Origin of the sequence: Arthrobacter sedimenti, assembly GCF_042652025.1 — a bacterium.
In the GTDB taxonomy this organism is placed as follows: domain Bacteria; phylum Actinomycetota; class Actinomycetes; order Actinomycetales; family Micrococcaceae; genus Arthrobacter; species Arthrobacter sedimenti.
In genome coordinates, this window is sequence record NZ_JBHSDQ010000006.1 from 54,185 (window position 1) to 272,663 (window position 218,479).

General features: G+C 66.7%; 210 protein-coding genes and 1 pseudogene (1 of these 211 only partly in view). 101 read left to right on the forward strand and 110 right to left on the reverse strand.

Annotated elements, in window-relative coordinates; all coding sequences use genetic code 11:
- Both radA and ACFO0G_RS14345 read left to right on the forward strand, forming a co-directional pair.
- Positions 1 to 175: the final stretch of a DNA repair protein RadA gene (radA, locus tag ACFO0G_RS14340; protein ID WP_376978407.1), read on the forward strand. Its footprint begins 1,199 nt before the window's first position; 175 of the gene's 1,374 nt are visible here — the last part of the coding sequence; its start codon lies beyond the left edge, outside the window; its stop codon occupies positions 173 to 175.
- Between the two features lie 122 nt (positions 176 to 297).
- On the forward strand, positions 298 to 2,004 hold the full coding sequence (locus tag ACFO0G_RS14345) for a sensor histidine kinase (protein ID WP_376978409.1): 1,707 nt from the start codon (positions 298 to 300) through the stop codon (positions 2,002 to 2,004).
- Between the two features lie 44 nt (positions 2,005 to 2,048).
- On the opposite strand, the gene ACFO0G_RS14350 is transcribed toward ACFO0G_RS14345, so the two are convergent.
- Positions 2,049 to 2,285 (reverse strand): hypothetical protein, encoded by a 237-nt coding sequence (locus ACFO0G_RS14350; RefSeq protein ID WP_376978411.1) that lies wholly within the window; start codon positions 2,283 to 2,285, stop codon positions 2,049 to 2,051.
- A 129-nt stretch (positions 2,286 to 2,414) separates the two neighbouring features.
- On the opposite strand from ACFO0G_RS14350, the gene ACFO0G_RS14355 reads away from it, so the two are divergent.
- On the forward strand, positions 2,415 to 2,903 hold the full coding sequence (locus tag ACFO0G_RS14355) for an NUDIX hydrolase (protein ID WP_376978413.1): 489 nt from the start codon (positions 2,415 to 2,417) through the stop codon (positions 2,901 to 2,903).
- Between the two features lie 102 nt (positions 2,904 to 3,005).
- On the opposite strand, the gene ACFO0G_RS14360 is transcribed toward ACFO0G_RS14355, so the two are convergent.
- Both ACFO0G_RS14360 and ACFO0G_RS14365 read right to left on the reverse strand, forming a co-directional pair.
- Positions 3,006 to 4,250 (reverse strand): beta-ketoacyl-[acyl-carrier-protein] synthase family protein, encoded by a 1,245-nt coding sequence (locus ACFO0G_RS14360; RefSeq protein WP_376978415.1) that lies wholly within the window; start codon positions 4,248 to 4,250, stop codon positions 3,006 to 3,008.
- 1 nt (position 4,251) lies between these two features.
- Complete coding sequence (locus ACFO0G_RS14365) at positions 4,252 to 5,865, reverse strand: peptide chain release factor 3 (RefSeq protein WP_376978417.1); 1,614 nt, start codon at positions 5,863 to 5,865, stop codon at positions 4,252 to 4,254.
- A 194-nt stretch (positions 5,866 to 6,059) separates the two neighbouring features.
- Between ACFO0G_RS14365 and ACFO0G_RS14370 the strand changes: the two genes are divergently transcribed.
- From ACFO0G_RS14370 to disA, 4 genes are all read left to right on the forward strand, one after another.
- A complete protein-coding gene (locus ACFO0G_RS14370; RefSeq protein ID WP_376978419.1) occupies positions 6,060 to 6,308 on the forward strand; it encodes a hypothetical protein in 249 nt (82 codons plus the stop codon).
- 17 nt (positions 6,309 to 6,325) lie between these two features.
- The gene (locus tag ACFO0G_RS14375; RefSeq protein WP_376978421.1) at positions 6,326 to 6,826 is read left to right on the forward strand and encodes a 2'-5' RNA ligase family protein; all 501 of its coding nucleotides are present in this window, start codon (positions 6,326 to 6,328) and stop codon (positions 6,824 to 6,826) included.
- Positions 6,827 to 7,017: 191 nt separating this feature from the next.
- On the forward strand, positions 7,018 to 8,199 hold the full coding sequence (locus ACFO0G_RS14380; RefSeq protein WP_376978423.1) for an acyltransferase family protein: 1,182 nt from the start codon (positions 7,018 to 7,020) through the stop codon (positions 8,197 to 8,199).
- A gap of 153 nt (positions 8,200 to 8,352) precedes the next feature.
- The gene (gene disA, locus ACFO0G_RS14385) at positions 8,353 to 9,429 is read left to right on the forward strand and encodes a DNA integrity scanning diadenylate cyclase DisA (protein ID WP_286401000.1); all 1,077 of its coding nucleotides are present in this window, start codon (positions 8,353 to 8,355) and stop codon (positions 9,427 to 9,429) included.
- Between the two features lie 90 nt (positions 9,430 to 9,519).
- Here the strand turns inward: disA and ACFO0G_RS14390 are convergent, their stop codons facing one another.
- Positions 9,520 to 10,215, reverse strand: a complete 696-nt coding sequence (locus ACFO0G_RS14390; RefSeq protein ID WP_376978425.1) for a hypothetical protein — start codon at positions 10,213 to 10,215, stop codon at positions 9,520 to 9,522.
- 256 nt (positions 10,216 to 10,471) lie between these two features.
- Between ACFO0G_RS14390 and ACFO0G_RS14395 the strand changes: the two genes are divergently transcribed.
- Positions 10,472 to 11,308, forward strand: a complete 837-nt coding sequence (locus ACFO0G_RS14395; protein WP_376978696.1) for an HhH-GPD family protein — start codon at positions 10,472 to 10,474, stop codon at positions 11,306 to 11,308.
- 58 nt (positions 11,309 to 11,366) lie between these two features.
- Positions 11,367 to 11,798 (forward strand): DUF3592 domain-containing protein, encoded by a 432-nt coding sequence (locus ACFO0G_RS14400; RefSeq protein ID WP_286400998.1) that lies wholly within the window; start codon positions 11,367 to 11,369, stop codon positions 11,796 to 11,798.
- Between the two features lie 30 nt (positions 11,799 to 11,828).
- Here ACFO0G_RS14400 and ACFO0G_RS14405 read toward each other — a convergent pair whose 3' ends face one another.
- The 10 genes from ACFO0G_RS14405 to lysS all read right to left on the reverse strand — a co-directional run bounded on the left by ACFO0G_RS14405 (position 11,829) and on the right by lysS (position 22,915).
- Positions 11,829 to 12,002, reverse strand: a complete 174-nt coding sequence (locus ACFO0G_RS14405) for a hypothetical protein (RefSeq protein WP_376978427.1) — start codon at positions 12,000 to 12,002, stop codon at positions 11,829 to 11,831.
- A gap of 35 nt (positions 12,003 to 12,037) precedes the next feature.
- Entirely contained in the window at positions 12,038 to 12,775 is a 738-nt protein-coding gene (locus ACFO0G_RS14410) for a PTS sugar transporter subunit IIA domain-containing protein (protein WP_376978429.1), read from the reverse strand.
- Positions 12,772 to 13,404 (reverse strand): dihydroxyacetone kinase subunit DhaL, encoded by a 633-nt coding sequence (gene dhaL / locus ACFO0G_RS14415; protein ID WP_376978430.1) that lies wholly within the window; start codon positions 13,402 to 13,404, stop codon positions 12,772 to 12,774. The genes ACFO0G_RS14410 and dhaL overlap by 4 nt, the downstream gene beginning before the upstream one ends.
- 2 nt (positions 13,405 to 13,406) lie before the next feature.
- Positions 13,407 to 14,408 carry a dihydroxyacetone kinase subunit DhaK gene (gene dhaK / locus ACFO0G_RS14420; protein ID WP_376978432.1) on the reverse strand — a complete coding sequence of 334 codons (1,002 nt, stop codon included), beginning with the start codon at positions 14,406 to 14,408 and terminating at the stop codon, positions 13,407 to 13,409.
- A gap of 248 nt (positions 14,409 to 14,656) precedes the next feature.
- Positions 14,657 to 15,166 (reverse strand): amino-acid N-acetyltransferase, encoded by a 510-nt coding sequence (locus tag ACFO0G_RS14425; RefSeq protein ID WP_376978434.1) that lies wholly within the window; start codon positions 15,164 to 15,166, stop codon positions 14,657 to 14,659.
- Positions 15,167 to 15,394: 228 nt separating this feature from the next.
- Complete coding sequence (locus ACFO0G_RS14430; RefSeq protein ID WP_376978436.1) at positions 15,395 to 17,515, reverse strand: S9 family peptidase; 2,121 nt, start codon at positions 17,513 to 17,515, stop codon at positions 15,395 to 15,397.
- Positions 17,516 to 17,868: 353 nt separating this feature from the next.
- Positions 17,869 to 20,361, reverse strand: a complete 2,493-nt coding sequence (locus tag ACFO0G_RS14435) for an ATP-dependent Clp protease ATP-binding subunit (protein WP_142131592.1) — start codon at positions 20,359 to 20,361, stop codon at positions 17,869 to 17,871.
- Between the two features lie 365 nt (positions 20,362 to 20,726).
- Complete coding sequence (locus ACFO0G_RS14440; protein WP_142131595.1) at positions 20,727 to 21,059, reverse strand: histone-like nucleoid-structuring protein Lsr2; 333 nt, start codon at positions 21,057 to 21,059, stop codon at positions 20,727 to 20,729.
- Between the two features lie 138 nt (positions 21,060 to 21,197).
- Entirely contained in the window at positions 21,198 to 21,374 is a 177-nt protein-coding gene (locus ACFO0G_RS14445) for a hypothetical protein (protein WP_376978439.1), read from the reverse strand.
- A 2-nt stretch (positions 21,375 to 21,376) separates the two neighbouring features.
- Positions 21,377 to 22,915, reverse strand: a complete 1,539-nt coding sequence (lysS, locus tag ACFO0G_RS14450) for a lysine--tRNA ligase (protein ID WP_376978440.1) — start codon at positions 22,913 to 22,915, stop codon at positions 21,377 to 21,379.
- A 68-nt stretch (positions 22,916 to 22,983) separates the two neighbouring features.
- On the opposite strand from lysS, the gene ACFO0G_RS14455 reads away from it, so the two are divergent.
- Positions 22,984 to 23,913, forward strand: a complete 930-nt coding sequence (locus ACFO0G_RS14455) for an alpha/beta fold hydrolase (protein ID WP_376978442.1) — start codon at positions 22,984 to 22,986, stop codon at positions 23,911 to 23,913.
- Here the strand turns inward: ACFO0G_RS14455 and atzF are convergent.
- The 5 genes from atzF to ACFO0G_RS14480 are packed head-to-tail and all read right to left on the reverse strand — an operon-like array spanning position 23,891 to position 32,586.
- Positions 23,891 to 25,765, reverse strand: a complete 1,875-nt coding sequence (gene atzF, locus ACFO0G_RS14460; RefSeq protein ID WP_376978444.1) for an allophanate hydrolase — start codon at positions 25,763 to 25,765, stop codon at positions 23,891 to 23,893. The two genes, ACFO0G_RS14455 and atzF, sit on opposite strands and share 23 nt — an antisense overlap.
- Positions 25,762 to 29,475, reverse strand: coding sequence for an urea carboxylase (uca, locus tag ACFO0G_RS14465; RefSeq protein ID WP_376978446.1), 3,714 nt, complete (start codon positions 29,473 to 29,475; stop codon positions 25,762 to 25,764). The genes atzF and uca overlap by 4 nt, the downstream gene beginning before the upstream one ends.
- On the reverse strand, positions 29,472 to 30,167 hold the full coding sequence (locus tag ACFO0G_RS14470) for an urea amidolyase associated protein UAAP2 (protein WP_376978448.1): 696 nt from the start codon (positions 30,165 to 30,167) through the stop codon (positions 29,472 to 29,474). Before ACFO0G_RS14470 ends, uca begins: the two co-directional genes overlap by 4 nt.
- On the reverse strand, positions 30,164 to 31,042 hold the full coding sequence (locus ACFO0G_RS14475; protein WP_376978450.1) for an urea amidolyase associated protein UAAP1: 879 nt from the start codon (positions 31,040 to 31,042) through the stop codon (positions 30,164 to 30,166). Before ACFO0G_RS14475 ends, ACFO0G_RS14470 begins: the two co-directional genes overlap by 4 nt.
- Positions 31,043 to 31,083: 41 nt before the next feature.
- Positions 31,084 to 32,586, reverse strand: coding sequence for an amino acid permease (locus ACFO0G_RS14480; RefSeq protein ID WP_376978452.1), 1,503 nt, complete (start codon positions 32,584 to 32,586; stop codon positions 31,084 to 31,086).
- Between the two features lie 239 nt (positions 32,587 to 32,825).
- Between ACFO0G_RS14480 and ACFO0G_RS14485 the strand changes: the two genes are divergently transcribed.
- A complete protein-coding gene (locus ACFO0G_RS14485; protein WP_376978454.1) occupies positions 32,826 to 33,497 on the forward strand; it encodes a TetR/AcrR family transcriptional regulator in 672 nt (223 codons plus the stop codon).
- Between the two features lie 58 nt (positions 33,498 to 33,555).
- On the forward strand, positions 33,556 to 34,392 hold the full coding sequence (locus ACFO0G_RS14490) for an alpha/beta fold hydrolase (RefSeq protein WP_286400975.1): 837 nt from the start codon (positions 33,556 to 33,558) through the stop codon (positions 34,390 to 34,392).
- 63 nt (positions 34,393 to 34,455) lie between these two features.
- Here the strand turns inward: ACFO0G_RS14490 and ACFO0G_RS14495 are convergent, their stop codons facing one another.
- Together ACFO0G_RS14495 and ACFO0G_RS14500 are read right to left on the reverse strand one after the other, a co-directional pair.
- The gene (locus tag ACFO0G_RS14495) at positions 34,456 to 35,970 is read right to left on the reverse strand and encodes an MDR family MFS transporter (protein ID WP_376978457.1); all 1,515 of its coding nucleotides are present in this window, start codon (positions 35,968 to 35,970) and stop codon (positions 34,456 to 34,458) included.
- A 123-nt stretch (positions 35,971 to 36,093) separates the two neighbouring features.
- Positions 36,094 to 36,660, reverse strand: coding sequence for a type 1 glutamine amidotransferase domain-containing protein (locus ACFO0G_RS14500; protein ID WP_286400971.1), 567 nt, complete (start codon positions 36,658 to 36,660; stop codon positions 36,094 to 36,096).
- 308 nt (positions 36,661 to 36,968) lie between these two features.
- Here ACFO0G_RS14500 and ACFO0G_RS14505 point away from each other — a divergent pair, with 308 nt between their 5' ends.
- Complete coding sequence (locus ACFO0G_RS14505) at positions 36,969 to 38,624, forward strand: HNH endonuclease signature motif containing protein (RefSeq protein ID WP_376978460.1); 1,656 nt, start codon at positions 36,969 to 36,971, stop codon at positions 38,622 to 38,624.
- A 58-nt stretch (positions 38,625 to 38,682) separates the two neighbouring features.
- Here the strand turns inward: ACFO0G_RS14505 and ACFO0G_RS14510 are convergent, their stop codons facing one another.
- Positions 38,683 to 39,357: a TetR/AcrR family transcriptional regulator gene (locus ACFO0G_RS14510; protein WP_376978462.1), complete on the reverse strand. Its 675-nt coding sequence runs from the start codon at positions 39,355 to 39,357 to the stop codon at positions 38,683 to 38,685.
- Positions 39,358 to 39,486: 129 nt separating this feature from the next.
- Here ACFO0G_RS14510 and ACFO0G_RS14515 point away from each other — a divergent pair, with 129 nt between their 5' ends.
- A complete protein-coding gene (locus ACFO0G_RS14515) occupies positions 39,487 to 39,753 on the forward strand; it encodes a hypothetical protein (protein WP_376978464.1) in 267 nt (88 codons plus the stop codon).
- A gap of 11 nt (positions 39,754 to 39,764) precedes the next feature.
- On the opposite strand, the gene ACFO0G_RS14520 is transcribed toward ACFO0G_RS14515, so the two are convergent.
- The 14 genes from ACFO0G_RS14520 to dacB form a co-directional block, all read right to left on the reverse strand.
- Positions 39,765 to 40,688 carry a 4-phosphopantoate--beta-alanine ligase gene (locus ACFO0G_RS14520; RefSeq protein WP_376978466.1) on the reverse strand — a complete coding sequence of 308 codons (924 nt, stop codon included), beginning with the start codon at positions 40,686 to 40,688 and terminating at the stop codon, positions 39,765 to 39,767.
- A complete protein-coding gene (locus ACFO0G_RS14525) occupies positions 40,689 to 41,582 on the reverse strand; it encodes a Rossmann-like and DUF2520 domain-containing protein (RefSeq protein ID WP_376978468.1) in 894 nt (297 codons plus the stop codon). It abuts the gene before it with no gap.
- Complete coding sequence (locus tag ACFO0G_RS14530) at positions 41,575 to 43,221, reverse strand: PH domain-containing protein (RefSeq protein WP_376978470.1); 1,647 nt, start codon at positions 43,219 to 43,221, stop codon at positions 41,575 to 41,577. The genes ACFO0G_RS14525 and ACFO0G_RS14530 overlap by 8 nt, the downstream gene beginning before the upstream one ends.
- Positions 43,218 to 43,730, reverse strand: a complete 513-nt coding sequence (locus tag ACFO0G_RS14535) for a PH domain-containing protein (protein WP_376978472.1) — start codon at positions 43,728 to 43,730, stop codon at positions 43,218 to 43,220. The genes ACFO0G_RS14530 and ACFO0G_RS14535 overlap by 4 nt, the downstream gene beginning before the upstream one ends.
- On the reverse strand, positions 43,711 to 44,256 hold the full coding sequence (locus tag ACFO0G_RS14540) for a DUF3180 domain-containing protein (protein WP_142131628.1): 546 nt from the start codon (positions 44,254 to 44,256) through the stop codon (positions 43,711 to 43,713). The genes ACFO0G_RS14535 and ACFO0G_RS14540 overlap by 20 nt, the downstream gene beginning before the upstream one ends.
- Positions 44,253 to 44,798, reverse strand: a complete 546-nt coding sequence (gene folK / locus ACFO0G_RS14545; protein WP_286400957.1) for a 2-amino-4-hydroxy-6-hydroxymethyldihydropteridine diphosphokinase — start codon at positions 44,796 to 44,798, stop codon at positions 44,253 to 44,255. Before folK ends, ACFO0G_RS14540 begins: the two co-directional genes overlap by 4 nt.
- The gene (gene folB / locus ACFO0G_RS14550) at positions 44,795 to 45,187 is read right to left on the reverse strand and encodes a dihydroneopterin aldolase (protein WP_286400955.1); all 393 of its coding nucleotides are present in this window, start codon (positions 45,185 to 45,187) and stop codon (positions 44,795 to 44,797) included. The genes folK and folB overlap by 4 nt, the downstream gene beginning before the upstream one ends.
- A 13-nt stretch (positions 45,188 to 45,200) precedes the next feature.
- Positions 45,201 to 46,139 (reverse strand): dihydropteroate synthase, encoded by a 939-nt coding sequence (gene folP, locus ACFO0G_RS14555; protein ID WP_376978475.1) that lies wholly within the window; start codon positions 46,137 to 46,139, stop codon positions 45,201 to 45,203.
- 9 nt (positions 46,140 to 46,148) lie between these two features.
- Positions 46,149 to 46,793, reverse strand: a complete 645-nt coding sequence (folE, locus tag ACFO0G_RS14560; protein WP_286400951.1) for a GTP cyclohydrolase I FolE — start codon at positions 46,791 to 46,793, stop codon at positions 46,149 to 46,151.
- A gap of 9 nt (positions 46,794 to 46,802) precedes the next feature.
- Positions 46,803 to 48,863, reverse strand: coding sequence for an ATP-dependent zinc metalloprotease FtsH (gene ftsH / locus ACFO0G_RS14565; protein ID WP_286400950.1), 2,061 nt, complete (start codon positions 48,861 to 48,863; stop codon positions 46,803 to 46,805).
- A 184-nt stretch (positions 48,864 to 49,047) separates the two neighbouring features.
- Positions 49,048 to 49,599 carry a hypoxanthine phosphoribosyltransferase gene (gene hpt / locus ACFO0G_RS14570; protein WP_142042755.1) on the reverse strand — a complete coding sequence of 184 codons (552 nt, stop codon included), beginning with the start codon at positions 49,597 to 49,599 and terminating at the stop codon, positions 49,048 to 49,050.
- A gap of 30 nt (positions 49,600 to 49,629) precedes the next feature.
- Entirely contained in the window at positions 49,630 to 50,688 is a 1,059-nt protein-coding gene (gene tilS / locus ACFO0G_RS14575; protein WP_376978478.1) for a tRNA lysidine(34) synthetase TilS, read from the reverse strand.
- Between the two features lie 99 nt (positions 50,689 to 50,787).
- Positions 50,788 to 51,963: a zinc-dependent metalloprotease gene (locus tag ACFO0G_RS14580; RefSeq protein WP_286400945.1), complete on the reverse strand. Its 1,176-nt coding sequence runs from the start codon at positions 51,961 to 51,963 to the stop codon at positions 50,788 to 50,790.
- A gap of 274 nt (positions 51,964 to 52,237) precedes the next feature.
- On the reverse strand, positions 52,238 to 53,734 hold the full coding sequence (gene dacB / locus ACFO0G_RS14585) for a D-alanyl-D-alanine carboxypeptidase/D-alanyl-D-alanine endopeptidase (protein ID WP_376978480.1): 1,497 nt from the start codon (positions 53,732 to 53,734) through the stop codon (positions 52,238 to 52,240).
- Positions 53,735 to 53,890: 156 nt separating this feature from the next.
- On the opposite strand from dacB, the gene ACFO0G_RS14590 reads away from it, so the two are divergent.
- The 3 genes from ACFO0G_RS14590 (at position 53,891) to ACFO0G_RS14600 (ending at position 56,578) form a co-directional block, all read left to right on the forward strand.
- Complete coding sequence (locus ACFO0G_RS14590) at positions 53,891 to 54,379, forward strand: inorganic diphosphatase (RefSeq protein WP_018762663.1); 489 nt, start codon at positions 53,891 to 53,893, stop codon at positions 54,377 to 54,379.
- A gap of 95 nt (positions 54,380 to 54,474) precedes the next feature.
- Entirely contained in the window at positions 54,475 to 55,818 is a 1,344-nt protein-coding gene (locus ACFO0G_RS14595; RefSeq protein WP_376978482.1) for a carboxylesterase family protein, read from the forward strand.
- A 7-nt stretch (positions 55,819 to 55,825) separates the two neighbouring features.
- On the forward strand, positions 55,826 to 56,578 hold the full coding sequence (locus ACFO0G_RS14600; RefSeq protein ID WP_376978484.1) for a DUF429 domain-containing protein: 753 nt from the start codon (positions 55,826 to 55,828) through the stop codon (positions 56,576 to 56,578).
- Between the two features lie 4 nt (positions 56,579 to 56,582).
- Here ACFO0G_RS14600 and ACFO0G_RS14605 read toward each other — a convergent pair whose 3' ends face one another.
- Entirely contained in the window at positions 56,583 to 59,006 is a 2,424-nt protein-coding gene (locus ACFO0G_RS14605; protein ID WP_376978486.1) for a phosphoketolase family protein, read from the reverse strand.
- A 186-nt stretch (positions 59,007 to 59,192) separates the two neighbouring features.
- Between ACFO0G_RS14605 and ACFO0G_RS14610 the strand changes: the two genes are divergently transcribed.
- Positions 59,193 to 61,424 (forward strand): catalase, encoded by a 2,232-nt coding sequence (locus ACFO0G_RS14610; RefSeq protein WP_376978488.1) that lies wholly within the window; start codon positions 59,193 to 59,195, stop codon positions 61,422 to 61,424.
- Positions 61,425 to 61,579: 155 nt separating this feature from the next.
- Complete coding sequence (locus ACFO0G_RS14615) at positions 61,580 to 62,179, forward strand: hypothetical protein (protein WP_376978490.1); 600 nt, start codon at positions 61,580 to 61,582, stop codon at positions 62,177 to 62,179.
- 52 nt (positions 62,180 to 62,231) lie between these two features.
- On the opposite strand, the gene ACFO0G_RS14620 is transcribed toward ACFO0G_RS14615, so the two are convergent.
- Together ACFO0G_RS14620 and ACFO0G_RS14625 are read right to left on the reverse strand one after the other, a co-directional pair.
- On the reverse strand, positions 62,232 to 62,816 hold the full coding sequence (locus ACFO0G_RS14620; RefSeq protein ID WP_286400933.1) for a histidine phosphatase family protein: 585 nt from the start codon (positions 62,814 to 62,816) through the stop codon (positions 62,232 to 62,234).
- A gap of 118 nt (positions 62,817 to 62,934) precedes the next feature.
- On the reverse strand, positions 62,935 to 63,822 hold the full coding sequence (locus ACFO0G_RS14625; RefSeq protein WP_286400932.1) for an HAD family hydrolase: 888 nt from the start codon (positions 63,820 to 63,822) through the stop codon (positions 62,935 to 62,937).
- A 272-nt stretch (positions 63,823 to 64,094) separates the two neighbouring features.
- Between ACFO0G_RS14625 and ACFO0G_RS14630 the strand changes: the two genes are divergently transcribed.
- Positions 64,095 to 65,090: a hypothetical protein gene (locus ACFO0G_RS14630; RefSeq protein ID WP_286400931.1), complete on the forward strand. Its 996-nt coding sequence runs from the start codon at positions 64,095 to 64,097 to the stop codon at positions 65,088 to 65,090.
- Between the two features lie 85 nt (positions 65,091 to 65,175).
- Here the strand turns inward: ACFO0G_RS14630 and serS are convergent, their stop codons facing one another.
- Positions 65,176 to 66,456: a serine--tRNA ligase gene (gene serS, locus ACFO0G_RS14635; RefSeq protein ID WP_286400928.1), complete on the reverse strand. Its 1,281-nt coding sequence runs from the start codon at positions 66,454 to 66,456 to the stop codon at positions 65,176 to 65,178.
- 88 nt (positions 66,457 to 66,544) lie between these two features.
- On the opposite strand from serS, the gene ACFO0G_RS14640 reads away from it, so the two are divergent.
- Positions 66,545 to 67,624 carry a diacylglycerol/lipid kinase family protein gene (locus tag ACFO0G_RS14640; protein WP_286400926.1) on the forward strand — a complete coding sequence of 360 codons (1,080 nt, stop codon included), beginning with the start codon at positions 66,545 to 66,547 and terminating at the stop codon, positions 67,622 to 67,624.
- A 64-nt stretch (positions 67,625 to 67,688) separates the two neighbouring features.
- On the opposite strand, the gene ACFO0G_RS14645 is transcribed toward ACFO0G_RS14640, so the two are convergent.
- From ACFO0G_RS14645 to ACFO0G_RS14655, 3 genes are all read right to left on the reverse strand, one after another.
- The gene (locus ACFO0G_RS14645; RefSeq protein ID WP_286400924.1) at positions 67,689 to 67,913 is read right to left on the reverse strand and encodes a hypothetical protein; all 225 of its coding nucleotides are present in this window, start codon (positions 67,911 to 67,913) and stop codon (positions 67,689 to 67,691) included.
- Between the two features lie 94 nt (positions 67,914 to 68,007).
- Positions 68,008 to 68,988, reverse strand: a complete 981-nt coding sequence (pheA, locus tag ACFO0G_RS14650) for a prephenate dehydratase (protein WP_286400922.1) — start codon at positions 68,986 to 68,988, stop codon at positions 68,008 to 68,010.
- Positions 68,988 to 69,314, reverse strand: coding sequence for a rhodanese-like domain-containing protein (locus ACFO0G_RS14655; protein ID WP_142131663.1), 327 nt, complete (start codon positions 69,312 to 69,314; stop codon positions 68,988 to 68,990). The genes pheA and ACFO0G_RS14655 overlap by 1 nt, the downstream gene beginning before the upstream one ends.
- Positions 69,315 to 69,525: 211 nt before the next feature.
- On the opposite strand from ACFO0G_RS14655, the gene ACFO0G_RS14660 reads away from it, so the two are divergent.
- The 5 genes from ACFO0G_RS14660 (at position 69,526) to ACFO0G_RS14680 (ending at position 72,895) form a co-directional block, all read left to right on the forward strand.
- The gene (locus ACFO0G_RS14660; protein ID WP_286400918.1) at positions 69,526 to 70,932 is read left to right on the forward strand and encodes an amidase; all 1,407 of its coding nucleotides are present in this window, start codon (positions 69,526 to 69,528) and stop codon (positions 70,930 to 70,932) included.
- 149 nt (positions 70,933 to 71,081) lie between these two features.
- Positions 71,082 to 71,309 carry a hypothetical protein gene (locus ACFO0G_RS14665; protein WP_286400916.1) on the forward strand — a complete coding sequence of 76 codons (228 nt, stop codon included), beginning with the start codon at positions 71,082 to 71,084 and terminating at the stop codon, positions 71,307 to 71,309.
- 78 nt (positions 71,310 to 71,387) lie between these two features.
- The gene (locus ACFO0G_RS14670) at positions 71,388 to 71,606 is read left to right on the forward strand and encodes a hypothetical protein (protein ID WP_286400914.1); all 219 of its coding nucleotides are present in this window, start codon (positions 71,388 to 71,390) and stop codon (positions 71,604 to 71,606) included.
- A gap of 202 nt (positions 71,607 to 71,808) precedes the next feature.
- Entirely contained in the window at positions 71,809 to 72,261 is a 453-nt protein-coding gene (locus ACFO0G_RS14675) for a LapA family protein (protein ID WP_286400913.1), read from the forward strand.
- A 49-nt stretch (positions 72,262 to 72,310) separates the two neighbouring features.
- Positions 72,311 to 72,895 carry a dihydrofolate reductase family protein gene (locus ACFO0G_RS14680; protein WP_286400912.1) on the forward strand — a complete coding sequence of 195 codons (585 nt, stop codon included), beginning with the start codon at positions 72,311 to 72,313 and terminating at the stop codon, positions 72,893 to 72,895.
- Between the two features lie 75 nt (positions 72,896 to 72,970).
- On the opposite strand, the gene ACFO0G_RS14685 is transcribed toward ACFO0G_RS14680, so the two are convergent.
- Genes ACFO0G_RS14685 through ACFO0G_RS14695 form a run of 3 tightly spaced genes read right to left on the reverse strand, consistent with a single transcriptional unit; the run spans position 72,971 to position 77,118 of the window.
- Positions 72,971 to 74,488 (reverse strand): carboxyl transferase domain-containing protein, encoded by a 1,518-nt coding sequence (locus ACFO0G_RS14685; protein ID WP_286400910.1) that lies wholly within the window; start codon positions 74,486 to 74,488, stop codon positions 72,971 to 72,973.
- A gap of 1 nt (position 74,489) precedes the next feature.
- Positions 74,490 to 75,698 (reverse strand): CaiB/BaiF CoA transferase family protein, encoded by a 1,209-nt coding sequence (locus tag ACFO0G_RS14690; RefSeq protein WP_286400908.1) that lies wholly within the window; start codon positions 75,696 to 75,698, stop codon positions 74,490 to 74,492.
- Between the two features lie 49 nt (positions 75,699 to 75,747).
- The gene (locus tag ACFO0G_RS14695; RefSeq protein ID WP_286400906.1) at positions 75,748 to 77,118 is read right to left on the reverse strand and encodes an SLC13 family permease; all 1,371 of its coding nucleotides are present in this window, start codon (positions 77,116 to 77,118) and stop codon (positions 75,748 to 75,750) included.
- A gap of 133 nt (positions 77,119 to 77,251) precedes the next feature.
- Between ACFO0G_RS14695 and ACFO0G_RS14700 the strand changes: the two genes are divergently transcribed.
- A complete protein-coding gene (locus ACFO0G_RS14700) occupies positions 77,252 to 77,950 on the forward strand; it encodes a FadR/GntR family transcriptional regulator (RefSeq protein ID WP_286400904.1) in 699 nt (232 codons plus the stop codon).
- Between the two features lie 118 nt (positions 77,951 to 78,068).
- On the opposite strand, the gene ACFO0G_RS14705 is transcribed toward ACFO0G_RS14700, so the two are convergent.
- Together ACFO0G_RS14705 and ACFO0G_RS14710 are read right to left on the reverse strand one after the other, a co-directional pair.
- Positions 78,069 to 78,539, reverse strand: a complete 471-nt coding sequence (locus tag ACFO0G_RS14705; RefSeq protein WP_376978497.1) for a DUF4190 domain-containing protein — start codon at positions 78,537 to 78,539, stop codon at positions 78,069 to 78,071.
- A gap of 34 nt (positions 78,540 to 78,573) precedes the next feature.
- Complete coding sequence (locus tag ACFO0G_RS14710) at positions 78,574 to 79,146, reverse strand: LysE/ArgO family amino acid transporter (RefSeq protein ID WP_286400900.1); 573 nt, start codon at positions 79,144 to 79,146, stop codon at positions 78,574 to 78,576.
- Positions 79,147 to 79,241: 95 nt separating this feature from the next.
- Between ACFO0G_RS14710 and ACFO0G_RS14715 the strand changes: the two genes are divergently transcribed.
- Complete coding sequence (locus tag ACFO0G_RS14715) at positions 79,242 to 80,168, forward strand: LysR family transcriptional regulator ArgP (RefSeq protein ID WP_286400898.1); 927 nt, start codon at positions 79,242 to 79,244, stop codon at positions 80,166 to 80,168.
- Here the strand turns inward: ACFO0G_RS14715 and ACFO0G_RS14720 are convergent.
- Positions 80,128 to 81,093, reverse strand: coding sequence for a nuclease-related domain-containing protein (locus ACFO0G_RS14720; protein WP_376978500.1), 966 nt, complete (start codon positions 81,091 to 81,093; stop codon positions 80,128 to 80,130). The genes ACFO0G_RS14715 and ACFO0G_RS14720 overlap by 41 nt on opposite strands.
- Positions 81,094 to 81,333: 240 nt before the next feature.
- Between ACFO0G_RS14720 and pgm the strand changes: the two genes are divergently transcribed.
- Positions 81,334 to 82,998 (forward strand): phosphoglucomutase (alpha-D-glucose-1,6-bisphosphate-dependent), encoded by a 1,665-nt coding sequence (gene pgm / locus ACFO0G_RS14725; RefSeq protein ID WP_376978502.1) that lies wholly within the window; start codon positions 81,334 to 81,336, stop codon positions 82,996 to 82,998.
- Here the strand turns inward: pgm and ACFO0G_RS14730 are convergent.
- Both ACFO0G_RS14730 and ACFO0G_RS14735 read right to left on the reverse strand, forming a co-directional pair.
- Positions 82,988 to 83,536: a 2'-5' RNA ligase family protein gene (locus tag ACFO0G_RS14730; RefSeq protein WP_286404720.1), complete on the reverse strand. Its 549-nt coding sequence runs from the start codon at positions 83,534 to 83,536 to the stop codon at positions 82,988 to 82,990. The genes pgm and ACFO0G_RS14730 overlap by 11 nt on opposite strands.
- Positions 83,537 to 83,650: 114 nt before the next feature.
- Positions 83,651 to 84,256 carry a malonic semialdehyde reductase gene (locus tag ACFO0G_RS14735; RefSeq protein ID WP_286400893.1) on the reverse strand — a complete coding sequence of 202 codons (606 nt, stop codon included), beginning with the start codon at positions 84,254 to 84,256 and terminating at the stop codon, positions 83,651 to 83,653.
- Between the two features lie 200 nt (positions 84,257 to 84,456).
- Here ACFO0G_RS14735 and ACFO0G_RS14740 point away from each other — a divergent pair, with 200 nt between their 5' ends.
- A complete protein-coding gene (locus ACFO0G_RS14740; RefSeq protein ID WP_286400892.1) occupies positions 84,457 to 85,809 on the forward strand; it encodes a uracil-xanthine permease family protein in 1,353 nt (450 codons plus the stop codon).
- 428 nt (positions 85,810 to 86,237) lie between these two features.
- On the opposite strand, the gene ACFO0G_RS14745 is transcribed toward ACFO0G_RS14740, so the two are convergent.
- Both ACFO0G_RS14745 and ACFO0G_RS14750 read right to left on the reverse strand, forming a co-directional pair.
- Positions 86,238 to 87,146 carry an SGNH/GDSL hydrolase family protein gene (locus tag ACFO0G_RS14745; protein ID WP_376978505.1) on the reverse strand — a complete coding sequence of 303 codons (909 nt, stop codon included), beginning with the start codon at positions 87,144 to 87,146 and terminating at the stop codon, positions 86,238 to 86,240.
- Positions 87,143 to 88,027, reverse strand: a complete 885-nt coding sequence (locus ACFO0G_RS14750; RefSeq protein WP_376978507.1) for a GAF domain-containing protein — start codon at positions 88,025 to 88,027, stop codon at positions 87,143 to 87,145. Before ACFO0G_RS14750 ends, ACFO0G_RS14745 begins: the two co-directional genes overlap by 4 nt.
- Before the next feature lie 276 nt (positions 88,028 to 88,303).
- Here ACFO0G_RS14750 and treS point away from each other — a divergent pair, with 276 nt between their 5' ends.
- A complete protein-coding gene (gene treS / locus ACFO0G_RS14755) occupies positions 88,304 to 90,583 on the forward strand; it encodes a maltose alpha-D-glucosyltransferase (RefSeq protein WP_376978509.1) in 2,280 nt (759 codons plus the stop codon).
- Between the two features lie 31 nt (positions 90,584 to 90,614).
- Here treS and ACFO0G_RS14760 read toward each other — a convergent pair whose 3' ends face one another.
- Positions 90,615 to 91,832 carry an ROK family transcriptional regulator gene (locus ACFO0G_RS14760; RefSeq protein WP_376978511.1) on the reverse strand — a complete coding sequence of 406 codons (1,218 nt, stop codon included), beginning with the start codon at positions 91,830 to 91,832 and terminating at the stop codon, positions 90,615 to 90,617.
- A gap of 193 nt (positions 91,833 to 92,025) precedes the next feature.
- On the opposite strand from ACFO0G_RS14760, the gene ACFO0G_RS14765 reads away from it, so the two are divergent.
- From ACFO0G_RS14765 to ACFO0G_RS14810, 10 genes are all read left to right on the forward strand, one after another.
- Positions 92,026 to 93,123 carry a Gfo/Idh/MocA family protein gene (locus ACFO0G_RS14765; protein ID WP_376978513.1) on the forward strand — a complete coding sequence of 366 codons (1,098 nt, stop codon included), beginning with the start codon at positions 92,026 to 92,028 and terminating at the stop codon, positions 93,121 to 93,123.
- Positions 93,120 to 93,950: a hypothetical protein gene (locus tag ACFO0G_RS14770; RefSeq protein ID WP_376978515.1), complete on the forward strand. Its 831-nt coding sequence runs from the start codon at positions 93,120 to 93,122 to the stop codon at positions 93,948 to 93,950. The genes ACFO0G_RS14765 and ACFO0G_RS14770 overlap by 4 nt, the downstream gene beginning before the upstream one ends.
- Positions 93,951 to 94,063: 113 nt before the next feature.
- Positions 94,064 to 95,392 carry an ABC transporter substrate-binding protein gene (locus ACFO0G_RS14775; protein WP_286400879.1) on the forward strand — a complete coding sequence of 443 codons (1,329 nt, stop codon included), beginning with the start codon at positions 94,064 to 94,066 and terminating at the stop codon, positions 95,390 to 95,392.
- A 12-nt stretch (positions 95,393 to 95,404) separates the two neighbouring features.
- Positions 95,405 to 96,367: a carbohydrate ABC transporter permease gene (locus ACFO0G_RS14780; RefSeq protein WP_286400877.1), complete on the forward strand. Its 963-nt coding sequence runs from the start codon at positions 95,405 to 95,407 to the stop codon at positions 96,365 to 96,367.
- Positions 96,367 to 97,257, forward strand: coding sequence for a carbohydrate ABC transporter permease (locus ACFO0G_RS14785; RefSeq protein WP_142131714.1), 891 nt, complete (start codon positions 96,367 to 96,369; stop codon positions 97,255 to 97,257). Before ACFO0G_RS14780 ends, ACFO0G_RS14785 begins: the two co-directional genes overlap by 1 nt.
- A gap of 42 nt (positions 97,258 to 97,299) precedes the next feature.
- Entirely contained in the window at positions 97,300 to 98,046 is a 747-nt protein-coding gene (locus tag ACFO0G_RS14790; RefSeq protein ID WP_376978518.1) for a sugar phosphate isomerase/epimerase family protein, read from the forward strand.
- Complete coding sequence (locus tag ACFO0G_RS14795; protein ID WP_376978520.1) at positions 98,043 to 99,161, forward strand: Gfo/Idh/MocA family protein; 1,119 nt, start codon at positions 98,043 to 98,045, stop codon at positions 99,159 to 99,161. The genes ACFO0G_RS14790 and ACFO0G_RS14795 overlap by 4 nt, the downstream gene beginning before the upstream one ends.
- A gap of 46 nt (positions 99,162 to 99,207) precedes the next feature.
- The gene (locus ACFO0G_RS14800) at positions 99,208 to 100,398 is read left to right on the forward strand and encodes a Gfo/Idh/MocA family protein (protein WP_376978522.1); all 1,191 of its coding nucleotides are present in this window, start codon (positions 99,208 to 99,210) and stop codon (positions 100,396 to 100,398) included.
- A 23-nt stretch (positions 100,399 to 100,421) separates the two neighbouring features.
- Positions 100,422 to 101,423 carry a sugar phosphate isomerase/epimerase family protein gene (locus ACFO0G_RS14805; RefSeq protein WP_376978524.1) on the forward strand — a complete coding sequence of 334 codons (1,002 nt, stop codon included), beginning with the start codon at positions 100,422 to 100,424 and terminating at the stop codon, positions 101,421 to 101,423.
- 53 nt (positions 101,424 to 101,476) lie between these two features.
- The gene (locus ACFO0G_RS14810) at positions 101,477 to 102,301 is read left to right on the forward strand and encodes a TolB family protein (RefSeq protein ID WP_376978526.1); all 825 of its coding nucleotides are present in this window, start codon (positions 101,477 to 101,479) and stop codon (positions 102,299 to 102,301) included.
- 7 nt (positions 102,302 to 102,308) lie between these two features.
- Here the strand turns inward: ACFO0G_RS14810 and ACFO0G_RS14815 are convergent, their stop codons facing one another.
- The 3 genes from ACFO0G_RS14815 to ACFO0G_RS14825 all read right to left on the reverse strand — a co-directional run bounded on the left by ACFO0G_RS14815 (position 102,309) and on the right by ACFO0G_RS14825 (position 104,763).
- Complete coding sequence (locus ACFO0G_RS14815; RefSeq protein ID WP_286400866.1) at positions 102,309 to 103,181, reverse strand: glycosyltransferase family 2 protein; 873 nt, start codon at positions 103,179 to 103,181, stop codon at positions 102,309 to 102,311.
- A gap of 243 nt (positions 103,182 to 103,424) precedes the next feature.
- Positions 103,425 to 103,784 (reverse strand): hypothetical protein, encoded by a 360-nt coding sequence (locus ACFO0G_RS14820; RefSeq protein ID WP_286400864.1) that lies wholly within the window; start codon positions 103,782 to 103,784, stop codon positions 103,425 to 103,427.
- 79 nt (positions 103,785 to 103,863) lie between these two features.
- Positions 103,864 to 104,763: an SDR family oxidoreductase gene (locus ACFO0G_RS14825; RefSeq protein ID WP_376978528.1), complete on the reverse strand. Its 900-nt coding sequence runs from the start codon at positions 104,761 to 104,763 to the stop codon at positions 103,864 to 103,866.
- Positions 104,764 to 104,980: 217 nt separating this feature from the next.
- On the opposite strand from ACFO0G_RS14825, the gene ACFO0G_RS14830 reads away from it, so the two are divergent.
- The 3 genes from ACFO0G_RS14830 to ACFO0G_RS14840 are packed head-to-tail and all read left to right on the forward strand — an operon-like array spanning position 104,981 to position 106,574.
- The gene (locus ACFO0G_RS14830; protein ID WP_376978530.1) at positions 104,981 to 105,502 is read left to right on the forward strand and encodes a DUF6328 family protein; all 522 of its coding nucleotides are present in this window, start codon (positions 104,981 to 104,983) and stop codon (positions 105,500 to 105,502) included.
- 2 nt (positions 105,503 to 105,504) lie between these two features.
- Positions 105,505 to 106,167 (forward strand): DUF6766 family protein, encoded by a 663-nt coding sequence (locus ACFO0G_RS14835; RefSeq protein WP_286400858.1) that lies wholly within the window; start codon positions 105,505 to 105,507, stop codon positions 106,165 to 106,167.
- 56 nt (positions 106,168 to 106,223) lie between these two features.
- A complete protein-coding gene (locus ACFO0G_RS14840) occupies positions 106,224 to 106,574 on the forward strand; it encodes a LuxR family transcriptional regulator (RefSeq protein ID WP_376978532.1) in 351 nt (116 codons plus the stop codon).
- On the opposite strand, the gene ACFO0G_RS14845 is transcribed toward ACFO0G_RS14840, so the two are convergent.
- The 5 genes from ACFO0G_RS14845 to ACFO0G_RS14865 all read right to left on the reverse strand — a co-directional run bounded on the left by ACFO0G_RS14845 (position 106,571) and on the right by ACFO0G_RS14865 (position 110,589).
- Complete coding sequence (locus ACFO0G_RS14845; RefSeq protein ID WP_376978534.1) at positions 106,571 to 107,692, reverse strand: glycerate kinase; 1,122 nt, start codon at positions 107,690 to 107,692, stop codon at positions 106,571 to 106,573. The two genes, ACFO0G_RS14840 and ACFO0G_RS14845, sit on opposite strands and share 4 nt — an antisense overlap.
- 105 nt (positions 107,693 to 107,797) lie before the next feature.
- Positions 107,798 to 108,607, reverse strand: a complete 810-nt coding sequence (locus tag ACFO0G_RS14850; protein ID WP_376978536.1) for an SDR family oxidoreductase — start codon at positions 108,605 to 108,607, stop codon at positions 107,798 to 107,800.
- Between the two features lie 67 nt (positions 108,608 to 108,674).
- Complete coding sequence (locus ACFO0G_RS14855) at positions 108,675 to 109,121, reverse strand: hypothetical protein (RefSeq protein ID WP_376978538.1); 447 nt, start codon at positions 109,119 to 109,121, stop codon at positions 108,675 to 108,677.
- Between the two features lie 88 nt (positions 109,122 to 109,209).
- A complete protein-coding gene (locus tag ACFO0G_RS14860; RefSeq protein WP_376978540.1) occupies positions 109,210 to 109,659 on the reverse strand; it encodes a hypothetical protein in 450 nt (149 codons plus the stop codon).
- 156 nt (positions 109,660 to 109,815) lie between these two features.
- Complete coding sequence (locus tag ACFO0G_RS14865; protein ID WP_286400848.1) at positions 109,816 to 110,589, reverse strand: class I SAM-dependent methyltransferase; 774 nt, start codon at positions 110,587 to 110,589, stop codon at positions 109,816 to 109,818.
- Between the two features lie 195 nt (positions 110,590 to 110,784).
- Between ACFO0G_RS14865 and ACFO0G_RS14870 the strand changes: the two genes are divergently transcribed.
- From ACFO0G_RS14870 to ACFO0G_RS14880, 3 genes are all read left to right on the forward strand, one after another.
- Positions 110,785 to 112,470: an ATP-binding protein gene (locus tag ACFO0G_RS14870; RefSeq protein ID WP_376978542.1), complete on the forward strand. Its 1,686-nt coding sequence runs from the start codon at positions 110,785 to 110,787 to the stop codon at positions 112,468 to 112,470.
- Positions 112,471 to 112,490: 20 nt separating this feature from the next.
- On the forward strand, positions 112,491 to 114,041 hold the full coding sequence (locus ACFO0G_RS14875; protein ID WP_376978544.1) for a putative bifunctional diguanylate cyclase/phosphodiesterase: 1,551 nt from the start codon (positions 112,491 to 112,493) through the stop codon (positions 114,039 to 114,041).
- 172 nt (positions 114,042 to 114,213) lie between these two features.
- Positions 114,214 to 115,275: an EAL domain-containing protein gene (locus ACFO0G_RS14880; protein WP_286400842.1), complete on the forward strand. Its 1,062-nt coding sequence runs from the start codon at positions 114,214 to 114,216 to the stop codon at positions 115,273 to 115,275.
- Between the two features lie 60 nt (positions 115,276 to 115,335).
- Here the strand turns inward: ACFO0G_RS14880 and ACFO0G_RS14885 are convergent, their stop codons facing one another.
- Positions 115,336 to 115,572 carry a DUF6480 family protein gene (locus tag ACFO0G_RS14885; protein ID WP_236800509.1) on the reverse strand — a complete coding sequence of 79 codons (237 nt, stop codon included), beginning with the start codon at positions 115,570 to 115,572 and terminating at the stop codon, positions 115,336 to 115,338.
- 135 nt (positions 115,573 to 115,707) lie between these two features.
- On the opposite strand from ACFO0G_RS14885, the gene ACFO0G_RS14890 reads away from it, so the two are divergent.
- Positions 115,708 to 116,070 (forward strand): hypothetical protein, encoded by a 363-nt coding sequence (locus ACFO0G_RS14890; RefSeq protein ID WP_376978547.1) that lies wholly within the window; start codon positions 115,708 to 115,710, stop codon positions 116,068 to 116,070.
- 32 nt (positions 116,071 to 116,102) lie between these two features.
- On the opposite strand, the gene ACFO0G_RS14895 is transcribed toward ACFO0G_RS14890, so the two are convergent.
- The 4 genes from ACFO0G_RS14895 to ACFO0G_RS14910 form a co-directional block, all read right to left on the reverse strand.
- Positions 116,103 to 116,930 carry a glycerophosphodiester phosphodiesterase gene (locus ACFO0G_RS14895; protein ID WP_376978549.1) on the reverse strand — a complete coding sequence of 276 codons (828 nt, stop codon included), beginning with the start codon at positions 116,928 to 116,930 and terminating at the stop codon, positions 116,103 to 116,105.
- A 49-nt stretch (positions 116,931 to 116,979) separates the two neighbouring features.
- Positions 116,980 to 117,228, reverse strand: coding sequence for a hypothetical protein (locus ACFO0G_RS14900; protein ID WP_286400836.1), 249 nt, complete (start codon positions 117,226 to 117,228; stop codon positions 116,980 to 116,982).
- Positions 117,229 to 117,348: 120 nt separating this feature from the next.
- On the reverse strand, positions 117,349 to 118,167 hold the full coding sequence (locus tag ACFO0G_RS14905; RefSeq protein ID WP_376978551.1) for an HAD family hydrolase: 819 nt from the start codon (positions 118,165 to 118,167) through the stop codon (positions 117,349 to 117,351).
- A gap of 114 nt (positions 118,168 to 118,281) precedes the next feature.
- A complete protein-coding gene (locus tag ACFO0G_RS14910) occupies positions 118,282 to 119,124 on the reverse strand; it encodes a hypothetical protein (RefSeq protein ID WP_376978553.1) in 843 nt (280 codons plus the stop codon).
- 137 nt (positions 119,125 to 119,261) lie between these two features.
- Between ACFO0G_RS14910 and ACFO0G_RS14915 the strand changes: the two genes are divergently transcribed.
- Positions 119,262 to 119,693 (forward strand): LexA family protein, encoded by a 432-nt coding sequence (locus tag ACFO0G_RS14915; protein ID WP_286400832.1) that lies wholly within the window; start codon positions 119,262 to 119,264, stop codon positions 119,691 to 119,693.
- 42 nt (positions 119,694 to 119,735) lie between these two features.
- A complete protein-coding gene (locus ACFO0G_RS14920; RefSeq protein WP_286404713.1) occupies positions 119,736 to 121,016 on the forward strand; it encodes a Y-family DNA polymerase in 1,281 nt (426 codons plus the stop codon).
- A gap of 83 nt (positions 121,017 to 121,099) precedes the next feature.
- Here ACFO0G_RS14920 and ACFO0G_RS14925 read toward each other — a convergent pair whose 3' ends face one another.
- The gene (locus tag ACFO0G_RS14925; RefSeq protein WP_142131759.1) at positions 121,100 to 121,246 is read right to left on the reverse strand and encodes a lmo0937 family membrane protein; all 147 of its coding nucleotides are present in this window, start codon (positions 121,244 to 121,246) and stop codon (positions 121,100 to 121,102) included.
- Positions 121,247 to 121,535: 289 nt separating this feature from the next.
- Between ACFO0G_RS14925 and ACFO0G_RS14930 the strand changes: the two genes are divergently transcribed.
- Both ACFO0G_RS14930 and ACFO0G_RS14935 read left to right on the forward strand, forming a co-directional pair.
- The gene (locus ACFO0G_RS14930) at positions 121,536 to 122,714 is read left to right on the forward strand and encodes an ABC transporter substrate-binding protein (RefSeq protein WP_376978555.1); all 1,179 of its coding nucleotides are present in this window, start codon (positions 121,536 to 121,538) and stop codon (positions 122,712 to 122,714) included.
- Positions 122,715 to 123,129: 415 nt separating this feature from the next.
- Positions 123,130 to 123,912 (forward strand): matrixin family metalloprotease, encoded by a 783-nt coding sequence (locus ACFO0G_RS14935; protein WP_376978557.1) that lies wholly within the window; start codon positions 123,130 to 123,132, stop codon positions 123,910 to 123,912.
- A 47-nt stretch (positions 123,913 to 123,959) separates the two neighbouring features.
- On the opposite strand, the gene ACFO0G_RS14940 is transcribed toward ACFO0G_RS14935, so the two are convergent.
- Both ACFO0G_RS14940 and ACFO0G_RS14945 read right to left on the reverse strand, forming a co-directional pair.
- On the reverse strand, positions 123,960 to 124,928 hold the full coding sequence (locus ACFO0G_RS14940) for a carbohydrate kinase family protein (RefSeq protein ID WP_376978699.1): 969 nt from the start codon (positions 124,926 to 124,928) through the stop codon (positions 123,960 to 123,962).
- Between the two features lie 15 nt (positions 124,929 to 124,943).
- Positions 124,944 to 125,735 (reverse strand): alpha/beta hydrolase, encoded by a 792-nt coding sequence (locus ACFO0G_RS14945; protein WP_376978559.1) that lies wholly within the window; start codon positions 125,733 to 125,735, stop codon positions 124,944 to 124,946.
- 133 nt (positions 125,736 to 125,868) lie between these two features.
- Here ACFO0G_RS14945 and ACFO0G_RS14950 point away from each other — a divergent pair, with 133 nt between their 5' ends.
- From ACFO0G_RS14950 to ACFO0G_RS14965, 4 genes are all read left to right on the forward strand, one after another.
- Positions 125,869 to 126,516 (forward strand): cyclodeaminase/cyclohydrolase family protein, encoded by a 648-nt coding sequence (locus ACFO0G_RS14950; protein WP_376978561.1) that lies wholly within the window; start codon positions 125,869 to 125,871, stop codon positions 126,514 to 126,516.
- 93 nt (positions 126,517 to 126,609) lie between these two features.
- Positions 126,610 to 127,575 carry a hypothetical protein gene (locus tag ACFO0G_RS14955; protein ID WP_376978563.1) on the forward strand — a complete coding sequence of 322 codons (966 nt, stop codon included), beginning with the start codon at positions 126,610 to 126,612 and terminating at the stop codon, positions 127,573 to 127,575.
- Between the two features lie 91 nt (positions 127,576 to 127,666).
- A complete protein-coding gene (locus ACFO0G_RS14960) occupies positions 127,667 to 127,900 on the forward strand; it encodes a hypothetical protein (RefSeq protein ID WP_376978565.1) in 234 nt (77 codons plus the stop codon).
- Positions 127,901 to 127,965: 65 nt separating this feature from the next.
- Entirely contained in the window at positions 127,966 to 128,706 is a 741-nt protein-coding gene (locus ACFO0G_RS14965; protein WP_376978567.1) for an SDR family NAD(P)-dependent oxidoreductase, read from the forward strand.
- A 70-nt stretch (positions 128,707 to 128,776) separates the two neighbouring features.
- On the opposite strand, the gene ACFO0G_RS14970 is transcribed toward ACFO0G_RS14965, so the two are convergent.
- The 3 genes from ACFO0G_RS14970 to uriH are packed head-to-tail and all read right to left on the reverse strand — an operon-like array spanning position 128,777 to position 132,273.
- The gene (locus tag ACFO0G_RS14970) at positions 128,777 to 129,739 is read right to left on the reverse strand and encodes a ribokinase (protein ID WP_376978569.1); all 963 of its coding nucleotides are present in this window, start codon (positions 129,737 to 129,739) and stop codon (positions 128,777 to 128,779) included.
- On the reverse strand, positions 129,736 to 131,166 hold the full coding sequence (gene uriT / locus ACFO0G_RS14975; protein WP_376978571.1) for a uridine transporter UriT: 1,431 nt from the start codon (positions 131,164 to 131,166) through the stop codon (positions 129,736 to 129,738). The genes ACFO0G_RS14970 and uriT overlap by 4 nt, the downstream gene beginning before the upstream one ends.
- Positions 131,167 to 132,273, reverse strand: coding sequence for a uridine-preferring nucleoside hydrolase UriH (gene uriH, locus ACFO0G_RS14980; RefSeq protein WP_376978572.1), 1,107 nt, complete (start codon positions 132,271 to 132,273; stop codon positions 131,167 to 131,169).
- 219 nt (positions 132,274 to 132,492) lie between these two features.
- On the opposite strand from uriH, the gene ACFO0G_RS14985 reads away from it, so the two are divergent.
- The 13 genes from ACFO0G_RS14985 (at position 132,493) to ACFO0G_RS15045 (ending at position 144,821) form a co-directional block, all read left to right on the forward strand.
- Entirely contained in the window at positions 132,493 to 133,482 is a 990-nt protein-coding gene (locus ACFO0G_RS14985) for a LacI family DNA-binding transcriptional regulator (protein WP_376978701.1), read from the forward strand.
- A 46-nt stretch (positions 133,483 to 133,528) separates the two neighbouring features.
- Positions 133,529 to 134,635 carry a GTP pyrophosphokinase gene (locus ACFO0G_RS14990; protein ID WP_286400814.1) on the forward strand — a complete coding sequence of 369 codons (1,107 nt, stop codon included), beginning with the start codon at positions 133,529 to 133,531 and terminating at the stop codon, positions 134,633 to 134,635.
- The gene (locus ACFO0G_RS14995; RefSeq protein WP_376978573.1) at positions 134,636 to 135,616 is read left to right on the forward strand and encodes a hypothetical protein; all 981 of its coding nucleotides are present in this window, start codon (positions 134,636 to 134,638) and stop codon (positions 135,614 to 135,616) included.
- A 10-nt stretch (positions 135,617 to 135,626) separates the two neighbouring features.
- Positions 135,627 to 136,028, forward strand: coding sequence for a rhodanese-like domain-containing protein (locus ACFO0G_RS15000; RefSeq protein ID WP_376978575.1), 402 nt, complete (start codon positions 135,627 to 135,629; stop codon positions 136,026 to 136,028).
- Between the two features lie 166 nt (positions 136,029 to 136,194).
- Complete coding sequence (locus ACFO0G_RS15005; protein ID WP_376978577.1) at positions 136,195 to 136,893, forward strand: ABC transporter ATP-binding protein; 699 nt, start codon at positions 136,195 to 136,197, stop codon at positions 136,891 to 136,893.
- Entirely contained in the window at positions 136,890 to 138,176 is a 1,287-nt protein-coding gene (locus tag ACFO0G_RS15010) for an ABC transporter permease (RefSeq protein WP_376978579.1), read from the forward strand. The genes ACFO0G_RS15005 and ACFO0G_RS15010 overlap by 4 nt, the downstream gene beginning before the upstream one ends.
- Positions 138,177 to 138,236: 60 nt before the next feature.
- On the forward strand, positions 138,237 to 138,797 hold the full coding sequence (locus ACFO0G_RS15015) for a hypothetical protein (RefSeq protein WP_286400807.1): 561 nt from the start codon (positions 138,237 to 138,239) through the stop codon (positions 138,795 to 138,797).
- A gap of 85 nt (positions 138,798 to 138,882) precedes the next feature.
- Positions 138,883 to 139,935, forward strand: coding sequence for a D-2-hydroxyacid dehydrogenase (locus ACFO0G_RS15020; RefSeq protein WP_376978581.1), 1,053 nt, complete (start codon positions 138,883 to 138,885; stop codon positions 139,933 to 139,935).
- A 9-nt stretch (positions 139,936 to 139,944) separates the two neighbouring features.
- Positions 139,945 to 140,682, forward strand: coding sequence for a fumarylacetoacetate hydrolase family protein (locus ACFO0G_RS15025; RefSeq protein ID WP_376978584.1), 738 nt, complete (start codon positions 139,945 to 139,947; stop codon positions 140,680 to 140,682).
- A 98-nt stretch (positions 140,683 to 140,780) separates the two neighbouring features.
- Positions 140,781 to 141,578, forward strand: a complete 798-nt coding sequence (locus ACFO0G_RS15030) for an IclR family transcriptional regulator (protein ID WP_286400802.1) — start codon at positions 140,781 to 140,783, stop codon at positions 141,576 to 141,578.
- A gap of 160 nt (positions 141,579 to 141,738) precedes the next feature.
- Positions 141,739 to 143,088 (forward strand): MFS transporter, encoded by a 1,350-nt coding sequence (locus ACFO0G_RS15035; RefSeq protein WP_142131826.1) that lies wholly within the window; start codon positions 141,739 to 141,741, stop codon positions 143,086 to 143,088.
- Complete coding sequence (locus ACFO0G_RS15040; RefSeq protein ID WP_286400800.1) at positions 143,085 to 144,044, forward strand: NAD(P)-dependent oxidoreductase; 960 nt, start codon at positions 143,085 to 143,087, stop codon at positions 144,042 to 144,044. The genes ACFO0G_RS15035 and ACFO0G_RS15040 overlap by 4 nt, the downstream gene beginning before the upstream one ends.
- 123 nt (positions 144,045 to 144,167) lie before the next feature.
- Entirely contained in the window at positions 144,168 to 144,821 is a 654-nt protein-coding gene (locus ACFO0G_RS15045; RefSeq protein WP_286400798.1) for an ANTAR domain-containing protein, read from the forward strand.
- A gap of 20 nt (positions 144,822 to 144,841) precedes the next feature.
- Here the strand turns inward: ACFO0G_RS15045 and ACFO0G_RS15050 are convergent, their stop codons facing one another.
- The 5 genes from ACFO0G_RS15050 to ACFO0G_RS15070 form a co-directional block, all read right to left on the reverse strand.
- Complete coding sequence (locus ACFO0G_RS15050; RefSeq protein ID WP_376978589.1) at positions 144,842 to 145,729, reverse strand: helix-turn-helix domain-containing protein; 888 nt, start codon at positions 145,727 to 145,729, stop codon at positions 144,842 to 144,844.
- A 31-nt stretch (positions 145,730 to 145,760) separates the two neighbouring features.
- On the reverse strand, positions 145,761 to 148,100 hold the full coding sequence (locus ACFO0G_RS15055; RefSeq protein WP_376978591.1) for a beta-galactosidase: 2,340 nt from the start codon (positions 148,098 to 148,100) through the stop codon (positions 145,761 to 145,763).
- 13 nt (positions 148,101 to 148,113) lie between these two features.
- The gene (locus tag ACFO0G_RS15060; protein WP_376978593.1) at positions 148,114 to 149,433 is read right to left on the reverse strand and encodes a cellulase-like family protein; all 1,320 of its coding nucleotides are present in this window, start codon (positions 149,431 to 149,433) and stop codon (positions 148,114 to 148,116) included.
- Positions 149,430 to 152,747 (reverse strand): DUF5107 domain-containing protein, encoded by a 3,318-nt coding sequence (locus tag ACFO0G_RS15065; RefSeq protein WP_376978595.1) that lies wholly within the window; start codon positions 152,745 to 152,747, stop codon positions 149,430 to 149,432. The genes ACFO0G_RS15060 and ACFO0G_RS15065 overlap by 4 nt, the downstream gene beginning before the upstream one ends.
- Before the next feature lie 89 nt (positions 152,748 to 152,836).
- Complete coding sequence (locus ACFO0G_RS15070) at positions 152,837 to 153,238, reverse strand: CBU_0592 family membrane protein (RefSeq protein WP_286400788.1); 402 nt, start codon at positions 153,236 to 153,238, stop codon at positions 152,837 to 152,839.
- A gap of 223 nt (positions 153,239 to 153,461) precedes the next feature.
- Here ACFO0G_RS15070 and ACFO0G_RS15075 point away from each other — a divergent pair, with 223 nt between their 5' ends.
- The 3 genes from ACFO0G_RS15075 (at position 153,462) to ACFO0G_RS15085 (ending at position 156,810) form a co-directional block, all read left to right on the forward strand.
- A complete protein-coding gene (locus ACFO0G_RS15075) occupies positions 153,462 to 153,911 on the forward strand; it encodes a helix-turn-helix transcriptional regulator (RefSeq protein ID WP_376978597.1) in 450 nt (149 codons plus the stop codon).
- Complete coding sequence (locus ACFO0G_RS15080) at positions 153,908 to 154,327, forward strand: VOC family protein (RefSeq protein WP_224024085.1); 420 nt, start codon at positions 153,908 to 153,910, stop codon at positions 154,325 to 154,327. Before ACFO0G_RS15075 ends, ACFO0G_RS15080 begins: the two co-directional genes overlap by 4 nt.
- Before the next feature lie 95 nt (positions 154,328 to 154,422).
- Positions 154,423 to 156,810 carry an ATP-binding cassette domain-containing protein gene (locus ACFO0G_RS15085; protein WP_376978599.1) on the forward strand — a complete coding sequence of 796 codons (2,388 nt, stop codon included), beginning with the start codon at positions 154,423 to 154,425 and terminating at the stop codon, positions 156,808 to 156,810.
- On the opposite strand, the gene ACFO0G_RS15090 is transcribed toward ACFO0G_RS15085, so the two are convergent.
- On the reverse strand, positions 156,807 to 157,769 hold the full coding sequence (locus ACFO0G_RS15090) for an alpha/beta hydrolase (RefSeq protein WP_376978601.1): 963 nt from the start codon (positions 157,767 to 157,769) through the stop codon (positions 156,807 to 156,809). The genes ACFO0G_RS15085 and ACFO0G_RS15090 overlap by 4 nt on opposite strands.
- A gap of 61 nt (positions 157,770 to 157,830) precedes the next feature.
- On the opposite strand from ACFO0G_RS15090, the gene ACFO0G_RS15095 reads away from it, so the two are divergent.
- Together ACFO0G_RS15095 and ACFO0G_RS15100 are read left to right on the forward strand one after the other, a co-directional pair.
- The gene (locus tag ACFO0G_RS15095; protein ID WP_286400777.1) at positions 157,831 to 158,403 is read left to right on the forward strand and encodes an MOSC domain-containing protein; all 573 of its coding nucleotides are present in this window, start codon (positions 157,831 to 157,833) and stop codon (positions 158,401 to 158,403) included.
- Positions 158,404 to 158,543: 140 nt separating this feature from the next.
- Positions 158,544 to 159,527, forward strand: a complete 984-nt coding sequence (locus ACFO0G_RS15100; RefSeq protein ID WP_286400775.1) for a trypsin-like serine peptidase — start codon at positions 158,544 to 158,546, stop codon at positions 159,525 to 159,527.
- A 91-nt stretch (positions 159,528 to 159,618) separates the two neighbouring features.
- Here the strand turns inward: ACFO0G_RS15100 and ACFO0G_RS15105 are convergent, their stop codons facing one another.
- The 18 genes from ACFO0G_RS15105 to ACFO0G_RS15190 form a co-directional block, all read right to left on the reverse strand.
- Entirely contained in the window at positions 159,619 to 161,136 is a 1,518-nt protein-coding gene (locus ACFO0G_RS15105; protein WP_376978604.1) for an aldehyde dehydrogenase family protein, read from the reverse strand.
- Positions 161,133 to 161,903, reverse strand: a complete 771-nt coding sequence (locus tag ACFO0G_RS15110) for an HD domain-containing protein (protein ID WP_376978606.1) — start codon at positions 161,901 to 161,903, stop codon at positions 161,133 to 161,135. Before ACFO0G_RS15110 ends, ACFO0G_RS15105 begins: the two co-directional genes overlap by 4 nt.
- 30 nt (positions 161,904 to 161,933) lie before the next feature.
- The gene (locus tag ACFO0G_RS15115; RefSeq protein WP_376978608.1) at positions 161,934 to 163,235 is read right to left on the reverse strand and encodes an NAD(P)/FAD-dependent oxidoreductase; all 1,302 of its coding nucleotides are present in this window, start codon (positions 163,233 to 163,235) and stop codon (positions 161,934 to 161,936) included.
- 2 nt (positions 163,236 to 163,237) lie between these two features.
- Entirely contained in the window at positions 163,238 to 163,558 is a 321-nt protein-coding gene (locus tag ACFO0G_RS15120; RefSeq protein ID WP_376978610.1) for a 2Fe-2S iron-sulfur cluster-binding protein, read from the reverse strand.
- Between the two features lie 50 nt (positions 163,559 to 163,608).
- On the reverse strand, positions 163,609 to 164,358 hold the full coding sequence (locus tag ACFO0G_RS15125) for an SDR family NAD(P)-dependent oxidoreductase (protein ID WP_286400765.1): 750 nt from the start codon (positions 164,356 to 164,358) through the stop codon (positions 163,609 to 163,611).
- A 37-nt stretch (positions 164,359 to 164,395) separates the two neighbouring features.
- On the reverse strand, positions 164,396 to 166,264 hold the full coding sequence (locus ACFO0G_RS15130) for a PEP-utilizing enzyme (RefSeq protein ID WP_376978612.1): 1,869 nt from the start codon (positions 166,262 to 166,264) through the stop codon (positions 164,396 to 164,398).
- A 61-nt stretch (positions 166,265 to 166,325) separates the two neighbouring features.
- Positions 166,326 to 167,399: a PEP/pyruvate-binding domain-containing protein gene (locus ACFO0G_RS15135; RefSeq protein ID WP_376978614.1), complete on the reverse strand. Its 1,074-nt coding sequence runs from the start codon at positions 167,397 to 167,399 to the stop codon at positions 166,326 to 166,328.
- A gap of 5 nt (positions 167,400 to 167,404) precedes the next feature.
- Positions 167,405 to 168,682, reverse strand: a complete 1,278-nt coding sequence (locus ACFO0G_RS15140; protein WP_376978616.1) for a cytochrome P450 — start codon at positions 168,680 to 168,682, stop codon at positions 167,405 to 167,407.
- 125 nt (positions 168,683 to 168,807) lie between these two features.
- Positions 168,808 to 169,602 carry an IclR family transcriptional regulator gene (locus ACFO0G_RS15145; RefSeq protein ID WP_376978618.1) on the reverse strand — a complete coding sequence of 265 codons (795 nt, stop codon included), beginning with the start codon at positions 169,600 to 169,602 and terminating at the stop codon, positions 168,808 to 168,810.
- A gap of 96 nt (positions 169,603 to 169,698) precedes the next feature.
- Positions 169,699 to 170,388 carry an HD domain-containing protein gene (locus tag ACFO0G_RS15150; protein ID WP_376978620.1) on the reverse strand — a complete coding sequence of 230 codons (690 nt, stop codon included), beginning with the start codon at positions 170,386 to 170,388 and terminating at the stop codon, positions 169,699 to 169,701.
- A 197-nt stretch (positions 170,389 to 170,585) separates the two neighbouring features.
- On the reverse strand, positions 170,586 to 171,566 hold the full coding sequence (locus tag ACFO0G_RS15155) for a cyclase family protein (protein WP_376978623.1): 981 nt from the start codon (positions 171,564 to 171,566) through the stop codon (positions 170,586 to 170,588).
- Positions 171,563 to 171,820, reverse strand: coding sequence for a hypothetical protein (locus ACFO0G_RS15160; protein WP_376978625.1), 258 nt, complete (start codon positions 171,818 to 171,820; stop codon positions 171,563 to 171,565). The genes ACFO0G_RS15155 and ACFO0G_RS15160 overlap by 4 nt, the downstream gene beginning before the upstream one ends.
- A gap of 9 nt (positions 171,821 to 171,829) precedes the next feature.
- Positions 171,830 to 173,167, reverse strand: a complete 1,338-nt coding sequence (locus ACFO0G_RS15165; protein ID WP_286400751.1) for a TRAP transporter large permease subunit — start codon at positions 173,165 to 173,167, stop codon at positions 171,830 to 171,832.
- Positions 173,168 to 173,246: 79 nt separating this feature from the next.
- Entirely contained in the window at positions 173,247 to 174,026 is a 780-nt protein-coding gene (locus ACFO0G_RS15170; RefSeq protein WP_376978627.1) for a DUF1932 domain-containing protein, read from the reverse strand.
- A 37-nt stretch (positions 174,027 to 174,063) separates the two neighbouring features.
- On the reverse strand, positions 174,064 to 174,693 hold the full coding sequence (locus ACFO0G_RS15175; RefSeq protein WP_286400747.1) for an RraA family protein: 630 nt from the start codon (positions 174,691 to 174,693) through the stop codon (positions 174,064 to 174,066).
- Between the two features lie 31 nt (positions 174,694 to 174,724).
- Positions 174,725 to 175,732, reverse strand: a complete 1,008-nt coding sequence (locus tag ACFO0G_RS15180; RefSeq protein WP_286400746.1) for a tripartite tricarboxylate transporter substrate binding protein — start codon at positions 175,730 to 175,732, stop codon at positions 174,725 to 174,727.
- Between the two features lie 61 nt (positions 175,733 to 175,793).
- Positions 175,794 to 177,296: a tripartite tricarboxylate transporter permease gene (locus ACFO0G_RS15185; protein ID WP_286400744.1), complete on the reverse strand. Its 1,503-nt coding sequence runs from the start codon at positions 177,294 to 177,296 to the stop codon at positions 175,794 to 175,796.
- Positions 177,297 to 177,298: 2 nt separating this feature from the next.
- The gene (locus tag ACFO0G_RS15190; RefSeq protein WP_376978630.1) at positions 177,299 to 177,802 is read right to left on the reverse strand and encodes a tripartite tricarboxylate transporter TctB family protein; all 504 of its coding nucleotides are present in this window, start codon (positions 177,800 to 177,802) and stop codon (positions 177,299 to 177,301) included.
- 120 nt (positions 177,803 to 177,922) lie between these two features.
- Between ACFO0G_RS15190 and ACFO0G_RS15195 the strand changes: the two genes are divergently transcribed.
- Complete coding sequence (locus ACFO0G_RS15195) at positions 177,923 to 178,723, forward strand: IclR family transcriptional regulator (protein ID WP_286400741.1); 801 nt, start codon at positions 177,923 to 177,925, stop codon at positions 178,721 to 178,723.
- 130 nt (positions 178,724 to 178,853) lie between these two features.
- Here the strand turns inward: ACFO0G_RS15195 and ACFO0G_RS15200 are convergent, their stop codons facing one another.
- Positions 178,854 to 179,726, reverse strand: a complete 873-nt coding sequence (locus ACFO0G_RS15200; RefSeq protein ID WP_376978633.1) for an NAD(P)-dependent oxidoreductase — start codon at positions 179,724 to 179,726, stop codon at positions 178,854 to 178,856.
- 119 nt (positions 179,727 to 179,845) lie between these two features.
- On the opposite strand from ACFO0G_RS15200, the gene ACFO0G_RS15205 reads away from it, so the two are divergent.
- Positions 179,846 to 180,097, forward strand: a complete 252-nt coding sequence (locus ACFO0G_RS15205; RefSeq protein WP_286400736.1) for a DUF3072 domain-containing protein — start codon at positions 179,846 to 179,848, stop codon at positions 180,095 to 180,097.
- A gap of 126 nt (positions 180,098 to 180,223) precedes the next feature.
- On the opposite strand, the gene ACFO0G_RS15210 is transcribed toward ACFO0G_RS15205, so the two are convergent.
- Entirely contained in the window at positions 180,224 to 180,427 is a 204-nt protein-coding gene (locus tag ACFO0G_RS15210; protein ID WP_286400735.1) for a hypothetical protein, read from the reverse strand.
- Between the two features lie 301 nt (positions 180,428 to 180,728).
- Between ACFO0G_RS15210 and ACFO0G_RS15215 the strand changes: the two genes are divergently transcribed.
- Both ACFO0G_RS15215 and ACFO0G_RS15220 read left to right on the forward strand, forming a co-directional pair.
- Positions 180,729 to 182,072, forward strand: coding sequence for a glycosyltransferase 87 family protein (locus tag ACFO0G_RS15215; RefSeq protein ID WP_376978636.1), 1,344 nt, complete (start codon positions 180,729 to 180,731; stop codon positions 182,070 to 182,072).
- Between the two features lie 28 nt (positions 182,073 to 182,100).
- Complete coding sequence (locus ACFO0G_RS15220) at positions 182,101 to 183,357, forward strand: glycosyltransferase 87 family protein (RefSeq protein ID WP_376978638.1); 1,257 nt, start codon at positions 182,101 to 182,103, stop codon at positions 183,355 to 183,357.
- Here ACFO0G_RS15220 and mptB read toward each other — a convergent pair.
- Together mptB and ACFO0G_RS15230 are read right to left on the reverse strand one after the other, a co-directional pair.
- Positions 183,354 to 184,985: a polyprenol phosphomannose-dependent alpha 1,6 mannosyltransferase MptB gene (mptB, locus tag ACFO0G_RS15225; protein WP_376978640.1), complete on the reverse strand. Its 1,632-nt coding sequence runs from the start codon at positions 184,983 to 184,985 to the stop codon at positions 183,354 to 183,356. The two genes, ACFO0G_RS15220 and mptB, sit on opposite strands and share 4 nt — an antisense overlap.
- A gap of 150 nt (positions 184,986 to 185,135) precedes the next feature.
- Positions 185,136 to 185,537 carry a MerR family transcriptional regulator gene (locus ACFO0G_RS15230; RefSeq protein WP_286404704.1) on the reverse strand — a complete coding sequence of 134 codons (402 nt, stop codon included), beginning with the start codon at positions 185,535 to 185,537 and terminating at the stop codon, positions 185,136 to 185,138.
- A 185-nt stretch (positions 185,538 to 185,722) separates the two neighbouring features.
- Here ACFO0G_RS15230 and ACFO0G_RS15235 point away from each other — a divergent pair, with 185 nt between their 5' ends.
- On the forward strand, positions 185,723 to 187,222 hold the full coding sequence (locus ACFO0G_RS15235) for a SulP family inorganic anion transporter (RefSeq protein WP_286400731.1): 1,500 nt from the start codon (positions 185,723 to 185,725) through the stop codon (positions 187,220 to 187,222).
- Between the two features lie 63 nt (positions 187,223 to 187,285).
- Here the strand turns inward: ACFO0G_RS15235 and ACFO0G_RS15240 are convergent, their stop codons facing one another.
- The 5 genes from ACFO0G_RS15240 to ACFO0G_RS15260 all read right to left on the reverse strand — a co-directional run bounded on the left by ACFO0G_RS15240 (position 187,286) and on the right by ACFO0G_RS15260 (position 192,060).
- Entirely contained in the window at positions 187,286 to 188,407 is a 1,122-nt protein-coding gene (locus tag ACFO0G_RS15240) for an NAD(P)/FAD-dependent oxidoreductase (protein WP_286400730.1), read from the reverse strand.
- Between the two features lie 73 nt (positions 188,408 to 188,480).
- A complete protein-coding gene (locus ACFO0G_RS15245) occupies positions 188,481 to 189,524 on the reverse strand; it encodes a Gfo/Idh/MocA family protein (RefSeq protein WP_376978643.1) in 1,044 nt (347 codons plus the stop codon).
- Positions 189,524 to 190,303: an amino acid ABC transporter ATP-binding protein gene (locus tag ACFO0G_RS15250; RefSeq protein ID WP_376978646.1), complete on the reverse strand. Its 780-nt coding sequence runs from the start codon at positions 190,301 to 190,303 to the stop codon at positions 189,524 to 189,526. Before ACFO0G_RS15250 ends, ACFO0G_RS15245 begins: the two co-directional genes overlap by 1 nt.
- Complete coding sequence (locus tag ACFO0G_RS15255) at positions 190,300 to 191,088, reverse strand: amino acid ABC transporter permease (RefSeq protein WP_376978649.1); 789 nt, start codon at positions 191,086 to 191,088, stop codon at positions 190,300 to 190,302. The genes ACFO0G_RS15250 and ACFO0G_RS15255 overlap by 4 nt, the downstream gene beginning before the upstream one ends.
- Before the next feature lie 102 nt (positions 191,089 to 191,190).
- The gene (locus ACFO0G_RS15260; RefSeq protein WP_376978651.1) at positions 191,191 to 192,060 is read right to left on the reverse strand and encodes an ABC transporter substrate-binding protein; all 870 of its coding nucleotides are present in this window, start codon (positions 192,058 to 192,060) and stop codon (positions 191,191 to 191,193) included.
- A 173-nt stretch (positions 192,061 to 192,233) separates the two neighbouring features.
- Here ACFO0G_RS15260 and ACFO0G_RS15265 point away from each other — a divergent pair, with 173 nt between their 5' ends.
- Complete coding sequence (locus ACFO0G_RS15265) at positions 192,234 to 193,340, forward strand: LacI family DNA-binding transcriptional regulator (RefSeq protein WP_376978653.1); 1,107 nt, start codon at positions 192,234 to 192,236, stop codon at positions 193,338 to 193,340.
- On the opposite strand, the gene ACFO0G_RS15270 is transcribed toward ACFO0G_RS15265, so the two are convergent.
- On the reverse strand, positions 193,333 to 194,520 hold the full coding sequence (locus ACFO0G_RS15270) for a mandelate racemase/muconate lactonizing enzyme family protein (protein WP_376978655.1): 1,188 nt from the start codon (positions 194,518 to 194,520) through the stop codon (positions 193,333 to 193,335). The genes ACFO0G_RS15265 and ACFO0G_RS15270 overlap by 8 nt on opposite strands.
- A 52-nt stretch (positions 194,521 to 194,572) precedes the next feature.
- Positions 194,573 to 195,616, reverse strand: coding sequence for a LacI family DNA-binding transcriptional regulator (locus ACFO0G_RS15275; RefSeq protein WP_376978657.1), 1,044 nt, complete (start codon positions 195,614 to 195,616; stop codon positions 194,573 to 194,575).
- Positions 195,617 to 195,853: 237 nt separating this feature from the next.
- On the opposite strand from ACFO0G_RS15275, the gene ACFO0G_RS15280 reads away from it, so the two are divergent.
- Genes ACFO0G_RS15280 through ACFO0G_RS15310 form a run of 7 tightly spaced genes read left to right on the forward strand, consistent with a single transcriptional unit; the run spans position 195,854 to position 203,127 of the window.
- The gene (locus ACFO0G_RS15280; RefSeq protein WP_286400715.1) at positions 195,854 to 197,182 is read left to right on the forward strand and encodes an extracellular solute-binding protein; all 1,329 of its coding nucleotides are present in this window, start codon (positions 195,854 to 195,856) and stop codon (positions 197,180 to 197,182) included.
- Positions 197,179 to 198,114: a carbohydrate ABC transporter permease gene (locus ACFO0G_RS15285; protein WP_376978660.1), complete on the forward strand. Its 936-nt coding sequence runs from the start codon at positions 197,179 to 197,181 to the stop codon at positions 198,112 to 198,114. The genes ACFO0G_RS15280 and ACFO0G_RS15285 overlap by 4 nt, the downstream gene beginning before the upstream one ends.
- Position 198,115: 1 nt before the next feature.
- Positions 198,116 to 199,021: a carbohydrate ABC transporter permease gene (locus ACFO0G_RS15290; protein ID WP_376978662.1), complete on the forward strand. Its 906-nt coding sequence runs from the start codon at positions 198,116 to 198,118 to the stop codon at positions 199,019 to 199,021.
- Positions 199,022 to 199,050: 29 nt separating this feature from the next.
- On the forward strand, positions 199,051 to 200,241 hold the full coding sequence (locus tag ACFO0G_RS15295) for a Gfo/Idh/MocA family protein (RefSeq protein ID WP_286400709.1): 1,191 nt from the start codon (positions 199,051 to 199,053) through the stop codon (positions 200,239 to 200,241).
- Between the two features lie 34 nt (positions 200,242 to 200,275).
- Entirely contained in the window at positions 200,276 to 201,280 is a 1,005-nt protein-coding gene (locus tag ACFO0G_RS15300; protein WP_376978664.1) for a sugar phosphate isomerase/epimerase family protein, read from the forward strand.
- Positions 201,281 to 201,328: 48 nt separating this feature from the next.
- Positions 201,329 to 202,027: a ThuA domain-containing protein gene (locus ACFO0G_RS15305; RefSeq protein WP_376978666.1), complete on the forward strand. Its 699-nt coding sequence runs from the start codon at positions 201,329 to 201,331 to the stop codon at positions 202,025 to 202,027.
- Positions 202,012 to 203,127 carry a Gfo/Idh/MocA family protein gene (locus tag ACFO0G_RS15310; protein WP_376978669.1) on the forward strand — a complete coding sequence of 372 codons (1,116 nt, stop codon included), beginning with the start codon at positions 202,012 to 202,014 and terminating at the stop codon, positions 203,125 to 203,127. The genes ACFO0G_RS15305 and ACFO0G_RS15310 overlap by 16 nt, the downstream gene beginning before the upstream one ends.
- A gap of 39 nt (positions 203,128 to 203,166) precedes the next feature.
- Here ACFO0G_RS15310 and ACFO0G_RS15315 read toward each other — a convergent pair whose 3' ends face one another.
- On the reverse strand, positions 203,167 to 204,318 hold the full coding sequence (locus ACFO0G_RS15315) for a GGDEF domain-containing protein (RefSeq protein WP_376978671.1): 1,152 nt from the start codon (positions 204,316 to 204,318) through the stop codon (positions 203,167 to 203,169).
- A 146-nt stretch (positions 204,319 to 204,464) separates the two neighbouring features.
- Between ACFO0G_RS15315 and ACFO0G_RS15320 the strand changes: the two genes are divergently transcribed.
- The 12 genes from ACFO0G_RS15320 (at position 204,465) to ACFO0G_RS15375 (ending at position 216,596) form a co-directional block, all read left to right on the forward strand.
- Complete coding sequence (locus ACFO0G_RS15320) at positions 204,465 to 204,701, forward strand: zinc-ribbon domain-containing protein (RefSeq protein WP_376978673.1); 237 nt, start codon at positions 204,465 to 204,467, stop codon at positions 204,699 to 204,701.
- A gap of 127 nt (positions 204,702 to 204,828) precedes the next feature.
- Entirely contained in the window at positions 204,829 to 206,190 is a 1,362-nt protein-coding gene (locus tag ACFO0G_RS15325; protein ID WP_376978675.1) for a hemolysin family protein, read from the forward strand.
- Positions 206,183 to 207,223 (forward strand): hemolysin family protein, encoded by a 1,041-nt coding sequence (locus ACFO0G_RS15330; protein ID WP_376978677.1) that lies wholly within the window; start codon positions 206,183 to 206,185, stop codon positions 207,221 to 207,223. The genes ACFO0G_RS15325 and ACFO0G_RS15330 overlap by 8 nt, the downstream gene beginning before the upstream one ends.
- Before the next feature lie 305 nt (positions 207,224 to 207,528).
- Positions 207,529 to 208,689 (forward strand): ribosome small subunit-dependent GTPase A, encoded by a 1,161-nt coding sequence (rsgA, locus tag ACFO0G_RS15335; protein ID WP_376978679.1) that lies wholly within the window; start codon positions 207,529 to 207,531, stop codon positions 208,687 to 208,689.
- A gap of 43 nt (positions 208,690 to 208,732) precedes the next feature.
- Entirely contained in the window at positions 208,733 to 209,449 is a 717-nt protein-coding gene (locus ACFO0G_RS15340; protein ID WP_376978681.1) for an alpha/beta fold hydrolase, read from the forward strand.
- A 42-nt stretch (positions 209,450 to 209,491) separates the two neighbouring features.
- Positions 209,492 to 210,595, forward strand: coding sequence for an agmatine deiminase family protein (locus tag ACFO0G_RS15345; RefSeq protein ID WP_376978683.1), 1,104 nt, complete (start codon positions 209,492 to 209,494; stop codon positions 210,593 to 210,595).
- A complete protein-coding gene (locus ACFO0G_RS15350) occupies positions 210,592 to 212,358 on the forward strand; it encodes an amidase (RefSeq protein ID WP_376978685.1) in 1,767 nt (588 codons plus the stop codon). The genes ACFO0G_RS15345 and ACFO0G_RS15350 overlap by 4 nt, the downstream gene beginning before the upstream one ends.
- 32 nt (positions 212,359 to 212,390) lie before the next feature.
- Entirely contained in the window at positions 212,391 to 213,296 is a 906-nt protein-coding gene (locus ACFO0G_RS15355; RefSeq protein WP_376978687.1) for a pentapeptide repeat-containing protein, read from the forward strand.
- Positions 213,297 to 213,339: 43 nt separating this feature from the next.
- Complete coding sequence (locus tag ACFO0G_RS15360) at positions 213,340 to 214,590, forward strand: D-arabinono-1,4-lactone oxidase (RefSeq protein ID WP_376978704.1); 1,251 nt, start codon at positions 213,340 to 213,342, stop codon at positions 214,588 to 214,590.
- A 33-nt stretch (positions 214,591 to 214,623) separates the two neighbouring features.
- Positions 214,624 to 214,965, forward strand: a complete 342-nt coding sequence (locus ACFO0G_RS15365) for a hypothetical protein (RefSeq protein WP_286400685.1) — start codon at positions 214,624 to 214,626, stop codon at positions 214,963 to 214,965.
- Between the two features lie 161 nt (positions 214,966 to 215,126).
- The gene (locus tag ACFO0G_RS15370; protein WP_376978689.1) at positions 215,127 to 216,263 is read left to right on the forward strand and encodes a baeRF2 domain-containing protein; all 1,137 of its coding nucleotides are present in this window, start codon (positions 215,127 to 215,129) and stop codon (positions 216,261 to 216,263) included.
- 45 nt (positions 216,264 to 216,308) lie between these two features.
- Positions 216,309 to 216,596, forward strand: a complete 288-nt coding sequence (locus tag ACFO0G_RS15375) for a hypothetical protein (RefSeq protein WP_286400682.1) — start codon at positions 216,309 to 216,311, stop codon at positions 216,594 to 216,596.
- A gap of 68 nt (positions 216,597 to 216,664) precedes the next feature.
- On the opposite strand, the gene ACFO0G_RS15380 is transcribed toward ACFO0G_RS15375, so the two are convergent.
- On the reverse strand, positions 216,665 to 217,198 hold the full coding sequence (locus ACFO0G_RS15380; RefSeq protein WP_286400680.1) for a MarR family winged helix-turn-helix transcriptional regulator: 534 nt from the start codon (positions 217,196 to 217,198) through the stop codon (positions 216,665 to 216,667).
- Between the two features lie 275 nt (positions 217,199 to 217,473).
- Here ACFO0G_RS15380 and ACFO0G_RS15385 point away from each other — a divergent pair, with 275 nt between their 5' ends.
- Together ACFO0G_RS15385 and ACFO0G_RS15390 are read left to right on the forward strand one after the other, a co-directional pair.
- On the forward strand, positions 217,474 to 218,367 hold the full coding sequence (locus ACFO0G_RS15385) for a hypothetical protein (protein WP_376978692.1): 894 nt from the start codon (positions 217,474 to 217,476) through the stop codon (positions 218,365 to 218,367).
- Positions 218,367 to 218,479: pseudogene (locus ACFO0G_RS15390) on the forward strand (phage holin family protein); the annotation flags it as partial. The gene ACFO0G_RS15385 and the pseudogene ACFO0G_RS15390, both read left to right, overlap by 1 nt.

The following is a 218,479-nucleotide window of genomic DNA, read 5'->3' on the forward strand; positions in this document are numbered from 1 at the left end:
AGGCGAGGTCCGTCCGGTGCCGGGCATTAACCAGCGCATCCAGGAGGCCCACCGGCTGGGATTCACCCACGCAGTGGTTCCAGCCAGCCACACCGGCCCCGGCCCGGTGCCGCCGGGGTTCTCCGTACGTGAAGTGGAACACCTTACGGAGGCACTCAGCCTTTTGATTGGCTAGCAGCCCCGGCTTCTCGGTCAGCCGCTGGCCTCTGCGCTTAGGCAGATGGCGCTCCAGCTCAGGGTACTGTGAGTGGGAGCCTTCTTGCAGATGGAGGCTTACACGTCTGTGCTGGGGGAAGCTTGGTAATCCAGGAACAGCAGGGCACCGCCGGGGACGCGGGCCTCGCACGCAAAACGACGGTGCAGCCGGTCGTGTCGAACCGGCTCGACGGGCTGTTCGGAGGGCTCAGCGCGCGCATGCGGGTGGTGGCTGCCCAGTCTCCGGTCACGTTGGCCATGGCCCTTGTGATTGTTGCCACGGCTGTTTTCAGCCCGGAAACGTTCAGCAACAGCCTGTTCGTGGCGGCTCTGGTTTTCCACCTGGCAATTGCCGCGTTCTGCGTAACCATGCCATGGGGCCGTGTCCCGGCTACGGCGTTTGCCGTCATCCCGCTCATGGATTGCATTGCCATCGGGCTTACCCGCCAGGCGGGCGGCCCCACGTTCAGCGTGCTGAGCGTGATGCTGGTGTTCCCCGTCATCTGGCTCTCTGCACAGGTCCGGCCCTACATGCCTGCCCTTGCCATTGGAGGGACCATCCTCAGCATCGTTGCCCCCGCGGCGCTGCAAGGCGCTCCGCCTGCGGGCGGATCGATGATCCGCACCCTGATCCTCCCCCTGGTCATGTCCGTCATTGCGGTCACGGCGCATGTGGTTGCAACCACCATCCGCCGCCAGCGCATCACCCTGGTTGAAAACGAACATGAGATGGCACGGACCCTGGGCGAAAGCGTCCGCCGGCAAAACCTGCTCGACGCTGTCCTCAAAGCCGTCGGGGTTGGCGTTTGGGTGGTGGACCGCCGGGGCAACACCGTGCTGACCAACAGGGCCATGCGGGCTGACCCCGTCCTCGCAGCCGTCACCCAGCCCGTCGGCGGAAGCGGCCCCGGCGGCGGCCCAGGGCTCCTGGTGTCCGCTGACCGCTCCACCCCCGTCACGGACAGCCGGCTTCCCGCGGCCCGTGCTGCCGCAGGAGAAGCCTTCACGGACGAATTGTACTGGGCAGGTCCTGCCGGCCGACAGCGCGCCTACTCCGTAAGTTCACAGTCCTTCCCTCCTGCCGGCGGGCAGGAGGGCGGTGCCGTCATCACGTTCGTGGACGTCACCAGCCTGATTAGCGCGCTGGCGGCAAAAGACAACTTTGTTGCCACCGTCTCGCACGAACTCCGGACCCCGCTCACCTCAATCCTCGGCTACCTGGAACTGGTCCTGGACGAACCCGGGCACGAGGAGATCCAGGAAGAGCTCCTGGTGGTCCGCCGGAACGCAGAGCACCTTCTGAGCCTGGTCAACGACCTGATCGCCGTGGCGTCGGAGCGGGTGGATCTGTCGTTGGAGGAGACGGATCTGGCCCGGCTGCTCGCCGTCGAGATTAACGCTGCCTTACCCGCAGCCGCCAGCAACGGGCTGCAGCTGGCGCTCGATGCGGGGCAGCCGCTGCCTGGCAGGATGGACCCGAAGCGGATCAGCCAGGTGATCCAGAGCCTGCTCTCGAACGCCATCAAATACTCCCCCGACGGCGGCCTGGTCACCGTCCGGGCTTATCGCAACGGGCAGGGCCTGGTCTGCACCATTACGGATACCGGTCTGGGGATGACGGAGGAGGAGCAGGAGCAGGCGTTCACCAAGTTCTTCCGTTCGGCCCGCTCGCGTGAAACAGCCATCCCCGGTGCGGGCCTTGGGCTGATTGTCAGCAAGACGATTGTTGAGGGCCACGGAGGGTCGATCAGCCTGGACAGTGAACCCGGCGTGGGCACCAGCGTTACCTTCATCCTGCCCCCATCCTGAACGGTTCGGGCTGACCCGGCCGACGCCCAGTTTGGAGCCAGCGGTCAGGAACCGGCGCTCAGCCAGCGGGAGACATCGCTGCGCAGCACCAGCAGCGGGCCGCCGGTGGCGCTCACATTGCCGTTTGCCACGTAGTACCCCCGGCCGGAGCCCGCTCCTCCGGCCGCCCGGTCCAGGGCGTCCACAAGGTGCCGCGGCAGGTGCCCCTGCGGGCCAAGGCTGCGCAGCTCATCCACTTCTTCCGGCGTCAGCCGTCCCAAAACTTCAGCGATGTTGGCCATGAGTGGTCCCTTCGAGCGAGGTGCCTGGCGAAGTGCCTGAAGGAATAACCTAGAGCAGCGCCGTGAACTGCACGTTAACGGCGGACGGCAATTGCACTTCCGCCGGGAAGTGCCCTGGTTGGAGGATCAATGCCCATTCGAAGCGCCGGCATACTGCTGTATCGGCAGGACCTGCCCGCACCCGCCGGCGCCCACGATGGGTTGCAGGTATGGATCGCCCACATGGGCGGCCCCTTCTGGGCACGCAAGGACGCCCACGCCTGGTCCATTCCCAAGGGCGAGTACGCCGACGGCGAGGACCCGCTGGCCGCCGCCCGGCGCGAGTTCGCCGAGGAGATGGGCACTGAAGCCCCCGGAGTCGAGTACAGGCTGCTTGGCGAATTCCGGCAATCCTCCGGAAAGGTCATCACCGTTTACACCGCGGAAGCCGCTTTCGACCCGGAGGTCATCAGCAGCAACACCTTTCCGCTTGAGTGGCCCAAGGGGTCCGGCAGGATCCAGCACTACCCGGAAATTGACGACGCCCGCTGGTTTCCGGAGGAAGAAGCCCGGCTCAAGCTCGTCAAGGGCCAGTTGCCCATCCTTGATGCACTGGTTGAAGACATGGCAGCACGCTAGACCAGCCGCTTAGCGCACTGCTGCATCCGGATCGCCGGCACGGTGCGGAAACGCCGATCAGTTCCGGCGGACCCGCACCGTGCCGGCGTTTTCGGCGTTTGACTAGGCGCCGGTTAGCACCAGGGCCACGCTGTGCCCACCGAAACCGAAGGCGTTCACTAGCCCGGCCCGTGTATGGTCCGGGGCCAGTTGGTAGGTTACTTCGGTGATGACGTTGAGGTCCACCTCCGGGTCCAGCGCCTCGACGTTCAGGGTTCCCGGCAGTTGGCCGGTGCCGAGGGTTTCAAGGACCACGACGGCGGCCAGCGCACCCGCTCCACCCAGCAAATGGCCAGTATGACCCTTCGTGGACGTTACCGGCACGTTGGGGCCGAAGACTGCGCTGATCGCCTGGCCTTCCAGCCGGTCACCCACGGGAGTGGAGGTGGCATGTGCATGGACGAAGCCAATGTCCGCCGGCTGCATACCCGCACAATCCAGCGCCTTCTGCATGACCCTGCGCTGCATCGCGGGATCGGCGGCGACGATGTCGTTCGCATCGGACGTCACCGCCCCGCCGGCCACCGCTCCCAGAATGGCGGCGCCCCGGTTCCGGGCATGCTCTTCGCTTTCCAGCACCACCACCGCAGCGCCCTCCGCCAGCACAAAGCCATCCCGGCCGGCATCGAAGGGACGGGACGCCCGCTGCGGTTCGTCCGCGCGCGTGGACAGGGCACGGATCTGGGAAAAGCCGCTGATCACCAGGTCGTTAACCGAGGCGTCAACACCACCGGCAATTACGACGTCGGCAGCACCTGAGCGGATCAGCTCGGCTGCCTGGACAATCGCCTCAGCCCCGGAGGCGCAGGCGCTGACAGGCGTCCTGGCACCGCCACGCGCACCGAGATCGATGGAGACCCAGGCCGCGGGGCCATTGGCCATCAACCGGGTGAGGGTATGTGGCGAGACTTTCCGCGGGCCGGACGCCGCCAGCACCCGGTCCTGTTCGATGGTGGAGCCCAGCCCGCCGTACGCGGAGCCGATCACCACGGCAAACCGCTCAGGATCCACCTCGGGGGCACCTGCCTGCACCCATGCTTCCCGTGCCGCAATCAGGGCAAGCTGGCCGCAGCGGTCCATCCGTTTCATTTCTCGGGTGCTGAGGTGCTCCGCAAGATCCGTCGTCACCTGCCCGGCGATCCTGACCGGCAGCTGCTCCGCCCAGTCCTGCTCCAGCAACGCAATCCCGGACCGCCCGTCGAGCAGGGCCTCCCAGGTCTCCTTGACGCTGGAGCCGAGCGGGTTGATGGTTCCGGCCCCGGTCACCACGGCGCGGGCCTGTGCCGGGCCCGCCGGAAGGTTGGCCACCCTACTTCGCCGGGTTATGCGTGCCGATGGGCACAAGCGTCAGGTCCGGGTGGTTCTTCTCAATCCGCCGCAGCGCCCACACGTCGTTGAACAAGGCGAGGTACTCGCCATCGGACCGCAAAAGCACCTCCGCGCCCGGTACGTTGGCCAGCGCCGGCATGGCGTCCGCCGTCGTAATCCTTGCCAGGGAGTAGGGCAGGCGTTCCAGGCGCATTGGGGCGCTGAAGTCGTGCGCCATGCGGTCCTCCACCACTTCGAACTGCATGGGTCCGACGGCGGCGAGCACCGGCGCCTGGTCACCGCGGAGGTCGGAGCGGAGCAGCTGGATGACGCCCTCGTGTTCGAGCTGCTCGATGCCGCGGCGGAACTGCTTGAACTTGCTGGGGTCCTTTGACCGGGCCACCTGGAAATGCTCAGGGGCGAACAGCGGGATGGCCGGGTACTCCACGGCTTCCTCAAGGAACAGGCTGTCACCGACGCGCAGCGAGGACGCGTTGACCAGCCCGACAACGTCCCCGGGGTAGGCCTCGTCGATGACTTCGCGTTCGCGGCCGAACACCTGCTGCGCGTACTTGGTGGCGAAGGACTTGCCGGTACGGGTCTGGGTAACCACCATGCCGCGTTCGAAGACGCCGGAGCAGACGCGAATGAAGGCGACATGGTCGCGGTGGGCCTTGTTCATGCCGGCCTGGACCTTGAACACGAAGCCGGAGAACGGGGATCCCACCGGGCGCGGGTTGCCGTCCACGTCCGGGCGCGGGGATGCCGGCGGCGCAAAGTCCACCAGTGCGTCCAGCAGTTCCTTGACGCCGAAGTTCAGCGCGGCGGAGCTGAAGAGGATGGGGGTGGCTTGGCCGGCGTGGAAGGCGTCTACGTCGAATTCGAGGTTGGACTCGATCACCAGTCCCGCCTCGTCCACGGCGTCGGACCAGTTGCTGCCCTGGTCTTCCGCGGCTTCCTCCGGGGTGAAGTAGTCGGTGATGGCGATCTGCGCGCCTGCGTTGTTGCGCTGGAACCGGGCAAAGCGGTCGTTGCGCAGGTCCCAAACGCCGCGGAAGTCGCCGGAAATGCCCACGGCCCAGGTCAGCGGCATGGGCTGCAGACCGGTGCGTTCGGTGATCTCGTCCATGAGCGCCAGGGCGTCCAGGCCCGGGCGGTCCCATTTGTTGATGACGGTGATGATGGGCAGGTTGCGCTGCTTGCAGACCTCGAAGAGTTTCATGGTCTGGGTTTCCAGGCCCTTTGCGGCGTCCACCAGCATCACGGCGCAGTCGACGGCGGCCAGCACGCGGTAGGTGTCCTCGGAAAAGTCGGCGTGGCCGGGGGTATCGAGGAGATTGATCACGGTGTCACGGTAGGAGAACTGCAGGGCGGCCGAGCTGATGGAGATGCCGCGGTCCTTTTCCATCTGCATCCAGTCGGAAACGGTTTCCCTGCGGTTGGCCTTGCCGCTGGAGGCGCCGGCGGTGCCGATCACTTTTGCGTGCAGGGCCAGCGCTTCGGTGAGCGTGGACTTGCCGGCGTCGGGGTGGGAAATGACGGCAAAGGTCCTGCGGCGGCCCGCCTCCTTGTGAATCTCGGAGATCCGGGCGGGGGTCAGGACATCTTGGGACACGGTGCTACTTTCGCTGCGGTTGTGGCTGCCCAGGGCCTGTCGGGAACTGCGCTGCGACTCATGGGCGGGGAATGTCGTTGGCAAGCGGCCAAAGTACAAGTTTATCGCAGGGCCGCAAACGGCAGCGGCGCCGCTTAACGAAGGCGAAACTGAACGTTCAAAGCTGCGAAATGCCGGGACGTTAGCTTGGGCGCATGATGCATGGCGCCACCTTCACCGGCAACCTCTTCTTCGACCCGCTGGCCACCAACCTTGCCGACCGCTTCGGTGCCGTCAACAGCTTCGATGCGGCCTCGGCACAGGGTCCCGAGCCCAGCCTTTCCGCCAGCTCATCGCGAAAGCGCGGGGTACAGACAGCGGAAGAACACAAGGCGCTTCGGGCCGCCTCCCTTTCAAAAGTCAGCAGGGACCTGGAGCGGATGCTCAGGGACCTGAAGCGCTGATCCCTCATGATGGGTTCATGCGCAGCATCGAGTTGGTCTTTGACGGCCCCACCGATTCCCTGATCAGGGCGGACTGGGCGCGGCTGCAGGCCGCGGGCCTTCCGAGCCTTGCAGCGCACACCTCCCCCAGTAACAGCCCGCACATCACGTTTGCGGCCGGGATGGACCTGCAGGCTGATGGGGATGGTCCGTGGCAGGCTTTGCCCATAAACATCACGTTCTCCGGCGCCATCGTTTTCCCCGCGGGCCCGGGCAAGTATGTCCTGGCCAGGGCCGTCCTGCTGACCGCTCCCCTGCTGGACCTGCACAGGTGCCTCCACCAGGGCCTGTCCGGTGCGTTGCCGCTGACACTGCCGGGGGCATGGACGCCGCACGTCACCATCTCCCGCCGTATTCCGGGCCACCAACTCGGAACAGCCATGGACCTGCTGGACCTGCGCCTGGAAGGCCAGGGCACGGGGGCGCGCCTCTGGGACAGCAGCACCAGGACCATCTCGCCACTCAGCGAGTCCACTTAGCCACCCCTTTTTACAGGCAATGGAAGGTGAGGCTTTGTCAGGTGGAAATGCTGCCCTGATCCTTGCCAAGTCCTTGGCTTTTCCTGTGTCATTTCCACGCCGCCGACACCCCGGATTCCCATAGGCTGGGTAGACAAAACGAATGCCATACTCCGCAGAGATTGCGGCTCTCCCTCTGAAGGTCTCCCCCCATGCCCTCCACCGTCAGCACGGCGGCCGCTGCCCTGCCCGACGGCCCAAGTTCATCCTCCAACCCTCCAGGCGAAACAGCTGGGAGACGGCTCCATTCCTTGACCGGCCTCAGGTTCTTCGCCGCTGTGGCCGTGGCGCTCATGCACGGCCTCGCCCTTTACAGACTGCCAATAATCGACCTTGGTTTTGTCGGCGTAAGCTTCTTCTTTGTCCTCTCCGGTTTCGTACTGACCTGGGCCGGCGCGGCGGAAAACGGGGCCGGCGTCTTTCTGCGGAACCGTGTCGCCAAATTGTTTCCACTGAGCGCAGCCACGTTGGCCATCGCAGCATTAGTACCCGTGGCCCGGAATTCGAGCGCGGTTTCCTTCCTGCAAAGCCTGACCTTGACGCAAGCGTGGTGGCCTTGGGCTGCTTCTTCCTTCAACCCTGTGGCTTGGTCGCTGTCAGCAGAAGCTTTTTTCTATCTCCTGCTGCCCCCGTTTGTGGCGGTGATGCGCCGATTCAGCACAAGGGAACTTGTTGGGACGGTGGTATTCCTTGCAGTCCTGCAGCCTGCACTGGGCCTCGCCTGCCAACTTACTTTGGGAGCGCAGGTGAGCCATTTCATCACCTACAACCTTCCGCTGTACCGGCTGCCGGAGTTCGTCATCGGCATCGCCCTGGCGCTTCTACTAAAGGCTGGCTACGCGCCGTCAAACCGCACGCAGTTATCGGCAGCCGCTTTCACCACCGCCGGCGCCACGCTTGCCTTCCTGGCGGACTTTCTGCACTTCGTTCCGTGGTGGATCAGCCAAGCGCTCATGCTGCCCGCAATAATTGTCCTCATCTGGACTGCTGCCCGGCGCGAGCTCGCGGGCAGCAGCCGCTTGCTCAGCAGCCCCGCACTCGTAAGGCTGGGAGAACTGTCGTTCGCTTTCTACATGGTCCACTATCTTGTGCTGGGTGCTTTCGGCATTCTCGTTGGCCGGTGGGCCCAAGGGCTTCCCTGGTGGCTCGTGCCGCCTGCACTGCTCTGCGCAGCAGCCTTAGCTTGGGTTGCACATAGGTATATTGAGAAACCCTGCGAGCGGGCGGTACGGGACATGTTCCGTATCCGCACAGGACAACGCGGGGCACCAAAAAATGCCCTGCCCGCACCCGCCGTCGAGCGCGTTTTCCCGGTACTTTCCGAGACCCCCTAATGGGGCACTTTGGGGCTTGCCCGTGCGGAACTTGGGCTTCTTACCCCTATCATTGAGCTTGCGGGGAATCAGAGCACTTTCTGATCCTGCCGGCCAACTACTGATGCCGGCATTCCTGCGGGCGGCGGTCCGCACCTTTGAAGGGACATACCTATGGCGCGGAGCCCCGAAGAATCGCTGAGGGCCACTCTGGGCAGGGTTGCACCCGGAACTCCCCTCCGCGACGGCCTGGAACGGATCCTGCGCGGACGCACCGGCGCGCTCATCGTGCTGGGGTCTGACCGCACTATCGATTCCATCTGCTCGGGCGGGTTCGATATCGGCATCGAGTTCTCGCCCACCCGTCTGCGCGAGCTGGCCAAGATGGACGGCGCCATCATCTGCGACAAGGACGCGGGCAACATCCTGCGCGCCGCGGTCCAGCTGGTCCCGGACTCCAGCATCGAAACCCAGGAGTCCGGCACCCGCCACCGCACGGCAGAACGGGTGGCCAAGCAGACGGGCGTACCTGTCATATCGGTCAGCCAGTCCATGCAGATCATCGCCCTCTACGTCAACGGCCTGCGGCACGTCCTGGAGGGCTCGGAAAACGTCCTGGCCCGCGCCAACCAGGCCCTTGCCACCCTGGAGCGCTACCGCGCCCGCTTGGACCAGGTCACCAGTTCGCTCTCAGCCCTGGAAATCGAAGCCATGGTGACCGTGCGGGATGTGGCCGTCACCCTCCAGCGGCAGGAAATGGTCCGCCGCATTTCAGAGGAAATCTCGCAGTACGTCCTGGAACTGGGCGAGGACGGCCGCCTCCTCTCCCTCCAGCTGGACGAACTCACCGTGGGGCGTGGCCCGGGCAGCGACGTCATCATCCGGGACTACGCCAGCCCCCACGCCTCCGCCGAGGATATCGAAAAAGCCGTCACCGAGCTGGTCAACCTGGGCCCCACCGAGCTGATCGACCTGGGCAAGATTTCGGCAATAGTTGGATTTGCGGGCGGCGAGGCGAACCTGGATGCAGTGGTCCAGCCCCGCGGTTACCGCCTGCTGTCCGGCCTCAAGGCAGTGCCCAAGGCCGTTGCGGACCGCCTGGTGGACCATTTCGGGGGCCTGCAGTTCCTGATGGCCGCAACCATCGACGATCTCATGACCGTTGATGGCATCGGCGACCAGCGTGCCCGGACCGTACGCGAGGGCCTGAGCCGGATGGCCGAAGCAAGCCTCCTGGACCGGTTCCTCTAGACACCCCGGGATAACACCCATCGATTGCTCCGTAGTTGTCGTTTTCACGCCTCAAAACGACAACTACGGAGCAATCGATGGAGGCAACAGTCAGTTCAGCTGGAAGACCGCCTTGGGGCTGGCCCGTGAGCCCAGCTTCGCGGTGAAGATGTAGTACGCCCCGCCACCGCCGGGAGCAGCGGCCACCTCTTTGCAGCCATCGGTGCTGCGGTTCCGGTTCCACGGGAAGTTGGCGGTTTCGCTGGCGCCGGGCGCAATGACCTTCACCAGGTCCTCGCTGGACGCCTGGCAGTCCTTGGAAGAAAAGATCCGGTCCGAGCCGCTGGTCACCAGGAACTCCATCTGCGAGGTGCCGATGTTGACCTCACAGGGGACTTTGCCGCCGTTGGTCACCTTGAGCGTGAGCATCGGGTTTTCCCCGGGGCCGTAGGAGGGTTTGTCCGTGGTGGCAGTGACGGTCACCAGGTTCTGGTTGCAGGTGGGGGTTGCGGAGGCAGTGGGCGACGCCGTGGCGGAAGCAGTTGCCGAGGTGGAAGTAGAAGGTGTGGCTGAGGCAGCCGGATTCGCGGAAGCAGGGTCAGTGGGAGAAGGCTGGGTGGAGGAGGCCTGCTGCGAACCGCCCTTAAAGGCACCCGCCAAGGCGAAACCGCTGACCACGAGTGCGATCACCAGCAGCAGGGCACCGCCAGCAACCAGCCGGCGGCGGCGGTACACAGCGGCGCTCGGTTTCCGTACGCTGCTGGAACCCGACGTGCCGCGTGCTGATGAATTGCCTTGCCTGCCCATCCTTCTAGGCTAGGGAACGCCTCCGGTTCTGCACGGCCACCACGCCGCCGCCGGCCCATTGCTCTGGTCACACCCGGTTTTCGGCCCGCCGGAATCCATCCACTACAGTGTTGGCATCGACACTCAAACCTCCCCCATTACCGACGCATCAGTCGCCTCCGCGGACCTGGAACAGCTGCACCGGCGGATCAATGGCTGGTTCGCCGGCATTGCCCGCGACCTGCCGTGGCGGGACGCTGACTGCTCCCCCTGGGGCGTGCTGGTCAGCGAGATCATGCTGCAGCAGACGCCTGTGGTCCGGGTGCTGCCCGTCTGGCATGAGTGGCTCAAGCGCTGGCCCACTCCCGCCGGCCTGGCAGGTGAACCGGCAGGCGAAGCTGTCCGATCCTGGGGCCGGCTGGGCTACCCACGGCGGGCCCTGAGGCTGCACGCGGCGGCCACCGCCATCGTGCAGGACCACGCCGGCAAGGTCCCCGACACTTACGCGGAACTGCTGACCCTTCCCGGCGTGGGCAGCTACACCGCCGCGGCCGTAGCAGCTTTTGCCTACGGCCGTCGGGAAACGGTGGTGGACACCAACATCCGCAGGGTGCACGCCCGGCTCATCACCGGCACAGCGCTACCGGCCCCGGCCCTGACGGCGGCGGAAATGCGCCTTGCTGCCGCCCTGCTGCCGGACAACGACGAAACCTCCGTGCGCTGGAACGCCGCAGTCATGGAACTGGGGGCGCTGGTGTGCACGGCCCGCGCCCCCAGGTGCGCCGACTGTCCCGTGAGAGACTCCTGCGCCTGGCTTGCCGCCGGTGAGCCGCCGCCGTCGTACGTTCCCAAAGGGCAGTCCTGGCACGGCACCGACCGCCAGGTCCGGGGCGCCGTGCTGGCCGTGCTGCGGCTGGCGGACGCACCCGTGCCGCCGGACATGTTCCACCGCGAACCCGCCGATCTTGGCTACGCGCCGGAGGGAATCGGCGTGCCCCTGGCCGCCCTGCACCGGCTCAACTCCGCCCCCGAGCAATTGGACCGGGCGCTGGCAGGGCTGCTGGCGGACGGGCTGGCGGAGATGCACGACGGCGGCTTCCGGCTACCAGCCTGAGCAACCGGCCGCGGGGGCCGGGATGGCATACTTCTTGGTGACCGGAACCGGGGGAACCATGAAAACCATTCTGTACATCGTGTGGGCGCTGTTTGTTGCGGCCGCCATATTTTCACTGGTCTACGCGGCACGCAGGACCAAGCGCCAGAGCCAGCAGATGGCTGCGTGGCCCAAGGCGCAGGCTACTGTCACCGGCAGCGCCACCCGATGGATCGGCGGAACAGGCGGCTCCAGCCGTAACCTGCGCTATTACCCCACCTACCAGTTCACCGATCCGCGGGGCACCCTCTTCATGGGCAAGTCAGAAATTTCGACAGTGGAGCAGCCGGCGCCGGGCTCGCTGATCGAGGTTGCCTACAACCCGGTCAACCCGAACGAGTCGCTCCAGGTTTCCTCAGAACCGCGTACCGTAATGGGCTGCCTGATTGCGTTTTTCGCAGTCTTTGCCGTGGTTTCGTTCTGGTTTATCGGCGTCTTCCCGCTGGGTTAGTGGTACCCGGACCGGACCAGGAGCAGGCAGCTAGAACAGCGCGGGCTGGCTGTACTCTTCTTCCTCGGAAGTCCCGCCTGCCGGGCCACCGCCCACAGGTTCTGCCGTCCAGTTGAAGCCGAGTTCAGCGAGCAGTTCCTCCACGGAGATCTGGCCGTCCAGCACTTCGATTTCCTGGGAGTTGTCTGTAAACGGCCGTTCCATGCCACCGAGCTTATTAGCAGGAATGCCTGGGGTGGTCAGGGCTCGCCGAAGCCGGCCTCCACCAGGCCGCCCACATACTCCACGGCGCGTTCCGCATCGGGGCCCCACGCTTCCACGTGCAGCACGGTGCCTTTGCCCGCGCCCAGGGTCATCAACCCGGTCATGGACGCGCCATCCACGCCGTTGATGCTGACCTCGGCATCCAAAGAAGCCAGCCCCCCGGCCACCTTCGCGGCAGGCCGTGCGTGCATGCCTGCCTGGTTAACCAGTTCAAAGTCCCCGGCGCTGTCCGGCGCGGCGCTGGTGACGGGCCCCACCGCCCCGGATGCAGCCGATTCAGTCGGATGCGCCGGGCCCCCTGCAGCTTCGGCCGCCTTCCGTACCGCCTGCACGTCAGCTCCACCCTGTGCAGCGACGGCGGCGGCTACCAATCCTTCCACCAGCGGCGCGTCGGCGAGCAGGACTCCGGCCGGATTTTCCAGGAACTCCAGGGCCGATTCCGCGGTCATCACTGCCGACCCCAAGTCCGTGATGACCACGGTGCCGTTGGCAGCAACGCCGGCCCCGCCGGCCTGCCCGCCTTCCTGCCCGCTATCCTGGCCGCCCGCCTGTTCAAGGGCGGCGAGGACCTTCTCCAGGCTGGTGCCGATCCTGCCGTCGTCGGTGCCGCCGGCAGGAAGGATCATCACGTCCGGCGCCATTTGGGCGGCGAGCTCCACGGCGCCGTCGGCAATTTTTTCACTATGGGACACCACAACGATGCTGACGGTCACGCAGCCGCCCCAACGGCTGCCCGAAGGATCAGCGCGCTGGACACGGCGCCGGGGTCCCGGTGGCCGGCGCTGCGTTCGCCCAGGTAGCTGGCCCGGCCTTTCCGCGCGATCATCGGATCGGTTGCCACGGCCCCCGCCTCCGCAGCCTCGGCGGCCGCCACCAGGACGCCCAGGACGTCCGCGGTGCCGCCGTCCGCTGCCGCGCGGGCAGCATCGACAGCCGGGGTCCAGGCATCCACCATGGTTTTGTCCCCGGACTCCGCCTTCCCGCGCGCTACGATCCCGTCCCGTGCGGCCGTCAGGGCCCCGGTCAGGGCGGCTGCATCAACCTCAGCGGAATCGCCGAATGCGGTGGCGGCGCGAAGGAAGGCTGTGCCGTAGAGGGGTCCTGCGGCCCCGCCGACCTTCGACATCAGCGTCATGGCGGTCATCTTCAGCGCAGCGCCGGGCGTCTCCGGTGTTGATTCGCCGAGCTTGGCCAGGACAGCCTGGAAGCCGCGGTCCATGTTCTCACCGTGGTCCGAGTCGCCAATGGCCCGGTCCAGTTCGATGAGTTCAACGCGGTGCTCAGCCATGGCCTGCGCGCACAAGGTCAGCCACTTCACGGCCCAGTTGGCGTCCAGGACCACGGTTACACGCCCCAGCGCAGCGCGGCGGTATGCACGGGCGCGTCCCAGAGTTCCGTCAGCTCGTCATCGAGCCGGAGGACGGAGATGGAGCAGCCCTGCATTTCGAGGGCCGTGATGTAGTTGCCCACCAGCGAGCGTTCCACCGTGGCGCCGGCTTCACCGAGAACCTGCACGGCCCGCCGGTACACGATATACAGCTCGCTCAGCGGGGTGCCGCCCATGCCGTTGACGAAGAGCAGCACCTTGTCCCCGGAGCTGATCTTGAGGTCGGCCAGGACGGGCTCCAGCAGGCGGTTGGTGATGTTGTCCGCGGTCTCCATGGGAATCCGGTGCCTGCCCGGCTCGCCGTGGATGCCGATGCCGATCTCGATTTCATCCTCGGCGAGGTCGAAACTGGGTGTGCCGGCGTGTGGGACGGTGCAGGCGGACAACGCCACGCCCATGGTCCTGACGTTGGCGTTGACCCGTTCGCCGATCGCGGCCACCGCCTCGAGGTCGTCACCGCGTTCGGCGGCGGCGCCCGCAATTTTCTCAACCAGCACGGTGCCGCCCACACCACGGCGGCCTGCGGTGTACAGCGAGTCCTCCACCGCCACGTCATCATTGACCAACACGGTCCGGACGCTGACGCCTTCGGCCTCAGCCAGTTCGGCCGCCGTCTCGAAGTTCAGGACGTCGCCGGTGTAGTTCTTGACGATGTGTACGACGCCGGCACCTGAGTTCACTGCGAGGGTGGCGGGAAGGATCTGGTCCGGCGTAGGTGAGGTGAACACCGCCCCCGGCACCGCGGCGTCGAGCATCCCCTGCCCCACGTAACCGGCGTGCAACGGTTCATGTCCGCTGCCGCCGCCGGAAACCAGCCCCACCTTGCCAGCCACAGGCGCGTCCTTGCGCGTGATGTAGATGGGGTCTTCGCTGACGTTGACCAATGCGGCATGCGCCAGGCCAAAGCCCTGGACAGCTTCCTGGACAACGGATTTTGGATCGTTGATGAGTTTCTTCATGGCGTTGCTCCTGGCTGTGCTCCTGAAGGATGTGCTTCAGACCCTACTACCGGGATCCCGGCTGGCGGTAGGTTCGTCCAGCCCGCTTTTCCGCACTTATCCCACAGGTTTGCGTTCCGGACGCAGCAAAGGGACAGCCCCCAATGACTGTCCCTTTCCTGCGGCCCCCCACATATCGGCCTCCAGCAGTTTATCCATCAATTCGAGTAAAACCAAGAGGGCTTTCCGAAATACTGTCCCAAGCCGCTTTAGAGGGCGCGGATCATCCGGGTGTTGCCCAGGGTGTTGGGCTTGACGCGTGCCAGGTCCAGGAACTCCGCCACGCCCTCGTCGTGGGAGCGCAGGAGCTCCGAATAGACTTCCGGATCCACCGCTGACTGGTCCGCCATGACTTCGAAGCCGTGGCGCTTGAAGAAGTCCACCTCGAAGGTGAGGCAGAAGACGCGGGAAACCCCGAGCGCCCGGGCTTCCTCGAGCAGGCTCTCCACCAGGACATGCCCCACCCCTTTGCCGCGCCACTCCCCCGACGCTGCAAGGGTGCGGATTTCGGCCAGGTCCTCCCACATGACATGCAGCGCTCCGCAGCCGATCATTTCACCGTCGCTGGACTCGGCGATCCGGAACTCCTGGAGGCTCTCGTAATAGGCCACCGTCTCCTTCGCCATCAGGATGCGCTCCTCCGCCAGGGGCGCCACCAGCCTCTTGATGGCAGGGACGTCGCTGGTGCGTGCTGGGCGGATGTGGAAGGAGTCGGTCACAGTGCCATCCTACGAGGCGAAAGGCCCTCGGCTGGTTGGGGACGGGGCGGGGCGTTCCGGTACCGGCGCCATTTGCCGCTTGCTGCTCCTTCGTCGCTTTGACGCAAGCTAAACAAATGGCCCCGGCACCTTCACTTCGCTAGAGGCGCCCCACCCACAGGCGGCGGCGGTCAGGCATGTGTGTAGTCGCCGGCAAATGCCTCGGCCGACGGCGCCGAGCCGACCAGTTTAGAGTCCCAGTTCCGCCGGCAGGTCGAGGTCCTGGCCGAGGACGTTCTTTGCCAGGAACCACTCCACCACCTGGTACCAGACCTTGGCGTGCTGTGGCTGGAGGACCCAGTGGTTCTCGTCCGGGAAGTACAGGAACCGGTGCGCCGTCTGCCCGTCCTGGTCCGCCGCCAGCTTTGACTTGGACAGCAGTTCGTACCAGAGCCGCAGGCCTTCGCCGATGGGCACGCGATAGTCCTTGTCGCCGTGGATTACCAGCATGGGCGTGCTGATGTTTTCGGCATGGAGGTGCGGCGAGTTCTCCAGCGCCATCTCCTCGGTCATTTCCTTCAGCCAGTACTGGGATGCGTCGGTGGTGGGCCCGAACTGGTCCAACGCCCAGAGGCTCGCGTGGGTGACAACCGCCTTGAACCGGTCCGTGTTGCCCGCCACCCAGTTGGCCATGTAGCCGCCGAAGGAACCGCCCATGGCCGCGGTCCGGGTCTGGTCGATGTCCGGCCGCTCTATGGCGGCATCGGTCACTGCCATGAGGTCCGTGAAGGGCGCCTTCCCCCAGGATCCCCAGCCGCGCTGGATGTATGACTGCCCATAGCCGGTGGACAGCGCCGGATCCGGCAGCAGCACGGCATACCCCTTCGCGGTGAGGAGCCACGGATTCCACCGCCACGTCCACGCGTTCCAGGATCCCAGCGGACCGCCGTGGATCCACAGGAGCAGCGGTGCCGGCTGGTCCGCGGAAGCACCCTCCGGGAGGGCAAGGTAGGCGGGGACCCGGGAGCCGTCGGCAGCGGTTGCGGCAATGCGCTCCAGCCGGCCAGGGCAGGAGGGCCTCTCTGCAGGGGCAGGGAGGCGGGTGGTTTCCCCGGTGGCCAGGTCGATCCGCACAGCCTCGGCAGGAAACTCGTACGAGCTGCGCAGGGCATAGGCGCTGCGCCCCTCCGGCGAAATAACGACGTCGGAGTAGGCCGCGGCGTCCTGCGTCACCCGGGTGACGCCCACCTCAGCGGCAGCCGACGGAACGTTCACCCGGAAAACGGGCGACGCGCCGTCGTCGTCCGCTGTGACCAGGAGGCCCGAGCCGTCCGGAAGCCACGCGGCAGGCCTGGGCCAGCGGTCCCAGTCGTGCGCCAGAGGCTGGAGCCCGGCGCCGTCCTCCGCCTGACCGGAGACGTCGAGCAGGTGCATCTTGACCTCGGGGGCCCGCCGCGGGGTGGAATCGCTCTCGCTGACCACCACGAGCGTGCGGCCATCGGGGCTGACGGGACCCGGGAAGTAGTTCATGCCTTCCTGGTCCAGCAGCACCTTCAGGCTGCCGGATGCCACGTCCACCGCCACCAGGATGGAGCGGCTGTCCGCCTTGGCAAGGGGCCTGGTGTAGCCGCTGTAGATGGTCTTCCCGTCGGGGCTGACCACGGTCTCCGCCTCCCTGAGCCGCGGGCCGGCGTGCGGGGTTAGGTTGCGCAGGACCAAGGGTGCGGTGGCGTCAACCGTTGCAGGCTTTCCGGGTCCTTCAACCTCCCCCGCCTCCACCGCGAAGATCCGCGGCTGTCCCGGTCCCAGGTCCGCGTCCCAGTACCGGACCGGATACTCGCTGTGCAGGATGGCCGAGACCTTTTTGTCCTTGCGGGACTTGCGCCGTTCGGCGTCGTCCTCCTCATCGGCTGATCCCGCCAGGACCTCGGCGGTCACGAAGGCCGCGTCTGCGCCCTTGGCAGTGGTCACCCTGCCGACCCCGCCCGGCCGGCTGAGGACCACGCGCGCTTCACCGCCGTCGGCCGGAAGAAGCCACAGTGCGCTCACCGGCTCCTCGTCCGGACTGTCCGGATCGGGACGGGCTGATGTGAAGTAGACGTCCCCGTTGGCCGCGAAGGCGGCGCCGGCTTCGCCCTTGGCGCTGCGCGTGATGCGCCGGGCGTGCTTCTGCCCGGCAGGGTCCAGCTCCCACAGGGCGCTGGCGAACTCGGTGCCCTTGCCGTTCAAGGTACTCACCGTGGTCACCAGCCGCGAGCCATCCGGGCTCAACGCCAGGCCGCTTACCCGCGGGATGGACAGGTAGTGGTCGAGGTCGTGGAAAGGGGTCAGCGGTTGCTCGTCCGGGATCGCCGGATTCTGATTAGCCATGCTCCCGATTCAACACGTTTTGTGCTGCTCGTCACAAACCTTCAAGCCGACACGCTGATGCGTTGGCTCGGGCGTGGTTGGGGCGCGCCGCCACCGGTGCCATTTGCCGCTTGCTGCTCGTTCCTCGCTTTGACGCAAGCTACACAAATGACCCCGGCGCCTGCGCTTTGCCTAACGCCCACCAGTGCACGAGGTGGCGGACATCAGGGATTTATGTAGGCGCCGTCAAAGCGAGGAACGAGCAGGCGCCGGGAAATCTCTGATGCCCAGCCACCGGACCCAACCACGGTGTCGTTAAAAAGCGAAAACCCCGCCGCTCCCTTCGGGGAGTGGCGGGGCTTTCGGGTTCGCGCTTAGACGCTGGGGGCGATTTCCGGGATGCGCGGCTTGGCGTTGCCGGCGAAGGTGAACTTCGCGTCGTCGCCTTCGCCTTCGACATCCACTACGACGATGTCGCCGGTGTGGATCTCGCCGAAGAGGATCTTCTCGGAGAGCTGGTCCTCGATCTCGCGCTGGATGGTGCGGCGCAGCGGCCGGGCACCCATGGCGGGATCGTAGCCGCGGGTCGCCAGGAGCACCTTGGCGGCCTTGGTGAGCTCGATGCCCATGTCCTTGTCCTTGAGGCGCTTTTCCAGGCGGGTCACGAACAGGTCCACGATCTCGATGATCTCGTCCTGGGTGAGCTGCGGGAACACCACGACGTCGTCAACACGGTTCAGGAACTCGGGACGGAAGTGCTGCTTGAGTTCCTCCGTGACGCGGGCACGCATGCGGTTGTAGCCGGTCTGCGTGTCGGTGCCGGACTGGAAGCCGGTGGCGACGCTCTTGGAGATGTCCCGGGTACCCAGGTTGGTGGTCATGATGATCACGGTGTTCTTGAAGTCCACCACGCGGCCCTGGGAGTCGGTCAGGCGGCCGTCTTCCAGGATCTGCAGCAGCGAGTTGAAGAGGTCTGCGTGGGCCTTCTCAACTTCGTCGAACAGCACCACGGAGAACGGACGGCGGCGGACCTTCTCGGTCAGCTGGCCACCCTCTTCGTAGCCCACGTAGCCCGGAGGGGCACCGAAGAGCCGCGAAACGGTGTGCTTCTCGGAGTACTCGGACATGTCCAGGGTGATGAGGGCGTCCTCTTCACCGAACAGGAACTCCGCGAGTGCCTTGGCGAGTTCGGTCTTGCCGACGCCGGTGGGGCCGGCGAAGATGAACGAGCCACCGGGGCGCTTGGGGTCCTTGAGCCCTGCACGGGTCCGGCGGATGGCCTGGGACAGTGCCTTGATGGCCTCGTCCTGGCCGACGACGCGCTTGTGCAGTTCCTCTTCCATCTTGAGCAGGCGCGAGGATTCTTCCTCGGTCAGCTTGAAGACGGGGATGCCGGTGGAGTTGGCCAGCACCTCGGCGATGAGATCCTCATCCACCTCGGAGATGTCGTCCATGCCGCCGGACTTCCAGTTGCGCTCCTTCTCCGCGCGCTCGGAGATCATCTTCTGCTCCTTGTCGCGGAGCGAAGCTGCACCTTCGAAGTCCTGGGCGTCGATGGCGGATTCCTTCTCCATCTTCAGCTTGGCGATGCGCTCGTCCATGGCCTTGAGCTCCGGCGGAGCGGTCATGCGGCGGATGCGCAGCCGGGCACCCGCTTCGTCGATCAGGTCGATCGCCTTGTCCGGGAGGAAGCGGTCCGAGATGTAGCGCTCGGCGAGGCTGGCGGCCGAGGCCAGGGCGCCGTCCGTGATGGTGACGCGGTGGTGTGCCTCGTACCGGTCGCGCAGGCCCTTCAGGATCTCGATGGCGTGTGCCACGGAGGGTTCCTTGACCTGGATCGGCTGGAAGCGGCGCTCCAGGGCGGCGTCCTTCTCGATGTGCTTGCGGTACTCGTCCAGGGTGGTGGCACCGATGGTCTGCAGCTCGCCGCGGGCCAGCATGGGCTTCAGGATCGAGGCTGCGTCGATGGCACCTTCGGCGGCACCGGCACCCACCAGGGTGTGGATCTCGTCGATGAACAGGATGATGTCGCCGCGGGTGCGGATCTCCTTGAGGACCTTCTTCAGTCGCTCTTCGAAGTCACCGCGGTAGCGGGAGCCTGCCACCAGGGAACCGAGGTCCAGGGTGTACAGCTGCTTGTCGCGGATGGTCTCCGGGACGTCGCCGCGCACAATGGCCTGGGCAAGGCCTTCGACGACGGCGGTCTTGCCGACGCCGGGTTCGCCGATTAGGACGGGGTTGTTCTTGGTACGGCGGGAAAGGACCTGCATGACGCGTTCCATTTCCTGCTCGCGGCCGATGACCGGGTCCAGCTTGTTCTCGCGCGCAGCCTGGGTCAGGTTGCGGCCGAACTGGTCCAGGACCACGGAACCGGCGGGTGCGCCCTCGGGCTGTCCGCCGCCGACGCCTGCGCCGGTGGTTTCCTTGCCCTGGTAACCGGAGAGGAGCTGGATGACCTGCTGGCGGACCCGGTTCAGGTCGGCGCCGAGCTTGACCAGAACCTGGGCGGCAACGCCTTCACCTTCGCGGATCAGGCCGAGCAGGATGTGCTCGGTGCCGATGTAGTTGTGGCCCAGCTGCAGGGCTTCGCGCAGCGAGAGCTCCAGTACCTTCTTGGCACGTGGGGTGAAGGGGATGTGACCCGAGGGAGCCTGCTGGCCCTGCCCGATGATCTCCTGCACCTGCTCGCGAACGCCGTCGAGCGAAATGCTCAAGGACTCAAGAGCTTTGGCGGCAACGCCCTCACCCTCATGGATCAGACCCAAGAGGATGTGTTCGGTACCGATGTAATTGTGGTTCAGCATGCGTGCCTCTTCTTGGGCAAGCACAACTACGCGACGGGCACGGTCCGTAAATCGCTCAAACATTTCGCCACACTCCTAGCTACGACGTACTTTGATGCTACGTGGCCCGTCCGGCGATGTGGAGCGTGTTCGCCACAGGGGAAACCCGGCCTCTTGCGGGAATAGACACAGCAGTGGAGTGCAGCGCTGCGGAACCGGCCGGCAAAGGCACCGGAGGTGGGTACTGATACCGGGCCCCGGGGTTCTGCAAGGTCACCAAACGGACAGGAACCCAATACTTCCGGGGGCCGTCCAACTGCCGGCGCGGCCCGCAGAATAAGGCAAATGGCGCATGAGCAGATCCCGCCATAGCAGCATTATCAGGAAATTGAAAAACCCCGCCCCCGCCTTGCGGCGGTAAGCGGGGTTCCGTGGAGCTAAAGCCGGCCCTAGGAATTTGCCTTTTGGTAGGCTTCCTGGATTTCGGCCTGAATTCGGCCGCGGCTGTTAACCGTGTAGCCGTTATCCCGTGCCCATTGCCGGATTTGTGCTGAATCGTGGCTGCGGCCCCCGGTGGATGCCTTGGTGGCCCGCTGGCCCCGGCCTCCGGACGCCTTGCGCGCAGCGTTGATGAACCTCTCCAACGAAGACCGAAGTTCAGCGGCATTGGCTGCCGATAGGTCAATCTCATAGTTGGCCCCGTCGAGGCCGAACTTAACATTCTCGTCTGCGGATCCCCCATCCAGATCATCAACGAGGATGATGTTTACTTTCTGTGCCATTTAGGTCTTCCTCTTGCTGGAAAGTCGGTTTTCAGAAAAGCAGGATGTTTCCCAAAAAAAGTATGACTCTTATCTTGGCAACGCGTCAAAGCGCCTAATGGTTCCTTGGGGATAATTCCCGAAAGTAGGGGGTTTTATCTATTTGGATTCGAAACCCGGGTGGTCCCTGGGCTGCGCCGGGAGGGAATCCGCCTCGGCCTGGGCGCGGGCCTCCGCCTGCCGCTCGGCCTTGTCAGCGTTAAAGATGGCTTTCATGGCAAACCAGAACAGCAGGCCCACCACCAGGGAGGGAAGAATTACAGCTACATATTCCATGATCAGTGCCCTTCGGGCTTCAGCAGGGGGAACAGGATGGTTTCGCGGATACCGGCACCGGTGAAGAGCATCACCAGCCGGTCGATGCCCAGGCCGATGCCACCCATGGGAGGAGCACCGTATTCGAGGGCGCGGAGGAAGTCCTCGTCAAGCTGCATGGCCTCGACGTCGCCGGCGGCCGCGTGCATGGACTGCTCGGTGAGCCGCTCGCGCTGGATGACGGGGTCGATCAGCTCGGAGAACGCGGTGCCGCGCTCCATGCCGCCGATGATCAGGTCCCAGGCCTCGATCAGCCGGCCGTCCTCGCGGTGCGGGCGGGCCAGTGGCTGGGCGGAGGGCGGGTAGTCATAGACAAAGGTGGGGTTCAGCAGGGTGGGCTCCACGATTTCACCGAACAGCTCCACTACAAGCTTCTCGGCGTCCCACTTGGGGTCCACCTTGACATCGTGCTTGGCTGCAAGCTCCCGGAGCGCCTCAACCGGGGTGTCCGGGGTGATCTCCTGCCCAACGGCGTCGGAAAGTCCGGGGTAGACGGGCAGCCAGACCCAGTCGCCGTCGAGGTTGATCTCGCCCGCCTCGGTCTGAAGGACCCGCCCGGCACCCACGGCGTCGGCGGCGTCAAGGATGATCTCCTTGATCCGCTGCGCCATGACGAACTGGTCGGCCCAGGCCTCGTAGCACTCGAGCGTGGTGAATTCCGGGCTGTGGGTGGAGTCAACACCCTCGTTGCGGAACACGCGGCCCATGTCGTAAACGCGGTCGATGCCGCCCACCACTGCACGCTTGAGGTACAGCTCGGTGGCGATGCGCAGGGTCATCTTCTGGTCGAAGGCGTTCATGTGGGTCTCGAACGGCCGTGCCAGGGCGCCGCCGTGGACCAGCTGCAGGATGGGCGTTTCCACCTCCACGTAGCGGTGCCGGAACAGCGTTTCGCGGATGGAGCGGGTGATCGCGGCACGAGTGTAGACCATCTCACGGGCCTCGTCGCGGACCATCAGGTCAACGTAGCGCTGGCGGACGCGGGTTTCCTCATTCAGGTCCGCGTGCAGCACCGGCAGCGGACGCAGGGCCTTGGAAGCCATGGACCAGGAGTCGGCCATGATGGACAACTCGCCGCGGCGGGACGAGATGACCTCGCCCTTGATGAACACGTGGTCGCCCAGGTCAACCAGGGCCTTCCAGTCGGCGAGCGCTTCCTCGCCGATGTTGGCCAGGCTCAGCATCGCCTGGAGGCGCGTCCCCTTGCCGTCGGTGCCGCCTTCCTGCAGGGTGGCGAAGCAGAGCTTGCCGGTGTTGCGGACAAAGACCACGCGGCCGGTGACGCCGACGATGTCGCCGGTGGTGTCGTCCGCCTCAAGGTGGGCGTACTTTTCCCGGATCTCGGCAAGCGAGTGCGTGCGTTCCACTCCCACGGGGTATGCCTCCGTGCCGCGCTCAAGGAGTTTGGCGCGCTTTTCCATGCGGATCCGCATCTGCTCGCTGGCGTCGACGGGCTCTGGGGCATTCTTGGGCGCGGGGGTGTTTTGGGAAGTCACAATCATCAAGTTTACCGGGCATTGGCTACCCGGGTTCCCAGCTGCCGCGCAGGCTTGCTGCCTAGGATGGATGGGTGAAAGAACAGGTCCTTCCAACGCACGACGGCGGCAGGCTGGCTTTGTACAGCTACGGCGCCGAGGATGCGCCGGGCGAAAAGCGGGTACTGCTGATCGGGGGCGCGTTCCTCACGGCCCTGATCTACCGCCCGTTCTCTATTGCGCTGGCGAAGGGCCTGGGCGACGGCTGGGCGGTGGATGTGTATGACCGCCGGGGCAGGGGAAACTCGTCCGAACAGCCGCCTGACTACAGCATGGCCACTGAGATCGAGGATGTCCGGACTGTCCTCACCGCCACCGGCGCCCGGAACATCCTGGGCCACAGCCTGGGCGGATCCGTGGCGCTGAACGCGGTGCAGGAGTTCACGGGGACACCGTTCGTCCCGGACAAGCTGGCGGTGTACGACGCCGCAGTCAACATCGACGGCAGCATCGACACCAGGTGGCTGGACGGGTTCGAGGACGCCGTCAACAACGGCAAGGTGGGCCATGCCCTGGCCCACATGAAGAAGGCCACAAGCCCGGGCTCGGCCATGGCGAGGATTCCGGAACCCGTCCTGGCCGGCCTGATGGCGGTTTTGTCCCGGACCAAGGTGAACACCATTTTCCGGCAGGTGATGCCCAGCGGCGTGGGTGAGCTGCGCGCGGCCTACGACGAAAAAGACCACGCCCGGGACTTTAGCGTGCTCCCGCCGGGCACCCACTTCATGGCCGGCGGGAAGAGCCCCAGCTATTACCGGGTGACTGCCGAGCGGCTCCACGCAGCCGTCCCGGGCAGCACCTACCAGCTCTCCCCCAAGTGCTTCCATGGTTCCGTCCCGGCAGCGGTCAAGGAACTGGTGGAGGCCATCGCCGCTTACTTCAAGGACGAACGTCCGGACGGGGCCAACCCCGACGATGATTCCCGCCCGGACCAGGCCGGCGCTATCCCCGTTCCCCGCGGCTGAAGCCCGCCAACGCTGCTTCCCCGAGGTTCCGCCACACTGTGCGCGGCTTCGGTTCCACGCTCCGGTCCGCCAGCCAGTCGCCCCACGCGGTGATGTCCTCCCCGCCCGCAGCGGCAACGGCATCACAGGCAAACCCGACGCCGGTGGTCCCGTCAGAGAGCACCACTGAGCCCAGCAGCATGGGTTCGGGAAGCCCCGCCAGGAACGTCCCCAAAGCCGCCGGGGACAGCAGCCACCGCTCCCCCGCCAGCTCCGCGCCATCGTCGGACCGGTAAACGCCGGGCTTGGCCGGCACGGTATCAAGCGCCACCATCCGGTAGCGCGCTGCCGTCCGGACCGCACCATCCCAGAAGGCCCCAAGTTCCTCCAGCTGCGGCGCCAGCGGCTGTCCTTTACGGTGCGCCCCGACCACAACCAGCGGCACGGCCACCGCGCCCGCGGCCATCGGCCAGGGAACGGACGACGACGGCTGGCCGGCTTCCGGAATGGGTCCGCCTATGTCGCCGGCAACGGCAGCTCCGGCGGCGAAGAGTTCCGGCGCCGGCGGCGTAGTTTCGATGCGGTGTGCGATATCCGCAGCCACGGCGTCGTCGAAGGTCCGGCCCACCACCGTAAGTCCGAACTGGGCGCCGTCCACTTCCCCGGCGGGGACGGCCACGGCGCACAGATCGAACAGGTTGCAGAAGTTGGTGTAGGTGCCCATCAGCGAGTTCACGCCCACGGGGTCCGCAGCAACTTCGGCCAGCGTGGGGTGGAAGGGCGCCGTGGGAACCAGCAGTGCGTCGAAGCCTTCCAGCCGGTCCATGGCCCTGGTCTTCAGCTCCTCCAGCCGGGCGGTATCGGCGACGTACCGGTGCGCGGGCACTGTGCCGGCCGCGCTGATGATGCCCTGCACCGTGGGATCAATGCCCGCACTGTCCGCGGCGCCGTCGGCCGTTTCAACTGTCGCAGCATCCACGAAGCTGCCCACGGCGGCGTAGCGCTCTGCCACCAGCCCGCCGTCGTACAGCAGGCGGGCGGCCTTGAGGAAGTCGTCGAATTCGATCGGTTCGGCGTCCACCCCGGACGCCTGCAGCCGGTTAACCTGCCGGTCGAATTCCGCCGCCCACTCCGGTGGCAGGGCAGGCAGGTTTGCCGGGTAAGCCAGGCGGGGCCGGGACGGCGCAGCGAGCCGGATGTCCGCCGGCCAGGCCCGGGAGGTTCCGGCCATGACGCCCATGGCGAGTTCGGCGGTGGCCAGGTGCCGGGCGAAGATGGTGACCGCGTCCCAGGACCGGCAGGCCGGCACCACCCCGGCCGTGGAGACCACGTTGAGGGTGGCCTTGATCCCGACGATGCCCTGCAGGCCGGCCGGGACCCGTCCCGAACCGGCAGTGTCCGTCCCGATCGCGATGTCCGCCAGTCCCAGCGCCACCGCAACAGCGGAGCCGGAGCTGGAGCCGCCGGAAATGTGGTCCGGGCGGCGGGAGTCGCGGACCGCACCGTAGGGACTCCGCGTTCCCACCAGTCCGGTGGCGAACTGGTCCAGGTTGGTGGCGCCCAGGACCAGGGCCCCGGCGGCGCGCAGCCGGGCCACGGCTTCGGCGTCCTCGTCCGGTGTATAGGCGAAGCCGGGGCAGGCGGCGGTGGTGGGGATGCCTGCCACGTCAACGTTGTTCTTGACGGCGAGCAGGAGTCCGGCCAAGGGGAGGCCCGCGCCGCCTGACACGGCGGTATCGATTTTGGCGGCCTCGGCCAGGAGGTCCTCCCGGCCGCGGAGGGTGATCCAGATTTCCGGCCGGTCCACGGCGTCGATGGCTGCGAGCGCTGCCCTGACGCGGCGGGTGGCGCTGCCGGTGACGGTGTTGCTCATACCGTTGCCCCTTCCAGTTCGAGTGCTTCCAGCTCCGCAGTTGCAGGTTCACTGCCGCCCAGGACCACCACTGCTTCGCCGGCCACCACCTGCGAACCGGCGGCCGGCAGGACGCGGAGCACCACGCCGTCGCAGGGCGCTTCCAGGACGGTTTCCATCTTCATCGCCTCCAGCGAGACCAGCGGCTGGCCCTTGGCCACGCGGTCGCCTTCCGCCACGTCCACCTTCCAGACGCTGGCGGCGAACGGTGCCGAGACCAGCGAACCGCCCTCCGGAGCCTCCACTTCGCCTGCATCAGGGGCAACGACGGCGGCGAGCGCCTCCGCGCGGTCGAACTCGCCGGCGTCGGCCCAGGCCTGCCGTTCCACGGCGAAGGCTGCGCCCTGCTTTTCCCGGAACACCTCGATTGACTCTCGGTTCTCCGCCAGGAATGCCTCGTGCTCCGCCAGGGAGAAGGTGCCGTCCTCGATCTGAACGCCCCGTCCCCTGCCAGCGGCCATGTCCGCGCGCAGGTCCAGGAGTTCCTCCGGGCTGACCGGATACCAGGAAATCCGGTCGAAAAAGCGCAGCAGCCAGGGCGATCCCGGCTCGAACGGTGCGGAGTCGGCGTAGCGGGACCACACCTGGGTGGTGCGGCCCACGAACTGGTAACCGCCGGGGCCTTCCATGCCGTAGATGCACATGTACGCCCCGCCGATGCCCACGGCATTCTCCGGCGTCCACGTGCGCGCCGGGTTGTATTTCGTGGTGACCAGGCGGTGCCGGGGGTCCAGCGGCGTGGCCACGGGGGCGCCGAGGTAGACGTCGCCGAGGCCCAGGACCAGGTATTCGGCGTTGAAGACGGTGTCGAAGACCTCGCTAACGGAGTCCAGGCCATTGATGCGCCGGATGAACTCGATGTTCCACGGGCACCAGGGGGCGTCGTCGCGGACACCCGCCATGTACCGTTCGATGGCCTCGCGGGTGGCGGGATCGTCCCAGGACAGCGGCAGCCGGACGGTGCGGCTGGGAACCACCAGTTCTGAGCTGGCGGGCAACGCGGCCTCGACCTCCTGGACCAGGTCCAGCAGGCGGGTGGTGGACAGGACGGACGGGTCCACCTTGATCTGCAGCGACCGGATCCCCGGGGTCAGGTCCACGACGCCGGGAACACGCAATGCCTCGATGTGCTGGTGCAGGGCGTGGACCCGGGCGCGCAGGCCAAGGTCCAGCACCATCTCGCCGTATTCGACCAGCAGGTTGTCATCGCCGGAGCGGCGGTAGGTGACCGCCGGCCGGCCGGAGCCTTCCGGCACCCGGCCCAGCACGCCGTCGTCGCCATCTCCCTGGAACGAACGGGCCGGAACGCCGAGCGATGGGGTTGCCGACCACCCTGCGTCGCCCGGCAGCACCAGCTGCCGGCCAGGTCCCAGGTCCTTGGCCGACGGCGCCTGGTTGGCTTTGATGGGCACAAAGCGGACTTTGTCCCCCGGGCGCAACTGGCCCAGCTTCCAGCGCTCGGCGGTCACCACGGTGACCGAGCAGACGAAGCCGCCCAGGCTGGGCCCATCCGGGCCGAGCAGGATGGGGGTGTCGCCGGTGAAGTCCAGGGCGCCCACGGAGTAGGCGGTGTCGTGGATGTTGGACGGGTGCAGGCCTGCCTCGCCGCCGTCGGTCCGCGCCCAGCGGGGCTTGGGTCCGATGAGCCGGACGCCGGTGCGGGCGGAGTTGAAGTGCACCTCGTACTCCGCGGCGTACAGTTCGTCGATGTCTTCGCGGCGGAAGAACTCCGGGGCGCCGTGCGGGCCTTCGGCAACTGCCAGCTCCCAGGTGGACGTCAGGGCGGGGCGGCTGTCCAGCGGCACCGCAGTTCCCGGGGCGTGACCCGCCGGGCCCTTTACCGTGCGAAGGACGTCGCCTGCCCGCAGGACCCGCCCGGCGTGGCCGCCGAACTGGCCCAGGGTGAAGGTGGAGGCGCTGCCAAGGTATTCCGGGATATCCAGTCCGCCCTGGAACAGGATGTAACCGCGCAGGCCCTTCCCGCCGGCCGTGCCGACGTCGAGCGTTCCTCCCGCGGGGACCGTGACGGGGGCCCACGCGGGCACCTCCGCACCCTCGACGGTCACCGTTACTTCCGCGCCGGTGACGCATACGGTGGTGGCGTGGGTGAAGGTCAGGCTGGGGCCGGTCATGGTGAATTCCAGGCCGGGGGCGCCTTCCGGGTTGCCCAGGGCCGTGTTGCCCAGACGGAAGGAAAGATCGTCCATGGGGCCGCTCGGCGGAACGCCGATCTGCCACAGCCCGGTGCGCCCGGGCCAGTCCTGGACGCTGGTCTGCAGGCCGGGGCGGTTCACGGTGATGCGCGGTTCCGGATCCCCCACGTTGTCCAGCGTGCTGGTGGAGTGCAGGACGCTGCGGACCACGTCCATTCCACTGACGGCCCGGAGCATGCCGAGGTTGGTTTCGATGCCGTCGATGCGGGTGTTTTCCAGGGCTGCCGCGAGCCGGTCGAGGGCGTCTTCGCGGCTTGCGCCGGAGGTGATGATCTTGCCCAGGAGGGGGTCGTAGTTGGTGGCCACCTCGGTCCCGGTTTCCACCCAGGCGTCCACCCTCGCTTGGTCCGCTGTGGGGTAGGCGGCATTGGTGACGGTTCCCGCGCTGGGCTGGAACCCGCGGGCCGGATCCTCGGCGTAGACGCGGGCTTCTACGGCGTGGCCGGCCACGGGCAGGGCGTCCGGGACGTCGGCGAGGAAGACCTTGGCGTCCGGGCCGCCCTGGGCCAGGCGAAGCATCCATTCCACCAGGTCGACGCCGGTGACGGCTTCGGTGACAGGGTGTTCCACCTGGAGGCGGGCGTTGACTTCCAGGAAGGAGGCTTCCTTGCGGGCGGGGTCGTAGACGAATTCGACGGTGCCGGCGGAGCGGTAGTTAAGGGAGGCGCACAGGGCACGGGATGTGCGGTGCAGTTCCGCCCGCAGATCATCGGGGAGGTCCGGGGCAGGTGCCTCCTCGAGGACCTTCTGGTGGCGGCGCTGGAGCGAGCAGTCCCGGTCGCCGAGGCTCACCACCCGGCCCTCGCCGTCGCCGAAGACCTGCACTTCCACGTGGCGGGCGTTTTCCACGTACCGTTCGGCGAACACGCCCGCGGTGCCGAAGCTGGCACGAGCCAGCCGGGCCACGCGGGGAAAGCTTTCGGCCAGCTCCGCCTCGGAACGGCAGACGGTCATGCCGATGCCACCGCCACCGCCGGTGGCCTTGAGCATCAGCGGGAAGCCGATTTCCTTGCCGGCCGTGACCGCGGCGTCCACGTCCTCCAGCAGCCCGGACCCCGCGATCATCGGCACCCCGGCCGCACGGGCGGCGTCGCGCGCTGTGTGCTTGGTACCGAAGATGCGCAGCTGGTCAGGCGTGGGGCCCACGAAAACAAGTCCGGCTGCTTGCACGGCCTCGGCGAAGTCCGCGTCCTCTGACAGGAACCCGTAACCGGGGTGGATGGCGCCCGCGCCGGTGGCCTTGGCAGCTTCCAGGATCGCGTCGACGCGGAGGTAGGACTCTTTGGCGGGCGCGGGTCCCAGGAGCACGGCCTCGTCGGCGAGCCGGACGTGCCTGGCGCCGCGGTCCGCCTCCGAGAAGACGGCAATGGTGCGCAAGCCCAGTTTCCCGGCGGAGTCGATGATGCGGCAGGCGATCTCGCCGCGGTTGGCGATCAGCAGGGTGTCAAAGGTACTCATCGTGCAGCCTCCGGCCTTGTGACGATCATGCGGACAGGCGTGGGGTTGAACCCGTTGCAGGGGTTGTTGATCTGCGGGCAGTTGGAGACGAGCACAAGGGTGTCCACCTCGGCACGGAGGGCCACGCGCTTGCCGGGGGCGGAGAGTCCGTCCACGATGCCCAAGGCGCCGTCCGGGTCCACCGGCACGTTCATGAACCAGTTGATGTTGGACACCAGGTCCCGCTTGCCCAGGCCCCAGCGCGAGCCCTCGATCAGGAAGTTCTCCAGGCAGGCGTGCTGCTCCCGGGTGTGCTGGCCGTAGCGGAGCGTGTTGGACTCCTGCGAGCAGGCGCCCCCGATGGTGTCGTGCACGCCTACCTCATCTGCCACCACGGTCATGAGGGGTGCGCCGGTGTCGGCCCGGAGGACCGATCCTGCGGTGAGGACGATGGACTGCTGCGCTGCGATCGTTGCGGGGGCGGAGTAGCGGACGGTGGTGTCGGCCGCGCAGTACAGCAGGCAATCGACGGCTTGGTTGCCTTCAAGGTCCACGATGGTCAGCACGTCGCCTGCCGCCACCACTGCCGACCACGGTCCGCGGGCTTCGACGAATTCGTCCAGGATCACGGTGCCGGCGGCGAGCGCGGTGTCGGCGGCCTTTGGGGCAGGTTTGGTGTCCGCGGGGGTTTCGGTGAAAGTGGCGGTGTTCATCGGGCGTTCCTTGCGGTGAGGTCGTGGTCGGTGTTGCGGAGGGCCTGCAGGTGTTCGGGGGCCAGCGGGCCGGTGAGGCGCCCGGCTTCCAGTTCCCCGAGGTCCCTGGGCGCGTGCCAGGCAACGATGTCGACGGCGGTGCCGGTAAAGTCCGGGCGGGGGTCCAGCGGGTGGGCGGTGTTCGCCAGGACCAGCACGGCGTCCATCTGGAGCAGGAGTTCGACGGCGGCACCCGGCCCCGCGCTTCCGGTGAAGGTAATGCTGCCGGCCGGGTCAACGGTGATGCCTTTGAAGAAGGCGAGCGACGGCGCCACATCCCTGGTGCCCAGGCCGTTCTTGAGGGCGCCCAGGGTAAGCAGTTCGCGGGCTGCCGGGGAGGCGCTGTGGGCGGTCCCGGCTCCGTACTTCGCCGTGTTGCCGGTGAGGGTGGTGGCGCCAGTGAGGGCATCGTGCCGGCTGGAGGTGTCCTCGACGATGGTGGCCATGAGCCGGCCGGCTTCGGACAGCAGCGGGTGCCCGGCGCCAGGGTAGGCCTGCCACGGGACCTTGACGGTGTCCGCGATGTTCAGCCGCTCGTGCAGGTTGCCGGCGCGGTAGAGGAGGGCGTGCACACACGCGTCGCCGGCAGTGTCGGTGAGCCGGATCCGGGTGCCCCGGGCCAGCGCCATGGTGGTGTAGCGGCCAAAGGCGAGGGATTCCGCCCAAGTGGGTATCACGCCGTCGGGCGCTCCGGCCAAAAGGTGCGAGGGGGCGGAAGCTGCCGGCACGTGGCGCATGGTGTCCGCCGTCTTGCCGTGCTGTTCCCTGGCGTGGGCACGGGCGCCGGCCGTCGTGGCCGTCCCGCTGGTGACTGGTGTTTCGAGGGTCTGTGTCATGTCAGTCCTGTACTTGGTGGAAGTTCGTGGAGTTCTGGGTCTCAGGCCTTGGCTGCCAGGTTCCGCTGCCGGACCCAGACGCCCAGGAGCAGGACGGCGGCGACCATCAGCGGTGCGGACCAGAGGAGGAGTCCGTTCTCGCCGGTGGGGTCGTACACCTCGGGCCTGGGCCAGGCGAGGTTGACCACCATGAGGCCGCCGTAGAGGACGGCAAGGATGTTGACGGGAAGGCCCCAGCGGCCGAGGGAGAAGAGGCCTGCCGGCATGGTCTGCCCCACCCGGTCCCAGTCGCCGCGGAGGCGGTTGAGCAGCTGCGGGACGGTGACCAGGAGGTAGGCGATGTAGACCATGACGATGCAGACGCTGCACAGGGTGGTGAACAGGGCCGCATTGCCAACGTTGATGGCCAGCACTCCCACTGCCAGGGCGCCGATCACTATGGAGGGCCACATCGGGGTGCCGCGGGTGGGGTGGACGGAGGAGAGAAGGGCCGACGCCGGGAGCTTGCCATCGCGGGCCATGGAGAACACCAGCCGGGAACCGGCTGTCTGGATGGCCAGGGTGCAGACGAAGATGGCGATGGCCACGTCCACCAGCAGGACCTTGCCCCAGAACGTGCCCAGGACAGCGGTGAGGACGTAGGGCAGGCCTTCGGTAGCCAGGCGGCCGTCGTCCAGGCTGGGCGCCGCCATCAGGGCGGTGATGATCATCAGCGCGCCGCCGATGCCGGAAATGAGGAGGGCGGAGAGGATGGTCCGCGGTGCGGTGCGACGCGGGTCCTTGGTTTCCTCGGACAGCTCGCCGGCGGAGTTGAAGCCCACCATCACGTAGGCGGCCATCAGTCCTGAAACCAGGAAGGCTCCCACGGCGCCCAGGTCGGAGCCCTGCAGCACGGTGGTGTCCGCGACAACTTCCGGTCCGCGCTGGGCGGCGCTGATGAGGGCCAGGATGACGGCGGCAACGCCCACGATCTCGCAGGTGACCCCCACCGAGTTCACGTGGGCCATGAGCTTGACGCCCAGGGAGTTGATGATGGTGGTGGCCACCAGGAGCACGGCGCCAAGGACCACGGCGTTGCTGGCGCCGGTCACGGTGTTGAGTGCGGGGTCGCCGCCCACCACCTGGAAGCCGTCCCAAAGTTGGGGCAGGACCACCTGCAGGGCGATGGCCGCGGCAGCCGCGGTCACCACCTGCGCGATGGCCATGAACCAGCCGGCGAACCAGCCGACGCCTTCTCCCCCGACGCGCCGCGCCCACTGGTACACGGCGCCGGAGAGGGGGTAGCGGGCGGCGAGTTCGGCGAAGTTCAGGGCGACCAGCAGCTGGCCTACCAGGACAACGGGCCAGGTCCAGAAGAACGCGGGCCCGGCGAACGAGTAACCGAACGCGAAGAGCTGGAAGATGGTGGTGAGGATCGACACGAAGGAGAAGCCGGCGGCAAAGGAAGCGTAGCGGCCGAGCTTTCGGTGGAGGGTGGGCTGGTAGCCAAGGGACGTCAGGTCTGCATCGTCCTGGTGGACGGTGGGAAGAACGGTTGAGGTCATCGGGAATCTCCGGGCTGGAAAGGGATTGTGGGGCAAAGCCTCCCGGCACTGCAGCGCTCGGCCGAAGGCTGCTGATTACCGGTCAATTGATAGTTTTCCAGCGGGATGTCCCCAAACAGTTTCACCTCTGTAAAAGGCGGATAGACATCTTGTTTCGCGCAGATTTCCGTACCCTCACAACGGTGGCAGGCCCTTCCCGGGCTGTCCTTTGGTCCCGTCCGTGGTGCAAGAATGAGGCCGTGACTTCAGCAGGACCGGGACGTCCCCGCCACCAGCAGCCCTCGCGGCCAGGCGCCACCGCCCGCGATGAAATCCTCGACGCCGCGGCGGAACTGTTCACCACCCAGGGCTTTGCCAGCACCTCCACCCGCTCCATCGCGGACGCCGTGGGCATCCGGCAGTCATCCCTCTACCACCACTTCAAAACCAAGGACGACATTCTCGAGGACCTGCTGGAGGGAACCGTGTCCGGCAGCCTGAAGTTCGCCCGCGCAGTTGCCGCGTTGCCCGCCGACCGTCCTGACACGGAAAGCCCGGCTGGAAGCCGTCTGCACGCCGTCGCGCTTTATGACGGAACCCAGCTGTGCAGCGCCCGGTGGAATCTTGGCGTCCTGTACCACCTGCCCGAGGTACGCACCACGCGCTTCGCCCGGTTCCTCAGCCACCGCCAGGAACTCCGGCGGCTGTACGGGGAGCTGGGCGGCGGGCTGTCGGCGACCGCCGCTGGTCCGGACGGGGGCGACTTCACCTTCCGGCTGGTCGAATCGCTGATCTATCTGCGTGCCGATGGTGCCGTGACGGCGGAGTCCGCACTGCAGGCAGCGGACGCGGGACTGATCCTCTGCGGACGCGGGGACCACCTGCCGGCCATCCGCGCAGCAAGCCAGGGCTTGATCAACCAACTGGCGTGAGCTGGAGACGCCCGCGTCCGTGATGCCCCCACCCAGCTTGCTCGGCTAGGCTCGGACCATGACGCGAGAGAACATCAGGACCCCCGACGGCGGCACTGTGGAGCTCTTTTCCACCGGCGCGGACATGGCTTCGGCAGGTTCGGGCGTGGTGGTGGTGCCGCCCTCCATGGTCACGGCCGCTGACTACACCAAGTTTGCCCAGAAACTGAGCGCCTCGCTGGGCCGGCCGGTGCACACCTTCAACCGGCGCGGCCGCGGTTCGTCGTCGCCGCAGCCGGAGGACTACACGCTGGACGTGGACATCCGGGACCTGGACACCGTCATGAAGCACACCTCCAGCACGGACGTCTTTGGGCACAGCTTCGGCGGGGCGGTCGCCCTGCACGCCGCGCGGACCCTCCCCGTGGAACGGCTCGCCGTCTACGACCCCGCCGTGTCAGTGAACGGCAGCGTCACCGCCACTTGGATCGCCGAGTACGAGAAGGCCATTGCCGCCGGCGACGATGACCGCGCCCTCGCCGTGATCCAGCGCGGCCTGGAAGCCGGTGGATCCTTCTCATCGCGCATGCCGCTCTCCATGCTCACCCTGGCCAACAAGCTCACGGCCGGCACCACTGAAGGGAAGCAGCAGCGCGAACTCATGCGCACCGGCGTGCGGGAGATCAAGGCCATCATCGCGGCGGACATGCCTGCGGAGCCGTTCCTGGACCTGCCCTTGGAGACGCTGATCGTGGTGGGCGAAAAGAGCCCGGCCTACTTCGGCATCGCCTGCGGGCAAATCCACGACGTATTGTCCGGCTCCAGCTACACCATCCTGCCCGGCTTCGGCCACGACGGCGCCATCAAGGCCCCGGACAAGCTGATCAAGGAACTGAGCGACTTCTTCGCCGGTTGAACCGGCACGAAAAGGCCGTTGCCCCACTGGGAGCAACGGCCTTCTTGGTTGAGCCTGGACCCGTCAGTGTCCTGCGCCGTGGCCCGGACCGGCGCCTTCGGTCTTGCGCATCATGGCAGAAAGCACGACGGCGGCGAGGGCTATGACGGTTGCCGTCATGAAGGCGGCGCTCATCCCTGCGACGAGGCCTGAGGCCGCGCTGACCACGGCGAAGATGGACACCAGCAGTGCCGTACCGGCGGCGCCGGCCACCTGCTGGGTGGTGCTCATGATCGCCGACCCATGGGAATAGAGGTGCGGCGGCAGCGGGTTCAGGCCGGTGGTGAAGGCAGGGGTGAACAGCAGCGCCAGGCCGAAACTCAGCCCCACGTGCAGGGTGACGATCCACCAAACTGCCGTGCCGGCGTCGAGCATTGAAAACTGCCAGAGGGTCACCACCATCAGGATGGATCCGGTGACGGTGAGGGGCAGCGGGCCCACTTTGTCGAACGCGCGGCCGATGACCGGGCCCAGCAGGCCCATGGCCAGGCCGCCGGGGAGCAGCACAAGGCCGGTTTCAAGCGAGCCAAGGCCGCGGACCTGCTGCAGGTAGAGCGGCAGCAGGATGACCCCGCCGAACAGGGCCATCATGGCCACGACCATGAGCAGGACCGAGACGGTGAACATCCGGAAATTGAAGGCGCGCAGGTTCAGAAGGGGCGCTTCGCCCTTCTGCAGCCGGACCTGGCGGAGCACGAACACCGTCAGGGCAGCGACACCGATCACCAGGGCCGCGATGGCTCCGGCACCCGGACCTGCCTGGCCGCCGTGGCCGCCGCCGATCTGGCTGAGCCCGTAAACCAGGCCGCCGAAGGCGGGGACCGTGAGGACAACCGAGAGTGCGTCCAGCTTCCCCTTTTCCGTTTCGCCCACGTTGGTCAGGTACTTCGCGCCGATGGCCAGCGCCGCGAGGGCCACCGGCAGGACGAAGACGAACATGAAGCGCCAGGTGAAGTGCTCCAGGATCAAGCCGGAAACGGTGGGACCCATGGCCGGGGCGACTGAGATGGCAATGCTTACGTTGCCCATGACGGCGCCGCGCTTGGCGAGGGGAACCAGGGTGAGGATGGTGGTCATCAGCAGCGGCAGCATGATGGCCGTGCCGCCGGCCTGGATGATGCGGGCCAGCAGGAGGACCTCGAACCCGGGGGCAACTGCCGCCAGCGCCGTTCCGCCGGCGAACAATCCCATGGCCAGCAGGAAGACTGCCCGGGTGGAGAGGCGCTGGAGGATGAAGCCTGTGGTGGGAATGACCACGGCCATGGTGAGCATGAAGCCGGTGGACAGCCACTGGACTGTGGGGGCGTCCACGCGAAGGTCCACCATGAGCCGCTGCAGGGCGACGTTCATGATGGTCTCGTTGAGGATCACCACGAACGTCGCCACCAGCAGCGTGCTGATGATGGTCACTGCTTCCCGCGACATCTTCTCCGGCGCTGCAGGCTGCTGTCCTTGGCGGACTCCACCGCGGATTTCGTCGCGGGTTCCTTCGCCTGGGCCGGGCTGGGCGCCGGCGTTCGGAGAGACTTCGGTAGACATGGGTGTTCCCTCAGGGGTGTTTGGATGAGTGATGCGCGGTCAGCGCCGCTGCAGATTCCAACACTCTACCCGCTGGAGTAATTCCTCCATACGGGTTTAAAAACCCTGAGGGAACTTTAGGGGTTAGGCAGTCTGGCCCGCGTGCTGGCCTTCGGAGATCTCCTCCACCAGCTTGTTGTTGAAGGCAGGGAGGTCGTCCGGGTTCCGGCTGGTCACCAGCCCCTGGTCCACCACCACTTCCTCGTCAGTCCAGTTGGCGCCCGCGTTCTTCAGGTCTGTCTCCAGCGTGAAGTAGGACGTGACGTTCCGGCCCTTGATCACGCCGGCCTCGATCAGCAGCCAGGGTCCGTGGCAGATCGATGCCACCGGCTTGTGCTGTTCGAAGAAGCTGCGGGTGAAGTTTTGCGCGTCCTTGTCGACGCGCAGGTGGTCCGCGTTGACGACGCCGCCGGGAAGTACCAGGGCGTCGAAGTCTGAGGCGTTGGCGTCGGCGACCGTCATGTCGACGTCGAAGGTATCGCCCTTGTCCGTGCCGTTGTAGCCCTGCAGCTTGCCGCTCTTGGGAGCCACCAGGGTGGGCTCGCCGCCGGCGTCTTTCACTGCCTGCCAGGGACTGGTGAGCTCTACCTGCTCCACGCCGTCAGTCAGCAGGAATGCGACCTTCTTGCCTGCGATGCTGTGCTCTGACATTGTTCCTCCTCGCCTGAGGCGGTCCGCGGCCCTTAGGCGCGCAGCAACCGCCCGAGAGTTGATTGCCTGACGTGTTCCAGCCTAGGAAATCCGAAAGTAATAAGCAAGCTGACTATCTTGGGGGCGGCGGCTTGGAGATTCCCGCGCTGCGCAAGTTCCTTTTCGCCTCGGATATTTGGGGTTCGACAAAGAGCCTTCGCATCGAAAACGTACGACGGCGGCGGCACGGGTTGAGTGCGCCGGCCTGCCTGCACGGGTCCGGCGCCAGCGAGGCTCACAATGTCACACCCTCGCTGGATGATTCTCTTATGGGAATCAGCAGCGGCGTTGGAGTGGTCTTGGAAGGTGTTCCTGCCTCCGTGGCTGCCCTTGATGCCCTGGACCGTGCAGATGCTGCCCTGGCGTCCGGTACTGCTTTCGGTTCGGAGGCTGCTGTTGGTTCCGGTGTTGATGTATTGCAGCGGCGGTATGAGATCCGGCTGGAACGGCTGGAGGTCATCGCCCGGCTGGAGGCGCGGCTGTCCGCGATGAAAGCCCGGGATGCCGCCGAGGCCGTCGGGTTTCAGCAGGCCATGACCCCGCCGGACGCCTCCCTGCACGACCGCACCTACACGGAGATGTCCGTAGTGGAGGAAATCGCCGGAGTCCTGACCATCAGCTCCGCCGCCGCCGGGGCGTTCCTGGATCATTCCCGGAAAGTCTGCTCCCTCCCGCCCGTGTTCGAGGCCCTGGCCGCCGGTGACATGTCCTGGCAGCACGCAAAGGTCATCGCCGATGAAACCGAAGGCCTAACTCCTGAGGGCGCGGTGAAGTTGGTGGCGCATTTCTTCGACCCCGCAGCACCCCACCCAGCCCGCGGCGCAGCCCCCGGTGAACTCGTCCCGTCCCGGTTCCGGGCCAAGGTCCGTGGCTGGCGCGAACGCCACCACCCCGAATCCATCGAAAAACGCCACGCCAAAGGTTGTGCTGACCGGCGCATGGAATACACCCCCGACCGCGACGGCATGGCCCGGGTCACCCTCCACCTCCCCGGCGACACCGCATGCGCCATCTGGAACCGCACCACCGCCACCGCCCGCGGCCTCCAAGGCCCCGACGAACCACGCACCATCACCCAACTCCGCCCCGACATCGCAGCGTCCCTGCTCCTCGGATCAGGAACAGCAAGCGAACTCGGCGAAGTACCCACGCCACGGGCCGATGTCCTGGTCATGGTGCCGGTACTCTCCCTGCTGGGTGCGACGGATGAGCCGGCGGTACTGGACGGCATGGGACCAATCCCGGCATCCATGGCACGCAAACTCGTCGCCGACGGGGCCGACTCCTTCTACCGGGTCCTGGTCGACCCCAACGACGGGGCACCGCTGGAAATCGGCAGGAGGAACTACCGTCTCACCGAAACCATCAAACGCTGGATCAGGATGCGCGACACCAAATGCACCTTCCCCGGCTGCACCAACCGCACCCCGGACAACGAAACCGACCACCTCCAAGCTTGGCAACACGGCGGCAGTACTGATGTCAGCAACTTGGCCCAACTCTGCCCCAAACACCACCGCCTCAAACACCACAGCCAATGGACACCAGACCCAGCCACCAACAACGACCCACCCGGCTGGACCTCACCCACCGGCCGCCACTACAAACCCGAACACCCCCACCCCGAACCCACACACTGGCCACAATGGGCGATGCCCGCCGGACTGAAGTCTCCTGGCGCCCAGGACCCCGACGCCAGATGCCGGGAAACCAAGTGTCCGGACACCAGGTGTATCGACGCCTGCTGTCTCACCATCCGCTCCGGCAATATCTGCTGCCTTGGGATCAGCCCCGAAGACCTGCCTCCCTGGGAACCGGAGGACGACAACTTCGTAGACGACCACCTCATACACCCCGACGACCTGCCACCGGGTTATCCACTCTGGGCCGAACTCCTCGCGACGCCGCTCATACCCTCCGGATGACATGGGCTCATAGTCACGCGGCGGCATGCTCGGGCCGACGCCGTTACGGCCCGTGGTGCTAACCCCTGTGGTGCTCGATCAGCCAGACTGCCATCTGCTGGGCTCGCTGTGCGGCCAGCCGGTCTCCCTCGGTGGCCGAGATGATTGAGCCCTTCATCAGGATCTGGCAGGAACGGGCAAATTCTTCAGGACGCACCAGGCCGGCTTCTTCTGCCAAAGCCTGGATATGTCCTCGGATTCTGGCCAAGTAGTCGATGCTGGCCTGGCCCAAGGGGTGGGCGGGCCCCATTTCCAGCAGGACGTTGACGAAGGAGCAGGCTTCGAAGTCATCACGCTGGAACCAGTCGCCAAACACGTCAAAAATGGCCAGCAACTGCTCCACCGGCGTACTCCCCCGGCGGCGCGCCTCAGTCAGGATGGCGTCAACCGTCCACTGCCGGTCCCGCCGCTCGAGGAACGCCAGCACCAACGAGTCCTTCGAGGGGAAATGCCGGTAAAAAGTGGCCTTGGCTACGCCGGACCGTTCGATGAGCTCGTTGACGCCAACGTCACGGATCCCCCGCCGCGAAAACAGCTCGTAAGCCACCGAAAGGATCCGCTCCGCAGGGTTGGCATGCTCTGCCGGGTTGGCAAGATCCGTGAGGTTGGCAGGCTCTGTAGGGTGGGCAGGAGCAACCGCCGCCCCGGCCGTGAGGGGCGCGGCAGACGGTGAAAAATCTGCATTGGGATCCATTGCAATTGAAGTGTACTCCGGGGCAGACAGACCGGTCTTTCCCGCTGTACTGTTTTCCTACGCGCAGTGCTTTGAAGGCCGCGTAGGCCAGACCACCGGCCGCTTGGGAATGGTGCAAGGAGGCTCCAGATGACAGCAGAGCGGATGTTCGAGGGCGTTCCGTCAGCCCCGGACCCCTGGACGTCCAGTGACACCCCTGCCGAGATCCGGCAATTCGCCCTCGAGTCCCTCCGCTGGCAGGCCCAGGAAATAATCGATGAATTGCTGGGGGACACCAACCCCGCCGAAGAACTGGCCAGGGCACGGCTTCGCCGTTGCGTCGCCCGTAACCCGGGCCAGCCGGAGAAGGCACTCCTGGAACAGTTGATGGCGAGCGAGGACGGGTTGCACTTCTAAGCGGCGGGAAGTCAGGAACTCAGCGGGACGTTGTCGATCAGCCGCACCGGGCCCACCTTGGCCGCGATAAGTGCCAGGGCCTCGCCGCGGAACGGAGTTTCCCGGCAGTTCTCTGCCAGCGGCTCAAGGGTCCCCGGATCCACCACATCGAAGTAGTCCAGTTCCACCAGGGGCTGGGACTCAACCATCGCCAGCGCAGAATCAAGGTCCAATGGCTCGTGGGCGTTCGCCCGCTCTTCCAGCAGCCGCAGCGCCCTCGACAGGACCAGGGCGGCGTCCCGCTCGTCGTCGGACAGGAAGCGGTTCCGGCTGGACAAGGCCAGCCCGTCGTCAGCACGGACCGTGGGCACACCCACAATCTCCACGGGGAAGTTCAGGTCCGCAGCCATGCGCTGGACCAGGGCCAGCTGCTGGGCGTCCTTCTGGCCGAAGTAAGCCCGGTAGGAGGGGAGGCTGCCGCCGGCCGTGCCCGCAGATCCGGCCGGGAGGCCGGCCGCCGGCATCCCATAGTGCAGCAGTTTGGCAACGACAGTCAGGGCGCCATCGAAGTGGCCGGGCCGGGAGGCGCCTTCCCACTTCTCCCCCAGGCGTCCGGAGGTGATCCGCACCAGAGGCTCCCCGCCGGGGTAGACCTCCTCCACGGAGGGCGCGAAGGCGAGGTCCACGCCCTGCTCCTCCAGCAGCGCAAGGTCCGCGTCAAGCGTCCGCGGGTAGCGGTCCAGGTCCGCGGCATCCCCGAACTGAAGCGGGTTGACGAAGATGCTCGCCACCACAACGTCATTGTTTTCGACGGCGGTGCGGGCCAGCGCAGCATGTCCCTCGTGGAGCGCGCCCATGGTGGGCACCAGCCCCTGTGAGGTCCCCTGCTTCGCCTTGAGGAGCCGGGCGCTTTCGGTGTGCAGGCCGGCCACGGTGGTGACGAGTTGAATGGACATTCAGTCCTCCTTCGGATCGAGGGCCTCGTGCAGCCCTTTCAGCTGGTCGGCTTTCAGCAGTCCGCGCCCTTCGGCGCGGAGGGCTGTGGCGCGTGCCATCGCAAGGTAGGCCTCCAGCACATCACCGTGCCCGCCGGCGTCGTACTCCCGCAACGCCTCGGCGTGCGCGCGGACCGTTCCCACATCCCCGCGTGCAACGGGACCGGTCAGCGCAGACTCCCCCGAGGCCAGTGCGTTCTCCAGCGTGGCCCGCAGGAGCGGTCCAAGCATGCGCTCGGGCGACTCAACCCCCACCTCGCGCAGCAGTTGCGACGCCTGCGCCACCAGGGTGACCAAATGGTTGGACCCGTGGGCCAGGGCTGCGTGGTAGAGCGTCCTGTCCGCCTCGGCGATGGCCACCGGTTCGGCCCCCATTTCCACCACCAGTGCCTGGGCAATGGGCAGCATGGGCGCGTCGGCCGTCACCCCGAAGGTGCAGTCCAGCAGCCGGGTAAGGTCCAGGCTCATGCCGGTGAAGGTCATGGCCGGGTGAAGTGCCAGCGGGACGGCGCCGGCGGCACGGACGGGATGGAGCACGCCGACGCCGAAGCGGCCGGAGGTATGCGCCACGAGTTGGCCGGGTTGCCAGGCGCCGAGCTTCGCCAGCCCGTCCACCAACCCGGGCAGTGCGTCGTCCGGCACCGCCAGCAGTACCAGTTCCGCGCGCTCCACGATGTCCTGCACTTCCAGGATGGGCACGCCGGGCAGCAGGGTCTCGGCCCTCTCCCGGCTGGCGTCGGAGACCGCCGACACCCCGACGACGGCGTGCTCGGCTGCGCGCAGCGCGGCGCCAAGGACGGCCCCCACCTTGCCGGCGCCGATGATTCCGACGCCGAGGCGTCCGGGCTTAGCCATGCTGCTGGCCTTCCTGTTGGTAATGGGTGCGGGGCTCTGCTGCAGCCCCAGGCTTCACCGCCGGCGTGCATTCCGGAACTGGTTCAACTGACGGGACAACCTGCCGCAACCATTGTTCGGTGGTTTGCCGCTTCCGTGCCAGCCGGGCGCGTGCGGACTGCTCGTCGAAGAGTTGCCGGGCCTCGTCCAGCCCCGCCTGGGTCAGCCGTGGGGCCACCGGCCCGGCGGTGGTGTGCAGCACCAGGTCCGCCACCCGGAAGTGGCGCGCCACAGGCCCTTGGTGAAGTGCCATCGACTGCGTCCGCTGGTGCGGGACAACAACCAGTTCCCGCCACCAGCGGCCGGAGCGGATCAACAGCGCCGTGTCGGTGGCCGCGAAGCCGTTGCGCCGCCACGCCAGGGGTGCCAGCAGCCACGCCCGCCGCGGCGTGGTGACAAAGCCGCCGTCGGAATCGAAGCCCCCAAGCCCGGCAGCGAAAACCGCCTCCGGCTGGTCGGTGCCAGGGTCGGGCAGGACCAGCGAGAGCATGGCAAGGACGTCGGCAAATTTACCTACCGGCAGCAGGATGGTCCGGGTGTTGCCTTCGACGGCGTTGCCCGATGTCCCGTAGCCGGCGACATTCACCTGAATCCGATACCAGCCGAACGGGCGCCACAGCGGCGGCTGGGCAATCTTCACCGCCTGGATCCGGCCGGGCGGAAGCGTCTGCGCCTGGGTGTCGAGCAGACCGTACCGCAGCCGGATGCCATCCGGCGAAATGGCGGCGGTGAAGTTGTACCCCTTGTTGAAGAAGTTCCAGTAGCTGGCCGCGAGGCCAAGGGCGGCGGGCACCAGGTAAAAGTAGAAGGCCCGGTTGTCCGTCAGTGCGGAGAGGAACATCGAAGCGGCGCCCCCCACCACGATGAAGAAGCTTTGCTCGCTCAGCAGCAGCGATCCGATAAGGCGCGACGGCGGCACGGCCAGTACCGTAAACTCCGGCGCCTCGGGTGCGGGCTGGGCGGGATGCTGCTGGCCGGCCGGCCCTTCCAGATCAATGCCCGGCGGGCGGCCCGGGATGTAGCCCGCGCGTAAACCGGCGCCGGCAACAGCCCCGGAAGCGCGCGCCAGGATGGTGGCGCGCAGTTGGCGGGCGTCCGCGATCTTCAGGTACGCCAGCCGCATGGCTGACTCGCCGGCGTCGGCCACCTCGAACTTGAGTTCGGCCAGGCCAAAGATTCGCGCCAGGAGGGGCTGCACGATGTCGATCGCCTGCACGCGGTCCAGCCGTGCCTGCCGGTGCTGGCGGTAGAGGAGCCCGCTGTTGACCCGCACATACCCGGCGGACACCTGGTATTTGGTGAAGTACCAGGTGAGGACGAATCCCAGCACCGCCACGGCCAGCACCACGGCACCGCCGCCCAGGACCCAGGGCGCGCGGCGGCCAAACCCCTCCTCGAAAACAGGCTGCCCCTGCAGGGACCGCTCAAAAAGGTCCCTGCCAAAGAAGAAGGCGATGGCAGCCAGGGCAACCCAGCCGCGGACGAAAGGTGAGGCGGGATGCACACGCAGCCATTCGCCGTCGGGCGTTCTGCTGCTTTCCGTGCCGGCTGCCGCAGGAGGCAGGACCGGCTGCCCGGGCTGCTGGCCGTCAGCCGTCACAGTCCTGCCAGCCTGGCTTCGCCGCGGGCCGCCAGCTGTTCCCGGAGCCGCGCGCCCTCAGCAGCCGGAAGGCCGGGGATGCGCGCGTTGGTGCCAGGCGACGCCGTATGAAGCTTCACGGTACACAGGCCCAGCCCACGCTCCACGGGGCCGACGGCGATGTCCACGTACTGCATGCGCCCGTAGGGAACGGCCATGGTGCGCTGGAAGAAGATGCCGCTCCTGACCAGCAGGTCGTCGTCGCGCTCGGCGTAGCCGACGGCCCTGACCTGCCGCGGGATGAGCACCAGCCGCCACACGGCAACCAGCAGCATGACGGCCGGAACGGTGATGGCCAGCCACAGCGGAGGCCAGCGCCACCAGCCCAGGAGGACAAACACCAGCGGGGCGGACAGGACCAGGACTGCGGCCAGGTTAGCCAAGGCCCAATCCACAAGGCGGACTGTTATGAATTTTGGCGACACCCGCTGCCAGTCGACACCCGGCGGGTCAATCGCCTCGGTACGCATATTCGCCTTCCCCGGCGGCCTCCCCGCGGGCAGGGCGGCCCTTCTTCCCGTCCAGGTTGGGGTCACCGTCTTCGGGTGGAATTTTGCAGAACCGTTCCACGATGAGCCCCACCACGATCATCACCAGGCCGCCACCGGCCATGGCCAGGGCCAGCCACGTGATTCCCTGGTCACTGCGCATGCTCCAAATCCGCAGCTGGTCCAGGAAAATGCCCACGTGCCACCCGAGCAGCACTGTTCCGGCGTACGCGCAGGCCTGGGCCAGGACCAGGGTCCGGGCGGCCAGGAGGGGGTCCAGCTGGGTCTTCTTTGCCGTGCTGTTGGGCTTGTGGCTGTTGCGCCACCTCAGGATCCGGATGCCCAGGATCAGCGTGATGATGACGATGACGCCCATGGTGGCAAGCGCGGTGGCAGGCAGGACGGGCGTGGCAATGCTGTAGCGGCTGGTCACCACTGTCGCAGACCAGCCCGCGATGGCAAGGATGACGCCGATCAGCAGCAAGCGCAGGGGGTTGATGGGTTTCATCGCTCCTCCACCGCGCCGGCCGTGGGCATCCCGTCAAAGTCGCCGAAGCCGTCGAAGGGTGCCAGATCGGCGAAATCATCGGCCCGGGCGGCCAACGCGCCGATCCTTTCGCCCCCCAGGGTGGCGGCCGGTTCGATCAGCGACCAGGGGTAGAGGACGAATGCACGGGAGGCCGCCCGCGGGTGCGGGATGGTCAAGGCGGGATCGTCGCTGCGGAGGTCCCCGTAGGTGATGATGTCGACGTCGAGCGTCCGCGGCCCCCAGTGGACCTCGCGGACGCGGAGGTGCTTGTTCTCCACGGCCTGGCAGTGTTCCAGCAGCTCCATGGGGGTGAGGCTGGTTTCCACGGTGATGACCATGTTCAGGAAGTCGGGCTGTCCGGCTGGGCCGCCCACGGCTTTGGTCTGGACGATGGGAGAGACGGCAAGGAGGCGAACCTCCGGCGGATCCACCAGGTCCGCCACGGCCTCGGTCAGGGTCTCGTTCCGCTCACCAAGGTTGCTGCCGAGGGCGAGCACCGCCTTGGTGTAGATGCCGTTCATGTGCCGGCTCCGGACAGGGCATGGCCTGCACCGGCGCGTTCCCTGTGCACGGTGACGGCCACGTCGCCGAAAGGAACCTCGATGGGGGCCTGGGGTTTGTGGACTGTGATCTCCACGGCCTGGAGCTTGAATTCGGCCAGGAGGCTGTCCGCGATCCGCACCGCAAGTGCCTCGATGAGGTTCAGGGGTTCCCCGGAGATCCACTCGGTTATACGCTGCGCCACCTCACCGTAGTGTGCGGTGTCCCGGACGTCGTCGGACTGCGCCGCCTCGGTGAAGTCGAGGTAGAGCACCGCGTCCACCACGAAGGGCTGGCCCTCCCGGCGTTCGAAATCGAAGACACCGTGATGACCCACTGCGGTCACTCCGGTCAGCGTAATCCTGTCCATGGGTCCCCCGGCCCTATTGCGTTTTGGGTACGGCTGATGCTGTAGGTACGGCCGCCATGCGCGCGGCCACCTTGACGGCGTCAAGGCTTGAGCCGACGTCGTGGACGCGGACGGCCCAGGCGCCGCGGTAGGCGCTGATGGCCGTAATGGCCGCCGTAGCCCCATCCCGTTCCTCGGGAGCGGCGGCTTTCCCGGCCACGGTGAGGAGGGTGCCCAGGAAGCGCTTGCGGGAGGCGCCCACCAGGACCTTGTGGCCCAGGCTGTCCAACTGGTCCAGGTTCTGCAGCAGTTCCCAGTTCTGGGCGTCGTTCTTGGCAAATCCCAGGCCCGGATCGATGATGATCTGTTCCTGGCTGACACCGGCCGCGTAGAGCTTGTCGCGCACTCCTGCCAGTTCCGCCACCACTTCCCCGGCAACATCGGTGTACTCGGCAAGCGAGTTCATGGTCCGGGCATCGCCGCGCCGGTGGGTGAGGACGTAGGGCACCTTGGATGCTGCCACGAACTCGGCCATTTCAGGCTCGATGCTCAGGCCGGAAATGTCGTTGACGATGGCGGCGCCTGCCTTGACTGCAGCTTCCGCGGTGGAGGCATGGGTGGTGTCGATGCTGACCAGCGCCCCGGCCTTCACCAGGGCCTCGATCACGGGCAGCACCCGGCGCTGCTCTTCGTCGGGGCTGACGTCATCCGCGCCCGGCCTGGTGGACTCGCCGCCGACGTCGATGATGTCCGCACCGGCGTAGAACATCCGCAGGCCGGCGGCGATGGCGGTGTCCGCCGTGGCGTGCTTTCCCCCGTCGCTGAAGGAATCAGGGGTGACGTTCAGGATGCCCATGACCAGGGTCCGGCCGGTGGGCAGGTCTTCGAAGCGCGCGGCCGGGCGGGGCTTGCGCAGAATGGGCAGGGGGGAGGTTGCGGGCCCCGTTCCGGGGGCTGCAGCGAGTGAATCCATGGTGTGTGGTTACCTTCCGAGGATGAGGCTCATGGCTTCGGCACGCGTGGCCGGGTCATGAAGCTGCCCGCGGACCGCACTGGTGACGGTCTTCGCTCCGGGCTTGCGGATGCCGCGCATCGACATGCACATGTGCTCGCATTCAACGACGACGATGGCGCCGCGGGGCTTGAGATGGCTGACCAGCGCTTCGACGATCTCAGTAGTGAGCCGTTCCTGCACCTGCGGCCTGCGGGCGTACATGTCCACCACCCGAGCAAGCTTGCTCAGCCCGGTGACCCTTCCGTCGTGCGACGGGATGTAGCCAACGTGGGCCACGCCGTGGAACGGCACCAGGTGGTGCTCGCAGGTGGAGTAGAAGGGAATGTCCTTGACCAGGACCAGTTCCTCGTGGTCCAGGTCAAAGGTGGTGGAGAGAATTTCCGCAGGATCGTGGTGCAGCCCGGCGAACATCTCCGCGTACGCCTTGGCCACCCTTTTGGGTGTGTCCAGGAGGCCGCCGCGGTCCGGGTCCTCGCCGATGGCAAGGAGGATTTCGCGGACGGCCGCCTCGATCCGTGGCCGGTCCACCTTGTGGCTCGTGGGGTGGTGGGAACCGTCCCCCGCCGGATATCCGGCGGAGGCGGAAACGTCGTCGTCGTCGAAGGAAGTCACAGGGAAAGCTTAGCCGCGAAGGGTGTCAGGCCCCGAGTCGGTGACTCCGCCCTTGAAGGGTGCATCCTCCGGCACGCCCTGGGGGTGCGGGGGCTGGGCGTCCAGCGGCTCGTCCAGCCGGGCCTTCTTCGCTTCTTCCTGCGCTTCACGCTCGGCCCGCTCCTGGCGGGTCTCCACCGGTCCGGCCAGGACGGGGCGGGTTTCCTTGGAGAGCCACACCTCGCGGAAGTCGCGCTTGCGCACATCGCGGAAGATGTCGGCAATTTCGGCCTGGTTGAGGGTTTCCCGCTCCAGCAGCTCAAGGGCCAGCAGGTCCAGGATGTCGCGGTTCTCGGTGAGGATTTCGTAGGCCTCATCGTGTGCCTGCTCAATCAGGCGGCGCACTTCCTCATCGACCACGTAGGCGATCTGGTCCGAGTAATTGCGCTCGTGCCCGGCGTCGCGGCCCAGGAAGGGCTCGCCGCCGCCCTGGCCCAGGCGGACCGCGCCGACGCGTTCGCTCATGCCGTACTCGGTGACCATCTTGCGCGCGGTGCCGGTGGCCTTCTCGATGTCGTTCGAGGCACCGGTGGACGGGTCGTGGAAGACGATCTCCTCGGCCACCCGGCCGCCCATGGCGTAGGCCATCTGGTCCAGGAGTTCGTTGCGGGTGACGGAGTACTTGTCGTTTTCCGGGACCACCATGGTGTAGCCCAGGGCACGGCCGCGGGGAAGGATGGTGATCTTGGTGACCGGAGCCGAGTTCCGCAGGGCCGCCGCCACCAGGGCGTGGCCGCCTTCGTGGTACGCGGTGATCTTGCGCTCGTGTTCCTTCATGACGCGGCTGCGCTTCTGCGGCCCGGCCATGACACGGTCGATCGCTTCGTCCAGCGCGCGGTCATCGATCAGGTTGGCGTTGGAGCGGGCGGTGAGCAGCGCTGCTTCGTTCAGGACGTTGGCGAGGTCCGCACCGGTGTAGCCGGGCGTCTTCTTGGCCACAGCCTTCAGGTCGACGCCGGGCGCCATCGGCTTGCCCTTGGCGTGCACCTGCAGGATCTGGTCGCGTCCGATCAGGTCCGGCGCTTCCACCGAGACCTGGCGGTCGAAACGGCCGGGGCGCAGCAGCGCGGGGTCCAGGACGTCGGGCCGGTTGGTGGCGGCGATCAGGATTACGTTGGTCTTGACGTCGAAGCCGTCCATCTCCACCAGCAGCTGGTTGAGGGTCTGCTCGCGTTCGTCGTTGCCACCGCCGATGCCGGCGCCGCGGTGGCGGCCAACAGCATCGATTTCGTCCACGAAGATGATGGCCGGCGAATTGGCCTTGGCCTGCTCGAAGAGGTCGCGGACGCGGGACGCACCCACGCCGACGAACATTTCCACGAAGTCCGAGCCCGAGATGGAGAAGAAGGGCACGCCGGCTTCACCGGCGACAGCACGGGCCAGCAGCGTCTTACCGGTGCCCGGAGGGCCGTAGAGCAGCACGCCCTTGGGGATCTTGGCGCCGACGGCCTGGAACTTGGCCGGTTCCTGCAGGAATTCCTTGATTTCCTGCAGTTCCTCCACGGCCTCGTCGGAACCTGCGACATCAGCGAAGGTCACCTGCGGCATGTCCTTGCTGACCATCTTGGCCTTGGACTTGCCGAACTGCATGATCTTGGAGCCGCCGCCCTGCATGCGGGTCATCAGGAACCAGAAGAGGGCGCCCAGCAGGATGACCGGGATCAGCAGGGAGAGCAGGCCGGAGAACCAGTTGCTCTCGATTGGCTGGTCGGTGAAGCCCTGGGCGGGCTTGGCGTCGGTGACAGCCTTCACCACGTCCTGGGCACGGGCATCCACGAAGAAGAACTGGACGCTCTTGCCCTTGTCCTGCCCGTCCAGCTGCAGGTCGTCCTTCAGTGTGAGGTCAACGCGGTTCTCACCGTCGAAGATCTTGGCCTGCTCCACCTTGTTGCTGGAGAGCAGTTCCAGGCCCTTGTCAGTGTCGATCCGGGCCGCACCGCCGGGGGCGAGCGTTGCAAAAGCCACGAGGAGCAGACCGACCACAATGACGATCCAGATGCCCGGGCCTTTGAAGAAGTTCTTAGCTTTCATCTGTTCGGGGGCTGGCCCCGTCCTTCCGGTAGTGCTTCACGGCGAGTACTCTGCGCACGTGATGGTGCTGCGTCAGCTTCTAGCTATACACCGTCCGGAGTACATCACGCATAGCGAAAAGCAAAAGTTCCCTGTGGGCGTAGCGGGACAGACAGCGCACCGAATGCGTTGGAAGGGCCTGGGGTTACTCGTAGACGTGCGGGGCCAGGGTTCCGACGAAGTCCAGGTTGCGGTACTTCTCGGCATAGTCCAGGCCGTAGCCCACCACGAACTCGTTGGGGATGTCGTAGCCGACGTACTTGACGTCGATCTCCACCTTGGCGGCGGTGGGCTTGCGGAACGCGGTGCAGATTTCCACCGAGGCGGTCCCGCGGGATTCCAGGTTGGTCTTGAGCCAGGACAGGGTGAGGCCGGAATCGATGATGTCCTCGACGATCAGCACGTCCTTGCCCATGAGGTCCGTGTCCAGGTCCTTCAGGATGCGCACCACACCGGAGGACTGGGTTCCCGAACCGTAGGAGGACACGGCCATCCAGTCCATGGAGATGTGGCTGTGCAGTGCCCGGGCAAGGTCCGCCATAACCATGACAGCGCCCTTGAGGACGCCCACAATGAGGATCTCGCGGCCTTCGTAGTCCTTGTCGATCTGCGCGGCGAGTTCGGTGATCCGCTGCTGGATCTGCTCCCTGGAGTAGAGAACGTGCTTGAGGTCTGCCTGGACGTCGTTTGAATCCACCAATGGCTCCTGTTTAGATGCGGGGTGCGACTATTTTGCGGGCGGTTTTTGAGGCCGGAATACTAGCTTCCCACAGCGCGCCCGTTCGCGGGGAACAGAAGAGCTGCCCCCGGCGGCAGCCGGCCCGGGATTGCCTTTCGATTCCTCCAGCTGCGCCAGCGACAACCGGTATGCACTTACGCCGCCGGGAAGCTCCACAGGACCGGCCGAACCCTGCCGCCGCAGCAACGCTTCCGCCGCCAAAAGGCGCTGGTAGCTGGGTTGCTGCCCGCCGACGTCGGCCGCTGCCTTGGCGATCACCCGGAACCGGATGGCCGGGGCCAAGGCGCGCAGCGCCTCCTCCGGCAGGCTCAGCCCGCCGTCGTCCCGCTCCACGAGCGATGCGAAGGTGCTTTCCGCCACATCCTCCAGGTAGTCAGCGTCCAGCTGCAGGATGGCGGCGGTCCGGGCCAGCGATTCGGCCACGCCGGGGCCGAGTTTTTCCTCAAGGTGCGGGAGGACCTCCACGCGGGTCCGCGACCGCGCAAAGGCGGGATCGGCGTTGGTGGGGTCGTGCCAGGGGTCCAGCTCCTCCACCGCGCAGATCTCCTCCGTGTCTGCCCGGCGGAGCCCCAGGAAAGGACGAAGCAGTTTGCCCCGGGTTGGGCGCATGCCGGCGAGCGAGCGGGTCCCGGAGCCGCGGGCCAGGCCCAGCAGCACCTGTTCGGCCTGGTCGTCGAGGGTGTGGCCCAGCAGGACTGCTTCCGCGCCTTGTTCCGCGGCGGCGGCTTCGAGGGCCGCGTGCCGGGCCTCCCGGGCAGCTGCTTCCGGTCCCATGCCGGCGCCGGCCACGGTGACGGTCCGGACTTCCACCGGTGAGAGGCCAAGCTCCTGCAATGTCTTGGCGGTGCGGGCGGCAATGGCAGCCGATCCGTCCTGCAGCTGGTGGTCCACCACCGCGGCGCCCACGGTCACAGGGTGCCCGTCCACGTGGCCGCGGCGGGCGAAGTAGGATGCGACGGCGGCGAGCGCCAGGGAGTCCGGCCCGCCGCTGCAGGCCACCATGACGTGGCGGGGGTAGGCCGCGTCCGCCAGGGCGTTCTGCAGCATTTTGCGCGCCGTGCCGACGACGGGCGCTAGCCTCCCGGGCCGGCGTCGTCCGCTGTGAACGGCGGCAGGCGCGCCTTCGGGCAACTGGGCGTCAGGCAATCAGAGGCCCATCCGCTCAAGCCACAGCTTGGCGTCGTGGATCTCTGGCTCGGTGGGCAGGTGGTCTGCCGACTCCCAGACCTTGTTGAACCCGTCCATGCCTGCCACATCCACCACGGCGCGGACAAACCGGGCGCCGTCGGAGTACTGGCGCATCTTGGCGTCCAGGCCCAGGAGGCTGCGGATGAACTTCTCCACCACGCCGCGGTCCTTGCCGCGGTCGTTGAAGCGCTGCCGGATGGTTTTAACGGAGGGAACGATGCTGGCGTCCACGGCATCCATCACCACGTTTGCGTGGCCTTCGAGCAGGCTCATCACGGCGGTGAGGTGCGAAATGGCGGCCTTTTCCTCCGGGTCCTGCAGCAGGTCCAGGATGGCGCCGCGGCGCGGCGCGTCCCCGGTGGCTGAGCGGTCCTTCAGGGAACGGGCGGCAGCGGACGCGCGCTCCATCAGGGAGTCGACGTTGCCCAGGAGGTGGCCGCTGAGGTTGTCGATTTGCTCCAGCATGTGGTGGCGCAGCCAGGGGGCGGCCGCAAACTGGACGCGGTGGGTTTGCTCGTGCAGGCATACCCAGAGCCGGAAATCCTCCGGCGTGACGTTGAGCTCGCGTTCCACCGAGACGATATTCGGCGCCACCAGCAGGAGCCGGCCGCCGGCGGGAGCCGTGGAGTTCTCGGCCAGTGCCGCGAAGGGGTCGTACTGACCCAGGACCTTGCTGGACAGGAAGGCCAGGACGGCGCCCAGCTGGCTGCCGGTGATGGCACCACTGACGCTGGCCGCAGAGGGGCTCAGGGACCCGCGCCGGCTGTCCAGCATCTTCTGCATGGCAGGCTTGAGCATCACTGCGAAGCTCTGGGTGTTGGCCTTGGCCCACGATGCCCGGTCCACCACCAGCACCGACGAGTCGCGGAGGTCGCGTGCCGCCTCCAGCCCGGTGATTTCGTGGACGTGCGGCACAGACGCGTCCGCAAGTCGGCGCAGGCTGTCCACCGCCTCGCCGATGGCCTTTTCGTCAAGTACCGGGCCGGCCGGAGCCAGCCGTGCCGCGGTGGAAGCAGCGAGGTCCCAGTTGATCAGGGCCTGCGCCTGGTCGGGGTGGACCCCATTGGATTGGGCCCCGTTGGACTGGGCTGCTGAGGACAACGTCGATGCGGACTCGCGCGCAGTGGACTCCATGAGTCCCATCAGAACACAGCCGGCTGGGGATCGTCCTTAAGTTCGCTCACCGGCGAACTTACACAGCCGCTGCACAGGAGGCCGAAAGCGCGGCCCCAGCCAGGCCAGCCAAGCTGGAAGCACAGGAAGATTCCGCCCCGAAGGAGGCCGCCATGATTCCCTACCGCCCTGTTACTCCCCTGACCGCAGGCCCGCGCAAGGGCTGGGCATCGGTGCTTGCCGCCGTCGTGATGGCTGCTTTCCTGGGAGTCCAGCCGCAGTAGCGGCAGCGGTACTAGCGGCAGCCGCAGCCTGCAAGCGCCGTGGCCGCCCTGTCCAGCGCTTCCTTGTTGCCGGCCGCCCCCGGCGTCAGGCCGTTGCCGAGGAACGAGAACACCAGGAGCCTGCCGTCGGCGTCCACCACATAGCCGCTCAGCGCCAGCACCGTGTTCAAGGTCCCAGTTTTGGCCCGCACCAGCCCGGCGCCGCCGGAGGTGGTGGCGTCTCCGTACCGCATGTACAACGTGCCGGACAAGCCACCCACCGGGAAGCCGTCCAGAACGGCACGAAGCCTGGTATCGGCACCGGTGGTAATGGCCCGGACCACGTCCGTGAACTGGCGGGCGGAAACCTGGTTGCCCATGGCCAGGCCGCAGACATCCACCAGTTTCATGGTGTCCGAGGACAAGCCAGCGGCCCCAGCTTCGGCAGCAACCGCCGCGGTAGCGCCGTCATTGCTGCCCGGCCGCCCGGTTGCCACCGCTGCCATGCGCCCCATGGTTTCGGCCAGGTAGTTGTCCGAGACCTGCAGCATGAGGTTCACTTGCTCCGCCACTGTGGCGGAGTCGGCGGCGGCGAGGAGTGCGGCGTTGGCTTGGGACGCTCCCGGTGAACGTTCGACGCCGGCCGCCACGGTCAGTCCCGCACCGGCACCTGCCGCGCGGAGCAGGGCCGCGAATTCCTGGGTTGCAGCCAGGGCGGAGTCCTGCGGGCGGGGGCCGGTGGTGACGGCGGGATCGAAGCGCGCGGAGTTCAGGGCCAGCGGGTACAGCGGGGCGATTTCCCCGGCTTCCACGTCCCCGGACTGCCAGTTGGGGTTCAGTGCGGGACCTGTAAAGAGGGAATCATCCACCAGCACCGTGATTTCCCTGGTTGTGCCGGCGGCCTGCAGCGCCTGCACGGTGGCTGCGGCAAGCGTGGCGAGGCCCGCGTGGCCCATCACCTGCTCCGGCTGCGACTCCCCGACGCCCAGCAGGACGTCGCCGCCGCCCACCAGCACCACCTGGCCCGGGGCAGGGCCTTGAATCACCTTCGTGGTGAAGCGGTGATCGGGCCCCAGGGTGCGCAGCGCGGCGAGCGCCGTCAGCAGCTTAAGGTTCGACGCCGGCACCCGGCCGTCCGCGCCGCCCCGGTCAAAGAGCACCTGGCCCGTGAGCGCGTCCTGCACCATGCCCGTGAAAGTACCGCCGCCGTCGGCCTTTAACACCGGGTCCACCTGGGCTGTCACCGCCGGCTGCGCGGGGACCGGAGCCGAGGGCTGGAGCGGGGCAAGCACCTGCGCAGCGGAAAGCGTGGCGGGCGGTTGCTGCCACGCAGGCGGCGCCGGGACGGGTGCGGGAGCCTCAGGGCCTCTGAACCCGGGGGCCACCAACAGGACCCCCGGGATGGCAAGGACGATCAGGATCAAGGCAGCGAGGGCCAGCGGCCAGGGCTTGCCCGGACTTTGGCCCGGGCTTTCCCGCCGGCTGGACCGACGGGCGCGCAACGGTTCCCCGCCGGTTGATTTGGTCATGCTGGTGCTGGTCCTCAAGTCCTGAAATTTCCCCACAAGTTCCTGATTCCAGGGCCTCTCGCTATATCCTCAATTGTAGTCGGCGGCACCGACACTCTTTTTTGTGGGCCCGTCAAGTGTGCCGCGCACCCCCTGCAATTGCCGAGGAGCATTCCCATGAAGCACGACGTGACCATCGAGATCCCCAAGGGATCACGCGTCAAGTACGAAGTTGACCACGAGACCGGCCGCGTCCGCCTGGACCGCGTCCTCTTCACCTCCATGCAGTACCCCACGCACTACGGGTACTTCGAGAACACCCTCGGCGAGGACGGCGACCCGCTGGACGCACTGGTGCTTCTGCAGGACTTCGACCTGCACCCCGGCGTCATCGTTGAGTCGCGCCCCATCGGCGTCTTCAACATGACCGACGACGGCGGCGGAGATGCCAAGATCCTCTGCGTCCCCGTGGATGCCCGCTTTGACCACATCCAGGAAGTCAGCGACGTCAACGAGTTCCTGATCAAGGAAATCGAGCACTTCTTCACCCGCTACAAGGACCTGGAGCCCGGCAAGTGGGTCAAGGCCGAGGGCTGGGGCGACCGCGCAGCCGCCGAAGCCGAGCTGGAAGCGTCCATCAAGCGCTACGTGCCCACCGGACACTGACCCCACCCTTCACACCAGTCCGACGGCGGGTGCCTGGCTTTTCGAAGCCGGACACCCGCCGTCGTTGTTTCAGGAACTTATGGCATGGTGGGGCTGTGAGTCCCGAGCCAGCCCTGACCTCCCAGCTTCTGTTCCACCCGCCCTGCGGGCCTGTCAGTGGATGGCGCGACGGCGACGTCATCCGTGCCACCGGCATCCCCTATGCCAGAGCCCCACGGTTCCAGCCGCCGGCACCGGCCCCGGACTGGACCGCCGAGTTTGCGGCAACGTCGCTCTCCCCGGCGTGCCCCCAGGCGCCGGTCCCGTTCCTCGACGCCGTCCTGGGCACCAAATACGGTGAGCTGCCCGGCAGCGAGGACTGCCAGAACCTTTCCATCACCGTGCCCGGCGATCTCGCTCCGGACGAGAAGCTGCCCGTCATGGTCTGGATCCACGGCGGCTCCTACACCACGGGGTCGGGCGACCTGGCGATCTTCGACCCCGCCCGGCTGGTGGCCGAGAACCGGGTCATCGTGGTCTCCGTGACGTACCGCCTGGGTTTGTTCGGTTTCCTGGCGACGCCTGCCGGGCGTCCCGGCAACCTGGGGCTCCTGGACCAGCTTGAGGCGTTCCGCTGGGTGCAACGGAACATCGGGGCATTCGGCGGGAACCCACGCCAGGTCACGGCTTTCGGCCAGTCCGCCGGCGGCGACGCGATCGCCCACCTGATGGCCACGCCTGAGGCGCCCGCACTCTTCCAGCGCGCCATCATCCAGAGCGCGCCGCTGGGCATCACCAGAGGGCGGGCGAAGATGAACCACGCCATGGGCATCGCCGCGGACGGCGTCACCGAACAGACCCCTGCCATGGACGTGGTGGCGCTCGAAGCCCAGGTGACGCAGGTGGCCAAGAAGTTCGGCATATTGGCGGCCATGCCCTTTGGCACCCAGTACGGGCACGATCCGCTCCCCGAGGAGTCCGCGATCGAGGCTGCCTGGAACCGGACCGCACCGGCCATCGACGTGCTGATCGGCCATACCTCCGAGGAGGCCCGGCTGTTCCTCCCCCGCAGCCCGCGCCTGATGCGCGTGGCCAAGGTTCCGGTGGTAGGCAAGGCCGCCGTACGTGCCATCGACTGGGTGGTGACCGAGACCGTGTACGGCCGGGCCACCCGTCGCTTCGCCCGCCGGCACGCCAAGGCAGGCGGACAAGTGCACCGCTACGTCCTGGACTGGCACGCACCCGGCAATATCTTCGGCGCCGCCCACACCGTGGACCTGCCCCTGCTGCTGGGAAACCGGAAAACCTGGGACGGCGTGGGGCTCATCGCCGGCGCCCGCTGGGAGGATGTGGACATGACCGGCAGGGCGGTGAGGTCACTGTGGGCCGGTTTTGCCCGCGGTGATGACCTGGGCGAGGCTGGCGTGGTGGACAACGCCCTCCGCTACCGGCGCGTCTGACAGGTCAATGAAGACCCTCGGTGTGGATCTGGCGGCCGCCACGAAGAAGACTGCGGTGGCGGTTATCGAGTGGAGCAATGACCGGGCCAAGCTCGCCCACCTGGCCCTGGACGTGGACGACCGGGAGATCGTGGACCTGGTCGGCAACTGCGACATGACCGGGGTCGACTGTCCCGTGGGCTGGCCGGACGCACTGATCCCCTTCCTGGCCGGCCATCTGAACTTCGATGCCGCCCCGGTCCTTGAGCACGACGGGATCGCCGGCCGGCGGCTGCTGGCCTACCGGGACACGGACCGGTTTTGCACCGCCCAAACGGGGCTGATCCCGCTCAGCGTGTCCGCGGACAGGCTGGCCCATCCGGCCATGCGCTGCGCCGTGATCCAGGCCAAGATCGCGGCACTCCACGGCCCGCAGCCCCGCGACGGTTCAGGCCGGCTCGCCGAGGTGTACCCGGCAGCCGCACTCAAGATCTGGGGAATGAACGGGCGCGGCTACAAAGGCCGGGGCATCCCGGAAGCGGAACGCCTAAGCCTCCTGCTGGCGGCCCTCGAAGAGCAGGCGCCCTGGCTGGACCTGGCCGGACACCGGGACAGGATAACTGCTTCGGACGACCTGTTCGACGCCGTCATCGCCTCGCTGACCGCCCGGGCCGTGGCCCGCCGTCGTACGCTCCTGCCCGATGCCGGGCACGCTCAGGCCGCCCGCAGCGAAGGCTGGATCCACCTGCCCTCCTGCACGCTGGACGACCTCCCGCTTTAGGGCGTCAGCCGCCCAGCTTCCAGTTCCGGATCTCTTCCGGGTCCTCGCCGTGGGTGCGCGTGTGTTCGCGCGCCCGGTTGCGCCGGTCCTGCAGGTCCTGGCGCAGGAGCGAGTGCTTCTCTGCAAGGCCCGGTACGCGGTCGATCGCATCGATGGCCAGCGTGAAGCGGTCGATGCCGTTCAGCATGGCCATGTCGAACGGCGTGGTGGTGGTCCCCTCCTCCTTGTAGCCGTGCACGTGCAGGCCCTGCTGGTTGGTGCGCCGGTAGGCCAGCCGGTGGATCAGCGCCGGGTAGCCGTGGTAGGCGAAGATGACGGGCTTGTCCGGGGTGAAGATCCCGTCAAAGTCGTGGGCCGGCAAGCCGTGGGGATGCTCGCTCTCATCCTGCAGCCGCATCAGGTCCACCACGTTCACCACGCGGACTTTGAGCCCCGGCGCACCGTCGCGGAGCAGTTCGGCGGCCGCCACGGTCTCCACGGTGGGGACGTCGCCCGCGCAGGCCAGGACGACGTCGGGCTCCTCCCCGGGCACTTCGGATCCCGCGAACGTCCAGATCCCCAGGCCCCGGCGGCAGTGGTTGGCGGCGTCCGCCGGGCTAAGCCAGGTGGGCGACGGCTGCTTGCCGCTCACCACGATGTTTACGTAGTCCGTGGAAGCCAGGCAATGCTCCATGACGGACAGCAGGGTGTTGGCATCCGGCGGCAGGTAGACGCGGATAACCTCGGCCTTCTTGTTCACGGCGTGGTCGATGAAGCCCGGGTCCTGGTGCGAGAACCCGTTGTGGTCCTGCTGCCACACGTGCGAGGACAGCAGGTAGTTCAGCGATGGGACAGGCTGGCGCCAGGGCAGTTTGCGGGATACCTTCAGCCATTTGGCGTGCTGGTTGAACATGGAGTCGACGATGTGCACGAAGGCCTCGTAGCAGTTGAACACCCCGTGCCGCCCGGTCAGCAGGTAGCCCTCCAGCCAGCCCTGGCACAGGTGCTCGCTCAGCACCTCCATGACCCGACCGGAGCGCGCAAGGTGCTCGTCGACGTCGTCAATCCGGTACTGCCACACCTTGTTGGTGACCTCGTAGACGTTTTGGAGCCGGTTGGACGCCGTCTCATCCGGGCCGAACAGCCGGAAGTTCTCCATGTTCTGCCCGATGACGTCCCGCATCCAGGACCCGAGCGTCACCATGGGGCTGACGCGCTCGACGCCGGCAGATGGAACCTCGACGGCGTGGTCCTGGTACGCGGGCAGTTTCAGCGCGCGCCGCAGCACTCCGCCATTGGCGTGCGGCGTGGCGCTCATGCGGAAGTCGCCGGTGGGCGCACCTTCGGCGACGTCCGCGCGCAGCCGGCCGTCGCCGTCGAACAGTTCGTCCGGCCGGTAGGACTCCAGCCACTCTTCCAACTGCTTCAGGTGCTCGCCGTTGGTGCGGACCTCGGGCAGCGGAACCTGGTGGGCCCGCCACGTGCCCTCCACCTGCAGCCCGTCCACGGTGCGGGGCCCGGTCCAGCCCTTCGGCGAGCGCAGGACGATCATGGGCCAGCGGTGCCCGCCCTCCCCCGCCTCTTCGCCGGCCGCGTCCTGCCGGTGGGCGTCCTGGATGGCCCTGATGTCGGCCAGGCAGCGGTCCAGCACGGCCGCGAAATCCCGGTGCGCCTGCGCGGTGTCATCCGGGTCCGCCACGGTCACGAAGTAGGGCTCATGGCCGTAGCCGCGCAGCAGCTGCTCCAGCTGCTCCTGCGGCATCCGGGCCAGGACGGTGGGGTTGGCAATCTTGTAGCCGTTGAGGTGCAGAATGGGCAGCACGGCGCCGTCCACGGCCGGATCCAGGAAGTTGTGCGAGTGCCAGCTGGCGGCCAGCGGCCCGGTTTCGGCCTCGCCGTCGCCAATCACGACGGCGGTCACCAGCTGGGGGTTGTCGAACACCGATCCGTAGGCGTGGGCCAGGGAATATCCGAGCTCGCCGCCCTCGCTGATGGAGCCGGGGCTTTCCGGGGCCGCGTGGCTGGGGATGCCGCCGGGGTAGGAGAACTGGCGGAACAGTTCAGCCAGGCCAGCCTCGTCATTGCCCACGTGCGCATAGATTTCGGAGTACGTTCCCTCCAGCCAGGCATTGGCGACGACGGCGGGACCGCCATGGCCGGGGCCGGCAACAAAGAGCATCTCGAGGTTGTCGCGGCGGATTGCGCGGTTCAGGTGGGCATAGACGAAGTTGAGTCCAGGGGTGGTGCCCCAGTGGCCCAGCAGGCGGGACTTGGTGTCCTCCGCCTGCAGCGGTTCGCGCAGCAGCGGGTTGGAGCGCAGGTAAATCTGGCCTACCGAAAGGTAATTGGCCGCCCGCCACCATTTGTCGACGAGTTCGAGTTCTTCCTGGGGAAGGCCATTCTGCTGCGCTTCATCCTGCATCTCATCCTGCCCAGTGCTGCCGGCCATAACCATCCTCACCTCGGGTGTGCCGCTGCAGGCGGCCGTTCCCCCATCGCAACAGATGAAGGGGCAGGCAGGCAACCCCCGCCGTCGAACCTTGCCCTGTGGGCCGTGGGCACCTGTAGGATACTAAGCAAGCTTAGTTTTCGCTGCGGCGAAGGCTGGGAACATCAAATGTGGGGAGATCAAGACATGCCAGCCGAAGACGATGTTGTAATTCCCGGGGTTCCGTCCAGCGAGCCTCCGGCGCTTGAGGAGCCCACGACGCCTCGGGAGCCGTTGCCGCCAAAGCCGGACCAGCGCGCTCCCGAAGCCGTGTCCCCCACGGGCAGCCCGACCGGCGCGCCGGCCACCGCACGTGCCCAGTCCGGCCAGTACCTGACCACGGCCCAGGGGCTGCGGCTGCAGGATACGGACCATTCCCTGAAGGCCGGGGCGCGCGGTCCCATCCTTCTGCAGGACCATCATCTGCGCGAAAAGATCACGCACTTTGACCACGAGCGGATTCCGGAGCGCGTTGTCCATGCCCGTGGAGCGGGAGCACACGGCGTGTTCCGTTCGTACGGGACGGCTGCCAAAGTCACGCGCGCCGGTTTCCTTGCCGCGGACGTGGAGACGCCTGTGTTTGTCAGGTTCTCCACCGTGCTTGGCTCCCGTGGGTCAGCCGACGCGGTGCGGGACACCCGGGGGTTCTCCACGAAGTTCTACACGGATGAAGGCACCTACGACCTGGTGGGAAACAACATCCCGGTGTTCTTCATCCAGGACGGCATCAAGTTCCCGGATGTGGTGCACGCGGCCAAGCCGCACCCCGACCGGGAGATTCCGCAGGCCCAGAGCGCGCACGACACGTTCTGGGATTTCGTGTCGCTCCACACCGAGGCGCAGGCCCACACCCTGTGGAACATGTCCGATCGCGGCATCCCCCGCTCCTACCGGACCATGGAGGGCTTCGGCGTCCACACGTTCCGTCTCGTCAACGCTGCCGGTGACACCACGCTGGTGAAGTTCCACTGGAAGCCCAAGCAGGACGTGCACTCGCTGGTCTGGGAGGAAGCCCAGATCATCAACGGTATGGACCCGGACTTCCACCGGCGCGATCTGGCCGACGCCATCGAGGCCGGCGCCTACCCGGAGTGGGAGCTCGGCATCCAGACCTTCCCGGACACCGAAGATCAGATGTTTGAGGGCATCGACCTCCTGGATCCCACCAAGTTCGTCCCCGAGGAACTCGCGCCCGTGCAGCCCATCGGGCTCATGACCCTCAACGCGAACCCCACCAACTTCTTCGCCGAAACCGAACAGGTGGCGTTCCACCCCGGGCATCTGGTGCCGGGCATCGATGTCACCAACGACCCCCTGCTGCAGGTCCGGCTGTTCTCCTACCTGGACACCCAGATTTCGCGTCTGGGCGGCCCGAACTTCGCGCAAATTCCCATCAACAGGCCGCACGCACCGGTCAATGACATGCTCCGCGACGGCATGCACCAGACGGCGGTCCATGGCGGTGCCGCGCCTTACCGGCCCAATTCGCTGGACGGCGGCTGCCCGTTCCTGGCCGGGCAGGACATGGGTGCGTATGTGGATGTGCCCGAGGCGGTTGCTCAATCCATCAAGGAACGGAGCAATCCGGCGTCCTTCGATGACCACTATAGCCAGGCCCGGCTCTTCTTCCGGAGCCTCAGCGCCGTGGAGCAGGACCATGTGGTCCAGGCGTACACGTTTGAGCTCGGCAAGTGCTTCGAAACCGCCGTCCGTGAACGCCAGCTCCAGGCTTTGGCCAACATCGACGCCGCACTGTGCGCCGCCGTTGCCGCCGGCCTGGGGATGCCCGCCCCGGACGCCACCGAGCAGGTCCCGGACCGGGAGCCCAGCCCGGCCGTGTCCCAGGTGGGAGACACGTGGCCGGTTGCCGGGCGCGTGGTGGGCATCATTGCCGATTCCTCCAGCGACCTTGCCGAGGTGGAGGCTGCCCGCAAGGCGCTCGACGGCGAGGGCATGGTTCCGCTGGTCATCGCACCAACCGGCGGCACACTTTCCTCCGACGGGCTTTCGGTTACCGTGCAGCGGACCTTCCTCACGGCAAGGTCCACCGAGTTCGACGCGTTGATCGTCGCCGGGGGCAAGCAGCCCGGGCCTGACGCCACCGCCGGGCGCGACGCCAAAGCCGGGGAACCGGTTGGAGCCCCGGATCCGCGCGTGGCCCTCATGCTGTCCGAGGCGTACCGCCACGCCAAGGCCATCGGCGTCTGGGGCTCCGGCTCCGCCGTTCTTGAGGCGATCGGTATTCAGCAGGAAACGGTAGGCGTCGCTGCGGGAGACAACGCTCATGACGTGACCGCCGAGGTTTCCGGGCTGCTCGCCGCGCACCGCGCCTGGGACCGGTTCCCGGCAACCGGCGCAGCCGCCTCCGCGGAGCAGTAGCCGCAGCCTATTCACTGCCGCGTTCACCGCTGGGACCCGCATCGCACCTGATGCGGGTCCTCTGCGTTTTTACCGACGGCCCGGTTGTGGCCACGGTGGCTGACTGCGAAACCGGCCGTTTCGCCGTACCTACTTCCGGGTAGTGTGGACCCAGAATGTTCACCCTCACCATCAACCAGACGGACAGCCGGCGCGACGGCGACCAGGTTCCGCAACTGCTCAAGGCACTGCGGCACATCCCCGCGCGCCTGGATTTTGACCGGTCCGTGGAGGACGAGGTCCAGGGAATCGTCGACTGCCCGCACCAGGCGGTGGACGCCGGCCTGATCGCGCTCCGCAGCGGGCATTGGTACGTGGGCATCGGGGCAGGGCCGGTGGACGAGCCGCTGCCCAACCAGATCAAGGATGCATCCGGCCACGGCCTGGTCTACGCGCGCCGGGCGGTGGACCGGCTCCGCAACAGCAAGGAGCGCATCCCGGTTGCCGTGGAGGGGCCGCGGGCTGATGTAGCCCACGACGCCGAAGCCATCCTCCGGCTGCTGGGCCACATCGTGCGGGACCGCTCAGGGGCGGAATGGCGGGTGCTGGACCTGCTGACCCCCGGCGTTCGCGGGCAGCAGAAAGCGGTGGCGCAGGAACTGGGGATCACCACCCAGGCCGTCAGCAAAGCCGTGGCACGGGCGCAGTGGAATGAGGAATATGCCGCCCGGCCCGCTGCCGCCCGGCTGCTGGCCTTGATCCTCGAGGTGGGCTGACCGCTTCAGACGCGTGCCGCCGTCGTACTCGGTTTTTGCGCCCCTTGGACCCTTAGCCTCCGGTAGCCGCCATCACGGGCTCTCCGTTGAAGTACTCCAGCTTCCACCCGTCGACCGCATGGTGGTGCGCCAGGTTAAGCGCGGCGTTGTCCACGCTGGCCAGGGTCTGGCCGACGGCGCGGCTGAGGCTGACCCGCAGCAGAGTGCCATGGGTGACCACCAGGAGCCGCTGGCCCCGGAACTCCTCCGCCAGGGCTTCCAGAGCCGCAATTCCACGGTCTGCCGCTTCGTCTTCGCTTTCCGCACCCTTGAACCCGCCGGGCACGCGCAGCGCCTCCAGTTCCGGGCCGGCCTGCATTCCTTCGGCAGGGCCGAAACTGCGCTCGGTGAGTTCCGGGACACGGCGGGACACCGTCAGCCCGAGCCCCTCGGCAATGAGGTCCGCGGTTTCGGCGGCACGGCTCAGCGGCGAGGAGACTATGGCGTCCCATTCGTAAGGGGCAAGGACGGCGACGGCGTCACGCGCCTGGCCGCGTCCGACGTCGTTCAGGGGGATATCGGTTGCCCCCTGCAGCCGGCGCTCGGCATTCCAGTCGGTCTGGCCATGGCGGACGAGGGCGAACGTCGTAAGGGTCATGCCCCTATTCTGCCTTGGCCGAGCACTGCGCCTTGAATTCCCGCTTGCTCCATCAGTAATGGCCCCTAAAACGGGAGTTTAGGAGCCATATCTGATGGGGCAAACTGCTGGATTTTGCTCAGAGGAGGCTGCGCAGCACGTGGGCGGCGCCGTCGTCGTGCACGGAGTGGGTGACCTCGTCCGCTGCTGCCACTACCTCTGCCGGGGCCTGCCCCATAGCCACGCCGCGTCCTGCCCAAGTGAGCATCTCAATATCGTTCCGGCCGTCACCCACGGCAACGGTAAGGTGCTCCTCGAAGCCGAGCCGGACCCGGAGGTTCTCCAGGGCGCTGGCCTTGGTCACCCCTGCGGCGGCGATGTCCAGCCACGCGGTCCAGCCCACGGAGTAGGTGACCCCGGCGAGGCCCACGTGGTTGATGGCCTCGTTGAACTCCTCGGGCGTGTTCTCGGTGCTGAACACCACCACGCGGACGGCGGTGGACTCCAGCATGGTGTGGAAGTCGACACCCACGGCCTCGACGCCGAAGCTGGCGTCCTGGAACCGCTCTGTGGAGAGGAAGTTGCCGTCGGCGTCCTCCAGCGCATACTTGGCGGACGGGAGGCGTTCCCGGAGGGCGCGCAGGGCCGGGGCGGGATCGAAGGTAGCCTTGTGGATCACCTCGTAGCCGTTTTCCAGTTCGGGGTGGAGCCGGAGGGTCACGCCGCCGTTGCAGCACACCGCGTACCCACGCTCGATGCCGATCTTTTCGATAATGGGAAGCGTGGCATTCAGGGAGCGGCCGGTGGCGATCATCACCTCGTGCCCGGCGGCCACCACGGCCTGGGCGGCCTCGCGCACGCCCGGGGACATGTGGCCGTCGTGGTTCACCAGCGTGCCGTCCACGTCCAATGCGACCATGAACTTCTGGTCAATAGCGGTGAACTCGATGTTGTTCAGGGTGTTGTTCTTGTTGTTCTCTCGCCGGTCATCGTTGCCGGCGACTGAGGTTTCAGTCAGCGTTGTCATCCACATAGTGAACCAGACGTAACTGACCCGCGCTAGGACGGGGACCACAGGTTTATTGAACTGTTGATTAACTCGGCGGGTTTCCACATGCACTCCCCCTGCGGCAGGTTTCCCTTCGCCGTCATCTACGATACGCACCCGCCCGCGGACACCACACCCCCGAACGCGCCGGTGCAACGTCCATCAGCCGGTGCGAATATGAGCTGCCTGGTTGTCCACATGCGCCAACCGGCCCCTTCAATTGCCACTCATTGGCCGGTGACGATAAGGGCATGCACCTGATCTCCGCGCAGGACCTCCGCCGCACCACGGGGGACACCCGTTCACTCAGTAGGCGCTATGCGCAGGGTGAACTTGTCCGTGTCCGCAAAGGTGTTTATGCCGAAAAACGTGCATGGGTGTCATTGCCGCCGTGGGAAAGATACGTCCAGACCGTCCGCGCGGTGGATCTGGAGCTCCCGCAACCAACATTCTGCCTGCACACGGCCGCTGTCATTTGGGATCTGGAACTTCTCGCCGTGCCGGCATACATCCACGTCTCCGGGGCAACCAGAGGCCACACGGGCCGCAGGAAACCAACAACGTCCGCGGCACGGGACAGGTCCGGACAAACAGGAATCGAACACATCACCGCCTACGGCATCCACCGGCATTTCGCGAACGGAGCAGCAGTCCAACGAGGAGGACTGCTGGTAACCCCTCTTGCGGAAACAGTCATTGGCGTCATTTCGAAGGAGGACTTCACGGCCGGAGTGGTACTGGCAGACCACGCGATCAGCAGCCGCCGGGTTTCAGGACCTCCCGTGAGCAAGGACGAACTGTTCCAGGCTGCTTCCCCGATCCCCTCGGCCGCCCGCCGACATTGGGTGGCACAGGTGCTCGACTTCGCATCGCCACAGTCAGAGTCGGCTGGTGAATCGCTCAGCCGCGCCCAGATGCATCTGCTCGGCTTTCCGGCCCCCATGCTCCAGGCAAAGTTCCTGCAGGAAGGTTCGCTGCTCGCCCGGACCGACTTCTTCTGGCCCAAGTACCGGCTCATAGGCGAGTTCGACGGCGACGCCAAATACCTCAATGATGAATATCTGGGCACTCGAACAGCCCGCCAGGCCGTACTGGCGGAAAAGAAGCGCGAGGACAGGCTTCGGGCGGCAGGTTTCAGGGTTGTCCGGTGGGACTGGGCAACGGCGTCGAACCCTGTCCGCTTTGCAGCATGCCTCCGGCAGGCAGGGCTGCCAAGCAGCCGGAGCAGGCAACCGGGCACCCGATAACGGACAGTGCACCCCCGAACTCGGCGGTGCACTGTCCGTTCAAGGGTGCACCGCCCAGTTGCGGGTGCGCGCGAAGAAGAGACCCCTACAGGACCGGCAGGACCTCGAGGCCGCCCAGGTACTTCTGCAGCGCCTTGGGAACGTTGACCGAGCCGTCCGCGTTCTGGTGGTGCTCCAGCAGGGCCACGATCCAGCGCGTGGTGGCCAGGGTTCCGTTGAGGGTGGCCACGGCGCGGGTGCCCTTGGAGACCCCCTCCGCATTGACGATGCGTTCACGGATGTTCAGGCGGCGTGCCTGGAAGGTTGTGCAGTTGGAGGTGGAGGTCAGCTCGCGGTAGGCGCCCTGCGTGGGAACCCAGGCTTCGCAGTCGAACTTGCGCGCCGCGGACATGCCGAGGTCGCCGGCGGCGGTGTCGATCACCCGGTAGGGCAGCTCGCACTTGGCCAGCATCTCCTCTTCCCAGGCCAGCAGCCGCTGGTGTTCCGCTGCGGCCTCCTCAACCGTGGTGTAGATGAACATCTCCACCTTGTTGAACTGGTGTACGCGGATGATGCCGCGGGTGTCCTTGCCGTGTGAACCGGCTTCGCGGCGGTAGCAGGAGCTCTGGCCGGCGTAGCGGATGGGTCCGGCGGAGAAGTCCAGGATCTCATCGGCGTGGTACCCGGCCAGCGCCACCTCCGAGGTGCCCACAAGGTAAAGGTCGTCTTCGGCGAGACGGTAGATCTCGGCGTCGTGTTTTACATCGAAGCCGGTACCCTGCATGGTCTCCGGACGCACCAGGGTGGGCGTGATCATGGGAACGAAGCCGGCTTCGATCGCCTGGTCCATAGCCATCTGAAGCAGCGCCATCTCAAGCCGCGCTCCAACGCCCTTCAGGAAGTAGAAGCGGGCACCGGAAACCTTGGCACCGCGTTCCATGTCGATCGCGCCGAGCAGCTCGCCGATCTCCAGGTGGTCGCGCGGTTCGAAGTCCGGGAATTCGCGCGGCGTGCCGACGGTCTTGACCACCACGTAGTCGTCCTCGCCACCCTCGGGAACGCCGTCCTCGACGAGGTTGGGGATGGTGCGGAGCAGTTCTTCCTGCTTGGTCTGCGCGGCATCGGCTTCTCCGGAGGCTGCCTTGACCGAGTTGGCCAGCTCCTTGACCTCGGCCAGCAGGGCCTGCTTCTCCTCGCCCTTGGCCTTCGCCACCTTCTTGCCGAACACGTTCTGCTCGGCGCGGAGGTTCTCGAAGCGGAGCAGGGCTTCGCGGCGGGCGGAGTTCGCGGAGATGATCGCGTCCACCACTGATTCGTCCGCGCCGCGGGCGCGCTGGCTGGCACGGTACTTGTCAGGGTTTTCGCTGAGGTCTTTTACGTCGATCACCTGACAAGGGTATCCAATTCACCGCACGACGGCGGGCGTACGTCTCCGTGCCCCCTCCCGCCGCGTGCCGGGCTACTGTTGGAACACCATGAGCGACTGGATTCTCTACCTGCTGATTGCGGTGGCGCTTGCCTTCGCCACCTCCAGCTGGTGGGGGGTGCGTCGCCTCAAGGCGCTGCACGTTCGCAGTACCGTGGCCGGCGAGGCCTATGACTCCGGGCTGGCGCAGCAGCGCGTGGCAGTAGTCCTGAACCCCGTCAAGGGGCGGGCCGGGGAAGCCAGGGAAATGATTCAAAGAGCCTGCCTTGCCGCGGGGTGGGACGAGCCGGTCTTTTTCGAGACGACGGCGGAGGACCCCGGCTTCTCCCAGATGCAGGCCGCCCTGGCAGGGAAGCCCGACGTCGTCCTGGTGGGCGGCGGGGACGGAACGGTACGCGTCGTGGCCGAGGCCCTCGCACGCACCGATGTTGCCATGGGCCTGATTCCCCTGGGCACCGGCAACCTGCTGGCACGCAACGTGGACCTCGATGTGAACGACCTTCACGGCAACGTCCAGACAGCCCTTTTCGGCCGCCAGCGCTATATCGACACCGCCCGGATGGCTATTGAGAACTCGCGGACCGGGCACTACTCCGAGCACGTGTTCCTGGTCATCGCGGGCATCGGCATGGATGCCGAGGTCCTGGCCGACACCAACGCGGGGCTGAAGAAGGCCGTGGGCTGGCTGGCATACACGGAGGCCGGCGTGCGGCACCTCCCGGGCCGGCGCAAGAAGGTCTCCATCGCCCTGGACGGAAGCCCCGAGCAGATCCGTAACATCCGCAGCGTGCTGTTCGCCAACTGCGGCCTGGTGCCGGGTGGCATCGATTTCATCCCGCAGGCCATGATCGACGACGGCATGCTGGACGTGGTGGTCATGAGCCCGCGCAGCGCCATCGGCTGGCTCCTGATGTACGTGAAAATCATGTTCAAGCACAGCGGAAAGCTGCCCATCATGACCGTGTACCGGTCAACCAGGGTGGTCATCAAGTGCCCCGAGCCGATGCCTACACAGCTCGACGGCGACACGTCCGGGGAAGCGACGCAGCTTACGGTTCAGGTGGAGCCCCGGTCGCTCCTGGTCCGGGTGAAGGGGCAGGTACAGGTCAGTGGGGCAACCGCGCGGTAACAGACGGCAAAAGCGGCGCCGTGGTGGAACGCCGGAATGACGCGGGGCCGTGATACGGCCGCGGTCAGGCCCCGGATTCCTTCTCCGCCTGAGCGCCTTGTTTGCCAGCGGCAGGGGCTTCCTTGGCAGCGGCATGTGCTTCGGACTGTTCGCGGATCATGGCCTGCTCCTCTTCGAAGCGCAGGCGGTCGGCGCGGTCTGCGTCGTCCCCGTCCCAATCCTGGTTGTCCGCCGCAGGCTTGGGGTTGACGATCATCCCCTGGCCGTCGTTGTCATTGCTGCTGGTCATGACCCGCTCCCTTCATCAGGGGCCATACCCCGTGTGGATCAGGCAAGCATACGCATTGACCACAGCCCGCGGAAGTACTTCGAGAGGCATTTGCCTACGCTGTGCGCGAAGCTTCGGAACCGCTTTCACCTGCGACGGATTCCGCGCCGAGTATTGATTGGACCCAGGTATTCGCCGCCGAAAAGGCTGCATCGGAGGTGTGAGCAGCGACCGGCGTCACCTGCTTATCGGCCCTGGGGTATGAGCCCAGGAAGCGGGTTCCCGGGCTGATGCGGTGCAGCCCGGCGAGCGCATCCCCCACCCGCGCTTCCCCGGCGTGGCCGTCGGCGTCGATACTGAAGAAGTAGTGGCCCAGGTACTGCCCCGTGGGCCGGGACTCAATCCGGCTGAGGTTGACGCCGCGGCTGGCGAACTGGTCCAGGATCTCCATCAACGCGCCCGGGCGGTCCTCCGGAAGCGGGACCACAACCGTCGTCTTGTCCGCTCCGGTACGCGCCGGGAGCGCACCGGGCCGGCTGACCAGGATGAAGCGCGTCACGGCTCCGGGATTGTCGCCAATGTCCTCTCCCAGCACTGACAGCTCCGGGTGCTCCCGGGCCACGAGCGGGGCGCAGATTGCGGCGTCGTAGGTGCAGTCCTGTTCCAGCAATCCGAGTGCGGCCGCAGCAGTTGATGAGCCAGGCACATATTCCGCTTCAGGTATGTGCTTATCCACCCACAACCGGCACTGGGCCCAGGCATGGCCATGGGTCGAAACCCGCCGCACCTCTTCCAGCCCTATGCCGGGCCGGGCTACCAGGACAAAGCTGATGGGAACCAGGACCTCGCGGATGATGCGCAGTTCCTCGCCGGAGGCGATTGCATCCAAGGTGGCGGTAACTCCGCCCTCAACCGAGTTCTCGATGGGGACCATGGCGGCGTCTGCTGATCCGTCGCGCACCCGGTCGAGAGCTGCGTTGACGTTCGAGGCCGGGACCCTGACGGCCTGGAGCGCGTCCGGCACCTGCAGGAGGGCAGCCTCGGTGAAGGTGCCTTCCGGGCCCAGGAAGGCGTAGGTTCGGGAGCTGCCGGGCACTAAAGGACCAGCGGCTTAAGTCCGTTGTCCGAGACCAGGGGCTTGCCGGATTCCAGCCACTGGTCCATGCCGCCGGAGACGTTAATGGCGGTGTAGCCCTGGCCGGTAAGCCACTGGGCAACGCGGAAGGACCGCCCGCCCGTGCGGCAAATGACGTAGAGGTCCTCATCCGGATCGAGTTCCCCGAGCCGGGCCGGGATCTGGTCCATGGGGATGTGGAGTGCGCCGTCGGCGTGCCCTGCAACCCACTCGTAGTCTTCCCGGACGTCCAGGATCACTGCGTCGGCGGGAACGTCGTGGACGGGGACGGTATCGAAATCGCTCATCGGAGTCCTGTCTTGGCGGGATCAGAGTTCGCTTTAAGCCTAGCCCTTCCGCCCCTTGGTACCCCGAAGGGGCCGGAAAAGCCGCGGGTTAGGCTGGTTGAACCCAAGGAGGTTTGCATGTCCCAAAAGATCGCTGCCCACACCGGGGCACCGGCAGGCCCCGGCCGCAGCACGGAACCGGCGGCCAGGCCACAAGCGGTCGCGCGTTTACATGGCTGAACTCCACGAACTCCCGGCACTGGTCCTGCGCGGGCTCCTGCGGAGCGGAACGGTGTCTGCAGTGGAAGCAGCCACCCATTTCCTGGCGCGGACTGAACAGCAGAACCCCCTCCTGGGCGCCTTCATCACCGTGACTGCGGACCAGGCCCTGGAGGAGGCCCGTGCGGCGGATGCCCGGTACGCAAGCACCGACGCCGGGGACCTGCCGATGCTGCACGGCATGCCGCTTGCCTTCAAGGACCTCACGGACGTCGCGGGCGTGGTGACCACGCACGGCAGCGCCGCGCTGGAGCACAAACCCGTTCCCGTCGACAGCCCGCTGGTGGCCCTCTTCAAGGACGCCGGCGTGACCACGCTGGGCAAGACGCAGGTGCCCGAATTCGGACTGACTGCGTACAGCGAAAACCGCATCGCACCGCCGTCGCGCAATCCCCACGCACCCAGCAGGAGTTCCGGAGGATCCTCCGGCGGCAGCGCCGCTGCGGTGGCGGCAGGGTTGCTGCCTTTCGCCCCAGGGACCGACGGCGGCGGGTCCGTCAGGATTCCGGCAGCCGCTTGCGGCCTCGTGGGGTTGAAGCCGGGCCGGGGCCTCGTGACGGCCGGAGAAAGCGCGGGCGATCCCGCCCGGCTGGTGGTTCCCGGCCCCCTCGCCCGGACCTCAAAGGACGCGGCACTGATGATGGACGTCCTGGCACCGGGGCACGACTACCTCAGGGCACTGCAACAGGAGCCGCCGCGGCTGCGGATTGGGATCACGCAGGACAGCCCGTGGTCAAGCACTTTCCCCTTCACCGTGGAGCAGGAGGCCCTGGACGCGCTCCTCGCAGGCGTTACCCTCCTGGAGCAGGCCGGCCACGTTCTTGGTGATGCCGCCATCCGCTACGACAACCGCTACCCGGACGCTTTCACCACGGCCTGGACCGCGGGGGTGGGTGCGGCCAGGATCAGCCCCACCCGGGAGGCTTTACTGGCGCCCCTGACCAGGACCTTCCGGCGGCGGGCCCAGCAGCGCAGCCCCGCCAAGCTCGCCGAGGCGCTTGCCTTCCTGCGGCAGTTCCAGCATGACACTGTGGCGCAGTACGCCCAGTGGGACCTGATGCTGATGCCCACGCTGGCGCAGACGCCGCGGCCCGTGGGCTGGTTTACCGGCACATCCCACGGAAGCGACCGCTGGCCGGCCGCTGATTGGCCCGGGGATGCCGACGGCGACTACCGGAAACAGTGCGAATATGCGCCATGGTCCTCCATGGTGAACGTGTGCGGACTGCCGGCCATCACCCTTCCCGTGCTCTGGACGGGAGGAACCGCCGGTAGCGGGCTGCCCATGGGGATCCAGCTGGTGGGTCCCATGGGCTCGGAAGCCCTCCTCCTGCAGGTGGCGCACCACCTGGGCTATTAGGAAAGCCGCCTTATTGGGAGGCTGGCCGGCAAGGCTGTTGACCTGAACCTAACGCCCCCTTAACCCGCTGGTAACCCTGGCCGCGCACACTGGAAAGGCACGATTCAGCAGTCTCCATCCGCCCTCCCCCGACGAGGAGTTGCCCCACCATGAACGCTGAACAAGCTGCGGCGAGCGCCGGACCCACAGAGACCGTCGACGGCGAACGGCCGGACCTGAGCAATTCCAACGTCAGGGAGGACCTGGCCATGGCCGGCCGCTGCGCACTGGTCCACCTGCCCACGGGCCGGACCTGCCTCCTCCCCCTCCGCCATCAGGGGCCCTGCGAGTTCCACCGCCCCCAGGAGGCGCAGGACGTGGTGTCCAGCAGAGACTGACAGCTTCCGGCGCTGCTCTCTCGACTCCCGCGCCCGCCAGGAGGACGATTAAAGGGCAGTCACCTAAGGAGGTCTGTGATGTGCTACGCATCGAGCAAGGACTTCGGGTGGGGCGTAAGGAAGGAAACCCAGCGTCGCCCTGAAGCGGAACCGGCAACCCCTGCGGAACCTCCGGAGGAGCCGGTCAAGGCACAGAATTTCACGTTCTGGGCCTTCCCCAACTGGCGCAGGACGCCTGCGCCGCGCACCCCCTCCGCCGAAGCCGACAAGGACCAACGGAGCAGGGAGAGGGTCTGACGTCCGGGCAATCACCCGGGCAGAAGTCAGGAATGAACGGAAGGGTTCTCGTGGAGGGCCCTTCCGCCACGTTCCCCGCGGCCTGTCCATAAATCAAGCAGCACCCGGAATCAGGCGAGGCGGGCCGGTCGTTGTGCTGTCCCACCAGGCCGTCTATGGTTGAACCATAAGCATGCTTAGCATTCTGGGAAAGGGGACGAGCATGAGCGCAGGACAGTACACTCCGGGGCCGGACCGCCAGCCGGAAACGGACACGGGCACTTCGGCTTCAAACGCAGCCCGGCCGGCGGCAGACCGCGCAGCCTACGGCAACGCCCCGTCCTACTCAACGGGTGAGCCGGGAACACCTGCCACCGCAACCACCCCCGCCCCCAGGGCCAGCGGCGCCCCGGAACGCAAGGTCACGCGCACCGGAGTCATCTGGGCAGCCGTGGTGGCGGCCCTGGTGCTGCTGATCCTGCTGATCATCTTCATCCTGCAGAACCAGGAACTGGTCCTGGTGAAGTTCCTGGGCTTCGAAGGTTCCGTCCCGCTGGGCATGGCATTGTTCATCGCCGCCGTGACCGGCGCTGTCTTTGTGGCAGTGGCGGGCGGCGCGAGGATCCTGCAGCTGCGCCGGAACGCCCATCGGTCCAGGGTCCAGCAGCGCAGATAGAGGCACCGGCCAATACAAAAGGCTATCCGGCAAGGGAAGGCGGCCGGCGATGGGCAGGGTCATCGTGATGAACCACGTGACGCTCGACGGCGTCATGCAGGGTCCCGGCCGGCTGGATGAGGATACGCGGGGCGGATTCAGCGACGGTGGCTGGGCGGTGCCGTACGCCGACCAGGCGACGGTGCAGAAGATGGGCGAACGGATGGGCCCGGACCACGCCTTCCTGCTCGGGCATAGAACCTACGGGCAGCTCCTCGAGTCATGGAACGCCCAGGGCGGGCCCTTCAAGGAGGCCCTGAACAACACGCCAAAGTTCGTCGCCTCAAGGGACCCGGAAACCAGGCTGGAATGGCCCAACTCCACCCTTTTGCACAGTGACGTTCCCGCGGCCGTAAAGGAACTTCGGGAAGGCTTCGCCTCCAATCTCGTGATCATGGGCAGCGGCGTACTGATCCGCGCGCTCATGGCGGCCGGGCAGATCGACGAATACCTGCTCATGATCCACCCGGTCGTCCTGGGCAACGGGCAACAGCTTTTCGCCGGCGGCGCCAAGGCCCGGCTGCGGCTCATCGAAGCCGGGCATACAAGCACCGGCGTCCTCCTGGCCTTGTATACCCCGGACAGGCCTGATTAGGGACGCCAGCTGGAGCATGGGGCCGGAGCAGGAGGCACCGGGAAACCCCGGCGCCTCCCGACTCCGGACCAGGCGTCAGCGAGCACCGAGGCTGGCGAACTTGCGGGCCCGGTCGGCCACCAGTTCAGGAACCGGAACGCCCGCCACGGAGGCCAGCTCGTACTCGATGGCCTGCGCCATCCGGCTGCAGAACTCGCGTGGCTCCAAAGAGGCATCACCGCGTTCATCCACGATGTGGTCCACCAATCCGTTTGCGTACAGGGCGGCGACGTTCACGCCCTGCGCCTGTGCCATGGCCGGCGCGAACGCGGTGGTCCGGTGAACGATGGCACTGGCGCCCTCGGGGGGCAGTGGAGAAAGCCAGCTGTGCTGGGCCGCAATGGTCCGGTCCGCCGGCAGCAGGGCCAGGGCCCCTCCCCCGGCGCCCTGGCCAAGCAGCACGGAGACCGAAGGCGATCCCAGCCCGATCAGTTCGTGCAGCGAGCGCGCAATCTCCCCCGCAAGCCCGCCTTCCTCCGCCTCCTGCGACAGGGCCGCACCCGCGGTGTCGATGACGGTGAGCAGGGGCAGGCGCAGCTCCTCCGCCAGCTTCATTCCCCGGCGTGCCTCGCGCAGCGAACCGGGCCCCATGCCGGCGGCGTCCTTCCGCAACGGCCGCGCGTGTCCCAGCACGATGCACGACTGGCTGCCGAAGCGGGCCAGGGCCAGCAGCAGCCCCGGGTCCTTCTCCCCCTGCCCCGTCCCGTTCAAGGGCAGCGCGTCGACGGCGCCGAATTTCAGCAGCTGGCGCAGGTCGGGCCGCCGCTGCTGCCGGGAGATCTCGATGGACGTCCAGGCATCAACGGTCGAAGGCCGGATATTTAGGGTCTCGGGCGGGGCAGGCACCGCTGCGGCCGCGCCTTCCTTCGCGGAGAGGATGTCCAGGGCCCGGCCCACGAGGTCGGCCAGGTTGCCGGGTTCCACCACGCCGTCGATCAGTCCCTTGTGGAAGAGGTTCTCCGCCACCTGCACGTTCTCCGGGAACGGTTCGCCGTAGAGCGCCTCGTACACCCGCGGGCCCAGGAAGCCCAGCAGTGCGCCGGGCTCGGCCACGTTAATGTGCCCCAGGGATCCCCAGGACGCCATGACGCCGCCGGTGGTGGGGTGCCGGAGGTAGACCAGGTAGGGAAGCCCGGCCTGGCGATGGGCCCGGACGGCGCCGGTGATCTTCACCATCGACAGGAACGCAAGCGTCCCTTCCTGCATCCGTGTCCCCCCGGACGCAGGGCCGGCCAGCAGCGGCAGGCCCTCCGCGGTGGCGCGTTCGACGGCGGCAACAATCCTCTGTGCCGCCGCGTGGCCTATCGACCCGGCCAGGAAGGAGAATTCGCTCACGATCAGCGCCACCCGGCGGCCGCGGATGAGGCCCGCACCGGTGATCACCGACTCGTCGGCGCCGCTGCGTTCGCGGGCCCTGGCCAGGTCGCGGGCGTACTCCTCGGACAGGACCGGCTGTTCCGGCTCCGTGTCCCAGGAGATGAACGAACCGGGGTCCACCACCGCATCCAGCAGTTCGGTCGCTTTCAAGTGCCGCACCTTCTCCGCCGTCGCCACGTTATTCTGCCCCGGGAGCCGCGGAAGCGAGCCCCAGCCACTCCCGGATTGCCGGCCCGTCCTCGTTGAGCAGCGGCGGGGCGTCGTGGTGCTTCACCGTGGTTTCCGCTGCGTCGCCGGGGGCGAAGAACCGCAGCGGCGGGCCGGGCAGGCTCACCTTTCCGAGCAGTGGATGCTCAACATCCACTACCAGCCCCTGGGACGCCACCTGCTCCCAGGCGTACACCTCCTCCAGCGAGCGGACCTTCCCTGCCGGGATCCCGGCGTCGTTCAGTTTTTGCAGCAGTTCCTCCGCGCCGTACGCGGCGAAAGCGCCTTCGACGGCGGCAATCACCGCGGCGCGGTTCCGCACTCTTTCGGCGTTGCTGGCAAAGCCCGGGGCGGCCGGGTCCAGGCCGAATGCCGCGGCGAACGATTGCCAGAGCTTCTCGCTGCCCACGCTGATCTGGACACTCCCGTCCTTGCAGTTGAACAGGCCGTACGGGGCGATGGACGGGTGGTGGTTGCCCTGGGCCTGCGGAACCTCACCCGCGATGGTGGTCCGGGTCCCCTGGAAGGCATGGACCCCAATCAGGGAGGCCAGCAGCGAGGTCCGCACCACCTGGCCCTGCCCGGTCCTGTTCCGCTCCACCAGCGCCGCTAGCACGCCGAACGCTCCGTTCATGCCGGAGAGCAGGTCGGCGATGGGGACGCCCACGCGCTGGGGGTCGTCCGGCCCGGATCCGGTGAGGGACATCAGGCCGGCCTCGCCCTGCAGGATCTGGTCGTAGCCGCTGCGCTGGGACTCGGGCCCGTCATGGCCAAAGCCGGTGATGGACAGGATCACCAGGCGCGGGTTGAGCTCATGCATGGCGGCGGTGGAGAAGCCCAGCCGGTCCATGACGCCGGGCCGGAAGTTCTCGATCACCACATCTGCCCGCTCCAAAAGCCCGCGCAGCACCTCCTGGCCATCGGCGCTCTTCAGGTCCAAGGTGATGGATTCCTTGTTGCGGTTGCAGGACATGAAGTAGGTGGACTGCAGGTCGTCCTCCGGGCCGACGAAGGGCGGTCCCCAGCCGCGGGTGTCATCGCCCGTACCCGGGTTCTCCACCTTGATGACGCGGGCGCCGAGGTCCGCCAGCATCATGCCGGCGTGCGGTCCGGCCAGGGCCCGGCTGAGGTCGACGACGGTGTGCCCGGCCAGGGGGCCTTGGCGGTTCTCGGTGCTCATGTTCTGGTTTCCTTTCTAAAAAACAGGCGGTGTTGGGGTGCGGTGGCGGTTAGAGCCAGCCGGGGACCACCAATGCCAGCCATGCCAGGACGGGTCCGGCCACAATGACGATTCCGCTGTAGCCGAGGATCCGCTTGTAGAACTGGTCCTTGTCCACGCCCTCCGGGGCGTTGGCGAGCACCAGCGCGCCGTTGGTGGAGAACGGCGAGACGTCCACGATGGTGGCGGAGACGGCGAGGGCGCAGATAACGCCCACGGCGCCGATTTCGCCGGTGGACAGGAAGGGGACGGCGAGCGGGATGAGCGCTGCCAGGATGGCCGTGGAGGAGGCGAAGGCGGAGACGATGGCGCCGATGAAGCAGATGATGAGGGCTGCCAGCAGCGGCATTCCCATTCCTGCTACGCCGCTGGACACGAACTCGATGGTGCCGGCTTCCTCCAGCACACCGACGAACGTCAGCATGCCGCAGATCAGCAGCACGGTGGACCAGCTGATCTTGTTGATGGCGCCCTTCTGGGCTGCGGGCGAGACCAGCGCCAGCACGATGGCGATGGTGATGGACACGAAGCCGACGTCCATCTTGAAGCCGAGGGCCACGACGGCCAGCACGATCAGGCCGGCGATGGTGACCAGTTGCGGGATCCGGTCTTTGCGCTCCTTGGTTGCAGCAATGCCGTCGCCGGCGGGGTCCCGGGGGCCGTACATGCCGGAGCCAAAGCCTTTGAAGGGTACGTCGCCGCCGGGCGCCTTGGCGCCGACGCTGACGGCCATCCGCGCCTCGGCCGCCTGCTCCACGAAGTGCCCTACCTTGGAGGACATCAGGTTCTTGCCACCGAGGACCACGAAGAGCACGAGTGCAATGACCAGGTTGAAGATGAGGCTTGAGAGGAACAGGGCCGTGGGGCTGAAGGCGAGGTCGGTCTTGGCCAGGATGCCGTTGACCGTGACGCCGTAGACCGCGATGGGCGAGAAGCCGCCGGCCTGGGCGCCATGGATCACCATCATGCCCATCAGCAGCGGACTGATCTTGTACTTGCCGGCAAAGCTCAGGGCGATGGGGGCAATGATGGCGACGGCGGCGGGAGACAGGGCGCCCACGGCGGTGATCACTGCGGTGATGGCGAACATCACCCACGGAATGAGGGCCACGCGGCTGCCCACCAGCTTGACCGCGCCGCGGACCAGCAGGTCAATGGTGCCGTTGTTCTGCGCGATGGCGAACAGGTAGGTGACTCCGACGATGGTCAGGAACAGGCCACCGGGGAAGTTGGCCAGGATTTCGTTGGTGGACATGCCCAGCACCACGGCGCCGAGCAGGAAGGCGCCCACGAACGCGAGCGCGCCCATGTTGAGGGGCAGGACGGTGGCGAGCAGGAACATCGCCGCCAGGATGATGATCGATAAGACAGGAGCGGACATCGTTGGTTCTCCATTGGGGTGCGAGGAGTGTGACGTGAGTTACTGGCTCACTGGACTAGCCTCTTAGACAGTGAGTCTATCTGTCAATAGACGAAGCAGGTATCCTGATCCGGTACGTCCGAGGGAGGGCTTTGTGGAGAAGACAGCACGGCTGGGCCTGGAGCGGGTCTCGCGCCCGCGCCTTTATGAGCAGCTCGTGGAGCAGATCCTTGCCTACATCGAGTCCGCCCACCTGAAGCCCGGGGACCTCCTTCCGGCGGAACGCGACCTCGCCGAGCGGCTTGGGGTTTCCCGCGCCACCCTGGCCCAAGCGCTGGTGGCCCTGGAGGTGCTCGGCGTGATCGACGTCCAGCACGGCACCGGGGCCGTCCTGGCCCGGCGGCCCAGCGTTGCCTCGGTGGTCAAGGGCCTGCGCGAGCACCAGAGCCGGCTGCCGGAAATCGTGGAGGCCCGCAGCACCCTTGAAGTGAAGCTGGCAGCCTTGGCTGCAGAACGCAGGACCGACGCAGACCTTGCCGCCATCGACAACGCTTTGGACGTCATGTCACAGGAAATCAACGACGGCGACCGCGGCGCCCAGGGCGACGAACTGTTCCACCAGGCCATCACCGCCGCGGCACACTCCTCAGTACTGGCGCAACTGATGGCCTTCATCGCCGAGATGATCCTGGAAACCCGGATGGAGTCGCTGGGCCAACCGGGGCGGCCCGAGCAGTCCCTCGCCTCGCACCGCAAAATCGCCGAGGCGATCCGCGCGCAGGACGCGGACGCCGCCGCGAGCGCCATGTTGGCGCACATCGAACTCGTCTCGGATGTGGAACTGCTCCGCTAGGCAGCAAAGCAACGCCCCGTTAGACAACTCCCCGCCCCACAGACCAGTCCCCCCGCCCTTCGCAGGGGAATTGACCATCCGGTGGGGACTTTTGAGTACCGGGCTAAAAGGTGCCGGGCTAGAACGTGCCGGTATTCGACCCGGTGGTGGCCGCGACGGTCACGCCAATGATAAACAGCAGCCAGACTGCGCCGTAGCCCAGCAGGCAGAGGTAGCCCAACACCAGGCCGGTGATGGACATCCCCTTGCCTCCCGGTTCACGGCGCAGGGCCAGGTGGCCGGTGATGATGGCGGCGAACTGGGGAAGCAACAGCCAACCCATGATCACCGAGGCGATTCCGCAGACCATGCTGGCGATGCTCAGGGTCTTCGGCTCGACAGCCCTGCCGTAGTACGGCTGGCCAAAGTACTGGGGCTGGCGATACTGTCCCTCGTTGTACTGGCCGTACTGGCCCTGGTTGTACTGGGACTGGCCGTACGGCGGTTGCCCGTAGGGGGACCCCTGGTTCTGGGCCGGCGGCTGGTAGCCGGGCCATGGTGAAGAACCGCTGCGCTGGTAGTCAGGTCCCTGGGATGGCTGGTTGCTCATGATTTCTCCCCTGTAAATCTGGCTACAGCCTACTTCAGTGCAGCGCCAGGCGGATGGCCAGGACCACCATCAGCACACCGATGGCCCCGTCGATCCACCGCCAAGTGCGAGGACTGCTGAGCACTCCCGCCAAGGCCCTGGCCCCGTACCCCAGGCCGGAGAACCACAGTACGCTCCCGGTCACCGCGCCGGCGGCAAAGATCCAGCGCAGGTCCGGGCTCTGCTGGTTGGCCAGGCTGCCCAGCAGCACCACGGTGTCCAGGTAGACATGGGGGTTGAGGAAGGTCAGGGCCGCGGTGGTGGCAAGCACCGAATTCTTCGACCGGGGCGCCTGCTCGGCCAGGGCGGAGGGCTTCACCGCAGCCACGAAGGAGCGCACCGCAAACCACAGCAGGTAGGCGGCCCCCGCCCAGCGCAGGACTTCCAGCACCTCCGGGAAATGGGTGACAACCGCTCCGATGCCCGCGGTCCCGCCGACAATCAACAGGGCGTCGCCGGCCATGCACACGGCCACCACCGCGCCGATGTGCTCCCGGCGGATGCCTTGGCGCAGCACGAAGGCGTTCTGTGCACCGATGGCCACGATCAGTGCCAGGCCAGTCAGCATTCCGGTTATTCCTGCGGTCCACATAGGTACGACGGTAGGATCCTGTGCGATATGCAGGCAAATAACGGATTCTTGGGAATCATTAGGATTGCTTCATGAATTTGGAGCATCTGAAAGCGCTTGTGGCAGTTGTCGACGAAGGGACGTTCGAGGCAGCAGCTGACCTGCTTCGGGTCACCCCCTCTGCGGTGAGCCAGCGGATCAAGGCCCTCGAAGCCTCCGTGGGCCAGGTCCTGGTACGCCGCCGGCTGCCCTGCACCGCTACCGACGCCGGTGCCCTGCTGCTGCGGATGGCCCGCCAGGTGCAGGTACTGGAGGCGGAGACCTCGGCAGCGCTAGGTTCGGGACTGAACATCCGGGCCCATCTGCCGATAGCCATCAATGCGGATTCACTGGCCACCTGGTTCGTCCCCGCCCTGCACCAGGCCGCAGGCTGGGAGGACTCCACCATCGATCTCCACGTGGAGGACCAGGGCTACAGCAGCCAGCTGCTCCGCGACGGCGACGTCATGGGGGCCGTGACCTCGGACCCTGTTCCCGTGAGCGGCTGCCGGGTGGAGCTACTGGGCTCCATGCGGTACATCCCGGTAGCTGCCCCGGAACTGCGCCAGCGCTTTTCCACCTCCCGGGACGTGGACTGGGCGGCGATGCCGGTCCTGAAATTCAATACGAAGGACGACCTGCAGCAGCAGCTGCTCGCCGCAAGAGACGTGCAGCAGCTTCCGCCCACGCACACCGTGCCGTCCTCCCAGGGATTCCTCGCCGCGGTCACAGCCGGGCTGGGCTGGGGCATGATCCCGGAACTCCAGCTCACCGATGAGCTGGCAAACGGCGCCCTTGTCCGGTTGGAGGACACTGCCTACCAGGATGTGGGGCTCTACTGGCAGGCCTGGACGCTCGATTCCGAGCGGCTCAACCGGCTCAGCGAGGCAGTGCGCAGCGCCGCCAAAGACCACCTGCGGCCCGGTGATCCACAGGAAGCTACCGGCCCAAGTAGGGCAGGATATAGACGGCGAAAATAACGAAGGCCGCCAGCAGGGCCAGTTTCCCTCCGCTGGTACTGCCGTGCTGCTGCGCTTTGCCGTTCCGGCCGTGGCGGACGGGTCCCCCGGGGGTTCCTGCCCGGTGTCCCGGAGCCGCCTGCCGGCTTTCCGCGGACTTTCCTGCCGGCGTTCCCTTTGCAGTTCCCTTCGCAGGCAGGGCCCGGCCGGCCGGGTGCCTCGACACACTTCGGCTCCGGTCCGCGTCCTCGCCTGAACCCGGCTTTCCCCGCGGGTTGGCCGAGGGGCCGGCGGGCGGAAGTGCTCCAGCCGGCCGCACCACGGTTCCCGGCCGCACGTTCCGAAGGGCAGTGATGCCCGGCTCCTGCTCATGGGTGAGCTGCTGGCCCAGGTGCGCGTACACACCTACGACTGCTTGCTGGTCGAGTACCTCCGGGAGCGCTTCGATGGCTCCCACCAACCGCTGGAAACCGGCCACGGCAACGTCCGAGTCGGTCACCCCGAACAGGTCCGGCTGCGCGGCCATGCAGATGAGCGGCCGTACCAGCCTGCGGTGCGGCGGAGCGAGCACGGAAGCCACGGCGGCACATTGGGCCAGCGCGCCTTCCACGGCCTGGGTCCGGGCGTAGCGGCCCTGCCAGAGTACGCCGGACGCCACGCGGACTTCTCCGGTCCAGTTCTTGGAATCGACCACCACCACCCCGCCGGGACCCACCAGGACGTGGTCCAGGTTTGCCTTGGGGCGGCCCGGCCAATGGACATCGTGCAGCACGTACCAGCCGCGCGGCACCAGCTCACGGAGCTTGTCCGCGACCACCCGCTCCCCCACGGCCCCGGCGTCCCACGACTTCGTGGAGCGTTCGGCCTGGTCGAGCCGGCGCTTCAGCCGCGCGACGCGCTCGGCCGCCAGCCTGGACTGCTCCGCTGCCCCGTCTCCTGCCCCCATCGGACGTCCCCGTTTCCTTGCCGGAACGGACCAAGGCGGCAGGCCGCCGTCGTCCGTTCCCCTCGCTTGTTTTCGTGGAATTTTTCCGAAATTAGCAGTGCGGGAAAGGCCCGGTATATAGGTACTTTCGGGCCCGTGTACTCAGGCGGACTACTTGGGTGCGGGCGTCATGCCGTGTCACAGGGTCCGGATTTTGGGCGGGTCGTTTTGCCTCCTGCCAGATTCTGGCATGCTGGAGCCATGGCTAGCCGCGCGGGCACAGTTGCCCAACCCCAGGACCTTGTTGACATCACTGCGCTCCTTGACGCGTATTACGACATCACTCCGGACCTTGGTGATCCCGGCCAGCGCGTGGTGTTTGGAACATCCGGCCACCGCGGTTCCAGCCTCAAGGCCTCCTTCAACGAGCAGCACATCGTGGCCATCACCCAGGCGATCGTTGAATACCGCGCGGCGCAGGGCGTCACCGGCCCGCTGTTCCTGGCCAAGGACACGCACGCACTGAGCGAGCCGGCGCAGAACTCGGCGCTGGAGGTGCTGGCAGCCAACGGCGTAGAGGTCCTGGTGGACGCCCGCCACGGCTACACCCCCACCCCGGCGCTGAGCCACGCCATCCTCACCTACAACCGCAAGGCCGCGCCGGGTGCACCGCAGGCGGACGGCATCGTGGTCACCCCCAGCCACAACCCGCCGGCCGACGGCGGCTTCAAGTACAACCCCCCGCACGGCGGTCCCGCGGACTCCGACGCCACGGGCTGGATCGCCAACCGCGCCAATGAGTTGCTGGAAAACGGCTTGCGCGGCGTAAAGCGGATCCCGCTGGCAGACGCCCAGGCGGCGGACACCACCGGCAAATTCGACTTCCTGAGCAGCTACGTGGACGACCTTCCGTCGGTCCTGAACCTGGACGCCATCCGCAACGCAGGCGTCCGGATCGGTGCCGACCCCATGGGCGGCGCCTCCGTTGACTACTGGGGCGAGATCGCCGAGCGCCACCACCTGGACCTCACCGTGGTGAACCCCACCGTGGACCCGCAGTGGGCGTTCATGACCCTTGACTGGGACGAGAAGATCCGCATGGACTGCTCGTCGCCGTCGGCCATGGCCTCGCTGATCCAGCGCATGTCCGACGCCGCGGCGTCCGGCCAGCCCGCCTTCGACGTGGCCACAGGCAACGACGCCGACGCGGACCGGCACGGCATCGTCACCCCCGACGGCGGCCTGATGAATCCCAACCACTACCTCGCCGTGGCCATCGACTACCTCTACCGCAACCGCAGCGGCTGGAACCCGGCCTCCGTGGTGGGCAAGACCCTGGTGTCCTCTTCCATCATCGACCGGGTGGCGGAGAGCCTGGGCCGCAAGCTCGTCGAGGTCCCGGTGGGCTTCAAGTGGTTCGTGCCCGGCCTGCTCTCGGGTGAAGGGGCGTTTGGCGGCGAGGAATCCGCGGGAGCGTCCTTCAACAAGCTGGACGGCACCGTGTGGACCACGGACAAGGACGGCATCCTGCTGGCCCTGCTCGCTTCCGAGATCACCGCCGTCACCGGCCAGTCCCCGTCCCAGCTGTACAAGGGCCTGACGGACCAGTTCGGCGCCCCGGTCTACGCACGGATCGACGCCGCGGCCACGCGCGAGCAGAAGGCGAAGCTGGGCAAGCTTTCCGCTGCGGACGTCACTGCCACGGAACTGGCCGGCGAAACCATCACCGCCAAGCTCACCGAGGCCCCGGGCAACGGCGCACCCATCGGCGGCCTGAAAGTGGTCACCGAGAACGCCTGGTTCGCTGCCCGCCCGTCCGGCACCGAGGACGTCTACAAGATCTACGCCGAGTCGTTCAAGGGCGAGGAGCACCTGAAGCAGGTGCAGGCCGAGGCCAAGGCCCTGGTGGACAGCGTCATCGCCTAGCTTTCACGTCCCGGCTCCACAGCCGGAGGATGCGCCGGATCGTGTGGTCGCCGTCGGGAGCCATGTCCACCAGGGCAATACGGTCAAGCACGACGGCGTCACCCGGGTGAAGGCGTTTAGCTTCAGTAACTGCGCTGGTTGGGTTGGTGCTGGCTTGGTTGGTTGCCGCCTGGTGGGACACGTGCGGGCGGTAGCCGGTCAAGGTGTGGTGCGGGGTGAGGATCCTGCCGCCCGCATCCGCCACCACCTGCACCAGCTGCTCGTGCAGTTCCTGCAGCGCTGGATGCGGTTGCACAAGGTTGACGGGGACGGAGCCGTTGCGGCCGAAGCCAGCGTCCTTCCCCACTGTCAGCCCCGCCCCGAGCGCGGTGGTGGCGGCAGCGGCGGCGAGCCCGGCGATGCGTTCGGCGACGTCCGCACTGTCCTGGCTGCCGGCGTCGAACCTCACCAGGGTGATGTGGAGCGGCCAGTCCGTCCGCGGGAAAACCTGGCCCTCAGCCACGGGCTCCACGAAGGCCACAAAGATCAGGTTCCGCATCGGCATAGCCCCAGTTTCCCACCCGCCCCTTAAACAGCGATGCTCTATCAGTTATGGTCCCCATTCCGGGTGGATAGGGACCATAACTGATAGAGCATCGGTGAGGTGCAGAAGTTAGACGGTGCGGACGGCCTCGTCGTAGGAGAACTTGGGCTTTGCCTCGCCCCAGGCCTCTTCACCGGGCTGGCCGATGTTGACCACCAGGAAGCTCTTCTGGTCGCCGGCCGGGAAGAATGCGGCGTCGATGGCATTGAAGTCGGCGCCGGTCATGGGGCCGGCGGCGAAGCCAAGCGAGCGGACGGCCAGAATGAAGTAGCCGGCCTGCAGGTGCGCGTTGTTGTTGCCGGTGGCGGCAGCCAGGGCGGGGTCGGCGTCGTACATCGCCTTGGGGGCGTTGTATCCGGGGAGGAAGCTGTCCCACTTACCGGCCCAGTCGGTGTCGAAGCTGAGGATCGCAACGAGCGGGGCGGAGGCGGTCTTGGCCTGGTTGCCGCGGGAGAGGGAATCCACCAGGGTGGCGCGGGCCTCGGGCGAGCGGACGTAGGTGACGCGCAGCGGCTGGGAGTTGAAGGCGGTGGGACCGAACTTGGTGAGCTCGTAGATGGCCTGGGCCTGTTCTTCGGTCACCTCGCCGGTGAAGGAGTTGGCGGTGCGGGCCTGGGCGAAGATGGCGTCCACGGCTGCCGAATCGATAACCGCTTCGTCATGGGCAATGGTCATTGGCTTACCTTTCGCTGTGCCGCCCGCCTGCCCGGGTGGCCTCTGTTGCTTTCCATAGTTGCAACTTCAAGTGCTTTCCTCCTCTTCCCGTGACGCCGGGTGACCTTGGACACAGCAGGGCTGCGCGAAAAACTTGGCGGTATTCTTGAGCGAGTTGATCTTCGCCCCCTCGCGGCACCCCCTGAAAGGCATTCCTTCCCATGAGCATGCTCGGAATCAAATGGAAGCTGCACGGCACCGGCAAAAACATCAAGCCCGGCCAGGTGGTGGCCCCGGATGAGCGGTTGGCGTGGCCGCTGACCGTCGGCGTTGGAATGCAGCACGTGGTGGCCATGTTCGGCGCCACCTTCCTGGTTCCCATCATCACCGGGATGCCGCCGGCCACCACACTGTTCTTCTCCGGCATCGGCACGCTGCTGTTCCTGGTGATCACCAAGGGCCGGGTTCCCAGCTACCTGGGCTCAAGCTTTGCGTTCATCGCCCCCATCACCGCGTCCCAGGCGCAGTTCGGCGTCCCCGGAGCCTTGGGCGGCGTGGTGCTGGCAGGCACCACCCTGGCCCTGGTGGGTGCGGTGGTGCAGAAGTTCGGCGCCGGCTGGATCAACCGGCTGATGCCGCCCATCGTCACCGGTGCCATCGTGGCGCTGATCGGCCTGAACCTGGCCCCCGCCGCCAAGCAGAACTTCGACGCCGCCCCCATCACCGCCCTGGTCACTTTGGTGACCATCATCCTGGTCAGCGTCCTGTTCCGCGGGATCCTGGGCCGGCTCAGCATCCTGGTCGGCGTGGTGGTGGGCTACATCGTGGCCATGCTCCGCGGCGAGGTGAAGTACGACAAGATGGACGCCGCCGCCTGGGTAGGCCTGCCGCACTTCCAGACCCCCGAGTTCCACATCGGCGTCCTGGGGCTGTTCGTCCCCGTGGTCCTGGTGCTGGTGGCGGAGAACATCGGCCATGTGAAGTCGGTTGCGGCCATGACGGGGCAGAACCTCGACGGCGTCTCCGGACGCGCGCTGATGGCCGACGGCGCCGCCACCATGCTGGCCGGCTTCGGCGGCGGATCCGGCACCACCACCTACGCGGAAAACATCGGCGTCATGGCGGCCACCAAGGTGTATTCGACGGCGGCCTACTGGGTGGCGGGCATGTTCGCCGTCCTGCTCAGCTTCTCCCCGAAGTTCGGCGAACTGATCGCCACCGTCCCGGCAGGCGTGTTGGGCGGCGCGGCCACCATGCTCTACGGCATGATCGGCATCCTGGGCGTGAAGATCTGGGTCCAGAACAAGGTGAACTTCTCCAACCCCATCAACCTGACCACAGCCGCCGTCGCCCTGATCATCGGCATCGCGGACTACACCTGGACCATCGGCGACCTGAAGTTCACCGGCATCGCCCTCGGTTCCGCTGCCGCACTGGCGATCTACCACGGCATGAAGGCGATTGCGAACGCACGGGGAACCGTGGCCGAACCCGAAACAGAACAGGGCGTCCTGCCTCCCGCGGCCAAGGCCGCGATGAAGGCAGCCGCGAAACGGGCACCGAAAAAGCGATAAGGCCCGAACGCCGCGGAGGGGCGGCTCCGGGGCTGCCCCTGTGGGGTGGACGAACATCAGGCACTACCTTTGGGGGACCATGCTTGAGAACACCGCACGTCCATCGCAGCCGCCACCGCCGGCAGCCCATCGCCACGTCCAACAGGCGGACCTGCCATCGGAGCAGATTTTCGTTTCTTCAACGCCAGGGACAGTCACAGGCTGCTATCCCTTGCGCTCATCGCCGCCCTGGCTGCAAGCGTCGTAGCGGCGATACTCTCAGCGTTTCAACCCGAATACGGGCTTCTGCTGGCCGTTCCCGCCGTGGTGGCGGGGTTCCCTGCGCTCATGGCTCTGGCCCGGGACGCCCGCAGGTCGTGACGCCCGCCTGGTAGAGGCGGGCGTCACGACCAGCGGCTCCGGCTTTGGTGACGCCAGGTGAATGGAAGCTAGGCCGCGTGCCCTTCCGGTGCGGGACCCCCAGCCATGCCAGTGGGCAGGCCCGCGACGGGGTGGCCCGGGGGGAACGGACCCGGACGGCCAAGGCCGAACACCGGACCGGGCAGCGGCCGCTTCGCTGCCAGGGAGTCGTCGGACTGGTGGGGACGCAGCCGCTTCAGCACCCACGGCACGAAATACTGCCGCGCCCACACCAGGTCCTCGGCCCGCGCCTGCGTCCACCCGTGCGCCGGAAGCGGCCGCGGCTGGAGCGGCTTGAGCGCGTGTGCCACGCCCAGGGCGTTGAGGGTGGCCACGGCAACGGAATGATGGCCCAGCGGGGACAGGTGCAGCCGGTCCGGGTCCCACATCAGCGCGTGCTGGAGCTCCGGCAGGCACCAGAGGTCAACCATGATGGCGTGGTGCCGGGCCCCGATCCTGTGCAGGTGCTCGTTGTAGATCGCCACGCGGCCGCGGATCTTGCCAAAGACCGGAGTATTCCCCCAGTCGGGGCCGGCGTACAGCAGCACCGTGGCACCCGTTGCGGCCAGGACGCCTACAGCCTCATCGATCTTTTCCGCCAGCTTGTCCGGGTCGCCGTGGCGGAACACGATATCATTGCCGCCGCCCGACATTGCAACCAGGTCGGGTTTGAGTTCCAGGGCCGGCGCCAGTTGCCCGTCGAGGATCTGCCTCAGCAGCATGCCGCGGATGGCCAGGTTGGCATAGGCGAAATCAGGCTGGCCGGCGGCCAGTTCCTCCGCCACCCGGTCGGCCCAGCCCCGCAGGCCGCCCAGGCTGTGCGGTTCGGGGTCGCCAATTCCTTCGGTGTAGGAGTCCCCCAGTGCGACGAACCGGTGCCAGGGGTGCCCGGCCGGTCCTCCCTCAATCGAACGCAGCTCCTGCTTCTCGATGGTCATGCCGTCCTCCCTTCTGCAGCGGACGGGGGTTCCTTCCCCGCCGCAGCGTCCTTGCGGGGCGACGTTCCGGTTGGAAAATCACGCCCCGCCGCCGACGGCCGCGGGAGTTCCGACACGCCGTCGTACGTTTCCTGCCGCAGCCCCGAAGGCTGCCCAGCCCCGCGGTCCATGCCGCTGGGGGCCACCACATTCAGTGCCGCGTCCCGGAGGTCCAGTTCGTGGTGCAGCGCCTGCGTCTGCAGGAACCGCAGCGCCCCCTCTCGGGTGAGTCCGTATTCGTTCATGAGGCTACGCACCGCAAGGTCCACCAGGACCAGGGAGCTTTGGACGACGGCGAGACCCGCCGTTGCTTCCGCGCGCCCGGCCACCCGGACCACAACACGCAGCGCCCGCGCCATCTGGCGCGCATAGCTTTGACTGTGCACCAGGTCGTCGCTGGTGAAGGTGTGCGGAGACGGCGCGTAAAGATTGATGGCAGCACTGGTGGCGCCCTCGGTGAGGATGGGGACCGAGAGCAGGGACTGCACGCCGTGGACGGCCGCGGCGCTGGAATACCCGGGCCAGCGCCGGTCCCGGCTCAGGTCCGACAGCAGGACGAATTCCCCGGTGCGCACGGCTTCCATCACGGGCCCATCGGCGAACGAGCATTGCTCCCGGTCCGCTTCGCGTGCCTGCTCGGTGCTGGCCGCGAGGGTGCGTGCCTTGCCCAGGCGAAAGAGGGTGGCTGCCCAGCTGATGCTGCGGCGCTCACCTTTGATACCCGCCATGAAATCGCGGGTCACTTCCCAGAGGTAGTCTTCAACGTCCTTGCTGTCGAAAACCGGCTCCGGGGTAACTGGAAGCGGTCCCCAGCCAACCTGCCCCGTGGGATCAGCGGCCATGCTCCAGCCCTGCTATCAGCGCGTCGGCCCACTGCAAAACCTTTGCTCTAAGAATACGACCCCAAACCGCCTTGGTGGGGAATAGCGGGGAAACAAGGGGGATTCACCGGGTTAGGGATGAGCGGCGCGCCGGTGTCCCTTCCGCCGGCCCCGCTGCGCAGTAGCATCGGGAGAGGGAACGCCGAATACTCCCTGCTCACCTGGGTACCTGTCCCTGAGCAAGGGGTCTTGGAGCATCCATGCCAGCACGGAAACGAGCAACGGAAAGAGGAGCTTATGCGGGAGCCGGGCACCAGCGAGCGTACTTCGGAAGCGGATGAGGCCGTGGAGGCCAACGTGGAAGTGGAAGAGGACGCGGCGGAGCCGTCACCGGACCTTGAGGTCACGTTCGACGAGCAGTTCTTCGCGGCCCGCCCCAAGGCTCTGCGTCCCATCGCACGCAGGCGGCAGTTCGTAGGCAGCAAGCCGTCCTTCGAGTTCGACGGGCGCAACGCCGCCTACGTCGAATGGCTGCGCAACCAGGCTATGCTCGGGGACGCCAACACGCTGGCACGCCAGCTGTCCGGGCAGGCCAGCATGTGGCAAAACTCGTACGCGCACCCAAACCCGCGTGCCGCCGTCGAACGCGCCTCCGTGTGGTTTACCGCCTACCCGTTGTCCTTCATTACCCCCACCGGCCAGTCGTTCCTCTCCGCCCTGGGGGACCCGGAAATGTGGAAGGCGTTCCGCGAGATCGGAATCCGGGGCATCCACACGGGACCCGTGAAACTCGCCGGCGGCATCAGCGGCTGGTCCCACACGCCCAGTGTGGACGGGCACTTCGACCGCATCAGCATGGCCATCGATCCGGTTTTCGGCACCGAGGACGAGTTCCGCAGGATGTGCGAGGTGGCTGCTGAGCACGAGGGCACCATCATCGACGACATCGTCCCCGGCCACACCGGCAAGGGAGCCGACTTCCGGCTCGCCGAAATGAACTTCCGGGACTACCCCGGCATTTACCACATGATCGACATCCCGGAGGAGGACTGGAACCTGCTCCCGGACGTTCCGGAAGGTGCCGACTCGGTCAACCTCAGCCCCGACGCCGAGCAGGCGCTGCAGAAGGCCGGGTACATCATCGGCCGGCTGCAGCGCGTGATCTTCTACGAGCCCGGGGTGAAGGAAACCAACTGGAGCGTCACCCGGCCCATCGTGGACACCACGGGCAAGACCCGCCGCTGGGTCTACCTGCACTACTTCAAGGCCGGGCAGCCCTCCATCAACTGGCTGGACCCCACCTTCGCGGGAATGCGGCTGGTGGTGGGCGATGCCCTGCACTCGCTCGTGGACCTTGGCACCGGTGCGCTGCGCCTGGACGCCAACGGCTTCCTGGGCGTGGAAAAGAGCGCGGAGGAACAGCCCGGCTGGTCTGAAGGCCACCCGCTATCCGAGGCCGCCAACCAGCTCATCGGGTCCATGATCCGCAAGGTGGGCGGGTTCTCCTTCCAGGAACTCAACCTGACCATCGACGACATCAAGGCAACCTCGGAGTCCGGACCGGACCTCTCCTACGACTTCATCACCCGGCCGGCGTACCACTACTCCCTGGTCACCGGCGATACCGAGTTCCTGCGGCTGACCCTCCGCCTGTCCCGGGAAATCGGCGTCGACCAAGCCTCGCTCGTGCATGCCCTGCAGAACCATGACGAGCTCACCTACGAACTCCTGCACTTCGCTGCCGGGCACCGGGACGAGATGTTCGAGCTCAATGGCGAAGAGCTGACCGGCGCCCAACTGGCCGAACAGATCCAGCAAACCCTGCGGGACCGGCTCACCGGCGAGAACGCGCCCTATAACGCGGTCTTCACCACCAACGGCATTGCCTGCACCTCGGTCAGCTTCATCATGGCCGCCCTGGGGATCCAGGACCCGGACGCCGTCACTCCGGAGCAGGAAGCCCAGATCCGCGACGTCCACCTGCTCCTGGCCATGTACAACGCCCTGCAGCCCGGCGTCTTCGCGCTTTCCGGCTGGGACCTCACCGGCATCATGGCCCTGGACCGCGGCAGGGTCCGGGAACTTACCTCCCAGGGCGATACGCGCTGGATCAACCGCGGCGCGCACGACCTCATGGGAACCAGCCCGGACGCCACCACCTCATCGGCCGGGATGCCGCGGGCCCGCAGCCTCTACGGACCGCTGCCTGAACAGCTGAAGGACCCGGACTCGTTCGCGCGCCGGCTGCAGCGGATCCTCGCCGTCCGGGAGGACAACGGAATCGCCACCGGCACGCTGCTGGACGTGCCGGACGTCTCCAACCGTGGCGCACTGGTGCTGGTGAACCGGCTGAAGGACGGCGCCCTGCAGGTGACGGCGCTGAACTTCTCCGGGCAGGACATCGCCGGCAGCATCCAGTCCAACGAACTGCCGTCCGGAGCCAACGTCCGGGACCTGTTCAGCGGTGAGACCGTGGGGCAGGTGGACGATCTGCACAGCTTCTTCCTGGAGCTTCCCGCCTATGGCGGAACCGCGCTGCGCCTGACCGAAGCCCCGGAGCCGGAGGCGGAGGCCTAAAGCCACGGGTGGCGCCGGGAATCCCCCGGCGCTACCCGGCTGCTGCGGCCGTCAGCGTCGCCTCGATGATGGCCGGCGACAGGACGTACTGGGTGACCAGCTGGCTTGCCCCGAGCACGCCTGCATGGGCGCCGGCCCGCGAAACGTTGATGCGAAGGTGCGAGGTGGCCAGGGGCGGAGAACGCCGGTACACCACCTCGCGGATGCCGGCCACCAGGTGCTCCCCGGTCTCGCCGACACTGCCGCCCACCACGATGACGGACGGGTTGAGCAGGTTGACCACGGTGGCCAGCACCTCGCCGATGTCCCGCCCGGCCTGGCGCAGGGCCTGGATGGCCTGGAGGTTGCCGTCGGCGGCGAGCCGGAGCACATCGGCGCCTATTGCCACATCAAGTCCCTGATCCTTCAGGGAGCGCACGACGGCGGGACCTGACGCGAGTGCCTCCAGGCACCCATAGTTTCCACAGGCACACAGGATGTCCGTGCCCCGCGCCACCTGGACATGCCCCAGGTCGCCGGCTGTGCCGTTGGCACCGCGCTGCAGCTCCCCGTTGCTGATGATTCCGGAGCCGATGCCGGTGGCCACCTTCACGAAGAAGAAGTTGCTGTGCTCGGGCCAGTGCGCGGACTGCTCCCCCAACGCCATGATGTTCACGTCGTTGTCCACCAGCACGTGGACCGGCAGTGAGCGCTGGACATAGCTGACCACGTCGAACCCGTCCCACCCGGGCATGATGGGCGGCTTCACGGGCTTGCCGGTGTCGTGTTCCACCGGGCCGGGCAGCCCGATGCCGATCCCGGCGAGTTCCCCCACGCTGCGTCCCACCGAGGCCAGCAGCTCCTTGCCCTGCGCCACCACCCGGTCCAGCACCACCTCGGGCCCGTCGGCCACCTGCTGCGCAAGCCGGTGTTCGGCAAGGATGGTCCCGCCAAGGTCCGTGACCGCCACGATGACATGCGTGGCACCCACATCCACGGCCAGCACCAGGCGGGCTGAAGGGTTGAAGGCAAAGCGCGACGGCGGCCTGCCGCCGCTGGAGAGGGCCTCCCCTGCCGGACCCACCAGGCCGGACAGCATCAGTGCGTCAATCCTGGAAGCGACGGTGGAACGGGCCAGCCCGGTGGTCAGGGCCAGCTCGGCACGGGTGCGTGCCCTGCCGTCCCGGAGCAGCTGGAACAGGTCGCCCGCCCGTGACAGGCTGCCGACGTCAGCGTCCTTCGCGGCCTGTTTCCCCGTGGCTTGAGTCATGTCTAAGTCATAACACTCTTACTTACTGCTGTCATCACAGCAGAAGAATGACGCGCAACAAACAACTTTTGCTTGACGCGCGTCAAAAGTCGTCCTAGGTTGTGACTCACGGCACATTCGAGAATCCAATGCCTGGCATCGGCTGCAGTGATGGCCCCGCACTCCCCGAGTCCGCTTACAAAGAGGTAGGAACTTGTCCCAGCACGCAGCGCCCGCAGACCGGCCCCTCGGCGTCGGCATCCTCGGCGCCGGACCGGTCACGCAGGCCATCCACCTCCCGGCCCTGGCGCGCCTCCAGGACATCCTGGAGGTGCGGCACATCATGGATGTGGACCCCGCCGTCGCCTCCTCCGTGGCCGCCCGCGTCGGCGCGGTGGCCGGCACCAGCATGGACGCCCTGCTGGCGGATCCCGCCGTGGACATCGTGGCGATCTGCAGCCCGCACCAATTCCACGCAGACCAGGTCATTGCCGCCTGCAGGGCCGGCAAGAAAGCCGTCCTCTGCGAGAAGCCGTTCGCCATGAATGCTGAAGAAGCGGCGCGCATCTCGGCCGTCAGCACCGAAACCGGCGTTCCGATCGTCGTCGGGGCCATGCACACATTCGATCCGGGCTGGCTGGCGGCCGAACAGAACTGGGGCGACCTTCCGGAGCAGGTGCACACCATCCGCTCTTCGATCGTGTTGCCGCCCAATGCCCGGTTCGAGGACTTCGCTACCGAAATCATCACCCGGCCCGCCGCCGGCAGCCCCGACTATTCGGATATCGAAGTCATCAAGGGCGCACTGCAAGGCGGGATCATGGGGCTGGCCATCCACGACCTTCCCCTGGTGCGCCGGTTCACGCCCGACTTCGCGGACATCGAGGTCCTCAACGTGTTCCACGTCCGCCCGTTCGGCTACGCAGTTTCGCTCCGCACTCCCACCCGCGTCATCGAACTGCGCGCCGTCATGAATAGCACCTGGAAGCCGGAATGGACCTTCGAGGCCATCGGGGATGATGCTGCGCTGCGTATCGACTTCACGCCGTCCTACGTCCAGGCGGGGTCCGCCGTCGCCACGATTTCCCGTGGCAACGGGAGCGAAACCAGCGTTTTCGGCCCACATGGCCACAACGGCTACGAGGGCGAATGGCGTGAACTCGCCGGGCTCGCACGGGGAACCCGCCCTGCCCCCTCCGCCCAAACCCTGATTGACGACCTCACGTTCGCCCTGGCCATCGCCGAAGCAACGGTGGCAAGCGCCGCGGCAGGACACGCCGGCGCCGCAGAAGAAGCAGGAGTTTCGGCATGAGCGGCCAGTACACAGTTGCGGCGGGCCCCGTGGCCCGGGAAGCCGGGGCCGTTACCCCAACCATGGCTTCCCTGCCTGAAACCTTCGGCCCCGCCCAGGACACCCAAGCGGGTACAGCGGACGTGCTGGTGGTTGCAGGCGTGCCGGGTTGGACCGCCGAGGCCGCCAGTGCCGTCGCGGCGGGTACGCGGGGAATCGTGGTGGCCAACCCTGTTCCCGAAGACACCACGCAACTGGCAGCCGCGGCAGGCGCCGCAGGAACCGCCGTCGTCCTTGACCTCCGCTGGGCCTCCAACCCGGCCCTGGTGGGCGACGCCGCGGAACCGGACGCCCGCGACGCGGTGCGCAGCGCCGCAGGCACCGCGTCACTGCTGGACAGTGTGGCGACGGCGGCTCAAGGCACTGATCCGCAGCGGCTCCTTGCCGACCATCTCGCCTCGCTGCTGGCCGTTTGCGGGCCGCTTGATGCCGTGCGCGTCCTGCGCCGTGGTGCCACCGGGTACACGGTGGGCGGCAGGCTGGCCAACGGAGCCCCGTTCACCGCCCAGGGCGTGCTCACCCCCGCGCGGGCGGCCGGCGTCGACATCCGCCTCTACACCGCCGACGGCGGGGTGAGCGTCCAGGTTCCCGATCCGGGCGCCGCCTGGCCCGCCGAAGTCCGGGTCACCGGCCCCCAAGGTGAGCTTTTGCTTCCCACGCTCTACGAATCCGCCCACCGGTCTGCGTGGCGGCGCCTGAAGGACCATCTTCGCGCCGGCACCAGCCCGGACGATCTGGCCGGGTTCGCCCGGCTGACCGACCTCTACACAACCCTCGCTGCCACGTAACCAGCCCTACCGATACGCAACCGAAAAAAGCAGTCCAGTCCCACCTCCACTCTCAACGATGAGCAGGACCGCACCAACCGCGCACAGCGCAAGCGGTCCCGAAAGGACACATCATGAACGCAACTTCCGAACAGCGCCGCTCCTTCTCCCGGCGCGGTTTCCTGGGCCTGACGGCTGCCGCTGCCGCAACACCCCTCCTCGCGGCCTGCGGCGGCGGTTCGGCCTCACAGGGCGGCGGCGGAGGCGGAGCCGGCGGGACCGTGAAGTTCTGGGACATGCCGTGGGCAACACCGGCGTACAACGACGCCGCCAAGGGCATCGCGGAAGGTTTCAACGGTGCCAACGGCGCCAAGGCGAGTTACCAGATCATCCAGTGGAACAACTTCTACCAGACCTTCTCCTCGGCAATCGCGTCCAAGACCGGCCCGGCTGTGTCCACGGGCGGCGGCTTCCAGGCCTTCCAGTTCGAGCAGCAGGGCCAGATCGCCTACGCGGACAAAGTCATCGAGAAGCTGAAGGCCAACGGCCAGTTCGACGACTTCCTGCCCGGCGTACTGGACCCGTTCAAGTCGGACAAGGGCTACGTGGCCGTCCCGTGGCAGCTGGACATGCGCGTCTTCTGGTACCGCAAGTCCCTGTTCGAGAAGGCCAACGTGGCACTTCCCACGGACTGGCCGTCCCTGCTGGAAGCCGGCAAGGCCCTGAAGAAGGTGGGAGCGTTCGGCTTCACCACCGGCGCCGGTGCGGGCAACAACTACGCCAACCACTCCATGATCATGATGATGGTCAACAACGGCGGCGGTGTCTGGAACAAGGACGGCGAGCTGGACCTGATGAACGACCGCAACGTCGAGGCCATGGAGTTCGTCCTGGAACTCGTGTCCAACGGCATCATCGATCCCGCCGCAGTCAGCTACACCACGGACAACATGTCGGCGCAGTGGAAGGACGGAAAGGCAGGCTACGGCCTGTTCCAGGTGAACGTGCCGCAGCGTGTCGGCGACACCTCGGGCGACCTCCTGGTAGCTGACCCCATTAAGGGCCCGCACGGCGACAAGGCCACCATCGTGTTCCCGAACAACATCATGATGTACACCAACACCCCGTCGCAGGACGCCTCGGAGGAGTTCCTGGTGTACTACCTGGGCCAGCTCAAGCAGCTGTGGCAGAAGAAGCTGATGTCCGCCCTGCCGGTCTTCAAGTCGATCACAGAGATTCCCGAGTTCGCCAACGACCCCAACAACGTCAAGATCGTCAAGGACTGGCAGCCCATCGCCAAGACCTTCGCTGCCCAGGGCAGCAAGCTGAACGCCAACCTCGCAGCGCTCGACGGCGGGCAGGCCCTGAACCAGTTCAGCCAGACCATTATCACCGGGAAGTCGGACGCCAAGACCGCCCTGCAGACCTTCCAGTCCGGCCTCGAATCGGTCCTGAAGAAGTAGGACGTACCGCCCATGTCCAGCGCCACCACCCAGTCCGGCCTGTCCCGGGCCCGCCGCGGGGTTGCCCCCGGCGGGTCCGGGCCCGTCCCCGGAAAACGCAAGAGCAAGCTTTCGGCGCAGGCCACCAGGACATTCTTCTGGCTCCTGCTCCCCTCCGTGGTCCTCCTTGTCCTGATCCACGGTTACCCCCTGATCTATGCCGCCGTCCAGGCGACGCACGACGGAAACCTGCTCCAGACCGGCAACTTCGTGGGCGGGCAGAACTTCGCCACCGTCCTGACCTCGCCGGCGTTCTGGAAGGCCGCCCAGTTCACGCTGTGGTTCACCATCGTGGGTGTCTTCGGATCCTGGCTGGTGGGGCTCGGCCTGGCCCTGCTCCTGCGCACCAAGATCCCGGCCGCCGGCACGTTCAAGGTCCTGCTGCTCCTGCCCTGGGTGGTGCCCATCGTGGTCTCATCCACCGCATGGAACTGGCTGGTGGCCACCCCGGACAGCCTGATCCCGTCACTGTTCCGGAACCTGGGCATGGGCACCCCGCTCTTCCTGGCCGACCCCAACCTGGCCTCCATCACGGTGATGGTGTTCAAGGTCTGGGTCAGCTTCCCGTTCATGATGATGATGATCTCGGCCGCGCTGGCGTCCGTGGACACCACCGTCTATGAAGCAGCGAGCATGGACGGCGCCAGCCGCTGGCAGCAGTTCACCCAGATCACCCTGCCGCTGATTGCCCGCTCCACCTACATCAGCTGGATCCTGATGACCATCTTCTGCGTCAACGACTTCCCCACCATCTACCTGCTCACCGGCGGCGGCCCGGTCAACGCCACCACATCCCTTGTGGTCCTGGCCTACCGGACCGTGTTCCAGGACTTCGCCACCGGCCCCGGCGTGGCCATCGCCTTCCTCATGACCATGACCCTGGTGGTCATCTCGGTCATCCTGTACCGCCAGATCCGAAAGTCGAGCGTCGAATAATGAGCGCAGTCCTCCACGCCCATCCCGAATCCGGTCCGTCTCTTGGCATCGATGCCGGCAAACGGCGCAGGTCCCTCTCCGAAGCCGGCCAGCGCGGCCGCTGGTGGCGGTTCGCCGCGATCCTGATCATCACCGGGATCGTTTTGGTGCCCATCATGGTCACGGTCCTGCTGGCCTTCACGCCCGGACCCAACAGCACCGCCACCGGCTTCACCTTCGAAAACCTCAGCAATGTCTTCTCCAAGACCCTGGCCGCCACCTGGCTGAAGAACAGCCTGGTCACCACGCTCTCCACCGTGGTGGTTTCCGTAGCCGTCGCCGCCCCTGCCGGCTACGTCCTCTCCCGCGGCCGCAGCAAGGCAGTCTCCGGCTACTCCCTGCTGCTGTTCGTGATGCAGTCGCTGCCCATCATCACCTCGGTGGTACCGCTGTTCATCCTGTTCGCCGGCATGGGCCTGGTGGACAACCTCCTGGGACTGACCATCATCTACGTCGGCTCCACCATGACCGTGGCCACCTGGATGATGGCGGCGTACTTCGACTCCATTCCCATCAGCCTCGAGGAAGCCTCCTGGATCGACGGCTGCTCCGTCTTCGGGTCCTTCACCCGGGTGGTCCTGCGGAACTCGCTTCCCGGTGTCCTGTCCACCGCGATCTTCGCTTTCCTCCTGGCCTGGAACGACTACCTGGTAGCCATCGTGTTCCTGCGCTCCAACGAAATCTTCACCCTCCCCATGGGCGTGCAGTCCTTCTTCCAGCAGAACGCGACAGACTGGACTTCGGTCATGGCCCTGGCAGTGGTCATGATGCTCCCGCCCGTGATCGTCTTCGCCACCCTGAACAAGTACTTCAGCGTCGGCGGCATCGGCGGCTCGCTCGCCGGCCGCTGACTCCCCAACTTCCTCTGAACAACCACTCCACAAAGGAAATCCATGTCTTACTCATTGCAGCTTTACACCCTCCGCAACGCCATTTCGGAGGACCTTCCGGGAACCATCAAAAAGGTGGCGCAGATCGGCTACACCCAGGTTGAGCCGTACAACTTCGTGGCCACGGCCAAGGAGCTTGGTGCGGCCCTGAAGGAGAACGGCCTCACCGCACCGTCCGGCCACGCTCCCCTGATGAGCCAGGACCAGGACGAAATTTTCGCGGCCGCCAAGGAACTGGGCATCACCACCGTCATCGATCCGTTCCTGCCCGCCGAGCACTGGCAGAAGGCCGAAGATATCCAGGCCACGGCCGAAAAGCTCAACGCCGCCGCGAAGAAGGGTGCGGAGTACGGCATCCGGGTGGGCTACCACAACCATGCCTGGGAGCTGGAGTCCACCATCGAAGGCCGCACCGCTTTGGAGTACTTCGAGTCGCTGCTGGATCCGGAACTGGTCCTGGAAGTGGACACCTACTGGGCGGCAGTGGGCGGCGAGGACCCCGTGGAACTCCTCCAGCGGCTTGGCGACCGGGTGAAGTTCATCCACATCAAGGACGGGCCCCTGAACAAGGACAACAAAGCCCAGCAGCCGGCAGGCCAGGGCAAGGTGCCGGTCATGGACGTCATCGCAGCCGCGAAGTCCCTTGAGGTAGGCGTGGTGGAGTTCGACGACTACGCCGGGGACATCTTCGAGGGCATCACCCAGAGCCTGTCCTTCCTGGACGCTGCAGGCGAAGGAGTCAAGGCATGAGCACCTCAGCATCCCGCAAGGGACCTGTCGGCGTTGGCGTCATCGGCGCCGGCGTAATCAGCAAGCAGTACCTGGACAACCTCACGGCGTTCCCGGACCTGAAGGTCCACGTCATTGCGGACCTCTTCGAGGAAGCAGCCGAGGCACGCGCCAAGGAATACGGCATCGCCGAGTGGGGCGGGGTGGACAAGGCCCTAAACCACCCCGACGTCGAAATCATCGTCAACCTCACCATCCCCGCCGCGCACGTGGAGGTGGCCACCGCCGCCGTCAACGCCGGCAAGCACGTCTGGACCGAAAAGCCGTTCTCCCTGGACCGCGAATCCGGGCTGGGCCTGCTGAAGACCGCCGATGCCGCCGGTATCCGCCTGGGCTGCGCCCCGGACACCTTCCTGGGCGCAGGCATCCAAACCGCGCTGCGCCTGATCCGGCGCGGCGACATCGGAACCCCGCTGACGGCCATGACCACGTTCCAAACCCCCGGCCCGGAGTCCTGGCACCCCAACCCGGCATTCCTCTTCCAGCACGGTGCCGGGCCCCTGTTCGACATGGGCCCGTACTACCTCACCACCCTGGTCCAGGCCTTCGGTTCCATCCGCAAGGTGGCCGCCGTCGGCTCCAAGTCAAAGGACGTGCGCGTGATCGGTTCCGGACCCAAGGCGGGCGAGGAGTTCACCGTGGAGGTGCCCACCCACGTCTCCGCGATGGCGCAGTTCGAATCCGGTGCCTCCTCGCACAGCGTCTTCTCCTTCGAGTCCCCCCGCACGCGCATGGGCTTCGTGGAAATCACCGGCACCGAGGCCACCATTTCACTGCCGGACCCGAATTACTTCACCGGCGACATCAAGCTTTGGCGCGCCGGCGACGAGGACTGGACCACTGTTCCCGCCACCGGTCCGGCCAACGGCCGCGGCATGGGCGTGCTGGACATGGCCCGCTCCCTGCGCGCCGGCGTCCCGCACCGCGCCACCGGCGAGCTGGCCTACCACGTCCTGGACACGATGGTCTCCATCTCGGAATCCATCGACGCCGGCACGTTTATCGACGTGGAAAGCTCGGCTCCGGCATCCCCCGCCCTCCCCGAGGACTGGGCCCCGGAAACCGCAACCATCTAACCCGGCAACACCTCTCCAGCAAGCAGGAAGCCAGCAGGAACGCAAAATGACCACACCCGCACCCCCGTCAGAACCACCGGCCCCCCGCCCGGTTTCCCGGCCGGGCACCCGCCCGCTGGGCGTGGCCGCCATCGGTTACGCCTTCATGGGCAAGGCCCACTCCAACGCGTGGCGGAACGTGGCCAGTTTCTTCGACGTCCCGGCCTTCGAGCAGAAAGTCCTCGTGGGCCGGGACGCCGGCGCCGTCGCGGAGGCAGCAGCAAAGTATGGCTGGGCGGAATCGGCCACGGACTGGCGCACAGTGATCAGCCGGGACGACATCGACATCGTGGACATCTGCGCCCCGGGCTGGATGCACGCCGAGATCGCCATTGCGGCGCTGGAGGCAGGCAAGCACGTGCTGGTGGAAAAGCCGCTGGCCAACACCCTGGCCGAAGCCGAACTCATGACGGCGGCCGCCGCCAAAGCCAGGGCAAAGGGCATCCAGTCGATGATCGGCTTCAACTACCGCCGCGTCCCAGCCCTCGCCCTGGCCAAGGAGCTGATCGCCGAAGGCCGGATCGGCACAGTCCGGCACGTCCGCGCCGCGTACCTGCAGGACTGGCTCGCCGACGCCCAGGCCCCCATGACCTGGCGGTTGCGCAAGGAAACCGCCGGGTCCGGAGCACTCGGGGACATCGCCTCCCACGCCATCGACCAGGTCCTGTTCCTCCTCGGGGACCAGGTCACCGAGGTATCCGGCCGGCTCAGCACCTTCGTCAACCAGCGACCCGGCACGGACGGCCCCGAGGACGTAACGGTCGACGACGCCGCCTGGGCCACGCTGTCCCTCACCTCCGGGGCCATCGCCTCAGTGGAGGTCTCCCGGCTGGCCACGGGCAGGAAAAACAGCCTCCAGATCGAAATCTACGGCGACAAGGGCAGCCTCCTGTTCGACCTGGAAAACCTCAACGAACTTGGCTTCCTGGACGCCACCCTCCCGGTCCGCGAACAGGGCTTCCGCAGGATCCTGGTCAACGAGCCCGAACACCCCTACCTCGAGGCATGGTGGCCGCAGGGCCACATCATCGGCTGGGAACACACCTTCACCCACCAAGTCCGCGACTTCCTCACCGCGATCAAGGACGGAACCGCGCCCTCGCCGTCGTTCGAAGAAGGACTGAACGTCCAGTACGTGCTGAACGCGGTGGAGGAATCCGCCGCCAACAAGAGCACCCTCACCGTCGTCCGCCACTAACGCCCACCAGTTAAGGACCCCCCATGCCCCGCCCCTTTACCCTGTTCACCGGCCAGTGGGCCGACCTGCCCTTCGAAGAAGTCGCGAAGCTTGCTTCCGGCTGGGGCTACGACGGCCTCGAAATCGCGGTCTCCGGCGACCACCTGGACGCCTGGCGCTGGGACGAACCCGGCTACGTCGAATCCAAACTCGAGATCCTGGACAAGTACAACCTCAAGGTCTGGGCCATCTCCAACCACCTCAAAGGCCAGGCCGTCTGCGATGACCCCATCGACTTCCGCCACCAAGCCATCGTGGGGTCCAAGGTCTGGGGCGACGGCGACCCCGAAGGTGTCCGCACCCGCGCCGCCGAGGAAATGAAGCACACCGCCCGGCTCGCCAAGGCCCTCGGCGTGGACACGGTCGTCGGCTTCACCGGCTCCTCCATCTGGCAATACGTCGCCATGTTCCCGCCCGTCCCCGAAAAAGTCATCGATGCCGGCTACCAGGACTTCGCCGACCGCTGGAACCCCATCCTGGACGTCTTCGACGAAAACGGCATCCGCTTCGCCCACGAAGTCCACCCGAGCGAAATCGCCTACGACTACTGGACCACCGTCCGAACCCTCGAAGCCATCGGCCACCGCGAAGCCTTCGGCCTGAACTGGGACCCCTCGCACATGATGTGGCAGGGCATCGACCCCGTCTCCTTCATCTGGGACTTCAAGGACCGGATCTACCACGTGGACTGCAAGGACACCAAGGTCCGCCAGACCGGCCGCAACACCGTCATGGGCTCCCACCTGCCCTGGGGCGATCCCCGCCGGGGCTGGGACTTCGTCTCCGCAGGACGCGGCGACGTCCCCTGGGAAGCCTCCTTCCGCGCCCTGACCGCCATCGGCTACAACGGCCCCATCAGCATCGAATGGGAAGATGCCGGCATGGACCGCCTCCACGGCGCCCCCGAAGCCCTCGCCGCCCTCAAGAAATACGACTTCCCCGCCTCCCAAACCAGCTTCGACGCCGCGTTCAGCAGCAAGGACTGAGCCCCGTGCGGAGGCTTCAGCCGGGCCAGCGTTGTGAAGTTTGGGTTGCCTCGGTGTCGGGGGAACACATACTCGAATACTCCACGGGGAATATTCTCCTCGAGGCACCCAACTGGACACTCGATGGCCGGGAATTGATCCTCAACGGAGACGGCAGGCTGTGGCGGTTCGATCTGGCGTCCGGTGCCCTCGCGGAGGTTCCGCTCGACGGCGTCCCGGAGCTCAACAACGACCACGTCCTGGACCCGGACGGCAGCGGCATCTTCCTGTCAGGCGAGGACGGCCAGATCTACCGGGGACCCCTTGCGGGCGGCTCGGCCACCAGGATCACGGACGACGACGGATCCTGGCACTTCCTGCACGGTGTCAGCCCCGACGGACGACAGCTGGCGTACGTGGACATCGAGGGCGGGGACTTCGGCAAACCCGGCCGGCTTCGGACCATCCCCGCAGCAGGCGGAGCCTCCCACGACGTGGAGGTGGGTCCAGGGCACTGCGACGGGCCCGAGTACTCCCCCGAGGGAGACTGGCTCTACCTCAACACGGAATCCTTCAGCAGCGCTCCCGGCCACGCCCAGCTTGCCCGGATCCGGCCCGACGGCAGCGGATTCGAGCGGTTGCTGCACAGCAGCACCGTCGACTGGTTCCCGCACTTGTCACCCGACAGCAGACTGGCCACGTACATCCGTTTCCCCGCTGGAACCCAAGGCCACCCCGCGGACCTGCCGGTTGACGTCGTCCTTGTGCCCACCAGCGACTGGGCGGCGCCGCTGCACACCTGGCCGGTGTTCGGCGGCCAGGGCACCCTCAACGTCAACAGTTGGTCGCCGGACTCCCAACGCTTCGCCTACGTGGCATACCCGCTGGAAGCGCACTAAGGAGCCGCTAGGTCCCCCGAACGGACTCCTGGCCAAGGACCACGTCGTACGCCTCCACAGCGCGGTCCGTTACGGTGGTGGGTGCTTCCAGGTGGACGGCGCCGGAGGGCAGGATGCCGGCGCCGCCGTTCCGTTCCATGACCTGCCACTGGGCCACCACGTCCTCCCCCGCGTGGCCGGCCGGAAGGCTGGTCCAGAAACGGAACCCGCCGGCGTCGTTCAGTGCTTCCCTGCGGTACAGCACGCACCCGCCCAGCCATGCGACGTGGTACGGCACCCACTGGCCGGGCTTCAGCGATAGTTCCGCGCTGAGGTGGCTGAGGTTGGCGGCGTTATGCAGCGGCCACTGTTCGAATTCCAGTGTGCCCGGCCGGACGTGCTCCGGGGTCACGGGGCCGTCCCAAGCCTGGAAGTTAGCGGTCTGTTCCGGCCTGCGGTCGTCCAGGAAGGACAGGCCCTGGGGCGCCATCCCCACGAAGCCGCACTGGAGTTCGTCGAGCGCCTGGCTCAGCCGTGCCAGGGCGCCCGGTTCCAGCCAGACGTCGTCGTCCAGGAAAAGGCATTGGTCCGCGGTGGACTGGTTTAGCAGGAACTGCCGGTGTTCGGCCAGGCCCTGGCGCGGGAGGTGTCGCAGCAGCGTGACCTGCCGGCCCTGCGCCTCAAGCACCCGCACCATCGCGGCAACGGCCGGGTGTTCCCAAGCGGGTTGCCCCGCTGACTGGTCGCTGACCACGACGGCGAACGCGGGTTCCTGCTGCGCGGCCAGTCCCGCGAGGGTGACGGCGAGTTCGGCTGGCCTGTTGCAGGTGGGCACCAGGACATCCACCGCTGCCGTGTCCGGCCGGTCCTGTTGCTGCGCCCACTGCTCCGAAAACCTCATGCCCACGGTCCACCTTCCTGCCGTCGAAGTTGGCGCCGGCGGGGCGGCACAAAGTGCCTGCCGCTGCGCGTTGCCGGCGAATTGGTTTCGCGTGTTCCGTACCCAGCCGTGCGGGATGTATTCGCGCCGCCATCCCCCGCCACAGCCCCGCCAGGCCCCGGGCCCGGGCCCTCCGGAACGGCAAAGGCCCCCGCCTCCGCTGCCGGGTGGCAGCAGGAACGGGGGCCTATGGTTCAGGGCGACTTATCCGGCGTCGAAGCTTTCGTCGTCGTCATTGGGGGATTCCTCCTGCGGAAGGTCGTTGCCGCTCCCATCGGGAATGCCCGTGGCTTCCTGGCCGGACTCGGATGAGACCTCTGCCGACCCCTGGGAATCGTCATTCGACTCATCGATGTCCGCTGCGCTGGAGGGAAGGTCCATGTCGCGCGAGAGGGGGTCCCCGCCTGTGCCCGACTGCGGCTCATTGGTTTCCGCGCCGGCCGAAGACGTGCCACCGCCGGACTGCTGGCCGCCCTGCGTGCCGGCCGCCTCCTGCTCGGCGGTGGGGGTGCCGTAGCCGCCCGGGGCGGTCTCGGGTTCAGCCTGCTGGTTTTCCTGCGTCATGCTTCCTCCTGTTGTGCGTTGCCGATGGTGCTGGTCTGGTGAATATTCGTGGACAGTGCTGGACGCGTGTAGTCCTGGACTACAGCCCCTTGCCGCCGGTGACCGGCAGGACTGCACCCGAAATGTAGGAGCCGTCCTCGGAGGCAAGCAGCACGTACGCGGCTGCCAGCTCCGCGGGCTGTCCCGCGCGTTCCAAGGGCGTGTCCTGGCCGAAGGACGGGAGCTTGTCCGGCCACTCGGTGGCGGGGATCAGGGGTGTCCAGATGGGGCCGGGCGCCACCGCGTTGACGCGGATCCCCTTGGGTCCCAGTTCCTGGGCCAGGGCCTTGGTGAATGCCACCTGTGCGGCCTTGGTCATGGCGTAGTCGATGAGCCCGGGTGAGGGGTTAAAGGCCTGGATGGAGGCTGTGGTGATGATCGAGGCCCCCGCCTTCAAGTGCGGTACCGCGGCCCGTGCCGACCACAGCAGCGAGTAAAGGTTGGTCCGGAAAACCCGGTCAAACTCCTCGGTGGGAAGCGTCTCCAGGCTCTCGCGGTTCTTCTGGTACGCCGCGTTCAGCACCAGGACATCGAGCCGGCCGAACCCGGATACGGTCTCCTCCACGATGCGGGTGCTGAAGTCCTCTTCGCGTCCGTCGCCGGGAAAGAGGAGCGCGCGGCGTCCGGCTTTCCGGATCCATTCCGCGGTGTCCTGCGCGTCGTCTTCCTCTTCGGGAAGGTATGAAATCGCGACGTCGGCCCCTTCGCGGGCGAAGGCGATGGCCGCGGCCTTGCCGATGCCGGAGTCCCCGCCGGTGATGAGCGCCGCTTTCCCTTCGAGCTTGCCGTTCCCCTTGTAGCTCTGCTCCCCGTGGTCCGGTTTGGGGTCCATGGGCGCGGTAAGTCCGGGCTGTTTCTGTTCCTGCTCCGGGAACGGTCCCGAGTGGTAGCCGCCGCGCGGATCTCTTGGCTGGTCTGTCTGCTTGTCCGTGTCGCTCATGTCCGCCTGCCTGTGTCGGTTGACCTGTTCGGTTGGAAGAGCACCGCCGCGCTCCGGCCCTTCGAAGCTATCCGGAGTAGCGGACCAAGTCCACCACTCCAAGGTAATAATCAGTAAACTTATCAAATGTGGTCGCAGGCGCAACGCCAGCCTTGCTTCTGGGTATGGGAGGAGTAGAAAGAAGGCTTGGAAGTGGCTGCAGTGGAAGGAGGGCCGTATGTCCGAAGTCGAGGACTACACGGGCCGGACGGGACGGAATGAAACCCGCGAGGAGCAGCTGGACCGCAACTGGGCGGAACTCCTGCAGGAGCTGCGCGTGCTCCAGACCGGGGTACAGATCCTGGCCGGCTTCCTGCTGACGCTGCCTTTCCAGCAGCGCTTCGAAAAGCTGGACGACTGGGAGGTTGGCCTCTACCTCACCAACGTGGTGATCGCCGCCCTGACAACGGCCTTTATCCTTCTCCCGGTCAGCGTGCACCGGCGGCTCTTCCGGAAGCGGCTCAAGGAGACGCTGGTTTCGAGCGCGGACACCATCACCAAGATTGCCCTTGGCGGCATCGCCCTGCTGAGCGCCGGTACCGCAGCCTTGGTGTTCGACGTCGCGGCCGGAAGGTCCGCGGGGGTCACCGCCGGCGGGGCGCTGCTGGGCGTCATGGTGGTCATGCTGGTGTTCGTCCCGCTTCGGCTGAACAAACAGGCCACCGGGAAAATCCTCCCGCCCACCCAGGAGAAGGAGTGAAAATGCGGAAATGGGCCAAAGAGCATGGCCTGCTGGTTGCCAACCTGGCTTGCTTCCTGGTCTTCTTTGTTGGCATGGTCCTCTCCGGGGCCGCGTCCTACAGCGAGGACCAGCAGGCCCACGGCGAACCGCCGGTCTCAGTCCTGCAGTTCCTGGGCACCGGCGCTTTCGTGGAAGCCACCTTTGAGAACTGGGAATCCGAGTTCCTGCAGATGGCTATGTATGTGGTCCTCACGGTGTTCCTGTTTCAAAAAGGATCAAGTGAGTCCAAACCGGTGGGAAAGAAAGCGCCGCAGGATGGGGACCCGCAGCAGGCGGCCGTCAGCAGGGCCACGCCGTGGCCCGTCCGGCGGGGCGGTGCAGTACTCAAGCTGTACGAGAACTCCCTGTCGATCCTGCTCTTCGCCCTCTTCCTTGCATCATTTGCCCTTCACGCCGCCGGGGGTGTGGACGAGTACAACCAGGACCAGCAAAGCCACGGCCAGCCCGCCATTACCTTCCTGCAGTATCTGGGCAGCAGCCGCTTTTGGTTTGAGTCCTTCCAGAACTGGCAAAGCGAATTCCTGGCCGTGGGCGTCCTGGTGGGCGCCTCGGTCTACCTGCGGCAAAAGGGGTCCCCGGAATCAAAGCCCGTCGCCGAACCCCACTACGAAACCGGCGCCTGAAGACCCCAACCAATCCAGCACCAATCCACCCAGCCCCACCCAAAAGGAGAGACTGTATGCGAACCATTGTGCGAACCACCCTTCTGGCCCTGCTGCTCCTTGCCGCCCCGGCCCTGCCGGCCGGCGCAGCCACTGCGTCGGCACCGGCATTCACCGCCAGCCAGGCTGCCCCGGAACAGGTGGCCCCGGGATCAACAGGCGCTGCGTGGGCGGCAGCCACTTCTCCCACACCTTCTCCGGGGGATTCCGCGTCCACCGGCCCGGCCAACCCCGGCACCGGGGAGTCGGCCCAGAATGAGAACACGCGCCTTAACTACACCCCGTGGGTGATTGCCGGCGTGGCCGTCCTGGTGGTGATCGCCATCCTGATCTTCCGGCGCCGCCGCAACACCACGATCGTCGGCTAGGCGCCTTCAAGTACCTGGCTTGTAACCCAGGTCAGGTACTTGCCGGCGTTCGCCACCGCGTCCTCCGGGCTCGATGCCACGTCCAGCAACTGGGCAGCCGCCTCCACGCCGTGCCCGGCGAGGTCCTCAAGGGTCACCAGGATCCTGCCCGCCACCACGATGACAGGAATTCCGCGGTCCCGGGCCGCGTCGGCGAGCGCAATCGGCGCCTTGCCGGTGAGCGATTGCGAGTCCATGGATCCTTCGCCCGTAATCACCAGGTCCGCCTGGCCCAGTTGGTCCGCCAGTCCGGTGAGGCCGGCCACCAGCGCGAAGCCGCCTTCCAGCGTGGCGCTGGTGAAGGCAAGGAACGACGCCGGGAAGCCGCCGGCGGCGCCGGCGCCCGGTACGTTCACGTCCCGGCCCGTCGCCTCCCGCAGCACAGATGCCCAGTTGCGGAGCCCGGCGTCGAGCATTTCCACGGCGTCCCGGTCCGCACCTTTCTGGGGCCCAAAGACGTGCGCGGCGCCGGTGGGACCGTACAGCGGGTTGCGGACATCGACAGCGATGCGGAAGGTGGTGGCGGACAGCCGCGGGTCCAGCCCACTCGTGTCCAGGGCAACCACATCGGCCAGCGCGCCGCCGCCCAGTGGCACCACGTTTCCGGCGGAGTCGAGCGGCTTCAGGCCCAGGGCACGTAGGGCGCCGCTGCCGCCGTCGGTCATGGCCGAACCGCCCAGGCCCAGGACGATCTCGGTGGCTCCGGCGTCAAGCGCCGCCGCGATCAGCTGGCCGCAGCCATAGCTGTGGGCGCGCAATGAGTTGGCCGGGGTTGGTTCCATGTCGGCCAGGCCGGACGCCTGCGCCGTCTCGATCACCGCGGTCACCTTGCCGGCGCCCTTGTGGATGGCCCAGGCAGCGCCGAGCGGGGCGAGGATGGGGCCAACTACCGCGTTCAACCGCTCCTCATAGCCTGCCGCAACCGCCGCTTCCAGGGTGCCTTCCCCGCCGTCGGCAATGGGGAACTGGGTGGCGACGGCGTCCGGGTACACCCACAGGGCCCCTTCGGCGATGGCTGCGGCTGCCTCGGCTGCCGTCAGGGACCCCTTGAACTTGTCCGGAGCGATAAGAATGCGCATGCCGTCCATCATGCCAGCACGCCGCGGGAAAGCGTTTGCCCAATCCGGGATGTGGACCTCAGCATTGCAGGGAATGGGAGACTCCCCTCCCCCGCGCGGCTCCCTTTAGGCCTCGCGCCAGTCGTGGCTGGTGATGTGCGAGCCCGCCTGCGGTCCCATCTGCAGCATGCCGCCGTCAACAACCCAGCCCGCGCCAGTGACATAGCTGGAGGCCGGCGAGGCAAGGAACGCGATGACGTTGGCGATCTCCCAGGCGTTCCCCGGCCGCCCCAGCGGCACCCCGGGCCGCTCCGCCGCCGTCGGGTCCTGGTCCTCCTGCCCGGTCATGGGGGTGGCAATCTCTCCGGGTGCCACCGTGTTGGCCGTGATGCCGTACTGGCCCAGCTCAAGGGCAAGTGTCTTCATGAGGCCGCCCAGGCCTTGCTTGGACGCGTCGTAGGCGGATGAGCCCACGCGCGGCTGGAACTCGTGCACGCTGGACACCGCCACGAGCCGTCCGCCCGTGCCCGCCTTGACCATGCGCCGCGCAGCGGCCTGCAGGCAGACGAAGGCGCCGTTGAGGTTCGTGTCCAGGATCTGCATCCAGTCGTCGATTTCCATGTCCAGGAACTTGGTGCTTGCCCCCGTCCCCGCGTTGTTGACGAAAACATCCAGCCCGCCCAGCTCCTCGGCAAGTTCGTCGATGACGCCTCCCGCGTCGCGCAGTTCACTGGTATCCAGCCGCCGGACCACAGCCTTGCGCCCCAGGCCCCGTATTTCCCCAGCAGTTTCCTCCGCCCCCTCCTTGTCCGAGTGCCAGGTGACGCCGACGTCCATCCCGGCGCGGGCCAGCGCCACGGCAGTGGCCTTGCCGATCCCGGAATCGGAGCCGGTGACGATGGCGGTGGTGGGGGCAAAGTGGCTGGTGTCCGGCATGGCGGGCCTTTCGTTTGTGTTGGGCTCGGTCGGTTGGGCTGGTCGTTGGGTCAGGCGGGGCGTTGGGTTAAGCGGGGCGGCGCAAGTCCGGCTGGTAGGACTCGCTGTCGGCTTCGGCAACGTCATCCCGGACCGCCGCCCCCGAATCATCAGCTGCTTCTGGGACGGCCATCAGCGGGACGGCGAAGGTCACCACGGGCCGGCCGTCGGAGTCGTCCGCGGACCTGATGGTCAGGCTCCTGGTGCCCGGCGGTACCGACGGGGTGAACACCTGCAGGTTGCGGGAACCCACGGTGGCCGATTCCTGCAGGGTGTATTCGGTTCCGAAGTGGTCCTGCAGGATGAGCCGCGGTTCAGGTGCGTCATCCGAGGGCAGATGGATGTTGACCACCAGGCCGGAAGCCCACACCTCCACGGAAAGGATGGTGAATTCGGTGGCGGAGGTGACGTGCCGTCCATAGGTGGGGGGCAGCAGCATCCGGCGCAGTGCGCCGGATGGAATGAGGTTGCTCATGATATGTCCTGTAGGTCTTGCGCCGGCGGTTGGCAGATGGCGCCGGAGGGTGATCCGGCGCCGTCAAGCGCTGGGGCGCGGGTGCGGCTCAGGCGTCTTCCCGGTTGGGATTTTCCAGCCGGAAGAAGTTCGATTGGGTGCCGTCGCTGCGCTGTTCCTGGTAGATGAAGTTGAGTTTCCGGGAGTCGAAGGTGTCGAACCATTCCTCCCAGCTGACGTGGCGGAGCTTGTCGTCCTTGCCACCGAAGTCGATCCGCAATACTCCGAGGTGGTCGCCGTGTTCCGTGCCCTCCACGGTGGCCGGCACGCCGTCGCGCTCCTCCGCCCACTGCTTGATGACTTCGTGGTGGGTGGTGGCCAGGCTGCGGCCTTCACGCTCTGGCTCATCCTCGGTTGAGGTTACTTCCTGCGAGTACTTCAGGGACTTTGCGGAGTCCGGTCCGCGGCGGATCTTCCCGCCCTCGGGGCCAGCCCCCAGGTCCTCGTCGTCCCCGCTCCCACCCGCTTCGCGGTTCCTACTGCCTTTGTCTTCTGCCACGCCCGCCTTCCTTTCGCTTCGGGCTAACTAGTAAGTCTACTTACCATGGAGCCTCCGGAGCGGACCCCCTGTCAAGGGGAGGGGAGGGTGCTTTGCGGACGGTTTGCGGAGCGGGGGGTAAAGCCTGCGTGACAGGCAGGGGAGGTACGGGGGCCGCTATCGGAGCGGGCGGACCACCGCGTAGTAGCCGGGCACCCGGTCCTGTCCCGGGACACCGGTTGCCGGGTTGGTTTCGATGGCCACGTGGCCATCCTCAAGGAGTTCCCAAGCCGACGCCGGGAAGGCACGTTCGCGCTCTTCGGGCCCGAAGTGCCCCGGCATGGGCAGTCCGCGGATGGCGAGTTCCAACGGCGCCGGAATGCCGCGGGTGGTGGCTCCGAGGTGGGACACGTACTCCACCGGGTTCCCCTGGAAATTCGTCTCGGCCATGAACACGGTGCCGCGAAGGCCGGCAAGGTGCCACAGGTTTTCAACGAGTGCCGTCTGGTGCCCGGGGTCGAGGACGTGCAGTACGCCGCGGATGAAAACGTTCGCCCCGTCCTCGCCTGCGCCAATGGCCTGGGCCAGCGCTGCGCCTGCACCCTCCGCCGTCATGTCCCGTGCTTCAAATGCTGCGCTGCTGCCTGCAGACTCCGCGCGCGCCCTGGCAATGGCGTGCCGCGAGACATCAACACCAATGACCTTGGGAAAGATCCCGGCGAGCTCACGGGTAAAACCACCGTGGCCGCAGCCGGTGTCCACTACGGGAAGTGCAGGATCCAGGTAGCGCTGGAGGCTGTCCTTGTAGCCAAGGAACTCATGGTCGCTGCCGGAGTCCCATAGGACCTCCCCACCCGGGCCCGTGGCGGTGATACCGGCCCAGTAGGTGTCCCACGCCTTGTGCCGGTCCTTCGGGGCGTTCCGGGAGAGCCTGACGAGTTTGGGGATCATCAGGTACTTCTGCCAGGCCGAGGAAGATGAGTTTGTTGGGGACACGGCTCAAATATATGTTCCCCCGCTGGGAGCCGCGGCACGTTGGGCTACATTACGGCGCGCCCTGCCGTACGTGGCGTGGAGCCGGGACGGGAACGGAGTGGTGGAAGCAGCTTCCTCCCAGTAGACCTGCCCGGCGGCCATCCCCCTAGAATGTACTCAACTGGGAGGGAAGGGAGCACCGTGACGGCTGTGCCGAGTGACATCCGCCTGCCCCGCACCGCCGTAGTCGCCGATCCCGACGCCGGCCGGCTGGCCACCAACACCCAGGCACTGCGCGACGCCGGCTACAGCGTCTTCGAAGCGGCCGACGCCGCTGGCCTCGCCGCCCTGCTGCACACCACCGAACCCTCCGTCATCGTCGCCGACGCCGCCCTGTCCGCAGCATTGTCAAAAGTCCCGTCCACCGTCCCCGTCCTGGTGCTGGTGGACCTGGACAACCCGCAGGAGATCCGCGCGGCCAACGCGCCAGGCGTCCACGACTGCATCACCAAGCCGCCTGCCCCCAGGGAGCTGGTCCACCGGGCCTCCGTCCTGATCGAGCAGGTGTCCCGGCGCCGCGCCTCCCGGCAGGAGGCCGAAGGGCTGCGCGGGCAGCTGCGCGAGGTCTCGGCTGCAGTGCGCGCCACCAACGATCCCCAGGAGATCGCCAACCACGTCGTCACCGGATTCGGGCGGACCTTTAGGGCGGACCACGTTGTCTTGGCCACCTTCGAGGACCACCGGGTCCCCGTGATCACGGCCGCCTGGCACCGGCCCGGCCTGGCAGGGCTGCCCTCGGATGCCCTTCCCGGCGAGGACGAAGCCCGAGCCACGGCGGACGCGCTCTGGGCGGGGACCGAGACCCTCTCCGCCGAAGGGAACGAGGCCGAGCCCAGGACAGACGACAAGCCCGTGGCCGCCGTCGCCGGAGCCGCCTCCACCCTGGCAGTGCCCATCGGCGAAGGAAATTCCTCCCTGGGCATCATCTGGATCGCCATGATGGACCGGCCCCGCACTTGGTCCAGCGCCGAACTGGGGCTGATCCAGCACGTGGCCGGCAACGCCGCCTATGGCCTGATCCAAAGCCACCTGATCAGCAGCCAGCAGCAGGTGGTGAAGCAGCTGCGCGAACTCGACAAAGCCAAGACAGACTTCCTGGCCACCGTGAACCACGAGCTGCGCACGCCGCTGACCTCGATCATGGCGTACCTGGACATGATCCAGGAAAGCACCGAGCACCCCGTGTCCAGGGAGGTCCACCAGATGCTGGACATCGTGGTCCGCAACACCGAGCGGCTCCGGACGCTCATCGAGGACATGCTCAGCGTTTCGCGCGGCGGCCTGGACAACACGGAGATGCACCTGGCGCCGGTGCGCCTGGGCCACACCCTGGACCTGGTGGCCGCGGCGCTGCGGCCGTTGGCCACGCTGCAAAACGTGACCATCGAGGTGGACCCGGTGCCGGAGGATCCGGAAATCCTTGCCGACGAGGTGCAGCTGCAGCAGGTGTTCACCAACCTGGTGTCCAACGCCATCAAGTTCACGCCCAAGGGCGGGCGGATCGAGGTGGGCAGCGAATCCCACGCCGCCGAGGACGGCTCCAAGTGGGCCACCGTCCGGATTTCCGACACCGGCATCGGCATCTCGAGTGACGAAATCAACCACGTCTTCACCAGGTTCTACCGCGCCTCCAACGCCATGAACGGTGCCATCCCGGGGACAGGGCTGGGCCTCGCCATCTCCAAGGACATCGTGGACCGCCACGGCGGGCAGATCGAAGTCGACTCCACCCTTGGCTCCGGGACCACGGTTACCGTCTGCCTCCCCCTTGGGACTGACCGCGTGCAGGCCAACTAGGCGCCGAAGGAGGACTGGACATGTTTACCGACGACGACCCCCGGCTCTCCCAGCTGTTGGAAGGCATTGTCCGGCTTGCCTCCGGCGACCTCACCTCCCGGATCGAGGTATCACCGGCCCGGGATGAGTTGGATGCGATCATCATGGGTACCAACCTGCTGGCCGAGGACCTGCAGGTTATCTACGAAGAACTTGAACAGCGCGTCCAGGTCCGCACCCAGCTCCTGCACGAGGCACACCTTGAGATGCAGAAGATGGCCATGCAGGACCCGCTGACGGGCCTGGCCAACCGTTCGGCGCTGATCGAAGCCCTTCGCGCGGCCCTCGAGGCCCGCTCGGGGTCCGGGCGGGAAACGGGAGAAGAAGGTCCAGCCATCCTGCTGATGGACCTCGACGCCTTCAAATCGATCAACGACAGCATGGGGCACACGGCCGGGGACCAGGTACTGGTCACCGTGGGTGAAAGGCTCCGGAACGCCGTCAGGGTGTCCGACGTCGTTGCCCGGCTGGGCGGGGATGAGTTCGCCATCGTCATGCCGTCGGCGTCGGCGGACCAGGCCGCCGTCGTGGCGCACCGGATCCTGGCCTCGCTCAACGAACCCATCGAGCTGCCCGGCCGCAGCGTTCGTTGTGGTGCCAGCATCGGGCTCAGCGTGGGCAGCGAAGGCCAGACCCCGGAAGACATGCTGATGGAGGCCGACGTCGCCATGTACGCCTCCAAGGCCGAGGGGCAAAACAAGCTGCACAGGTTCGAGCCCGCGTTGCTGCTGATGCGGCGGCTCCGCAGCCAGTTGGTGGACGACCTGCGGGCCGCCATCAAAGACGACGCGCTGACGCTGCACTACCAGCCGGTGGTGGAGCTTGCCACCGGCCGGATTGAAGGCGTCGAGGCGCTGGTCCGGTGGAACCACCCCACCCGCGGCTTCATCATGCCTGACGAGTTCATTCCCCTTGCCGAGGAAGCCGGGCTGATCTCGGAACTGGGCCTGTGGGTGCTCCAGACCGCCGTGAAGCAGCTCCGGTGCTGGACCGACGCCGAACTGGTGGACAGTTCCTTCTCCGTGCGCATCAACATTTCCGCCACGGACCTGCAGAGCCTGCAGTTCATTGAGGACGTGCGGAACACCCTCCAGGAAACAGGGGTCAAGCCGGAGCAGGTGGTCCTGGAACTGACGGAAGTGGCCATCGTCAAAGGCAACGAGTTGGACCGGTATTCACTGGGTGGTCTCCGCGGCCTGGGCGTGGGCATCGAAATCGACGACTTCGGCACCGGCTACTCCTCCATCAGCTACCTCCGCCGCCTCCCGGTGGACCGGGTCAAGGTGGACAGGTCGCTGATCACCGGCCTTGAGAGCGACCCCAGCCAGCCGGCCCTGGTGGCAGCGGTGCTGCAGTTGGTCCGGGCATGCGGGCTGGAAGCGGTCTGGGAAGGCGTTGAGACGGCGGAGCAGGCGCAGATCCTGCGTGATCTGGGCTGCCGCAGCGCCCAAGGCTACTACTTCAGCCGCCCCGTCCCGCCGGAGCAAGTACCGGAACTGCTTGCTGACCAGCAGGAAAGCGCTAACCAATAGCGCGAAAACTACTGCGCTTTTGGAGCCGCCGTTATACGATCAGCGTGCGGTGTCCGGTTCTTCTTCGCCGCAGGTTTCAGGGTCTTTCAGCATCGTACTTTTATAAGGCGTTTGGAAATTTGAACATAATTGGGCCATCGGGTCATTACTTCGTCAACTGGGGGCGTTGCTAATGTCGGTTCGGGTACAGGCATGGGGAATTATCGCCGCTGTCCTGGCGGATACGGATCCTGCAGGAGCCGCCATCCGGCAGCGCTTGAGCACAAGCCTCGACGAGAATCCCGGCGTGCCCGAGCGGGCGTTGCTGGAGTACCTGCTCGAGACCCGGCAGAGCGATGCCAATACGGTCGAGACGTTGGAAACGGCCAGGGAGATGCGCCTTACGCCGCCCGCCCTGCCGCCACAGTTCGCTGAGCAGTTGGACGCCATCCGCAGCATGTCCCGGATCAGCGCCCTGCTCGAGAACAAGATGCTGATGACCGCTTTCCAGCCCATCTATGGGCTCGAAGGAAAAACCGTGGTGGGCGCGGAGGCGCTCTCCCGCTTCGTCAGCGACGACGGGGCCGCCGCTGAATTGTGGTTCGCCGAGGCAGCCGCTGTGGGCTTGGGGGCAAACCTTGAGTTTTCCGCGCTCGGGTCCGCTGCCGCAGCGGCGCGAAACCTGCCGGAAAACCTTTACGTTTCGTTGAACATTTCGCCCACTTCCTGCATGGACCCGCGGCTGCCGGAACTGTTCGACCACATCGAGCTTCCCATCGACCGGGTGGTGCTCGAATTGACCGCGGATATCCCGGAAGAGGAATACCTGCAGTTCATTTCCGCGATTAATCCGCTGCGTGAAAAGGGGCTGCGGGTCGCGGTCGACGACACCCACAGCGGCGCGGGGGCGCTCAGCCGCATGATCCATCTGCGGCCCGATTTCCTCAAGGTGGGCCGCAATGTCATCGCCGATGTGGACAAGGACGGCCTGCAGCACGCCCTCGCGTCCTGCCTGGTGGACTTCACCGCCCAGATCGGCGTGACCCTGGTGGCGGAAGGCATCGAGACCGTGGGCGAACTGAAGGCCCTCAGCGAACTTGGCATCAGCGCCGGCCAAGGCTACCTGTTGGGCCGGCCGTCCGTCCGGCCTGAGGACTGGGCCAAATGGAACACGCGCCTGGACATGGACGGCCTGGAGCGCCACCTGGCCGGCCCCAGCAAGCCGCGGAAAAGCCAGGGCAAGGCGACCTCCTAACGCTGGCCGTGGGCCAGCTGCCGGCAGACCGCAGGCCCGCCGGCAGCTGGACACCAGGCACTATTCGGAGTGGCCCTGGTCCCTGCTCATCTGGTCCTCGGCGGGCGGCGTCTCTCCGGGAGGTACTCCCCCGCCTGGTTCCAGGCCGGTGACATTGCCCTCTGCGGGGTCGGGGTTCGGCGAGCCGCCGGACTCTTTGCTGCGCTGCTCAGCGAGGTGGGGCTGGGCGGCTCCAACATCGTCCTTCCCTGGACGGTCGGGGTTCGCGGGGTCATTTTCCGGATGGTAAGTGCTCATGCTGCCTTTCCTTCCTCTCCGGCTGCGGTTCAATTCCCCAGCACTGGACTAATTGTAAGCATGCTGATAATTCTGGAGGAGAAGGGCCGGTACGCCGCTGGGGCGCCGGCACGCGATGTCGGAAGGAGCAGTCAGATGGGAATTGGCGACAGCATCGGCAAGGCAGCGGAGAACGCCATGGAGGACCTGGCCGGGACATCCAAGCCGACGGAACAGACGGATGTTTCGAACCCGGCAGACCCCAATGACGACGTTGAAGTGCACTCGTCCCTAAGCGAAGGGTCAAACGCGATGGAGGCGCAGAAGGTCCCCGGCCTCAAAACAGGGGCAGCGCCGGCTCCGGTGTCCAACAGCCCGCTGGGCGGGGACGTCGACGGGACGGACAACGACAGGGCACACAGCGACATGGCACGGCACGACCGGAAGCAGAACGAGGAGATGGACGACGGCGGCCTGGCCGGCGATGCGACGGCACCCACCGAATCGGACCGCGGCTAGTCCCTCGGCAGGTTCAGTAAGCCGGGCGGGGTTCAGCCGGTCGGGTCGTTGGTCCCCGGCGCATGCCGCCACTGGCCGCGGGCCCGCAGCACGTCGCGGAGCAGGTCCGCCCGGTCCGTGACAATCCCGTCCACGCCAAGGTGGAGGAGCCGGTGCATTTCGGCCTCTTCATTGATGGTCCATACATGCACCACCAGGCCCAGTTGATGGGCGCGCCGGATGAAGCCGGCAGTGACTACAGGTATCCGCCCATACCGGACGGGTACCTGTAGTGCGTGCACGTCACGGAGGACCCGGCCCATGAGCCGCCGGAACACCGGGCGTGGCAGTACCGGGCCCAGCAGCGTGAAGAGGGCGTTCGAGGCCACTCCGGCGGACGAAGCCACCGGTTGGCTGAGCAGCTTCAGTACCGCCCGCCGCCGGCGGTCCGAAAAACTGGTGACCAGCACCCGGTGGTGCACCTGGTGCCGCTCGATGGCGGCCGCGGTGCTGCGGACCGAGCCCCAGTCCTTGACGTCCAGGTTGAGCCGGGCACCGGGAAGCTCGGCGACCAATTCGTCGAAGGTGGGGATGGGCTCGCGGCCGTTGATCCGGGCCTTTGCCACCTCCGCCGCGGGCAGTTCCGCCACCCGGCCGTTGGCGTCCGTCACCCGGTCCAGGGTTTCGTCATGGAAGAGCAGCAGCACGCCGTCGGATGTTGTGTGGACGTCCGTTTCAAGGTAGCGGAAGCCAAGTTCGACGCCGGCCCGGAACGCGGCCATCGAATTTTCCAGCCCCTCGGCCGAGAACCCGCGGTGGGCGATGGCGATGGGCAGCTGCCGCCCGGCGTCGTCCGGGTGCTCGAAGAAGGGCAGGGTCACACTGCGAGCGTACCCGAGGCGCGAGGCCTTCAGTCAGCGCTGCTGCAGTTCAATCGGTGCACGGAAGGATGTCCACGCCGTCGCTGCAATGCAGCAGGGTGCGCCCGCGGCCGCCGTCGAGGTGGACCCAAACCGCCGTGTGGTCCGGCGTGATGGTGTCCACCACCCCGCTTGACTCAAAGCCGGGTGAAAAGAGGACCCGGACGCGGTCGCCTTGGCGCAGCTGCTTCCAGTGCGGGGCCGGTGTTGCTGCGCGGAGCGGCCCATCGGCTGCGTGCTGCTTGGTGCTTCTTGCCATCGTTACCCCCTTTGAGCCGGCGGAGGTGCCTGCTCTCCACGCTTCACGCTACGGCGGGAAGGTAAACGCCAGGTGAGCGCAGGCTGGGAAAACGGTGCCGCCGGAGCCGGCAGGGTAGTTTCAGGAAAACTGGACGCCCAGGGAAGCGAGCCGGGCCTCCAAAACCTGGGCCACGCCGTCGTCGTCAAAATGCGGCGCCTGCTGCCCTGCCGCGCGGATGGCCTCCGGGTGGCCGCTGGCCATCGCATAGCCGTGTCCGGCCCAGCGGAGCATCTCGATATCGTTGGGCATGTCCCCGAAAGCCACCACGTCGGCCGCCTCAATGCCCAGGGCGGACGCATACTCTGCCAGGGTGACAGCCTTGTTGACGCCGGGAAGGGACAGTTCCAGCATCGCGACGCCGGGCGAGGAGTGGGTGGCGGCGGCCAGGTGCCCGACGGCGGGAGCCACCTCGGCGAGGAATTCGTCAGGCGTGCCGTCGCGGACGATGGCGAGGAATTTCACCACGGAGTCGTCGCCGGTGAGCGTGTCCTTCAGCGGCGCGGGGGTGAATTCGGCGAGCAACTCGCTGGATTCATTCTCGATGAAGCCCGGTTCCAGATGGAAGCCGGTGAGCGTTTCCGCGGCGAACAGCGCCGCCGGGCGGAGTTCTTTGATGATGCTCCGGACTTCCATGACGGTGTTGATGGCCAGGGTGCGGGCAGAGACCAGGCGGTCCGCCTCGAGATCCCACACCACCGCGCCGTTGGAGCAGATCACCCGTCCGGTGTGGCCCAGCTGTTCTTCGAGGGGGTGCAGCCACCGGGGTGGGCGGCCGGTGACGAAGACAAGTTCGACGCCGGCATCACGGCAGGCGTGGAAGGCGCGGACGGTGCGGGGGCTGATTTTTCCGTCGTGCCCAAGGATCGTTCCGTCGATATCACTTGCTACCAGCCGCATCCTGCAAGTCTACGTGGGGCTCGGGCAGCCGGCGTGCGCTGGAAGGCGGCGGCCGCCGTCGTACTTCCCCGTGAAGTACCCCCGCGCCTGTTGGACGCGGACGTGCCCTTTCCATCAGCGGATGATGGCAGCCGATTCCACGGAGTAGAGCCGGGCGTAGTTCAGGCACATGCTCAGGCTTTCATCGGCGGGTACCCGATGCCCGGTGAGGACTACTGGATCGCCGCCGGTAAGCCGGGGGCCGGCGGGCAGGACGAGAGTCCCGCCGCTGAGGTTGGTTCCTTCGGGGAAGATCAGCGTGTAATCGTCCCCATCCTCCGCCTGCAGGATGAGGCACCCTGCCCCGTCCCGGTCCAGCGTCCCTTTGAGCTCCGCCGCAGGTCCGGGAGCGGAGGTCTGGCCGGCATCGACCAGCGCCTTCAGCCCATCCGCTCCCTGCAGCACAGTGGCGGCATGCTCCGCGGAGGCCGGCACCAGCCGGAAGGCGTATCGGCCGTCCGCGCCGTCCGCAGGGTTCATGACGAACTCCACTCCCGCGATGGAAAGCGTCACCTGGGCCTTGAAGACAGCACCGTCACAGGGAACCTGGACAGGAGTGAGAACCTCGTCGCCGGCCTGGGTGGCGAGCGACAGCTGCGTCTCCATTGGACCCTCGCAGGTGAAGTGAACGTCGTAATGGCCGGGTTTTGCCCCCGCAAAGCCGTAACTGACTGTGGTGCTTGACATGGTGGCCCCGGCGAACTGGCCTGGCAGGTCGGGCTGCAGCTGCCGGCGCGACCATTCCTGCATGGCCTGCACCTCTGCCGCGCGCGGATCCGCCGCCTCGCCGGTGGCCACCTGCGGGGTTGCCGTTGTCGCCGTGGTTGACGGCTTCGCCGCTTGCCCCTCCGGCGGGCCGCTGTACTCGCAGCCCGTGAGCGCGGCGAGCATCACTGCCGGAACGAACCAAAACCTCAAGAACCGCATCGTTTCCCCCCCAGAGCCGACGGTGCTCCCAGCCTAGCCCCTCGGCGCCCCAGCCTTGAGGAGTGTCCGTTGTCAGCCTCCGGGGCTACACTGAAACTATCGAACATATTTTCGAATAAAGGTGTGTTGTGGGCGTTGTTATCGGTCCCCGCGTGATAGATGCGGGTGCCTCGTTGTTCTCGGTGCTGATCTCGCCGGTGGCGGTGGCGGCCGGGTTTCCGTCGCCCGCACAGGACTACTTCGACGGCAGGATCGACCTGAATGCGCACCTGATCAAGGACATCACCAGCACCTTCGTGGTCCGGGTGACCGGGGACTCCATGGAGGGAGCGGGCATCAGCGACGGTGACGAACTGATCGTGAACCGCGCCCTGGAACCCAGGGACGGATCCGTGGTGATCGCGGTGCTGGACGGGGAACTGACGGTCAAGCGCCTCCGCATCACCCGCACCGGAGTGGTGCTCCAGGCGGAGAACCCCAAGTACCAGGACATCCACGTCCCCGCCCTGTCCGAGCTGACCATCTGGGGTGTTGCAACCAGGTGCTTGCACCATGTCTGAGCTGCGCAAGGGGTGAGAATTGCCGTGGCCAAGCCTGCCGTCATGCCGCAGATGCCGCAGATCGCGCACGTGGACGTCAACTGTTTTTATGCCTCAGCCGAGCGCGCGTTCGACCCCTCCCTTGAAGGGCGCCCGCTGGTGGTGCTGTCCAACAACGACGGCTGCGCGGTAACCCGTTCCCCCGAGGCGAAAGCCCTGGGCATAAACACCGGTGAACCCTGGTTCAAGCTCGCGCCGCGGGCCAAGGAATGGGGCCTGGTGGCAAAGTCCAGCAACTACGAGCTGTATGGGGACATCAGCGCCCGTGTGATGGAGCTGTTGGGCAGGTACTCGGCCTGGCTGGAGGTTTACAGCATCGACGAGGCGTTCCTGGGCGTCAAGGGCGCCCCGGATGAGCTGCTGTCCCTTGGCCGGAGGATAAAAGAGGCAGTCCGGCGGAACGTGGGGGTTCCCGTTTGTGTGGGCATTGCGCCCACCAAGACCCTGGCAAAACTCTGCAATAAATGGGCCAAGAACAATCCCGCTTTTGGCGGGGTCTGCCTGTGGGAGTCGGTTCCGGCTGACGTGCGGGAGGGTTTGATGGGCCGTTTGCCGGTGGATGAGGTCTGGGGCATCGCCGGGCGGCTCAGCAAGCGGTTGAACGTTTTGGGGATTTTCACCGTCCTGGACCTGATCCGGGCGGATCCCGTGATGATCCGGGACAAATTCTCCGTGGTGCTGATGCGCACCGTCCTGGAACTGCGCGGCACACCGTGCATCCCCATGGAGGAGGAACGGATTGGACGCGACCAGTTGATCTTCTCCCGCTCCTTCGCCACGCCTGTAGCCACTGCCGCCGGCCTCCGTGAGGTCCTCAGCATCTACGGTCAGCAGGCGAGTGCCAGGCTCTCAAAGCACGGGCTGCAGGCGAAGGTCCTGACGGCGTTCGCTGCCACTTCCCCATTCAGGGTCAACGAACAGGCTTATCCCTCTGTGTGCGTCTCGTTGCCCATGCCCACGGCGGATCCGCTGCTGCTCACCAAGGCCGCGCACGCCCTGTTGCCCCACATCCGCGAAGGGCTGAAGTATGCCAAGGCGGGTCTTATGCTCACAGACCTGCGGCCTACGGGAAACCAGCCGCCGCTGGAGCCGTTCGAAAACCGGCATGAGGAACGCGGCATCGGGCCCCTGCTTGAGGACGTGGGCCGTCGCTTCGGGCGGGGCTCCATCGGGTTGGGGCATGCGGGCATCAGGTCCGGATTGGACTGGACCATGAAACGGGACATGCGCTCGCCCCGGTACACCACGCACTGGGACGAACTCCCCCTGGTCAAAGCGGCCTGAAACGGAGCAGGTCCCGCCGCCGGCGCATTGCCGGCGGCGGGACCTCGTTACTGCCTGGGCGGTTTTGTCTGGACGTTTCCTGCCTAGACGCGCCGCCGGGCCGTGACGAAGTGGAAGATCAGGACGACTACTGCGACGACCAAAAGAATGTGGATAAGGCCGCCACCGATGTTTGCGAGCAGTCCGAGAAGCCACAGAACGGCGATGATAATGGCGATCCAAAGCAACATGAGAGTCTCCTTGACTAGTTTTTCAAAATCCCCATGCCGGGCACGTACCCACCAAAACGGCAGGTGAATCAACGCAGGTCAATTAGGAAAAGCCGTTGCTGACCGCAGTCGCTGCCGGGGCCTGCTGTATTGGCCCCGAATCAAGACGTCCCGCGTCGAATTTTGACGCCCCGCTACGCCGCATTGAGGGTTCGCGTCGCCCCGTGAACGCCTGCTACGGCAGTGATTGTGGGGCCGCTGGGTGCTCCGTAACCTCGTCTCAGCATCCGCCCCAGCAAAGGACTTCACCATGGCAAACTCGCAGGACAACAGTCCCCGGAACCAGCAAGGTTCCACCCGGATCGTCGCCGGCCAGGCGGCCGAGCCCAAGCGCCAGCTTGGGCTGAAGATCGGCATCGCGGCCGCCGCCCTGGCGCTCATCGGCGGCGGTGCCGCGGTCGCCTCCGCCGTCAACAACGCCGCCCCGGTCGCATCACAGGAGACTGCTCCTTCCGGCAACCCCGCTGCGGAGCTGAAGCTCGGCTACTTCGGCAACGTCACGCACGCGCCTGCCCTGGTGGGCGTCAGCAAGGGCTTCATCGCCGATGAACTCGGCAGCACCAAACTCAGCACCCAGGTCTTCAACGCCGGCCCTGCAGCCATCGAGGCGCTGAATGCCGGCGCCATCGACGCCACCTACATCGGACCCAACCCGGCCATCAACTCGTTCGTCAAAAGCCAGGGACAATCCGTGAACATCATTGCCGGGGCTGCTGCCGGCGGCGCTCAGCTGGTGGTCAAGCCGGGCATCAGCTCCGCTGCCGACCTGAAGGGCAAGACCCTGGCTTCACCGCAGCTAGGCGGCACGCAGGACGTGGCCCTCCGTGCCTGGCTTTCAAGCCAGGGTTACAAGACGAACGTGGACGGCAGCGGTGACGTCGCCATCAACCCGACGGAGAATGCCCAGACCCTCAAGCTGTTCCAGGACGGAAAGCTCGATGGCGCGTGGTTGCCTGAGCCGTGGGCATCACGTTTGGTGCTGACCGCCGGAGCCAAGGTGCTGGTGGATGAGAAGGACCTGTGGGACGGCTCGCTGTCCGGCAAGCCGGGGGAGTTCCCCACCACCATCCTGATCGTGAACCAAAAGTTCGCCGCCGACCACCCGGACACCGTCAAGGCGCTGCTGAAGGGCCACGTGAAGTCCGTTGAGTGGCTTAGCTCTGCATCCGCTGGAGAGAAGGCCACCGTCATCAACGCCGCACTGAAGGAAGCCGCCGGCGCGGAGCTCAAGCCCGACGTCATCGACCGCTCGCTGAAGAACATCGTGTTCACCGTGGACCCGCTGGCCGGTACCTACGGGAAACTCCTGGCCGACGGCGTGACTGCCGGCACCACCAAGCAGGCCGACATCAGCGGCATCTTCGACCTGCGCGGGCTCAACGGCGTCTCGAACGAGAAGACGTCAGCTGCAGGGCTCGGAAAGGAGTAGCCCCACCCACATCGATTGCTCCGTAAATGTCCTTTTGAGCGTCCAAAACGGCATCTACGGAGCAATCGATTTCTCATGGGAGCCTTTTTGCGGAAATCCTTCGTATTTCCTGAGCCCGGAGTGGGAAGCCCGCCACTAGGCTGAGGGGGTTGCCCTGCGGCGGGCGGCCAAGGATTGGGGGACGCCGGTGCACGGTTTTGGGACAAACAGGGATTCGTTGCCGGATAAGTCAGGCGGCTTTCTCCCGCCGAACGTCCGGCGTTCTGCCAGCGGACGGGTCCCGCAGTGGGCCATCGATGAGGCTTTGGGAAAGGCCGAGCCGCCGGCGCCTGGGCGCACTCCTGAACCTTCCCCGCCTGACCTGCGGAAGTTCGGGCGCCGGCCCCGGAAGCAACAGCACCGGCCCAAGCGGTCGGTGCAGTTCCGGACCATGCTGGGGATCGCCGTCGTGGTCTGCCTGTACTTCACGCCGACGTTCTTTGACCGCGTGGTCCTCCCAGTCACTGCCCCGTACCTGCCCGGCGCCAAGGTGCCGCCGCCAGGCGTGGAGGCCGCCCCGTCACCCTTGGGCAAGCCGCCGGCCAGCACCGGTTCAACGGCATTCGTGCTGCAGGAATCGCCCAAGGCGGGACAGACATTAGTGGCGTACGATCCGTGCCGCCCCGTGCATTACGTTGTTCGGCCGGACAATGCCTTGCCGGGTGGGGATGGGCTGATCAACGAAGCGGTGGCAGCCGTTTCCCGCGCCTCCGGCCTGCAGTTTGTCTACGACGGAACCACTACGGAAGCGCCGGCAGATCAACGTCAAGCTTTCCAGCCTGAGCGCTACGGGAAGCGCTGGGCACCGGTGCTGATCGCTTGGTCGTCGCCCGCGGAAACCCCTGAACTCGCCGGCAACGTCGCAGGCCTCGGCGGTAGCGGCTATGCAACAGCCCCTGGACAACCGCTGGTCCTCGCCGCCGGCCAGATCAGCCTGGACGCCCCCGACCTTGCCGGCATCATGGCCAGCAGGCCGGATGGCGCCGCGGAAGTGCGGGCCATCATCATGCACGAGCTCGGGCACGTGCTGGGCCTGGCCCACGTCAACGATCCAAGCCAGCTCATGTATGCCGAGAACAAGGGCGTGCAGGACTTCGCAGCCGGCGACCGCGCAGGGCTTGCACTGCTGGGCGCGGGACCCTGCGTGCCGCAGCTCTAGGAGGACTGCTGCCCGCGGAGGAACCCCATCGACTGCTCCCCACCGGCTTAGCCCTCTTTTTCAGCCCCGTGCAGCTCGGCGCGCGTGGGCGGGTTGGCGCCGGGCCGGGACACGGTGACGGCGGCGGCCCTTGCGGCGTGCTCGAGGAGTTCGGCCAATCCTTCAACGGGCAAGTCCCGCAGGTCCTGCCGGTTCTGGGCTCCATCCAGCTCCCGGTCCACCAGGCCGGACAGCAGCGCCGCCATGAACGAATCCCCCGCTCCGACGGTGTCCGCAACGTCCACTTTTGGCGCAGGCACGGATACTTCGCCGGCCCGGCACACGCCCCATGGGCCCTCCGCACCGCGGGTGACGACCACCATCGCCGGCCCCTCCTCCCCGCCGAGCGCCAGCCACTGGCGCGCCGAATCCAGCACATCCTGCCCGGGATACAGCCAGGCGAGGTCCTCGTCGGACGCCTTGACCACATCGGAGAGCACCACGAACTTCTCCGCCTGCCGCCGGGCGTAGTCCACGTCCGTGATGATGCTCGGCCGGCAGTTGGGATCGAAGCTGATCGTTGCGGAGGGGTGGGCGTGTTCGACGGCGGCGAGCACCTCGGTGGCGCCCGGCTTCAGCATCGTCGCGATGGAACCGGTGTGCAGCAGCGTGGTGCCCTGCAGCATGAAGCCGAGCCGGTCGGCAATGCCGGGGAGGTCCCAGGCAAGGTCGAACGTGTAGGTGGCGGCGCCGTCGTCGTCAATCAATGCGGTGGCCACGCTGGTCGGCAGGTCGTCCGGGGGCACCGGCAGCATCACTGAACTGGCGCGCAGGTGCGCGGCCACCGAGTCGCCGTAGGCGTCCCTTCCGTAGCGGCCGATGAACTGCACCGGATGGTCCAGCCGGGCCAGGCCCACCGCAACGTTGAGCGGGCTGCCGCCCACGTGCGCCTGGATTCCGGTGGCGCGCTGGACAACGTCAACAAGGCCTTCGCCGATCACTGTGAGCATGGTCATACTCTGCCAGAAAGAGGGCAGCGTCAGCAGTTCATGTCAGCGGAGCAGGCGGCCCACAAGGTCCCGGCACGTCACATAGGCCTCGGCGCTGACATCGATCAGGGCGAAGTGGTCGCCCGGCACCATGACCAACTCCGCCGGAACGGGTCCGGAACGGCCCGCATCCACGTAGGTGGCGGACATGCTCAGCGGCACGTCCACATCCTCCGTGGCGTGGACGGCGTAGACGGGCACGCCCAGGGGCAGCGCGGCCATGGGGTCTGCCATGCGGTGCCGTTCGGGGAAGTCCGACGACGGCCCGCCGAGCAGGTTGGCCACGGCTCCGTTGCTGAGGTTCAGGCGCTCGGCCTCGGCCAGGTTGAGGACGCCGGACTGACTCACCACCCCGGTGAGGCGGACGCCGTCGTTCTCCACCTGCAGGCCATCCTCCGCCCCAAGCTCGCGCAGCCGCTCCCTCCCCGCGGCCCACACCGCCAGGTGGCCGCCGGCCGAGTGGCCCAGCGCCACCACTTTGCTGAGGTCCAGTGAGTGCGGTTCCGCGAGCGCGCGAAGCTTGTCGATGCCCGCCAGGATGTCCTGGAAAGTGCCCGGCCACCCCCCACCGTTGCCGGCCCTCCGGTATTCAAGGTTCCAGGCGGCCATGCCATGGTCAGCCATGTCCTGTGCCAGTGGCTCCCCCAGTTCTGCCCCATACTGCGGGCGCCAGTAACCGCCGTGGATCACCACCACGACGCCCCGGTGTTTCCCGCCGGGTGGAAGGTCGGGGAGGAACAGTTCACCCCACTGGCTGGGGTCCTGGCCGTAGTCATAGCGGTGGCGGTGCGTCACACTGGCCCACTTTAGCTGCCGCCATCGGCACGACGCCGCGGCTTTCCGGGGGCAGCACCGTCGAAACTGGGCCAGAACGCACTGTGCGCCTTCTTCCGTTTAGCCGCGCAGCTTTGTGGGCACGATTCCTGACATGGAAAAACCTGAAGTGACCACGCAGGGGTCGACTGTGGAGGAATGGACGCGGGCGCTGGCGGAGTCCACGGGATCACCCGGCGGAGGCGCGGGCACGGGCCTGATGCTCGCGGTGGCGGCTTCGCTGACATCGATGGTTGCCGGCTACAGCGGGGACGATGGCGGCGAGCCGGCCAGGATCCGGGAGCGCGCCCAGGCGCTGCGCCAGGAAGCCCTTCGACTGGCGGATGACGATGCCTCCGCTTCAAAAGCGTTCGGTGCCGCCTTCCGGCTGGAACCCGGCGAGGAACGGGACGAAGCAATCCGCCGGGCTTCAGTGGAAGCTGCGGCCGCATCCGCTGTCCTGGGCGAGCGTGCCATCGAAGCCATCGACGACCTCGCCTGGTTGGCAACCAAGGGCAACCGTGCGCTGGTGGCGGACGTCGTCGTCGCGTTCGGTGCCCTCCGCGCCGCGCTGGCCGGGGCCCGCACCAATGTCAGCTTCGACCTCGGCTCGCTCCGGTCCGCCGGCACCAGCCTGGAACAGGTTCGGGAGCAACACCCTGACCTGTGGGCCGCGGTCGAAAAACTCAACGCCGCCATGGACCGGATTGACGAACTGTCCACCGCCGTTGATCATCGTGCCGCCCCTACGGATGCCATCTGACGCTGGCGACTCGGCATTTGGACTTGCCGTCTGACCTGTGCTTATGGTGAACAGCATCGCTTGCCGAAGCGCACCTGTGGGGAGGGGTATCAAGTGAAGTCCAAAAGCAGTGCCTGGGCGTTCCTCCGGCCCCTCCTGCTCGTCGTGGCGGCAACAGCAGCCTGGATTGCCCTGTCAGCGGCGGCCGCGTCCGCCGACTCCTCACCGTCCCGCGATTTGCTTCCGAAGGCTGTGGATTCTGCCGCCGCCAAGCTCACCCATCAGGCCAAAGATGAACTGGAACCGGTGCAGGCAGGGCTGGACGGCGAGACGGCCACGGCCCCCGCTTCCGCTGCTGCTTCGCTGATCCCGGCGCCATCCCTCCGCCCAGCCGCGGAGGAGGTCTCCGGCTTGGCCGACAACGCTGTGCAGTCTGTTCCTGTGGTCAACGGGCTTGTGCCCACGGGAGCTGTCGCGGCCGTGGTGGATCCTGCGGTGGGTGCCGTGGACGGCGTCGTCGGCGGGACGGTGGGGGCTGCTGTTCCCTTGGCCGATACGGTCCTGGAACCCCTGGAACCCGTCCTTGAACCGGTCCTTGAACCGGTGGTCAACGCTGTTGTCCTGCCAGTGGTTCCACCGCTAGCAGAGCCTCAGGCAGTCCTTCCTGTCACCACGGATGTCAGCGCGGCTTCTGCTCCGGAGCCCGCGCCTGGCCCTCCCCCTGTTGCTGAACTGCCGAGAACCACTCAGGACATGACGAATCCCCCGCAGTCCGGCGCAATTTCCCAGAACAGCGGTGCGAAAAGCCGCCTGCAGATGAAGCTTGCAGCCGCAACGCCGGTGCTTTCCGAGGCCGGCCCGGAAGACGCCCCGTTCCGCGCGCCGTCGGAAGTGCCACCTGCCGTGCCAGGTGCTGCGCTAGGCGGAAGCGGCCCATCCGGCGGCAACGGGCCGGCGGATGCTGGCTGGATCAGCTCACACCACATTCCGGTCCCAGCGGTTGGCATGGCCGCCATTCCGGGCCATTCACTTACAGCCCCCGCCCCGGTGTCCTTCGACACCGGCTCTTCCCCTGACTAGTTGAGGCCCCACCCGCGTCGCTTTCACGCGGGGAACGCGCCAATTCCTGGGCTAAGCAGTAGGCCCAATCCAACTTTCAGGAGAACTTCCCATGACGGACCGCAATATCCGCAGATACTTGCTCGCTACCGCTTTCGCAGGCTGCCTCGCGACCTTTGGCGGTGTCGCCGCCAACGCAGCCGCTGCGCCAGTGTCAGCCGGCTACTCTTCCACTCCAGCGACGCTGGCCAACACGGGCATGAACACCGGCCTGTTGATAGTGGGCCTGCTGTTTCTTGCCTTTGGAGGACTGCTGGCGCTGGTCCTGGGGCGCAAGCGCCGCTGAGTGCACCCAAGGGAGGCCAGCAGAAGTAGCGTAGGGACAACACGCATAAATCAGGGAGGTCCCGCATGGCACGCGTCTTCATCACCGGATCCACGGACGGGCTGGGCCGGGCCGCCGCCGCCTCGCTCTTAAAGGACGGCCACGAGGTGATCGTGCACGCCCGGTCCTCCCGCCGGATCCCCGCGATCCAGCACCTGCTGGACCGCGGGGCGCAGTGCGTCGTCGGGGACCTGGCGGTGGAGGAGGAAGTCCGGGAGACCGCGGACCAGGTCAACGGGATCGGCGGCATTGACGCCGTCATCCATAACGCCGGGGTGCTGAATGGCGCCGCGTTGCTGCCAGTGAACGTCGTGGCGCCGTACCTGCTGACCACACTCATTCCCGGCCCGCGCCGGCTCATCTACCTGAGCAGCGGAATGCACCGCGGCGGCGACACCGGCCTGGACGGCCTGGACTGGACCGGGCGGACGACGACGGCCTCCTACTCCACCACCAAGCTGCAGGTCACTGCGCTGTCGGCAGCGGTGGCGCGGCTTGTGCCGAACGTCGCCAGCAATGCGGTGGATCCCGGCTGGGTGCCCACCCGGATGGGCGGCCGGTCGGCGCCGGACAACCTGGAACTGGGCCACCGCACGCAGGAATGGCTGGCCACCAGTGATGATCCGGCGGCCCTGGCCAGCGGCGGCTACTGGTACCACCAGCGCCGGCAGACCCCGCATCCCGCGGCGAACGACCCCGAATTCCAGGACGCGCTGCTGGCGCAGCTTGCCGAGTACACCGGGGTCACCCTGGAATCGCGGGGCTAACCCTCATCGATTGCTGAGTACTTGTCGTTCTCGAGCGTGAAAACGACAACTAGTCAGCAATCGATGGTGTTTAGGACGTGCGGAGGCGGCGTTCGACGTCGGCCGCCTCCGGATACGCCGCCTGGGTGCCTTTGCGGGTGGTCGCCAAAGCCGCGGCAACGGAGGCGAACGCGGCGGCATCGGCAAGCCCATCGCCCGCCGCGAGCCGGACAGCAACAGCCCCGGTGAAGGCATCGCCGGCGCCGGTGGTATCCACGGCGTGCACCTGGGTCGGCTGGACGAAAGCCACGCGGGAACCAGCAGGAGCCAGCGAGTCCAGCACCACCGAACCGTTCGCACCCAGGGTCACCAGGACCTGCTGGACCCCGTGGCCGCCGAACCGAGACCGCACCGCATCCCACTCAGAGGCAGCAGCACCGGCACCGGGAACCGAAGAACCCAGGAACAGTGCGGCCTCGTGCGAATTCACCAGCAGGATGTCCGCCAACCCGGCCAGGGCTGACGGGATCTCCGCGTACGGCGAGAGGTTCAGCAGGACCTGCGCGCCGGCGTCGTGCCCTGCCTGCGCTGCGGCGAGCACCGTGTCCATGCTGACCTCCAGGCAGAGGCTCACCACGGCGGCCCCCTCCAGGACGTCCGCCGCATCCGCCACGTCCTTCGGCGACAGGGTGCCGTTGGCACCGGCCGAGATGATGATGTTGTTCTCGCCGCGGGCGTCCACGGCAATCACGGCAACACCGGTGGGCTCGGCAGACGTCCGCACGTGCCCCACATCCACGCCGACCCCGGCCACGGAGGCCTCAAGCATGGCGCCGTTGGGGTCCTCCCCCACGGCGCCCACCAGGCTGACGTGCCCGCCCAGCCGGGCCGCGGCGACGGCCTGGTTGGCGCTCTTGCCGCCGGGGTTCACGGCGAAGCCGTTGCCCTGGACGGTCTCGCCGGGCTGCGGGAGGCGGTCGCAGTAGATGGTGAGGTCGGCGTTCAGGGAGCCGACGACGACGATCCGGCCGGCGCCGGAAGCCGCGGCACTCATGCGGCCACCTCAGCCTCAACCGGCTTGGGGATCAGCAGCGAGGCGGCGAACGCGGCGACGGTCAGCGCCAGGCCGACCACCACGACGGTGAGGTACGACGCCGTCGCATCGCCGAGTGCCGACGTCGCCACCAGCACGGCCGGCAGGATGAGGAAGCTCAGGCCCGCACCCAGGTTGAAGGCACCGGCGTTCATGCCGGGCAGGAAGCCGGGGTTGCCGGCAGGCGAGAGGACAACGCCGAGTCCGTTGAGCATGATGTTGACCGTACCGGCGTACATGATGCCCAGCAAGACCGTTCCGGCGATCATCATCGGCAGGCTGTGCAGGCCAAGGAACGCGATGACGGCGAGCGCGGCGATGCTGCCAAGCAGGCCGATGCGCAGCACCTTGGTGTAGCCGAGGACCGGGGCCAGCTTGCCGCTCAGCGGTCCCACCACCCAGCCGAGCAGGGCGTACGGGGTGAGGATGATCAGCGACATCTCGGTGGGACCGACTCCGAAGCCCGGCGAGGCAGCCTGCACGTAGGCGGGCACGATGCCGTTGATGACGGCGAAGATGCCGGTCATGGTCAGGGTGGTGGTGAGCAGCGGGGCCCAGGTGGAGCGCTGGCGCAGGTGGACGGTTTCCACCATGGGTTGGGCGGCCCGCTGTTCCGTGCGCCAGAACGCGAAGAACGCGACGGCGGATACCAGCACCAGCGCCAGGCTCAGCATCAGCGTGCCGGAGTCGAAGCTGGCCACCAGCTTGGAGCCTTCGTTCAGGGCGGTCAGCAGGGCGCCCACGGCGACGACGATGAAGAACACGCCCAGCCAGTCCATGCGGGTTCCTGCGGCGGGCTTGCTTTCGGAAGCGAGGAACATGATGAGGGCTGTCGCGGCGACGGCGAGGACCACCATCAGCCAGAAGATGCTGCGGAAGCCGTAGTGCTCGGCGAAGTAGCCGCCTACGAAGGAGTCCACACCGGCCACGCCGCCGTTGACTGCAGTAATAAGGCCCATCAGCGTGCCGTACTTGCGCGGGTTGCTGACGGCGGAGCGCAGCATGATGAGGCAGAGCGGGACGGTGGGTCCGCTGACGCCCTGGATGACGCGGCCCACGAAGAGCCACGTGATGTCCGGGGCGAGCGCCGCGATCACGGAGCCCACGGCCATGAGCAGCATCATGCCCACCAGGACCTTCTTGCGGCCCACGATGTCGCTCAGGCGCGGCAGGAACAGGGAGAACAGGGCGGCGGCGGTGAAGAACCACGTCTGCGAGAGGCCGATGACGGCCTGGTCCGCCTTGAGTTCCTCGCCCATGGTCACCAGGGCGGGGCTGAGCATGGAGGCGTTGAGCTGGAACGCCACGCAGGCGGCCAGCAGCGCGGTCATGAGGGCGGCGATATTGCCGCGGCCGGTCTTGGTTTCACTCAGGGTTGCGGTGGTCATTTACTTGACCCCTCCGGCGGTGAGGTGGGCACTTTCCGGGCGTACGACGTCGGCCGCGTCGGCTTGGGTGCGGTCTGCACCTTGGTGGCTGCCGGCGTCGTCCGTGTTGGCGTTGGCGCCCGGCTCGCCGATCCGGACCAGCGCGTCGGTGACCAGCTCCCAGAACCGTGCATGGTCCAAGTCCACGGCCACGCTGGTGTGGCAGTCGGCCGGCGCGGGGGCGCGGAAGTCGGCCACGGTCATGCCCAGGGTGAGCGTGCCCGTCAGTTCGATGTTCACGGGGACCTTGCGGGTACTGACGATGCTGGGGTCGATCACGTACGCCACGGCGCAGGGATCGTGGACGGGCGGGAAGTCGAAGCCCTGGGCGTCCTTGTAGGTGTGGGCGAAGAAGTCCATCAGCTCGGTGACGAACTTGGCGGGGCCGGTGCCGATGGCGGCGATCTTCTCCACCACGTCCGGGGTGGCCAGCGCCTGGTGGGTGAGGTCCAGTCCGACCATGACCACGGGCCATTTCTCGTTGAAGACGATGTGGGCGGCCTCGGGGTCGATGATGATGTTGAACTCGGCCACGGCGCTCCAGTTGCCCACGTGGTAGCCGCCGCCCATGAGGACCACTTCCTTGACGCGTTCCACGATGCGCGGTTCCTTGCGGGCGGCCAGGGCGATGTTGGTCAGGCCGGCGGTGGGGACCAGGGTGACGGTTCCGGGCTCGTGTGCCATGACGGTGTCGATGATGAGGTCGACGGCGTGGCGCGGGTCCAGTTCGATGGTGCACTCGGGCAGGGCGGGGCCGTCCATGCCGGAATCGCCGTGGATGTCCGGCGCGGTTTCAATGCTGCGGACCAGGGGGCGCGGGCAGCCGGCGGCGAAGGGGACGCCGGTGATGCCGGCGATGGTGCCGACGGCCAGGGCGTTGCGGGTGACTTTCTCGAGGGTCTGGTTGCCCACCACCGTGGTGACGGCCAGCAGTTCGATGTTGGGGTTGCCGTGTGCCAGCAGCAGGGCGACGGCGTCATCATGGCCGGGGTCGCAGTCCAGGATGATCTTCCTGGGCTCGTGCTGGTTCGCTTGCGGATTTGGTTCCACGATGGTTCTCCACGTCATTGGGGCCTGCCTTGCGGGCAGGGGTTTCTGACTTCCGGGAGCGATCATGGCAGGGTTTTGTGGTCTACGTCAAACGCTTAACGTGCTCTCGGCATTGCCGCACGTCAAACGCTTGACGCCTTGCCTGCTCTGGACGCATGCGGGGCCGACTAGGATCGAAGTATGGATTCCGGGGAACAGGTGCAGCAGCGGGCCCGGCCGCGCCGGGTGACGGCGGCGATGGTCGCCGCACGGGCCGGGGTGTCGGTGGCCACCGTGTCCCTGGTGGCCAACGGCAAAACGGCAGGCCGCGTTTCCGAGGACAACATTTCCCGCGTGCGGGAGGCCATCACCGAGCTGGGCTACGTGGTGGATGGGATCGGCAGCTCGTTGGCCAAAGGCGTCAGTTCCATCGTGATCCTGGTGGCGCCGGACATTTCCAACCCGTTCTTCGCCAAGGTGATCGGCGGCGTGCGCGAATCCCTGGGACCCAGTTACCAGCTGCTGCTCTCGGTCACGGACTCCGGCGAATTTCCCAAGGCCGACGACGTCCGGAAGCTCATGTCCCTTCGTCCCGCCGGGCTCTTGGTGGACGCACCGAACGCCGGCTTCCTGGCCGACCTCTCGGTGGCCGGGCCGCTGGTCCTGCTGGACGCGCCCGGCCTGGAATCCGTTGCGCCGGCCGTCAACCTTGACGTCGCCCAGGGTGCGCGGGAGCTGGCCGCCCACCTGGCCGACGCGGGCCATCGGCGGGTTGCCTACCTGGACAGCGTCACCGGAACGGAAACCTTCACCATCCGCCGGGAGGCGTTCCTCGCCGAGGCGGCAGCCCGGGGCATGTCGGTGGATGCGGACCACATGCCCGCCACCACCATCGACGTCGGCGAGGCCGCGGCCGCCTTCGCCGCAGCATGGCCGGACTGGCAGCGCGAGGGGGTGACCGCCGTCGTCTGCGCCACCGATACGCACGCCTATGGGGTGCTGCAGGAAGCACGTGTGGCCGGAGTGCGGATCCCGGAGGAGCTGGCGGTAGCCGGGTTCGACGACCTGCCGTATTCTGCCACCAGCAGCCCGGGCCTGACCAGCGTCCACCTGCCGGCGGCCCTTCTGGGCCTCAAAGCCGGGGAGCAGCTGCGCCGGCTGATGGAGGGCCAGGCGCTGGAGCAGGAGGAGCTGACGCTGGAGAGCTCCCTGGTGGTGCGCGGTTCCACGTCGCCTGCCGAAACGTAGGGAGTCCCAAAGGCTCCGTGTCGGACCCCGGCCGTAAGCTGGGGTTATGCCGAGTAACTGGGAAAGCCTGGACGCGCCGCTGCGCGAGTCCGTGCAGCACAACGTGGAGATCTACGAGCGCGTCCGGCCTGCCCTGAAGCTTGTCACCCGGGACGTCCTGCTGACCCTGCGGGGCATGCTGAAGGACAGCGAAGTCACCCCGCTGTTCGTCACCGGACGCACCAAGACGGTGGAGTCCTTCAAGGAGAAGATTTCCCGCACCGAGGAACCGCTGGAACCGGGGGGCCGGCGGCTGCTGAAGTTCCCGGACCCGTTCCGCACCCTGAATGACATGGTGGGAATCCGCGTCATCACCAAGCTGCCGGCGGAAAACGCCGTGGTGGCCAACATCATCAAGCGGCAGCGCCAGGTTTTCGATTGCCGAGGAGACCGCGAGAAGGACATCGGCTCCATCGAGTCCGGCACCTATGGCTACTCCAGCCGCCACCTGATCCTGCGGACCATCCAGAACGAGGCCGTCAAGGAGTACCAGCAGGTCTTCAACCCGGACGTGCAGCCCAACGGCAGCTACTTTTTCGAGTGCCAGATCCGCACCATCTTCGCCCACGCGTGGAGCGAAATCGAGCATGATATCCGCTTCAAGGCCGAGGACCCCCGCGCCTGGACGCCGCACTTCGACCGCCAGTTCACGGCCACCGCGGCCATGCTGGAGACGGTGGAAACGGCCTTCGCGGACCTTCACGAACGGTACGAGGAAGTCCGCAGCTACTGGGACATGGACGGCGAAGGAGCCGCCCCGCTCACGCCCAACCGGATCCGGGATGTCTGGCGCACCCTGCTCCCCCACGTCGACCGGAAGGTGGACGACGACTGGGGCTGGGCCGCCGAACTGCTCGCCGCACACGGGCTCAACCAGACCATGCAGCTGGCCGGGCTGCTGAACGCCAACCGCATCACGGAGGTCCGCAAGGCCCTGGACCACCGCTACTCCCCCGGTCCCGACCGGCTCCTGGACGACCTCCTGCTGTGGCAGTACGGCACCAGTCACGTGGACCTCACCGCAGAAGCGTCCGACGTCGTCCCGCACCCCCGGCGCGACAGCCTCCTGCGGCGGCTGCGGCAGATCGAACGGTACCGGATGACGAACAAGTAAATGGCTCTGGGAGTGCCGCTGGTCCTGTCCTGGTTCGGCCCGGTGGGGCAGGCGTTTGTTGATTCCGCGTTGGGGCAGGATCCCTTGCTGCAGGTTGCTGCCATTCGGGGCCATTCGGCAGAAGTTTTCCCTGCGCCCGGGTCCGCGGTACCTGAGCGTGCCTCATGGGCGCCCATCCGCACCATCGAGGAGACACTGGCCCGGACCAATGCTGCCGTTCTGGTCCAGGCGCTGCCCTCCACGCCGGGCGCTCACGCGCGGGCCCTGCATGAGGCGCTTGCTGCCTTGCGGAGCGGTGTGGATGTGGTGACAGCAACCAAGAGCCACGTACTCAGCCATTGGCGCGACCTTGAGCAGGCTGCTGCGGAGGGCAACAGCCGGATCCGGATTTCGGGGGCCACCGGAGCCGCGCTTCCCGCCGCCGACATGGCCCGCATCGGCCTGAGGGGTATGGGTTGCAACGCTGTCCGGGCGTGCCCCAACGGCACGTCCACCTTCATCCTGGACAAGCTTTCCGCTGGTATCGGGCTGGAGGATGCCGTGTTGGAGGCGCAGCGGCGGGGCATTGCCGAAGCAGACCCTTCTGCAGATCTATCCGGGAAGGATGCGGCCACCAAGGTACGTTTGATCGCTGGACTCCTCTGGAACTGGGACGTTTCCGGGATTGCGGTGGAGACGGAGCCGATCGACGCGTCTACGTGCGCCAGAGCATTGGCCGCCGCCCAACAGGGACGGCGCCTCCGCGCCGTTGCAAGGGCCTCCCTCAACCGGCCCATGGTGGTCACTGTGCAGTTGGAAGCCGCGGCCCCTGGGGACCCGTTTTTCTCCATCGCCGGCCCGGAAAAGGCGATGGTCTTCAGCTGCCCCGAGGCTGGGGACATCACGGTGCAGGGCGGCCGCTCCAGTCCCAAGGGTGCAGCCCTGGCAATGCTGAAAGACGTATTTAACCTGGCCGGGCTGAGCCGGCCCGGATTCCACTAGGAGGAAACTTTTGGAACATTACGATACTTCCGGGACCCCTGCCATCGACCAGTTGCTGGCGGAGAGCCGCGCCGGGCTCGAGCGTGTATATGCCTCGGATCTTGAGCGGGAGATGGCGGCAGGTGCCCTTGTTGTGGACACGCGTCCGGTCGATCAGCGGGAGCGCGACGGTGAGTTGCCGGGAGCGGTGGTCGTTGACCGCAACGTTCTCGAGTGGCGGCTCGATCCTTCCAGCCCCCACCGGCTCCCGATTGCTGATGACCGTGATCGGCGGATCGTCGTGGTCTGCAACGAGGGCTACAGTTCCAGCCTCGCTGCACACACCCTGCAGCGGCTGGGCCTGGCCCGCGCCACCGACCTCATCGGAGGATTCCAGGCGTGGGCAGCAGTGGACGGGTATGCCGCTGAATAAGCAGCCCTGCTGATTGAATTGGCAGGGCGTTCCTGCATCAGATCCTGGTCAGCTTTCGTCAAGGTTCGTCCCCTACCCTCTTGTTTTGCGGTTCACCTACCGCATGTTTAGCGTGCTACTGACCGGCCGGATGGCAGGCATGGTGCCGGGCTAAAGAAGGAAACCCATGTCTGTGCCGATTTTGTCCACCCGCAACCTGACCAAGACCTACGGACGCGGCCCGGACCGTTTCGACGCCCTGAAAGGCGTGACCCTGGACATCGACCGTGGAGACTCCGTCGCAATCGTCGGCAAGAGCGGATCCGGTAAGTCCACGCTGATGCACCTGCTCGCACTCCTGGACAGCCCGGGTGGAGGAGAAGTCCACGTTGACGGAACGAACGCCAAGACGTTGAGCGGCCGGAAACTGAACACCTTGCGGAACCAGATGTTCGGCTTCGTCTTCCAGCAGTTTTTCCTCAACCACGCCACCAGCGTGCTGGACAACGTCGTCCTGCCACTGAAGATCGCCGGGGCGGGGGCGCGGGAGCGCCGCGCCCGGGGCATGGAAGTCCTCGAACAGCTCGAACTGGCCGACAAGGCCCGCAACAAGGCCGGGAACCTGTCCGGAGGCCAGAAGCAGCGCGTAGTCATCGCGCGTGCCCTCGCGAACAACCCGCAGGTTCTCTTCGCTGACGAACCTACTGGAAATCTCGACACCGCCACGGGCGCCATCGTCGAAGACATCCTGTTCGACCTCAGCCAAAACCACGGCATCACCCTCATCACGGTGACGCACGACCACGACCTGGCCGCGCGGTTCAACCGCCGCCTCTACATCCGGGACGGGCAGCTCATCACCACTGACGAGGAGCACGCGGCATGAAACCGCTTGAAACGCTGAAAACCGCCATCGCCAACAGCTTCCGCAGCAAACTCCGCACCACCTTGACCATCCTGGCGATCTTCGTCGGAGCGTTCACCCTCACCATCACCAACGGTCTGGGCACCGGTATTTCCAACTACATCGACAGCCAAATCGCCGCCGTCGGGCCCAGCAACGCCTTTACAGTCACCAAGACGGACGCCGGCACCAGCCCGGGGTCCGGCCCGCAGAAATACGATCCCAACACCAGGGTCCTCGCCGCAGGCGGCCGCCCGGGTTCGACACAGGTGGCCCTGAACCAATCCGATCTCGACGCCGTGGCCGCCGTTCCCGGGATCACGGCAGTCTCCCCGGTCAGCCGGCTCAGTCCCGCCTTCATCCAGTGGGACAACCAGGACAAATACCAGCTCTCGGTCAGTCCGTTGGCAGGGGCCCAGCCGCAGCTGGCCTCCGGCGAAGCACTGGATGATGCCGGCAGCCAGCCCCAGATAATCCTACCCACCAGCTACATCACACCGCTGGGTTTTACGGGCAACGACCAGGCCGTGGGCCAGGACGTCACCATCGGGATTCCGGACGCCACCGGGAGCATGCACGCCGTCACGGCGCGGATTAATGGCGTGGAAGACAACGCCCTCCTTGGCTCCGGCGGTGCTTTCGCCAACAAGGCCCTCACTTCCGCCCTCGCGGACGCTCAAAGCACGGGAGCGCCCGCCGCCACGAAAAACACATGGACCGCGGCGACCGCCACCTTCTCACCGACGTCAAAAAAAGAGATCAACGACATGAAATCCCGGCTCAGCGCCGCTGGCTACTCGGCCCAGACGCTCGAGGACAGGATTGGCACCGTTAAGACCGTCATCAACGGCATCATCGGCGTCCTGGACGCCTTCGCGATCATCGCCCTCGTCGCCGCCGGATTTGGCATCGTGAACACGCTGCTGATGTCGGTGCAGGAACGGACCCGGGAAATCGGCCTTATGAAAGCAATGGGCATGGGCAGCGGCTCTGTATTCGCCCTTTTCAGCACCGAGGCGGCCTTCATCGGACTGCTCGGCAGCCTCATCGGATCCGCCGCCGCCATCGGCCTGGGCACCGCCATCAGCGGCGCCCTCGCCCGGGGCCCCCTGAGCGACCTCGCCGGGCTGCAGATCCTCAGCTTCGCCCCCGCACCCGTCGCCGGCGTCATCCTCCTGGTCATGGTCATCGCCTTCATCGCCGGCACGCTCCCCGCCTGGCGCGCGGCCCGGCAAAACCCCATCGATTCCCTCCGCTACGAGTAGCCTCACGGCGGCCCACAGCCGGTACTTCAGGCACTAACGGAAGACACGGAGGTGTTGGACATGCGGGGACCAGAGGCTCTCGCGTCCTTGGCGGCTGCGAGTGGGCGCCTGACCGGACCCCACTTCATCGGGCTGAAGCTCGGGGTGGTCCTTCTGGCGCTGGTCTTGATCCTTCGCGTCCGTCGGCGCCTTTTGGTCAGGGTCAGGGGGTTGGGATGGCGGCGCCTGGCGATCGCCTGCGGCGCCGCTTCTACCCTCTTCTACGTCGCCTGGATTCTCTATTTGGGCGGGACGATGCCCTCCGTAACCGTCGCCTACAACTGGAACACGGCCTGGCTGGCCCTGGACGCCTTTGAAGCCCTCTCCGCGCTGCTGACCGCGGTGTTTCTCTTCAGGAACAGCACCCTGGCGATCCTTACCGCCACGGCCTTCTCCACCAGCCTCTGCATTGACGCCCTCTTCGACGTCACGACAGCCCAGCAGGGTCCACCACTTCTCACCGCGGTCCTGGAAGCAGTCCTCGTTGAGCTTCCGTTCGCGGCCCTGTCGGCAGTCCTTGCCGCGAAACTCCTCGCCGCGACCACGCACCGGAACCACGCGCGGGCTGATCCGGGTCCCTAGCGGTGCAGGTTCCGAGCCGGGTCAACGGTCGGGCAACCGGAGGGTGTTGTTCACCATATGGGACGGCAACCAGTATAGTGAACGAATGACTCCCTGTAAGACTGTGGCCATCGCCGTCCCGCTCGAGGCAGAGCTCGTGGACCAGATCCGCGCCGTTGACCCGTCCATCTCCGTCGTCTACGAGCCCGAACTCCTGCCGCCGGAACGCTATCCTGCAGATCACGCTGGTGACCCCGCCTTCAAGCGCACCGAAGAGCAGGAGGAACGCTATTGGGCCATGCTCAACAGCGCCCAGGTACTTTACGGGTTCCCTAACGAAAGCCCCGCAGGCCTGGCCCGAGTCGCGCTGGAAAACCCGGGGCTGGAATGGGTCCACGCCATGGCGGCCGGTGCGGGTGGAGCAGTCAAGGCATCCGGCCTGAGCCGGGACCTTCTGCAGAAATTCAGAATCACAACGTCCGCCGGAGTACATGCCCTCCCCCTCGCGGAGTTCGCCGTGATGGGAATCCTGAACGGCTTCAAGCGGAGCGCGGAACTGGCCGAAGACCAACGGGCCCGGGTTTGGCCAGAACTCCGGGTCCCCACCCGGTTGGTCAACGGGTCGAATTTGGCGGTCGCCGGCCTCGGCGAAATAGGCCTGGAAACCGCCCGGATCGCCCGGGCCCTGGGCATGAAGGTCAGCGGGACCAAGCGGAACGTGGAACCCATCGCCGGCATCGACCACGTGGTGGACAACGACGGCCTCCCCGCCCTCCTCGCCACGGCAGACGCCGTCGTCAATACGCTGCCCGGCACCGCCTACACGGAAAAACTGTTCAACCGTGAGCTTTTCGCCGCCATGAAGCCCGGAACCACCTTCGTCAACGTGGGCCGGGGAACCGTGGTGGATGAGGAGGCACTGCTGGAGGCATTGGATAACGGCCAGGTGGGCTACGCATGCCTGGATGTCTTCGCCGTGGAGCCGCTGCCGCAGGACAGCCCCTTGTGGAAGCACCCCAAGATCATGGTTTCACCGCACACGTCAGCCCTCAGCGCGGCCGAGAACCGCCTGATCACCGAACGGTTCTGCAGCAACCTCCGCACCTTCCTCGACGGCGGGGATCTCCCCCACCTCGTGGATACGGTCCACTTCTACTGAGCGGCGATTATGCGTATCGCCAGGATCACAACAGCAGCAGGCCCCCAGCACGCCGTCGAACGGGACGGGATGTGGCATCACGTGGCTGACCCATTCGCCGCCACCCTTCGCTACACCGGCGGCACCACGCCATTCAGTGAGGCCACTTTCCTCGCCCCGGTGACGCCCGCCGTCGTCCTGGGCATTGGCCACAACCGGACGCTGAATGACCACCCTTTGCCCATCCAGGCGTGGCACAAGTCCGTCCACACCGTTGCCCCACCGGGAGGGGCCATAGTGGCGGCCCGTGACCGCGGCACCGTCCACGCAGAGGGTGAACTGGCCGCCATAATCGGCAAAACAGCCACCAACCTCACGGCCTCGAATGCCCTGGAGCACGTCCTGGGCTACACGTGCGTCAACGACGTCACCAATGTGGACCAGAACGCGGTGGACGAACGGAACTTCCAAGGCAAGGCCGGGGTCAACTACACGCCCCTGGGTCCCTGGATAGAGACCGAACTCCGTAATCCGGAGCACGCGGGCATCGACGTCTATGTCAATGGAACCGCGAAGGCGAACTCCGGCACCTTCAATCTGCCGTCCAGTGTGGTGGACTGCCTCGTCTACGTCACGACCTGGCTGACCCTTGAACCCGGCGACGTCGTGATGACGGGCGCGCCGGCCACCGCAGTACCCGTGGCGCCCGGGGATCGGGTGGACATCGTGGTGGAAGGTATCGGCGCGCTGAGCAACACCGTCGCCTGAAGGCGGGGGACAGGGAGGGGTGCCAACCCCTTTATGATGGATAGCGTTCAGTCCACTGAACGCCTACCGAAGTCTGCCCTGGCGACCTAAGGAGAATTATGGCCGATTCCCAACCTTCCGCTTCCTCCGACAAGCCGGGAGCCGCCTCGCCGGCGCCGGCAGTCACCCGGGCAGCGGCCGTGCTGGACGCCCTCGCCGCCTCGGCCACCGGCCGGCTGACACTGAGCGACCTCTCGCGCGAGGTGGGAATTCCAAAGTCATCCACCTCCAACCTCCTGCTGGCACTGGAGGAGGCGCGCCTGATCAGCAGGCAGGGCGCTGAGTTCACCCTGGGCCGGAAGCTGGTGGAACTGGGCGCCGCCTATCTTGGGCGCATGGACGAGGTGCAGGAGTTTTACCGCTACTGCGAGCAGGCCTCCGTCCTGTCCCGCGAGACGGTCCGGATCGCAATGCTGGACGGTACCAACGTCATTTACCTGGCCCGGTACGAGGGCCATCCCGCCGTGCGGCTCACGTCCAACATCGGTGACAAGATGCCGGTGTCCCTGTGCGCCGTGGGCAAGGCCCTGATCGCGCGGCTGCGTGACCATGACCTGGAGGAAATGTTCCCGGACGACGCCGAACTGCCGGTCCTCACGCCGAAATCCCTGCGCACAGGCGCGGAGCTCAAGGCACAGCTGAAAGAGATCCGCGAGCAGGGTTATGCCTTCGAGGATGAGGAGTCAACCACCGGGGTGGTGTGCCTCGCCGTTTCCGTTCCCACCCGCGGAGCCCACGGACCCAGTTTGGGCCTGTCCGTAACGGCATTGAAGGCCACCTACACGCCCGAGCAGGGCTCGCAGATGGTCAAGGAACTGCAGGAACTGGCCCACTCCCTGGGCAACCCGATGGGTTAGGGACCGCGGCGGCCTGGCGGCCTTTCGGAACTTCAAAACCAAAAACTGTTGCTCGTTGTTCAGCTTGCTGTATTGTGTTCAGCATAGTGACCGACACAATAGGTGTTGTCGCTATCCCACCAGGCCAACGGGGGCCTGGAGTGCATTAGAGGGAGTTCTCGTGACAACTCGTACTAACTCACCGCAGGCCACCACGGACGGCGCCGTCGTCGATCCGGACCAGCTGCGAAGGGCAACACTTGCCAGCTCCGTGGGTTCCGCCCTGGAGTACTACGACTTCTACATCTACGGCCTGGCCTCGGCCCTGATCTTCGGGCCGCTGTTCTTTGCGCCGCTCGGGGAAAGCGGAGCGGTCATTGCCTCCTTCGCCACCTACGGCGTCGGATTCGCCGCCCGGCCCTTCGGGGGCGTGGTGTTCGGCCACATCGGCGACCGCTTCGGCCGCAAAATGGTGCTGATCCTGACCATCGGCCTCATGGGCCTGTCCAGCTGCGCCATCGGCCTCCTGCCCACCTTCGACCAGGCGGGCATGCTCGGGGCGGTACTCCTGGTGACGCTGCGCATCCTCCAGGGCCTGGGCGCCGGCGCCGAACAGGCAGGCGCCACCACCCTCATCTCCGAGGTGGCCCCGCGCCGCCGTCGTGGTTTCTTTGCCTCCCTGCCGTTCGTTGGCATCCAGCTGGGCACCCTCCTGGGCGCCGGAACCTTCGCCCTGATGGCCCTGGCGGACAAGCAGGTCCTGCAGGGCTGGCTCTGGCGCGTTCCCTTCCTGGCCAGCGTCATCCTGATCGCCATCGCCATCTTCATCAGGCTCCGCCTCAAGGAGACCCCGGTCTTCCAGGAACTCGAAAAGCACAAGGCCGTGGTGAAGAACCCCGTGGGCCAGATCTGGAAGCACTCCAAGAAGAACGTGCTGGTGGGCATTGGCCTCCGCATGGGAGAAAACGGAAACTCCTCCATCTACTCCGCACTGCTGGTGTCCTTCATCAGCATGCCGGCCGGCGTCTTCCCCGGCGACAAGTTCATCGGCCCCACCGGCCTGCTGATTGCCGCGGGCTTCGCAGCGGTGCTGGTTGTCGCCTTCGGCGCCCTGTCCGACCGCTTTGGCCGGGTTCCCGTGTACCGCTACGGCGCGCTCTTCCAGGCCGTCATCGCCCTGCCGGCCTTCTACCTGGTCACGCTCGGCAACGTCGCCCTGGTCTGGGTGGTCATGGTGGTGGGCATCGCCCTGGGCGTGCAGGCCATGCTCGGCCCGCAGTGCGCCCTGCTCCCTGAACTGTTCGGCTCCCAGCACCGCTTCACCGGCGTAGCCCTCAGCCGTGAACTCTCCGCGGTGCTCGCCGGAGGCTTCGCCCCGATGATCGGCGTCGCACTGCTGGCGGCCACCAACCACTCCTGGCTGGTGCCGGCGCTCTACTCGCTGGTCCTGGCGGGCATCTCCTTCGTCACCACGTTCTTCACCCCGGAAACCAACGGCCGCGACCTGGTGGTCGTGGAGGACGCCAGGTGAATAGCGGTAACGACGCCCTGACGAATCCCGCGCCCAAGCGCGCGGGATTCGTCGGGTTGGGGCTGATGGGGGCGCCGATGGCCGCCAACCTGCTCAAGGCAGCGTGGCAGGTTACGGGATGGAACCGCTCCCCCTCGGCCGTCCGCGACCTGGAGTCGCTGGGCGGGTCCGGCGTCGGCCACGTTGCGGACCTCCGGGACGAACCCGTCATCATCTTCATGCTTCCCGACCTCTCCTTCATCGAGGACGCTGCGGCCGGCCTCCTGGATGCGTGGCGGTCCGTGCCGCCCGCACCGGGAACACTCGTTGTGGTGATGAGCAGCGTGTCGCCGGTTGCGGTGCGGGCCTTTGGGCTCGCCGTTGCGGATGCCAGCGGCGGGAAGGCCACGGTGCTCGACGCACCGGTCAGCGGCGGTACTGCCGGCGCGCAGCGGGGAACCCTGGCCATTATGGCCGGCGGATCCCCGGAGGACTTCGAGCGGGGGCGCCCGGTTTTGGAGGCCATGGGGACCTCCGTACGCCGGATGGGTGACTTGGGTGCCGGCTCACTCGCCAAGGCCTGCAACCAGCTGATCGTCGGGACCACGACGGCGGCTCTCGCCGAGGCGGCTGAGCTTGCGGAACGCTCCGGCCTGGACGTGGAAGCCCTCTTCGAGGTCCTGTCCGGCGGTCTCGCTGCGAGCAGGGTGCTGGAGCTGGTGGGACCCCGGCTCGCGGCGAAGGACTACACCCCGACCGGCCCGGCGAAGTTCATGCACAAGGATCTGTCCTTTGTACTGGAGGCTGCAGACCACGCCGGTACTGCCGTGCCCCTGGCACGTGCCGGGCTTGAGCTCTACGCGGAACTGCTCGCGCAGGGCCTCGGTGACCTAGACCTGGCGGTGGTGCGGCAGGCCATCGCGAACATGGAGGTCACCGCCGCCGATGGGGAGGGCACGCAGCAATCCTGCAGTTGAACGTGGCGGGCATTGCGGCACGGCTGCCTGTCGCCTAACCGGCATATGGGTTGCTATATTCTGGTCCTTTCAAGCCCGGCTCGAGGGGACAGCGCCAGGCCAAGCACGTCGAACGGTCCGCCAGTGATCTCCAGCAGCAAGTACCCGGGACCTTTTCAGGGAGGGATCCCACAGAACGACTTTCTCAACTGCCCTACGGGGCTGGTCGAGTACTACTTCGCAGACGGCATCTTCCGCTGGTCTGACGGCCTGTACCGGATGTACGGCTATGAACGGGGCGAGGTGGTTCCCTCAATGGAAATGGTTCTCCCCCATATCGAGCCCGAAGACCGGCCGAGGGTCCAGGCATACTGGGACCACGTCTCCAAGCATGGCGGGCCGTCGTCCATCTACGTGTCCATCCGGGACCGCAAGGACCGCCAGCACAAGTTGCTGTACTCAGCGGACTACATCATGGACGGCACCACTCCCATCGGAGTCTGGGGCGTAGTTGTGGACCTCACCACCTCGATTCACACGGACCGACATCAGCTCGCCACCGAGGCAGTGGCCGCCTCCGCAGTAAACCGCGCAGCCATCGAGCAGGCCAAGGGCATCCTGATGGGGCGCACCGGCGTCACGGCAGACGAAGCGTTCGGGCTCATGAGCCAGTTGAGCCAGGACACGAACCGCAAGGTGTACGCGATTGCCCACGAAATCATTGAGCGTGCCACCACCCGGGCCGGAGAGCAGGCGGATGCCGGGGAGCAGGAAACCCGGGGCCATCCCCTGCTGTAACTGACGGACCGGAAGGTGAACTACCCCTTCCGTTCGGCCCGGTAGGCGCTGGGGCTGACCCCGTGCAGCCGGCGGAACTGGCGCGAAAAGTAGAACTGGTCCTGCAGGCCGACTTCCCGGCCCACCTGGGCGATGGACAGGTCAGTGGTGTCCAGAAGGTGCCGGGCCCGGGCCATCTTCAGGGCGGTGTGGTGGGCCAGGACTCCACCGCCCGTGGCTTCGCGGAACAGCTTGCTGAGGTGTGACGGCGACACCCCCACCAGCGCGGCGAGTTCCGGCAGCCGGACGGTCCCGTGCGCCCGTTCCTCCAGGTAGTTCAGGGCCTGCTGGAGCGGCGTCCCCGTCTCCGGAGCGCGGCGTTCCACCGCCAGCGTGGCCAGCAACTTCCACGCCATCCCGGCCGTGGCCACCAGCCGCGCCGGCGACTGGTCCTTCTCCAGGGCCGTAATGATCTCGTCCAGCATGGCCGTCAGCCGGTCCACGGCCAGCAGTGGAATGATGGGCCGGTCGGTCCCCACTCCGGCCTCGGCCACCAACTCGGCAACATCGCTTCCACGCACATGGCACCACCAGATCGTCCATGGATCGCCGGGGGCGGCACCGTACGCATGTGCCTGGCCGGTTCCGCCGGGAAGGACGACGGCGGCCGCCTTGCCGACCTCGGTCCGCGCACCGGTGGTTTCCACCCACCCCCGTCCGGCGACGCAGAGGATGATGATGGTTTCCTCGGCGCCGAGGGGACGGTGGCGTCCGTGGTCTTCCGCGGCAGGAAAGACGCCGGCGTCCGTAACCACCAGATGCCGGGTAATGGGACGGGCAAGAGCCTCACGGACCAGTGGACGTGGCACCACCACCAGCCGCTGGTTGGCGAAGCCGTGCGCCCGTTCCACGTCCGCTCCTTCCGTCACGAAATGTCCATCCTATGACGGGGGCGGCGCATCAGTCGCGGGCTTCCCGCCAATCCGTCCAGCGGACCACCTGGACGCTGTCCAGGGCCAGCAGGTCGCCGGCGGATGCATCCCGTCGACGCTGGGCGGCCGCAGGCACCCCCACCTTGGCGGCCTTGGGCAGCGGAAGGATCTGAAGGACGACGTCGGATCCGGGCTGGATGCCCGCATCACTGGTTTCGAGGAGCCAAGGGGAGCCGTCCCAGAACCTGTCAGCCACCACCCGGCCATCGACCAGCAACCGGGCGACGTCGCCCGCCCAGGCGATCTCCAACTCCGTCATCCCGCCCGCGGCGGCACGTCCCGGCGTCGGAAGTTCAAGCCGGTACAGGGCCGAGAGCCCACCGATGGTTTCACCGTCCGGCGCCGCTGCCCGGCCGGCCAGCGAGCCAAAGGAGGCAGGAACAGGCTGCGCAGCACGGACAAGCTCCACAGGCACGGATTGGCGTGCCGGCCCCTGGACTGCGGCTTGGGCGGCTACGTCCTCAAAGCGGCAGTCCCCTGCCGAGTACCGCCGGACGCAAGGCGTTCCCGGCGACCTCCCAGCCAGCCGCCCCTCAGCGTCCACCCAGACCGGGTCCGCGGACAGCACCAGTTCCCGGCCCCGCCCCGAATCCAGGACCCAGGCCTCATCCGCCACGGCTGCGGGCAGTATCAGGACCTTGAGGACGCCCTGGCCCGAGGTCGCCGTCAACGCCGCCGGCGCGGAGGCATCAAGGGTGTAGGCACCTCCGCCCAGCGCAGTGGCTGGCCCCTCCAGCACGGTCCCGTCCGGAAAGCACAGGTTCGGCTCGATCCCTGCCTCGGCTGCCAGGACCAGGGTGGGCGCACCGGCGGTATTGAGCACCGTCAGCGGGGTGGCGGTGGCCCAGGCCAGCCGCACGCCCCCGACCTCAAGGCTCACCGGCCACGCGGCGATGGTCCCAGGGGGAATGTCCACGGGGTTTGGGGGGAACGTTGTTGCTCCAGCCTCGAGGCCCAGCCGGAACTGGGCACCGGAGTATACCTGAAGGGGAATATGTGGCTGGTGCCAGGTGATGAAGACGAACCCGGAGTGCCCGTCCGAGCGCAGCGCCCACCGCAACGCCCCGGAATCCTCAACTCCTGACGGCACCCGGTCCGGTAGCGTGGACGGCATGCGCGCCAACCGCTCCCCGAACGCTCCCAGGAACGCATGCTGCCGGCGCAGCAGCCCGAAACCTGGCGCCAGCCTGCCGGACGCACCTATCGGGGCATGGAAGTCGTAGTCGAACACCGGCAGGTCGTTCGGATAACCCGTGGCTTGGGACTCCTGCAGGCCTGCTGCGGGGTTGGCCCCGCCGGCAAACATGTAGTACCCCTGCCAGGCGGAGCCGCTGCCAATCTTGTTGTTCGCCACCGCAGCCACATCCCTGCCCGCAGGCCAGGGTCGGCGCTGGTAGGCCGTGGCCATGCCGCCGGTCAGCTCGCAGGTGGCCGGCGGGTAGAGGTCGGAAACAGATCGTGGCGCCGAAACCCCGCCGCCGGACAAATGCTCGCGCAAGTCGGCGCCGATGCCGGGATCGTCCCACTGGTGGCTGAAGAAATAGTGCTGCCGGAAGGTGGGGTCCCAGGGCGCGTCCGCGTCCACCCAGAAGCCATCGCCGTAGCCGCCGAAAACCGGCAGCACGTCTTCCAGGGGCAATTCGGCTCCGCCCCACGCCGTGGCCGTCCAGATCGGAGCACTGAGCCCCGCCGAACGCGCCAATTTCTTCAGCTCGCTGAGGTGCCGGGGCTGGTCGTAGAGTTCGTTCTCCAGCTGGATGCCGATGACGTTGCTCCCCGGCCCGGTGAGGCCGGCAAGCTGCGCACCTACCAGGTTGTACCAGCGCTCCACCAGCGCCAGGTAGGCGGGATCGTTGGTGCGGTGTTCGACGGCGGCCGCCTGGACCCAGTCCGGATACCCGCCGTTGCGGACCTCCCCGTGGGCCCAGGGTCCGATGCGCAGGACCACGTCCAGGCCGACGGATGCGCACAACCGAACGAAGGCAGCCACATCCAGGTTGCCGTCAAAGCGCGGCTTCCCCTGGACGGGCTCGTGATGGATCCAGAAGACGTAGCAGGCCACCACCGTGATCCCGCCTGCCTTCATCAGCCGGAGCCGGTCCTCCCAGCGGTTGCGCGGAAGCCTGCTGAAGTGGATCTCACCGGACACCGGGATCACCGGACGGCGGTCGTGTTCCAGGTAGTGGCTGGTGATCCGCCACCGGCTGTGCACGTCTTCTTTGTTGCTCATTGCCGGCAGCCGCAGCTCCGAGGCAAATGGCCGGTGGACGGCGGTCAGCAGCTCAAGGGCTGTTTCTGGGGCACGCATTGGCGGAAGTCCTTCAGTTCGCAGGGGCGGTAAGTATCAGGGTGTTGATGCGGCGCTGCCACTCTTCGTCGGCCCACAACGGGTGGTGGGGCGCGGCGTTGGAGCAGGGCCCCATGCCCCAGACGCCATGTTCAAGCGCCGTTCTGATGCCGTGCCCGGCCAGGTCCCGCCCCACCGGGCCCTCCTCGAACGTGCCGAGAAGCGGGGTGTACCCGATCCAGCCCTCGCCCACCACGGCGGGAACGTTCTTCCAGCGGGCCCATGCGGCGATGGAAATGACGCGGGACTCGATCTCGCGCCGCATCACCTCGCGGTACTGCCCGTACTCGTCGTGCAGCCACGTATCCCAGGCGCCGGGGTCGATCCAGTCATAGCCATAGAACATCTGGTCCGTGACCACAGTGGCCCGGTATTTCCACGGGGCCAGTCGTCCGTAGTCGGGGAAGGACGGCGCGTCCTTCCGGAGCAGCGCACGCAGGGCCGGGTTGGGGAAGCCTGCCGTTCCCTCGGACCTGATGTCGATCTGCCGCTGCAGCGCATCCAGCACGCCGTAGCTGTACACGTGGAACTGCGCCGCGCCCAGGCCGTCGGGAACTGTATGCATGGCAAGGTGCGGGGGTTTGCCGTAGCTGGCCGTTATCAACAGGTCGGGGTGCAGCCGCCGCAGCCGCCGCACCTGCTCAATGCCGCCGTCGGCCAGTGCCGGGAGGATGGAGAAGTCCACCTCGTTGTGCAGCTCCACCAGGGCGATGCGGTCCCGGTGTCCTGCGTCGGTGACCGTGCGGATCAGCCGGTCCCACGCAGCGGCAAGGACGCGGTAACGGTCGGCCAGCGGGACGGCATCGATGGCCTCGAACCACTGCGGGGACGCGGCAAACACAGGTGACTGCTGGTACTCCCAGCTGGCCAGGACCACCACCAGGCCGTGCCGTTCGGCGGCGCCGAACAGTTCCAGCAGCCGTTGCCGCAGATTCAGCCGGTAGCCGCCGGGGGCGTCGTACCAGCGCGTGCCGCGGCCGTAGATTCCGCCGTCGGGTGCAGTCCCCAGCCCCTCAATCTCCAGGTCCTCCGCGAGCGCGTCCAGGCCCAGGCCGCCGAACAGCAGCAGCGGTGCGGCGCAGATGCGGATGGCGTTGTAGCCGAGCTCCGCCGCCTTGGCGCAGGCCCCATCGAGGTCCGCGTAGGGACCGCCGTCCTCGGCCCGGGTGTACCAGGAGAAGTCCCAGAGAGTGATGGCCAGGCGGGCGGGAAGGTGCGACGGCGGCGGGCCGGTCAGGCCGCGCGCGGCACCTTCCAGGGTCCCGGACCCGAGGTAACGCGGTTCTTCAGTCACAGGGAGACCTCTTCCTTCGTCTGCAGGCGCCGGCCCAGTAGCCGGCCGTGGCTGGCCAGTTGCCGGAGGGAGGCCGCCGCAGCGCCCCGCGACTCAGCGCTGTCAGTGTCGAACAGCAAGAGCTCCGGCAGCGACGTGGCGAAGTAGTCAGGAGCAGCGGGCGCTGCCTCCAGATCGGCGGCGCCGTCCTCCAGGCTGCCCCAGATCCGGTCCGCTTCCCGCCGGTCGCCCAGGCGCATGCAGGCCACGCCCCGCCAATAGTCGGCAGGCCCAACCGGCTTTGAATCCACCGCCAGCGCATTCCCGCGCCCGCGGGCCGCTGCCCACGCCTCACGGGCAGCAACCCCGTCACCCGCCCGTTCCAGCGCATCGCCCAGCGCCACCAGCCGCTCGGCCATGCTGTTTGCGGGATGCCGCCCTTCGCCCAGGTTGGCCGGCGCTTCGGCGCCTTCACGCAGCAGGGCGACTGCCGCCGTCGGCTCCTGCTCCATCAACGTCCGTGCCTGCTGAACGGCGGCGCGGTCATAGGCGGCGAGGGCCAGTCCCTCACCGCCCTCGAAGGGCTGGAAGGTGCGCGACGCCAATAGGGCCAGGGCGTCGAGGGGCCGTCCGACGTCGGTCAGCAGGTTTGCGTACAGGACGGCAAGATCATCGCGGGCCAGGGCGGCAGGGCCGGCCTGCTCGATGTCCGCGATCCGCTGCTCCGCCGGAAGGCTGCGCAATCCTGCCAGCATGGCCCGTTCAAAAACGAGCCGGGCGTCCCCCGGGCTCAGCTCCAGGGCCCGTGCAATGTAATCGTCGGCAGCAGCAGGATCTCCCCCGGTATTGACCACAGCCAACGCGGCATTCCGCCACACCACCGGGTTGTCACTGCCGTGGGTGAGGGACTTCTCCAGGTGGGTCAGCGCGTCCATGGTCCGTCCGGCGTCCAGCAGCCAGCAACCCAGGAGCCCGTGGGCCACGTGATCGCGGGGATCGGCCTCGAGGGCGCGGAGCAGCGCGTCGTAGTCGTCCAATCCATAAGGAAACGCGTAGGTGGTGTCCGCGCGCCGCGCCTTGGCGCGCTCGGCAGCAGCGGCCGCCGGTTCCAGGAGCTCCTCCAGCCAGCCGGCGCGCAGGTAATGCCGAAGCGGCCCCGGATTGCCGAACGCCGGGTACGCCTCCGACGCTGCTTCAGTTTCGGTCAGTTCAAGGGCGCGCTGCCACTGTCCCGCGCGGGCAAGCCAGCACGCCACGGTCAGCGCGGTTTTGGGATCCACTGCGTCCAGGGTCCCGGCGAGCGCCAGGGCCGCGGGGTCCAGCGGGTCGGAGGCCAGGATGTCCTGGAGCAGTTTGTCGCTCTGGTCACTGTCTCCCAGCCACTCCAGCGCCAGGTATCGGAGGTGCCGCGCTTCGGGACTGGTGCTCTCCAGCGACTGTGCGGCGTCGGCGTGCTGCAGGGCCAGGGCTGGGTCCTTGGATCGTAGGGCCAGCCGCGCCAGTGCCAGCCGCGCCGGATGCGCCCAGGCCCTGTCCCAGGCAGCCTTCCCAAACCGTTCCCCCGCTTCCGCGGTGAGGCCGAGCCGCTCCAGGACCAGGCCCAGCCGGTAGTGGGCTTCCCCGCTTGGCGGGTTCAGGTTCCGCCGGCTCAGGCGCGCCACGGCATTTTCGAGCAGTTCCCGTGCCCGGCCATAGCGGCCTTCCCGGTATTTGGCCGCGCCGAGGGCAATGCAGGCACGCGAGTCCTGCGGATCCCGGCGGAGCATTTCCTCAAGGTACTGCACGGCTGACCTGCTGGGGTGCCGGTTCTGGGCCAGGTGGGTTGCGGTGACAAACAGCTCGTCCTGGCTTTCCATATCCCGCGGCTGCGCCGGTTCGGTGGCCACCCGGGGCCCGGGTGCGTTGTCCACGGGTTGCCGCGGCGTCCAGGAAATAAGTTCCCGGCCGCTGTCGAGGACCTGGAGCGTAAGGTCTTCTGCCTTTGCCGGTAGGTGCAGCTCAACCGTGCCGGTGAACGGATCGGCGGGTGAGAGGAGGACGTTCCAGGCCCGGACCGTGCCGCCCCGGTGTTTCAGGACAATGGCGGCGTTCTTCCTTCGGCTGGTGCCGGTGACGCCAACGGTGACGGCCCTGCCCGGCTCGTCGAGGGACAGCGCGACGGCGGCGTCCAGGTTTGCCTGGTGGGCCGGGCCCATCTGCCGGATGGGGTACCAGTACTGGCTGAACGTGCGCGTCTCACCCGGGGCAAGGTAGCTGAAGTCTGGCTGGTTGTCCGTGAAGACGCCTGCCATCAGCTCGACGTAAGGACCGTCGTCGTCCGTTAAATGCCCGTCCCACGCCCGGCCTACGGGGCCGTTACCCCACGTCCACTGCTTCTTGCCCGGCGCGATGGTTCGGTCCGCCCAGTGGACAAACCCGGCCTGGGCGTCATGGTCATAGCCGCCAAAGAAGCTGTCCGCCGTGTCCGTGACCATGTAGGAGGTCGGGACGGGGATATTTGCATAGAAATCGAGCCGGTCCGCGCCGGGGCGGCCGCCGCCCGCAGCCACTGCCGGATAGTCCACTCCGTAATAGGGCCGGTCGGCGCGCGGGAACGACGTGATGGCCCTGCGCGCATGGTCAGCTACAAACCGGACGTCAGTGGGAAAGAACGACTGGTAGTTCTCATGCGAGCGGGCAGCCACATTGGCCCACCACAGAAACGTCTGCGGCTCATCCGTCCGGTTGTGGAGCCGGCCATCGACCTCGATCAATGAACTGCCCGGCCTAAGCCGCACGCCATGGGTTCCGCGCATCCGCTGCAGCGGATCCAGGTCAGTGTGCCAGACGGTCACGTCGCCGGTGCCGGAACGTTCGACGGCGGATTCCACCGGCAGGAAGGTGGCGGGCCGGTGGTGCTGCGGCCAGTTGAACTCCACGCCGCCGGAGATCCATGGTCCGGCCAGGCCCACCAAGCCGGGCTTGATCACGTTGTTGCGGTAGAAGAAGTCGTACCCGGCGGTCTTGTCGTAGCCAACGTGGATCCGGCCCCCGATCTCCGGGAGCAGCATCAGGCGGACGTACTCATTCTCCAGGTGGATGGCCTGCCACAGCCTGGGCTGCTTCACCGACTCAATGCTGTCAATGAACGGCATGGGATAGACCTTGCCGCTGGAGCCCTGGTAAACGCGCCGGTCCAGGAAGAGCGGGTACTTGTCCGGTTTGCCAGGGGCGTAGGTGTCGATCCATACCGGTTCGCTCCAGCAGGCCACGCCGCCTGCCGCAAGAATGTCCCGCTGGTCAGCCGGGGTTTCGGGCAGGACGATCCTGCTGGGGTCTTTGGGTTCGCTGGTCACTCCTCAAGGCTAGGGAGTGTGCAAGCGCGTTCCCATGGCACAAACGATCACTTATATGGACGATCGTGCACTCAGGCGCGCCAGCCGGGCTACAGCGCCAGGCGCGGCCCGTCCGCCACAGCCGGCGCGGAACCAACAGCTGAAGAGACCACCGGCAGCGCCTCGGTTAAGGCCTCGACGACGGCCATCTGGCCCGTGGAGTCCGGGACGCCCGGGTACTGGACATGGGCAGCCTCGACCGGCTCGGCGGCCGCCTCCTCCGCACGCATGCGGACCAGCGCCACGGCCGAGATCAGGAACCAGGCCACGTTGGTGACAACGGAGGGCCAGGCGCTGTGCAGGGTGCCGTTGATGATGAAGGCCACGGAACCGAAGAGGTTGGCGGTCTGGAAGCCCTTCCCCGCCTTCAGCCACCCCATGGAAACGGCAAGGTACGCACTGAGAATCGCAACAGCGCCAGCCCATCCGGCGAGTTCCCACAGCAGATTCATGGCGTCCTTTCAAGGGTCCCCGAGCAGTATTCGGGCAAGGTTCAGGAGGGGGTGTAACGGGTTGGTTTTGCCGGATGCCGGGTTACTCGAGCCCTGTTCGGGCGAGGACCTCATGCTGGTCAGCGGCATAATCATATCCCGCGCCCGGACACCGCTTTTACCGGCGAAACGTGATACTCGCCACGTCTGGACAAGGCCCGCCCGCCGTAGCACGATCGAAGCTGTGACCAGCAGCCCTCCTTCCGATCCCTACCTCCGCGAACTCACCCAGCTGAGGCGGGTCAAGGACCGGATGGACCGCGAGTACGCCCAGCCGCTGGACGTCGAATCGCTGGCGAAGGACGTGCACATGTCCGCCGGCCATTTCAGCCGCCGCTTCAAGCTGGCCTACGGCGAATCGCCCTACAGCTACCTCATGACAAGGCGCATCGAGCGGGCCATGGCGTTGCTGCGCAAAGGCGACCTCAGTGTCACGGATGTCTGCTTCGCCGTGGGCTGTTCCTCGCTGGGAACGTTTAGCACCCGCTTCAGCGAGCTGGTGGGCATGCCGCCGAGTGTCTACAAGCAGGAGGCGGAACGCGCAACGGCGGGCATTCCTGCATGCGTCGAAAAGCAGGTCAGCAGACCGGTCAGGAATCGAGAAGCGCCGGCTGTTGGGGCGTTACTAGCATGACTGGCATGGACATCAACATTTCCTCAACCTTCCTCCCCGCCACCGATCCCGACGCCTCACTGGCCTTCTACCGCGACGCGCTCGGCTTCGAAATCCGGAACGACGTGGGCCGCGGCACCATGCGCTGGATCACCGTGGGCCCCGCCGGCCAGAAGGACGTCTCCATCGTCCTGCACCCGCCGGCAGTGGATCCGGGCATCACCGAGGACGAGCGCCGCACCATCACCGAAATGATGGCCAAGGGCACCTATGCCACCATCGTCCTCTCCTCCCCCGACGTGGACGCCGCTTTCGCCAAAGTGGAGGCAACCGGCGCGGACGTTGTGCAGGAACCCATTGACCAGCCGTACGGCATCCGGGACTGCGCCTTTCGCGATCCCGCCGGCAACACGGTCCGTATCAACCAGCAGCCTTAGGCATATAAACAGACACGTATACAACGGACGACGCCGGACAGGCGGCTGCCAGCGCAGCCTCCGCCCGGCGCCGCTCCAGGAAGAGGGGGAACACCTTGAGCACGGAAGCCGACATCGAAACCAGGCAGGCGCTGCACATCGCCGACAGCCACGACCTGATCCGGGTGCAGGGCGCACGGGAAAACAACCTGAAGAACGTCAGCCTTGACCTGCCAAAGCGCCGGCTGACCGCGTTCACGGGTGTTTCCGGTTCCGGCAAGAGCTCGCTGGTGTTCGCCACCATCGCCGCCGAATCACAGCGGATGATCAACGAAACCTACAGCGCCTTTGTCCAGGGGTTCATGCCCAGCCTGGCCCGCCCGGACGTGGACCGGCTGGAAGGGCTGACCACGGCCATCATCGTGGACCAGGAGCGGATGGGTGCCAACCCCCGCTCCACCGTGGGCACCGCCACCGATGCCAACGCCATGCTGCGGATCCTGTTCAGCCGCCTTGGCAAGCCCTACGTGGGCCCGCCCACCGCGTTCTCCTTCAACGTTCCCACCCGCAAGGCCAGCGGCATCATGAGCACCGAAAAGGGCGGCCGGGTGGAAAAGAACGTGGTCCGCCAGGTGACCTATCTGGGCGGCATGTGCCCGCGCTGCGAGGGTATGGGCAACATCAGCGACATCGACCGCGCGGCACTGTACGACGACTCGAAGTCCCTGAATGAAGGCGCCCTCACCGTCCCCGGCTACTCCATGGACGGCTGGTACGGCCGCCTGTTCGAGGGCATGGGCCTGCCCATGGACAAACCGATCGCCAAGTTCACGGCCAAGCAACTGGACACGATGCTGTACGCCGAACCCACCAAGATCAAGGTGGAAGGCGTCAACCTCACGTTCGAGGGTGTCATCCCCAAGATCCAGAAGTCCATGCTCTCCAAGGACGTGGAGGCCATGCAGCCGCACGTGAAGCGGTTCGTGGAGCGGGCCGTCACCTTCGCCACCTGCCCGGACTGCGGCGGGACCCGGCTCACCCCGGAAGTCCTCAACTCGAGGATCAACGGCAAGAACATCGCGGACCTGTGCACCATGCAGATCAGCGACCTGGCGCAGTGGATCCGCGAACTGGATGAGCCCTCGGTCCGGCCGCTGCTCGCCGGGCTGCGGGACCTGCTGGACTCCTTCGCCGAGATCGGCCTTGGCTACCTCTCCCTGGACCGCCCGGCAGGCACCCTCTCCGGCGGCGAGGCGCAGCGGACCAAGATGATCCGCCACCTGGGCTCCTCGCTCACCGACGTCACCTACGTTTTCGATGAGCCGAGCATCGGCCTGCACCCGCACGACATCGAGCGGATGAACACTCTCCTGCTGCAGCTGCGGGACAAAGGCAACACCGTCCTGGTGGTGGAGCACAAACCGGAGATGATCACCATCGCCGATCACGTCGTCGACCTCGGCCCCAAGGCCGGCACCGGCGGCGGCGAGATCGTCTACGAAGGCGACGTGGACGGTCTGCGTTCCAGCGACACCATCACCGGCCGGCACCTGGACGACCGCGCCCGCCTCAAGGAGTCCTTCCGGAACGCCACGGGCGCCCTGGAGGTCCGTGGCGCGTCCACCAACAACCTGCAGGATGTGGACGTCGATGTGCCGCTCGGCGTGCTGTGCGTGGTAACCGGCGTGGCCGGGTCCGGGAAGAGCTCGCTGATCCACGGCTCGCTGGCCAAGCGGGAGGGCGTGGTGGTGATCGACCAAGGCGCCATCAAAGGCTCCCGGCGCAGCAACCCGGCCACCTACACCGGGCTGCTGGAGCCCATCCGCAAGGCCTTCGCCAAGGCCAACGGAGTGAAGCCTGCCTTGTTCAGCTCCAACTCCGAGGGTGCATGCCCCACCTGCAACGGCGCCGGCGTGATCTTCACCGAGCTCGGCGTCATGGCCACGGTGGAGTCCACCTGCGAGGACTGCGAGGGCCGCCGCTTCCAGCCCGCGGTCCTGGAATACACCCTGGCTGGGCAAAACATCGCCGACGTGCTGGACATGTCCGTGGACGCGGCGCTGGCGTATTTTGCCGATGGCGAGGCGAAGACCCCCGCCGCGCACAAGGTCCTTGACCGGCTGGCGGATGTGGGGCTGGGCTACATCACTCTTGGCCAGCCGCTGACCACCCTGTCCGGCGGCGAGCGCCAGCGGCTCAAGCTGGCCACGCAGATGGCTGAGGCCGGGGACGTCTACATCCTGGACGAACCCACCGTGGGCCTGCACCTGGCCGACGTGGAACAGCTGCTGGGCCTCCTGGACCGGCTGGTGGATTCCGGGAAGTCGGTGATCGTCATCGAGCACCATCAGGCGGTGATGGCGCACGGGGACTGGATCATCGACATCGGACCGGGAGCAGGGCACGACGGCGGCAGGATCGTCTTCGAGGGCACCCCGGCTGACCTGGTGGCCGCCCGGGCCACGCTCACCGGCCAGCACCTGGCAGCGTACGTGGGCGCCTAGAGCCGCCCGAGGAATGACACGGTGGCCGCGGCGATCTGCTGCTGGGCGGATACCCGGCTTACGGCGGGCTCACCATCGCCCGGCTGGTTGCCGTAGTCGCCGAAGAAGGCATGCACTCCGCCCCGGACAGCGGCAAATTCGGTGTCAGCGGGCAGCAGCTGGCGGGAGGCATCGATCTTTGCAGGGGTGCTCAGCCCATCGCTGCTCCCGGAGACGGACAGGACTGACAGACCGGTCCGGCCGTGCAGCGACTCCACCGGGTAGGAGGCGTACAAGACCAGGCCCTTGATTTCAGCATTGTGGAGGGCGAACGAGGATGCAGAGACACCGCCGAGCGAGTGGCCGCCCACGGCCCACGTGGTGATGTCCGGGTTGTCCTGGATGGCACTGCGGGCCTGGTTGCCGTCCAGCAGGCTGAGCCCGAGCGGCTCCTTCAGGATGACCACCCGGCACCCGGCCCCCACCACGGGGGCCAGGATGTCCCGGTAGGCCCGGGCGTCCACGCGTGCGCCTGGGTAGAAGACCAATCCTTTGGTGGTTGTGCTTCCCTCGGGTGACATGGTGATGGCGGTGGCGGTTTCGGTGACAGTGAGGTCCGACGCGGGGCCTGCCTCCGCCGTCGCTCCCGTCTGGTACGGGAAGGGGTTGAGCCAGGCCAGGCCGGCAGCGAGCGCCAGAACGGCAAGCCTGGCCGCCCACGCACCGACGGCGCGGACACGGGAGCGGGGCCGTGGGACATCGCGGCGGAGCCACAGCAGCACCGCCCACGCCAATCCCCCCGCAAGGGCAACGAGCAGGATTCCCGGCAGCAACGGGTGGCCGCCCAGAACGGCAGGATTGCCGGCCAACATCCACAGTGCAACGCCCACCAGTGCTGCGGCACAGACCGCTGATACCCAGAAAATGGCCGTCCGTCTTCGGGGCGGCGCGCTGGTCCGGTTGCTGGGTGAGGTGTCCATGGTTCCTGATCCTTCCATCCGGCGGCAGGATTGCAATGCCGGCCTGGCTTACGCTGGCCGTATGCCCGAAAACTTCCGGTACGACGTCGAGATCCTGCACCTGCTGGTCTCACCCGCGCATGCCTACTTCGGCCGTGCCCGCGACGGAGCCGCCGACGTCCCCACCACTGATGCGGACCAGGCCGAGGTGGTGGCCGGCAAGGGCATCGTGGGCGACCGGTTCTTCGGCAAGGCCGCACACATGGATGCCGCGGTGACCCTGTTCGCCGTCGAATCCCTCGAAGCCATCGCCGCCGAACTGGGCGCGGCGCCGTTCAATCCCCTGTTGACCCGCCGGAACGTGGTGTTGCGAGGAGCCCAGCTCGCCCCGCTGCTGGGGCAGGACTTCGTGCTGGAATCCGGCGGCTCCTCGGTATCCCTGCACGGTGGGCGGCACGCCCAGCCCTGCGCGTGGATGAACGAAATGCTGGCACCAGGGGCGCACCCCGCCATGCGAGGCCGCGGCGGCATCCGCTGCCGCGCCGTCTCAAGCGGATTCCTGCACCGCGGCCCCGCCGTGCTGGTCAGCCCGGTGCCGCTGGACTCCAGCCTGGCCGGCGAGCCAAGCCTGCTCCGGCCGTCACGGCTTCCCTAGTCCTGGTGCGAAAGATTACAGATCCGTTTAGTCATTAACTGATTGAAGAATATTATTTACAAGTTTGTCATACCGGGATAGGTTCATCCCCAGCGAACCACAACTCAGGTCCGCTTCACCCGAACCTACCGAGGACAGCTATGACATCAACCAGGACTCTGGCCACAAGCCTCATGAGCCTCACTTCAGCAGCACTGTTCGCCCTCTGCTCAGCGGGTCAGGCAACGGCGGCTCCCGCACCGTCGGACACGAAGGACGTTGCCGGCGTCAGCAGCGCGGCCGTCACCGACACCACCGGCGCCGACTACTGGACACCCGAACGCATGCGTTCGGCCATCCCCGCTGACGTTCTGGCCAAGAAGGCTGTGGACCGGCAGAAGTCCAGCCCGGCAGTGCTCCCGGAACAGGCCAAGGGCCAGGAAACCAGGATCCAGGGCTCCGCACCCCAGATCCAGACGAAGGCCAACGCCAGCGAGAGCCCCGTGCCCCACATCGGCAAGGTGTTCTTCACCCTCGGCGGCACGAACTATGTCTGCTCGGCAAACTCGGTGGCGTCCACCAACAGGAACACAGTCTCCACCGCCGGCCACTGCCTCAACGAAGGTCCGGGAGCCTTTGCCACCAAGTTCACATTCGTTCCCGCGTACCTGAATGGCTCCGCGCCCTACGGAAAGTGGACCGCCAAGGCACTTTACGCCCCCACCCAGTGGAGCTCGTCCGGCAGCATGGAGTACGACACGGGCTTTGCCGTGATGAGCCAGCTCAACGGCCGCAACCTGGCCGACGTTGTCGGAGCCTCCGGCGTCAGCTTCAACGCCGCCCGTGGTCTCGCCTACAAGGCATTCGGCTACCCGGCAGCCTCACCGTTCAACGGCGAATCCCTGAAGAGCTGCTCCGGCACCGCCACCAACGATCCCTACAATCCCCAGTTCAACAGCCAGGGAATTCCGTGCAACATGACGGGCGGTTCCTCGGGTGGACCCTGGTTCATCGGCACCAGCTCCAGCGGTTACCAAAACTCGGTCAACAGCTACGGCTACGGCAGCAACTCCACCAAAATGTATGGCCCGTACTGGGGCTCAGTGATCCAGCAGGCATACAACTCCGCATCCTCCGCTCTTTAACGCGGACGCCTTAGAGCGGACCGCGGCGTGACGCTGAGGGTCCGGCCGGTGGCTGACACCGGCCGGACCTTTTGTGTGGAAGTTGTACTGCCTACGCCTTCCGGTGGATGGATTTGTAGCTCAGGTAGGCGTTGAGGCCCTCGATCCCGTACTCGGTGCCCAGCCCGGAGTCGTGCCGGCCGCCGAACGGGGCGGAGTGGTTGGAGGCGAAGAAGTTCAGTCCCACTGACCCCGTGTCCATGCGGTCCGCCACGGCGAGCGCGGCGTCCTCGTCCCGGCCGAACACCAGGCCGCCCAGGCCGAACTCGGTGTTGTTCGCCAGTGCCACTGCCTCTTCGACGCTGCCACCGGCGTCGTTGTATTTGAGGATGGTGATCACCGGCCCGAAGATCTCCTCGCGGGCGATCCGCATGTCAGGGGTGACGCCGGCGAACACCGTGGGTTCAATGAAGTAGCCGTTCTCCAGCCCTCCGGTCAGCGACGCAGGGCGCCCTCCGGTGGTGGCGCGGGCGCCTTCAGCCAGCCCGGGCTCGACGTACTCCATGACCGTCCGGTACTGCGCTTCGGTGGCGCAGGGGCCAAACACCGTGTCCGGATCCAGGGGGTCGCCCTGTTTCCCGGCGGCGATGGTGGCCGTGACCATGTCCACCACCTCGTCGTAACGGCTGGCCGGGGCCAGGATGCGGGTGGAGATGTAGCAAGTCTGCCCGGTGTTGCGCATGGAGGACTTGATCAGCACCCGGGACATGGCGTCCAGGTCCGCGTCCGGCAGCACGATGGCGCTGGACTTGCCGCCCAGCTCCAGCGTGACCGGGCGCAGCAGCTCACCGCAGGCCGCGGCGATCTTCCGGCCCACCGGCGTCGATCCAGTGAACGCCACCTTGGCCACACCGGGGTGCTTGACCAGTACGTCGCCCAGGCGGCCGGAGCCGGTGACCAGGTTGACCACGCCGGCCGGGACGCCTGCAGCGGCGATGGCATCGATGATCACCCGGATGGAGAGCGGGGTTGGCGACGCCGGTTTGATCACCACGGTGTTTCCGGCGAGCAGCGCGGGCGCCAGCTTGATCATCACCAGGTTGATGGGAAAGTTCCACGGGGCGATCAGGGCGCAAACGCCCAGGGGATCGCGCCGCACCACGGATTCGCCGCCGCCGCGGGGGAAGGGACGGACGTCCTCCTCTTCCAGGTACCCGGCCAGGGTGGCGAAGTAGCGCAGGATGCCGGCGGCGTTGGCCGCGGCACCGGAGGATTCCGCTACCGGGGATCCGTTTTCCCGCGAATTGGTCAGGGAGAGTTCGTCGGCGCGTTTCTCCACTTCATCGGCGATCCGGAGCAGGTAGGCGGCCCGCTCGGACGGTGCCAGCCTTGGCCACCCGCCGTCGAAAGCCTGTCGGGCGGAGCCGACGGCGGCGTCCACGTCCTCCGGCGTGCCGTTCGGGACAGAGCCCCAGACTTCGCCGGTGGCGGGGTCGGTGACCGGGTTCCGGCCGGTGCCCCGGGAGGGCTGCCAGGCGCCGTCGACGTAGATGGTGTCCACGTGGGTGTGCGGCAGGGCCAGGCCGGACCGCGCGGCCAGGGCCGGTGCGTCATGCGTAGCGGAGGTCATCGGATCACCGCCGTTTTCAGCAGGGCGTTGGACCGGGCAAGGTCAGCGGTGGCCATCTCGAGGGCGGCCTCGGTGATGAGTTCGGGGATGATATCGGCGGCCAGCCGGTCCGTGTAGGTGGCGGGATCCATCCCGAACCAGGATGAGGCCAGGGCGATGCCGGCGTGGTCGAACCGCCACAGCCTGTCCGCGTCACGCATCAGCGCGTCCTCCAGGGAGCGGGCCACGGGCCGGGTGTCGTGGCCGTCGATGATTGCGCAGACCCTGTCCACGAACCCGGGAGTGTAGCCCAGACCGGGAAGGACCCGGCGTGCCACGTCGCAGCCCTGCTTCTCATGCTCATAGCGGATGGCGGCCTTGCGCCAGTCCCCCGCGAACCCTTCCGAAAGGATCCGGGACTCATCCACGTGGGCCCAGCCGGTGTCGTGCAGCAGCGTGGCGACCCGCACCAGTTCGGCGTCCGCGTCCGGGTAGGCCCGGCACAGCCGTTCGGCGAAGGCCAGGGAGATGGGCAGGTGGATGTCGTTGCCGCGGGCCCTGGTTTCGTGGACCACTGCCTTCCAGAGCGCATCGAGCGAATCCACGGCCGCGGGGGTGCCGGCAATGGGGGTGGTGTCCACGGGACCCGCGGCGGGGATGGGGCGGACGCTGTAGTCGGCAGCGAAGGCATCGGCCAGGGCGTCGCCCGTGTCCGGTGCGGTGCCGGGGGCGCTCCCGGCGGCGGTGCCGGGCTCCGCCGGGGCAAACGGCGTCTTGGGGGTGCTCATAATGCTCCTTCGGGTTTGCCGGCCTCGCGGCTAGCTGTCCGTGGTGATGGTCTTGAGTTGGGTGCCGGGGTCTGCGGCGGCTTCGGCGGGAATGTTGAGGCCCTTGGCGAGCGCGTTCTTGACGGCCATGAAGTCCAGCGGCGCGTTCACGCAGTCCGCGGCGATGATGCGGCCCTGCCGGTAGTAGAGGACGCTGAATTTTCCGCGTTCCTGGTCGTTCCGGACCACGGTCTGGTCGTAGCCGCTGCACAGCCCGGCGATCTGCAGCTTGAGGTCCGCCTGGTTGGACCAGAACCAGGGGATGCCGGCGTATTCCTCGCGCCGTCCGGTCAGCGAATACGCGGCCACTTTGGCGTGCTCGATGGCGTTGTTGACGCTTTCCAGCCGGATCCGTTCCCCGGGCTCGGAGCCGGGAACGGGGTTGGGCATGTTGGCGACGTCCCCCACAGCCACCGTGGTGCCGTCGGAGGCAAGCGCGAACCGGTCCACCACCACGCCGTTGTCCACGGCCAGGCCCAGCTGTTCCGCCAGCTGGGTGTTGGGAATGACGCCGATGCCGATCAGGACGATCTGTGCCGGCAGGACCGTCCCGTCCTGGAGTTCGACGGCGGCAACGCGCGTGCCGCCGTCGTCTGCGGTGAAGCGCGCCGCACTGGTGTTGAGGCGGATGTCCAGTCCGCGGGACCGGTGGGCCTGCAGGAAGTATTCGGCGGTCTCCTCTCCCACGGCCCGGCCCACCAGGCGGGGCCCGAACTCGAGCACGGTGACATTCTTTCCCATCTTCTGCAGGCTGGACGCGGCTTCGAGGCCGATGAACCCGCCGCCGATGACCACCACATCCGTGGCATCGCCCACCTTGGCCTTCAGCGCCAGGGCGTCGTCGGCGTTGCGGAGGTAGAGCACGCCGTCCAGGCCGCTGCCCTCGATCTCCAGCTTCCGGGCGCGGGCTCCCACGGTAAGGGCCAGCCGCTTGAACGGAAACTCCCGGCCGGAGGACGCGTGCGCCACCCCGGAGCCGTCCGGTTCCTTGTCGATCCGGACGATGTATTCACCCTTGACCAGGTCAACGTTGTGCTCGGCCCAGTAGTCGTTGGACCGGAAGATCAGGGATTCGCTTTCCACGGTGCCCTGCAGGAACTCCTTGGACAGCGCCGGCCGCTGGTATGGGCGGTGGTCCTCGTCCCCCAGCAGGGTGATGTGTTCGTCGAAGCCCAGCGCCCGGAGCGATACCGCCAGCTGCACGCCGGACTGGCTGGCGCCAATGATCAGGAGCCCGGTCCGGGTAGGAACCGTGGCCGTTTCGGTTTCCTGCTCCACTGCCTGCGTTCCCATGGCTACACCTGGGTTTCGGGGGTGGTGACGAAGAGTTCGAGCTCTTCCGTCAGGCGGAGCTGGCAGGACAGCCGGGAGTTGTCCTCGCGGTCCACGGCGGTGCCGTAGAGCATCTCGTCCTCCATGTCCTCCATAGGGGGCAACTGCGAGGCACAGTCCTCGCGGACGAAGACGTGGCAGGTGGCGCAGGACAGTGAGCCGCCGCATTCGGCCACGATGCCGGGGACGCCGCTGCGCACCGCGGTTTCCATGACCGAATCGCCTGCGTTGCCTTCGACGTCCCGGACGGTGCCTTCTGCGTCGGTGAAGTGAACCGTTGGCATTGTGGTCCTCCTTGGTTGAAGTTGGTTTCGATGGTGGCAGGGGTGGCCGGTCAGATGAACTGCCGGCCGCCGTCCACCACCATGGTCTGGCCGGTGTAGTAGGAGCTGTCCGGCCCGGCGAGGAACAGGGCGGCGCCCACGATGTCCTCAGGCTGGCTGGCGCGTTTGATCGCTCCGCGGTCCACGCCGTAGTTCTCGGCGTTTTCCATGAGCCCGTAGCTGGCTTCGGTGAGAGTGAACCCCGGGGCGATGGCGTTCACCGTGATCCCACGCCGGCCCAGTTCCTTGGCCATGACCCGGGTGAGGGCCACCACGCCGCCCTTGGAGGCGACGTAGTGCGCCCATTGTTCGGAGCCGCTGAAGATCGTGGCGCTGGAGAGGTTGATGACGCGCCCGCCCTCGGCCAGGTAGGGGCTGGCGGCGCGGGTCACCAGCCAGGGGCCTTTGAGGTTGACGTTCATCACCAGGTCCCATTCGGCCGGATCGATGTCCTCGAAGCGGCTGCGGGTCACCCCCGCGTAGACGGCGGCGTTGTTTAGGACGACGTCGATACGGCCGTTCCCGAACTCCGCGCAGCTTTTCGCGAGCTGCTCCGTGGAGTCCACATCGGTCACGTCGGCGGCGAAGGCTGCGGCGCCGGCGCCGGCGCCGGCCTCGCGGACCAGCTTGGCGGTCTGTTCGGCACCTTCGAGGTTGATGTCGGCCACCGCCACCCGGTATCCGCGGCCGGCAAAGCCGAGCGCGAACGCCCTTCCCAGCCCACCGGCGGCTCCCGTGATGAGGACCGTTCTTTCATTCATGCCCTCAGTGGAATATTCTCCCGAGGGCATGTCCAGATCAGACATGGCTGTGACTGTGGGCGCCGGGGCCGGCAACCACAAGGTCGTCCTCGGCGTCCAGGATCCGGACCGTGCCCTTGGTGCCGTCCACACGCAGCCGCTGCCCGGTCTTGATGGTGGTTGACCCGGAGCCCGTTCCGGTGACGGCCGGCAGGCCGTACTCGCGGCACACGATCGCGGCGTGGCTCATCATGCCGCCGATGTCCGTGACCGTTGCGCTGATCTTGCCGAAGATGGGTCCCCAGGAGGGTGCCGTCACCGTGGCCACCAGGATCTCGCCCTGCTGGACTTCGGAGAGCTGGTCGGCGTCGGTGACCACGCGGGCCAGGCCTTCCACCACGCCGGGTGAGGCGGCCATGCCGCGGAGTCCGCCGCCTTCCACTTCTTCACCGGCTCCCAGCCACTGCTGGACCTGTTCGGTGGTGATGCCCCAGAGCATCCGGGTGAAGGGTTCGGTGATGGAGGCCGGCGGGGTGTTCAGGGCGGGCGCGGGGCGGGCGGTCTTGAGGGCGTCCACGATGCCGCGGCGGCGTTCGATCTCCTCGGGCCAGTAGTCGGGGCCGACGGGCTTGGCCCCGACGCCCCAGCCGGTGACGAGGTCGAAGAGGGCATCGCGGACCTCGTTGCGGCCCAAGTAGAGCAGATCGTCCGGTTGGGTCCAGAAACCTTCGGCGTGCATCATGCGGGAGAGTTCGCGGATCTTGCGCCAGAAGACGCCCATGGTCCAGTGCTCGATGTAGAAGTTGTGGTTCTCCACGTAGGGGTAGGCGGTGGCGGCGAGGCCGCGCTTGGCGTCGAAGACTGCCTGGTTGTCGCCTTCGAGGAGGTCACGGTATTCCTCGATGATGCGGTCGCGTTCGGTGATCAGGGCGTCGACGGGACGCATGATTTCCTGGCCTTCGTCCACGCGCCGGATGTAGTCGGCGATGTAGCCCAGCGGGATTTCCTGGTTCACGTTCCAGTACTTGTCGTGGCCGTAGAAGCCGTTGCCCACGGTGAAGTTGAACCACGGGTGCTTGGCACCTTCGTACTGGGCCAGCCAGCGGTCCCCGCCCGGGGCGGCGGCGATGGCACCCAAAGTAGCTTCGACGTCGTCCGTGTTTCCAAAGTGCGGTTGGAGGCCCAGTTCGACGGCGAGCTTGGCGAGCTGCTTGAGCTCGTCATCGGGGCGGAACAGTTCCATGTCCACGCCCTGGACCATGCTGGCGATGGACTGGTCCGGGATGTTGGGGAAGACCTGCTTGCAGAAGTTGAAGAAGTCCAGGTAGGCGATGTAGCCCAGGTTCAGGAACTCGAAGTGGTATTGCCAGTTCTGGTAGGCCAGCTGGATGAGGCGGTCGTAGCTTTCCAGGAGCTTCTCGGAGCCGTCCTTGCCCTTGCCGGAGGTGATGTCCTCCATGGGGACCATGTCCGGAAGCCTGGGGAAGGAGATGGTTTCCATCTCGTCGATGGTGCCCTTGACCTTGACGTGCCAGTCCTTGAGGAGCTGCTCCCAGTTCTGGAAGTAGTGGCCGACGCGCTGCTCGAACAGTGGCACGCGGGCGGCGATCTGGTCCTCCGGGACGGGAATGGGGGACATGTAGAGGTAGCCCAGGTGGATGCGGAACTCGATGCCGTTGGCGTTGGGGATCATCAGGTGCCGGGCGTTGTACTGGCCCAGGCACTTGACCGCGAATTCGCCGCCGATGGTCTCGAACGGCTTGAACACGGTGGGCCAGTGCTGGCTGTCGCAGAACCAGAACTTGGCGTCCTCCTGCTCCTTGAGCTTGTCCTGGAAGACCAGATAGTAGGGGTAGATCTTTTCCCAGCCCTCGGCCCCGGCGGGAACCGGCAGCTGGGAGGGCTTGGGGAACGACTTCATGGACATGGCGGTCCTTTCGGGAGGGCTCGGCGGTGAGCCACGGTGGGGTGAAGCCTTGGGTTTCGGATCAGGCGGTCGGCTTGAGCACGGGAGTGCTCAGTCCGCTGAAGTAGCCGCCGGTGACGACGGGCTGCGGCGCGGTCGCCGGCTTGGAGGAGTGGACAGTTTCCGGCCGGGACTGCAGGAGCAGCAGGTTTTCACCGTCGGGGAGGTCGGCGTCGAGGGCCCATTCGATGTCCTGCGGGCACTTGTAGTGCTTCTCGGCCCGCTTGGCCATCTGGGCGACGGCGGTGAGCTCGGCGTCGGTGAGGCTGCGGCGGCCGCGGCGTTCGTCGTCGACCTCGCGTTCCACCAGGCGCCTGGCACCGGAGTCGGGAACTAGTTCGGCGTGCTTGTCGCCCAGGTGTTCGGTGACGACGGCGAGGGTCACCTTGTCCAGCACGATGTTGTCCGGGGTGACCTGGCCGGAGACCACCATCTCGCCCACCCCGTAGGACGAATCGATGGTGATCTTGGATCGGTCGCCGTTGGTGGGATCCATGGTGATGGCCACGCCGGAGACTTTGGAGTTAACCATTTTCTGCACCACCACTGCCATGGACAGGCCTTCGTTGGGGATGCTGTTCTTGAGCCGGTAGATGATGGCGCGGGACGTGTAGAGCGAAGCCCAGCACTGGCGGATGTGCTCGGTGACCGCCTTGACGCCGTCCAGCCAGAGGTAGGTGTCCTGCTGCCCGGCGAACGACGCATCCGGCAGGTCCTCCGCGGTGGCGCTGGACCGGACGGCCACCGGAACAGGCGCGTCGAAGCGTCCCCTCAGGGATTCGTAGGCCTCGATGGTCAGGCTGCGCAGCTTTTCAGGCACCGGCCGGGAGCAGATGTCCTCGCGGATGGCTGCGGACACCTGGTCCACCTGCCGGGTGTCCTCAGGGTCCAGCCCAGCGAGCAGTTCGTGGATCTTCGCCGTGATGCCGGCTTCGTCCATGAAGGCATCGAACTGCGCGGTGGTGACCACAAAGCCGGGCGGAACGGGCATGCCGGCTGAGGTCATGGTGACCAGGGACGCGCCCTTGCCGCCGAGGTTTTCAAGCTTCGGCTCGATGCCGCCGTCGAAGAACTGAACGTATTTGTTGCTTTGCATGGTGCTTAGGCCTTCCAGGTGACAGGAACGGTCTCGGGAACACGGAAGGACAGGTTTTCGCGGAAGGCGATGTCCTCCGGGGCGTCGAGCTGCAGGCCGGGGGCGAGCCGGGCCACTTCCTCGAGTGCGATTTTTGCCTGCAGCTTGGCGAGCATGTTGCCCAGGCAGTAGTGGATGCCGAACCCGAAGGAGAGGTGCTCGCGGGCGTTGGGCCGGGTGATGTCGAAGTCCTCCCCGGCCTCGAACTTGGTTTCGTCGCGGTTGGCCGAGCCCATCAGGAGCAGCAGCTGCGAGCCTTGCTCGATGGGAACCCCGCCCACCTCGGTGTCCTTGAGGGCCTTGCGGCGCCAGCCGACGATCGAGCCGGCGTAGCGGAGGACCTCGTCGATGGCGGCGGGAATTTTCTTGGGATCGTCCACCAGCTGCTGCCACTGTTCGGGGCGGGCCAGGAGCTCGCGCAGGGCGTTGGAGATGAGGGTGGTGGTGGTCTCGTGGCCGGCAAAGAGCAGGCTGTAGAGGACCGAGGCGATTTCATGGTCCGAGATCTCGGCGCCGTCCTGCTGGGCCTTGACCAGGTCCGCCGTGAGGTTGTCGCCGCCCTCTTCGTGCGCCACCCGGACCAGGCGCAGGCATTCCTGCCAGTACTCCACCAGGTTGTGGGCGTGCGGGATCTGCTGCTCGTCGCTCAGATCGCCCCAGGTCATGGCGGCGCGGGAGTCGGACCAGCGCTTGAACGTGTCCACCTGGGAAACGTCCGCCCCGATCAGGGTGAGGATGGTGATGGTGGGAACGTCGTAGGCCAGGTCCTTGACCAGGTCCCCGCGGCGCTCTTCGCGGGACAGCATCTTTTCGAGCAGGTCCACCACGTTCTGCCGGATGAACGGTTCCAGCGCCTTGTAGCGGCGGGGCGTGAAGGCCTTCTGCACTACGGCGCGGATGCGGGTGTGCTCCGGCGGGCGGCGCGCGGACAGGCCGGAGTAGGCGGTGAAGCCGCCCTCTTCCATGATCTTTTTCGCGGCGGGTCCGCGTTCCCGGACCGGGGCCTGGGCGTTTTCGCTGGAGAACGTTTCCCAGTCCTCGAAGACGGCTTTGATGTCGTCGTACCGGGAGACGACGTACAGGCCGGTGCGCTCATCGAGCATCACGGGCTGCTCGGCCCGGAGCTCTGCGTAGGCGGTGAAGGGATCCTTCATCTGGAAGGGTTCGTAGCCGTGGTGCCCGGCGGGGGCTTCGGCGCCGTACCCGAAAGGACAGCGGCCAGCCGTTTCTGTCGACGATGACATGTTGACTCCTGGTGTCTTGGCTCCGCCCGGCACCTTGGGGGCGGCGGGGGTTTCTTAGTGACCAGTGTGGTCCACATCACCGGGCGGGAACAGCACCGGCTTCCACTGGACGGAAGCGATCGGGGTCAGCCGCGGGGTCCTTTGTGGACGCCGATCAGCGTCTCCAAGGGGATCCGCGCGGTGGCCTTTTCGATTTGGGCCGAGATGCCCTTGAGGACGGGAAGGTACCGGGTCATGGTGGATGCCTGGGCGGTGGGCAGCACCAGGCCGATCGCGGCGCCGATCCGGCCGGTATGGAACACCGGGACAGCAATGGAGCAAGAGCCAAGGCGAACTTCCTCGAGGGTGGTGGCATAGCCCTGCGCATGGATGTCCGCCAGCTCGGCCGCGAACCTCTGGGGATCGATGTGGGTGTGGGCGGTGGCCCGTTCCAGGTCCCGGTGCAGGTAGGCGTCGCGCACCCAGTCGTCTTCGAAGGCCAGGATGACCTTTCCGACGGCCGTGGCGTGCATGGGCAGGCGGCCGCCCACCCGGGACGCGCGGGGCACGCGCTTGGAGCCGTAGACCCGGTCAATGTAGAGGACCTCGTTGCCGGCCCGGATGGCCAGGTGTGCCGTTTCGCCGGTGAGCGAGAACAGGTCCTGGATGTAGGGGTGGGCGGCGTCGCGCAGCTGGCGGCCGGTGTTCTGCGCCAGCTCCCACAGCCGGATCCCCAGCTGGTAGCGGCCGTTCGGTTCCCGCGACAGGAATCCCCAGTCGGTCAGTTCGTTCACCAGGCGGTGCGCTGTGCTGAGCGGCAGCCCGGATTTGTCTGCAATGTCGGTCAGGCTGAGGGCGCCGCGGGAGGTTTCGAATGCTTCCAGGATGGACAGCACTTTGGACGTCACGGTGCGTCCGGGGTCGCGGTTGCCGCCGGCCATGGGGGCCTCCTCGCTCCTGGCGCTGGGCCAAGGTGCCTGCAGCGTCCGGAAAGAGTCTAAGCGCGGGAACGGGTCTTGGCCGCGCCGCTTTCCCGGTCAGCCAAGCAGGCGTTGCCGCTGGGGCCAGAGGGTGACCGATTCCAGGGCTGACAGCGCCCGCGCCATGGCCTGCGCCTCCGCGGTGAACAGGTGGCCGTGCACGCGCTGGGAGCACAGCCGTAGGGCCTGCCCGCGGTCCAGCCCGAACCAGTCCATGACAGTGTCGATGCCGTGCGGGCTGAGGCGCCAGGTCTTGTCCGCGTCCTTGACGATGGCGTCCTCGATGGAGAGGGCTTCCCGCCGGGAATCGCGGCCGTCGATGATGTCCAGGATGGCGGGGATCCTGGTGTGGTCGTAACGGCACTCCGCGAGGATGTCCGCGGCCAGGCGCGCCCCCTCCTTTTCGTGCAGCAGCACCAGGTCCGGCCTGCCGCCGCCCGGCGCAATGGCGGCCAGGACGTCACCGGGCGGAACCTGTGACCAGCCGATGTCGTGCAGCATGATGGCGGGAAGGACCACGGCGGCGTCGGCTTCCGGGTGGGCGTCCAGCAGGGCGCGGGCCAGGCCGAAGGCGTACAGGGTGTGGGCGTCGTTGTCCCGGACCTTCAGGTATGGCGCGGCGAGTTCCCAGATCCCTGCGAGCACCGGGTCCAGCGCAATGACCCCTGCCGGATCCGGTTCGATTCCGGAGGCAACGGCGGCGGCGTCGAGGCCCGAGTGGTTGGCGGCGTGCTGCAGCTTCGTCATCCATCCAGCCTGCCCGGTAACAGGCCCGCGGGCAACGGGTGGCTTCTGCCCAGTGGAACTCCGGTTGTGGGGCGTACGACGGCGTCACGCACAGCACGCTTTCGGCCCACCTAAGGCGGGGAAGCCCCGGAAAGCCGGGCCCCGCCGTCGACCGTTGCCCTAAAGCGTGCCCCGCGTGACGCGGGCGTGGCCTCAGCTCACACGATGGCGGTGGCGTTGGCCGGGGAGCCGGTGCCGCCTGTGATGTTCAGCGGCTTGATGCTGATGAACGCGTCCCACTTGCCGGTGCTGCGCATATGCCGGGCCAGCGGGCCGAGCCGCCACAGCTCGCCCAGGGGCAGGCCGAGCTTGGCCAGGAGCTGCTGGTGCATCATGCCGTGGTCGTTGAACGCGGACTCCCGGTAGGGGCTGTCCAGGACGGCGGGGAGGCATTCGAAGGCAAAGTTGTCTGCGGCGATCACGGCAAACCGGCTGTCCCATGCCCAGGCCACGAACTCCTGCGACTGCGCCACGCCCGTTGCCTTCCGGCTCTCACGAAGCCGCTGCTTCTCCTCCGGCTCCAGCGCGAGGAACCATTCGCACCACCCGGTGTGGAGCAGAAGGATGTCGCCGGGACGCGTGGCCAGGGACTGGGACTCCAGGGCCGCGTGGACCAGGTCCAGGCCCAGGGGTTCCCCGGCTGCGTGGTCGATAGGCTCCCCCATGCCGTTCCGGAACCCGTCGAGGTCCACCAGAATGCCCCGGCCGGCGATGGGGTGTTCGGCCCATTCCTGGATCCCCAGCTCTGGGGTGCCCTCGGCGACCCGGTGGTCCGGGACGCCGTTGTAGAACCCAACGTCGTCGGCGCGGCGGTGCCGGAGCCCGTCAATCTGCGTCGACCCCTGCAGGAAGTACCCGTCCAGATAGTCGTCCCGGTGGGCGGGATGGGAGGAGTAGATGGTGTGCCGGGGTGCCCCGCGTTTGAGCGACATGCCCGGATCAAAGGCATCCGCGGGATAGTCCAGGCCGAACACGGCGCCGGTCCGGATGCAGTCCTTTGCCTCCAGGACGGCACCAGAGGTGATGAAGGACGGCGTGCCCCGCTCCGGTTCCGGGAAGAGGCCCCAGGATGTACCCGTCAGGTTGCCCTCCCTCGCCAGGAGTTCAGCGAAGGTGGGAAATGTTCCGTGTGCAGTCATCGGCTGGTTGCTTCCTGTTTCTGCCCGGCCTCTTTCCGGGGCCGCCTGTAGCTGAGCAGGAAGCCGGCCACCGCGCACACCGATGCGGCAATGCAGATGGGCGGCTTGATGACGTTGTTGAAGAACTCGAGCCAGGCGTTTTGCCCGGCCACAAGGCCCACGACCTGCCCGGCAACGAACAGGACGCCACCAATGAGCAGGACTGCGAGGGTGAAGGTGAAGACGGTTCCGGTGATCCTGCGGGGTGTGTTCATGGTGGTTCCTTAGATCGGCAGGACGCCGAGGATGATCAGCACGCCGATGACCAGCAGGGGCAGCGCGTAGTGGGTGAGCAGGCGGGCGAAGGTCTTGATGGGGTTGACGTCCGCGATGCCGCAGGCGACATAGAGCGGTGCGCCACCGGGCGGGACCGCCGCTTCGCAGGAGGAGAAGACCAGGACGGCGACGGCGGCCGTGGTGGCCGGAACGCCGGCTGCGACGAGTGCGGCGACGCCGACCGTACCGACGGCGGCCATGGTGGCCGTTGCGGACAGCGGGGCCGCCACGGCGATGACGATCAGCCCGATCAGGATGGCGAGCAGCCAGAGGGGGAGGTTCATGCCGTTCAGCAGTGCCGTCATCTGTTTGGGAAGGCCGGTGGCGGCGAGCGCGTTGGCGCCGGCGAAGGCGAAGAGCACCGTGACGCCGACGATTCCGAAGCGCGGTGCGGAGCCTTGCAGCAGTTCGGCCCAGGCACGGCCGGTGCGCGGCAGTTGTTTCCGGCCCAGCAGGGCACCCGTGATGAGCAGGACCACAGGGATCCAGACGATCACGCTGACGGACTTGCTGACGTCACCGCCGGTCCAGTCCGAGAGCGCCGACGTAAGGAACCCCGAGGTGATGACCAGCGGGATGGCGACGACGACGAACAGCAGGAGGGTGGCCCAGCCCTGGCCGAGAGCGGCCCGGACGGACATCCGGTGGGCTGCATCAAGGGGTGCCATGCCGCTTTTGCGGATCAGCAGCCAGGTGACGATGAGCCGGTGCAGGAAGCACCACAGGCCGCCGAAAAGCAGGGGAAGGACCAGTGCGTTGATGTTCAGCAGGGGCCCTACCGTGGCAGAGCCGACCAGGACGAACATGGAGGCGCTGAACGGGAAGGTGATGCCCATCCCGGCGTTGCCTGCCACAAGGGTGGCCGCCGCGGGCTTGTCCAGGCGGGACTTCTCCATCCAGGGGATGGTGACCGACCCCACCGTCGCGGCGATCGCAGCCTGGTTGTGGACCACGCCACCCAGGCCTGCGGACGCCACCGTTGAGACCCAGGCGGGACCGCCCTTCACGCCTCCGATCAGGGAATTGAGCAGGTCGATCAGCCGGTCCAGGACGCCGCCTTTGTCCAGCAGGTAGCCCATGAATACGAAGGCCATGGTGGCGTAGACGATTTCATCTGTCGCAGCCGAGTACAGCGCCGACCAGCCAATTTGCGCCGCAGCCGCGCCGGTAAACGGGAGGATCACCAGGAACCCCATGATCATCGCCTCCCCCACGCTGCGCTTGATCAAAGTGGTCCAAAGCAGGATGACGGCCAGATAGGCGCCGAGTGCCCAGATGCCGATCATGCTGCTGCTCCTGACGTCGGAATGCCGGTTGTTGTGGAAATCATGTGTTGCCTGTTCCTGATTGTGCCCGACCGGGCGGTCAGCGCAAGGCCGGTTCCGTTGCCTGCCCGATGCGGGCCAAGGCATTGGCGGAAGCGGTTGTCATCTCTGCAGGGACGCCAAGGTCCGAGAGGTAGCTGGCGGTGTCCTGCATCTCCCTGGACCGGCGCACGGCATGTTTGGCGGTGCCGGTGAGGAACCTGTCGATAACGGCCTGGCCGTCGCCGGCAAGCTGCCCGGCAATCTGGGCGCGGATCCAGTCCTCGAGCCCTGCCGCCTTGCCGGCCGTGACGGCCTCGACCACGACGGAGGCCAGGCCCTTCATCAGGACGCTGCGCAGCAGCTTGTGCGCCATGGCCGCACCAGCGCCGCCGTCGGCGATTTCCACCTGGACGCCCAGGGGTTCCAGCAGGGCGGCGACGGCCTGGGCGCCGGGACCACTGACCATCAGGGGCGTCTTCTCCCCCAGCGCTGAGACCGGGCCAAGGATGGCGACGTCGGCGAAGGCGGCCTGGGTAGGCAGCTGCCCGAGTTCCTGCATGACGCCGGGCGATGAGGAGGTGAAGTCCGCATAGACGCTGCCGGCGGCCAGGACCGGCAGGCACTCCTGGGCAACACTGCGGGCAGCTGCGGCTCCGGTCATCACCAGGACGATATCCGCCCCTTCACAGGCTGCTGCAGCGGTGGCGGCGCGGGTGACGCCGGCGGGGGTGGACGGTGCCACGGGGTCGAACCCGGTGACCGCGTGGCCGGCAGCGGTAAGTGCTGCGGCGTAGGTGGCGCCGGCTTCGCCGAGGCCAATGACGGTGCATGCTGTCATGGAATTGGTGTCTTTCTTGCTTGGAAAGGTGCGGCGGCTAAGAGCGTGCCGCAATGATCGTTTGCCGGCGATTGGTTTCGTCCGCGAAGACGGCCTCCGCTGCTTCGGCGACGGCGGTTGCCTGTTCGCGGGGAACCACCACCACGCCGTCGGAGTCGCCGACGATGATGTCGCCTGGCAGGACAGGAACACCGCCGAAGGCAATGGCGGTGCCCATCCGGAACGGACCGTCCTTGTAGGGACCTGCCGGCGAAGTAGCCCGGGCAAAGACCGGCATGCCGATCTCACCCAGCGCCTCGGCGTCGCGCGCTGCTCCGTCCAGCGCAAAGCCGGCGACGCCGAGGTTGATGGCACGCTCCCCTATCAGCTCGCCCAGCAGGGCGCGGGACTCATCGCCGCCGCCGGCGACCACAATGACGTCCCCGGGCCGCACCTGCTGGAGGGCTGCGTGAATTCCCTTGTTGTCGCCGGGCCGGGTCCACACCGGGAAGGCCGGACCGGCGAGTTTTGCACCGGGCCAGACGGCCTGGATGGCCGAGTCGGCCACGCCGAGCCGGTCCATGGCGTCGCCGATGTTGGCGGCGGGCAGCTTGGCGAGGCGGTCCACCACGTCCCGGTCCGGCCGGGCGAAGTCAGCGTCAACAGTGTCAAGGGATGGGGTTGTCATAGGAGTTCTTTCGGTGGGTGGGGCGGGTGGATCAGTCTTTTTTCTGGACCAGCGGGAGGACCTTCTTGAAGTCGCCTTCCTGGCCTGCCCACATCTGTTCGTAGTCCTTGGCTGTGAGGTAGCTGGTCTGCAGGCCGAGGTCCTTCATCTTCTGCACCACGGCGGGGTCTTCGATGGCCTTCTCGAGGGCGGCTTCGAGCTTCTTGGCAACGTCATCGGGGAGTCCGGCCGGTGCGGAGTAGCCACGGGCGGTGCCCGCTTCGACGTCGTATCCGGATTCCTTGAAGGTGGGCACGTCAGGCAGCGCCGGAGAGCGTTCAGCGCTCATGACACCCAGGACCCGTGCCTTGCCCTGCTTGTTCAGGTCGTTCACGTCGCTGACGTTGGCCACCAGGACGTCCACGTGCTTGCCGAGGAACGCGGTGGTTGCCTGCGATGCCCCTTCGGAGAAGTGGACGGGGGCAAACTCGGAGCCAGTGACCTGCTGGATCTGGGCCAGGGCGAAGTGCTCGCCCGTCTGGATGCCGGTGGTGCTGGCGGTCATGGACTTGGGGTTGGCCTTCTCGGCGTCCAGGAGTTCCTTCAGCGTCTTGTAGGGGCTGTCCGGCTGCACGGCGATGACTGCGGGGTCAAAGACCTGCCGGCCCAACGGCTTGAAGCTGTCCCGGGTGTACTTTGCGCCGCGGGCCGGATCGAGCGGCGAGACGACGACGGACGGTGAGCCGGTGGCCCCGATGGTGTAGCCGTCCGGCTTGGCGCTGGTCAGCGCGGTGTAGCCGATCTGGCCGCCGGCACCGGGCTTGTTGACCACCTCTACGTTGGTACCGAGTTCCTTCTCCAGCACGGGCTGGATCAGCCGGGCGGCCGTGTCCACGGCCCCGCCGGAGGAGAACGCGACAATCAGATCGATGGACTTGCCCTTCTTGGGAAAGTCGTTGGCACCGGCGGCCGAGTTGGAGGCTCCGGCGTTGGCGCCGCAGCCGGTAAGGGCGATCAGCGACGCCGCTGCGAGGGCAGCAATGATTTTCTTGCGTGACATGGGTCTTCTCCTTTGAAGTGATGCGGATGGAGCGGGGATGGGTGGTGCTTGTTGGGGTGTCTTAGGCCTCGGGGTCCTCGGTGAGGGCCTTGGGCTTGCGGAATTTCAGCAGCGGGCTGCACAGGATCAGCACCCCGATACCGATGAGTACGGCGGAAATGGGCCGGCTGGTGAAGACGGTGAAGTCGCCCTGGGAGATCTCCAGCGATTCGCGCAGCGAGCGCTCCATCAGGGGACCGAGCACCAGGGTGAGGACCATCGGGGCCAGCGGAATGTCGAGATTCCGCAGGGCCAGGCCCAGGAGTCCGAAGCCGATCATGACGTAGACGTCGAAGACGCTGAAGTTGATGGTGTAGGCGCCGATCACCATGAACAGCAGGATCACGGCGGTCAGGATTGGGGTGGGAACGCGCAGGATGGAGGTCCACAGTCCCACCAGCGGAACATTTAGCAGCAGCAGGATGACGTTTCCGATGAAGAGGCTTGCGATGATCGCCCAGGCAATGTCCGAGTGCTCGGTAAAGAGGCTGGGTCCCGGCGTCAGGCCCTGCTGGAGGAACGCCCCCATCAGCACGGCGATGGTGGGTGATGCCGGGATGCCCAGGGTGAACAGCGGAATGAGTGCTGCGTTGGCGTGGGCGTTGTTGGCGGTTTCCGGGCCGGCAACACCTTCCACCGCGCCCTTGCCGAGTTCGTGGCGGAAGCGGGAGAACTTCTTTTCGGCCGCGTAGGACAGCAGGGAGGACACCGATCCGGTCATGCCGGGGATCAGGCCAAGGCCGAAACCGACGCCGGTGCCCCGCGCCATCGATGGTGCGCTCCGCCGCCACTCCGTCCGTGAGGGGAACAGTTGCCGGAATCCGGGGGCGTGGACCACCGGGGTGGGCTCGTTCCGCCGGAAGGAGAGGATCTCTGAGAGCCCGAAGACACCCACGATGACGGCTACGAAGCTCACGCCGTCCAGGAGGTTGTCGATGCCAAAGGTGAACCGGGGAGCGCCAGCCACGGGGTCGATGCCCACCATGGAGATCAGCAGGCCCAGCGCGCCGGAGATCACGGCCTTGACCAGGGATTTTCCCGCCAGGGCCACCAGCAGCGAGATGCCCACCACCATGAGCGCGAAGAACTCGGGCGGACCGACCAGAAGCCCCATCTCCCCGAGCGGCTTGGCCGCTGCCACCAGGCCTATGGTGGCGATGGTGCCGCCGATGAAGGACCCGACGGCGGCCAGCGTCAGCGCTGCCCCCGCCCGGCCGATCTTGGTCATGGCGTAGCCGTCGATGGTGGTGATCGCGGACGACGCTTCACCGGGCGTGTTCAGCAGGACGCTGGTGATGGTGCCGCCGTACTGGGTGCCGTAGAAAATGGCACAGAGCATGATGATCGACCCCGCGGGGTCCAGGTTGAGCGTGATCGGGATCAGGAGGGCCACGCCGGCTACCGGTCCTACCCCGGGCAGGACACCGATGATGGTGCCCAGCAGGCAGCCGAGGAAGGCGAAAATCAGGTTCTGCCAGGTCATGGCGGTGGCGAAACCGCCCAAGAGTTCGTTAATCGTTTCCATGGCTAGAGTCCGATCATGTTCAGCGGCGCGAGCGACGAAACCGGCAGCGCGACGTTCAGTCCGTTATTGAAGGCGTAGAAGGCGCCGATGCTTCCCGCCAGGGCGATGATCAGTGAGGGCACCCATGCCCGGCGTCCCCGGATTTTCAGGTGGTAGAGCAGGAACGCGAACATGCTCAGCTGGAAGCCCAGCAGGTCCATCACGGATGCCAGGATGACCAGGCTGGCCACGACGGAGATGACTACTCCTTTGTCCACACCTTCGCCTTTGGCGCTCGGCCGGCGGAGTTCCTGGAGGAGCCAGACTGCCGACATGGCAACCAGCAGCGCCCCCATCGCGAAGGGGAACAGTCCGGCGCCCGGGCCGAGGGATGTCCAAAGCCCCAGGCTGACCGAACTGACCAGGACATAGATGCCGATGGCGGCGAAGGCGCCAATGCCCGCCAGCACACCGGGAGTCACCCGGGTAGGGCTCCCTGCTTTCGTCGTGACTGACTCCGTTGTCATGAGTTTCCTTTTCACAGCGCGTCATTGCGTTTCATAGAATGAAACTATATTGCGTACTGAGAAATAGTGACAGGAGACACAGGGACTGTCAAGCGCAAGGGAATTACATAGAATGAAAGAATGGCAACGACGACTTCCACCACGGCCGGCACGGCAGAAGAGGGACCCAAACCCTCGAACATGCGCTCCCTCTCGCGGGCCATGGAGGTCTTCGCCGAGTTGCAGCGGGCGGAGCGGCCGCAGCGGCTCAGTGACCTGGCGCGGAACTGCGGCATGAGCCTGCCCACCACGCTGAGGATCCTCCGGGTGCTGCAGGATTTCGGAATGGTCAGCCAGAAGGACAAGTCCTACCGGATCGGTCCGGCCGTCCTCCCGGCCGCTAAGAGTTTCCTGGAAAACGACCCCCTGGCGGTTGCGGGGCGACCGGTTCTGCAGCAGCTGGCGACGCAGACGGGAATGTCTGTTTCGCTGCATACCAGGCTGGGGTTTGAGCGCATCCTGGTGGCGCGCGTCCAGGGCGAAGCGCCTATGCAATATGACCTGCCGCTCGGTAAACGCCTGCCGCTGACGCGCGGTGCTGCTGGAAAAATCCTGATCGCCGGTGCCACTGACGCTGAACTCGAACAGGTGGTAGCTGCAGCAATCGCCGCCGGTCACGAGGAGCAGGGATTCACGGTCAAGGAACTCCGGTCACGGTTACCCGAGCCCGGCTGTGACTACGCCTATTCCGCGAATGAGCGCGTGATTGGCGTGCTCTCCGTCGGGGTAGCCCTGACGAACCGGGAGGGCCGCGCCAACGAATCAATGGCCTTGAACTGCCCGGCGGAGGCAACAACCGAAGAAAAGATCAAAGCCAACGTTCCCGAGCTCCGCCGCGCCGCAAGCCGGCTCTCCGAACTGCTCGAGGGTTCGGTCTACTAACAGGACCCTAGGTGTCAGAGGTACGACGGCGCCACACACCGCACGCTTTCGGCCCGCCCGGGGCGGGGAAGCCCCGGAAACCCGGGATGCCGCCGTCGTACGCGGACTGAAAGCGTGCTTCGCGCCACGGTTACCGGCTGGCGTAATACGCGGCGGCCATGTCCTGCTTGGCACGGCCCTGCTCCGATACCCGGTCCAGCCGGGCGGCGAAAGCTTCGGCACCGTCAAGCTTCACGCCCTGCTCCGTTGCCGCATCGACGATGAGGTGGGCATCCTTGCATGCGGTGTCCACGGCGAAGGAGGCAGGCTCCAGCCCGTCGTCAGTGATGAGGCCCATCTTGGTCCGCAGGTAGGGAAGGTCCAGGCCGCCGCCTTCGATCACGCCAAGGAACTGCTGCGGATCGACGCCCAGGGCTTCGGCGAGCGCAACCACTTCCCCGGCGGCGTTGGAGGCGGCGATGACCCAGCTGTTGACCACGAGCTTAAGGCGGGCCGCCGATCCCTGCGAGGAATCTTCACCGGTCCAGATGGTGCGTGCGCCGATGGCGTCAAGGACCGGTGCCACGCGCTGGCGCACCGCTTCAGGGCCGGCGGCGAGCACCAGCAGCTGGCCGGCTTCGGCAGGAGCCCGTGTACCGGAGACGGGGGCCTCCACCAGGTCCAGGCCAAGCTCGGCAGCCAGGCCAGCCAAGACGGGGACATCGCGCATGCCCACCGTGGTGGACTGGACCCAGGCGGTACCGGGCTTAAGGCCCCGTGCCGCGGAGCGCATGACCTGCTCCACGGCGGCGGCGTCATACAGCATGGTCAGGACCACATCGGCGTCGGCCACTGCTTCAGCGGGGTTGGCGGCCCGCTTTGCGCCGTCCGCAGCCAGCGGTTCCGTTTTCGCCGCATCCCGGTTCCACACTGAGACCTCATGACCGGCACCCAGGAGGTTCCGGGCCATGGCCGCCCCCATGATTCCGGTCCCCAGCACAGCCACTTTCAGTTTCGTATCCATTGAGTCATCCTCCTGGTCCAGGTTTGGCGTTCCCTACCAACTCAACGTCTCCAGTATTCAGGGACTTATGCAACAGGGGTTCCTGTGGATTGTCGGTGCCCACACCTAGACTCGTACCCATGAGCAACCAGGAAACAATCGGCAGCCCGGAACCGGAACCCAATGCAGGCCTCAACAGGGACCCGGAAGACTGGGTGACCGGGGACGAACCCATGACGGCGGCACAGCGCAGCTACCTCGACACGCTGGCACGCGAGGCCGGGGAGGAACTGCCCGCGGACCTGAGCAAAGCTGAGGCGTCAAAGCACATCGACCGGCTGCAGCAGCACAGCAACCGCGTGGCCGGCGACGGGGACGGCGCAGGCAGCTAGGCGCGGGCGGTCAAAAGCGGACGACGGCGGCACAGCCGGCGTCCGTCCAAGGCACGGCGGGGGGTAACTACCACGCCCAGGGCCAGCTGGCGGGAATCCTCGCCAGCGGCGCTTGCCGCGCGGGCCTTACCAGGCCTGGTGCTCGCGGGTGAGTCCGAAGGGAACGGCGTCGCTGAGGTCCACTGTGAACCTGTCCACGCCGTGGCGGGTCACCAGGATGCCGTGGCGCTTGCCGTTCAGCGCGTGGGCCTTTGCGGCTGCGACGGCGGCGTCGAGTTCGCGGTCCATGCTTTGGCGGTCGGACACGGTAAGGGTCAGGGGGAAGTTCATGGTGTTGCCTTATGTCTTTCGGGGCCGGGGGCAGGCGCCGCCCAGCGCTCCCCCTGGCTGCATAGGCGGTGGGCACTTTCGTACCTCGCACTATGGTGCCCGAGCAGATAAGGGCCAGCAACTTTAGATAAATGACGCAGGTCAGCAGCCTGCGCGTCTTGCTTTGTCCTGACAATTACTGGCCGCAGGGCACCGTCAATTAGAGTTGGACAGGAGTGGGAACTGCTTTTCGCGGCTTCCATCTGCCTCCTGACACCCCGCCTCGCGGCCTGACCCGAGCCATTTTGCGCGACCGCTGACTGTGCAACGACCTGACAAGGATTCCGCCATTTCCACCGACGCTCTCTTCGGCAATCTGACCAGGATCCGCAACGTCATCCTCCCCACCCCGGCGCGGAGCTGGCTGAATACCGGGCGCGGCCTGCTGGTCGGCTTCATCGTAGTGCACCTGGTCTTCCTGGTCTTCGCCGCCTCGCTCTCCCTGCGCGGCGAGGCGTTCAGCGACACCTTCATCTACCGCGACTGGGCCATTGCGGGCTTCAATGACGCCAACCTCCGCGGCGGCCCCAGCCCCTGGGTCTACCCCATCCTTGCGCTGATCCCCATGGCCATCGCGGGCATGGCGGGACCGGCACCCTTCTTCTTCCTGTGGGTCCTCATGACCACCATCCTCAACGGCCTGGCGTTGCTGAAACTCACCGCCCGTGGCCGCAACACCGGCGCCATCCCCGCGGGCTGGTGGTGGCTCGCCTTCACGTTCCTGATGGGCTGGCTCGGATTCGCCCGGGTGGACGGCCTCACCGCCCCGCTGGTCCTGGTGGCCTTGGCCTACGGCGTCAACCGCCCGTTCATCGCCTCGATCCTTCTGGCCATAGGCACCTGGGTGAAGGTCTGGCCGGCGGCCATCATGCTGGCCCTCTTCGCCGTCGTGAAGAACCGCCTGCTGGTGGTGCTGGCAGGGATCTCGGTGACGGCCGGCGTCGTGGCGCTGGCGGCTGTGCTGGGCAGCGTTCCCCAGCTGCTGAACTTCCTCACGCAGCAGGGCGACCGCGGAATGCAGCTCGAGGCCACCTTCACCACCCCCTGGCTCTGGCTTTCCGTCCTGAACGTGGGCGGCTCCCGCATGTACATGAACACGGACATCAACTCGATGCAGGTGGACGGCCCGGGCACCGCCATCATGTCGGTCCTGATGCAGCCACTCCTGGTCCTGGCCGCCGTGCTGGTGGCCGGGCTGACCTTCTGGGCCCTGCACAACGGCAAGCAGCACAAGGTGGCCGGCGGTGTGGACCGCACCGAACTGCTCCTGGGCGGCGCGCTCACCCTGGCCACCGCCTTCGTGGTGTTCAACAAGGTGGGCTCGCCCCAGTTCATGGTGTGGCTGGGCCCCGCCGTTGCCGTCGGCCTTGCGCACAGCTGGCGGGAGTGGCGCGTCCCGGCCCTGATGCTGATCGCCATTGCTGTGGCCACGTATTTCATCTACCCCCTCTTCTACGACGCCCTCAGCCACAACAACCCCTGGATGGCGCTGGTGCTGACCATCCGCAACGTCCTGTTGGTGGTCCTGTTCCTGTGGAGCGTCCGTCGCCTGTACTCGCTCGGCAAGAAGACCGCCGTGCCCTCCCCTGCGCTCAAGGAGACCTAAGATTTCCACGAGGTTCTTTGACCGCCTGGTGACCGTCCGCACCAAACTGCTCCCGGCAAAAGTGGTGGAATGGTTCGCCCGTCCGTCCAGCGTCTGGTGGGGCTTCGCCGTCGTCCATTTCTACTTCCTGGGCTGGATGGCGTCCTTCTTCCTGAACGGCGATACCTTCAGCGACACCGAGCAGTACCGCCAGTGGGCCACCGCCGGGTACAACCCGGCGGACCTGACCGGCAAGATCAGCCCCTGGGTCTACCCGGTGCTGGCGCAGATCCCCATCTTCCTGGCCAACATCGCGGGACCCAGCCTCTACCTGTTGGTCTGGTTCCTGATCATCACAGCGCTCAACGCCGTCGGCCTGCTCTACCTCACCCGCGGGCCCCGGAAGGTGACGGGCATCGCGCCGGCGTGGTGGTGGCTGTTCTTCACGGTCTTCATGGGCTACCTGAGCTTCGCCCGGGTGGAAGGCATCACCGCGCCGATCGTGCTGATCGCCCTGCTCTCCGCGGCCGAACGGCCCGTGGTGGCAGGCGTGCTACTCAGCATTGCCACGTGGATCAAAGTGTGGCCGGCAGCCGTGCTGGTGCCCATCGTCATCGCCAGCCACAAGCGCGTCCAGGTGGTGCTGGCAGGTGCTGCCGTCACCGCCGTCGTGGGCCTGGGCACCTGGCTGACCGGCGGCCTGCCGCACATCATGGACTTCCTCCTGAACCAGGGCGAGCGCGGCATGCAGCTCGAAGCAACGTTCTCCACACCCTGGGTCTGGCTGAGCGTGTTCCACATCGCCGGCTCCAGGATGGCGGACAACACGGCCATCAACTCCACCGAGGTCTACGGCCCGGGCGCCAGTACCGCCGCATTCCTGATGCAGCCGCTGCTGATCCTCGCGGCCGTCATCGCAGCCATCCTGCTGGTGCGCGCCATGAGCCGCGGCGCCGAACGTGAGGAACTGTTCCTCGAAGGCTCGCTCATGATGGTCACCGCGTTCATCGTGTTCAACAAGGTGGGCTCGCCGCAGTTCATCATCTGGCTGGCCCCGGTGATCATCGCCGGGCTCACGCACGACTGGGAGCGCTGGAAAGTCCCCGCGGCCCTGCTCATGGGCATCGCCATCACCACGTTCGTGATCTACCCGCTGTTCTACACACCGCTCATCCACGCCCACCCGGTCATGGCGGCCATCCTCACCACCCGCAACGTGCTCCTGGTGGTGCTGCTGTGGTGGTCCGTGAAGCGCACGGCAGAGCTGGGCCGGAAGGCTGCAGCAACGGTTCCGGCGGGGGCCTAAGGGGTTTCGCGGCGTTCGACGGCGGCAGGGGCCTTGGCGTCCGCCGCGGCAGCCTGGCGTGCTGCCCGGCGTTCCAATGCCCACTCCCAGCCGCGCCGGGCCAGGTCCAGCGGCCTGCCTTCGATGAGCAGCTTGCGCGTGTGGACGTCCAGGACCAGCAGGTAGAACGTGAAGGCCAGGGCCGTGAAGAACGCCAGGGATGACGCGCCGATGGGCAGTTCCACGAAGGACCAGACCGAAAGCTGATCCTGGGCGCCGAACACCACGAAGAACGTCACGCCCACGTACAGCGACCGGATCTGCCAGTCGTCCCGGATCCCTGTGACGGCCAGGAACGGCAGGAACCACAGGATGTACCAGGGCTGGATGATGGGCGAGAGCATGACGACGGCGGTGAACGCCAACGCCATCCGGCGCACCGCCCGCGAGTAGTCGCCACGGAACATGAGCAGCAGGACCAGCGCGATGGCCGCCCACTTCATGGCGGTCCGCAGCCAGGTGGCCAGGGTTCCGCCGGGCAGTCCCAGCGCGTTGGCGAGCATCTCCACCTGTTGGCCCAGGAAGCCCGACGGCGAGTAGCCGGTGTAGCCGGGGGTGGGATCCATGATGGCCCAGGTCCACCCGATGCCCAGATTGAACGGGATACCGCTGAGGACCAGGACGCCGAAGCTGATGCCCGCCGTCGCAGCCCACATCAGGAATTTGCGCGGCCAGGTGGCGGACGGGCCCGCCCACATGAGGCCAATGAACGGCAGCAGCAGCACGGTGATCGGCTTGATTCCGATGGAAGCGGTGACCAGCAGGATGCCCAGCAGGTAGCGTCGGGTGGCGGCGAAATACACGCCCGCGACGGCTAGGCCCACCATCAGGGCGTCATTGTGGGCGCTGGCAATGAAACTGATCAGGAACAGCGGGTTGGCCACGGAGATCCAGAGGGCGCGCGCACCGTTAATGCCGTGCAGTTCGGCCAGTTTGGGAACGTAGATGACGCACAGCAGCACGCCGACGCCGGCCAGCAGGCGGAAGAGCAGGACGGACGCGTCAGGCTGGGCTCCGGTCAGTCCCACCACCGCCCGCGCCAGCCACAGGAAGTAGGGGCCGTAGGGGGTCCGGTTTTCTGCCCAGGCGGGATCGGCGCCCAGGGCGAACCAGTTGTTGAGCGTGGAAATGCCCACCTCGTACGGGTTCTGGCCTTCCATCACCAGCCGGCCTTGCCCGGTGTATGCATAGACGTCGCGGGAAAAGACCGGAACGCAGAACAGCAGGGGAAGGGACCAGGCGGAGATGGCAGCCACCACGGAGCGCAGGGACGACTGCCCCCAGTCCCCCAGCCGCTGGCCCAGGCGCAGCCACGAGCGCATCAGCAGCATGGCCCCGGCCGTCAGCAGCACCGTGGACACCGCCACGCCCCCGCCTTCGGTGCGGAGCGCGATCACCACGGGCTGGCGGATCATGGGGGAACCATTGGCGATCCAGCCCGTTCCGATGGAGCCGACGAACATCATGAGGGCGCCGATGAAACCTTCGAGGGTTGCCAGGTAGGCACGGCCTTTGGCAGGCACGGAGGCGCCGGCCGATGTGCCCGGCCTGCTTTCCGATGTCCGGAGGTGCGACCCGCCTGCCGTCATGATTGTGTGGTCCCCTACCTTGTTACGGCACTGCTCGCCCCAGCTTCACAAGGCCGCCCTGCAACCCGGTTATTTTATCAGCCGTACTTACTGCTGCACCGGGCCGCGGCCGGCGGGAACGCCACAGTTTGGCAACGGCTGGCGGGAAACCTAGCGGGCGCGCAGCAGTGCCAGGAATTCATCGGCCATGCCCAGTTGCTCCTCCAGTTTCGCCCGGCGCCGCGCCGCCTCTTCGATAAAGCCGTTCAGCTCCTCCCGGATGCCCGCAACATCCTGGCCTGGTTTGGCGGCCTCCAAGGCGTCGATAACCCTAAGAAGTCCTGCCATGGCTTCGAGCGTGAACCCGAGCGGTTTCATCCTGCGGATCAGCATCAGCCGCGTGAAGTCGCGTTCGGTGTAAAGGCGGAATCCGCCTTCGGTGCGGCCGGAGGGTTTGAGCAGGCCCACCTCGTCGTAATGGCGGATGGTCCGGAGGGACATCTGCGAGCGGTCCGCCAGTTCGCCAATGTGCATTGTCGCCACCACTTCTTCGGCGGTCATTTCTTTCACCATCACGTCACCAATCCGCCCCAACCCTCACGTTAGGGTAGTGTTGCATACGCAGCCGGCAGTCACCGGCGCATACTTTCTCCACCCCCATTGTCTTTCATGGCCGGGCTGGACCCGTGCGCACCGTGGCGCGCAGAACGTTTCATACCGCTCTCCCAAGAGGGAGCCAAGTCTCCTGGAGCCGCTCCTTGGCCGTCGCTGACCGCACCCGCCCCCTTCGGCAACCGATCACCGTCCTCACCGCCCTGCGCTCCCCCCGGCAGCTCAGCCGCGAGGTCTTGGCCGGAATGGTCACCACCCTCGCACTCGTACCGGAAGTCATCTCTTTCTCGATCGTGGCCGGCGTCGATCCCATGGTGAGCCTTGTCGCTTCCATCGTGCTGGCCCTGGCCATGTCGATCGTGGGCGGACGCCCCGGCGTGGTGACTGCCGCGGCCGGTTCCGTGGCCCTGGTGATCGCCCCGCTGGTCCATCAGCACGGCGTCGAATACGTCCTGCCCACGGTGCTCCTTGCCGGCGTGATCCAGGTGGTCTTTGGCCTGGCGGGGCTGGCACGACTGATGCGGTTCATTCCGCGGTCGGTGATGATCGGGTTCGTCAACGCGCTGGGCGTGCTGATCTTCATGGCGCAGGTGCCCCATGTCCTCAACGTTCCCTGGCTCGCCTACGTCCTGTTGGCCCTGACGTTTGCGATCATCTTCATCCTGCCCCGGTTCACCAAGGTGGTACCGTCACCGCTGGTGGCCATCGTCGTCGTCACCGCCATCGCCATCATCGCCGGACTCACCGTTCCCAACGTCGCGGACGAAGGACCGCTCGCGGGCAAGCTGCCCGGAATCACCCCCTTCCTGTTCCCCGTGAACGTTGAGACTTTCCAGTTGGTGCTGCCCACGGCACTGAGCGTTGCGTTCGTGGGCCTCATGGAAACCCTCCTCACCGCAAAGCTGGTGGATGACATCACGGACTCCCCCTCGCACAAGGGCCGCGAATCCTGGGCCCTGGGCGTCTCGAATATCCTTGCCGGCTTCTATGGGGGCATCGCCGGCTGCGCCATGATCGGCCAGACCGTCCTAAACGTGAAGACCGGCCAGGCCCGCACCAGGATTTCGACATTCGTGGCCGGGCTGTTCCTGCTGGCACTGGTGACGGGGCTCAGCTCGATCATGGGCCAGATCCCCATGGTGGCCCTCGCCGCGGTAATGATGGTGGTTGCCGTGACCACCGTCGACTGGCACAGCGTCAAGCCGTCCACCCTGAAGCGGATGCCCGTACCGGAAACGCTGGTCATGGCAGCCACCGTCGCCGTCGTGGTCCTCACCGGGAACTTGGCCTTCGGCGTGCTGGTGGGCGTCATCCTGGCGATGGTGCTGTTCGCGCGCCGGGTGGCCCACGTCATCACCGTTGAGCGGCACCTTGCGGAGGACGGCGAAACCGTCCGCTACGACGTGGTGGGGCCACTGTTTTTCGGAAGCAGCAATGACCTGGTGGAGCAGTTCGCCTACGCGGACGATCCGGCCTCGGTGACCATTGACCTCACCCGCGCCCAGATCTGGGACGCCTCAACCGTCGCGGCGCTCGATTCCATCGAGACGAAGTACGCGGACCACGGCGCAGCGGTGGCAATCGAGGGCCTCGATGAACGCAGCACGGGCTTCCACCGGCGCCTTACGGGGCACTTGGGCTCCTGACTTCCAGCAGACGCAAAGATGCGGGGCTGCAGTATGCAGCCCCGCATCTTCTATCCGCGTGTCCTAGGAGAAGCGCGCCGGCCGGAACGTTGCCAGCATGGGGTGCTTCTTCCCGGTCAGGATCTCCCCGGCAAGGAGCTCGCCGGCAATGAGGCCCAAAGTGGCTCCGGAGTGCGTGAAGGCAACGAAGCAGCCCGGTACCTGGCCCAGTTCGCCCAGCACCGGTTCGCCGTCGCCCGGGATCGGCTTGTAGCCCATCTTCCAGGAGGCCGGTTTGAGTTCCGGATTGCCGGCCACCAGCTTGGAGGCCTCATCGGCCAGTTCCTGCACCACGTCATCGGGGATGGTGAAGGAGCCGTCCGCGTGCTCGGTGATGTGCTCCTCGTACCAGTCGTGGTCCAGGGCGAACGTGCCGCCCGGGTTGGGCCGCAGGGCTGCGCGGGGGGTGTTCATCACGGCGGTGACCTCGTGCTGCACCTGCTTGGTCACCACCAGCATGGACACCGGCGAACCATTGGGGATGTGCGCACCCAGGGGTTCGACGACGGCGGGTGTCGCAGCGCCACAAGCCACCAGGACGGAGTCGGCCGGGTATGTCCCGCCCGCCGCGGTCTCGACGCCGGTGGTCCGGCCGCCCTCCACCATGACGGAGGCCTTGCCGGCGTTCAGGACCAGTTCGCCGCCGCGGGCGTGGAACTCCTCCATCAGGAAGTCGATCAGGTCCGGCAGGCTCACCCAGCCTTCGCCGGGGTTGAAGATGGCATTGTCCGGCACGGCGCCGGAATCGATGCCAGGGGTAGCTGACGCGATCTCTTCCGGGGCAAGCAGCCTGGAATCGTAGCCAATGGACTTCTCGTGGGCGTGCCGCGCCTCCGTGGCCTCCGCCTGGCCGGCTGCGTTCCACATGAGGCCGCCGCCGAACTGGAGCCACTCCCGCTTGGGGTCCGAGGCGAAGAGGGTGCGGTAGCGGTCCACGCCGGCAACCCGCAGCTGGTGGTACGGGGTGGACCGTTCGCCCGCGGAGTTGAGCCAGGACAGCGAGCGGCCGCTGGCTTCGCTGGCCAGGCCCCGCTCGGTCAGCAGGATTACGGAGGCGCCTTCGCGGAGCAGGTGCACGGCGGTGGAAACGCCCAGGATGCCGCCGCCGAGGATCGCGACACGCTTGGAAGCTGGAGCAGAGGACATTGATGTCCCTTTCTGTGGAATTCGTGGTTATGAGGGACGCGGACGGTGCGTCAACGGAAAAGAGTGCGGGCAGTCAGGCCAGGGCGTGGATGCCCTCAATGACTTTCAGTACTTCGAGCGGGCCGGCGGGATCGACGGGCAGACGGCCGTTCCCGCGGAGAGCCGCGGCCAACTGCACGTAGAACTCCGGGTAGCTGCCGCGTTCGGCAGGCACGGGAGATGTTGCTCCGTCGACCCCCAGGAGCCCCCATGACTCCTGGGGGTCGAGGCCATAGGCGGGGTCCGACGGCGGCATCCCGGCCGCGAGGGCGGGTTCCTGGCCGTCCAGTCCCCACTTGGTGTAGCCGGCTTTTGAACCGAGGATGTGGAAGCGGGCGCCGGCCTGGGCAGCCATGCCGTTCATCCACAGCCGTGAGCGGACGCCGGAGGCATGCAGCAGTGACACGAAGGCCTCGGTGTCTGCCGCGTCCGGATGGAGTCCGCGGTTGGCCGTCTCGCCATAGCTCCGTTCCACGGGGCCGAACAACTGGATGGCCTGATCGATCAGGTGGGCACCCAGGTCATGCAGGATCCCGCCGCCTTCGGCGAGGGACACCGTGTCCCGCCAGTTCCCGAACCCTTCGGGCCGCCACCATTCGAACCGTGACTCGAAGCTGCTGACCTGGCCCAAGGCACCCGACGCCAGGACCTTCCGGAGGGTCAGGAAGTCGGCATCCCACCGGCGGTTCTGGAACACCGTAAGCCGCACCCCGCCGTCGTCCGCCCTGCTGACCAGCTCCGCACCCAGGGCGGACGTGGGCACGAAAGGCTTGTCCACCACCACGTGCAGGCCGTGGGCGATCGCCGTCGCTGCCAGCTCAAAGTGGGTGTGCGGCGGGGTGCCCAGGATGACAAGGTCCAGATCGGCCGCGTTGGCGAACAGCTCCTCCGGCGTGGCCATGATCCGTGCCTGGGGGTACAGGCGCGCGGCCTCGGCCGCACGTTCCGGGTGGGCCGTGACGATCACGTCGAGCGAGTAATCCGGGTTGGCCGCAATCAGCGGGGTGTGGAACACCTTGCCGGAGATCCCAAACCCGACGACGGCGGTGCGGATGGGTGCCGCTGCAACAATACCCATCAGAGCACCTCGGAGAGGAAGCGTTGGAGGCGTTCGCTGCGGGGGTTATCGAAGAGTTGGGTGGGGGTTCCTGCTTCGACGACTTCGCCTTCGTCCATGAAGACCACCTGGTCGGCGACTTTGCGGGCGAAGCCCATTTCGTGGGTGACCACGAGCATGGTCATGCCGCGCCTGCCCAGGCCGGCCATGAGGTTCAGGACGCCTTTTACGAGTTCGGGGTCCAGGGCGCTGGTGGCTTCGTCGAAGAGCATGACTTCGGGTTCCATGGCCAGGGCGCGGGCGATGGCGACGCGCTGCTGCTGGCCGCCGGAGAGGTCGCGGGGGCGGTGGTCGGCGCGTTCGGCGAGGCCCACCTCGGCCAGGCGTTGGCGGGCCTTGGCCATGGCCTGGGCTTTGGGCATGCCCTTGACGGCCCAGAGTGCCAGGGCGACGTTTTCCTCCGCGGTGTGGTCCGGGAAGAGGTTGAAGTGCTGGAAGACCATGCCGATGCGGGTGCGCAGGGTGTCCGGGTTGGTCCCCAGGATGCTGTCCCCGGCCAGGAGCACGTCCCCGGTTTTGGGTTCGTGCAGCCGGTTGATGCCGCGCAGCAGGGTTGACTTGCCGGAGCCTGAAGGCCCGATGATGCAGGTGGTGGTGCCCGGGGCCACGGTCAGGCTGACGTCGCGCAGGACCTCAATCTCGCCGTAGGCCATGGTCAGGTTGCGCAGTTCCAGGGACGAGCCGTGGAACGCCGGGGCTTCCTGTCCGGTGGTGTTTTTGGTGGGGGTGGGGGTGTTCATGTGTTGCTCCCGGTGGTCAGCGGCGAGGCCGAGGCGAGTTCCTTGACTTCCTTCAGCCCGCTGGTGGGTGCGGCGGGGCGGCGGCGGCCGGTGCGGAATTTGTTGTCGAAGTGGTTGACCAGGTGCGTCAGCGGGACGGTGATCACCAGGTAGAACACGCCCGCGGCGACCAGGGGTGAGAGGTTGCCGGAGAGCACGGCGGCGTCCTGGCCCACGCGGAAGAGTTCGCGTTCGGAAACCAGCAGGCCCAGGAAGTAGACCAGCGAGGAGTCTTTGACGATCGCGATGAACTGGTTCACCAGGGCCGGCAGGACCCTGCGGACGCCCTGCGGGATCACCACCAGGGCCATGGACCTGGCGTAGCTCATGCCCAGGGCCCGGCAGGCCTCGCCCTGGCCCTTGTCGACGCTGAGGATCCCGGCGCGGAAGATTTCCCCGATGTAGGCGCTGGCGATCAGGCTCAGCGCGATGATGCCCAGCGGGTAGGGGGACGGGCCGAAGATCGACTGGCTGAGGCGGGCGAAACCCTGGCCGATCAGCAGGATGGTCAGGATGGCCGGCAGGCCGCGGAACAGGTCCGTGTAGATTCGGGCCGGGACCCGGAGCCACTTGGACGGTGAGATGCCCATGACGGCCACCACCATTCCCAGGACCGTGCCAAGGACGGTGGCCGAGATGGAAATGATCAGCGTGTTCAGCAGGCCGACCGCCAGCAGTTGGGGCAGGACCTCGGCCATAGCGCCGAAGTCGAAGAATGTACGGATGATGGTGTTGAACCAGTCCATGATTGCTCTCAGACGTTGATTGGGTGAAGGTGCCGGGCGGGCTGCGGGTGCAGCCCGCCCGGCGATGCGCCCGAAGCCTTACTGGCTCCGGCGCTTAGGTGCTTACTTGCTCGGCGCCGGCGAGGCGGATGCGGAGGCGCCCTGTTCGGCCTTGGACAGGTACTGCTCAGGCATCGGCGAGCCCGGGAACCACTTCTGGTAGAGCTTCTTCCAGGTCCCGTCTTCCATCGCGGCGTGCAGCCCCTTGTTCAGGGCTTCCTTGAACGCCGTCTTGCCCTTGGCCACGGCGAACCCGGCCGGGGCGTCGAACGACGGGATGTCCGCGGCGCTCACCAGGCCGTGCTGCGCCTCGTAGGCCTTCGCTGCCTCGTAGTCCAGGAAGTGCGCGTCCACGGTGCCGCTGTTCACCGCCGCGATGGCGGTGTTGTTGTCCGGGAACCGCACCAGGCTGGCAGAGGTGAAGTTCTTCACCGCATAGGCCTCCTGCAGCGTTCCCTGCACCACGCCCAGCCGCTTGCCGGCCAGGCTGTCCACGCCCGTGATGCCGGAATTCTTGGTGGTGATCACCGTCAGGTAACCAGCCAGGTAACCATCGGAGAAATCAACGGTTTCCTTGCGCTTGTCCGTGATGCCGATCGCTGCCACGCCGGCGTCGAACTGCCCGTTGGCCACCGCCGCAAGGAGGCCGGAGAAGTCCTGACCGGTGAAGACCACGTTGTCCACACCGGCCCGGTGGGCCACATCCTTGAACAGTTCCACGTCGAAGCCGGTGAAGTTACCGGAGGCGTCGGCGAAGGTGTAGGGCTTGGAGTCGCCCAGGCTGGCCACGCGGATGGTGCCGGGCTGGATCAGGCCGTAGGGGTTGTTCTCCGTGGTGGAGGCGGCGGAGGTGGAGCTGCAGCCGGAGAGCGCCAGCACCGCAGCGAGTGCGGCGGCGGCAATTCCGGCCGGGCGGAGATTCTTTTTCTTCACAGCGTTGTCCAATCGTTGGGAGGGAGGCGGTGCTGTCAGGGCCGCCGAAGAAAGTCGCCGATGCTCTTGTTGAGTCCGGTCTCACACCCTAGGATTGAGACCGGACTCACATCGATGGATAGAAATGTAGCCGAAGTCACAAGGGGCGTCAACAACCCTTTCGAAAGGTGAAGATGAACGGCGAAGGAGCACGACGGCGGGACGTAACGGTTGCCGACGTCGCCAAGGCTGCCCAGGTTTCCAAGGCCCAGGCCGCGCGGGCACTGGGCAACTACGGAGCCGTCAGCGACGACGTCCGCGAGCGCGTTGTGGCTGCCGCAGAGGCGCTTTCCTACCGGCCCAATGAGCTTGCCCGCAGCATGAACACGGGGAAGTCGCACACCATTGGCGTGGTGGTGGGTGATATCGAAAACCCGCACTTTGGCCTGGCCACGCGGGGAATCACGGACACCGCAAAAAAGGCCGGCTACAACGTCATCCTGGTCAATACCGATGAGGACCGGGCCGCGGAAGTGGACGCAGTCCGGGTCCTGCTGGACAAGCGCGTGGACGGCCTGATTGTTGCTCCTGCCTCATCGGTTGAAACCGGACATCTCCAGGAGGTGCACCGGTCCGGACGGCCCATGGTCTTCATCGACCGCACGGCCGGGGACATGCCGGTGGAAACCATGGCCGTGGACATGGCAAGGATTTCGAGGGAGGCCACGCAGTACCTGCTCGATGCGGGGCACCGGCGGATCGCCTTCATTTCCACGCTGACCACCGATGCTCCCTATACGCCGGGGATGACGCTTGAGTCCTCCCAGATCGCCGACCGTATCGCGGGCATGCGGGAGGCTTTCCTTGAGTCCGGCCTGCATTTTCCGGAGGACCTGGTCCGCCTGAATGCAGGCGACGAGGACTCGATTCGCAGCATTACCCGCGGAGTGCTCCGCGGCCCGGACCGCGCCACTGCAGTAGTAGCCTCCGACGGCCTGATCGCACTCAGCGTGGTGGAGGCCATCCAGGAACTGGGCCTGTCCATCCCGGCGGATGTTTCATTCCTGATGTACGACGATTTCCCGTGGACCAGGCTGACAACCCCTCCCCTGACCGTCATCGCCCAGCCGGTCTACAACATGGGCGTCGCCGCAGCCAAAGCCCTGATCCGGCAGATGGAGGGCTTGCCGCCTGCCGCTCCAGCTCAGTTCACGGCCACCCTGGTGCGGCGGGGGTCGGTGGGGCCATGCCCCGCGGGGACTCCCACGGCACGTAAAGATCCGGCAGCGAAGCTCAGCTGACTGCGGCGGACTCCAGGTTGAAATAGGACCGGGCGTCCGGCGGCCGGATATCTGCCACCACATCGCTGAAGATCCGCATGGGATGCGGCGTGAAGGGGTGCTCGGCGATGGCGTCCAAGTCCAGCTCGATGCCCAGGCCCACGCCTTCCGGGATCAGGACGTCGCCCTCTTCCGTCAGCCGGAGGCGCTCATTGGAGATCTCGCTGCGCCACGGCACGTCCGTTGCCATGATCTCCAGGTAGCGGAAATTGGGCAGCGCCGCACCAAGCTGCAGAGTTGCGGCGGTGCTGAGGGGTCCGCTCGGATTGTGCGGCGCGAAGGGAACGTAGTGGGCTGCCGCCAGCGTGGAAATGAACGAGAGCTCCAGGAGGCCCCCGGCATGGGTGACGTCAGGCTGGATGAAGTCCACTGCATTGCGCCCAAGGGCGGGAACGAAGGTATTCCGTCCCATCCACCGCTCGCCGGCCGCGATGGGGACGGGCGATTTGCTGCGTACCTCGATGAGCGCGTCGATACCGTCCGGCGGGCAGGGCTCTTCGAAGAACACGGGCTGGAACTGCTCGATTTCCCGCGCCACGCGGATGGCCGTGGGGACGTCAAAGCGCCCATGCCCTTCGATGAACAGCTCAACGTCATCACCCACCGCCTCCCGGACAGCGGCAACGGGTTCGAGCATGCGCCGCAGGTCGCCGGGCGCCAGAATAAGATCTGCAGCTTCGAAGGGATCCCACTTGAGCCCCCGGAAGCCCTGGGCAACCGTATGGAGGGCAGCCTCGGCGAATTCCTCAGGCGTCTTGGCCCCGGAAAACCAGCCGTTGGCGTAGGCCCGGACGCGGTCACGGACCTGGCCGCCCAGCATCCGGTGGACGGGAACCCCCAGTGCGCGTGCTGAGACATCCCACATCGCCATTTCAAGGGCGCTCAGCGCGGTCATCGAGACGGGTCCCCCGCGCCAGTACGCATCGCGGTTTACTTCGTAGATCGTCTGGGCAATCCGGGTGGGATCCTTGCCGCGCACGGCGTCGGCCAGGACCGCTACGGCGCCGCGGACTGCGTGCTCCTGGCCTTCGAGGGTGGCTTCCGCTATTCCGGTAAGGCCTTCATCGGTGCTCAACCGGACAAAAATGAGGTTGGTGCGGTAAAAGTCGACGACGACGGTGTCGAGGTTGGTGATCTTCATGCGGCGGTGTCTTTCGATAGTTGCGCAGGGCCACTGGGGGCGGGCGGCCCGCTCAGGGAGCGGGCGGGGCGGTGGATTCTCGGACGATCACCTGGGTGGCCAACTCCACGCGGTGGGAATCCAGGATCTCGCCCTGGGCCTGGCGCAGGAGTGACCTCAGCGCGGCCCTGCCCATCTCTTCAAGGGGCTGGGCCACCGAACTCAATGAAGGAACTGACTGCTCGCCCTGGTTGGTCCCGTCGAAACCGATGAGGCTGATGTCCTCCGGAACCCTGATCCCGTGATGCCGCGCCTCACTGAGGACGCCCAGGGCAATCGAGTCGCTGCCGGCGAAGATGGCCGTGGGGAGGCGGTCCAGCTTCAGGAGCTCCTGGAATCCCTTGACCCCGCCCTCTGTCCGGAAATGGCCGCCGGACACGATGTACCGGGGATCCACCTCAATGCCTTGCGCCATCAGGGCTGCCATGTATCCGTGCAGCCTGGCCTGGTTGCATTCGGCCCCTTCAATCCCGCCGATGTAGGCGATGCGTCGGTGCCCCAGACTCAGCAGATGTTCGGTGGCCGCCTTGCCGCCTGCCCAGTTGGTCGCGCCAACGCTGACCACGTCCGCGGAGGGCGGGTTGAGCGGGTCGATCACCACAACCGGGATCTGGCGGCGGCGGAACGCATGCAGTTGTGCCTCGCTGAAGGCCGAAGTCACCACGATCATCCCGGCCCTGCCCTCTTCAAGCATGCGCTGGGCACGGCGTTCCGGGGTCTGCCGGCCAGGCGTGGACTGGCCGGTCACGCTCACCAGGATTTCGACGTCGGCCCCCGCGGCGAACTGGAGGATGCCGTTCAGCACCTGGATGGTGTAGGCAGAGTCGAGCACATCGATTACCACTTCGACGACTGTCGCACTGTCGGCCGCGGCCCTGCGCTGCACGGGCGACTGGTAACCCGCCTGCTCCAGCACCGCAAGGATCCGCGCCCTGGTCTCGGGGGCCACGTCGTCACGGCCGTTCACCACCTTGGAGACAGTCGGTGCCGATACCCCCGCCTGCCTGGCCACGGTTGCGAGCGTTGGCTTCGTCCGCTCGGGCAATTTGGTCGTCATGGGTTCGCAATCTTTCGAAGATGGGAAGTGCATTCATTCTGGAGAAGAGGCCCCTGCGCCGTCAAGGTTTGGTCAAATCCCGCGGATTCCTCAAAAAGATCCTCTACGATCCCTTGACGAGGCGGATGATTGGCGCTTTAGTTTACAGCGTGACTTATATCACCGTTCGAAATGTTTCGAACGATCGTCGGAGCTGACGCCCCGTACCTCGACAGCAAAATTCACAATGGAGAAGCAATGAAGCAACCCCAGACCTCACGGCGCTCTTTCCTCGCCCTCGCTGCCCTTACTCCCTTTGCCGTTGCCGCAACCTCTGCCTGCGGTACGTCAGGTCCGGGTGCCTCCAGCGGCAATGGCGGCGCCAGCATGTGGTTCCTGTCCGGTGAGCCGAACCAGACCAACATGCAGAAGGCTGTCGATGCCTTCAACCAGGCAAACCCGGACAACAAGATTGCCATCACGTTCTTCCAGAACGACGCCTACAAGACCAAGATCAAGACCGCCATCGGCGCCAACCAGGCACCCACCATCATCTACAACTGGGGCGGCGGCACGCTGAAGACCTACGCCGAGGCAAACCAGGTTGAAGACCTCACCAGCTGGCTGGACTCCGAACCGGACTTGAAGAAGAAGTTCTTCCCGTCCACCTTCAGCGCCGCCACGGTCAACGGCAAGATCTATGCCCTGCCCAATATGTATGTCGGTCCGATCGTCCTGTTCTACAACAAGGAACTCTTCCAGAAGGCCGGCGTCCAGCCGCCCAAGACCTGGGACGACGTCATGTCGCTGGTCAAGACCTTCAACGGCATGGGCGTGGCACCCTTCTCCCTGGGCGGCCAGTCGCGCTGGACCTCAATGATGTGGCTCGAATACCTGTTGGACCGCATCGGCGGACCCGACGTGTTCAAGGCAATCTTCGAAGGCAAGCCCAATGCCTGGATGGACCCCGCAGTCATCGAGACCGGCACCAAGATCCAGGAACTGGTTTCCGCTGACGGCTTCATCAAGGGCTTCTCCTCCATCACAGCCGATTCGAACGCAGACCAGGCCCTGCTCTACACCGGCAAGGCTGCCATGATGCTGCACGGTTCCTGGACCTACGGTCCGATGAAGAAAGACGGCAAGAACTTCGTCCAGGACGGCAAGCTGGGCTTCGTCCAGTTCCCCACCCTTCCCGGCGGCAAGGGCGACCCCAAGAACGGCGTCGGCAACCCGGCCAACTACCAGTCCATCTCCGCCAAGGCCAGCGACAAGGAAAAGGAGTCCGCCAAGAAGTTCCTCAAGGACGGCATCATGACCGATACCATGATCGACGCCTACATCAACTCCGGCTCCGTCCCCATCGTCAACGGCATCGAAAGCAAGCTGAACACGTCCCCGGACAAGGACTTCCTCAACTTCGTCTACGACCTCGCAAAGAACGCCCCCAGCTTCCAGCAGTCCTGGGACCAGGCACTGAGCCCCACCGCCGCCGAGGCCCTGCTGAACAACATCGACCAGCTGTTCCTGAAGTCGATCACGCCGCAGCAGTTCGCCGAGAACATGAACGGCACCCTCGGGAAATGAGTAACGCCGTCTCCACCGCCCCGGGGCCCAACGTCGGCGTCAGGAATTCCAAGCAGACCGAACAGCGCAAGGCCGCGCTGGCGTGGCTGACCATCCCTGCACTGTTCTTCTTCCTGGTGTTCGCCGTCATCCCGCTGGCGGGTGTACTCATCCTCAGCTTCACCAGCTGGGACGGCATTGGTGCCATCGGGGCGGCGGGACTGGACAACTGGTTCTCCGTGCTGGCAGATCCGGGACTGTACAACGCCCTGGGCCTGACCTTCCTGATCATGATCGTCTCCTGGCTGGTCCAGACACCCATCAGCCTCCTGCTCGGCGTCTTCACCGCGGGAAGCCAGCGGTACCGGGCAGTCCTGGCGGTGCTGTACTTCCTGCCCCTGCTGCTGTCATCCGCCGCCGTCGCCATCGCCTTCAAGGCCCTGCTGGACCCCAACTTCGGCCTGGCAACCGGCCTGGGCCTGCCGTTCCTTGCCCAGGACTGGCTGGGTGTCCCGCACCTGGCACTCGGCCTGGTCATCTTCGTCATCGCCTGGCAGTTCGTGCCGTTCCACACGCTCATCTACCAAGGCGGCGTGCGGCAGATCCCGAGGTCCCTGTACGAGGCGGCCCAGATCGACGGGGCCGGGACCATCAAGCAGTTCTTCCACATCACCCTTCCGCAGTTGAAGTACACGATCATCACCTCCTCCACCCTGATGGTGGTGGGTTCGCTGACCTACTTCGACCTGATCTTCGTCCTTACGGGCGGCGGACCGGGAAACTCCACCCGGATCCTGGCCCTGGACATGTACCTCCGGGGCTTCCGGGCCAACCTGATGGGCCCTGCCAGCGTCATCGCCGTCATTCTCGTCATCATCGGCCTTGCACTCGCCTTGTTCCTCCAGCGCCTTGGAGGCAAGGACAAGCAGGGCAGCCAATTGGAAGGTTTGTAGGGTGAGTACCGTCCTGAAAAGCAATACCCAGGAGGCCCGCACCGGATCGGTTGGCGGCACTGCCGCCGCCAACCGGGGACTCGGCACAAGGCTCCGGCGACTGAACATCCCCGGCGGCCTCGGCGGCTGGATCTGGCTGGCCGTCATCATCCTGCCGGTCTACTACGTGGTGGTCACCAGCCTCAAGACCCAGGCCGGCTACTTCGGCCAGAATCCGCTGTCCCTGCCCACCGAGCCCACGTTCGAGAACTACCAGTCTGTCCTTGAGGCGGATTTCGCCCAGTATTTCCTGAACAGCGCGATCGTCACGCTCGGTTCCGTGATTCCCACGGTGCTGATCTCGTTCATGGCATCGTTTGCCATCGTCCGCGGCGCCGGCAGGTTCCTCAAGCTGGTCAACGGCATGTTCCTGATGGGGCTGGCCATCCCGCTGCAGGCCACCATCATCCCCATCTACCTGATGATCATCCGGCTGAACCTCTATGACAGCCTGCTGGCGCTGATGCTGCCGTCCATTGCCTTTGCCATCCCGCTGACGGTGCTGATCCTGTCCAACTTCATCCGCGATGTCCCGAACGAACTGTTCGAGTCGATGCGGCTGGACGGCTGCAGCGAGTGGCAGACCATGTGGCGGCTGGCCCTTCCCCTGACCCGGCCGGCCATCGTGACGGTTGCCATTTACAACGGGCTGCATGTCTGGAACGGGTTCCTGCTTCCGCTGGTCCTCACCCAGAGCCCCAGCCTGCGCGTCCTGCCCCTGGGCCTGTGGACGTTCCAGGGTGAATTCAGCGTCAACATCCCTGCCGTTCTCGCTTCGGTGGTGCTCAGCACCCTGCCCATCCTGGTGCTGTACGTCATCGGCCGGCGCCAGCTGCTGGCAGGCCTGACCGCCGGCTTCAGCAAGTAACGCCCGGGCCTTAAGAAAGGACTTTCGACATGACCACCGCCAAGACCCTGCGGGTCGGCATGGTGGGTTACGCCTTCATGGGTGCAGCCCACTCCCACGCCTGGCGAACCGCACCCCGATTCTTCGACCTGCCGCTGCAGCCACAGCTCACCGCGGTAGCGGGCAGGAATGCCGACGGCGTCCGTGCCGCGGCGGACAAGCTCGGCTGGGACTCGGTTGAGACTGACTGGCGCCGACTGATCGAGCGCGACGACATCGACCTTATCGACATCTGCACGCCCGGGAACACCCACGCCGAGATTGCCATCGCCGCCCTTGAGGCCGGCAAGCACGTATTGTGCGAGAAGCCGCTGGCCAACTCCGTGGAGGAGGCTGAACGGATGACGCTCGCGGCGGAGACTGCCGCGAAGAACGGCGTCTTCTCCATGTGCGGCTTCAGCTACCGCCGCACCCCGGCGCTGGCACTGGCCAAACGTTTCGTGGAACAGGGCAGGCTCGGCGAGATCCGCCACATCCGGGCCCAGTACCTGCAGGACTGGCTCTCCGACGCCAACGCCCCCATGACCTGGCGCCTGGACAAGAGCAAGTCAGGCTCGGGCTCCCTGGGTGACATCGGAGCCCACAGCATCGACGCCGCCCAGTGGGTCACGGGCCTGAACATCAGCGGGGTATCGGCCATGCTGGAGACCTTCGTCCGGGAACGCCCGCTGGCCGGCGACCTGGTGGGCCTCGGCGGGCACGGCGACCTCAGCAGCGACGCCCCGCGCGGGGCGGTCACCGTCGATGATGCGGCCATTTTCAGTGCAAAGTTCGACGGCGGCACATCCGCAGGTGCCATCGGCGTCTTTGAAGCCACGCGTTACGCGCTGGGCCGGAAGAACGCCATGCGGCTGGAGGTGAACGGCACCAAGGGTTCCCTCGCCTTCGACTTCGAGGAAATGAACGTCCTGTCCTTCTACGACGCGGCAGAATCCCCCGACGCAGGCTTCCGCCGGATCTTCGTCACCGAGCCCGAGCACCCCTATGTGGGGAACTGGTGGCCCACCGGCCACGGCCTGGGATACGAGCACGGCTTCACCCACCAGGTGGTGGACCTCGTCACGTCCATCGGCGAGGGCCGCCAACCGGAACCGTCGTTCGCGGACGCCCTGCAGGTGCAGCGGGTGCTGGCCGCCGTGGAGTCCAGCGCCGCGAATTCCAGCCAGTGGCAAAAAGTCTGAGCACAGTACGGCTTCGATCAATCTAGGAACGCACATGACACGACCAATCACGCTTTTCACCGGCCAGTGGGCCGACCTGCCCTTCGAGGAGGTGGCCCGGCTCGCCGGCGAGTGGGGCTTCAACGGCCTGGAGATCGCCTGTTGGGGCGACCATCTTGACCCACGCCGGGCCGCCGAGGACGACAACTACCTCCAGGGCCGCCTGGACATCCTCGAAAAGAACAACCTCAAGGTGTTCGCCATCGCCAACCACCTGACCGGCCAGGCCGTGTGCGACGACCCCATCGACGAGCGCCACCGGGACATCCTGTCCGCGGAGACCTGGGGCGACGGCGAGCCCGAAGGGGTACGCCGCCGGGCCGCGGAGGCCATGAAGGACACCGCGCGGGCAGCCGCCCGCCTGGGCGTGAAGACCGTAACGGGTTTCACCGGGTCCTCCATCTGGAAGGCGGTGGCCATGTTCCCGCCGGCCTCCCAGGCAATGATCGATGCCGGCTACCAGGACTTCGCCGACCGCTGGAACCCCATCCTCGATGTCTTCGAGGAAGAGGGCGTCCGGTTCGCCCTGGAAGTCCACCCGTCCGAAATCGCCTACGACTATTGGACCGCCAAGCGCACGCTCGAAGCCATCGGGCACCGCGAGAGCTTCGGCTTGAACTTCGATCCCTCCCACTTCATCTGGCAGGACCTGGACCCCGTGATGTTCCTGCAGGACTTCGCGGACAAGATCTTCCACGTCCACGTCAAGGAATCCGTCCGCCAACTCGACGGCCGCAACGGCCGCCTTGGTTCGCACCTCGCCTGGGCGGACCCCCGGCGCGGCTGGGACTTCGTCACAGCAGGGCACGGGGATGTCCAGTGGAACCGGATCTTCCGGACCCTGAACGCCATCGGCTACGAAGGTCCCACCAGCATCGAATGGGAGGACGCCGGCATGGACCGCCTTATCGGCGCCCCGCAGGCGCTGGCCATGGTCCAGGAACTGGCCCGGATCGCTCCGCCGGCAGCTGCCTTCGACGCCGCCTTCGCCAGCCGCTGACCCCTCGCTTTGCCGGCACACGCCGGCAGCCAAACAAAGGAAACTTCAATGACAGATCGCAAGAATGCGCTGGTCGTCCGCGGCGGCTGGGACGGCCACCAGCCCTACGAGGCCACCGAACTCTTCATTCCCTACCTCAAGGACAACGGCTATGAGGTCCGGGTGGAAGAATCCCCCAAGGTCTACGCCGACGCCGAATACATGGCCGGGGTGGACCTGATCGTGCAGTGCATGACCATGAGCACCATCGAAAAGGACGAATTTGCCGGACTGCGGGCAGCCGTGGAGAACGGCACCGGCCTGGCCGGCTGGCACGGCGGGATCGCCGATTCGTACAGGAACACCTCCGACTACCTGCACCTCATCGGCGGGCAGTTCGCCTGCCACCCCGGCAAGCACCCGGACGAATGCGTCGGCGAACAGTCGGACAACTACGTTCCCTACACCGTCAACATGCTGCCCGCCGCCGCGGAGCACCCCATCACCACGGGCATCAAGGACTTCGAACTGGTCACCGAGCAGTACTGGGTCCTCGCAGATGACTACATCGATGTCCTGGCCACCACCACCCAGAAAGTCCGCGAGTGGGACCCCTGGCACCGCGAAGTGACCTCCCCCGCCATCTGGACCCGCCGGTGGGGCAAGGGCCGGATCTTCGTCTGCACGCCCGGCCACCGCGTGGAAATCCTCCAGGACCAGAACGTACGCACCATCATCGAAAGGGGCCTGCTGTGGGCAAGCCGTTGAACGTCGGAATCATTGGCTGCGGAGCCATTATCGCCCAATACCTCACCAACTTCCGGCGGCTGGACCAAGTCCGGCTGGTAGCCGTGGCGGACCTGGATCCTGCCCGGGCCCAGGCGGTAGCGGATGATTACGACGGCGTCCGCGCCGTCTCCGTGGAGGAACTGCTCGCCGCCGACGACGTCGACCTGGTCCTGAACCTGACCATCCCCGCGGCGCACGCCGACGTCGCACTGAAGGCGATCGAGGCCGGCAAGAGCGTCTACGGCGAAAAGCCGCTGGCGGCCACCACTGAAGAGGCACGCAAGGTGCTGGACGCGGCACGCCAGGCGGGGGTCGTCGTCGGCTGTGCCCCTGACACCGTGCTGGGCACCGGAATCCAGACCGCCCGCAAAGCCATCGACGACGGCCTCATCGGCGCCCCCATCTCGGCATCAGCCACCATGGTGACCCCGGGCCACGAACGCTGGCACCCCAACCCGGACTTCTACTACCAGCCGGGCGGCGGTCCCCTCCTGGACATGGGCCCCTACTATGTCACCGCCCTGGTCACGCTGCTGGGCCCCGTGGTGTCGGTGCTCGGCGCGGCCAGCCACACCCGCAACGAGCGGACCATCGGCTCGGGGCCGCGGCAGGGTGAAAAGGTGCCGGTTACCATCGATTCCCACGTCACCGGCATCCTGGTCCACGCCTCCGGAGCGCTTTCCACCCTTTTCATGAGCTTCGACGCCGTGAAGTCCAAGTCGCCGAACATCGAGATCCACGGCGAGCGCGGCTCCCTGGTGGTGCCGGACCCCAACCACTTCGACGGCGACGTCCAGCTGTTCTCCCTGGGCGCCGAGGACTGGGAAACCCTCCCCGCCTCGGCAGGATACGTCGATGCCGGGCGCGGGTTCGGCATCGCGGATCTCGCTACCACCCCGCAGGGCAAGGAACCCCGCGCGGGCGGGGCCCTGGCCTACCACGCCCTGGAGGTCATGGAATCTGTCCTCAAGGCCGCGCACAGCGGCATGACGGTCAGCATCCAGAGCACTGTTGAGCGGCCGGAAAGCGTGGCACTGACCGTCCTCGCCGAGCAGGCAGACGCCCTCCAGTCCAAGTAGCCACCCGGAACCGGAACCGCGCCGCCCGCCGCAGTGCAGCTAGTGCAGCTCATCGCTGCGGGCGGCGCGGTTCCTTCCCAATGACTTGGCCCTGTACAGGGCCTCATCAGCTGCGGCGATGAGGCGGTCCACATCGGAGGTCCCGCCGTCGTAGGTTGAAATGCCGTAACTGACGGTGGGCATCTCCATGCCGTCCGGCGCTGCAGCACCTGCCAGGCGACTGCTGATTTCCTCCGCGATCGGCTCGGCCCGTTCAGCACTTGCCCCGGGGACCAGGATCACGAACTCTTCCCCGCCGTACCTGCCGGCCAGGTCGGTGGAGCGGACCGTGGCAACGCAGGCGTCGGCGAAGGCCTGCAACGCCAGGTCGCCGGCGGCGTGGCCGTGTGTATCGTTGACCACCTTGAAATGGTCAAGGTCGGCAAGGATCAGCGCGCCGGAGCCCCCGGTGATGGTGCGGTCGGCAAGCTGTTCGGCAGCGAGGTCCAGGAAGGCCTTGCGGTTCAGGAGTCCGGTGAGGTCGTCACGGGTTGCAACCACCCGCAGGGCGCGGGTCTGCTGTTCGGTGCTCAACCCGGCCATGCTGAAGGACACCACCACCAACAGCACCATAGTCACCATGGTGGTCACGGCCGATCCAAAAACGGTAACGAAAACCGGACCGTCCGGGCCCTCCACCAGGAACGCCAGCCAGCGGAAGAAATAGTAAGCGGACAGGCCGCCTGCAGCCACCGCCATGGGGATGCGCACCCGCGAATAGCCCGGCTCAAGCCGCCACAGCTCACGCGACGCCAGTCCGACGGTCAGGCTCATCGCGGCGAGGAACACGGGACCGCCGGACCAGGTGTTGGTGGCGGGGTGGTCCAGCAGGGACGCCACCAGGGTGACAAGGGGGATGCCGGTAAAGGCCCACTTGGGTGGCTGCACGGTCCGCAGTGAGCGCGCGCCCGCCCACACAGCAACCCCGCCGTGCACCAGCAGTGTATTACCCAGCGGGTTGGCCCACCACTGCTGTGGCGTGCCGTCCAGCAGGAAGCAGCCGGATCCGGAAAGGAAGAACAGCAAGGCCCCGCACCACCACGCACTGTACGGCGAGCGCGTCGCCCGGTAGGCGGAAAAGTAGAAAAGGACCACCAGCACCAGGGCCATCAGGCCAAAAGCGATGCGCAGGGTCGCCGTATCCAGAACCATGTGCCAGAAGTCCCCCCAAAAGCCCTAATGCTGCCCACGCCAGTATCGCACCACCCACATGGCGCAAAGCATCCCTACCCCGGATGTGGACCAGCCAAACTCGCCTAGGGTGGGAGGTTAACCATTCGGACAACGAAAGGCGCGCAATGCTCCTCCTCTTCGGGTTCAAGACCGTGCTCAAGGCGCTGCCGGGCAAGACGGCAACGTGCCCGCACTGCTGCGCCTTCATCCACCACCTCCTTGAGGAACAAGCCACAAAGTTCACCTTGTTCTTCATCCCGGTGCTCACGGTGTCCCGGAAGTTCCGGATCACCTGCACCAATTGCGGCTACGTTTCGTCCATCAGCGGGCGGCAGAAGCGGGCCTTGGAGCTGCGCCGGTAAGAGGCGCTCCGGAACTTCTCCGCCAGCCGCGGAGTTGAACCGGATATGGACGACCCTCCTTCACACATGCCCTGGCCCCTCTGCCACCTGACCGGAACACCGGCCACCACAGGAGAGGGGCGCCCCAATGTATGAATGGATCATGCTGGGCATCGGCCTGGTCCTGACCGTCGGCACCGGCTTCTTCGTCGCCTCGGAGTTCGCGCTGGTGAACCTGGACCGGCACGATCTCGAAGCACGCCAAGCCCGCGGCGAGAAGCGCCTTGGTCCCACCATCAAAGCCCTTCGGATCACCTCCACCCACCTCTCGGGGGCGCAGCTGGGCATCACCCTGACCACGCTGCTGACCGGCTACACCTTCGAACCGGCCATCAGCCGCATGCTCAGCGGCCCGCTGCAGTCCGCGGGGCTGGCCGAAGCCTTGGTGCCCGCCGTCGGCTCCGTTGCCGGAATCTTCCTGGCCACGGTCTTTTCGATGGTGGTGGGCGAGCTTGTCCCCAAGAACTTCGCCCTGGCCCTGCCGCTGGCTACGGCCAAGGTGGTGGTGCCATTCCAGGCCCTCTTCACGGCCGTGTTCAAGCCCGTGATCCTGCTCTTCAACAACACTGCCAACAGGATCATCCGCGGGTTCGGAATTGAGCCCAAGGAAGAGCTTTCCGGTGCCCGCAGCGCGGAGGAGCTGAGCTCCCTGGTGCGCCGCTCCGCCGTCGAAGGTGTCCTGGACCTGGACCATGCCACCCTGCTGCGCCGCACGCTCCGCTTCTCCGGGTACAGTGCCGCTGATGTCATGACCCCGCGCGTCAGGATGGCGGCCGTAGGCCTGTCCGACACCGCAGAGGACATCGTTTCGCTTGCCACGGCCACCGGCTACTCCCGGTTTCCCGTGATCGGGCGGGACCGGGACGACGTCCTGGGCCTCCTGCACGTCAAGCAGGCGTTCGCCGTGGCTCTGGACCAACGGGCCGGTACTGCCGCGGCGGAGCTCATGATCGAGCCGCTGCGGGTGCCGGAATCCATGGGCGTGGACACCCTCCTGGGCCTGCTGCGGCGTCAGGGGCTCCAGGTGGCCATCGTTTCGGACGAGCATGGCGGCACCGCCGGGATCGTCACCCTGGAGGACCTGGTGGAAGAGATCGTGGGCGAACTGGAGGATGAGCACGACCGGGCGCGCGCCGGCGTTGTCCGCGTAGGCCGGTCCATCACGTTCGACGCCGCACTGCGGCCGGACGAACTGCTGGACCGCACCGGAATCGAGGTCCCCGACGGGGACGAGTACGACACCGTGGGCGGGTTCGTCACTGACCGCCTGGACCGCCTGCCCGAACTGGGCGATGAGGTTAAGGTCGACGGCGGCACCCTCCGCGTGGAGCGCGTGGCAGGCATGCACGTGGAGCGGCTGCGCTTCACGCCCGCCGCGTCCGGCGAGCCTCCGCGAAGCCCGCACGACCGCATCATCGACAGCCTGACCCAGGAGCTGACCCATGAGTGAATACCTTCCCGGCATCATCTGGCTGGCGGTGCTCCTGGTGGTCAATGGCTTCTTCGTGGGAGCCGAATTCGCCGTCATCTCCGCCCGCCGCTCCCAGATCGAGCCCAAGGCCGAGGCCGGCAGCAAAGCGGCAAAAACCACACTGTGGGCCATGGAACACGCGATTCTAATGCTGGCCACCAGCCAGTTGGGCATCACCGTCTGCTCCCTGGTCATCCTGAACGTCTCCGAACCGGCGATCCACCACCTGTTGGAGATACCGCTGGGCCTGACGTCCCTGTCCTATGAGGCGATCAGCATCATCGCGTTTATCGTGGCGCTGCTGCTGGTGACCTTCCTCCACGTGGTGGTGGGCGAGATGGTGCCCAAGAACATCTCCTTCTCAGTGCCTACCCGTGCGGCCCTCCTGCTTGCGCCGCCGCTGGTCATGGTGGCCAAGGTGTTCAAGCCCGTTATTTGGGCGCTGAACGGGATTGCCAACTCGATCCTGCGGCTCTTCCGGGTGGAGCCCAAGGACGAGGCCACCAGCGCGTACACCCTGGACGAGGTGGCCACGATTGTGGAGCAGTCCACCCGGGACGGCGTGCTGACGGACACCACGGGCGCACTGACCAACGCGTTCGAATTCACCGCCAAAACCGTGGCGGACGTCCAGGTGACCATGGCCGACATGGTGCTGCTGCCGGAATCCGCCACGCCGGCGGACATCCAGCAGGCCGTGGCCGGGCACGGGTACTCGCGCTACATCCTGACCAACACTGCCGGGGAGCCCGATGGCTACCTGCACCTCAAGGACGTCATGGACCTCACCGCGGCGGAGAAATTCCACCAGCCGGTCCCGCCCAAACGGGTCCGGCGCCTGGCGTCGGCATTTGCCGGCGCGGACCTTGAGGATGCACTGGCGGCGATGCGGCGGACCGGAGCCCACGTGGCCCGGGTGTTCGACGCCGATGGCAGGACCACCGGGATGCTCTTCCTCGAGGACATCATCGAGGAACTGGTGGGCGAGGTGCAGGACGCCACCAGCGTTTAGCCCGGTTTCCAAGGGGGCGGCGGGTCCGGCTCAATCAGCAGCCGGATCCGCGCCCTTTTTTGTGCTGCCCCTAGTGCCCGACGGCGGCGGGTACTAGAGTGGGGCCCGGTTCCACCCTGCCGTCCCCGGCAGGAGGACGAAAACCCGCACGAGGGATGGGAGGTGGTTTTGATGACTGCTGTTGCCGCGCGCCTTGAGCGCCCCGCACCCACTCCATCACCCATCCTCCCGGCTGCACACGCCTGACTGACGGCAACTGTCCGCCATAGCGTTCCGGCACCGGGGACCCTCGCGAGGAAACCACCGTGCACAATTCTTCAGGCAACGCCCTGGACAACACCTCAAGCGCCATCCAACCCACCCGCACCCTGACCGCGTACGGCTACACCCCCGCCGTCGCCCGCCACTTCGATCAGCACCCCTGCCCCGGCGCCACGGGACGGGGACGCGTGGTCCGCGTTGACCGCACCCTGCTGCTGGTTGCCGTCGAGGACGCGCTGCTCCACCTGCCCTATCCGCTGTCCGGCGACCCGGCGGTCACCGGCGACTGGGTCTGGACGGGACCCAACCGTGCCGGCGATCGCCAGATCCTGGCAGTCCTCCCCCGGCGTTCCGAGCTGAGCCGCAAGCGCGCGTTCGAGGACTCCTCCGAGGAGCAGGTCCTGGCCGCGAACATGGACACCGTAGGGATCGTGGTTCCCGTGGACCGGCCGCTCACGCACAACAGGCTCGAACGCACCCTCGTTGCCGCCTGGGACTCCGGCGCCACCCCGCTGGTGATCATCACCAAGGCGGACCTGGCACAGGTGGCGGACGACGTCGTCGGGAAAGTCATCCTGCAGGCGGCGGGCGTGGAGGTGGTCACCACGTCCGCCGAAAACGGCGACGGGATCGACGAATTGATGTCCCGCATCCCGCCCGCCGGCACCATCGTGCTCCTGGGCCCGTCCGGCGCCGGCAAGTCCACCCTGATCAACGCGCTGGTGGGCCGTGAAGTCCAGCAGACAGGAGAAGTGCGGTCCGGGGACTTCAAAGGCAAGCACACCACCACCTCCCGGGAACTGGTGCCGCTGGCCAACGGCACCGTGCTGATGGATACGCCGGGGGTGCGCGGCTTCGGATTGTTCGATGCCGGGGAAGGCCTGGGCGGGATGTTCGGCGACGTGGAGGAACTGGCCGCCGGCTGCCGGTTCGCGGACTGCGGCCATGGGAAGGAGCCGGGCTGCGCGGTCCGGGAGGCGATCGACAGTGGAGCCCTGCCCGAGCGCCGCTGGAACTCCTACCTGAAGATGCAGCGGGAGCTGGCAGCGCTGGCACGGCGGTCCGACATCGCGGCCCAGCGGGCGTACCACCGCGAGTGGCACCAGAAGGTGGTGACGGCGGGAAAGTCGCAGCGCTGGGCGGAGCGCGAGGCCTCTGAACGCGGGAGCCGAAACGGAGGGAAGGACCGGAAGCGGAAGCGGTAGGAATGCCCTGCTCGGTGTCGGGAGTGGGGAGTAGGGTTCGGTCATGGACATCATCCTGGTACCCGGATTCTGGTTGGATGCTTCGTCGTGGGAGGCGGTGGTGCCAGCGCTGGAAGCGGCAGGACACCGAACCCATTCCCTCACCCTTCCCGGAAAGGAGGCGGTGGACGCCAGCCGGTCGGGCATCAACCTGCAGGACCACATCGATGCGGTGGTGCAGGTCCTGGACGGCCTGCCCGGCAAGGTGGTCCTGGTGGGGCACTCCGGCGGCGGTGCCATCATCCATGGAGCCGTGGACGCCAGGCCGCAGAAGGTGGAGCGGGCCATCTATGTGGACAGCGGACCCCTGGGTGAAGGCGGCGTGATCAACGACGAGTTGCGGGCTGTCGGGGACGACGTGCCCTTGCCGCGCTGGGAGGATTTCGACGACGCCGACCTGGTTGACCTCGACGACGGCCTTCGCCAGGCATTCCGGGTCCGCGCAGTACCGGAGCCCCGCGGCGTGGCCTACGGCAAGCAGCAGCTGCATGACGAGCGGCGCTACGACGTGCCCGCCACCGTGATCACCTGCGAATTTCCGTCCGCCATGCTCCGGGAGTGGATCGCCGCCGGCCACCCCTTCGTCGCAGAGCTGGCCAGGGTCCGGGACGTAGAGTACATCGACCTGCCTACCGGGCACTGGCCGCAGTTCACCAAGCCAAAGGAACTGGCCAGGGCCATTCTGGCGGCTGTTGACCGTACGGATGTGGACGAAGCCTGAAATACTCTTGCGCGTGGCCAACGCCGTCTTCATAATAAATGAATGGCATTCATTTATTCGACCGCAATCAAGGGCAACGCCGCCCCTGACCACGCTTCAATCGGCACCACCACCCACATGCCCGCTGAGTGGGAAGCGCACCAGCGCACCTGGATGGCCTTCCCGCCGCCCAATGACACCTTCGGTCCGCTGGGAAGCTCCACCCTGGACAGGGCACGGGCGGCCTGGACCAAGGTGGCCCGCACCATTGCGCGCTACGAACCCGTCACAGTTGTCGCAGATCCACGGGACGCCAACGCTGCCCGGGAATGGCTCGGCAGCGGCATCGACGTGGTGGAGGTGCCGCTCGACGACGCCTGGCTGCGGGACAGCGGCCCCACGTTCGTCCACGCCGCCGACGGCTCACTGGCCGCGGTCGACTGGATCTTCAACGGCTGGGGCGCCCAGGACTGGGCCGCCTGGGGAAAGGACCAGACGGTGGCACGCGCAGTAGCGGCAGGAGTGGACGCACCGGTCCGTCCGTCAGCCCTGGTCAATGAGGGCGGCGGCTTCCATGTGGACGGCGAAGGGACAGTGCTGCTGACCGAGACAGTGCAGCTCGATCCGGCCCGCAACCCCGGCGCCACGAAGGAATCAGTCGAGGCGGAAATCCATGCGGCCCTGGGCACCACCAAGGCCATCTGGCTGCCGCGCGGGCTCACCCGGGACTACGACGAATTCGGCACCCGGGGCCACGTGGACATCGTGGCCGCCTTCGCCGGCCCCGGCACCATCCTGCTGCACCGCCAGGATGACCCTGCGCATCCGGACCACGCGGTGTACCTGCAGCTGAAGGCTGTCCTGGCCGGCCAAGTGGACGCCCTGGGCCGACCGCTGCGCATCATCGACGTCCCCGCCCCAACCACGCCCAAGGACGATGAGGGTTGGGTGGACTGGTCCTACATCAACCACTACGTGGCGAATGACGTTGTGGTGCTCTGCGGTTTCGATGACCCCAATGACACCATCGCTGCCGGCATCCTGGAACGCGCGTATCCCGGGCGCACCGTTGAACTGGTGGACGCACGGGACATCTTCGCCTTTGGCGGCGGCATCCACTGCATCACGCAGCAGCAGCCGGCCCCGCGGGAAGGCGGTGCGGCATGAAAACGGCGGAGCAGACGCGGAAGCCGGAGGCGGCGGCAAAGTTTGATGTGGTGGAAGCCGGTATCAGCCGACTCAGGGCTGTCCTCAATGCGTGTGAGGTAACCAGCGAGGAGCTTGTCCGCCTCTACCTGGAGCGCATCGAGAAGTATGACTCTTCGGGCATATGCTTGAACGCAGTGGTTGTCATGAACCCTGACGCCATTGCAGAGGCTCAGGCCTCGGACCGTCGCCGTGCGGCCGGTTTCACACTTGGCCCGCTGGACGGTATCCCCTACACCGCAAAAGACAGCTATCAGGTCAAAGGCCTTACTGTTGCTGCGGGCTCACCGGCGTTCAAGGAGCTGGTGGCGCAGCGCGATGCGTTCACCATCGAGCGCCTGCGGGCCGGCGGTGCGGTCCTGATCGGGCTGACCAACATGCCGCCCATGGCCAACGGCGGTATGCAGCGCGGGGTATATGGACGGGCTGAGAGTCCCTACAACGCCAGCTTCCTCACGGCCGCTTTCGCTTCGGGATCGTCCAACGGTTCCGGAACTGCAACCGCGGCCAGCTTCGCTGCCTTTGGCCTGGCCGAGGAAACCTGGTCCTCGGGCCGGGCGCCGGCGTCCAACAATGCCCTCTGCGCCTACACACCCTCGCGCGGTGTCATCTCCGTCCGGGGCAACTGGCCCCTGGTCCCCACCATGGACGTGGTGGTCCCGCACGCGCGGACCATGGCGGACCTGCTGGAAGTCCTGGACGTGGTGGTGGCGGACGACCCCCAGACCCGCGGTGATTTCTGGCGCGTCCAGCCCTGGATCGAGGTGCCCAGGGCATCCGCCGTCCGCCCGCCGTCGTACGTTGACCTCGCCGTCCCGGACGCGACTGCCGCCGCGGCTGTCCTCGCGGGTAAACGGCTGGGCATTCCCCGGATGTACATGAATGCCGACCCTGATGCCGGGACGGCGGAGGCGCCTGGCATCGGTGGCCCCACCGGCCAGCGGATCGAAACGCGCGCGTCCATCCTGGAACTGTGGGTTGCGGCCCGCCGCGACCTGGAAGCCGCCGGCGCCGAAGTGGTGGAGGTGGACTTCCCGGTGGTGTCCAATTACGAAGGTGACCGTCCGGGCGCGCCTACCATCGGCACCCGCGGCCTGGTGTCCCCGGAGTATCTGCGGCACGAGATTGTGGACCTGTCGGCCTGGGCATGGAATGACTTCCTGGCTGCCAACGGCGACCCACAGCTAAACAGCCTCGCCGACGTCGACGGTTCCGCCATCTTCCCCGCTCCCCACGGTGCACTGCCGGACCGCTATGACGGGTTCGATGACGACATCGCGGACTATCCTGCCTGGATCCGGGAGCACGGCATTCCTGTCCTCGCCGACATCCCGCACCTGCCCGAAGGCCTGGCGGGACTCGAGGAAACCCGCCGCGTGGACCTGGAGGAGTGGATGGACCGGCTGGGACTGGATGCCGTGGTGTTCCCGGCGGCCGCCGACGTTGCCCCGGCGGATGCCGACACTAACGAACGCTCGGCGGACATCGCCTGGCGTAACGGCGTGTGGGTGGCCAACGGAAACCTGGTCCCCCGGCACCTTGGTATTCCCACGGTCACCGTGCCCATGGGCCTCGTGGCGGACATCGCGATGCCGGTGGGCCTCACCTTCGCGGGCAAGGCCTACAGCGACGCGGAACTCCTCCGCCTGGCAGCAGCGTTCGAAGCCACGGGCCGCCGACGGGTTCCGCCGCCCCGCACCACGCCTGTACGAATAGGGGACTGACCCAAACCAGCCGCAGTGGGTAGTCTGGGCGGATGGCACGGCCCCTTGCCAACCAGGCTGCCCTCCGGCCCGACTGCGCACAATGCTTTGCCCTGTGCTGCACGGCGTTCGGCTTCACCCGCTCGGCGGACTTCGCCATCGACAAGCCGCCGGCCACCCCCTGCCCCAACCTGGCCGCGGACTTTTCCTGCACCATCCATGACAGGCTCCGGCCGCGCGGCTTTGCCGGCTGCACGGTGTTCGACTGCTTCGGTGCGGGGCAGGCCGTCAGCCAACGGCTGTTCCACGGCACCAGCTGGCGGGACAACCCGGGTTCAGCGCCGGACATGTTCGCCGCCTTCAGGGTCCTGCGCCAGCTGCACGAAATGCTGTGGCACCTGGCGCAGGCAGAGGCGGTTGCGTACAGTCCGGACGCCGCCGACGAGGTGCGCCATCTCCAGGCAAAGGTCCGGGAGGTGGCGGAAGGCGACCTTGGGACGGTCCTCACTGCCGACGTCGGAAGCCTTCACCTGCAGGTGGGCGAAGCGCTGCGGTGGGTCAGCGAGGAGGTCCGCGCCGGGTACTTGGCCGACGGCCCACAACGCAACGACCTGGCACCGGGTGCCGACCTGGCCGGAGCGAACCTGCGCGGGTCCGTGCTGTGCGGTGCCGACCTTCGCGGCGCATGCCTGATCGCCGCCGACCTCCGGGGTGCGGACCTGACGGCGGTGGACCTTTTGGGAGCCGACCTGCGTGATGCAAGGCTCGACGACGCCGATCTCAGCCAAGCGCTTTTCCTCACCGAGGCACAAATCGCCGCAGCCCGCGGCAGCCTGTCCACACGCCTCCCCGCAGGGCTCAAACGCCCCGACCATTGGATCCCGTCGCCGCTATCTCCGGCTGCCGCCCTCCCGGTTCCGCCCAGCCAGCGGAAGCGCCTTGACAGCCCGGAATGTTAGCGCTGACAGTGGGAGGAAACCGATGCCAACCGAAAGCCACTCGATGAAGAACTGGGCAGGAAACCTTGAATACTCCTCCGCGGATGTCCGCCGGCCGGAATCCGTAGCGGAGCTGGCCGCCATCGTGGCTGAATCGCCGCGCGTCAAGGCCCTGGGGTCCCGGCACTCGTTCAACCGGGTGGGTGACACGGACGGGGTCCATGTGCTCCTCGATGCGCTGCCACAGCAGGTGGAGCTGGATTCCAACCGTGGCACGGTACGCGTGAGCGGCGGGGTGAGCTACGGGGCGCTCTGCCGGACCCTCGAGAAGTCCGGCGTTGCCATCCACAACCTCGCCTCGCTGCCGCACATCTCGGTGGCAGGCGCGGTGCAGACAGGAACACACGGCTCCGGGGTGAACAACCCTTCGCTGGCCGGCGCCGTGGAGTCCATCGACCTGGTCCGCGCCTCCGGTGAGCAGGTCACGCTGGCCAGGGCGGACGGGGATGAGTTCCTGGCCAGTGTGGTGGGCATCGGGGCCTTGGGCATTGTCACCGGCCTGGAGCTTGCAGTGCGCCCCAGTTTCCGGATGCGGCAGCGCGTCCTGGAGGACCTGCCCTGGGACAACGCCCTTGCGGACTTCAACGCCATCGTCTCCGCCGCCTACAGCGTGAGCCTGTTCACCGACTACACCGGTAACACCGTCAACCAGGTCTGGCTCAAGGCGCTGGATGAGGAGCCGGCGCTTCCCAGCCTGTTCGGGGCAACCGCCGCCCTGCGGCCGCGGCATCCCCTGCCGGACATGTCCGCGGAGAACTGCACGGCGCAACTGGACGAACCCGGGCTGTGGCTGGACCGGCTGCCGCACTTCCGGCACGAATTCACTCCCAGCAACGGAGATGAACTCCAAAGCGAATTCATCCTTCCCTTGGAGCACGCCCCCGCCGCCCTCCAGGCAGTCCGCGGGCTGGCTGGACAGCTTTCGCCCTTGCTTTTCGTCTCGGAAGTACGCACCGGCGCCGCTGACGAATTCTGGCTCAGCCCGTTCTACCGGCAGCAGAGCGTGGCGCTGCACTTCACCTGGAAGCCCATGCAGCCAGAGGTTGAGGCGTTCCTTCCGGTCCTGGAGGAAGCCCTGCGGCCCTTTGGGGCCCGGCCGCACTGGGGCAAGCTGTTCACACCCGGCGGGCACGATTGGGAAAAGCTGTACCCGCGCTTCGCCGACTTCCGTTCCTTCGCGGCAGGGCACGATCCCGAAGGCAAGTTCCGGAACGGGCTGCTGGACAGCATCCTGGGCGTCCCGGCCCGCCGGTAGCCGCCGGCCTGCGGCCCCCCGTACGGTGGAGGCATGACCTTTCGCCACGCCACCACCTCCGCCGCCCTGTCCACCGCGCTGTTGCTGCTGACCGGGTGCGGTGCCGTCGGGGAGGCGGCGGGCAGCGCGGCCAGCGAGGCCGCGTCCAAGGCCGCCTCCAGCGCAGCCCAGGAAGTCAACCGGCAGATTTGCACCCTGGTCGAAGACGGCCTGGTCAGCCCTTCGGACCGGCAGGCCTTGGCTGGCCTGGTGTCGGCAGCGCGGACGGCAGGAGTCCCAACGGAAATAACGACGCCGTTGGACCGGATCGCCGAGGCCGGGGACCAAGTGCCGGAGGACTCCGTGCGGGCCCTGAAGGACGCCTGCCACGCCTGAGCTGGAAGGGGCCGCAGGGCCCTTCAGCAGCCCGCCCGTTGGTGCTACGGTGAAGTGACGAACTAGTAAGCCAGTGATACTAAATCGCTCGCGAAGGAGATCGTCATGGCAGAACGCGGCAATGCCTCTTCCACTCCCCTCACCACAGAGGAGGGGGAACAGTGACCACCAGCCTGCAGAAGTACGCCGACCTGTACCGTCGCCCCGGCCCTTGGTGCACGGCCTATGTGCCTGCCGGAACCGGAACGGTGAACTCCCTGGAAGCCGGCGACGTCAGGCCCGGAAACGCCCAGGCCCAGCTGGAGGCACAGGGGGCAGCAGCAGCTGATATTGCGGCAATGGAGCAGGCACTCCAGCCGGCAGCAGGGCTGCCCGCCCCCGTCTCGAGGTTCGTCCTGGTCCACAGCGGGAAAGCCGAGGTCAACGAGGTACTTCCCGGTGACCTAGTCCTTCCCGAACGGGTGGCTATGGAGCCCGTCCCGGACCTGCTGCCCCTGGTCAAGCACCGGCCGGAAGAACTGCCGTATGTTGTGGCCGAAGTCAGCCGGGAACACGGCGAGATCCGGTTGTACCGGGCGGGTGCCGGCGCCCCCAGCAGCGTGCGGGAAGTGGAAGGCGAATCCGAGAACATCCACAAGTTCCACGGCGGCGGCTGGTCGGAACTGCGGTTCCAGCACCACACCGAGGACGTATGGCGCCGCAACGCGGATGAAGTGGCAGGCGAAATTGACAGGGTGGCCCGGGCAAGCGGTGCACGGCTCATCGTCCTCGCCGGCGATATCCGGGCCCGCGGCCTGGTCAAGGACAACCTGTCCGAGGCCAGCCAGGCCCTTGTGTCCGAGGTGGATTCCCACACTCATACCGGAGGTGCGGACAGCGCCAACCTGGAGGACCAGGTCAACCAGCACGTTTCCGAGGTGTGGGCTGAGGAACAGCAGAACGTGATGGACAGGCTGGCGGTCCGGGAAGGACAGGCCAACCCGGAAGCCGCCCACGGGGTGGGGGCGGTGGTGCATGCCCTGCAGCAGGCGCAGGTGGACACCCTGATCCTGGATGACGCCGCCCTGTCCGAACGGACCATGCTGGCCTTGGCCGCGGAACCGTGGATCGCCACGGCCAAGGAGGAGGCCCTGGGTGCGGAAATCCTGGGCAAAGTTCCCGCCCCGGCGGCGCTGCTTCGGGCCGCCGCGCTGACTGACGCGCGCGTCCTCCTGGTCCCGGGGCCCGTCCTGCCTGAGGGCGTCCATGTCGCGGCACTGCTGCGCTGGTCCTCGGGTCCGGACGTCCCGTCGTCGTAAATCCCTGCTGATTTTTTCGCCGAACTACCAATTGGAAGGTGCACCATGAGCACTGCAGATGAAAACCCGGATGATGTCCTCGACAGCGTAATGGTCCCGGAGGAGGACGCGCTTCCCACTCCCACCCGTACGGGCCACGGCAAGATGCCGGAAGACGTTGACGACGACGATTACCAGAAGGCCGCGGAACAGGAGCGGGTGGCGGCGGGGCTGGCTGATTATGCCCCCAGCGACGTTCCACCGGCGACGGATCCATTGCCACCGGAGGCGGCCGATGCCGCAGACCTTGCGCAGCGGGGCCTGCTGGAGGAGGAACCGGAAGACAAAGGTTGATGAAAAGCAGTGGCCGGCCCGTTGGGGCCGGCCACTGCTTTTCATTCAGTCAAGAACTTCGGGACAGCTCAGTTCTGGCGTGGCTGTTCCCAGCCCCGCATGCCCGCTGCCCGCCCGGTCTGGGGTCGATGTCCGGACCGGTGTTCCGGTGGGGCAAACGGGACAACCCCGGCGTCCCGGCTGAGCGGCACTGCACGGACAAACTTCGTCAGTTCATCCCGGAGCACCTTCCATTCGATGTCCGGATCATCCGGGTAGGCATTGACCTCGGCCTGCCGCGCCGCTTCAACAGCCGCAACACCGGCCTCCGTCAGCTCAACCTTCAACTGCCGGCGGTCGGAGGCATGACGGGTCCTTGTGATGAGTCCCGTAGCTTCGAGGCGCGTAAGGACCCGCCCCAGCGTCTGGCTCTGCACCCTGATCGCGTCTGCGAGCTGTTCCTGGTTCAGTGGTCCCCCCGTCAAACCTTCCAATGCAATAACTGCCGCACGGGTGAGGCCAAGGGGGGCCAGTGCATCGTCCTGCCGCCGCTGGATCAGCCGGGCCGCCAAAGTGATCAGGCGGTAGCTGCTCCGGGCGTCCGGATCGAGATTGCTGGTCATCGGCCGCGGCCTTCCTGTAGTTGGCGAAGTGCTGGTCACCCTGCGTCGCTACACCCCTACAATAAGCATGCTTAGCAACATATTCGCAAGTAGGCTTACTATCCGGCAACCCGGCAACATCCGCGCCTACCACTCCCCAACACGAAAACGCATGCACTACCCCTTGCAATCGAAATGGGAAGTGTGCTTAGTATCTAATTAGTAACCTTGCTTACTAAGTCGCCAGCACTGCTGGTTCTTGATCGCCAGCTAACCCTTTCTGAAAGAGAGCGAAGATGACAGAGAACCAATGGCCCCAGACCCCCCACACCGGCGCCGACCCGGCCACCACCGATCCGTACGGTGCAACAGAGGTAGCTCCCGGGCAGGCCTCCTATTCTGCAGACTCGGGCGATACCTCAAAGACCCAGGCAGCCAAGGAAGAGGCTTCCAACGTGGCCGGGCACGCCGCATCTGCCGCGCAGGGAGTAGCCGAAACTGCCAAGGGTGAGGCCGCGAACGTGGCACATGAGGCGAAGGCCAACGCGCAGGACCTGCTGCACCAGGCCAAGTCCGGGTTGACCAGCCAGGCCGGCACGCAGCAGCAGAAGGCTGCCGAAGGCATGCGCAACATTTCCAGCCAGCTGCACAGCATGGCCAGCGCCCCGGACCAGCAGGGCGTGGCCAGCGACCTTGTCCGGCAGGCGGCCGAGCGCACCTCCACGGTGGCGTCCTGGCTGGAGAACCGCGAGCCCGGTGACCTCCTGAACGAGGTCTCACGTTTCGCCCGCAACCGCCCCGGCACCTTCCTGCTCCTCGCTGCCGGCGCAGGCGTACTGGCCGGGCGCCTCACCCGCGGCCTTACCGCAGGAGCCCCGGAATCCCAGGGACAGGTCCAGGCAGGCTCGACTCAGGGCAGCGGCCAGCACCGGGCCGTGCAATCGCCGCCGGTAGCGCCGCTGCACCAGGAGACCGTGTACGCCGCCGGCACCGATGACCTCTTCGACGAGCCGGTAGTGGGCGGCGCCCCTGTTTCCACCACCACCTTGCCCTCGGGTACCGCAGAGGAATCCCCTCTTCGGTTCGAGGACGACCCCTACCGGGCCGAAAACGGCGTGTACACCGGTGAAGAAACCTTCGGCGGCGAAGGCACCTCCGGCACCGGCCGCCACGGAACGGGTGGTCTGTGATGAGTAGCCAGATTCCTGAGCCGCCGCCCAGTGCGGCGCATGTGAAAGCGGACAACGCGTCCCTGGGTGAACTGTTTGGTGATGTGACCCGGGACCTGTCCACCCTGATGCG

Coding starts and splice junctions, on each gene's coding strand:
- ACFO0G_RS14495 (WP_376978457.1), bottom strand. CDS start 35,970: ATGTCTACCGAAGTCTCTCCGAACGCCGGCGCCCAGCCCGGCCCAGGC.
- ACFO0G_RS14480 (WP_376978452.1), bottom strand. CDS start 32,586: ATGACCTCAACCGTTCTTCCCACCGTCCACCAGGACGATGCAGACCTG.
- ACFO0G_RS15325 (WP_376978675.1), top strand. CDS start 204,829: ATGTATGAATGGATCATGCTGGGCATCGGCCTGGTCCTGACCGTCGGC.
- ACFO0G_RS15055 (WP_376978591.1), bottom strand. CDS start 148,100: ATGCGTGCCCCAGAAACAGCCCTTGAGCTGCTGACCGCCGTCCACCGG.
- ACFO0G_RS15360 (WP_376978704.1), top strand. CDS start 213,340: ATGAAGAACTGGGCAGGAAACCTTGAATACTCCTCCGCGGATGTCCGC.
- ACFO0G_RS14695 (WP_286400906.1), bottom strand. CDS start 77,118: ATGTCCGCTCCTGTCTTATCGATCATCATCCTGGCGGCGATGTTCCTG.
- ACFO0G_RS15345 (WP_376978683.1), top strand. CDS start 209,492: ATGGCATTCATTTATTCGACCGCAATCAAGGGCAACGCCGCCCCTGAC.
- ACFO0G_RS14970 (WP_376978569.1), bottom strand. CDS start 129,739: ATGAGTGCCGCGGCTTCCGGCGCCGGCCGGATCGTCGTCGTCGGCTCC.
- ACFO0G_RS14900 (WP_286400836.1), bottom strand. CDS start 117,228: ATGGCAAGAAGCACCAAGCAGCACGCAGCCGATGGGCCGCTCCGCGCA.
- ACFO0G_RS15385 (WP_376978692.1), top strand. CDS start 217,474: ATGACAGAGAACCAATGGCCCCAGACCCCCCACACCGGCGCCGACCCG.
- ACFO0G_RS15340 (WP_376978681.1), top strand. CDS start 208,733: ATGGACATCATCCTGGTACCCGGATTCTGGTTGGATGCTTCGTCGTGG.
- ACFO0G_RS14390 (WP_376978425.1), bottom strand. CDS start 10,215: ATGGGCAGGCAAGGCAATTCATCAGCACGCGGCACGTCGGGTTCCAGC.
- ACFO0G_RS14505 (WP_376978460.1), top strand. CDS start 36,969: ATGGGAATCAGCAGCGGCGTTGGAGTGGTCTTGGAAGGTGTTCCTGCC.
- lysS (WP_376978440.1), bottom strand. CDS start 22,915: ATGATTGTGACTTCCCAAAACACCCCCGCGCCCAAGAATGCCCCAGAG.
- uriT (WP_376978571.1), bottom strand. CDS start 131,166: ATGACCACCGCAACCCTGAGTGAAACCAAGACCGGCCGCGGCAATATC.
- ACFO0G_RS14355 (WP_376978413.1), top strand. CDS start 2,415: ATGCCCATTCGAAGCGCCGGCATACTGCTGTATCGGCAGGACCTGCCC.
- ACFO0G_RS15270 (WP_376978655.1), bottom strand. CDS start 194,520: ATGAAGATCACCAACCTCGACACCGTCGTCGTCGACTTTTACCGCACC.
- mptB (WP_376978640.1), bottom strand. CDS start 184,985: ATGACGGCAGGCGGGTCGCACCTCCGGACATCGGAAAGCAGGCCGGGC.
- ACFO0G_RS15105 (WP_376978604.1), bottom strand. CDS start 161,136: ATGACCTCCGCTACGCATGACGCACCGGCCCTGGCCGCGCGGTCCGGC.
- ACFO0G_RS15240 (WP_286400730.1), bottom strand. CDS start 188,407: ATGTCCTCTGCTCCAGCTTCCAAGCGTGTCGCGATCCTCGGCGGCGGC.
- ACFO0G_RS15115 (WP_376978608.1), bottom strand. CDS start 163,235: ATGGGAACGCAGGCAGTGGAGCAGGAAACCGAAACGGCCACGGTTCCT.
- ACFO0G_RS15330 (WP_376978677.1), top strand. CDS start 206,183: ATGAGTGAATACCTTCCCGGCATCATCTGGCTGGCGGTGCTCCTGGTG.
- ACFO0G_RS14715 (WP_286400898.1), top strand. CDS start 79,242: ATGAATTTGGAGCATCTGAAAGCGCTTGTGGCAGTTGTCGACGAAGGG.
- ACFO0G_RS15285 (WP_376978660.1), top strand. CDS start 197,179: ATGAGTAACGCCGTCTCCACCGCCCCGGGGCCCAACGTCGGCGTCAGG.
- atzF (WP_376978444.1), bottom strand. CDS start 25,765: ATGAGCAACACCGTCACCGGCAGCGCCACCCGCCGCGTCAGGGCAGCG.
- ACFO0G_RS14665 (WP_286400916.1), top strand. CDS start 71,082: ATGAACGCTGAACAAGCTGCGGCGAGCGCCGGACCCACAGAGACCGTC.
- ACFO0G_RS14760 (WP_376978511.1), bottom strand. CDS start 91,832: ATGACTCAAGCCACGGGGAAACAGGCCGCGAAGGACGCTGACGTCGGC.
- dhaK (WP_376978432.1), bottom strand. CDS start 14,408: ATGAAGAAACTCATCAACGATCCAAAATCCGTTGTCCAGGAAGCTGTC.
- ACFO0G_RS14925 (WP_142131759.1), bottom strand. CDS start 121,246: ATGTTGCTTTGGATCGCCATTATCATCGCCGTTCTGTGGCTTCTCGGA.
- ACFO0G_RS14795 (WP_376978520.1), top strand. CDS start 98,043: ATGAGCACCTCAGCATCCCGCAAGGGACCTGTCGGCGTTGGCGTCATC.
- ACFO0G_RS15295 (WP_286400709.1), top strand. CDS start 199,051: ATGACCACCGCCAAGACCCTGCGGGTCGGCATGGTGGGTTACGCCTTC.
- tilS (WP_376978478.1), bottom strand. CDS start 50,688: ATGCTGCAGAACGCCCTGGCGGACGCGGCCTACCCCCGCCACGTCATG.
- ACFO0G_RS15210 (WP_286400735.1), bottom strand. CDS start 180,427: ATGAACTTCCCCCTGACCCTTACCGTGTCCGACCGCCAAAGCATGGAC.
- ACFO0G_RS15070 (WP_286400788.1), bottom strand. CDS start 153,238: ATGAATCTGCTGTGGGAACTCGCCGGATGGGCTGGCGCTGTTGCGATT.
- ACFO0G_RS14750 (WP_376978507.1), bottom strand. CDS start 88,027: ATGGCCGCTGATCCCACGGGGCAGGTTGGCTGGGGACCGCTTCCAGTT.
- ACFO0G_RS14640 (WP_286400926.1), top strand. CDS start 66,545: ATGAGCGACTGGATTCTCTACCTGCTGATTGCGGTGGCGCTTGCCTTC.
- folB (WP_286400955.1), bottom strand. CDS start 45,187: ATGGACAGGATTACGCTGACCGGAGTGACCGCAGTGGGTCATCACGGT.
- ACFO0G_RS15300 (WP_376978664.1), top strand. CDS start 200,276: ATGACACGACCAATCACGCTTTTCACCGGCCAGTGGGCCGACCTGCCC.
- ACFO0G_RS14735 (WP_286400893.1), bottom strand. CDS start 84,256: ATGACCATTGCCCATGACGAAGCGGTTATCGATTCGGCAGCCGTGGAC.
- ACFO0G_RS14825 (WP_376978528.1), bottom strand. CDS start 104,763: ATGAGCGACACGGACAAGCAGACAGACCAGCCAAGAGATCCGCGCGGC.
- ACFO0G_RS15305 (WP_376978666.1), top strand. CDS start 201,329: ATGACAGATCGCAAGAATGCGCTGGTCGTCCGCGGCGGCTGGGACGGC.
- ACFO0G_RS15315 (WP_376978671.1), bottom strand. CDS start 204,318: ATGGTTCTGGATACGGCGACCCTGCGCATCGCTTTTGGCCTGATGGCC.
- ACFO0G_RS14840 (WP_376978532.1), top strand. CDS start 106,224: ATGCGAACCATTGTGCGAACCACCCTTCTGGCCCTGCTGCTCCTTGCC.
- disA (WP_286401000.1), top strand. CDS start 8,353: ATGGCGCGGAGCCCCGAAGAATCGCTGAGGGCCACTCTGGGCAGGGTT.
- ACFO0G_RS15250 (WP_376978646.1), bottom strand. CDS start 190,303: ATGAACACCCCCACCCCCACCAAAAACACCACCGGACAGGAAGCCCCG.
- ACFO0G_RS15130 (WP_376978612.1), bottom strand. CDS start 166,264: ATGTCCATGAAGTCGTTCCCCAAGCCCTCCCAGCTGCCGGTTCCCGCC.
- ACFO0G_RS14780 (WP_286400877.1), top strand. CDS start 95,405: ATGTCCAGCGCCACCACCCAGTCCGGCCTGTCCCGGGCCCGCCGCGGG.
- ACFO0G_RS14525 (WP_376978468.1), bottom strand. CDS start 41,582: ATGGCTAAGCCCGGACGCCTCGGCGTCGGAATCATCGGCGCCGGCAAG.
- ACFO0G_RS15125 (WP_286400765.1), bottom strand. CDS start 164,358: ATGAATGAAAGAACGGTCCTCATCACGGGAGCCGCCGGTGGGCTGGGA.
- ACFO0G_RS14600 (WP_376978484.1), top strand. CDS start 55,826: ATGAAGACCCTCGGTGTGGATCTGGCGGCCGCCACGAAGAAGACTGCG.
- ACFO0G_RS15280 (WP_286400715.1), top strand. CDS start 195,854: ATGAAGCAACCCCAGACCTCACGGCGCTCTTTCCTCGCCCTCGCTGCC.
- ACFO0G_RS14950 (WP_376978561.1), top strand. CDS start 125,869: ATGGAAAAACCTGAAGTGACCACGCAGGGGTCGACTGTGGAGGAATGG.
- ACFO0G_RS15140 (WP_376978616.1), bottom strand. CDS start 168,682: ATGTCATCGTCGACAGAAACGGCTGGCCGCTGTCCTTTCGGGTACGGC.
- ACFO0G_RS14885 (WP_236800509.1), bottom strand. CDS start 115,572: ATGAGCACTTACCATCCGGAAAATGACCCCGCGAACCCCGACCGTCCA.
- ACFO0G_RS14770 (WP_376978515.1), top strand. CDS start 93,120: ATGAGCGGCCAGTACACAGTTGCGGCGGGCCCCGTGGCCCGGGAAGCC.
- ACFO0G_RS14520 (WP_376978466.1), bottom strand. CDS start 40,688: ATGTCCATTCAACTCGTCACCACCGTGGCCGGCCTGCACACCGAAAGC.
- ACFO0G_RS15095 (WP_286400777.1), top strand. CDS start 157,831: ATGCCCGAAAACTTCCGGTACGACGTCGAGATCCTGCACCTGCTGGTC.
- ACFO0G_RS14890 (WP_376978547.1), top strand. CDS start 115,708: ATGGGAATTGGCGACAGCATCGGCAAGGCAGCGGAGAACGCCATGGAG.
- ACFO0G_RS15245 (WP_376978643.1), bottom strand. CDS start 189,524: ATGGGTATTGTTGCAGCGGCACCCATCCGCACCGCCGTCGTCGGGTTT.
- ACFO0G_RS14490 (WP_286400975.1), top strand. CDS start 33,556: ATGACGCGAGAGAACATCAGGACCCCCGACGGCGGCACTGTGGAGCTC.
- ACFO0G_RS14370 (WP_376978419.1), top strand. CDS start 6,060: ATGATGCATGGCGCCACCTTCACCGGCAACCTCTTCTTCGACCCGCTG.
- ACFO0G_RS14535 (WP_376978472.1), bottom strand. CDS start 43,730: ATGCGTACCGAGGCGATTGACCCGCCGGGTGTCGACTGGCAGCGGGTG.
- ACFO0G_RS14590 (WP_018762663.1), top strand. CDS start 53,891: ATGAAGCACGACGTGACCATCGAGATCCCCAAGGGATCACGCGTCAAG.
- ACFO0G_RS14680 (WP_286400912.1), top strand. CDS start 72,311: ATGGGCAGGGTCATCGTGATGAACCACGTGACGCTCGACGGCGTCATG.
- folK (WP_286400957.1), bottom strand. CDS start 44,798: ATGAACGGCATCTACACCAAGGCGGTGCTCGCCCTCGGCAGCAACCTT.
- ACFO0G_RS15185 (WP_286400744.1), bottom strand. CDS start 177,296: ATGGAAACGATTAACGAACTCTTGGGCGGTTTCGCCACCGCCATGACC.
- ACFO0G_RS15100 (WP_286400775.1), top strand. CDS start 158,544: ATGACATCAACCAGGACTCTGGCCACAAGCCTCATGAGCCTCACTTCA.
- ACFO0G_RS14405 (WP_376978427.1), bottom strand. CDS start 12,002: ATGGAACGGCCGTTTACAGACAACTCCCAGGAAATCGAAGTGCTGGAC.
- ACFO0G_RS14965 (WP_376978567.1), top strand. CDS start 127,966: ATGGCACGCGTCTTCATCACCGGATCCACGGACGGGCTGGGCCGGGCC.
- ACFO0G_RS15110 (WP_376978606.1), bottom strand. CDS start 161,903: ATGAGCACCCCCAAGACGCCGTTTGCCCCGGCGGAGCCCGGCACCGCC.
- ACFO0G_RS14865 (WP_286400848.1), bottom strand. CDS start 110,589: ATGATCCCCAAACTCGTCAGGCTCTCCCGGAACGCCCCGAAGGACCGG.
- ACFO0G_RS15170 (WP_376978627.1), bottom strand. CDS start 174,026: ATGACAGCATGCACCGTCATTGGCCTCGGCGAAGCCGGCGCCACCTAC.
- ACFO0G_RS15200 (WP_376978633.1), bottom strand. CDS start 179,726: ATGGATACGAAACTGAAAGTGGCTGTGCTGGGGACCGGAATCATGGGG.
- ACFO0G_RS15265 (WP_376978653.1), top strand. CDS start 192,234: ATGAACGGCGAAGGAGCACGACGGCGGGACGTAACGGTTGCCGACGTC.
- ACFO0G_RS14815 (WP_286400866.1), bottom strand. CDS start 103,181: ATGAGGTTTTCGGAGCAGTGGGCGCAGCAACAGGACCGGCCGGACACG.
- ACFO0G_RS14880 (WP_286400842.1), top strand. CDS start 114,214: ATGTCGGTTCGGGTACAGGCATGGGGAATTATCGCCGCTGTCCTGGCG.
- ACFO0G_RS15375 (WP_286400682.1), top strand. CDS start 216,309: ATGAGCACTGCAGATGAAAACCCGGATGATGTCCTCGACAGCGTAATG.
- ACFO0G_RS14655 (WP_142131663.1), bottom strand. CDS start 69,314: ATGAGCGATTTCGATACCGTCCCCGTCCACGACGTTCCCGCCGACGCA.
- ACFO0G_RS15195 (WP_286400741.1), top strand. CDS start 177,923: ATGGCAACGACGACTTCCACCACGGCCGGCACGGCAGAAGAGGGACCC.
- uriH (WP_376978572.1), bottom strand. CDS start 132,273: ATGACGTGGAGAACCATCGTGGAACCAAATCCGCAAGCGAACCAGCAC.
- ACFO0G_RS15180 (WP_286400746.1), bottom strand. CDS start 175,732: ATGTCACGCAAGAAAATCATTGCTGCCCTCGCAGCGGCGTCGCTGATC.
- ACFO0G_RS15090 (WP_376978601.1), bottom strand. CDS start 157,769: ATGGACACCTCACCCAGCAACCGGACCAGCGCGCCGCCCCGAAGACGG.
- ACFO0G_RS15365 (WP_286400685.1), top strand. CDS start 214,624: ATGACCTTTCGCCACGCCACCACCTCCGCCGCCCTGTCCACCGCGCTG.
- folP (WP_376978475.1), bottom strand. CDS start 46,139: ATGGATTCACTCGCTGCAGCCCCCGGAACGGGGCCCGCAACCTCCCCC.
- ACFO0G_RS14605 (WP_376978486.1), bottom strand. CDS start 59,006: ATGGCCGGCAGCACTGGGCAGGATGAGATGCAGGATGAAGCGCAGCAG.
- ACFO0G_RS15320 (WP_376978673.1), top strand. CDS start 204,465: ATGCTCCTCCTCTTCGGGTTCAAGACCGTGCTCAAGGCGCTGCCGGGC.
- ACFO0G_RS14995 (WP_376978573.1), top strand. CDS start 134,636: ATGGCTCTGGGAGTGCCGCTGGTCCTGTCCTGGTTCGGCCCGGTGGGG.
- ACFO0G_RS15155 (WP_376978623.1), bottom strand. CDS start 171,566: ATGACTGCACACGGAACATTTCCCACCTTCGCTGAACTCCTGGCGAGG.
- ACFO0G_RS15255 (WP_376978649.1), bottom strand. CDS start 191,088: ATGGACTGGTTCAACACCATCATCCGTACATTCTTCGACTTCGGCGCT.
- ACFO0G_RS14380 (WP_376978423.1), top strand. CDS start 7,018: ATGCCCTCCACCGTCAGCACGGCGGCCGCTGCCCTGCCCGACGGCCCA.
- ACFO0G_RS14435 (WP_142131592.1), bottom strand. CDS start 20,361: ATGTTTGAGCGATTTACGGACCGTGCCCGTCGCGTAGTTGTGCTTGCC.
- ACFO0G_RS14540 (WP_142131628.1), bottom strand. CDS start 44,256: ATGAAACCCATCAACCCCCTGCGCTTGCTGCTGATCGGCGTCATCCTT.
- pgm (WP_376978502.1), top strand. CDS start 81,334: ATGGCTAGCCGCGCGGGCACAGTTGCCCAACCCCAGGACCTTGTTGAC.
- ACFO0G_RS14375 (WP_376978421.1), top strand. CDS start 6,326: ATGCGCAGCATCGAGTTGGTCTTTGACGGCCCCACCGATTCCCTGATC.
- ACFO0G_RS14675 (WP_286400913.1), top strand. CDS start 71,809: ATGAGCGCAGGACAGTACACTCCGGGGCCGGACCGCCAGCCGGAAACG.
- ACFO0G_RS14730 (WP_286404720.1), bottom strand. CDS start 83,536: ATGCGGAACCTGATCTTTGTGGCCTTCGTGGAGCCCGTGGCTGAGGGC.
- ACFO0G_RS15165 (WP_286400751.1), bottom strand. CDS start 173,167: ATGATCGGCATCTGGGCACTCGGCGCCTATCTGGCCGTCATCCTGCTT.
- ACFO0G_RS14515 (WP_376978464.1), top strand. CDS start 39,487: ATGACAGCAGAGCGGATGTTCGAGGGCGTTCCGTCAGCCCCGGACCCC.
- ACFO0G_RS14710 (WP_286400900.1), bottom strand. CDS start 79,146: ATGCTGACTGGCCTGGCACTGATCGTGGCCATCGGTGCACAGAACGCC.
- ACFO0G_RS14785 (WP_142131714.1), top strand. CDS start 96,367: ATGAGCGCAGTCCTCCACGCCCATCCCGAATCCGGTCCGTCTCTTGGC.
- ACFO0G_RS15350 (WP_376978685.1), top strand. CDS start 210,592: ATGAAAACGGCGGAGCAGACGCGGAAGCCGGAGGCGGCGGCAAAGTTT.
- ACFO0G_RS15010 (WP_376978579.1), top strand. CDS start 136,890: ATGAAACCGCTTGAAACGCTGAAAACCGCCATCGCCAACAGCTTCCGC.
- ACFO0G_RS14920 (WP_286404713.1), top strand. CDS start 119,736: ATGCCGCAGATGCCGCAGATCGCGCACGTGGACGTCAACTGTTTTTAT.
- ACFO0G_RS15005 (WP_376978577.1), top strand. CDS start 136,195: ATGTCTGTGCCGATTTTGTCCACCCGCAACCTGACCAAGACCTACGGA.
- ACFO0G_RS14790 (WP_376978518.1), top strand. CDS start 97,300: ATGTCTTACTCATTGCAGCTTTACACCCTCCGCAACGCCATTTCGGAG.
- ACFO0G_RS14610 (WP_376978488.1), top strand. CDS start 59,193: ATGCCAGCCGAAGACGATGTTGTAATTCCCGGGGTTCCGTCCAGCGAG.
- ACFO0G_RS15205 (WP_286400736.1), top strand. CDS start 179,846: ATGAGCAACCAGGAAACAATCGGCAGCCCGGAACCGGAACCCAATGCA.
- ACFO0G_RS15015 (WP_286400807.1), top strand. CDS start 138,237: ATGCGGGGACCAGAGGCTCTCGCGTCCTTGGCGGCTGCGAGTGGGCGC.
- ACFO0G_RS15145 (WP_376978618.1), bottom strand. CDS start 169,602: ATGGCCGGCGGCAACCGCGACCCCGGACGCACCGTGACGTCCAAAGTG.
- ACFO0G_RS15190 (WP_376978630.1), bottom strand. CDS start 177,802: ATGACAACGGAGTCAGTCACGACGAAAGCAGGGAGCCCTACCCGGGTG.
- ACFO0G_RS14850 (WP_376978536.1), bottom strand. CDS start 108,607: ATGCCGGACACCAGCCACTTTGCCCCCACCACCGCCATCGTCACCGGC.
- ACFO0G_RS15020 (WP_376978581.1), top strand. CDS start 138,883: ATGACTCCCTGTAAGACTGTGGCCATCGCCGTCCCGCTCGAGGCAGAG.
- ACFO0G_RS15175 (WP_286400747.1), bottom strand. CDS start 174,693: ATGACAACCCCATCCCTTGACACTGTTGACGCTGACTTCGCCCGGCCG.
- ACFO0G_RS14835 (WP_286400858.1), top strand. CDS start 105,505: ATGCGGAAATGGGCCAAAGAGCATGGCCTGCTGGTTGCCAACCTGGCT.
- ACFO0G_RS14645 (WP_286400924.1), bottom strand. CDS start 67,913: ATGACCAGCAGCAATGACAACGACGGCCAGGGGATGATCGTCAACCCC.
- ACFO0G_RS14855 (WP_376978538.1), bottom strand. CDS start 109,121: ATGAGCAACCTCATTCCATCCGGCGCACTGCGCCGGATGCTGCTGCCC.
- ACFO0G_RS14870 (WP_376978542.1), top strand. CDS start 110,785: ATGTACTCAACTGGGAGGGAAGGGAGCACCGTGACGGCTGTGCCGAGT.
- ACFO0G_RS14740 (WP_286400892.1), top strand. CDS start 84,457: ATGAGCATGCTCGGAATCAAATGGAAGCTGCACGGCACCGGCAAAAAC.
- ACFO0G_RS15150 (WP_376978620.1), bottom strand. CDS start 170,388: ATGACGAAGCTGCAGCACGCCGCCAACCACTCGGGCCTCGACGCCGCC.
- ACFO0G_RS14510 (WP_376978462.1), bottom strand. CDS start 39,357: ATGGATCCCAATGCAGATTTTTCACCGTCTGCCGCGCCCCTCACGGCC.
- ACFO0G_RS15230 (WP_286404704.1), bottom strand. CDS start 185,537: ATGGTGAAAGAAATGACCGCCGAAGAAGTGGTGGCGACAATGCACATT.
- ACFO0G_RS14960 (WP_376978565.1), top strand. CDS start 127,667: ATGACGGACCGCAATATCCGCAGATACTTGCTCGCTACCGCTTTCGCA.
- ACFO0G_RS14985 (WP_376978701.1), top strand. CDS start 132,493: ATGGTCGCCGCACGGGCCGGGGTGTCGGTGGCCACCGTGTCCCTGGTG.
- ACFO0G_RS14430 (WP_376978436.1), bottom strand. CDS start 17,515: ATGGCTAATCAGAATCCGGCGATCCCGGACGAGCAACCGCTGACCCCT.
- ACFO0G_RS15135 (WP_376978614.1), bottom strand. CDS start 167,399: ATGCAAAGCAACAAATACGTTCAGTTCTTCGACGGCGGCATCGAGCCG.
- ACFO0G_RS14445 (WP_376978439.1), bottom strand. CDS start 21,374: ATGGAATATGTAGCTGTAATTCTTCCCTCCCTGGTGGTGGGCCTGCTG.
- ACFO0G_RS15030 (WP_286400802.1), top strand. CDS start 140,781: ATGGCCGATTCCCAACCTTCCGCTTCCTCCGACAAGCCGGGAGCCGCC.
- ACFO0G_RS14440 (WP_142131595.1), bottom strand. CDS start 21,059: ATGGCACAGAAAGTAAACATCATCCTCGTTGATGATCTGGATGGGGGA.
- ACFO0G_RS14820 (WP_286400864.1), bottom strand. CDS start 103,784: ATGACGCAGGAAAACCAGCAGGCTGAACCCGAGACCGCCCCGGGCGGC.
- ACFO0G_RS14775 (WP_286400879.1), top strand. CDS start 94,064: ATGAACGCAACTTCCGAACAGCGCCGCTCCTTCTCCCGGCGCGGTTTC.
- ACFO0G_RS14350 (WP_376978411.1), bottom strand. CDS start 2,285: ATGGCCAACATCGCTGAAGTTTTGGGACGGCTGACGCCGGAAGAAGTG.
- ACFO0G_RS14670 (WP_286400914.1), top strand. CDS start 71,388: ATGTGCTACGCATCGAGCAAGGACTTCGGGTGGGGCGTAAGGAAGGAA.
- ACFO0G_RS14630 (WP_286400931.1), top strand. CDS start 64,095: ATGCACCTGATCTCCGCGCAGGACCTCCGCCGCACCACGGGGGACACC.
- ACFO0G_RS14805 (WP_376978524.1), top strand. CDS start 100,422: ATGCCCCGCCCCTTTACCCTGTTCACCGGCCAGTGGGCCGACCTGCCC.
- ACFO0G_RS14875 (WP_376978544.1), top strand. CDS start 112,491: ATGTTTACCGACGACGACCCCCGGCTCTCCCAGCTGTTGGAAGGCATT.
- ACFO0G_RS14400 (WP_286400998.1), top strand. CDS start 11,367: ATGAAAACCATTCTGTACATCGTGTGGGCGCTGTTTGTTGCGGCCGCC.
- uca (WP_376978446.1), bottom strand. CDS start 29,475: ATGAGTACCTTTGACACCCTGCTGATCGCCAACCGCGGCGAGATCGCC.
- ACFO0G_RS14745 (WP_376978505.1), bottom strand. CDS start 87,146: ATGACCATCGAGAAGCAGGAGCTGCGTTCGATTGAGGGAGGACCGGCC.
- ACFO0G_RS14625 (WP_286400932.1), bottom strand. CDS start 63,822: ATGACAACGCTGACTGAAACCTCAGTCGCCGGCAACGATGACCGGCGA.
- ACFO0G_RS14705 (WP_376978497.1), bottom strand. CDS start 78,539: ATGAGCAACCAGCCATCCCAGGGACCTGACTACCAGCGCAGCGGTTCT.
- ACFO0G_RS14905 (WP_376978551.1), bottom strand. CDS start 118,167: ATGCGGCTGGTAGCAAGTGATATCGACGGAACGATCCTTGGGCACGAC.
- ACFO0G_RS15275 (WP_376978657.1), bottom strand. CDS start 195,616: ATGACGACCAAATTGCCCGAGCGGACGAAGCCAACGCTCGCAACCGTG.
- treS (WP_376978509.1), top strand. CDS start 88,304: ATGCGGGAGCCGGGCACCAGCGAGCGTACTTCGGAAGCGGATGAGGCC.
- ACFO0G_RS14830 (WP_376978530.1), top strand. CDS start 104,981: ATGTCCGAAGTCGAGGACTACACGGGCCGGACGGGACGGAATGAAACC.
- ftsH (WP_286400950.1), bottom strand. CDS start 48,863: ATGAAAGCTAAGAACTTCTTCAAAGGCCCGGGCATCTGGATCGTCATT.
- ACFO0G_RS14800 (WP_376978522.1), top strand. CDS start 99,208: ATGACCACACCCGCACCCCCGTCAGAACCACCGGCCCCCCGCCCGGTT.
- ACFO0G_RS14720 (WP_376978500.1), bottom strand. CDS start 81,093: ATGGGGGCAGGAGACGGGGCAGCGGAGCAGTCCAGGCTGGCGGCCGAG.
- ACFO0G_RS14470 (WP_376978448.1), bottom strand. CDS start 30,167: ATGAACACCGCCACTTTCACCGAAACCCCCGCGGACACCAAACCTGCC.
- ACFO0G_RS14500 (WP_286400971.1), bottom strand. CDS start 36,660: ATGTCAGAGCACAGCATCGCAGGCAAGAAGGTCGCATTCCTGCTGACT.
- ACFO0G_RS15120 (WP_376978610.1), bottom strand. CDS start 163,558: ATGCCAACGGTTCACTTCACCGACGCAGAAGGCACCGTCCGGGACGTC.
- ACFO0G_RS15380 (WP_286400680.1), bottom strand. CDS start 217,198: ATGACCAGCAATCTCGATCCGGACGCCCGGAGCAGCTACCGCCTGATC.
- ACFO0G_RS14615 (WP_376978490.1), top strand. CDS start 61,580: ATGTTCACCCTCACCATCAACCAGACGGACAGCCGGCGCGACGGCGAC.
- ACFO0G_RS14660 (WP_286400918.1), top strand. CDS start 69,526: ATGGCTGAACTCCACGAACTCCCGGCACTGGTCCTGCGCGGGCTCCTG.
- ACFO0G_RS15025 (WP_376978584.1), top strand. CDS start 139,945: ATGCGTATCGCCAGGATCACAACAGCAGCAGGCCCCCAGCACGCCGTC.
- ACFO0G_RS14475 (WP_376978450.1), bottom strand. CDS start 31,042: ATGACACAGACCCTCGAAACACCAGTCACCAGCGGGACGGCCACGACG.
- ACFO0G_RS15355 (WP_376978687.1), top strand. CDS start 212,391: ATGGCACGGCCCCTTGCCAACCAGGCTGCCCTCCGGCCCGACTGCGCA.
- ACFO0G_RS15160 (WP_376978625.1), bottom strand. CDS start 171,820: ATGAACACACCCCGCAGGATCACCGGAACCGTCTTCACCTTCACCCTC.
- ACFO0G_RS14690 (WP_286400908.1), bottom strand. CDS start 75,698: ATGAGCACCGAGAACCGCCAAGGCCCCCTGGCCGGGCACACCGTCGTC.
- ACFO0G_RS14990 (WP_286400814.1), top strand. CDS start 133,529: ATGCCGAGTAACTGGGAAAGCCTGGACGCGCCGCTGCGCGAGTCCGTG.
- dacB (WP_376978480.1), bottom strand. CDS start 53,734: ATGACCAAATCAACCGGCGGGGAACCGTTGCGCGCCCGTCGGTCCAGC.
- ACFO0G_RS15080 (WP_224024085.1), top strand. CDS start 153,908: ATGACTGGCATGGACATCAACATTTCCTCAACCTTCCTCCCCGCCACC.
- ACFO0G_RS14620 (WP_286400933.1), bottom strand. CDS start 62,816: ATGACCCTTACGACGTTCGCCCTCGTCCGCCATGGCCAGACCGACTGG.
- ACFO0G_RS14930 (WP_376978555.1), top strand. CDS start 121,536: ATGGCAAACTCGCAGGACAACAGTCCCCGGAACCAGCAAGGTTCCACC.
- ACFO0G_RS14580 (WP_286400945.1), bottom strand. CDS start 51,963: ATGGAGTCCACTGCGCGCGAGTCCGCATCGACGTTGTCCTCAGCAGCC.
- ACFO0G_RS14845 (WP_376978534.1), bottom strand. CDS start 107,692: ATGCGCATTCTTATCGCTCCGGACAAGTTCAAGGGGTCCCTGACGGCA.